This window comes from Fibrella musci, assembly GCF_041321105.1.
In the GTDB taxonomy this organism is placed as follows: Bacteria; Bacteroidota; Bacteroidia; order Cytophagales; family Spirosomataceae; genus Fibrella; species Fibrella musci.
On record NZ_JBGGWD010000001.1, the window covers coordinates 461374 to 692059 of the forward strand.

172 protein-coding genes and 1 tRNA gene (2 of these 173 running past the window's edge) are annotated in these 230686 nt (G+C 56.5%); 85 read left to right on the forward strand and 88 right to left on the reverse strand.

Annotation, left to right across the window (positions count from 1 at the left end; genetic code table 11):
- Positions 1–1229: the 3' portion of a malate:quinone oxidoreductase gene (locus ACAW74_RS01885; protein WP_370696491.1), read on the forward strand. 292 nt of this gene lie to the left of the window's left edge; the window shows 1229 of its 1521 coding nt (coding positions 293–1521); its start codon lies off the left edge, out of view; the stop codon is at positions 1227–1229.
- Between the two features lie 85 nt (positions 1230–1314).
- On the opposite strand, the gene ACAW74_RS01890 is transcribed toward ACAW74_RS01885, so the two are convergent.
- Together ACAW74_RS01890 and ACAW74_RS01895 are read right to left on the reverse strand one after the other, a co-directional pair.
- Positions 1315–2076 (reverse strand): LytR/AlgR family response regulator transcription factor, encoded by a 762-nt coding sequence (locus ACAW74_RS01890; protein WP_370696492.1) that lies wholly within the window; start codon positions 2074–2076, stop codon positions 1315–1317.
- Entirely contained in the window at positions 2073–4091 is a 2019-nt protein-coding gene (locus ACAW74_RS01895) for a histidine kinase (RefSeq protein ID WP_370696493.1), read from the reverse strand. Before ACAW74_RS01895 ends, ACAW74_RS01890 begins: the two co-directional genes overlap by 4 nt.
- A 256-nt stretch (positions 4092–4347) precedes the next feature.
- Here ACAW74_RS01895 and ACAW74_RS01900 point away from each other — a divergent pair, with 256 nt between their 5' ends.
- The 5 genes from ACAW74_RS01900 to ACAW74_RS01920 are packed head-to-tail and all read left to right on the forward strand — an operon-like array spanning position 4348 to position 9161.
- Positions 4348–5733 (forward strand): OmpA family protein, encoded by a 1386-nt coding sequence (locus ACAW74_RS01900; protein WP_370696494.1) that lies wholly within the window; start codon positions 4348–4350, stop codon positions 5731–5733.
- 14 nt (positions 5734–5747) lie between these two features.
- Positions 5748–6416 (forward strand): hypothetical protein, encoded by a 669-nt coding sequence (locus ACAW74_RS01905; protein WP_370696495.1) that lies wholly within the window; start codon positions 5748–5750, stop codon positions 6414–6416.
- 13 nt (positions 6417–6429) lie between these two features.
- Positions 6430–7785, forward strand: coding sequence for a hypothetical protein (locus ACAW74_RS01910; protein ID WP_370696496.1), 1356 nt, complete (start codon positions 6430–6432; stop codon positions 7783–7785).
- 25 nt (positions 7786–7810) lie between these two features.
- The gene (locus tag ACAW74_RS01915; RefSeq protein WP_370696497.1) at positions 7811–8497 is read left to right on the forward strand and encodes a TapB family protein; all 687 of its coding nucleotides are present in this window, start codon (positions 7811–7813) and stop codon (positions 8495–8497) included.
- Between the two features lie 7 nt (positions 8498–8504).
- Positions 8505–9161, forward strand: a complete 657-nt coding sequence (locus ACAW74_RS01920; protein WP_370696498.1) for a hypothetical protein — start codon at positions 8505–8507, stop codon at positions 9159–9161.
- A gap of 97 nt (positions 9162–9258) precedes the next feature.
- Here the strand turns inward: ACAW74_RS01920 and ACAW74_RS01925 are convergent, their stop codons facing one another.
- Positions 9259–9381: a hypothetical protein gene (locus ACAW74_RS01925; protein WP_370696499.1), complete on the reverse strand. Its 123-nt coding sequence runs from the start codon at positions 9379–9381 to the stop codon at positions 9259–9261.
- 103 nt (positions 9382–9484) lie between these two features.
- Here ACAW74_RS01925 and ACAW74_RS01930 point away from each other — a divergent pair, with 103 nt between their 5' ends.
- The 6 genes from ACAW74_RS01930 (at position 9485) to ACAW74_RS01955 (ending at position 18368) form a co-directional block, all read left to right on the forward strand.
- Complete coding sequence (locus tag ACAW74_RS01930) at positions 9485–10204, forward strand: hypothetical protein (protein WP_370696500.1); 720 nt, start codon at positions 9485–9487, stop codon at positions 10202–10204.
- Complete coding sequence (locus ACAW74_RS01935) at positions 10201–12963, forward strand: TonB-dependent receptor (protein WP_370696501.1); 2763 nt, start codon at positions 10201–10203, stop codon at positions 12961–12963. The genes ACAW74_RS01930 and ACAW74_RS01935 overlap by 4 nt, the downstream gene beginning before the upstream one ends.
- Before the next feature lies 1 nt (position 12964).
- Positions 12965–14107, forward strand: a complete 1143-nt coding sequence (locus tag ACAW74_RS01940; RefSeq protein ID WP_370696502.1) for a DUF4249 domain-containing protein — start codon at positions 12965–12967, stop codon at positions 14105–14107.
- Positions 14108–14137: 30 nt separating this feature from the next.
- Entirely contained in the window at positions 14138–16552 is a 2415-nt protein-coding gene (locus tag ACAW74_RS01945) for a hypothetical protein (RefSeq protein WP_370696503.1), read from the forward strand.
- A gap of 31 nt (positions 16553–16583) precedes the next feature.
- A complete protein-coding gene (locus ACAW74_RS01950) occupies positions 16584–17822 on the forward strand; it encodes a serine hydrolase domain-containing protein (RefSeq protein ID WP_370696504.1) in 1239 nt (412 codons plus the stop codon).
- 63 nt (positions 17823–17885) lie between these two features.
- Entirely contained in the window at positions 17886–18368 is a 483-nt protein-coding gene (locus ACAW74_RS01955) for a RidA family protein (protein ID WP_370696505.1), read from the forward strand.
- Between the two features lie 99 nt (positions 18369–18467).
- Here the strand turns inward: ACAW74_RS01955 and ACAW74_RS01960 are convergent, their stop codons facing one another.
- The 6 genes from ACAW74_RS01960 to ACAW74_RS01985 all read right to left on the reverse strand — a co-directional run bounded on the left by ACAW74_RS01960 (position 18468) and on the right by ACAW74_RS01985 (position 26297).
- Complete coding sequence (locus tag ACAW74_RS01960) at positions 18468–19358, reverse strand: restriction endonuclease (RefSeq protein WP_370696506.1); 891 nt, start codon at positions 19356–19358, stop codon at positions 18468–18470.
- A 266-nt stretch (positions 19359–19624) separates the two neighbouring features.
- The gene (locus ACAW74_RS01965) at positions 19625–20434 is read right to left on the reverse strand and encodes a toxin-antitoxin system YwqK family antitoxin (RefSeq protein ID WP_370696507.1); all 810 of its coding nucleotides are present in this window, start codon (positions 20432–20434) and stop codon (positions 19625–19627) included.
- A 190-nt stretch (positions 20435–20624) separates the two neighbouring features.
- Positions 20625–22028 (reverse strand): class II fumarate hydratase, encoded by a 1404-nt coding sequence (fumC, locus tag ACAW74_RS01970; protein WP_370696508.1) that lies wholly within the window; start codon positions 22026–22028, stop codon positions 20625–20627.
- Positions 22029–22182: 154 nt separating this feature from the next.
- Positions 22183–22881 carry a LytR/AlgR family response regulator transcription factor gene (locus ACAW74_RS01975; RefSeq protein WP_370696509.1) on the reverse strand — a complete coding sequence of 233 codons (699 nt, stop codon included), beginning with the start codon at positions 22879–22881 and terminating at the stop codon, positions 22183–22185.
- A gap of 3 nt (positions 22882–22884) precedes the next feature.
- On the reverse strand, positions 22885–25719 hold the full coding sequence (locus ACAW74_RS01980; protein ID WP_370696510.1) for a PAS domain S-box protein: 2835 nt from the start codon (positions 25717–25719) through the stop codon (positions 22885–22887).
- A gap of 29 nt (positions 25720–25748) precedes the next feature.
- A complete protein-coding gene (locus tag ACAW74_RS01985) occupies positions 25749–26297 on the reverse strand; it encodes a heme NO-binding domain-containing protein (protein WP_370696511.1) in 549 nt (182 codons plus the stop codon).
- A 221-nt stretch (positions 26298–26518) separates the two neighbouring features.
- Here ACAW74_RS01985 and ACAW74_RS01990 point away from each other — a divergent pair, with 221 nt between their 5' ends.
- A complete protein-coding gene (locus tag ACAW74_RS01990; protein WP_370696512.1) occupies positions 26519–27082 on the forward strand; it encodes an RNA polymerase sigma factor in 564 nt (187 codons plus the stop codon).
- A gap of 88 nt (positions 27083–27170) precedes the next feature.
- On the opposite strand, the gene ACAW74_RS01995 is transcribed toward ACAW74_RS01990, so the two are convergent.
- The 5 genes from ACAW74_RS01995 to ACAW74_RS02015 all read right to left on the reverse strand — a co-directional run bounded on the left by ACAW74_RS01995 (position 27171) and on the right by ACAW74_RS02015 (position 32450).
- Positions 27171–27926, reverse strand: coding sequence for an alpha/beta fold hydrolase (locus tag ACAW74_RS01995; protein ID WP_370696513.1), 756 nt, complete (start codon positions 27924–27926; stop codon positions 27171–27173).
- Between the two features lie 4 nt (positions 27927–27930).
- Positions 27931–29262: a family 1 glycosylhydrolase gene (locus tag ACAW74_RS02000; RefSeq protein WP_370696514.1), complete on the reverse strand. Its 1332-nt coding sequence runs from the start codon at positions 29260–29262 to the stop codon at positions 27931–27933.
- A gap of 140 nt (positions 29263–29402) precedes the next feature.
- Entirely contained in the window at positions 29403–30956 is a 1554-nt protein-coding gene (locus tag ACAW74_RS02005; RefSeq protein WP_370696515.1) for a GMC family oxidoreductase, read from the reverse strand.
- The gene (locus tag ACAW74_RS02010) at positions 30953–31465 is read right to left on the reverse strand and encodes a gluconate 2-dehydrogenase subunit 3 family protein (RefSeq protein ID WP_370696516.1); all 513 of its coding nucleotides are present in this window, start codon (positions 31463–31465) and stop codon (positions 30953–30955) included. Before ACAW74_RS02010 ends, ACAW74_RS02005 begins: the two co-directional genes overlap by 4 nt.
- A gap of 118 nt (positions 31466–31583) precedes the next feature.
- Positions 31584–32450: an SDR family oxidoreductase gene (locus ACAW74_RS02015; RefSeq protein WP_370696517.1), complete on the reverse strand. Its 867-nt coding sequence runs from the start codon at positions 32448–32450 to the stop codon at positions 31584–31586.
- Positions 32451–32713: 263 nt separating this feature from the next.
- On the opposite strand from ACAW74_RS02015, the gene ACAW74_RS02020 reads away from it, so the two are divergent.
- The 3 genes from ACAW74_RS02020 (at position 32714) to ACAW74_RS02030 (ending at position 35855) form a co-directional block, all read left to right on the forward strand.
- On the forward strand, positions 32714–33391 hold the full coding sequence (locus tag ACAW74_RS02020) for a response regulator (protein WP_173401277.1): 678 nt from the start codon (positions 32714–32716) through the stop codon (positions 33389–33391).
- The gene (locus ACAW74_RS02025; protein WP_370696518.1) at positions 33388–34776 is read left to right on the forward strand and encodes a sensor histidine kinase; all 1389 of its coding nucleotides are present in this window, start codon (positions 33388–33390) and stop codon (positions 34774–34776) included. Before ACAW74_RS02020 ends, ACAW74_RS02025 begins: the two co-directional genes overlap by 4 nt.
- Before the next feature lie 86 nt (positions 34777–34862).
- The gene (locus tag ACAW74_RS02030) at positions 34863–35855 is read left to right on the forward strand and encodes a 2-hydroxyacid dehydrogenase (protein ID WP_370696519.1); all 993 of its coding nucleotides are present in this window, start codon (positions 34863–34865) and stop codon (positions 35853–35855) included.
- A 167-nt stretch (positions 35856–36022) separates the two neighbouring features.
- Here ACAW74_RS02030 and ACAW74_RS02035 read toward each other — a convergent pair whose 3' ends face one another.
- The 3 genes from ACAW74_RS02035 to ACAW74_RS02045 all read right to left on the reverse strand — a co-directional run bounded on the left by ACAW74_RS02035 (position 36023) and on the right by ACAW74_RS02045 (position 56697).
- On the reverse strand, positions 36023–40387 hold the full coding sequence (locus tag ACAW74_RS02035) for an SdrD B-like domain-containing protein (RefSeq protein ID WP_370696520.1): 4365 nt from the start codon (positions 40385–40387) through the stop codon (positions 36023–36025).
- 336 nt (positions 40388–40723) lie between these two features.
- Entirely contained in the window at positions 40724–48370 is a 7647-nt protein-coding gene (locus ACAW74_RS02040) for an SdrD B-like domain-containing protein (protein ID WP_370696521.1), read from the reverse strand.
- 512 nt (positions 48371–48882) lie between these two features.
- The gene (locus ACAW74_RS02045; protein ID WP_370696522.1) at positions 48883–56697 is read right to left on the reverse strand and encodes a DUF7948 domain-containing protein; all 7815 of its coding nucleotides are present in this window, start codon (positions 56695–56697) and stop codon (positions 48883–48885) included.
- Positions 56698–57419: 722 nt separating this feature from the next.
- Between ACAW74_RS02045 and dinB the strand changes: the two genes are divergently transcribed.
- The gene (gene dinB / locus ACAW74_RS02050; protein WP_370696523.1) at positions 57420–58514 is read left to right on the forward strand and encodes a DNA polymerase IV; all 1095 of its coding nucleotides are present in this window, start codon (positions 57420–57422) and stop codon (positions 58512–58514) included.
- An 8-nt stretch (positions 58515–58522) separates the two neighbouring features.
- On the opposite strand, the gene ACAW74_RS02055 is transcribed toward dinB, so the two are convergent.
- Positions 58523–58972, reverse strand: a complete 450-nt coding sequence (locus ACAW74_RS02055; RefSeq protein WP_370696524.1) for a hypothetical protein — start codon at positions 58970–58972, stop codon at positions 58523–58525.
- Positions 58973–59189: 217 nt separating this feature from the next.
- Between ACAW74_RS02055 and ACAW74_RS02060 the strand changes: the two genes are divergently transcribed.
- Positions 59190–60884, forward strand: coding sequence for a DUF1800 domain-containing protein (locus ACAW74_RS02060; RefSeq protein WP_370697214.1), 1695 nt, complete (start codon positions 59190–59192; stop codon positions 60882–60884).
- 70 nt (positions 60885–60954) lie between these two features.
- Positions 60955–62475 (forward strand): DUF1501 domain-containing protein, encoded by a 1521-nt coding sequence (locus ACAW74_RS02065; protein WP_370696525.1) that lies wholly within the window; start codon positions 60955–60957, stop codon positions 62473–62475.
- Between the two features lie 41 nt (positions 62476–62516).
- Here ACAW74_RS02065 and ACAW74_RS02070 read toward each other — a convergent pair whose 3' ends face one another.
- From ACAW74_RS02070 to sppA, 10 genes are all read right to left on the reverse strand, one after another.
- Entirely contained in the window at positions 62517–63623 is a 1107-nt protein-coding gene (locus tag ACAW74_RS02070; protein ID WP_370696526.1) for an acyltransferase family protein, read from the reverse strand.
- 187 nt (positions 63624–63810) lie between these two features.
- On the reverse strand, positions 63811–64521 hold the full coding sequence (locus ACAW74_RS02075; protein WP_370696527.1) for a VIT1/CCC1 transporter family protein: 711 nt from the start codon (positions 64519–64521) through the stop codon (positions 63811–63813).
- A 266-nt stretch (positions 64522–64787) separates the two neighbouring features.
- Positions 64788–65639 (reverse strand): TIGR01459 family HAD-type hydrolase, encoded by an 852-nt coding sequence (locus tag ACAW74_RS02080; RefSeq protein WP_370696528.1) that lies wholly within the window; start codon positions 65637–65639, stop codon positions 64788–64790.
- Positions 65640–65739: 100 nt separating this feature from the next.
- Positions 65740–66780, reverse strand: a complete 1041-nt coding sequence (locus ACAW74_RS02085) for an aminoglycoside phosphotransferase/kinase family protein (protein WP_370696529.1) — start codon at positions 66778–66780, stop codon at positions 65740–65742.
- A 92-nt stretch (positions 66781–66872) separates the two neighbouring features.
- On the reverse strand, positions 66873–68246 hold the full coding sequence (locus tag ACAW74_RS02090) for a glutamine synthetase family protein (RefSeq protein WP_370696530.1): 1374 nt from the start codon (positions 68244–68246) through the stop codon (positions 66873–66875).
- Between the two features lie 69 nt (positions 68247–68315).
- Positions 68316–68894, reverse strand: coding sequence for a hypothetical protein (locus tag ACAW74_RS02095; protein ID WP_370696531.1), 579 nt, complete (start codon positions 68892–68894; stop codon positions 68316–68318).
- Positions 68845–69684, reverse strand: coding sequence for a PAAR domain-containing protein (locus ACAW74_RS02100; RefSeq protein WP_370696532.1), 840 nt, complete (start codon positions 69682–69684; stop codon positions 68845–68847). Before ACAW74_RS02100 ends, ACAW74_RS02095 begins: the two co-directional genes overlap by 50 nt.
- Before the next feature lie 201 nt (positions 69685–69885).
- Positions 69886–70869, reverse strand: coding sequence for an ankyrin repeat domain-containing protein (locus tag ACAW74_RS02105; protein WP_370696533.1), 984 nt, complete (start codon positions 70867–70869; stop codon positions 69886–69888).
- Entirely contained in the window at positions 70829–72448 is a 1620-nt protein-coding gene (gene tssD, locus ACAW74_RS02110) for a type VI secretion system tube protein TssD (RefSeq protein WP_370696534.1), read from the reverse strand. Before tssD ends, ACAW74_RS02105 begins: the two co-directional genes overlap by 41 nt.
- Positions 72449–72640: 192 nt before the next feature.
- Positions 72641–74416, reverse strand: a complete 1776-nt coding sequence (gene sppA, locus ACAW74_RS02115; RefSeq protein WP_370696535.1) for a signal peptide peptidase SppA — start codon at positions 74414–74416, stop codon at positions 72641–72643.
- A gap of 290 nt (positions 74417–74706) precedes the next feature.
- Here sppA and ACAW74_RS02120 point away from each other — a divergent pair, with 290 nt between their 5' ends.
- The 6 genes from ACAW74_RS02120 to ACAW74_RS02145 all read left to right on the forward strand — a co-directional run bounded on the left by ACAW74_RS02120 (position 74707) and on the right by ACAW74_RS02145 (position 80450).
- The gene (locus tag ACAW74_RS02120) at positions 74707–75297 is read left to right on the forward strand and encodes a DUF4136 domain-containing protein (RefSeq protein WP_370696536.1); all 591 of its coding nucleotides are present in this window, start codon (positions 74707–74709) and stop codon (positions 75295–75297) included.
- 103 nt (positions 75298–75400) lie between these two features.
- On the forward strand, positions 75401–76663 hold the full coding sequence (locus tag ACAW74_RS02125) for an ABC transporter permease (RefSeq protein WP_370696537.1): 1263 nt from the start codon (positions 75401–75403) through the stop codon (positions 76661–76663).
- A gap of 154 nt (positions 76664–76817) precedes the next feature.
- Entirely contained in the window at positions 76818–77522 is a 705-nt protein-coding gene (locus ACAW74_RS02130) for a hypothetical protein (protein ID WP_370696538.1), read from the forward strand.
- 102 nt (positions 77523–77624) lie between these two features.
- Positions 77625–78668, forward strand: coding sequence for a hypothetical protein (locus ACAW74_RS02135; RefSeq protein WP_370696539.1), 1044 nt, complete (start codon positions 77625–77627; stop codon positions 78666–78668).
- Between the two features lie 93 nt (positions 78669–78761).
- The gene (locus ACAW74_RS02140; protein ID WP_370696540.1) at positions 78762–79838 is read left to right on the forward strand and encodes a hypothetical protein; all 1077 of its coding nucleotides are present in this window, start codon (positions 78762–78764) and stop codon (positions 79836–79838) included.
- 108 nt (positions 79839–79946) lie between these two features.
- The gene (locus ACAW74_RS02145; RefSeq protein WP_370696541.1) at positions 79947–80450 is read left to right on the forward strand and encodes a hypothetical protein; all 504 of its coding nucleotides are present in this window, start codon (positions 79947–79949) and stop codon (positions 80448–80450) included.
- A 28-nt stretch (positions 80451–80478) separates the two neighbouring features.
- Here ACAW74_RS02145 and ACAW74_RS02150 read toward each other — a convergent pair whose 3' ends face one another.
- Positions 80479–81243 carry a biotin--[acetyl-CoA-carboxylase] ligase gene (locus tag ACAW74_RS02150; protein WP_370696542.1) on the reverse strand — a complete coding sequence of 255 codons (765 nt, stop codon included), beginning with the start codon at positions 81241–81243 and terminating at the stop codon, positions 80479–80481.
- Positions 81244–81378: 135 nt separating this feature from the next.
- Here ACAW74_RS02150 and rsfS point away from each other — a divergent pair, with 135 nt between their 5' ends.
- From rsfS to ACAW74_RS02165, 3 genes are all read left to right on the forward strand, one after another.
- Positions 81379–81798 carry a ribosome silencing factor gene (gene rsfS, locus ACAW74_RS02155; protein WP_370696543.1) on the forward strand — a complete coding sequence of 140 codons (420 nt, stop codon included), beginning with the start codon at positions 81379–81381 and terminating at the stop codon, positions 81796–81798.
- Positions 81799–81897: 99 nt separating this feature from the next.
- Complete coding sequence (gene ftsH / locus ACAW74_RS02160) at positions 81898–83952, forward strand: ATP-dependent zinc metalloprotease FtsH (RefSeq protein ID WP_370696544.1); 2055 nt, start codon at positions 81898–81900, stop codon at positions 83950–83952.
- A gap of 161 nt (positions 83953–84113) precedes the next feature.
- The gene (locus ACAW74_RS02165) at positions 84114–84923 is read left to right on the forward strand and encodes a sialate O-acetylesterase (RefSeq protein WP_370696545.1); all 810 of its coding nucleotides are present in this window, start codon (positions 84114–84116) and stop codon (positions 84921–84923) included.
- 84 nt (positions 84924–85007) lie between these two features.
- On the opposite strand, the gene ACAW74_RS02170 is transcribed toward ACAW74_RS02165, so the two are convergent.
- The 8 genes from ACAW74_RS02170 to ACAW74_RS02205 all read right to left on the reverse strand — a co-directional run bounded on the left by ACAW74_RS02170 (position 85008) and on the right by ACAW74_RS02205 (position 95074).
- On the reverse strand, positions 85008–87497 hold the full coding sequence (locus ACAW74_RS02170; protein WP_370696546.1) for a S9 family peptidase: 2490 nt from the start codon (positions 87495–87497) through the stop codon (positions 85008–85010).
- Between the two features lie 110 nt (positions 87498–87607).
- Positions 87608–87937: an AtuA-related protein gene (locus tag ACAW74_RS02175; RefSeq protein WP_370696547.1), complete on the reverse strand. Its 330-nt coding sequence runs from the start codon at positions 87935–87937 to the stop codon at positions 87608–87610.
- A complete protein-coding gene (locus ACAW74_RS02180; RefSeq protein ID WP_370696548.1) occupies positions 87934–89256 on the reverse strand; it encodes an acyclic terpene utilization AtuA family protein in 1323 nt (440 codons plus the stop codon). The genes ACAW74_RS02175 and ACAW74_RS02180 overlap by 4 nt, the downstream gene beginning before the upstream one ends.
- The gene (locus ACAW74_RS02185; RefSeq protein WP_370696549.1) at positions 89253–90548 is read right to left on the reverse strand and encodes a CitMHS family transporter; all 1296 of its coding nucleotides are present in this window, start codon (positions 90546–90548) and stop codon (positions 89253–89255) included. Before ACAW74_RS02185 ends, ACAW74_RS02180 begins: the two co-directional genes overlap by 4 nt.
- A 7-nt stretch (positions 90549–90555) precedes the next feature.
- A complete protein-coding gene (locus ACAW74_RS02190) occupies positions 90556–91599 on the reverse strand; it encodes an alpha/beta hydrolase (RefSeq protein WP_370696550.1) in 1044 nt (347 codons plus the stop codon).
- Positions 91600–91623: 24 nt separating this feature from the next.
- Positions 91624–93264: a carboxylesterase/lipase family protein gene (locus ACAW74_RS02195; RefSeq protein WP_370696551.1), complete on the reverse strand. Its 1641-nt coding sequence runs from the start codon at positions 93262–93264 to the stop codon at positions 91624–91626.
- Between the two features lie 40 nt (positions 93265–93304).
- Entirely contained in the window at positions 93305–94183 is an 879-nt protein-coding gene (locus ACAW74_RS02200; RefSeq protein ID WP_370696552.1) for an alpha/beta hydrolase, read from the reverse strand.
- 3 nt (positions 94184–94186) lie between these two features.
- Complete coding sequence (locus ACAW74_RS02205) at positions 94187–95074, reverse strand: alpha/beta hydrolase (RefSeq protein ID WP_370696553.1); 888 nt, start codon at positions 95072–95074, stop codon at positions 94187–94189.
- A 279-nt stretch (positions 95075–95353) separates the two neighbouring features.
- On the opposite strand from ACAW74_RS02205, the gene ACAW74_RS02210 reads away from it, so the two are divergent.
- The 3 genes from ACAW74_RS02210 to ACAW74_RS02220 all read left to right on the forward strand — a co-directional run bounded on the left by ACAW74_RS02210 (position 95354) and on the right by ACAW74_RS02220 (position 100452).
- Positions 95354–96079: an NUDIX hydrolase gene (locus ACAW74_RS02210; protein ID WP_370696554.1), complete on the forward strand. Its 726-nt coding sequence runs from the start codon at positions 95354–95356 to the stop codon at positions 96077–96079.
- Between the two features lie 171 nt (positions 96080–96250).
- Positions 96251–99454 carry a TonB-dependent receptor gene (locus ACAW74_RS02215; protein ID WP_370696555.1) on the forward strand — a complete coding sequence of 1068 codons (3204 nt, stop codon included), beginning with the start codon at positions 96251–96253 and terminating at the stop codon, positions 99452–99454.
- Between the two features lie 134 nt (positions 99455–99588).
- A complete protein-coding gene (locus ACAW74_RS02220) occupies positions 99589–100452 on the forward strand; it encodes a glycerophosphodiester phosphodiesterase family protein (protein WP_370696556.1) in 864 nt (287 codons plus the stop codon).
- 126 nt (positions 100453–100578) lie between these two features.
- On the opposite strand, the gene ACAW74_RS02225 is transcribed toward ACAW74_RS02220, so the two are convergent.
- The 3 genes from ACAW74_RS02225 to ACAW74_RS02235 all read right to left on the reverse strand — a co-directional run bounded on the left by ACAW74_RS02225 (position 100579) and on the right by ACAW74_RS02235 (position 105566).
- Positions 100579–101718: an alpha/beta hydrolase gene (locus tag ACAW74_RS02225; RefSeq protein WP_370696557.1), complete on the reverse strand. Its 1140-nt coding sequence runs from the start codon at positions 101716–101718 to the stop codon at positions 100579–100581.
- A 223-nt stretch (positions 101719–101941) separates the two neighbouring features.
- A complete protein-coding gene (gene rho, locus ACAW74_RS02230) occupies positions 101942–104407 on the reverse strand; it encodes a transcription termination factor Rho (protein ID WP_370696558.1) in 2466 nt (821 codons plus the stop codon).
- Between the two features lie 427 nt (positions 104408–104834).
- Complete coding sequence (locus ACAW74_RS02235; RefSeq protein WP_370696559.1) at positions 104835–105566, reverse strand: SDR family NAD(P)-dependent oxidoreductase; 732 nt, start codon at positions 105564–105566, stop codon at positions 104835–104837.
- A 162-nt stretch (positions 105567–105728) separates the two neighbouring features.
- Between ACAW74_RS02235 and ACAW74_RS02240 the strand changes: the two genes are divergently transcribed.
- The gene (locus ACAW74_RS02240; protein WP_370696560.1) at positions 105729–106424 is read left to right on the forward strand and encodes a superoxide dismutase; all 696 of its coding nucleotides are present in this window, start codon (positions 105729–105731) and stop codon (positions 106422–106424) included.
- Positions 106425–106575: 151 nt separating this feature from the next.
- Here ACAW74_RS02240 and ACAW74_RS02245 read toward each other — a convergent pair whose 3' ends face one another.
- Positions 106576–108144, reverse strand: coding sequence for a sensor histidine kinase (locus tag ACAW74_RS02245; RefSeq protein WP_370696561.1), 1569 nt, complete (start codon positions 108142–108144; stop codon positions 106576–106578).
- 179 nt (positions 108145–108323) lie between these two features.
- Between ACAW74_RS02245 and ACAW74_RS02250 the strand changes: the two genes are divergently transcribed.
- The 5 genes from ACAW74_RS02250 (at position 108324) to ACAW74_RS02270 (ending at position 113788) form a co-directional block, all read left to right on the forward strand.
- Complete coding sequence (locus ACAW74_RS02250; protein WP_370696562.1) at positions 108324–109283, forward strand: isopenicillin N synthase family dioxygenase; 960 nt, start codon at positions 108324–108326, stop codon at positions 109281–109283.
- Positions 109284–109358: 75 nt separating this feature from the next.
- Positions 109359–110558, forward strand: coding sequence for a chromate efflux transporter (gene chrA / locus ACAW74_RS02255; RefSeq protein WP_370696563.1), 1200 nt, complete (start codon positions 109359–109361; stop codon positions 110556–110558).
- A 182-nt stretch (positions 110559–110740) separates the two neighbouring features.
- Positions 110741–112207, forward strand: coding sequence for a M48 family metalloprotease (locus ACAW74_RS02260; RefSeq protein WP_370696564.1), 1467 nt, complete (start codon positions 110741–110743; stop codon positions 112205–112207).
- Between the two features lie 48 nt (positions 112208–112255).
- Positions 112256–112483, forward strand: a complete 228-nt coding sequence (locus ACAW74_RS02265) for a hypothetical protein (RefSeq protein ID WP_370696565.1) — start codon at positions 112256–112258, stop codon at positions 112481–112483.
- Between the two features lie 162 nt (positions 112484–112645).
- Positions 112646–113788 (forward strand): cystathionine gamma-synthase, encoded by a 1143-nt coding sequence (locus ACAW74_RS02270; protein WP_370696566.1) that lies wholly within the window; start codon positions 112646–112648, stop codon positions 113786–113788.
- A 15-nt stretch (positions 113789–113803) separates the two neighbouring features.
- Here ACAW74_RS02270 and pdxH read toward each other — a convergent pair whose 3' ends face one another.
- A complete protein-coding gene (gene pdxH / locus ACAW74_RS02275; protein ID WP_370696567.1) occupies positions 113804–114445 on the reverse strand; it encodes a pyridoxamine 5'-phosphate oxidase in 642 nt (213 codons plus the stop codon).
- A 90-nt stretch (positions 114446–114535) separates the two neighbouring features.
- Here pdxH and ACAW74_RS02280 point away from each other — a divergent pair, with 90 nt between their 5' ends.
- Together ACAW74_RS02280 and ACAW74_RS02285 are read left to right on the forward strand one after the other, a co-directional pair.
- The gene (locus tag ACAW74_RS02280) at positions 114536–116962 is read left to right on the forward strand and encodes a DUF349 domain-containing protein (protein ID WP_370696568.1); all 2427 of its coding nucleotides are present in this window, start codon (positions 114536–114538) and stop codon (positions 116960–116962) included.
- Between the two features lie 165 nt (positions 116963–117127).
- Positions 117128–117200, forward strand: a tRNA-Thr gene (locus tag ACAW74_RS02285).
- Between the two features lie 387 nt (positions 117201–117587).
- Here the strand turns inward: ACAW74_RS02285 and ACAW74_RS02290 are convergent.
- On the reverse strand, positions 117588–118046 hold the full coding sequence (locus ACAW74_RS02290) for a hypothetical protein (RefSeq protein ID WP_370696569.1): 459 nt from the start codon (positions 118044–118046) through the stop codon (positions 117588–117590).
- Positions 118047–118431: 385 nt separating this feature from the next.
- Between ACAW74_RS02290 and ACAW74_RS02295 the strand changes: the two genes are divergently transcribed.
- Genes ACAW74_RS02295 through ACAW74_RS02305 form a run of 3 tightly spaced genes read left to right on the forward strand, consistent with a single transcriptional unit; the run spans position 118432 to position 122274 of the window.
- Positions 118432–120063: a sensor histidine kinase gene (locus ACAW74_RS02295; protein ID WP_370696570.1), complete on the forward strand. Its 1632-nt coding sequence runs from the start codon at positions 118432–118434 to the stop codon at positions 120061–120063.
- Positions 120060–120809, forward strand: coding sequence for a LytR/AlgR family response regulator transcription factor (locus ACAW74_RS02300; protein ID WP_370696571.1), 750 nt, complete (start codon positions 120060–120062; stop codon positions 120807–120809). The genes ACAW74_RS02295 and ACAW74_RS02300 overlap by 4 nt, the downstream gene beginning before the upstream one ends.
- A 16-nt stretch (positions 120810–120825) precedes the next feature.
- Positions 120826–122274, forward strand: coding sequence for a DUF4932 domain-containing protein (locus ACAW74_RS02305; protein WP_370696572.1), 1449 nt, complete (start codon positions 120826–120828; stop codon positions 122272–122274).
- 52 nt (positions 122275–122326) lie between these two features.
- On the opposite strand, the gene bshB1 is transcribed toward ACAW74_RS02305, so the two are convergent.
- The 4 genes from bshB1 to ACAW74_RS02325 form a co-directional block, all read right to left on the reverse strand.
- A complete protein-coding gene (gene bshB1, locus ACAW74_RS02310) occupies positions 122327–123049 on the reverse strand; it encodes a bacillithiol biosynthesis deacetylase BshB1 (protein ID WP_370696573.1) in 723 nt (240 codons plus the stop codon).
- A 103-nt stretch (positions 123050–123152) separates the two neighbouring features.
- Complete coding sequence (gene menB, locus ACAW74_RS02315) at positions 123153–123974, reverse strand: 1,4-dihydroxy-2-naphthoyl-CoA synthase (RefSeq protein ID WP_370696574.1); 822 nt, start codon at positions 123972–123974, stop codon at positions 123153–123155.
- A 78-nt stretch (positions 123975–124052) separates the two neighbouring features.
- Complete coding sequence (locus tag ACAW74_RS02320; protein WP_015331945.1) at positions 124053–124508, reverse strand: DUF2452 domain-containing protein; 456 nt, start codon at positions 124506–124508, stop codon at positions 124053–124055.
- A 122-nt stretch (positions 124509–124630) separates the two neighbouring features.
- Positions 124631–126829, reverse strand: a complete 2199-nt coding sequence (locus tag ACAW74_RS02325; RefSeq protein ID WP_370696575.1) for a carbohydrate binding family 9 domain-containing protein — start codon at positions 126827–126829, stop codon at positions 124631–124633.
- Between the two features lie 131 nt (positions 126830–126960).
- Here ACAW74_RS02325 and ACAW74_RS02330 point away from each other — a divergent pair, with 131 nt between their 5' ends.
- Positions 126961–128019: an AMP-binding protein gene (locus ACAW74_RS02330; RefSeq protein ID WP_370696576.1), complete on the forward strand. Its 1059-nt coding sequence runs from the start codon at positions 126961–126963 to the stop codon at positions 128017–128019.
- Here the strand turns inward: ACAW74_RS02330 and ACAW74_RS02335 are convergent.
- Positions 127997–129937: a TlpA family protein disulfide reductase gene (locus tag ACAW74_RS02335; protein WP_370696577.1), complete on the reverse strand. Its 1941-nt coding sequence runs from the start codon at positions 129935–129937 to the stop codon at positions 127997–127999. The genes ACAW74_RS02330 and ACAW74_RS02335 overlap by 23 nt on opposite strands.
- 302 nt (positions 129938–130239) lie before the next feature.
- Between ACAW74_RS02335 and ACAW74_RS02340 the strand changes: the two genes are divergently transcribed.
- From ACAW74_RS02340 to ACAW74_RS02350, 3 genes are all read left to right on the forward strand, one after another.
- Positions 130240–131181, forward strand: a complete 942-nt coding sequence (locus ACAW74_RS02340) for a ribose-phosphate pyrophosphokinase (protein ID WP_370696578.1) — start codon at positions 130240–130242, stop codon at positions 131179–131181.
- A gap of 69 nt (positions 131182–131250) precedes the next feature.
- Complete coding sequence (locus tag ACAW74_RS02345) at positions 131251–131814, forward strand: 50S ribosomal protein L25/general stress protein Ctc (RefSeq protein ID WP_370696579.1); 564 nt, start codon at positions 131251–131253, stop codon at positions 131812–131814.
- A gap of 167 nt (positions 131815–131981) precedes the next feature.
- A complete protein-coding gene (locus ACAW74_RS02350) occupies positions 131982–133043 on the forward strand; it encodes a saccharopine dehydrogenase family protein (protein WP_370696580.1) in 1062 nt (353 codons plus the stop codon).
- Between the two features lie 116 nt (positions 133044–133159).
- On the opposite strand, the gene coaD is transcribed toward ACAW74_RS02350, so the two are convergent.
- From coaD to ACAW74_RS02370, 4 genes are all read right to left on the reverse strand, one after another.
- On the reverse strand, positions 133160–133618 hold the full coding sequence (gene coaD, locus ACAW74_RS02355; RefSeq protein WP_370696581.1) for a pantetheine-phosphate adenylyltransferase: 459 nt from the start codon (positions 133616–133618) through the stop codon (positions 133160–133162).
- A 105-nt stretch (positions 133619–133723) separates the two neighbouring features.
- The gene (locus tag ACAW74_RS02360; protein WP_370696582.1) at positions 133724–134599 is read right to left on the reverse strand and encodes a DUF3822 family protein; all 876 of its coding nucleotides are present in this window, start codon (positions 134597–134599) and stop codon (positions 133724–133726) included.
- A 64-nt stretch (positions 134600–134663) separates the two neighbouring features.
- Positions 134664–135161, reverse strand: coding sequence for an NUDIX domain-containing protein (locus tag ACAW74_RS02365; protein WP_370696583.1), 498 nt, complete (start codon positions 135159–135161; stop codon positions 134664–134666).
- Between the two features lie 178 nt (positions 135162–135339).
- Positions 135340–135777, reverse strand: a complete 438-nt coding sequence (locus ACAW74_RS02370) for a CBS domain-containing protein (protein WP_370696584.1) — start codon at positions 135775–135777, stop codon at positions 135340–135342.
- A gap of 250 nt (positions 135778–136027) precedes the next feature.
- Here ACAW74_RS02370 and ACAW74_RS02375 point away from each other — a divergent pair, with 250 nt between their 5' ends.
- Positions 136028–137533 (forward strand): ATP-dependent DNA helicase, encoded by a 1506-nt coding sequence (locus tag ACAW74_RS02375; protein WP_370697215.1) that lies wholly within the window; start codon positions 136028–136030, stop codon positions 137531–137533.
- A 93-nt stretch (positions 137534–137626) separates the two neighbouring features.
- On the opposite strand, the gene ACAW74_RS02380 is transcribed toward ACAW74_RS02375, so the two are convergent.
- The 9 genes from ACAW74_RS02380 to ACAW74_RS02420 form a co-directional block, all read right to left on the reverse strand.
- Complete coding sequence (locus tag ACAW74_RS02380; RefSeq protein WP_370696585.1) at positions 137627–138835, reverse strand: hypothetical protein; 1209 nt, start codon at positions 138833–138835, stop codon at positions 137627–137629.
- Positions 138832–142194: a putative type IX secretion system sortase PorU2 gene (gene porU2, locus ACAW74_RS02385; RefSeq protein WP_370696586.1), complete on the reverse strand. Its 3363-nt coding sequence runs from the start codon at positions 142192–142194 to the stop codon at positions 138832–138834. Before porU2 ends, ACAW74_RS02380 begins: the two co-directional genes overlap by 4 nt.
- Positions 142195–142363: 169 nt before the next feature.
- Positions 142364–142807: a DUF4174 domain-containing protein gene (locus tag ACAW74_RS02390; RefSeq protein ID WP_370696587.1), complete on the reverse strand. Its 444-nt coding sequence runs from the start codon at positions 142805–142807 to the stop codon at positions 142364–142366.
- Positions 142808–142820: 13 nt separating this feature from the next.
- Positions 142821–143201, reverse strand: a complete 381-nt coding sequence (locus tag ACAW74_RS02395; RefSeq protein WP_370696588.1) for a co-chaperone GroES — start codon at positions 143199–143201, stop codon at positions 142821–142823.
- Between the two features lie 640 nt (positions 143202–143841).
- Positions 143842–146532 carry an MGH1-like glycoside hydrolase domain-containing protein gene (locus ACAW74_RS02400; protein ID WP_370696589.1) on the reverse strand — a complete coding sequence of 897 codons (2691 nt, stop codon included), beginning with the start codon at positions 146530–146532 and terminating at the stop codon, positions 143842–143844.
- A 238-nt stretch (positions 146533–146770) separates the two neighbouring features.
- Positions 146771–148051, reverse strand: coding sequence for an acetyl-CoA hydrolase/transferase family protein (locus tag ACAW74_RS02405; RefSeq protein WP_370696590.1), 1281 nt, complete (start codon positions 148049–148051; stop codon positions 146771–146773).
- Between the two features lie 128 nt (positions 148052–148179).
- On the reverse strand, positions 148180–148575 hold the full coding sequence (locus tag ACAW74_RS02410) for a DUF2267 domain-containing protein (RefSeq protein WP_370696591.1): 396 nt from the start codon (positions 148573–148575) through the stop codon (positions 148180–148182).
- Between the two features lie 164 nt (positions 148576–148739).
- A complete protein-coding gene (locus ACAW74_RS02415) occupies positions 148740–149411 on the reverse strand; it encodes a hypothetical protein (protein WP_370696592.1) in 672 nt (223 codons plus the stop codon).
- Between the two features lie 110 nt (positions 149412–149521).
- Entirely contained in the window at positions 149522–150733 is a 1212-nt protein-coding gene (locus ACAW74_RS02420; RefSeq protein ID WP_370696593.1) for a THUMP-like domain-containing protein, read from the reverse strand.
- A 154-nt stretch (positions 150734–150887) separates the two neighbouring features.
- On the opposite strand from ACAW74_RS02420, the gene ACAW74_RS02425 reads away from it, so the two are divergent.
- Positions 150888–152495, forward strand: a complete 1608-nt coding sequence (locus ACAW74_RS02425) for a SulP family inorganic anion transporter (RefSeq protein WP_370696594.1) — start codon at positions 150888–150890, stop codon at positions 152493–152495.
- A gap of 98 nt (positions 152496–152593) precedes the next feature.
- On the opposite strand, the gene ACAW74_RS02430 is transcribed toward ACAW74_RS02425, so the two are convergent.
- Positions 152594–153592, reverse strand: coding sequence for an MBL fold metallo-hydrolase (locus ACAW74_RS02430; protein WP_370696595.1), 999 nt, complete (start codon positions 153590–153592; stop codon positions 152594–152596).
- A gap of 97 nt (positions 153593–153689) precedes the next feature.
- On the reverse strand, positions 153690–153944 hold the full coding sequence (locus ACAW74_RS02435) for a hypothetical protein (RefSeq protein ID WP_370696596.1): 255 nt from the start codon (positions 153942–153944) through the stop codon (positions 153690–153692).
- Between the two features lie 314 nt (positions 153945–154258).
- On the opposite strand from ACAW74_RS02435, the gene ACAW74_RS02440 reads away from it, so the two are divergent.
- From ACAW74_RS02440 to acs, 4 genes are all read left to right on the forward strand, one after another.
- Complete coding sequence (locus tag ACAW74_RS02440; protein ID WP_370696597.1) at positions 154259–155839, forward strand: MFS transporter; 1581 nt, start codon at positions 154259–154261, stop codon at positions 155837–155839.
- A gap of 49 nt (positions 155840–155888) precedes the next feature.
- Positions 155889–156107 (forward strand): DUF6814 family protein, encoded by a 219-nt coding sequence (locus tag ACAW74_RS02445; protein WP_370696598.1) that lies wholly within the window; start codon positions 155889–155891, stop codon positions 156105–156107.
- 98 nt (positions 156108–156205) lie between these two features.
- On the forward strand, positions 156206–158122 hold the full coding sequence (locus tag ACAW74_RS02450) for a propionyl-CoA synthetase (RefSeq protein ID WP_370696599.1): 1917 nt from the start codon (positions 156206–156208) through the stop codon (positions 158120–158122).
- A gap of 116 nt (positions 158123–158238) precedes the next feature.
- Positions 158239–160140, forward strand: coding sequence for an acetate--CoA ligase (gene acs, locus ACAW74_RS02455; protein WP_015331905.1), 1902 nt, complete (start codon positions 158239–158241; stop codon positions 160138–160140).
- A gap of 152 nt (positions 160141–160292) precedes the next feature.
- Here the strand turns inward: acs and ACAW74_RS02460 are convergent, their stop codons facing one another.
- The gene (locus ACAW74_RS02460; protein ID WP_370696600.1) at positions 160293–162011 is read right to left on the reverse strand and encodes a GMC oxidoreductase; all 1719 of its coding nucleotides are present in this window, start codon (positions 162009–162011) and stop codon (positions 160293–160295) included.
- A 107-nt stretch (positions 162012–162118) separates the two neighbouring features.
- Positions 162119–162832 carry a gluconate 2-dehydrogenase subunit 3 family protein gene (locus tag ACAW74_RS02465; RefSeq protein ID WP_370696601.1) on the reverse strand — a complete coding sequence of 238 codons (714 nt, stop codon included), beginning with the start codon at positions 162830–162832 and terminating at the stop codon, positions 162119–162121.
- A 538-nt stretch (positions 162833–163370) separates the two neighbouring features.
- Between ACAW74_RS02465 and ACAW74_RS02470 the strand changes: the two genes are divergently transcribed.
- The 6 genes from ACAW74_RS02470 (at position 163371) to ACAW74_RS02495 (ending at position 174172) form a co-directional block, all read left to right on the forward strand.
- Positions 163371–166553 carry a SusC/RagA family TonB-linked outer membrane protein gene (locus tag ACAW74_RS02470; protein WP_370696602.1) on the forward strand — a complete coding sequence of 1061 codons (3183 nt, stop codon included), beginning with the start codon at positions 163371–163373 and terminating at the stop codon, positions 166551–166553.
- 21 nt (positions 166554–166574) lie between these two features.
- Entirely contained in the window at positions 166575–168098 is a 1524-nt protein-coding gene (locus ACAW74_RS02475) for a RagB/SusD family nutrient uptake outer membrane protein (protein ID WP_370696603.1), read from the forward strand.
- 232 nt (positions 168099–168330) lie between these two features.
- Positions 168331–169380, forward strand: coding sequence for a glycoside hydrolase family 43 protein (locus tag ACAW74_RS02480; protein WP_370696604.1), 1050 nt, complete (start codon positions 168331–168333; stop codon positions 169378–169380).
- A 138-nt stretch (positions 169381–169518) separates the two neighbouring features.
- Positions 169519–171024 carry a family 43 glycosylhydrolase gene (locus ACAW74_RS02485; RefSeq protein WP_370696605.1) on the forward strand — a complete coding sequence of 502 codons (1506 nt, stop codon included), beginning with the start codon at positions 169519–169521 and terminating at the stop codon, positions 171022–171024.
- A gap of 109 nt (positions 171025–171133) precedes the next feature.
- Positions 171134–171886 carry an alpha-amylase family protein gene (locus ACAW74_RS02490; protein WP_370696606.1) on the forward strand — a complete coding sequence of 251 codons (753 nt, stop codon included), beginning with the start codon at positions 171134–171136 and terminating at the stop codon, positions 171884–171886.
- 78 nt (positions 171887–171964) lie between these two features.
- On the forward strand, positions 171965–174172 hold the full coding sequence (locus ACAW74_RS02495; RefSeq protein WP_370696607.1) for a bifunctional alpha,alpha-trehalose-phosphate synthase (UDP-forming)/trehalose-phosphatase: 2208 nt from the start codon (positions 171965–171967) through the stop codon (positions 174170–174172).
- 3 nt (positions 174173–174175) lie between these two features.
- Here the strand turns inward: ACAW74_RS02495 and ACAW74_RS02500 are convergent, their stop codons facing one another.
- On the reverse strand, positions 174176–174406 hold the full coding sequence (locus tag ACAW74_RS02500; RefSeq protein WP_370696608.1) for a hypothetical protein: 231 nt from the start codon (positions 174404–174406) through the stop codon (positions 174176–174178).
- A gap of 161 nt (positions 174407–174567) precedes the next feature.
- Here ACAW74_RS02500 and ACAW74_RS02505 point away from each other — a divergent pair, with 161 nt between their 5' ends.
- From ACAW74_RS02505 to ACAW74_RS02515, 3 genes are all read left to right on the forward strand, one after another.
- Positions 174568–175245 carry a response regulator transcription factor gene (locus tag ACAW74_RS02505; protein ID WP_370696609.1) on the forward strand — a complete coding sequence of 226 codons (678 nt, stop codon included), beginning with the start codon at positions 174568–174570 and terminating at the stop codon, positions 175243–175245.
- On the forward strand, positions 175246–176613 hold the full coding sequence (locus ACAW74_RS02510; protein ID WP_370696610.1) for a sensor histidine kinase: 1368 nt from the start codon (positions 175246–175248) through the stop codon (positions 176611–176613). It begins immediately after the preceding gene.
- Between the two features lie 90 nt (positions 176614–176703).
- Positions 176704–176907 (forward strand): hypothetical protein, encoded by a 204-nt coding sequence (locus ACAW74_RS02515; RefSeq protein WP_370696611.1) that lies wholly within the window; start codon positions 176704–176706, stop codon positions 176905–176907.
- 11 nt (positions 176908–176918) lie between these two features.
- Here the strand turns inward: ACAW74_RS02515 and ACAW74_RS02520 are convergent, their stop codons facing one another.
- Positions 176919–178319, reverse strand: coding sequence for a DUF389 domain-containing protein (locus ACAW74_RS02520; RefSeq protein ID WP_370696612.1), 1401 nt, complete (start codon positions 178317–178319; stop codon positions 176919–176921).
- Positions 178320–178416: 97 nt separating this feature from the next.
- Between ACAW74_RS02520 and ACAW74_RS02525 the strand changes: the two genes are divergently transcribed.
- The 6 genes from ACAW74_RS02525 (at position 178417) to ACAW74_RS02550 (ending at position 188019) form a co-directional block, all read left to right on the forward strand.
- The gene (locus ACAW74_RS02525) at positions 178417–179664 is read left to right on the forward strand and encodes a cation:proton antiporter (RefSeq protein WP_370696613.1); all 1248 of its coding nucleotides are present in this window, start codon (positions 178417–178419) and stop codon (positions 179662–179664) included.
- A gap of 127 nt (positions 179665–179791) precedes the next feature.
- Positions 179792–180010: a copper chaperone gene (locus ACAW74_RS02530; protein ID WP_370696614.1), complete on the forward strand. Its 219-nt coding sequence runs from the start codon at positions 179792–179794 to the stop codon at positions 180008–180010.
- A gap of 121 nt (positions 180011–180131) precedes the next feature.
- On the forward strand, positions 180132–181847 hold the full coding sequence (locus tag ACAW74_RS02535; RefSeq protein WP_370696615.1) for a tetratricopeptide repeat protein: 1716 nt from the start codon (positions 180132–180134) through the stop codon (positions 181845–181847).
- A 311-nt stretch (positions 181848–182158) separates the two neighbouring features.
- Positions 182159–183295, forward strand: a complete 1137-nt coding sequence (locus tag ACAW74_RS02540) for an efflux RND transporter periplasmic adaptor subunit (protein WP_370696616.1) — start codon at positions 182159–182161, stop codon at positions 183293–183295.
- Positions 183296–183362: 67 nt separating this feature from the next.
- On the forward strand, positions 183363–186560 hold the full coding sequence (locus tag ACAW74_RS02545; RefSeq protein ID WP_370696617.1) for an efflux RND transporter permease subunit: 3198 nt from the start codon (positions 183363–183365) through the stop codon (positions 186558–186560).
- Positions 186538–188019 (forward strand): efflux transporter outer membrane subunit, encoded by a 1482-nt coding sequence (locus ACAW74_RS02550; protein WP_370696618.1) that lies wholly within the window; start codon positions 186538–186540, stop codon positions 188017–188019. Before ACAW74_RS02545 ends, ACAW74_RS02550 begins: the two co-directional genes overlap by 23 nt.
- Before the next feature lie 3 nt (positions 188020–188022).
- Here the strand turns inward: ACAW74_RS02550 and ACAW74_RS02555 are convergent, their stop codons facing one another.
- From ACAW74_RS02555 to ACAW74_RS02565, 3 genes are all read right to left on the reverse strand, one after another.
- On the reverse strand, positions 188023–189876 hold the full coding sequence (locus ACAW74_RS02555) for a family 10 glycosylhydrolase (protein WP_370696619.1): 1854 nt from the start codon (positions 189874–189876) through the stop codon (positions 188023–188025).
- Positions 189877–189976: 100 nt separating this feature from the next.
- Positions 189977–190855: a bifunctional 5,10-methylenetetrahydrofolate dehydrogenase/5,10-methenyltetrahydrofolate cyclohydrolase gene (locus tag ACAW74_RS02560; RefSeq protein WP_370696620.1), complete on the reverse strand. Its 879-nt coding sequence runs from the start codon at positions 190853–190855 to the stop codon at positions 189977–189979.
- A gap of 133 nt (positions 190856–190988) precedes the next feature.
- Positions 190989–192455: an ATP-binding cassette domain-containing protein gene (locus ACAW74_RS02565; protein WP_370696621.1), complete on the reverse strand. Its 1467-nt coding sequence runs from the start codon at positions 192453–192455 to the stop codon at positions 190989–190991.
- Positions 192456–192542: 87 nt separating this feature from the next.
- Here ACAW74_RS02565 and ACAW74_RS02570 point away from each other — a divergent pair, with 87 nt between their 5' ends.
- The 3 genes from ACAW74_RS02570 to egtD are packed head-to-tail and all read left to right on the forward strand — an operon-like array spanning position 192543 to position 195244.
- Positions 192543–193037 carry a DUF4126 family protein gene (locus ACAW74_RS02570; RefSeq protein ID WP_370696622.1) on the forward strand — a complete coding sequence of 165 codons (495 nt, stop codon included), beginning with the start codon at positions 192543–192545 and terminating at the stop codon, positions 193035–193037.
- Between the two features lie 43 nt (positions 193038–193080).
- Entirely contained in the window at positions 193081–194253 is a 1173-nt protein-coding gene (gene egtB, locus ACAW74_RS02575; RefSeq protein WP_370696623.1) for an ergothioneine biosynthesis protein EgtB, read from the forward strand.
- Positions 194254–194260: 7 nt separating this feature from the next.
- A complete protein-coding gene (gene egtD, locus ACAW74_RS02580) occupies positions 194261–195244 on the forward strand; it encodes an L-histidine N(alpha)-methyltransferase (RefSeq protein ID WP_370696624.1) in 984 nt (327 codons plus the stop codon).
- A 90-nt stretch (positions 195245–195334) separates the two neighbouring features.
- Here the strand turns inward: egtD and rfaD are convergent, their stop codons facing one another.
- Entirely contained in the window at positions 195335–196300 is a 966-nt protein-coding gene (gene rfaD / locus ACAW74_RS02585; RefSeq protein WP_370696625.1) for an ADP-glyceromanno-heptose 6-epimerase, read from the reverse strand.
- Positions 196301–196669: 369 nt separating this feature from the next.
- Between rfaD and ACAW74_RS02590 the strand changes: the two genes are divergently transcribed.
- Both ACAW74_RS02590 and lpxB read left to right on the forward strand, forming a co-directional pair.
- Entirely contained in the window at positions 196670–197086 is a 417-nt protein-coding gene (locus ACAW74_RS02590) for a 6-pyruvoyl trahydropterin synthase family protein (RefSeq protein WP_370696626.1), read from the forward strand.
- 137 nt (positions 197087–197223) lie between these two features.
- Positions 197224–198342 carry a lipid-A-disaccharide synthase gene (lpxB, locus tag ACAW74_RS02595; protein ID WP_370696627.1) on the forward strand — a complete coding sequence of 373 codons (1119 nt, stop codon included), beginning with the start codon at positions 197224–197226 and terminating at the stop codon, positions 198340–198342.
- Between the two features lie 103 nt (positions 198343–198445).
- On the opposite strand, the gene ACAW74_RS02600 is transcribed toward lpxB, so the two are convergent.
- The 3 genes from ACAW74_RS02600 to ACAW74_RS02610 form a co-directional block, all read right to left on the reverse strand.
- Entirely contained in the window at positions 198446–199021 is a 576-nt protein-coding gene (locus ACAW74_RS02600) for a 1-acyl-sn-glycerol-3-phosphate acyltransferase (RefSeq protein ID WP_370696628.1), read from the reverse strand.
- A gap of 264 nt (positions 199022–199285) precedes the next feature.
- Positions 199286–202453, reverse strand: coding sequence for a protein O-mannosyl-transferase family (locus ACAW74_RS02605; RefSeq protein WP_370696629.1), 3168 nt, complete (start codon positions 202451–202453; stop codon positions 199286–199288).
- An 18-nt stretch (positions 202454–202471) separates the two neighbouring features.
- Positions 202472–202642 carry a hypothetical protein gene (locus ACAW74_RS02610; protein ID WP_370696630.1) on the reverse strand — a complete coding sequence of 57 codons (171 nt, stop codon included), beginning with the start codon at positions 202640–202642 and terminating at the stop codon, positions 202472–202474.
- 77 nt (positions 202643–202719) lie between these two features.
- Here ACAW74_RS02610 and ACAW74_RS02615 point away from each other — a divergent pair, with 77 nt between their 5' ends.
- Positions 202720–203889: a glycoside hydrolase family 43 protein gene (locus ACAW74_RS02615; RefSeq protein WP_370696631.1), complete on the forward strand. Its 1170-nt coding sequence runs from the start codon at positions 202720–202722 to the stop codon at positions 203887–203889.
- Between the two features lie 62 nt (positions 203890–203951).
- Here ACAW74_RS02615 and ACAW74_RS02620 read toward each other — a convergent pair whose 3' ends face one another.
- Positions 203952–205178 carry a DUF819 family protein gene (locus ACAW74_RS02620; RefSeq protein WP_370696632.1) on the reverse strand — a complete coding sequence of 409 codons (1227 nt, stop codon included), beginning with the start codon at positions 205176–205178 and terminating at the stop codon, positions 203952–203954.
- Between the two features lie 568 nt (positions 205179–205746).
- Between ACAW74_RS02620 and ACAW74_RS02625 the strand changes: the two genes are divergently transcribed.
- The 3 genes from ACAW74_RS02625 to ACAW74_RS02635 all read left to right on the forward strand — a co-directional run bounded on the left by ACAW74_RS02625 (position 205747) and on the right by ACAW74_RS02635 (position 208942).
- The gene (locus tag ACAW74_RS02625; RefSeq protein WP_370696633.1) at positions 205747–206244 is read left to right on the forward strand and encodes an Lrp/AsnC ligand binding domain-containing protein; all 498 of its coding nucleotides are present in this window, start codon (positions 205747–205749) and stop codon (positions 206242–206244) included.
- A 59-nt stretch (positions 206245–206303) separates the two neighbouring features.
- On the forward strand, positions 206304–207857 hold the full coding sequence (locus ACAW74_RS02630) for an alpha-amylase family glycosyl hydrolase (protein WP_370696634.1): 1554 nt from the start codon (positions 206304–206306) through the stop codon (positions 207855–207857).
- 161 nt (positions 207858–208018) lie between these two features.
- Complete coding sequence (locus tag ACAW74_RS02635; protein ID WP_370696635.1) at positions 208019–208942, forward strand: aspartate carbamoyltransferase catalytic subunit; 924 nt, start codon at positions 208019–208021, stop codon at positions 208940–208942.
- 113 nt (positions 208943–209055) lie between these two features.
- Here ACAW74_RS02635 and ACAW74_RS02640 read toward each other — a convergent pair whose 3' ends face one another.
- Entirely contained in the window at positions 209056–209787 is a 732-nt protein-coding gene (locus tag ACAW74_RS02640) for a CPBP family intramembrane glutamic endopeptidase (protein ID WP_370696636.1), read from the reverse strand.
- 171 nt (positions 209788–209958) lie between these two features.
- On the reverse strand, positions 209959–210846 hold the full coding sequence (locus ACAW74_RS02645) for a LytR/AlgR family response regulator transcription factor (RefSeq protein WP_370696637.1): 888 nt from the start codon (positions 210844–210846) through the stop codon (positions 209959–209961).
- A 72-nt stretch (positions 210847–210918) separates the two neighbouring features.
- Here ACAW74_RS02645 and pgeF point away from each other — a divergent pair, with 72 nt between their 5' ends.
- The 4 genes from pgeF (at position 210919) to ACAW74_RS02665 (ending at position 214790) form a co-directional block, all read left to right on the forward strand.
- Positions 210919–211668 carry a peptidoglycan editing factor PgeF gene (pgeF, locus tag ACAW74_RS02650; RefSeq protein ID WP_370696638.1) on the forward strand — a complete coding sequence of 250 codons (750 nt, stop codon included), beginning with the start codon at positions 210919–210921 and terminating at the stop codon, positions 211666–211668.
- Between the two features lie 11 nt (positions 211669–211679).
- Positions 211680–213959, forward strand: a complete 2280-nt coding sequence (locus ACAW74_RS02655; protein WP_370696639.1) for a carbohydrate binding family 9 domain-containing protein — start codon at positions 211680–211682, stop codon at positions 213957–213959.
- Positions 213960–214027: 68 nt separating this feature from the next.
- Positions 214028–214444, forward strand: a complete 417-nt coding sequence (locus ACAW74_RS02660) for a glyoxalase (RefSeq protein WP_370696640.1) — start codon at positions 214028–214030, stop codon at positions 214442–214444.
- A 103-nt stretch (positions 214445–214547) separates the two neighbouring features.
- Entirely contained in the window at positions 214548–214790 is a 243-nt protein-coding gene (locus ACAW74_RS02665; protein WP_370696641.1) for a GlsB/YeaQ/YmgE family stress response membrane protein, read from the forward strand.
- Between the two features lie 73 nt (positions 214791–214863).
- Here ACAW74_RS02665 and ACAW74_RS02670 read toward each other — a convergent pair whose 3' ends face one another.
- Complete coding sequence (locus ACAW74_RS02670) at positions 214864–215304, reverse strand: NfeD family protein (RefSeq protein WP_370696642.1); 441 nt, start codon at positions 215302–215304, stop codon at positions 214864–214866.
- A 186-nt stretch (positions 215305–215490) separates the two neighbouring features.
- Between ACAW74_RS02670 and ACAW74_RS02675 the strand changes: the two genes are divergently transcribed.
- Positions 215491–216711, forward strand: coding sequence for a nucleoside permease (locus ACAW74_RS02675; protein ID WP_370696643.1), 1221 nt, complete (start codon positions 215491–215493; stop codon positions 216709–216711).
- A 133-nt stretch (positions 216712–216844) separates the two neighbouring features.
- On the opposite strand, the gene ACAW74_RS02680 is transcribed toward ACAW74_RS02675, so the two are convergent.
- From ACAW74_RS02680 to murI, 8 genes are all read right to left on the reverse strand, one after another.
- Entirely contained in the window at positions 216845–217963 is a 1119-nt protein-coding gene (locus ACAW74_RS02680) for an ABC transporter permease (protein ID WP_370696644.1), read from the reverse strand.
- A 27-nt stretch (positions 217964–217990) separates the two neighbouring features.
- Positions 217991–219100: an ABC transporter permease gene (locus ACAW74_RS02685; RefSeq protein WP_370696645.1), complete on the reverse strand. Its 1110-nt coding sequence runs from the start codon at positions 219098–219100 to the stop codon at positions 217991–217993.
- Between the two features lie 25 nt (positions 219101–219125).
- On the reverse strand, positions 219126–219860 hold the full coding sequence (locus ACAW74_RS02690) for an ABC transporter ATP-binding protein (RefSeq protein WP_370696646.1): 735 nt from the start codon (positions 219858–219860) through the stop codon (positions 219126–219128).
- Complete coding sequence (locus ACAW74_RS02695; RefSeq protein ID WP_370696647.1) at positions 219853–220764, reverse strand: ABC transporter ATP-binding protein; 912 nt, start codon at positions 220762–220764, stop codon at positions 219853–219855. Before ACAW74_RS02695 ends, ACAW74_RS02690 begins: the two co-directional genes overlap by 8 nt.
- Before the next feature lie 11 nt (positions 220765–220775).
- Positions 220776–221729: an HlyD family secretion protein gene (locus tag ACAW74_RS02700; protein ID WP_370696648.1), complete on the reverse strand. Its 954-nt coding sequence runs from the start codon at positions 221727–221729 to the stop codon at positions 220776–220778.
- A 19-nt stretch (positions 221730–221748) separates the two neighbouring features.
- Positions 221749–223029 carry a TolC family protein gene (locus tag ACAW74_RS02705; protein ID WP_370696649.1) on the reverse strand — a complete coding sequence of 427 codons (1281 nt, stop codon included), beginning with the start codon at positions 223027–223029 and terminating at the stop codon, positions 221749–221751.
- A gap of 64 nt (positions 223030–223093) precedes the next feature.
- On the reverse strand, positions 223094–223705 hold the full coding sequence (locus tag ACAW74_RS02710) for a TetR/AcrR family transcriptional regulator (protein ID WP_370696650.1): 612 nt from the start codon (positions 223703–223705) through the stop codon (positions 223094–223096).
- An 87-nt stretch (positions 223706–223792) separates the two neighbouring features.
- Positions 223793–224638 (reverse strand): glutamate racemase, encoded by an 846-nt coding sequence (gene murI, locus ACAW74_RS02715; protein WP_370696651.1) that lies wholly within the window; start codon positions 224636–224638, stop codon positions 223793–223795.
- Between the two features lie 149 nt (positions 224639–224787).
- Here murI and ACAW74_RS02720 point away from each other — a divergent pair, with 149 nt between their 5' ends.
- From ACAW74_RS02720 to ACAW74_RS02730, 3 genes are all read left to right on the forward strand, one after another.
- Entirely contained in the window at positions 224788–226488 is a 1701-nt protein-coding gene (locus ACAW74_RS02720; protein ID WP_370696652.1) for an IlvD/Edd family dehydratase, read from the forward strand.
- A gap of 93 nt (positions 226489–226581) precedes the next feature.
- Positions 226582–227355, forward strand: a complete 774-nt coding sequence (locus tag ACAW74_RS02725; protein WP_370696653.1) for an SDR family NAD(P)-dependent oxidoreductase — start codon at positions 226582–226584, stop codon at positions 227353–227355.
- A gap of 64 nt (positions 227356–227419) precedes the next feature.
- Entirely contained in the window at positions 227420–228040 is a 621-nt protein-coding gene (locus ACAW74_RS02730; RefSeq protein WP_370696654.1) for a hypothetical protein, read from the forward strand.
- Positions 228041–228092: 52 nt separating this feature from the next.
- On the opposite strand, the gene ACAW74_RS02735 is transcribed toward ACAW74_RS02730, so the two are convergent.
- The gene (locus ACAW74_RS02735) at positions 228093–229295 is read right to left on the reverse strand and encodes a saccharopine dehydrogenase family protein (RefSeq protein WP_370696655.1); all 1203 of its coding nucleotides are present in this window, start codon (positions 229293–229295) and stop codon (positions 228093–228095) included.
- A gap of 359 nt (positions 229296–229654) precedes the next feature.
- Between ACAW74_RS02735 and ACAW74_RS02740 the strand changes: the two genes are divergently transcribed.
- A complete protein-coding gene (locus tag ACAW74_RS02740; RefSeq protein ID WP_015331855.1) occupies positions 229655–230296 on the forward strand; it encodes a TetR/AcrR family transcriptional regulator in 642 nt (213 codons plus the stop codon).
- A 71-nt stretch (positions 230297–230367) separates the two neighbouring features.
- Here ACAW74_RS02740 and ACAW74_RS02745 read toward each other — a convergent pair whose 3' ends face one another.
- Positions 230368–230686, reverse strand: partial view of an aminopeptidase P N-terminal domain-containing protein gene (locus ACAW74_RS02745; protein WP_370696656.1) — the final stretch only. The gene runs 977 nt beyond the window's last position; 319 of the gene's 1296 nt are visible here — the last part of the coding sequence; its start codon lies off the right edge, out of view — the gene reads right to left on this strand; it ends in the stop codon at positions 230368–230370.

Here is a 230686-nt window from a genome sequence, read left to right on the forward strand (position 1 = left end):
TCTGGGCGCACCTGGTGGAAGAAGGCTTCCTGAAAGATGCCCCCAACTTCATCCGTCAGATTCCGCACATGAGTTTTGTGTGGGGCGACGACAACGTCAGTTACCTGCGTCGCCGCTACGAAGCCCTGCAACAGTCGCACCTGTTTGCCGGCATGCAGTACAGCGAGAATCCGGGGCAGATTGCCGAGTGGACACCGCTGGTGATGCAACACCGTGATCCGGCTCAGCCCGTGGCCGCTACCCGCATGGAGATCGGTACCGATGTAAACTTCGGGGCACTCACGCGGGCCATGTTCCGGCGACTGGAAGAAATGCCGGGCGTATCGATGCATTTTGCCCACGATGTGAGTGAAATCTGGCGGTCGAAATCGCTGGGCGGCTGGAAGATCCGCGTCGAAAACGTGACGACCGGCGCCGAGCGCGACGTGCACGCCAACTTTGTGTTTATCGGCGCGGGTGGCGGGTCGCTGCGGCTGCTCGAAAAATCAAATATTCCCGAAAGCAAAGGCTACGGCGGCTTCCCCGTGAGTGGGCAGTGGCTACGTTGCACCAACCGGGCCATTATCGATCAGCACCACGCCAAAGTCTACGGCAAAGCGTCGGTGGGCGCGCCACCCATGTCGGTGCCGCACCTCGACACCCGCATGATCGACGGAAAGCAGGAGCTGCTCTTTGGGCCGTATGCGGGCTTCTCGACCAAGTTCCTCAAGAACGGGTCGTATTCTGATCTGCCCAAGTCGATTCAGATGAGCAACCTCGCGCCGATGCTGATGGCCGGGATGCACAATCTGGCCTTGACCAAATACCTGATTCAGCAGGTGATGCAATCGCCCGACGACCGGCTGGCGGCCCTGCGCGAATATTTCCCCGACGCCCAGATGTCCGATTGGGACCTGGAGGTGGCCGGTCAGCGGGTGCAGGTAATCAAGAAAGACGACGAAGAAGGCGGTGTGCTGGAATTTGGCACCGAAGTGGTGAACGCCGCCGATGGCAGCATCGCGGCCCTGCTGGGTGCCTCGCCGGGTGCCTCAACCGCCGTCTCGATCATGATCGACCTGCTCAACAAGTGCTTCCCCGAGCAGATGAAGACCGAAGCCTGGCAAGCCAAGTTCCGGGAGATGATCCCGAGCTTCGGGCAGTCGCTAGCCAACGATGTGGCGCTGCTTCAGCAGGTACGCCAGCATACGGGGCAGGTGCTGGGCCTGAGCCAGTTTGAGTACACGACGTAACGCCTGTCTCTATAGTCACTCAAAAAAAGGCCTGTCCCGATAGCGGGGCGGGCCTTTTTGGGTTCAATAACGTTGGCCAAACGGGTCAGCGGCGGTCTATACCGGCAATCTGGTTCAGCAGGAAATCGCGTTTCTGTTTGGTTACCGGCACTTGCGTCCCGTCGGCCATGAGCAGGTAGCCGCCCTCCTGCCGCACAATCTTATGCAGGTACGTTGGGTTGATCAGGTGCGAATGGTGGACGCGTAAAAAACCGTTGGGTTCCAGCACTTGTTCCACTTCTTTCAGAGTTCGGCAGATCAGCAGGCTGCTGCCATTTTTCAGGAAGAAATGCGTGTAGCTCGCATCAGCCGCGCAACGGATGATGTCAGGTACGTTCACAATTTCGTGGCCTTCGTGCGTAGGCAGGGCTATGCGGCTGGGGCGTTCGGGGACCGACAGGGCGTATTGGTCACGGAAAAGGTTGAACTGTGCCTGTTGTAGCTGGCGAAGGGTTCGTTTCTGCCACAACCCGATGGCAGCGCGCAGTTCATCTTCCTGCACCGGTTTCAGCAGGTAATGCAGGGCGCTGTACTGAAACGCCCGAATGGCATATTGATCGTAGGCGGTGGTGAAAATGACATCAAAATGGAAGCTACTCGCCACCTGTTCGAGCAGTTCGAATCCGTTCATCCGGGGCATCTCAATATCGAGAAACAGCAGATCGAACGGGGTGTATCGAATAAACTCGACCGCCGCCTCGGGCTGATTGAACGTGGCCAGCACCTGCACGTCCATATTCAGCTTGCGCAGCTTCATGGCGAGTAACTCGGTAGCGTGCTTTTCGTCGTCGATCAGAATAACAGTCATAGCTGGGTGTAGGTTGGGGCGGTTACGGGCACGGAAGCCGAACTGAGCCGGTACGTAATCCGGACGATCGTACCCGATTGCCCGTTCTGGCTGAGGTCGATTAGTTGCACGTTGAGTTGGGCGGGGTAATTTCGATTAAACAGATCGATTCGCTGCTGGGTGATACTCATGCCCAACGACGTACGACGGGTAGACAGGCGGCTTTTCAACTGCCCGGCCGCCTCGCGCCCAATGCCATTATCCTCAATGTCGAACTGGATAAGCGTGCTTGACACCAGCATGACCCGTACCCACAGCCGCTTATCGGGCCGGAGGCTGTGCTGAAGGCCGTGCCAGATCGCGTTCTCGACAAACGGTTGCAGCAACAGCGGCGGAATAATGACATCATCCTGATCAACAGCCGAGTCTACCTCGATCGTGTACCGAAAATTCTCGTCGAACCGACTGCTTTCCAGTTCCAGGTACAGCTTCAGCCCGGTCAGTTCTTCCGACAGCCGGACGGTTTCTTCATTGGAATGATTGAGGATAAGCCGCAGCAACCGCGAAAAATTCGACAGGTAGCGGGTGGCGTTGGCTTCGTCGCCTTTCAGCACAAAATATTCGATGGTATTCAGGCTGTTGAACAGAAAATGCGGGTTCATCTGGCTTCGTAAGGCCAGCATTTCTACCTCGGCCAGGCGTTTTTCGTAGGCCGTTCGCTGCTCGATTTCCTCCACATACGCCTGCTGACTGGCCAGCCGCTCCCGATCGACCAGCCGGATACGATGTGCCAGCGCCAGCGCAAAGACAATGATTTCGAGCAGCACGCCCAGCGGCAGCATGAGCAGGTTATCGACAAAACCGGGCAGGGAGGTGTTCTTCAAAATCAGCTCTGCCGCTCGCAACGACGCCAGCACGCCAATCGCCGTGAGCAACACGTTGCCCAGTACCACGTAACGGGTCAGGATAGACGGGACTCGCCGAAGCAGCCAGACCAGCACGCCGATGTGCACCGAAACAAACACGATTCGGCAAAGCCAGAAATTGAGTTGATACAGGCCCCCATCGTTGGTCAGCATCAGCAACGTACCCGACAGCAGGCTGTAGCCCACGGCGGCCCGGCCCCAGTTGCGCAGTCGCCGGGCCGCCACCGGATGCGTAGCGGTTAGGTTCAGTAGCTCGACCAGAAACAACATATAGGCCCCCCACCCCGACCAGACAACGAATTCGAGGGCGTGGAACCGGACCAGGGGTATACCAGCAAGCAACTGACCAACAGGCGTATAGGTACGCGTTTTCAACAGTGAATACACGCAGCCGGCCAGTACGTATAGGGCATAATACCCATACAATGCCTGCCCGTATTGGGCGTAAATGAGCACGACGAACAGCAGAAAAAACAGTAGCCCACCCTGTACCCACGACCGATACTGGAGTTCGGGCAGGTTGCGCCGATATTGGCGTGCAATCTGCTGAACATGGTATAATTCGGTTTCAAGCCGCAGATCCACCACAGGTCGGGGCAGGTCGGCCTGGGTCAGCGCGGGTAAAAAGCCCGGCTGCCGAGCCACCCGAATCAGCAGCAGACGGGTTTGGCCAGCACCTATGCTCACCGGAATATACTGATCGTCGCTGAGGTCGGCCCAACGCTGCCGGGGAACCATTGTGCCGCATTGCAGCGAGTCGGTCAAGTGGTTGTCGGGCGTAAGCAAATAGACCGTTACAGTTTGGTTCGTAGCGGCGAACAGGTACGTTGTCCGGGCCGAATCGGTATCATTTTTCACCCACTGCCGCACCCAGTAGGCCGACCGCGCCGAGGTCCGCAGATCGGGCGTCAGGCGAGTGGTGGCCGGCTGCCGATACGCACTCTGCCAGCTCACACCGGGGTCGGTGATGGTCAGATAACTTTGGTCGCGCAGGTACGTATACCCACGCACCAACTGGCTCAGAGTCAGCGTGTCTGATGGGCGCGGCGACGGGTTGGCTCGGCTGAACCCAGACAAACACAGCAGGAAAAGAAGGAGCCAACGCACCATAGCGTAGTAATCAGGGGCTATCAATACAATACTACGAAAAGGCACTGACCGGCAAAAGGCAAACCCACTGATGCCCAATACAGGTAAACCAACCGGTCATTTCAGTCGATAAGAGACCCAATTCGACCGTTCGCTCAGTGGTTTACTCAAATACGAGTAGCGCACACTCAAACCACTGTACTATTAACTAATTTGTTATTCAGGCTACTGATGCGTTAATATTTGCCGGTGATTAATACGCTAAAATCAACGGATTATGCATCAGATGAGACTGGCCGGACTGGCTTTCGTCAGTATACTCAGCTTGACAGTCGCTCGTGCCCAGGTGCGGGTGTCTGACCCCAAACAAACGGTTGAACGCAACGTCGAATATCGGGTCAATAACAAGGTAGACCAGGGCATAAACCGGGGGCTGGATAAGGTAGAAGAGGGCATTGGCAACATCTTCAAAAAGAAAGACAAGAAAGCCAAAGACCCCAAGCCAGCCGACGAAGCCGACGTACAAACTACTGATAACCAGACCAACGCACCCGGCGATCAACCCGCGGCGGGGCCGAACGCCGGGTCATCGGCAGGCAGCGCGGGTGGTCGTGATGAACCACGCCCCCTGAAAGCATACAGCAAATTTGATTTTGTAGCGGGCGAAAACGTACTGGCCTACGACGACTTTGCAACCACAAACGTGGGCGACTTCCCCCTGGGTTGGAACACCAATTCAACGGCCGAACTGGTCACGCTGGAAGGCAAGCCCGGCAAGTGGCTATTCATGTCGAAAGACGGCTTTTTCCAGCCCGAATACGTCAAGGAAATGCCCACCAATTTCACGTTGGAGTTTGACGTGTTTACGCGCTACAATTCCAACAACCTGCTGACCTACAGTTTGTATTTGTCGGCGGTGGACAGTCCCAAAAAAGACCTGGCCAATCAATACATTCAGGACGGTATTTATTTTGAATGGCACCCGTGTGGTGGGGGCAAGTTCATTGTTTACGAAAAGAGCGAAGAGGTCAATAAAAATGAAGGACTGAATTTGAAAGAGTTTGATTGTGGTGACGATTATTCAAAACCGTCCTTCGTGAAGTTTTCGATCTGGCGACAGAAAACACGCTTGCGCATCTATGCCAATGAAACCAAGGTCCTGGATATTCCGCAGGCTTTCGATCCCAAACTCAAGTACAACGCGTTCAAGTTTGGAACGGCCTACATGAATTACGCCACCGCCGACAACAAGGATGAGTTTATGGTCGCCAACCTGCGTTATGCCGTCGGTGCGCCCGATACCCGCGCCAAACTCATCACGGAAGGTAAGTTCAGCACGACGGGTATTCTGTTTGATATTAACTCCGATAAAATCCGGCCCGAGTCGTATGGGGTGCTCAAAGAGATTGGAACCGTCCTGAAAGAAAACGCCGGGGTACGTGTAAAGATCATTGGCCATACTGATTCCGACGGCGACGATGCCAGCAATCTGGCGCTCTCGAAACGGCGGGCGGCTTCGGTAAAAGTGGCTTTATCAACTGAATTTGGCATCGACGCCAGCCGACTCGACACCGACGGTAAAGGTGAAAGCGCCCCCGTTGGCTCCAACACCACGCCCGAAGGCAAAGCCAACAACCGGCGCGTCGAATTCCTGAAACTCTAGGCCGATATCCTTCGATGAAACCATACGCTCTACTGCTGGGTACGTTGTCGTTGTCGCTGACCGCCTTTGCACCCGGCGACTGCCTGCTCACGTACCAGACCCGGCTCGACCAACTGCTCCCCAAAGCCACCATCGAGAAAATCTATGGCAAAAGCCTGTCAACGGCGAAACTGGAGTACCGCAAATCGGCTAAATACCCAAAATATGATTCCTATCAGTACAGTTGGCCCAGCGACCGGACGGTGACGATAAAAGTCGGTTTCGGCAGTGGGTCCGTGACTGCACCCGACCAAAATGTTATCGGCCTATCGTGGCTCGATCAGTTTGAAGCCAACCGCTATCCCGACCCCCTGAAGCGTTTCCGGCAGTTTTATCGCACACCCACCGAAGCCGAGAAAAAGCAGATGGCCGAGCTGCTCGACAAGGAACTGGCCAAACGAGGCCACGGCACTGGCGACCGTAAAACGGGCGCGGCCGTGGGGGGCACGCTGGCCAACAACACGGTTTACGAAGACGTGGCGGGCATCGGCGACGCAGCGGCCTGGCAGGTGACCGACAAAAAACTGGTGGTGCTGAAAGGCCGGACTACATTTCAGGTTCACGCCAACGTCAGCGCCGACAAAAGCATCAACCTCAGTCTGGCCAAAAAACTAGCCGCCGACGTGCTGGCCAAATGCAACTAACCGGCCCAACTCCATGACCATCTACTCGTTTGTCGGCGGCGTTGCCCTGTGGCTAACCACCCTGCCCGTCACCCAGGCTCAGCGGATCGAAATTATCAAGCCAGAGCGCACCGGGAAAGACATTGTACTGACCCGCCCCACGTTTTCGGCCCGGCCCGAAGCCATTCCCGCCGAAAATGGTCTGTACCGCTTCACCCATTACCTGGTGGTGGCCTGCAACGACGATCAGTCGGGCGAGGGAGGCGAGGTGTCGCAGTACCTGAACATCAACAACGGGCTGATCGGCTTTTTCCCGGACAACCTGCTGACCATGACCAAAGGGCAGTTACCCACTGGCGATGGCGAAATAGATTTCTGGGCCATTTTACCCAGCATGACCCAGCGGATGTTTATCAAATCGCCTGAGCGGGGGAAGATGCTGGTACAAATGACGGCTGGCGATGGTATGCAGACAACCACGACTGCCCGGTTCGATGCCTGGAATCAGGGGGATATGTTTTGGCGAACGGCGAAGGTGATCAAGAAAACGACCCTGCCCGCCCGGCTTATTGAAGGCAATGCCAAACCAATTCCGGTCGAGATTTACGAAGCCACCGGTCCCGAAGGCCGGGTGAATGTGTGGCTTATCGACCTGGGATTGGCCACCGGGCAGTATGCTCCCCTGAAAACGAACCACGCCGCAGTGGGTATGGGCGGCATCGGCTTGTTGATGAACCATTTTAATAAACATGTTTATCTGGTGTTTCAGGTCAACGATGTCCCCAACACCAAGGGCTGTCGGCTGGTGACGTTTTACCCGAAAGCGCGGCAGTTTTCGGGAGCGGGCTACAAGCCGTTCGGCGATCTGATGCTAGACAAACTGGCCGACGCGCAACGTGAACAACAAAAAGAGCAGGCGGAACAACTAGCTGCCGACGACGAAGAGACCGATGCGCAGCTCCGCGAACTACGTCGGCAAGCCCGCGAGCTGGGGGCTGCCATGCAGAAAAAAGTTGCCGATGGAGCCACCAATGCCGCGATGCTCAACGACCTGAGCGAAGTGAACCGCACCACCATGGCGATGGCCACCAACGTGGACGATCAATACAAGATGGCCGACATCGAGTTGAAGATTGCGCGGCGACGGCTGGAAATTGAACTCGATCAGATGCGGGAAGACAGTGACCCTGAAGCCGAAAAACGCCGCCGCGCCATCCGGGAGAAAATGCGTTGTGGGGAACAGCAACGCGTGCTCTGGCAGGAGCATCGGCAAAACGCGGCCAAGCTGAAAAAGCAGTTTGAAGGCCGCGAAACCGATTACGATTGCCAGGAAAAAATGGGCCAACTCTCGACCCGGTTTTATACCCGGCTAGCGCAGGTTTGCCGGTAACACGACCCCTAGTTTTCAATCAACCATGACCAGAATCATCCTGTTTCTTGCCCTGCTCACGGGTTCTATTGCCCTTCGCGCGCAGGATTGCGGCAGTTATTTCGCCTTTCAGAAAGGGCTGAAATTTGAGTTGACCAGTTACGACAAAAAAGACAAACCGGCCGCCTTACTCAAGTACCAGATTATTGATTACAAGCCTGTTAACGGCGGCACCTCGCTCGTTTTTTCCAACGAAACCTACGATCCCAAAGGCAAGCTGCTGGCCAAAGGGGAATCATTCGGCAAGTGCATCGACGGGAGTTACTACACCGACGTCAGGAACATCAGTTCCGACATGATTCCGAAAGCGGCCAACCTCCGCATGGACATTACCGGTGATCAGTTAACGTACCCAGCCAAGCTCAACGTGGGCGACAAACTGAACGATGCCAGCGTTACCGTAAAATCGAGCCTGGAAAGCGGCATGACCCTGATGACGCTGACCGTCAACATCGTTGATCGGCAGGTGGCCGGGATGGAAACCGTTGAAACCCCGGCAGGTACGTTCGACTGCGTGAAGATCACGTACACCATAAACATGCGGCTGATGGGCAACCGCACGTTGAAAGGAACCGAGTATCTGGCTAAAGGAATCGGCGTGGTGAAGTCGGAACAGGTCAATGAGAAAGGCCAGAAACAGTCGTCGATGATGCTGACCAAACTGGAAAAATAAGTCACCCATGACCAGGTACGTTGCGGTGTTGCTGTTGCTTACGCAGGTAGGCGTGGCGCAGGGAGTCATCAAATTCAATGAGTTACTGACATTTAGCCACAATCAGAACGGGAAGGCACGCGAGACAAGCGTGTACCTCGACCGGAAAACATCGACCTGGTTATTCACCAACGACGACTCGTTTGGCGGCACCACCGAGGGCGTGTCGTTTGTCGTGGCTTACCCCAACGGAACGTACCTGTTATGCAGCACCGACGACAGCAACGCCAACGTCTGCCAGCGGTTCAGGAGAACGGCAGCCCTCCGCCATACCAAAGCTGTTTCGGGCAAACCAACGGGCAAACGGGCACAGTTTGGCGCTAATAAATACGGTTGGCCAGTGCTGTCGGGCTCGGCTTTTCAGCTTCAGGCGGGGTGGATGAGTCTGGATACGTACCTGGCTACCGTGCCCTTCAACTGCTATCCGCTCTACGCTTACAACACGCTGCCAGAGCTGGAAATCGGGCTCCCTATTTTTCAATCAGTCGATTACACCGCGATACTCCCGCGTAACCAGCTGGTACTTTCCGAAGCGATGCCGGGTGGTGTACGGCTGAAAAGCCTATCACCAACGGAGTATGCTATCGACCTCAGCAGCTACCGGATAGCCGACGCAAAACGATGATGCGACCACCGACAAATCGGAAACTAATTTGATGGTGTCGCTGAAAGGTCGGCTGGCTCGCTACAGTACCACCCTCGACAGTGCCGGGTCGGGGCGGTTATTTATAGCCAACACAGACTTCGTTTTCCTGAGTAACCTGCCAGTTGGCCGATACCACACCCACGCCGGTCGGCTTCAGGTACGTTGGCTTACGCGGCGGGAAAGCTCGAGTATACGACAAACTACCTGCGATTTACGAAAATGGCAACTTTGTTAACTCCGTCGAATAAATCCGGCGGGGTTTTTCTTGTTTTAGCGCCCGTTGTTTCGGTATTTGGGGAGCTATGCGCTTCCTCTTTTTTCTGTGTTGCCTTACTCAACAGCTTATACCTGGTTTTGGGCAGACGGCCCGCCCTGACACGGCTTTTCGGCACGAATCGATCCAATTGGCCCTGCAACGGGCGGCGCTGGCCGACTCAAGCACCGATGGGCTGTTCAACGGTTCGCAATACCTGGGGCACGACCGGCGGCTTCGCGGCCACGCCTACTTCGTCACCGACAGCGCCATGCCCGGTCGGGTTGAAGCGGGCGGCAACGCCTATGCCCTTCCGATTCGGTATGACCTGGTCAATGATGCGCTGGTAGCCGACCACCGGGCCGGTTACTGGATGGTGCCCCGAGGCGAAACCGTTCAGTCGTTCAGCCTGCTGAATCACACCTTCATTCGGCTTATCGACACCACCCAATCGCGCCTGCCCGAGGGGTATTACGACCTGCTCTACGACGGTCCTTCCCGCCTGCTGGCACGCCACACCAAACGCATTCAGATAAGCTCCGTGCCAAGCAGCTTCGGCGAATACCTGTCGAACACAGCCTACTACATCCGCCGACAGGGTCAGTACGTGAAAGTAGGGTCCCGAAAAGCACTGGTGAAACTGCTGGCCGACCGGCGGAAAGAGCTAACGGCCTATGCCCGCGAGCAGAAGGCGCGTTTCAAGGAAGACCCGGAACTGGCCCTTCAGGCACTGGCTCAACGATACGACGAATTAAACAAGCCCCAATGACCCACTTTTACCGTCTCTTTTTTGTCGTAGTCTGTTTGGGTGTGGGGCCATGGGCCTGGGCTCAAACCAAGCTCACGGTCAGCGGGTCGTTTGCCGGTGTGCCGTTTGAGCAATTTGCGAAGCAGGTGGAAGCCCAAACGCCTTACCGGTTTTTCTACGCCCGGCGCGATGTCGACAGTCTTCAGGTACGTGTGCAGGCGACCAATCAGCCGTTGGCCGCGCTGCTTAATCAGGTGCTGGCGGGCACCAACCTGCGCTTCGCCATCGACCGGCAGCAGCGGGTATTCATCACCGTCGAGCAGGCGATCCGTACCGAACTGCCGCCCAATTTCTTTGATCAGGGTGCGGGAAATGGGTCGGGCGATACGGTGGCGGTCGAATTTGGGGCCGCGCGCGACCAAGCCCGGTTGTCGCTGGAAAGCCGGGTGGTGGAGATTGGGCAGCGGGCCAACGCCGGCCGGAGCGGCAACGCCACCCTGGCGGGCCGGATCCGGAACGCCACCACGGGCGAACCGGCCGTGGGCGTAACTGTCATGCTCGACAAACCCCGCACGGGCGTGGTGACGAATGCGTATGGTTATTACAGCCTGCCCATGCCGCGCGGCCGACACGAGCTGACGTTTCGGAGCATTGGCCTGCTCGACACAAAGCGGCAGGTCGTGATCTGGAGCGATGGCAAACTCGACCTCGACATGGACGAGGTAGTGGTGCCCCTGCGCGAGGTAACCATCAACTCCCGCAAAGATGTAAACGTGGCCAGTACGCAGATGGGCTCCGAACGGCTCGACATCAAGACCATCAAACAGGTACCTACGGTGCTGGGTGAAGCCGACCTCATCCGGGTGGTGCTGACCCTGCCGGGCGTGAAATCGGTAGGCGAAGGCACCGTCGGTTTCAACGTGCGCGGGGGCTCGGCGGGGCAGAACCTCATTCTGTTCAACGACGCCACGATCTACAATCCGTCGCACCTGTTCGGCTTCTTTTCGGCCTTCAACCCCGATATCATCAAAAGCGTTGACCTGTATAAGAGCGCCATTCCGGCCCGGTTTGGGGGTCGGCTGTCGTCGGTACTCGATATTGCTACCCGCGACGGTAACAAGAAAAAATGGGTGGGCGCGGGCGGCGTAGGTCCCGTTACGGGGCGGCTCACGCTGGAAGGGCCACTGATTACCGACAAAACGTCAATCCTGATTGGCGGGCGCACTACCTACTCCGACTGGCTGCTGCGGCAATTACCCAACGGCACATACAACAATGGGCAGGCCGCTTTTTACGACGTCAACCTGGGCATCACCCACGAGGCGAGCGACAAAAACAGCTTCTACCTGACGGCCTACCTCAGCCGCGACCAGTTCAAGATCGGCGGTGACAGCCTGTATACGTACCAGAATCAGGTAGTATCGGCCAAGTGGAAGCACATTTTCTCCAACAAGCTCTATGCCGTCACGACGGGTACGTATAGCCGCTATAACTACGGTGTATCGAGCGACAAAAAACCCACCGAAGGCTTCCGCTTTGGGTTCGACATTCGGCAGAGTGCCGCCAAAATCGACTTTGCCTATTTCCCAAACCCAGCCCACGTGGTCGATTTTGGCATTGGCACTACGCACTACAGCCTACGGCCCGGCAACCTGCAACCAACGGGCGAGGCCTCGTTGATTCAGCCGTCGGTAGTACCCAACGAGCAGGGCCTTGAAAACGCCGTGTACATCAACGACCGGTTCGACGTGACGCCCCGGCTGTCGATCAATGGAGGGCTGCGCTATTCGCTGTTCATGAACCTTGGCCCAAGCCGCGTCTTTACCTACGCCCCCAACCAGGCTCGCAGCGAACGCACCATCACCGACACGCTCCAGTACGGCCCGGGAAGTGTGGTATCTACCAACGGGGGGCTGGAATACCGGCTGGGCGTGCGCTACCTGATTACTGACAACCTGTCGGTGAAAGCGAGCTACAACCGCATGCGCCAATACCTGCACATGCTGTCGAATACGGTGGCGGTTTCGCCGCTCGATATCTACAAGCTGAGCGACACGTACCTGAAGCCGCAGGTGGGCGACCAGTACTCGCTCGGTTTTTACCAGAACCTGCGGGCCAGCACCATCGAACTGTCGGTGGAAGGGTATTACCGCACCCTGCAAAATCAGCTCGATTTCCGGAGCGGGGGTACGTTGCTGCTCAACCAGCACCTCGAAACCGATCTGGTGAATGCCGAAGGCGTGGCCTATGGTGTGGAGGTGATGCTCAAAAAGCAAAGCGGCAAGCTTAACGGCTGGCTCAGCTACACCTATGCCCGCTCGCTGCTGCGCACTGTAACGCCCTACACGGCCGAGGCCGTCAACAATGGCAGCTATTATCCCAGCAGCTACGACAAACCCCACGACGTCACACTGATTGGCAATTACAAGATCAACCGGCGGCTGAGCATCTCGGTCAATGCCACTTACAGCACCGGTCGACCCATTACGCTGCCGCTGGCACGCTACGTCGTCGATGGTACCGAGCGGGTTTATTATTCGGAACGCAACCAGTACCGCATCCCGGATTATTTCCGCACCGACCTGTCGCTGAACATCGAAGGCAACCACAAAATCAGGAAACTGGCGCACAGTTCCTGGACGCTGGGCGTCTATAACCTGACCGGCCGCCGCAATGCCTATTCGGTCTATTTCACGTCGGTGAACGGGCGTATCCGGGGGTATCAACTTTCCATCTTTGGCCAGCCCATTCCAACGCTGACCTACAATTTTCGCTTCTGACATGCGCCTAACCTGGGATGCCTGCCGTGTGCTGGCTCTGTTCTTACCGATCCTGCTCGACAGCTGCGTAGACCCCTACCGGCCACCCGAGATTACGGCCCCCAACCGGTATCTGGTTGTCGACGGGGCGCTGACCAACGGCGTCAGCGTGATCAAGCTGTCGCGTACGCAAAATCTGGAAGAGCCCCGTACCGCGGCACCTGAGCTTAAGGCCACGATCCGGGTCGAAGCAACCGACGGCGCCACCTACGCCTTCACCGACCGGGGGCAGGGCACTTACGCTCTCGAATCGACGTCACTGGTACAGGGTAAAACGTATCGGGTGCGGATCAAAACCACGGCGGGGAGCGAGTACCAGTCGGAGCTGATCACCATCCGGCCCACGCCCAAAATCGACAGCATCAGTTGGGCGGTCGAAAACAACGGCGTGCAGATTTACGTCAATACCCACGACCCGGCCAACCAGACGCGCTATTACCGCTGGAATTACGAAGACACCTTCGAGTTCCGCACGCCTTACCAGTCGCCCTACGCTTTTGTCAACAATAAAGTAGTCCAGCGGGAAGGCCCCGACCTGAACCACTGCTGGCGCACCGAGGCGTCGACCCGCATTCTGTTGGGCTCGACAGCGCGGCTGTCGCAGGATGTGGTGCAGCGGGCGCCGTTGCTTTTCATCCCGGCCAGTTCGCCTAAACTGGCCATTCGCTACAGCCTGCTGGTGCGACAGTTTGCGCTGTCGCCCGAAGCCTACACCTATTGGGATAATCTGCAAAAAACGACCGAGCAACTCGGTAGCCTGTTTGATCCGCTCCCCTCGCAGGTGGGGGGTAATTTCACCTGCCTGACCAACCCCACCGAGCCGGTGCTGGGTTTTCTGGAAGGGCATACCCTAGAAGAGCGCCGGGTCTTTATCAATCGCCCCGCTTCGCTCTCGCTTGATCTGGTTCGCACGGGCTACGAAGGCTGTTTTCTCGACACCATTCCGAAACCCCGACAGCCCCTGATCAATTTTCTGGGGCCGGTTGGCGGCTACGCGGTCGTGTCGCTCATTCCGGGCAGCGAAGGTAGCTACATCGCCACGGGCGTCGCCTGCACCGACTGCCGGGACCGGGGCACCATTGTCAAACCCGCCTACTGGCCCTAGTTCTGTTTAACAACGTACCCAACGCACTCGATGTCTACCATGCTGCCCGTTTTCCTGAACCGCCGAACACACCTGGGTTGGCTGGGCCTGTGCCTCGCCATGCAGTCGGCGCTGGCGCAACCGCTGACGCAGGTACAGGCGCGGTTCGACACGTACCGGAAGCAATACCTTCAGGAAAAACTATACGTACACACCGATCAGTCGGCTTACCTGCCGGGCGAAACCCTCTGGTTCCGTCTGTTCTACGTCGATGGCTCACAGCATAAACCGCTGTCGGTGAGCAAAGTGGCTTATATCGAACTGATCAATACCGAGCAGCGGGCGGTGCTTCAATATACCGTTTCGCTGGGCGACAAAGGCGGCAATGGGGCCATGAACCTGCCTATGTCGCTGCCGTCGGGTACGTATGTGTTGCGGGCCTACACGCAATGGATGCGGGGAAGCAGCCCTGATTTTTTCTTTGAAAAGGTCATTACCCTCGTCAACCCGTTTCGCAAGCCCGATCTGCCGTTCAAGGCGGATACACTTGCCTGGTCGGTGCAGAGCTACCCCGAGGGCGGGCAATTGGTGGCGGGCCTGCCTGCTACCGTAGCCGTGCAGGCTACCGATACCAAAACGGGCCGGGGTGCGGCGTATCGGGGCGTCGTGCTGACGCAGGCCAACGATACCGTGGCGCGGTTTAACGCCCATCGGTTTGGGATAGGTACGTTCCGGCTGACGCCCGCCCCCAACACCACTTACCGCCTGCGCCTCACCGATGAGCGGGGCCGCACGGTGGTTCGCCCGATCTCGTTGCCCATAGCGACTAAAGGCTATTCGATGCAGGTTGAAGCGGGCCAGCAGGAGCAGCTTCAGATCACGGTCCGGAGCAACGTACCTGACCAAACCAATCCCGATGTGTTTCTGCTCGGCCATACGCGACAAGTGATCGGGGTAAGCGAACGGCAGATACTGCGCGACGGGCAAGCTACGTTTACGGTGCCTTTGCAGCAGTTAGGTGAGGGCATTTCGCACCTGACCGTGTTTGACGCCACCGGACAGCCCGTTTGCGAACGCCTCTGGTTCCGCCAGCCCAAAGCGGCGCTGACGGCTCAGGTAACGACCGACAAAGGCACCTACGCCGGCCGGGCGCCCGTGGCCCTTTCCCTCGTTACCAGTCGTCCCGATGGCGGGGCAACGATTGCCGATGCGTCGGTAGCGGTATTTCGGCTCGACTCCCTCGCCCCGCTCGACCCGGTTAACCTACCCGAATACCTCTGGCTGACCTCTGATCTGCACGGTGTCGTTGAAAACCCGGCCTATTACCTGACACAGACCGGCCGCGAGGCTGATGTGGCCCGCAATAACCTGATGCTGACGCACGGCTGGCGCCGTTTTCGGTGGGATGCGGTGCTGAATCCGCCCCAAAGCACCACGCTGGTGCTGCCCGAATCGCGGGGACTCACCGTCCGGGGGCGCGTGCTGAACAACCGCACCGGCCAACCGGCGGCCGACGTGGCCACCTTTCTTTCGGTGCCGGGTCAGGGGGCCCGGTTATACAGTCGGCGCAGCGATGCCGCTGGGTACGTTCGGTATGAGTTGCCGGAGTTGGTGGGGCCGCACGAACTGGTGCTGCAACCCACGCAAGCCGATAGCAGCTACCGCGTTGAACTGCTCAGCCCCTACGCCGAAGCAAGTGCCACCACGCCGCTGCCTCCGTTTGATCTGGCTCCCACGCTGCGCGACGCGCTGACGACCCGCAGTTTGACCATGCAGGTACAGAACCATTATTTCGCCCCGCCCCTACCCGGCCCACAAGCCGACAGCAGTACGTTTTACGGCCGCCCCGACGAACATTACCGGCTGGACGCCTACACGCGGTTTCAGACGATGGAAGAAGTCTTGAGCGAGTATGTGCCGGGCGTGGCGGTGAAACGGCTTTCGGGCGGTCGATTTGCCCTGCGCGTGAATAACCTGCCCGGCAAAGCCTTCTTCGACGACCCGCCGCTAATGCTGATCGACGGAGTGCCTGTTTTCGATCCCGACCAACTCATGGCCATCAGCCCGCTGAAATTCCGAACGCTCGACGTCATGACGAGCCGCTACTTTCTGGGGCCGCTGGCGTACTCGGGGATACTCAACCTCAACTCCTACAAGCAGGATCTGGCCGGTTACCGCCTCGACCCCAAAGCGGTGGTGCTCGATTACGATGGTCTTCAGGCGCGCCGCGAATTTGCCGCTCCCAGCTACGGCACTGCGGTGCAGCAGGCCAGCCGCCTCCCCGATCTCCGGCAGTTGCTCTACTGGAACCCGCAGGTAATGACCAGTGCCGCAGGAAAAGCCGGCCTCACGTTTTACTCGTCGGATCAGGCGGGGCGCTATCAGGTGGTGGTGCAGGCCCTCACCGCCGACGGCCACTTTACGACCGCCAGCCATACCTTTACGGTTCAGGACGTAGCGCATTGATCGCCCTTCCACCGGTTACCGTTTTTTATCTATGACCTTACCCGCCACCCTCAACACCACGTTGCTGTTGAGCCTAACCTGCGTGACGTTGGCCGTCGCCCAGCGAAAGACGGCTCCGAAAGAAGCGCCTTACTTCCCGACGGCGCAGGTCTGGCAGCATAAGCTCCCCGCCCAGCTCGGCCTCAGCACCGGCGCTATTCAGGAAGCTATTGCGTTCCATCGGGCCAACGAGATAAAAAACCCGCGCAGCATGGAACAGTCGCACTACCAGACGTTCGGCAAAGAGCCCTACGGCTACGCGATTGGCCCTTTTGCCGACCGCGGCGAACCGTCGGGGCTGATCGTGTACAAAGGCTATATCGTGGCTGAATGGGGCGAACCGCAACGCTGCGACATCACCCACAGCGTAACCAAGAGTTTTCTCTCAACGGTTGTAGGCCTGGCCGTCGACCGGGGCCTGATTCGGAGCGTAACCGATACCGTGGCCAGGTACGTCCCCCCTATCGAGCTATACGGGCAACCCGTAGCGCGGCCCGCCGATGATTTTGGCCAGCCTGAACTGCTCACGCCGTTCGAGACGCCCCACAACCGCACGCTTACCTGGGACCACATGCTCCGCCAGACCAGCGACTGGGAAGGCACCCTTTGGGGCAAACCCGACTGGGCCGACCGCCCCGACCCCGACCCCGCCAAGTGGCTCAACCGCCCGCGCAACGTACCTGGCACCGTCTACGAGTATAACGATGTACGCGTCAACGCGCTGGCGCTGGCGGCTACCAGTGTGTGGCGCAAACCGCTGCCTCAGGTGTTGAAAGAACAACTAATGGACCCCATTGGCGCGTCGAACACCTGGCGCTGGACGGGTTACCGCAATGCCTGGATCGTGCTCGACGGGCAGCCGGTGCAGTCGGTCAGTGGCGGTGGGCATTGGGGCGGCGGGATGTTCATTAATGCCTACGATATGGCCCGGTTTGGTCTGCTCACTCTACACAAAGGCAACTGGAACGGCCGACAACTCCTCTCAGAGCAGTGGATCGCGCAAGCCACAACGCCCACCCCGGCGCAGCCCACCTATGGCTACATGAACTACTTCCTGAACACCGACCGCAAGCTGCTTCCTTCAGCACCGGCCAGCAGTTTTTACCACCTCGGCAACGGCACCAACATGGTCTACGTAGATCCCGAACACGATCTGGTGATGGTCGTCCGCTGGATCGATAACAAAGCCCTGGATGGCATCGTAAAACGGGTGCTGGCCGCCATCGATTAAGTCATTCACCAGCATCGGCTTGCCAGCCAACAGTAAACCATACACGTTAAACGTCAAACGATCATGACTACCCCCGACGAAAACTTCGCGGCCCTTGGCCTCCAGCTCCCACCCGCTCCCGCCCCCAAAGGCGTTTATAAACCCTGCCTGATTGTGGGCAACTTCATTTACGTTTCGGGGCACGGCCCGTATATGCCCGGACGCGGGACCGCCGACGACAGCCTGATGACTGGCCGTGTAGGCTCGGAGGTCGACATGGCCTTTGGGAAAGCCGCCGCGCAGCAAACCGGTCTGGCCATTCTGGCGACTCTCAAGGCGGCGCTCGGCAGCCTCAACCGCATCAAACGCGTGGTGAAAGTACTGGGCATGGTGAATGCTGTGCCGGAATTTGGCGAACACCCCAAAGTCATTAACGGCTGTAGCGAGCTCTTCCTACAGATTTGGGGCGAAGAAAACGGCGTCGGGGTACGTTCCGCCGTCGGCATGGGCTCGTTACCCGGCAACATCTCCGTCGAAATCGAAGCGATGTTCGAACTGACGGAGTAATCGACATACATACAGCCTAAAAACGTGTTAGAAGCGTTTTTAGGCTGTATGTATACCTGACACGTAACTTCTGATCAGATAGCCTACATTTTTACTCATTTATTCACCAAAATAATCATTATCCATACGCTTAATCTCGTAAGTCTGCTGCACAGTGACACCCAAATTATAATCAATCATCAACTGAGCTAATTGCTCGCCATCGATCAATACAATCTTCGTTTCGTTTCTGGGTACGTAGTCAGTAGCTTCTCTAGTGAAACTTGATGTTGTGATAAAAACACCTTTCTTGGCGCCTTGTCCAGCTAAAGCACCTACGAACTTGTGCAGCTCGGGTCGACCGACTACATTCCCCGGCGCCCATTTTTTGGCCTGAATATATATAATATCAAGACCTAGTTTATCCTCCTTGATAGTCCCATCAATTCCCTCATCCCCACTTTTACCGATCGCCTTTCCCGCGTCTTTGATTGACCCACCGTAGCCCATTTTCACCAGTAATTCAACAACCAAACGTTCGAAAAAAGCCGGAGTGAGAGAAACAATTTTATTCAGCAATTCCTGAGCCAAGGTCTTACGAATATTTTGATATGAATTCTCAAGTGTCTCTTCAGGCGTTTGTGTAGTAATTTCGTCGATAGATGTCAGTAGATCGTTCCCGTTGTCAGATTTTTTTGGAGTTTGAAATTCCACAAACTCTGGAAATTGTCGCAACAGCCTATTGTCAATCTTGAGCGGTTTCTGATTTAAAACCGATATTCCTCTATCAGTAATTACAATGGTTGCACGTTTTGGTGATTCAAGCAATCCAGCTTTTTTTAAGTATGTCCTTGCCCAGCCCACCCTACTACCAAACACAAAAGTTTGCCCACTTGGAAGCAACTCACTTTTTTCCTCTTCTGTTAGCTTAAATTGACCTCCAAGAGCGTCAACTGCATCACTAAGTTTATACTCCCGCCCATCAGAAACGTGTTTTAGGAGGGGGAGCATAAGTGTTTGGTAATCAGGAATAGGCATTTAGGAGTAACGAGTAAAAGTTAACAATAAAAAATCGGTGACGTCGCCGCCAGCCGATTTTGATGCAAACTAACCATAAAAGTTAACTTGTTTTACCACTTCTACTACGTCGACTGGGGTTATCCACTGATCGACCTCATTGGGTAAGGTAGCCTAACTGTACAGCAGCTATATACTCATTAAGTGCTAAGCGGCGATCAATACGAAGTCATTACGAACTCTAGCATATCAGCAGCCAATCAGTCAGGCACGGGTAGTACCATTTTTAGCTCGCTCTTCTGCTTATAGATTTGTATCACCCAATCCGAAACCATCGGCGTTCCGTCTACGGTGGCCGGGTTCCAGTTGGGTCCAGCTTCGTGCCAACGGGGCATCGCGCTGATTACTTCCTTAACCTGTTTGGTAATTAGGGGGTCTGTTTTGGATAAGTGGCACGTCGTCGTGGCAACTTCGCCCGCCTGATTGATTACCAGTTGCACCAGCCCCTGCATGGTATAGCGCTTGAAAATGGGCAATAGTCGTTCTTCCAAATACACCCTGAGCTGATTTAAACTCGCAGTCGGTGTAGGGGGTTTTAAAAACGGTTCGTATGAGGTAGCCGCGCCTAATGAATCATAGCACGTACCTTTCTGCATTTCACCCCGCCGATAAAATTCCTTTCGTTTAATTACGCCCGATGGGTAATGCACGATAAATGGTCCGTCCAACAAGCCTTTTTTGTAATTACGAACTACGTGTAAGCGCCCATTCGGATACAGAATTTTTGTCATGCCATGTCTCAGCGTCACGTATTCGGAAAAACCGGTCGGTCCTTCTTGTTCAACATATTTGTACGTTTCGATACTGTATAATGTACTGTCTTTCAGGTATGTGTAAATCGTAAAATAGGTCCTTGGTTTATCTGCGTAGACGATTTTCTCAAAGTACAATCCTTTGTCACGATATTCTATATGATTATCAGCCAGATCATCAGCCTTCTTTTGGGCAGTGGCTGCGTGTACTCCCATCATCCATAAACAACCAATTACCCCAAGTAAACTCGTATTCATACCCCTTTCGCGTCAACCTGTACCACCCGTATCAATTACCTTATCCGACAAAAATATAGCTTTTTGCCCGATCCTATGTAACTAGTATTTACGATTCATTCTTGCTTTTACCGCACTGAATCCACAAAAAACGTGCTGATGCGGAGCAAGTGACTTCGCATCAGCACGTTATAAAAAATGGGTTGTATCGTTAGTTCGGCAACGTACCTACCATGTCGCCGGGGATTACCCACTGATCGAATTCTTCCGGCGTGAGATAACCCAGTTGCACGGCGGTTTCTTTCAGCGTCGATCCGTTTTTGTGGGCGGTCTGCGCGATTTCGGCGGCTTTGTAATAGCCAATTTTTGTGTTCAACGCCGTCACGAGCATCAACGAATTCTGCACATGTTTGTCGATGTTGGCCTGAATCGGTTCGATACCCACGGCGCATTTATCGTTGAACGACACGCAAACGTCGCCAATGAGGCGGGCCGAGTGCAGGAAGTTGTAGATCATCACGGGTTTGAACACATTCAGTTCGAAGTGACCGGTCATACCACCGATATTGATGGCGACATCGTTGCCCATCACCTGCGCCGCAACCATCGTCATGGCTTCGCACTGCGTGGGGTTTACCTTGCCCGGCATGATACTGCTGCCCGGCTCGTTGTCGGGGATAAACAGCTCGCCAATGCCCGCCCGGGGGCCGCTCGACAGCATGCGGATATCGTTACCGATTTTCATCAGGCTGGCGGCTACCGTTTTCAGAGCACCGTGAGCCTCCACAATGGCATCGTGCGCAGCCAGCGCTTCAAACTTGTTTTCGGCCGTTACGAAGGGCAGCCCCGTTAGATTGGCGATGTGTTTGGCTACGTTCTCGGCGTAGTTGGGGGGCGTGTTGATGCCTGTACCCACGGCCGTACCACCCAGCGCCAATTCACTGAGGTGCGCCAGCGAATTGTTGATCGCCCGCAGGCCGTGATCGAGCTGCGATACGTACCCGGAGAACTCCTGCCCCACCGTCAGCGGCGTAGCGTCCATGAAGTGGGTACGTCCGATTTTCACCACGTGCATGAATTCCTTCGCTTTGGCGTCGAGCGTGTCGCGCAGTTTCTTGATGCCGGGAATCGTAACGTCGAGCAGGATTTTATAGGCCGCAATGTGCATGGCCGTCGGGAAGGTGTCGTTGCTGCTTTGCGACTTATTCACGTCGTCGTTGGGGTGCAGCGCCTTCTTTTCGTCGGTGAGCGAGCCACCGTTGAGCACATGCGCCCGGTATGCCACCACCTCGTTGACGTTCATGTTGCTCTGCGTGCCGGAGCCCGTCTGCCAGACCACCAGCGGAAACTGATCGGCCAGTTCGCCGGCCAGCAGTTCATCGCAGACGCGCCCGATCAGGTCGCATTTTTCCTGAGGGAGCACACCCGCGTCGAGGTTGGTAAGGGCGGCGGCTTTTTTCAGGTACGCAAAGGCCTGAATAATCTCGCGCGGCATTTTGTTGATGTCCTGCGCGATTTTGAAGTTTTCAATGGAGCGTTGGGTTTGGGCACCCCAATACACATGAGCAGGCACCTGCACCTGTCCCATCGTGTCTTTCTCTATGCGGTATTCCATGTTGACTCTTAAACACGTTCGTTACGGCGCAAAGTTACGGCCAAGGTCCAATCTTCAATGTTCAACGTCCAATGTTCAACGTTGGCTGGCGCGTCAGCAATCATGCGCCAGCCAACGTTGAACATTGGACGTTGAACATTGAACTAAGTAATCCCTACAACAGATTAAGCCGGTTCATCAACTCGGGCTTGTTGGCCCGGCTGATGGGGATTACTTTCTGCTTCACCACCAGCGTATTCTCCTCGATGTCAACAATTTTGTCCAGATGCACGATAAAGGAGCGGTGAACCCGCAGGAACTGCTCGCCTAGTTTTTCCTCCATGTATTTCATGGTGGCATAGACGATGTGGGTCTGGCCATTGGTCACGATTTTCACGTAGTCGCCCGTATTTTCGATATAATCGATCGCATCGAAAGGCAGCCGAATGTAGCGACCTTCCGTTTTTACGTAAATCTCTTTTCGTTCATTCGCAACGGGGGCATTGGCTTTCTCGCGTGCTTTCAGTTCAAGCACTTTTTCGACGGCCAGGTTGAAGCGAGGGCGGGTTATGGGTTTTTTAAGGTAGTCGGTTACCTGATGCTGGAACGCCTCAAAGGCGTATTCCGTCTTGCTGGTTGTTAGCACAACATACGGCATCGCCGGTAACTGTTCAATTAATCCGAAGCCCGTCAGGCCGGGCATTTCCACGTCGAGCCAAATCAGATCGACAGCCTGTTCGGTCAGGAAATCCAGGGCGCTGGTGGCGTTGTCAAAGGCCGACAATACGTCTAAGCTGCCATGTTCTTCGCAAAGCCGCTGTAGCTGCTTTCGGGACATGATTTCGTCTTCAACTATGATACAACTCAAACGCATAGGTTAGGTCTCGTTAAGTAGCTGAACTTCATCTTCTATCAGGGGAATCGCCTCTTGCAGCGTTGTAACTACTTCCTGGCAATATACATTGACCAGATCGGGGTCGGCAGCATGTCGGGAGGCTTTCTCCAGGCGGTGCATGGTGTTTTCGAGCCGGGTAAGGCCCACCATGCCCAAGGTTGGTTTTAGTTTGTGGGCCTGCCGCATCAGCTCGGGCCAGTTCTGTTGACGACAAAGGCCAGGTAGTTGCAGCAGGTCGGGTACGATACTGGTCAGGAAGGTATTGAACATTTCAGCCGCCGCCATCCGGTCGTCGCCATACAGTTCGGTCAGGCGGTTACGATCCAGCTGGAGGCCGTTCTGCTCGCCGGGTTCGCTGTGCGGGTACTGCCGCAACAGTAGCATCAGCTGGCCCGGATCGAAGGGCTTGGTCAGAAAATCGGTCATGCCCGCTTCCAGCGCCACGTTCTTGTGGTCGAGCATGGCCGAGGCGGTCAGTGCCACAATGGGAGCGTGCTGATTGGGGTTATGCGTATTCCGAATCGCCACGGTGGCTTCGTAGCCGTTCATTACCGGCATCTGAATGTCCATCAGAATGAGGTCGAAGCGCTGACGCCGGGCCTCCATCACCGCCTGCCGCCCATCCGAAGCCAGCGTGTAACGTACCTGCCATTTACTCAGCAGGCTACCGATGTACTTCTGGTTCATTAGGTTGTCTTCCACCACCAACACGTGCCCAACCTCTGGTTTGTCACTGACGGGCGGTGCCGTATCAATCAGGTTGACGTTTAGCGGCGCAATTAGCTTCGGGAAAGGCAGCACAAACGTGAAGGTACTACCGTGGCCGGCGCGGCTCTCTACGGTTATCGTCCCTCCCAGCAGATCCACCAGCTCTTTGGTGATCGCCAGCCCCAGGCCGGTGCCTTTATGCTTGTGGCCCTGCGGGTTAACCTGCTTGAACTTCTGGAACACCAACCCGATTTTTTCGGCGGGAATCCCGATGCCGGTGTCGGCCACGGCAAATTCCACCCAGGTGTTGTTGGCGTCTTCGTGCCGGATACGTACCGTCAGTTGAATGCTGCCCACTTCGGTGAACTTCTCGGCATTGCCTACCAGATTGGTCAGAATCTGGTTCAGCATCACCTCGTCGCCCATGAAATTACCGCTGATACGGGCGTCCAGCATGATGTGAAACTGAATGGGCCGATCCTGCAACTTCATCTCGAACACCTTCTGCGTCGAACGCAGCAGGCCCGCCAGATCAAACGGGCGGGGGTTCACTTCTACGCGCCCTGCCTCGATCTTGGTCATGTCGAGCAAGTTCGAAATCAAGCCGTGCAGAAAATCAGCCGACGTTTTCAGAATGTCGATGTATTCGCGCTGCTGCAAAGTCGGCTGCGTATCGAACAGCAGGTGCGACATACCAATGATGGCGTTCAGCGGGGTGCGAATTTCATGGCTCATGTTGGCCAGAAACTGCTTCTCGGCCTGCCGGGCATCTTCGGCTACCTGCTTGGCGTTGGCCAGCTCGGTTTCCAGCAGCTTGCGTTCGGTCAGGTCATAATAGATAGCCATCGACCCTACCAACTGACTTTCTTCGTCGTAGATAGGCACGCCACTCACCAGCACCCAAATGCGGGAGCCATCTTTTTTCAGCAGCTGAAGCTCATACGACCCACCCACGCCGCGCAGCCGCTGCTGCTGCTGCCGATCGATCACCTCCCGGAACTCCTTGGGTACCAGCAGGTCAGACAGGTGTTGCCCCAGCAGTTCATCTTCGCGGTAGCCCAGCATCTGGCAGCAGCGTTCGTAGACCCGTACGATGATCTGCTCGTTGTTTACTTCGAGCAGGCCGAGCTCCATGTTGTTCATGATGCCCCGGTACTTCTCCTCGCTGCGGCGAATCTGCTCGCGGGCGGTGTGCTTCTCGGTTACGTCGGTATACTGCCAGAGATGACCCAGATACTGCTCGTTCAGAAACAGGGGAATGTAATCGCGTTCCAGAATCCGACCATTTTTGAGGTTGATCACCTCCCCCACCGACGTTTGCTGCTGACTCAGCAGGAAGCGTGTTTGCACAAGAAAGTCTTCGGGGTTCTCGACGGCCCGCATCGAGGCTTCCGACAACGTACCTGAGTCTTGCCCCGTCAGCTGGTCGGGCTGAACGTCGAGGCTGAAAATATCGCAGAAGAGCTGGTTGATGAGCAAAATCCGGCCGCGCTCATCGACCACCAATACGCCTGACTGCAGGCTGGTGATAAGCGTCGACAAACGTACCTGGGTGGTTTTCAGCACCACTTCGGCCAGTTTCCGGTCGGTAATGTCGCGCGCTACGGCTACCATTTCCACGACCTGCCCGGCTTCGGCTACGAGACGTACCGACTGGCCAATCCAGATTGTGCGCCCGTCTTTGGTCGTAATCGGAAATTCGTCGTAGCTGCTCTCCCGCCGGTTGGCGATCATGCTCGTGTAATACTCGATCATGGTCTGCCGGTGGCTTGGCTGCACCAGATCCGTAGCCCGCATGCCAATGCATTCGGCTTCGGAATACCCCAGCATTTTTTCGGCCGCCGAGCTCACAAACGTAAACTGCCCCGACGGCGATACTTTAAAGATAAGATCCTGCACCGACTCAATCAGTTGCCGGTGGTGCAGTTCATTGGTGCGCTGTTCTTCCAGCTTGGCCCGAATCTGCTGCTCAAGATTTTCATTGAGGTGCTGTAGCTGCTGGTTGGCTTCGTAGAGCGCCAGTGCTTTTACTTCCAGCAACCGTTCCGCTTCGCGCCGGGCAGCCCGTTCGCGGGCCAATCGTCGTTTCAGCATGCCAATATTCTCCATAACCTACCTCTACCTATTGCTACGAGTCTTTACCATTCCCCCTTTTTCGTGATCTCAAAAATTACGTTGCCTCCATCCTCAGCCACCCTCGACTCGGCAACCTCGGCTTCTTCGCCAAAGTGGGCCAGGCAGCCTTCAATCAGGCCGCGCGCGAAGTCGGCCAGTTTACGCTCTGATTCATAATGCATTATCAAACGACCCGGGGTGGATTGAGTAATGGTGAAGTGGGGCAACTCAGCATCGGGATACAGCTTCCGCACTTCCACATGAATGTATTGCTGAATGGAACTGAGCAGGCTAAACGCCGAATCGGACCGGCTAATAAATATGCCGTAGTCCCGCTTGAAGGAGCTGAACATATACCGACCGTAGGCACGTAGCAACTGACTCACCGGCACGTTGAGGTGCTCGCTCAACTTGTTTACCAGCGCCATCATCTCGGCATGGTCGTAGGTACCTACCGAGGTGTAGTTTCCCCCTGAAGGCAGATGGCTTTCCAGTAGCATTTTATCTACCAGCTCGTAGCCGTGGGCCTCCTCAACCATCTCCAGAAACTCCGTAAAAACAAATCCTTTCATTCAAAAATGGCTAGAAAGCTTAACGCCGGTCCCTGCTTGCCCGATCCGATTCCGGATGTACCCGGAAATATACAACCCGCAGACGCTCCCAAAAAACGGACAAAATATGCAGTTCATCGAATACATTCATATGAATGCGTGAAGGTAACACACTTTTGTCACGTCATCCGCAGCTAAGGACTTAACCATAAAGCGAAGGCGTTGCCATCAACTAACAAGTTATGAAACATTTATTATCTGACGAAGAGGTTATTCAACAGTACTTCACGCTTCGCCCAAATTATTGCTTCGAAATTCTTTATAATCGTTACATGCAAAAGGTATACCGTCGGTGTTTGTCGATGACGAAAGACGCGGACCTTGCCCATGATTTTACCCACGATATTTTCATCCGGATGTTTGCCCGGCTCGATCGTTTTCAGGGCCGCTCCTCCTTCTCCACCTGGCTCTACGCCATCGCCTACAACTACTGCCTGGATCAGCTTCGGCTGGCCAAACGGATTCCGACCACCCGTATGGACGAAATGACCGAATACGGGATGTTTCACCACACCGACGACTCAGCCGAGAGCCTTGAACCATCACTGCAACAGCTGGGACGCGCCATGAAGAGCATTTCGGATCAGGATGCCGCTATTCTTCGCCTGAAATACCAGGACGGGCTCGACGTTCGGCAGATCGGAAACCGCCTCAATCTGAACGACAGCGCCGTAAAAATGCGGCTGAAGCGGTCACGTGATCGGGTAAAGCGCATCTGCGAAACCGCTTATTACCCTAACCTATAGTTCAATAATCAGCCTCATTTGTCAATACCTTTCCATTTATGTATTCGGTTTACTTGTGAAGACCAACGTCTGTTCAGGCGTTGGCCTTTTAGTTAGTGAGCGGTAGGACCATTGCCCGTATACAGGCTGCTACTACACCGGGCGCTTCGTAGGGTAACAAATGGCCCACCTCGCTCACTACCCGCAAGGTGGCCTGCGGTAGCCAGGGCATCACTTGCTCGGGTTGCACGGAGGCTGGCAGCGCTTCGTCCTGATCACCCGCCAGAATGGCTACTGGCACCTTGATGCGGCCCATCCTGTTCGTGATGTCCTCCCGACTGCCCACCTCAGCCCAGGCCACCCAGGCTTCGGTTGATGCGCGCAGGTTATCGTCGATAATTTGCTGCCGCATGGTGGCATTGATGGCGTGATGCGTGATGGTTTCCGCCGTCTTCTCAGCCGTTTGCTGGCGCTCGTCGGGTGTCTGTTGGGGGCGCGCCAGCATCTCCTGGCGTGTCTCGTCGGGTATGGGCTCGGGGCTGGGTGGCGAAGGGGCCAACAAAACCAGTCCTTGTAACCCCGACAGCGCGGGCCGGTGCGCCGAACCCGCCGCCAGTGCCAGCGCAATTTTTCCACCCATCGAGTGCCCCACGAGCACGAAAGGCTCCTGATTAACCCACTCGTCGATTTGGCGAGCCACTACATCAGCCACGTCGTCTAAAGTCTGTTGGGCCGATAGCGTGGGTGCGTCGCCAAAGCCAGGCAAGTCGAGCGCATAACTGGTAAATTCGGGGGTTAGCTGTTCCGTAACGTATTGCCACGATAGCGCTGACCCACCGAAATAATGCAGAAAGACTAATTTCATAGCGTTACGCGTCGACTTTAATGCGGGCGGGCCGATCCGTGATCTCGAGCATCTGCCCGTAGGGAACGATGGTAATCTGCCCGAACTCCTTCAGCAACATTTTGTAGGCGTCGGCCACCGGGCGGGGCTTGCGGTTGAGGTCGTACAACCCGCAGGCATTGACACGATTATTCTCCTCCGCCAAACCCGTATCCCAGTCGATCTGATCGATCAGGCTATACCAGGTGAACCCTAGCACCGGGGTGCCATCGCGCCGCATCTGCATCATGTTGATCCACTGTTTCCAGAGCCACATGGGGGCGTCTTCGGCCTCAAACACGTTGGTTTCCGTGTGCATAACCGGCTTTTTGTACCTGTTATAATATTCCTTCGTGATCTGATACCAACCCAGCACATCCATCGAGCTAAACATGGTGCCGTCAGGCAGCTTGATCTGTTCGTTGCGACCGTAATAGTCATTGCCCATGACCTGATACCCCGGAGGCTGACCAGCCATAAACCAGTTGTATTCGTCGCGGGTCATCCCGTTGTCGAGCAGGTAGAGCGTAACATCGGCAATGGGCGCGTGGGCGTAGAGCAAATCAAGCGAGAGGAACCGCAGTTCGTTGTGCAATCGTATCTCGGCAGAGGGGGCGGCGCGCACCTCGTGGATGTACTCGGCGCTCTCGCTCTGAATGATAATCAGGTCATTGCGGCGCTTAGCCAGTTGCTGCGTGCCCATAATACTAGCCGCCACAGTGTGCTTCAGAGCCGTGACAAACGAGCGGTCGTCGCTCAGTTGTTCATTCCAAAGGCCGTCTTTGGCGCTGTGACGGGCCGTCACGTAAATCTCGTTGACGGGCGTGTAGTAACGTACCCAGGGGTACCGCTCGGCTACAGCCGCGCAGTATTCGGCAAACAGCACCGGGAGTTCGGGGTTCTGATAGTCGCCCACCCAATCGGGCACGCCGAAGTGCATTAGGTCCAGGATGGGGGTAATGCCCTGTCGCCGGATTTCGGCCATCGCCAAATCCGCAAATTCCCAATCGAATTTACCCGGCCCCAGGTGAATGTTGTAATAGGGCAACCCATACCGTAACACCTTCAAGCCCAATTCCTTGACCAGCCCGATGTCTTCTTTGTATCGTTCGTAATGACCGCATTCGCGCAATTGGTCACGACGGGTTTTGCCGCCATTAATGGTAGGGTATGAGCATTCGATGCCCGTGGCAAACATAAAATTGGTGGGAGAGCCGTCAGGAAGGCCGCTACCATCGCCCCCGCTTGCGCCCCCAAACTGGTCACCTTCGTAATTACCAGTCCCAAAGTGTTTTTTAATATGTCCCAGAAAGTCCATAGTACGTTGTGTGGAAAAGGTGCGATGCGGGCTGGATTATGAATTATGGATTGTGAACGATGAATTGGGTCAGACGAGGCAGGTACGTTATCCGGCCCGCCCAATTCATCATTCATAATCCATAGTTCATAATTCTTCTCTCATCGCGCTAAAAACTGGTCGGCTGTGCGAAGCGACAGTGCCATGATGGTCAAGGCAGGATTCACACTCAGGGCCGACGGAAACGTCGAATTATCACTGATGTAGAGGTTGGGTACGTCGAACGACCGGCCGTTGGGATCAACGACCGCCGCGTCGCCGTCATGGCCCATCCGGCACGTACCGATGACGTGAGCCGACCGGGGCACGGTATACAGGGTTTTGGCCCCCGCCGCCTGCCAGATGTCGGTCATCAGCGTCATTGCGTGGCTGATCTGCCGGTTTTCATTTTCCCCATTGGTGAAATAAATACGCGGTTTCCGCACGCCCCGATTGTCGAGTTCATCCGACAGTTCGAGGTAGTTATGGTCGTAGGGCAGGCAATCGCCCAGAATATTGATCCCAGCCGTGTGGTTGTAGGCTGTCATGGCATCGTGCATCGCTTGCCCCCACAGGCCATTGGTGCGGGCCAGTTGCGAGGCGTACGTCACGGGCATGACGCCGATGGATTGCAGCAGATAACCACCTGCGAAGTCGACTGGTTTGCCGTTGCGGTCTTTGGGCCGGTGGGTATCTTCCGAAATCAGCCCGCCGGGAATGCCCCGGTGTGGGTACGTGGGTTCCTCGAACGTACCCCATACCTGCGGGCCCGTGTGCGCCATCAGGTTACGGCCAATCTGCCCGCTGCTGTTGGCCAGCCCATTGAGCAGCAACAGGCGCGGCGTCTCTACCGCCCCGGCACATAAAAACACGTGCCGACACCGCTGCCGGTACGTCTGTCCGTCGTGCACATACACTACCTCCCGGACGCGCCCCTGTGTATCAAGCGGCAGTTCGGTCACGAAACATTCCGACCGGATTTCGGCCCCGTTAGCCATCGCAATGGGAATATAGGTCACGTCCATGCTGGCTTTGGCCCCCACGCTACACCCCGCCTGGCAGAAGCCCCGGTTAGTGCAGACGGGCCGCCAACCCACGCCGGGTTGGTAGTACGGAGCCGACAGCGCCGCGTTGGCGGCTGGCGACGTACGGATACCCAGTTCGGCACAACCCCGCTGCATCCGAACGGCTGCGCTGTTCAAGGGCAACGGCGGCAAGGCATAGGCTTTCCGGCGGATTGGTCCCCACGGGTAAGGTGACGGCCCCGATACGCCCAGAAACTGTTCGATTTCGTCGTAATACGGTTCGAGGTCAGCAAACGCCAGCGGCCAGTCGACGCCCTTGCCAAATTCGGTATGCAGTTGCAGGTCGTCGGGTTGGGCACGGGGCGTATAGGCAGTGAAGTGCAGGGTCGAGCCGCCCACACCGATGCCCGAGTTGTTGCGACCAAAGGCGATGGGGTCGTTGCCCGCACTAAGGCGTTCGTCGTTCCAGAACAGGAACTCCTGCTTGCGTTCGTCGGTGGCAAAATCGCGTTTAGGGTCCCAGAAGCGGCCCGCTTCCAGCGCTACCACCGAGAGACCGGCACTTGCCAGCCGAGCCAGCAGGGGTGCACCGCCCGCGCCCGTTCCAATGATGACGGCGTCAACAATTTCGTGTGTCGGGTAGTGTTTCATAGGTCGGCGTAACCAACGTACCCGATGGCTTCCTGCATGTAGGGATGGGCGTACAGGTATTCGGTGATCTCCGTCAGCAGTTCTTCGAAGAAGCGCTTCGGCGACACCCGTTGCCAGCTGCCGTTGTCAGGTACGTTGCCCTGTTGCACGTCGGTCAGTACGGCGTCTTTTTCGGCATCGGGTAAGGCGATGAAGGCTTGCCCAAACCGCCGTTGAGCGTGCTGATCGATACCCGTCAGCCCCAGCTTATACGCCTCCCCATCGGTGGGCATGTCGTTGTAGCGCCAGCCGTTCGATTTCCCGTCGGCCAGTCGTTCATCAATGGGGCGGGCCATGTCGATCGGGCCAGTGGCGGGTATGGGCCCGGCTAGCCGAAGCGCAACCGCCTGTAGCAGCGTCAATTCCGCCTCAGAAAAGTAGCGCGGTGGTGTGATGGTTGGTTGCACGCGTTCCAGCAGTGCCGAACGCGTCGCCGAACTCACGAAAGGCGAGTCGAGTAAAGGGAACATGGGGACGTTTTCAGTTTAAAGTTTGCAGTTTGGGATTTGGAGTTTGCAATTGGTTGGCGCAAGCCTACTTGGGCGTTAGCCAACCAATTGCAAACTCCAAACTCAAAGCTATATCGGCTTACCCGAGCTTACCGCCGGTTACTTCGACCAGCGAACCCGTCATGAAACTACCATCAGCCGAGGCCAGCAGCACGTAGGCAGGAGCCAGTTCCTCAGGTTGGCCGGGGCGGGCCAGAGCGACCTCGTGGCCAAAATTCTTTACTTCATCTTCGGGCATCGTCCCAGGAATGTTGGGCGTCCAGACAGGGCCAGGCACCACAGCATTGACCCGGATACCCCGCTCGCCCAGTTGGATAGCCAGGGATTTGGTGAACGCGTGAATGGCGCCTTTGGTAGCCGTGTAATCAACTAGAATCGGGTTGCCCACGATGCCTACAATGCTGCCCGTATTCACGATACAGTCGCCTTTTTGCAGGTGCGGCAGCGCTGCCTGCGCCATAAAGAAGTAGCTAAAAATATTGGTCTCGAAGGTGCGGCGCAGTTGCTCTTCCGTGATGTCTTCGACCTTTTGCTGCGCCATCTGGTAAGCCGCATTATTGACCAGCACGTTTAGCTTACCGTATTCGGCGATGACCTGTTCCACAGCCTGTTTACACTGTTCGGACCGCCGCACATCGGCCTGAATCACCAGGCAACGGCCGTCTTTCGCTTCCACCATTCGTTTGGTTTCGTTGGCGTCGTCGGTGTTTTCGTTGTACAGGATGGCCACGTCGGCCCCTTCCATGCCGAAAGCAATAGCCACGGCACGGCCAATACCCGAGTCGGCGCCGGTGATGAGCGCCACCCTACCCGCTAGCTTATTGGCGGCCTGGTAATTGGCAAGATCGGTTTGGGGCTGCTGCTGCATGTCCGACTGACGAGCCGGATACGGTAGTTTTTCGGCCTCGATCTCGTCGGACGAGGGGCGTACTGGTTGCGATTGCATAACGAAGAGTAAATAATAGAAAACGATTAGTAGAGGCAAAACGCCGAAACCCACCAGTTGGTTATGATCTCTTCTAAACGGCTTCAACTGCTTAATAGCCTTTTAACGCCCATTTTCACGCCATTTAATCAGCGGTCAATACGTTCGTTGCTCGAAAGTGCTCCGAAACCGGGCTCATCCGGCGCTTACCGTATACTCAGTTAATAGATCAAGTAGGTCAATTCAACCTTTTAATTTTTGTCGATACGATGTACTTTGCCGATATGAAAGTTCTGATTGTGGAAGATGAGCCCAAGCTGGCCTCTTTCGTCAAAAAAGGGTTGGAAGAGCAACGGTGCGAAGTTGATCTGGCCTATGACGGGCAGATTGGCCGCACGATGGCGTTGACCAACAGCTACGATGTGATCGTCCTCGACGTGAACCTACCGAAAGTGAACGGTCTCGATCTGGCACAGACCATTCGGCAGGAGCAGGTGAAGACCCCCATTCTGATGCTCACGGCAATGGGGTCTGTGGAAGACAAACTGTCGGGATTTGAAGCCGGTGCCGACGATTACTTGGTGAAACCGTTTGAGTTTCGCGAGTTGATGGCCCGCATCCGGGTGTTACACAAGCGCAGCTCGGACAGCGGCAGCACGATCAATGTCCTGCGCGTGGCCGATCTCGAACTGGACCTCAACGAAAAAGTGGCCCGGCGCGGCGGCAAACGCATCGAGCTGACCGCCAAAGAATTTGGCCTGCTCGAGTACCTGATGCGCAACCGGGGCCGGGTGGTCTCACGGATCGACATTGCCGAGAAAGTCTGGGATATTCACTTCGATACCGGCACCAACGTAATCGACGTCTACGTGAACTTCCTCCGTAAAAAAGTCGACAAAGAATTTCCGACCAAGCTCATTCACACGGTCATCGGGATGGGCTATATCATGAAAGAAGAGTGAACATCCGCGCCCGGCTGACGCTGCTCTTTTCGCTGCTTGTTGGGTCGATTCTGCTGCTTTTTTCCCTGTCGATCTATTTACTCTATAACCAATATCGGGAGATCGACTTTTTCGATCGCCTCCGCGAAAAAGCGCTCACCACGGCCCGCGTGCGTGAAGACGCTGGCGAGGTAGCCCGCAATGACCTTCCGCTGCTTACCAACGAGCACGTTGTTATTTACAATCCGGCCAATCAGGTCATTTTTTCGGTGGGTAATGGTAACGTACCTCTCCTGCCCGCTGCCCAGCTCAACCACATCCGGGAGGGCCACGAACTGCACCTGACCGATGAAGACGCCGAAACGCTCGGCGTAAACTACCGGAGCCGCGACGGGCAGCGGCTTGTGGTGATTGCCTCGGCCTACGACCGCTACGGCTTCAACAAGCTGCGGCGCCTCCGCGAGATTCTGTTTTTTGGCTGGCTCGGTAGTCTGCTGGTCGTTGGGATTGCGGGTTGGCTGTTTGCGTCGGATGCCCTGCGGCCCGTATCGGAAATTATCGAGCAGGTCAATACTATTTCAGCCACCAACATTCATCAGCGGCTACACGTCAGTCGGCAGCGCGATGAACTCGCGGAGCTGGCCCGCACCTTCAACATGATGTTGAACCGGCTCGAAGAAGCCTTCATCAGCCAGCGCAGTTTTGTTTCCCACGCGTCGCACGAGTTGCGCACCCCCCTGGCTATTATGCGGGGCAACCTCGACGTGGCCATGATGCTCCCGCGCGATGTGGCCTACTACGAGCAGACGATCAACGAGGTACTGGATGAGGTGAAGAAAATGATCGATCTGGCCAACGGCCTGCTCGATCTGGCCCGCGCCAGCTCCGATGCCTCGCGGGTGGCGTTCAAACCCACTCGTCTCGACGAACTGCTCTGGCAGGCTCGCGCCAACCTGCTTCAGAAATCGCCTGACTGCTCGGTGTCGATCGACTTCGACAACCTGCCCGATCAGGACGATGACCTGACGATTCCGGGCGACGAAGCCCTGCTGCGGACGGCCTTCCAGAACCTGATCGAAAATGGCTGTAAATATTCGGCCAACCACAGTATGGAAGTCCGGATTGGCTTTGCTCCGCAACAGGTTCAGCTCACGTTTAAGGATGAGGGCTACGGCATTCCGGCCGCCGATCTACCGCATCTGTTCCAGCCGTTCTACCGCTCGTCGCATACGACCAGCAAAGCACCGGGGCACGGCATTGGTCTGGCGCTGACCCAACGCATCGTACAGTTGCACAACGGGCAGCTCACCATCGAATCGCAGGAAGGCGTTGGCACTACGGTGCTGATCCGGTTTTCCCTGGCCGTCCCTGCAAACTCCCTGAACCGGGCCAGCACCCAGTCATAAAGTCAGTGCGGGCGTTGACTTGTGTCAGGGGTTATGGCCGCATTAACCAGCAGTTTTATAGGCATGAATTGGAACCGAATCATGCCATGAACATCGCCTTTTTTAGTACCCTCCCCTTCGAGCAGACGTGGTTCGATCAGTATCGCAACCATCAGCGCATCACCTACATCGATCAGCCGCTTACCCTCGATACGGCCAAGCTGGCCATGGGGCACCGGGCGGTCTGCGCCTTTGTCAATGATGACCTAAGCCGCCCGGTCATCGAAACCCTCAATGGGCTGGGTGTTTCCGTCGTCGGTATGCGCTGCATTGGCATCGACAACGTAGACCTGATCACCCTCAACAAACTGGGCATGACGCTCCTGCACGTACCTGGCTACTCGCCCCATTCAGTAGCCGAACAGGCCGTGGCGCTCCTGCTGGGGCTGATCCGGCACGTACCTGAAGCCCACCAACGGGTGCAGCGCGGCGACTTCAGCATCGACGGACTAATGGGTGCCGATCTGTACGGCAAAACGGTTGGCGTTGTGGGGACGGGGCATATCGGGAAAGCGTTTGCCCGGATCATGCAGGGATTTGGCTGTAAGCTGCTGGCCTACGACATCAACCCCGACCGGGCTTGGCTCGACAGCGGGGTGCACTATATGCCCCTGCCAGCATTGCTTCAGGCCGCAGATATTGTTTCGCTCCATTGCCCGCTGACCCCGCTGACCGACAATCTGATTAACGACCAAACGCTGGCGCTGATGAAACCCTTGGCCTGGCTAGTAAACACGGGTCGGGGCAAGCTGGTCAACACCAGAGCGGTGCTCGACGCGCTCGACGAAAACCGGCTGGCCGGTTACGCTGCCGACGTGTATGAGCAGGAACGGGCCTTTTTCCACTATGATTTATCGGATCAGTTTATCGACGATCCGCTGCTGGATCGGCTCCGCAATCACCCCAAGGTGTTGCTTTCCGCCCACCAGGGTTTCCTCACCGAAGACGCTATGCGGCAGATTGCCCGTAGCCTGATGAATCAGTTTAGTTTCTACGAAAATCGACAGACGTCGCTCATCTCTAAAGCATCAATGTGCTGAACGCAAACAAGCAGAAGCATATCCTGTTCGCCCAACTGAAAGAGATTTGGGGGCAGGCATTCGTAACGTATGTTGTCGTTTCTGTGACAGTACCAACAGCCAATTGCCCTCACACTCAACTAGGGTATGGGGGCAATTGGCTGTTGCGTGCGATGGTCGGGCTTAGATTATGGCCTCACAGGCTTACCCCCTACCTTTGTTCGCTTCACTATATAAGGCGCGCACTTAACCGGCGGACAGGCACAATTCGCCGCAGGAATTAGCACCATCACATCCCTGTAGCAACCCGACCCGCTGTATACCCGAATTGTGTAGGTGCCGCCACTCTGAAGCTCAGGGTTGCTGCCTTGCGTGGCCAATACACCACCCACCACCGACGACAACGATCGGGGCGATGCATACAGCGCCGTGGTAGCACTGTAGCTACTGCCCACACTGATGTTGTAGCTCACCGCATCGCTGTTACTGCCTGTCAGCTGGATGGCAGCATTCGAGTTGGACGTCGCCCCCGTACAGGTGGCCGCCACACCCAACGCCGAGAGGCTGGGCGGTGCATCTTCTACAATGTCGAAGGGGCAGCACGAGCCATCAGCACAGCCCCCAGCATTGGTCCCAGACACGGTGTAAATACCCGCCGCCGTTACGCTCAGCGTGGCCGAGGTCGCCCCCGCGATGGGCTGTCCATTGCGCGACCACTGGTAGCTGGTGAATGAAGTGGGCACCGACAGTTCAAACTCGAAAGGTACACCCGCACAGATGTGGACGGGCACGGTGGTGCAGGTGGTAGCCGTTTGGCCATCGGGAGTAGTAGCCGTGTTGTAGACTATCCCTTGCTGAGTCAGGCTGGCCGAGAAAACCAGCGTAGCCGTAGTGCTGGCCGGCAAGCTAGGCACAACCCAGCTAAAGCCCGAGGCCGTGGAGGTAACGGTGCCGACTGACGCGGTGGTGGTGCCGGGGATGGCCGTCAGCCCGGCACTAAACGAGTCGGTCACCGTGGTGGTGGCACTGGCGATTGAGCTGGTATTAGCCAGAGCCAGGGTGTAGCTCACGATGCTGCCAAGCTCGGCACGGCGGGTGCTAACAAGTTTGCTCAGCAGGGGTATCGGAGGGGCCACCGTGCAGCTGCCCGGAGCGGTATAGGTCGCCATGGCGGTGCCGCAGCCGGGCAACGAGACTGTCACTATATGCGTGCCAGTGCCGCTGGTCAAGCCACTAAGTGAGTAGGCAACCGAGGCAGCCGAAGCAGGTACACTTACAGTGGTAGACTTGGCTCCATCCGTGATGGTGGCCACACCACCCGTTGTGTTCATGAGGTTGATGGTGCCCGTTACAGTGTATTGATTGGTAGCGGAGTTACACATACCTGGCGTAGCAATAACGCCACTCACTTCGCAAGGCAATACACAAGCCGCCACGGTTAGGCTCGATACTGACGCAGAACAAGCCGTATTACTGCTGAAATGGGCTTCCAGCGTGTGCGTACCAGTGCCGCCAGGTACGTAAAAACGGGTGGGCTGAGGCGAGGTCAGGCCGTTGGTCACCTGGATGGTATCGACAGCTACGCCATCCCAGGTCACCACGATATCCTCGCCTACCGGGCCATTACTCCACGACAGGGTTGCATTTACCTCGCGCCGGGTACCGGTGCAGGCCCCTGGCAGTACATTGCTGATGCCCAACGCACAGACGGCCGGGGCACAGGGCTGTGGGGCCAGAATCGAAGCCGCATCCTGACAGGCAGGGCTGAAGCCGGCCGTAATGGCATGGGCCGCCCCGTTGGCCGCCACGGTAAAGCTGACCAGGGCAGGCGAGGTAGCTCCGCCCGTTACATTGATGGTTTGCGGATTGGCTCCGGCCAGCGTAACGGTGATGTTCTGACCGGCCGGTGGATTCGCCCAGGTAACGAATACGTTCACCGTGGCCCGGCTCACACCGCCCGAATACGAACAGGGGCTAACCGTCGTGTTGGCCACTTTCACATCGCAGGTGGTGCTGGGGTAGAGGCCTAAGTCCCAGGTCAGGTCGATCTCGGTGGCCGACAGGGAGGTCACCGCAGCAATGATGCCTTCGGAATCTTTCGTTTTATCCGAACCAACCAGACTGGGCGAAACGGCGTACCCGGATGGCGGGTAGAATACCGCAAAATAGTCGCCGGGGGCCAGATTGGGGAACAGGTAATTTCCCGACCCGTCGGTAACGGTGAAGCCTACGAAGGTATCGGTTGTTTTGTCGGCCACCCCATCGCCGTTGTCTTTGTAGAGTTCAACCTTCACCCCCGAAATCCCTAACTCACCGAGGTCCTGAATGCCATCTTTATTGGTATCCAGCCAGACAAAGTCGCCATACACGGCGGGCGTAAGCGGCTGTACTTTAATGCCCACTTTAATGGGTTCGGCGGGTAGCAAAGGCTGATTGTTGTCGGTGCGTACGCCTACGTACCCAAACGAGTTCCAGGCAGTTTCGCCCGCCGTCGGGGCCGTGGTGGGAGCGCGCATGGGCCAGGTGAGCAGCAGCGAATCGCCCGGCTGCAACACAATCGAGCCAAAGTCGAATTTGAGTGACTGAACCTTGGTGATATCCGCCGGTGGAGCCGTCGACCAGTTGGCGGTAGTACACCCCGCCGGACTGTAGCCCAGTTCAGGACGACAGGGATTGCTTTCGGTGGAGTAATAAACCGTTACGCCAGTGGGCGGCGTTACCGGGCCGGCCAGGTTGGGCCGCCATTGGGTGAGTCGATTCTGGATATCCAGCACGCCTTTATCGCCAATGAAGGGCAGAATGTCAATGACCTGAACACTGGTCATGGGCACATTTCCCTGGTTGGACACCCGAAGCCGATAATCGGCCAGACCACCGGGCACGGTCAGGCCAAAGTCAGGGTATTTGGAGTAGCCCGCATCGAGCTGCCCCTTCACCAGTTTTTCGGACGTGAGTTTAGCCAGTGCCTGAAGGGTAATAGGCACTGAACTTGAACAGGTCATTTCGGTAGTATTACCGTCTCCGTCGATGTCGTAGGTATCTACGTTCTCTCGGTAGGGGCACCCGCCTATATTATCGGCAATTATATAGCCCGCGTTGTTTTTTTGCGTCAGAGCACTTGAGTTTTTGACAATGACCTTCAACGTAATAGTCATCGACCTACCCGTAGGCACGCTTTCATTAAGTTTCCACTTCAGAAAGGTGTTGGCACCACTGGTAGTGGAACTGAAGACAGGCATGGTAGCTCCATACTGACTGGTATACGTCCAGGAAACAAACTGTAGCTCATCCGTCTTGAACACATCAGCGATAATAGGGTTGTTCAGTGGCTGCGATGGTGAATTTCCATTGGTAAAAACAAGCTGATAAGTCACCGTATCGCCAACGGTGCGGGAAGGACTACCCACCAAAACCTTGTCAAATGATATGAACGCCCCTGTTCTGGGGGGTTCAATAGTTACGGTGGCACAGGCCGATCGGTTGATTTGATCGGAGGTGCCGTACATACAGTTTTTAAATGTACCCAACGGCGCATCCGCTGCTACATCAAAATAAACCCTGGGAATGGCTAATGTATAAGCACCGGCTGTGAATGCTGAGGGAAAGCACCAGCGCACGATGGTTACGTACTCATTCGACGGTAAGGTTATCGGCACATTGAGGTCTGCCATAGACGCGAATGGCGAACCAGCCAGCGAGGTCCAGGTCGAATTCAGGTTCGTCTGGTATTGTATAGTAAAGGTCTGGCCAGCATAGTTATTTATCGTTCCGGTATAAATTGATTTAACCCGTAGTTTGTCGGCCATCGGTAGGGTATCGACTACGCAGAAGTTCGTTTTATCGACATTGCCGGCTGAACCAAAATAGAGATTATAATAACCTTTTCCACCCTGCATTAGTCGGCCCGCTCCCAGACCTGGATCGGCTAGTGCTGATTTGTTGACATCAAGGCTAAGTACAGAGTTAATCGTTGTCGATACCGTATTACTCACTGTGGTTGAACTGCCAGAGGTGATGGTGGCACTGTTGGGCATTACTGTACCTCCAGGATTTCCGGCATTAACCTTACCTATAATTTTCACCTCTCCCGTCGTACCAGCGGGCAAATTGCCCAAATTGAAAGTTACCTGGTTCAGGTTGGCATCGTAGACTGCGTTGTTAGGTTGAAAAGACACCTCATATAAATTCGGAATCACATCTTTGATCACCACATTGGTACAGGGGTTGGTGATGCTGACACAGTTATACTGAATCGTATAGGTCAGTGGCTCATTGGGATTCACAGTAGTCTGGTCAACCGTTTTTCGAACCTGTAGCGTCTGCGCCTGCGCTCTGTACGACGGTGACGCTGCGAAGAGCCCTAACAGGGCCAGTAGAACATAGATAAAGCCAGAGCTACGCCCGGTGGGTGCAGGTGTACAGGCTCTTGGCGGAACGGACCTTAGCACTGCCCCCGCAGAGGTACTGTACTGACGGATTCGATTAGGGTAAAAGCGAGTATGTAGTTGGTTCATAGACTGCCTTTTCTTTTCAGGGTTTTGCTGTTTTACCATTGTGTGCTTCCGTTACGGTAGTTTGTTGATCAATGCGTTCAGTTATACTTATTCATGAGCCATCCAAGTGCCATCACCATCGGATTCCTGTTCACCACTCCTATCGGAGAGGGTCATCTGACAATGCATGTCGAGCGCCTATTACACGAAGCGATCGTTGCTCGACGAGACGACCATTGGTGAATGTGTCATCAGAAAAACCCACCTGGCACCATCAGACCAAATCAAACCTTTTTCATTGATTTTTGTAAACTATTAAATTTTTTTAGTTACATTATATAGCACATGAGCACCGATTCCCTTCATTTTGTCTAGGCACACGGCACTACAGGTTGCCTACTTTTTCGTCACGATAATTGGTAGGCATTTGGCCGGCGGGCACTGACACTGGGCGGGAGGAATCACCACTGCCACATCGCTGTAGCAATCTGTGGCCGAATACACCCGCACCGTATAGCTGCGGCCCGGTGCCTGAGTGGGGTTAGCCTGACCGCTCATCAGCGCACCACCCACCGCTGGCAGTGTCTGCTTGGTAGCAAACAGCGCCGCACTGGCATTGTAGCTGCTGCCTTCGCTTACATTGTAGCTACTGGCATCTGTGCTACCCAACAGCACCAGTCGAGCATCGTTATTGGGCGTAGCTCCTGTGCAACTAGCCGCCACTCCGTTGACCTGAATCGTCGGCACAGGAGTCACTGTCACCATTGCTGATGTCGTGCTTGTGCACCCACTGGCATTAGCCACCGTTACCGAATAGGTCGACGTCGCGGCGGGGCTCACTACTAACGTACCTGTGGTGTTGGTGATCCCTCCGGTGAAGGTATAGCTGGTTCCACCCGTGGCCGTCAGTGTAGCTGATTGCCCCCGGCAGATGGTTGCCGAGGATAGCGTTGCCGTTAACGCGGCCGGAGCCGTGTAGGCGGCGCTAGTACTGCCACAACCGCTTATCGTAGCCGTCACGGTCCGATTCGCTCCATTGGCAGCGATGCCACTAAAGACCATCGTAAACGTATTGGCAGAAGCCGCCGTGGTGGTAAAGACCTGACTCAGCGCACCGTCGGTAATGGTCAGCGACTGGCCACCCAGCGGGTTGTTTACCGTGACCACCACAGTCGACGAATACGTGTTATTCACTGTTGGGCACGAAGCGTTCGACACCACGGGCACAAGCAACTGGCAGGGGGGCGCTACGGAGCACGAAACCGGCGCCGTGTAGGTCGCCGTCGTAGTACCGCAACCGGGTAAGGTAACCGTCACCAGGTGAGCCGCCCCGTCCGAAGTCAGTCCGTCAAACATCGCCGTAAAGGTGTTCTGGGCGTTGGCCGTCGTGCTGAACGGGATGCTCTGCCCACCCAGACTAACCGTAACGGTGCCACCGGCGGATGGATGCTGCACCGTCACAATGGCCGTGGCCGAATAGGTGTTGGTGGCACTGGCACAGGTGCCCGCCGTCACGGTGGCCGACAGGCTGCACACCGGGGCTACACTACACGAAGCCGGCGCCGTATAAGTCGTCGTGGTGCTGGAGCAATCGGGCAACGAAGCGGTAACGGTATGGGTACTGCCGTTCGAGAGCAAGCCGCTGAAGACCGCCGTGAAGGTGCCGCTGCTGGCGGCCGTGGTCACAAAGGTGACACTCTGGGCACCGTCGGTGATGGTCAGCGTACCGGCCGTTGGGTTGGTCAGTCGTACCACAGCTGTGCTGGAATAGGTGTTGGTAGCTGATGCACACTGACCGGCGGTCACTGTAACCGTCAGGCTGCACACAGGTGCTACTGAACAACTGGTTGGGGCGGTGTAGGTCTGACTGACGGGTGAGCAGGCCGAGTTGGAATAACTGGCTGTCACGGTGTAAGGCTGTCCGTTGCTGACCAGGCCCGAGTAACTGAAGGTGCCGCTGGCCGTGGCCGTGGCAGGCAAGGTCAGGCTGCGGGGCGAGAAAGCCCCCGGGGTAATTGTCAGCGTACCGGAAGTAGGTACGTTGGTAGCCGTGATTGTCCCCGACAACACATAGGCATTGGTCGCGGATTCGCACAAACCCGGTGTCACGGTCATAGCCAGGCCGCACGGAGCCACGGTACAGGAGGCCGGTGCCGTATAGGTCGCCGTGGCGGTGCCGCAGCCGGGCAACGAGACCGTCACCGTATGGGAACCAGTGCCGCTGGTCAGGCCACTGAGGGAGTAGGCGACCGACGTCGTGGATGTGGCAATGGCTATCGTGGTTGATTTGGCCCCATCGGAGATCGTCATGGTTCCAGCCGTAGCGTTGGTCAGTGATACCGTCCCGCTAATGCTATACTGATTCGTTGCGGAATTACAGGCAGTTGGCGTGACGGTAACGCTTTTCTGGCAACTTGCACATTCCAACAAACAGACATCATCCATCACCAGATACGAAGCCGGCCCTCCTACATCGGTCGTAGCACTGAGGTAAATGGTAAAGCCTGTGGCACCGGGTGGAGCAACGATCGAATAGCAGTACTGCCGCCAGGGAATCACCGACGCGCTGGCATCTGACCAGGCCGGGTTGTCGGGCACCACAATCAACGAATACGATACGGGGTCACCGTTGTTTGGCTTCACCTCCAGCGCCAGCCCACTGGCCTGTCCATCGGCCTTGGCGTCGGCGACCCACACACATAACTGATAGCACTTTCCGGCCTGAATATTCGAGACACTTAGCTCACTACAAGCCTCATTTCCCGCACTGGTAGATCCTGTACTTGTGATGTACACATATTTGTTACCGGTATGCGCCTGGTTGCTTTCTACCCAATACACATCGCCCTTCCCTATGGCAACAGAGGGCTTCCAGCTTGTTGGTGCTGCTATTGAATACGGTACCCGTTTGCCACCAGCAAAGGCCGTAGTCGAAGTCGGGAACGTTCCTTGCTCAACACTGGGGTTGCTCATCAGATTACCGGGGCAGTAATCCACGCAGGCCGCAGGAGCCGAGTACGTAACCGAAGTCGTTTTACCGGCAAAGGACACCGTAACAGTATGGCTCCCTGAACCACTGGTAAGCCCGCTGAGGGTGTAAGGCACCGAAGTAGCCCCGGCCGCGACAGTCAGCGTAGTGGATTGAGCCCCATCGGTGACGATCGCCGTCCCGGCTGGCGCGTTGGTCAGCGAGAGGGTACCCGTCAGGGTGTAGCCGTTGGTGGCCGACTGACACACCCCGGGCGTGGCCGTCAGGGCTATGCCTACCGTGCAACTGCCCGGAGCGGTATAGGTCGCCGTGGCGGTGCCGCAGCCGGGCAGCGAGACCGTCACCGTATGGGAGCCGGTGCCGCTGGTTAGGCCACTGAGGGAGTAGGCGACCGAGGTGGCCGCAGCAGGTACGTTCACGGTGGTCGATTGGGTACCATCCGTGATGGTGGCCGTACCTCCTGCAATATTGTTGGTCAGGCTGATGGTACCCGTCACCGTGTATTGATTGGTGGCGGAGCTACACGTACCTGGCGTAACGGTAGCGGCCAGATTACATGCGCCTACGGTTACACTGGCTACGGCCGTGGCCGTACACCCTACGCCGTTGCTGATCACCACCGTGTAGGTGTAGACGCCATCCGTCGCCGGAGCCGCCAGGGTATAGGCACTGGCGGAGCTGGCTACCGGCGCACTGATGCCTGAACCACTCCAGGCATAGGTCGTTGTACCGGAAGTCGTGCCGGTGGCGGTCGCATTAAGGGTAATCGTAGTACCCGGAGCTAACAGGCCTGGCGTGGCCGTAGCCGACACATTGGTTGGCGCAACGCAGCAGTTTAATTTAGGAATCGTGAACGTAACGTCCTGGTAACAAATGTCCTGACCGTTAAAGAACCGTATCGTGTATGTCAGATCGCTCGTGGTTGAACCAGCAATATTGCCGACGATAACCCCACCCGATAAGCTACTGACAGCCGTGGCCGACGCGTAAGAACCCGTGTACGTTGTGCCAATCGAATAGCCAACTTTATCGCCGATGGTACCACTGGCTATCGAAATACTCCCCTTGCCTCCGGCGCAGGTCGGTTGAACCACGCTGGCCAGATAATCTGGTTTTGTACAGGTATAGAAGCCAAAATCGACCGAGTAATTCGTATACCCGTTGTCCAGCGGTTCGGCTGCGAGCGATAGGGCAATGGGTTTACTGATAACGCCGTATCCCGCTACCGGGCTACCATTGTCATCATTTTCTACGTTGTTATCCGGGTCGGGGGCCGGGTCGTTTCCGGTGCTGGAGGTGTAATCTTTTAAAGATCCTGTAAAATTGGCCTCTGGAATTTGTACGATATAGTTTCCTTCGGGCAGGCGGTCAAACGTATAAATACCGTCAATACCGGCTACCGTACCGGTGATGGTAGTCGTTATCGACTCATCGGCCTGCGGTATACCATCGTTGTTCCGGTCATTAAACAGATTGACCGTTACGCCGTTGATCCCCGTTTCGCCAGCATCGACCTTGCCGTTATTGTTTACATCGCCCCAGACGTAATTACCCAGTTTATACAACCCGGTCTGGATAATCAGGCCGGCATCCCAGCTCAAATCAACCTGATTGGCAACAAGGTTGAATGTAGCCGTTCTGCCCGTTGCCGGATCGGCGTCCGAATCGGTAGGGTCGCTGGTAGAGCCACCAACAGTACCACTGCCGGTGGTATAGGTCTTATCGGGAGTTGGCTTGAACTGAATGTAGTAAGAACCCGGATCGAGCTGATCGAACAGGTAGTACCCTGGCCGCCCGTACACGTCGTTGGTGGTTACCGTGCTGGCCGATAACGTACCTGACGCCGTATATAAGCAGACGATCACCCCGTTAATGCCATTGGCCGATGATTCGTCCTGAATATTGTTCTGGTTTTCATCGAACCACACGTAATTACCAACAGCGGCTTTAGCTGGATAAAGGCCCTGATCCCAGGTCAGGTCGTGTTCGCCTGCACTGATCGTCGTAATGGGCACGATGGCTAGCCGATTGCCGTTGAGGGTCGTTTCCGTACCATCCGAATCGTTGTCATCAGCCGTTGTATTGGTTGCTGTTGACGCATATCCTGGTGGTAAAAAGAAGACTGCATAATAATTGCCGGGTTCAAGGCCGGGGAACAGGTACAATCCCCCGTTGGCCGTTGACGTGAAGGCCACCAACGGATCGGAGTTTGGGTTGGTCACCCCGTCGCCATTGTCCTTGTGAAGTTCTACCCGTACGCCGTCGATACCCGTTTCGCCGGCATCCTGAATACCGTTTTTATTGGCATCCAGCCATACATAGTCGCCATAACTGCCGAGCACATCCGCCTTGAGTTTGATACCCACTTTAAATGGCTCCGATGGCAGGAAAGGGTCGTTGTTGTCGTTCCGCACGGCCTTGAACGCAAAGGAGTTCCAGGCAATTTCGCCAGCCGTGGGGGCACCAACCGGCGCGCGCATGTCCCAGGTAAGTTCAATCTGATCGCCAGGCTGTAATACCTTGCTACCGAAATCCAGCTTCAGTGACTGAATGATGGTGGGGTCCTGCGGCAAGACCGTACTCCAGTTGGCGGGTGTGCAGCCGGCCGGGCCAGACGCTACGTAATCCGTGCGGCAGGGGTTGGTGGCGGTACTGTAATAGACAGTAATCCCTGCCGGGGTCTGAATGGGGGTTACCAGGTTTGGCCGCCACTGGGTTTGCCGGGCCGTGGGGTCAATAACGCCCTGATCACCTACCCAGGGTAAAATATCCAGAATTTCAATGTTCCTGGTGGCAGCGTTCCCCGTATTGGTTACGATCAGTTTGTAGTTGGCCGTGCCGCCCGGTATGGTTTGCCCAAAGGCCGGGTATTTCGAGTAGTCGGTGTCGCACTGGCCTTTCACCCACTTCACCGACGAAAGCTGCGCGGACGATGTAATTCCAACATAATCAGACGAATAACAGACTGTTTCGCTGGTTACACCATTTGAGTTAAGGTCATTTAGATCCGTAGCCTCGACGTTAGACCGGGGAATGGAGGGTTGTGATCGATAGCACTGGCTGGCTGTGCTACCCGTAAAGAATGCCGTATTCTTGATACCCCCTATGGTTGTGTAAGGGGAGTATAGCTTCTGGTCAGTCGTATACGAACTGGCCAGTCCGGCCGGTGCCAGCGAGTTTACCTTCACAGCAATGCTGAATCCATATTCAGCACCGGCAGGCATGGGGTTATTCCATTTTAACCGTACCAGCGTTCGGCCGGTACCATTGTAATTGGGGATAATATCGGTAACGTCGGCGTTGGGAGTGCCAGCTGTGTAAACGATACCGTTATTATAATCAAGACCCAGCGGCAGCAAATCCATGCCTACCGGGTTTTGCAGGGGCTGCCCACCTCCTCGGTTGGTCAGGCGAATGAAATTCCAGAAGGTAGTACCCGTATTGATGGGCCCTCCGTAAAAGCTACCGTATTCGTTATTGGCAATTGAGGTTATCACCTTGGCCACACTCAGGGTGCTGAATGGATCAGAAGGAAGCACGGTGAATGACGCGCAGGGGGTGGAGGTCGGGTCGGGCGTTAAGCCCGAATTGCTTGCCGTGGCGGTAACACAGTTCTGAACACTAGTGGCTGTCGATGTGGCATTGAAATTAAAATTAATCCCCATCGCGATGTTATCGGTATTGGCCCCCGTCGGCAGTTTGTCTGCGGTAATTTTTATGGCCGTTATTATCTCGCCAGGAGCGGGCGCATAGTAATTGACATTGGCCGGCACCTCGGTATACGTGGGATTGCTTACGGTTTTGACAAACATTTTTATGACCTCATCCCCTGCCAGGTTATTGAAAGCGGGCCGGGCTATGTTTGTGACCGTAATGTCGGCATACGGTATAATGTCTTCAAATACGGCGTTGGTCAGGAGCGTGTTGCCCGTATTACCAAACCGAACTGTGTAGTAGGATGCTTCGGCTGGCTTGAGTGCCGCTTTATCGACTACTTTGGCTGTTTTGATTTGGGTTGTAGGGGCTACCAGTGGTGTCGTATTGGAGAGGTTATCGGTACAACTACCTGTGGTTGGGGCCGCGTAGGTCGTTCCATCGACAAAGGTTTTGGTGCTGCCGTTGGTGACGACAATAGGTGTAGCCACGCCATCGGGCTGATAGGTTACCTTAACATTGGTCGTTACGCTACTACCCACGCTAAAGGTTGGGCTAGGGTACTTTACAAAAACCCGGACTTCTACTGCCGGGGCAAACTGGCTTTGCACCTGTAGGGTGGTGGCGGGTAAACTGACGGTCAGTTTGGAAGTCGTATTGTTTATCGTATAGGAATTCGGTGGAATAACGGGCGTGGGTGTCCCATCAATCGTGGCAAAAGAGACCGACTCGATGATTGTTCCGGCCGGAAACTGCTGCTCGAAGGTCACAGGGCCGGGACTTTGTACGCCGTAGCCGTTGGTGCTATACCCGTTCCCTGCAAATTGAAGACGGCTGAAATAAGACGTGGTATTATCGATGGCAAAGCCATTTGTAGTCGTGATTTGGGGGCAGAATTTATCGGCCGAATGAATCGTCGTATTGACAATTTGGGTTGACCCGGGCACCCCACCGGAAGACAGAACCGCCGTCATGGAAGCGACCGAATTATTCATAGCCCCAAAACTGCCTTGCCCACCCACGTTGATAATGCCCGTATTACCGGCTATCAGCGGTTCCTTGAACGTAAAGGTGATGGTTCTGTTGTCCGGAGCAATCGTGTAACTCTGTACATCGGCGGGTAGACCGATGGTTTGAGTCGGAATAACCGCGTTGGCCGGAATGGTGGCCGTCAACTTAACCCCCGTACAGTTGGCGGTTATGCTGGCACATTTATACTTGAAGGTGTAGGTAAACGATTCGCCGGCTAACACATCCGCTTTGTCGGCGGTGGCGATTAACTCAAGCGTTTGTGCCTGAGCTATACCGACCGACAGAAGTACGCTCAGAAGGGTAAAGAACCCCCAGGTAGCCAGCTTGTTCCTGTATGGGCAATAGAGGGAAGAGTAAAATAGATTCATATACCGACTTTTTCAGGGGCAGTGTCACTGGCAGCGGTATCCAATAGTATGTAGGGCCATTCGATGAAAAACAACTAACCGATTCTACACTGCTGACTGAGACGAACCACCACCACCAGCTGCCAACGCTGTTGCCTTCCCCCCGGTCAAACAACGTGCCGCATGATCTATCTTTTTATAAGAATCGTATACTAGTTTACCCATTCTAAAATCCATAAATATGCTATTGCCGCTTAGATTAGAACCAGAAAACTAGACGGCCCAGTCAGCAGCCAAGCCATTAGCGCCACCCGGGTTATCAAGTTTTGTGCCAGCTACTCAAAACAAATTTCCATGCATTCATATCTGAATTGATCATTTACCGGCAATACAATCAATAGAATCAACAAGCCGTGGTGCCAGCCCCTTCAACAATATCGCCCCAGCCCAGACCATTAGCGGCCAGACCGGGGCGGTAGTGTTGAAGGGGCTTGTCAGCCGTTATTTGCCTTAGCGCTCAACCAGACGGCGCACTAAGGCCGCACGATCTTCTTGATCAGGATGGGAACACAACGGTTGGGCGGGCACTCACAGAAGGCAGTCGGTAGCACTGCCACCACATCGCTCACACAGCCCGACGCCCCATAGACCCGAACCGTATAGCGTTGCCCGTCTGGCTGACTGGGGTTGGCTTGCCCGCTCAACAAGGCCTCCCCTACCCCCGGCAAGGGCTGATTGCTAGCCAACAGCGTCTGGCTGGGGTTGAAGACGCTGCCCAGGCTGAGGTTATAGCGGCTGGCGTTGGCACTACTCACCAGCACCAGGCTGGCGTCGGCATTGGGGGTAGCTCCCAGACAGGTAGCCGGTACGGCGGTAACGGCCAGAGAAGGCAAGGGGTTGAGGGTCAACGCAGCGGTGGCCGTGGCCGAACAGCCTGCCGAGGACGTACCCGTTACCGAATACGTACCGGCTACACTCACCGAGATGCTCGCCGTGGTAGCTCCCGTACTCCACATGTAGGTAGCGGCTCCGCCAGCGGTTAACGTACCTGATTGCCCCTGGCAGACCGTGGCTGAGCTCGCCGACACCGTGGGTGCCTGGTTGACCGTCACCGTAGCGGTCGTGGTGCTTATGCACCCACTGGCATTGGCCACCGTTACCGAATAGGTCGACGTCGCGGTGGGGCTCACTACCAACGTACCTGTGGTGTTCACAATCCCACCCGTGAAGGTATAGCTAGTGCCGCCCGTGGCCGTCAATGTAGCCGACTGACCCACGCAGATCGTGGCCGAAGATAGCGTAGCGACTGGTAATGGGTTGACCGTTAGTGTAGCCGTGGTGGTGCTCACACAGCCCGAGGCATTCGCCACGGTCACCGAGTAAGTCGTGGTCGTGGCCGGATTCACAGTCAGTTGCCCCGTGGTGTTGACCGTGCCCCCCGTGAAGGTATAGCTGGTGCCGCCCGTGGCGCTGAGTGTGGCAGACTGGCCCACGCAGATACTGGCGGATGTTAACGTGGCTACGGGGAGCGGGTTGACACTCACCGTACCGGTGGCCGTGGCCGAGCAGCCCGCGCCACTGGCTGCGGTGACCGAATAAGTCGTGGTCGTGGCCGGGCTCACCACCAACCGACCGGTGGTATTGGTGATACCACCCGTGAAGGTGTAGGAGGTACCACCACTGGCCGTCAGGGTGGCTGACTGGCCCGCGCAGATGGTCGCTGACGACAACGTAGCTGTCAAATTGTTGGCTACCGTCACCGTGGCGGAGGTGGTGCTCACACAGCCCGAGGCATTAGCTACCGTTACCGAATACGTGGTCGTCGATGCGGGATTCGCTACAAACACGCCCGACGTATTAACAACCCCACCCGTGAAGGTATAACTCGTACCTCCTGTAGCGGTCAAGGTAGCCGACTGGCCAGGACATACTGTGGCTGGGGTCAGCGTGGCCACTGGTAGCGGATTGACACTCAATGAAGCGGTAGCCGTGGCCGAACAGCCTGCTGAGGACGTACCCGTTACCGAATACGTACCGGCCACACTCACCGAGATGCTCGCCGTGGTGGCTCCCGTACTCCAGCGGTAGGTGCTGGCTCCAGTGGCCGTCAACGTACCTGATTGCCCCTGACAAACCGTGGCAGAGGTAGCCGACACCGTGGGTGCCTGGTTGACCGTCACCGTAGCGGTCGTGGTGCTTGTGCACCCACTGGCATTGGCCACCGTTACCGAATAGGTAGTTGTGCTGGCAGGGCTCACCACTAACGTACCTGTGGTGTTCACAATCCCACCCGTGAAGGTATAGCTGGTGCCGCCCGTGGCCGTCAATGTAGCCGATTGCCCCCGGCAGATGGTTGCCGACGTGAGGGCTGGCGCGATGGAACAACAATTCGGAGCTGCTACGGTTGTCGACGACACACAGCCGCTCAGACTGGCCGTGAGGGTCAGGGTTTGACCGGCAGGTACGTTAATAACACTGTCGCCCTGAACTGTACCCAGGTTAGCCGTAACAATTGCGTTGGATGGACTCACCGTGAAGTGTACGGTGAACGTGCTGTTGGGCCGACAGGCGGGCGTACCCAACGCTATGGCAGGCAGGGGACTGAGATCGACCGAGACCGGCCGGATGGTCGTACAGCCTGTGCTCAACATCGCTCTGACATAATACGTACCTGATCCAACTGCCGCCGTGTTGGCGACCGGAATGCTCTGGGCGCTGGGGTCGAGCCAGTAGCTCAACGTACCTGAGCTTTGGGCGACTGCCGACGCGAGGCTCACGGTTGCCGTACCCGCTGCATTCTGACAGGCCGTAAGTGCCTCGTTCACAGCTAGAGTGGGCGAAGGGCTCACCGTTACGACGACCTGGTCAGAAACCGAACAACCTGAAGCGGGATCAGTGGCCGTCAGTTCATAGATGGTGCTGCCTGTGGGACAAACCTGCGTCTGAAAGTTGGTCGGCGTATCAATCATGGCAGCTCCTGCCGCCGTATTGGGGGCCGTTTTCCAGCTATAGGTATAAGGTCCGTTTACGGCTGGACCAATTGTGACGCAGGTATTGGCACAGATGGTTTTGTCGGTGCCTGCTGCCAGCACCACGGCGCTGACCGTAATCTCCTGCTCGACAGTGGATGAACAGCCGCTGCCATAATTCACTGTGATCAGGTACTTATAAACGCCCTCTGGCGGGTTGTCGGTCACCAGAAATGTTGGCGTGGCTGAGGCATTGTTGGAAATCCGGCCCGTGGTGGGGTTCGTATAACCTGCTACCGTAGTCCAGGAGACCGTGGCACCGCTTGGAATCGTGTTGCTAAGCCCAACGGTTGGGTTCGTGGTACTGGGCAGGCAAATACTGATTGGGTTAGCCTGCGCAGTGTAGGCAGGTGCCGGTACGTTGAAAACAAATTTCTGCACGCAACCACCTGGTGCCGTGGTCGTCAGGGTGTAGGATGTGGCCACGCTCGGATACACCTGAATACTACTCCTGGTGGTGCCGGTCGACGACGGAGCGAGCGGCTCTGTCAGCACCCCGGCAAACGGCGACCAGCTGTACGTATACCCCGTCAGCGCGCTGGTATTGGTCACCGCTAACAATACGCCCGTGGCCGAACAGGGTGCTCCGCTGACCGTGTTGACGATCGGAACCGGTGCGGCGGTAACCGTGACACTCTGCGAGGTCGGGCAAGCGCCAGCGTAAGAAGCCGTCACGCTGTATGTCCAGGGGCCGCTGCCCGTTGGTGTCACCTTTGGGTTGCGTTTAGCGGCTTCAGCCGGCGTCAGCCCATTCCCGGCCGAAGCGGATGACCAGGCGTAGGTCAGCGTAGCATCGTTGGCATCTCTACCGATATTGATCGTTCCGCCCACGCAACTGACCAGCGGCGTATTCAGGCTGATGGTTGGTGCGGCCACACTGGTGTAGGTCACGCTGGACACATCGGAGCAGCCCGTAATCGGATCCGTTGTGGTCAGTTGAAATACAACGTTCGTTGTCTGAGCCGGAATGGTCGCCGTTGTAACATTATTGTTCGCGTTAGCGATGGTGGCCGTGCCCGCCGTAACCGCCCACGAATAGGTCAGGTTCGTGGGGCCGGGCGTACCCAGCGTCACCGATTTACCCGTTGTCCGGCAGAAGGTCCCCCCCTCGCCAATGGGCATGGCTACTGTCCGAACGGTAACGTTGACCGTATCATAAATGAAGCAGGTGGTTAGTTCATCGGTTATCTTGACGATGTATTGTCCTGAAACAGACGTACCGGGTGTAAAGGTTGGCTGCGAAAGCGTCGTGCTCGACAGGCCGGTCGGTGGTGTCCACAGGTACGAATACCCCTGAATGGCTGGCCCGCCAATTGTAACAGGCTGTCCGGCGCAGGTAACGGCATTCTGAGGAAAATTCTGATTTGGCAATGACGACGCTCCCCCAAACACCTTGATAACCAATGTACACACCTGCCCCCCCGGATATACACCTGTCAAGGTGTAGGACGTTGTCGAAGTGGGATTGGCTTTGACATAGGGAGAGAATGGGCCCGTTCCGCTCAGGGGCACTCCCGTTACGGCATCGCTAAGCCCGGTGAGCGGCGCCCAGTAATAACGAACTCCGTTGGCTGCCTGAGCAGGCCCGATCGTTGTGTTGGCGCCTGCACACGCGCCCGCTGCACCTGCCGGCAGCGACAGCTGGCAGTAAGTTACATCCCCGTCGCCACACCCAGGTACGTATTGAATGATCACTTCATCGGTGCGACTACAGGCTGGATTAGCCAGGTTGTAGCTGGTGCGAATGTAGGTGATCGTATAAGGCAGTTTCGATTTCCCAACCGTAGGGAACGCTGCTCCCGCCGGAATCAGAAAGGTGGTGGTGCTGGCAGTCGAGCTGCTCAGTAAGGCAACAGCCTGGGCGCTAGTGGGGGTACCGGCATCGGTAGCCGTGGCTGACACGACTGCCGACCAAGTATAACCAACGCCTGCCTCTGCTGGCGTGCCGAAGGTCCAGGTGGCGGTGCTGTTCGGGTCGGTTGGGCAAATAATAACCGGATAATTACCCGCTACGGCATAGTTACCGATCTTATATACCGTTACGCTTTGAGTCGCTGTCAGCGAACACCCTGAACTGGCTTGCAAGGCGTTCAGGTAATACGTGTACGTATTAACGCCGGCGGGAGCCAGCGAACCCGTTGCCAACGTGGTTGGAACCACATCGCTCATTATAAGGCCGGAGCCGGGCGACCATTGGTAGGTGAAGGCGGGGTCCTGCGTGATGCCCTCGCCCAGCGTCAGGTTGACACCCTGGCAGACGGTCAGGCTGGGAAGCGTTGGAAGCGGGCTGGGTTGTGTGTTCACCACGACTACCGAAGTCGACGCGCAGGTCACGCCATCCAGCGTGGGAGTGAGTGTATAGGTAGCCGATCCGCCTGACGGAATCACGGCGGTATTAAGTGTCGGATTTAGAATATTTGTTCCACTTAATCCGGTAGCCGGGCTCCAGTTGAAACTCAGCGCATGATCGTCTGACAGGACGGGCGTATCCAACGGTCCTAGTTTCACAGTGGGCGCTCCGCAGGTAATCAACGTTGTGTTGGAAGCAGCGGGTAAGCTCAGCGTGGTCAACTGAAGCGTATCTACACTGGTACAACCCCGCGAATCGGTGGCGTAGAGGTAATAGGTACCGTCCTGCGTGAAATTGGCCGGAATAGGCGACGTACCGTTGGCGGCTATCGTGCCACTGGCTACAGTCGTGTTGTCGGGCTTTTCCCACCGGTATCGATAAACGGGTTTGGCTCCATCGGGGCCCGGCACTACGGCAAACGTTTTCGCCAGCGGCTGCCCGGGGCAGTGTACATAAGGTTTCGAGTCGATGGTAGTCCGGTGTGTCACGTTGCCGCCGCAGTTGACCTGTACGGCCGCGCTCACCAGCGAGTCTTTACAGACACTGCCCAGCCAGTTGGTTGCGCAGTAGGCAATTCGGCGGTAAAACGTATTGTTACCCGTACAGGTGGGCGCAAAATCTTTACCGGTCGCGTCGGGGATCGTCGTCCAGGGCCCGCCTGCACTGGTAGCCTGCTGCCACTGATACGCTACTTTAGGCGGGCATTGGGGCGCCTGGTTCGTTGCCGGTATATCGAGGTTCTGCGATGCGTCGTTGCCGGTAATGGCGGGTACGGCGGAATTGATGCAGTAGGTTGTGCTGCCACCCGTGAAGGTGAGCGTATTCTGCTTGAGCTTTACCGGCCCAAATTTGACCAGCAACAACTCCTTGTCGGCTTTGGGGCCCGTATAGCCTGTAATGACATTACCACTGGCGTCGAAAGCCGATGGTGTCCAGGGATAATAGATGGAGTTCGAACCGGCGGTCGAATACACATACAAATTGCAGCCCTTCAACAGAATACGGGATGTGGGATTGTAGCTATCCAATCCCACGAAATTCACGAAGCTGCCGTATTGCGTCTCTCCCGTCGCGCTGTTAAACGTGGCGATGTAGGTGGGGTTGGTTGTTGTGTTAGGGGTTGGCGTATTCGAACCAATGCAGGCATCGGGGGATATATATTGTGGACTATCCTGCATGATTTCGCTGCGGCCCCGCACCAGTAGCATTACGCTTCCCCGGCCATCAGTTGCAATAGACGGTATCAGCGGCCGGGAGGTATTGGCCGCCGCCCGAACGTACCTGAACGACAAATCCGATTTATTCAGTGCGATCAACGGGGCTACGCTCGACGTAGCCGTGGCACCAGGAGGAAGCGCCCCCGTAAACGGAATCAAGGTGGCGTTGACCAACAGTTCCCGGCCCGCAAAATAGATACCGGTGCCATCTATGGCTATAGGAAATACACCTACCCCACTCGCATTTGACAGTGCCGGCATCGACAACACATCATAGGGGACGGCAGTGGCAGCCAGTACCCCTCCCGTGCTGCTCATTTTGGTCACGGTGGACGGGCGCGCGCTATAGCTCGTAGGCACACTACTTTGGGTCAGGGGGAAGCTGGCAAGTGCATCGGAGGTTCCCAGCACGTAAGCCGTTCCGTCAGGCTCAACCGCCAGCGCCGCCGTACGGTCACTTCCGGTACCACCCAGATAGGTACTCCACCGGAGCGAACCGGTGGCGCTGAATGACGCCATGAACTGATCTTCCCCACCCTTGAAATAGGACTGGTAAGCGCCCGTAGTGATGGGAAAATCAAGGCTGGTGGTGGTGCCGGCAACGTAGATATTATCGTTGCTATCGATACCAAAGGGTTGCGCAGAACCCCCAAAGACAGCGACATCATTGCCAGACCCACCAAAGTAGGTCCCCCACTCCACGGTGCTACCATCGGCCGAGAGCTTGGCCAGGTAGATGTCCCGGAGACCCGCCGACGCTGGCTGGAGAGCGCCCGATGTCGTGTAGGAAGGGGGCACGTTTCCGGGGGTACCGCCCACCGTGGTGGTGGTGGTGTGCATGAGCACCACGGGCTTGCTGTCGGAACCGACGACCAACGCTACATTCAATTCATTTCCATTGGAATCGCCCGTGTGCGTATCCAGGATGGTGCTCCAGATAATCTGATTACCGTTGGGGTTCAGTTTCATCACAAAGACCCGCGCATAGTTCGGGCCGGGCGTCAGACTATTGGCCAGCGTCGTAGGAAACCCTGAGCCAGCACGGGTGGTCCCTGTCAGGTAGATAAAACCCTGATCATCGACCCAGATGCCACCATTATAGTCGCGGGACGATCCCCCAATAAATGTACTCCACAGGATTACCACCGGGTCGATCACCAGCGGCTGGCTAACGTCGTAACTACCAACTTCGAAGCCAATGCTGTGGTCGGGTTGTAGTTTATAGCGAACTGCCACGGGCTTTTCTTCGCCCCTGATGGTCTGATAGGCATACGGTTTGGCTTTTTTCAGATCGCCAACCGGCAGGCTAAGGATCAATTCGCCCCCTGGCGATAACTGTATGTCGCTCACGCCACCCATCGCCAGTCGAATGGCGTTGGGGTGCCCGCCAGGTTTCACCACGAAATCATATTCCAGGTCTGTTTGCCCCCGTCCGTAAAAGCGCAGGTCTGTCTGGTCGTACACATCGGTATACCATAGTTCGGCATATCGACCAATAGGGTGGCTACCGCGCTTGTCTACAAAGCGATAGTCTCCTTTATCGTCTAGTTCATGGACCGGCTCCGGACGCTGTCTATTCTTAGCTCCCAGCCAGCGCATGCTCCAACTCATGGCAGCGGGGTTCTGACCGGAGGTCTCCGTCGATGGCACCGCCGAAAACTGGACCCGGTCAGCCATAAACGCCAGATTGACTTGAGGCGTTGCCAGCAGGTAACTGGCTTCTCCGCCAAATACGTTGGTTTCAAACGCCAAAGTAGTGGCGTGGTTTCGTACCGTTTGCTGCGCCAGTTTTACCTGCGCTGCAGTTGGCTGTCTAAGCTGTGGCTTTCGCGCTTCCTGCCCAACTGCGTGTATAGTTGTTAGCAGGAATACCATCCAGACACTTATTTGTCTGATAGAGCAGAGCCGATAAGCAATTGTATACCGTGTGTGCATAGAATGGATGTGTAAGGATGACACAGCCGGATACGCCCGACAGTTACTCACCACTGAACATTTGGGAGCACACAATAACCATGCAATAAGTATGTGTATAAATACGCGGTTGCCTAATAAATAGAAAATGACCACATTAACGACAAATAGCAGCCAGTAATAGTAAAAAACCGACCCACCAAGCAAATAACTTGCCAAGTCAGCTATTCTTCCTTTTAAAGTAATTATCTGAAAATAAGGTACTTATGTAGATATACATTGAAAAATAAATGGAAAATAATTAATAACCACATTCTATTATTTACCCAATTTATGTTACCGAAATTATTAATGCATCAAGCAAAAATTTATATATTACACTATAGCTGTACTAAAGTAAAAATACGTCCATCTCCACTTCCCTTTCAAACGTCATGAGGCACTGAGTATCTGACTCTATTTTGACGATCATTCTGCTTAAGATCCATTGAAATAACTCATTTTTCAGTTTGTCATTGGATTGAAACAGCTACTATATTTGTCTTATACGATACTCCGGCATGACAGGCGCGCCCGTCCGTAAAATCCTCCATATCGACATGGACGCGTTCTATGCGTCGGTGGAGCAACGCGACAACCCGGCGTTGCGGGGTAAGCCCGTGGCGGTAGGCGGTTCGCGGGAACGAGGTGTAGTGGCGGCGGCGAGCTACGAAGCCCGGGTTTTCGGCGTACGATCGGCCATGCCATCGAGCACCGCCCGCCGCAAATGTCCAGATCTTCTGTTTGTAAAACCTCGTTTCGAAGTTTACAAAGCAGTCTCCCAGCAAATCCGATCCATTTTTGCGGAGTACACGCCGCTCATCGAACCCCTCTCACTCGATGAGGCCTACCTCGACGTCACCGAGAATCAGTTGGGGATTTCATCTGCCACCCAGATTGCCCGAGAAATCAAAGCCAAGATTCGGGAAGCTACCGGCCTGACCGCTTCGGCAGGGGTTTCCTACAACAAGTTCCTGGCGAAGCTCGCTTCCGACCATAAGAAACCCGACGGCCTGTTTGTGATCAAGCCTGAAGCCGGGCTAGCTTTTGTCGAATCGTTGCGCGTGGGCCAGTTTCATGGTATCGGGCCAGCCACGGCGGGCAAGATGAACCAGTTGGGTATCGCAACCGGCCTCGACCTCCGTCAGCAGACCGAGGCCTTTTTGGTACGGCATTTCGGCAAGATGGGCCACTTCTATCACGCCATTGCCCACGCCATAGACGACCGTCCCGTGAGGCCCGACCGGGAACGTAAATCGGTCGGCTCCGAAACGACCTTCGCCACCGATCTATTCGAGTGGGATGAGCTTACCGACGGACTCGACGGCCCCATTGCTGACCTGTGGCAGGATTGCCAGCGCCTGAAAACAACCGGACGGACGCTTACGCTCAAGATCAAATTTGCCGATTTTCAGCAAATCACCCGTAGTCGCAGTTTTGGTTCACCCATTGCCAGCGAGGCGCAGCTAACGTACCTGACGCACGAATTGCTACGTACCCAGCTCCCATTGCCCAAGGGCGTCAGGCTGTTGGGAGTCTCACTCTCGAACCTCGAATCGACCGACGGCACCATCGATCAGCGCGAAGTCGGTCGGCAATTGGTGATCGGCTTCTAGCAGGCTTGTCAGGGTTGGGTGAGTGTCATCGTCTTTTTAAAAATACACCGTTCAACGGGACAAATCGTGTCGAGCGCCACCAGTACCAGTTCTTTCCCGATGATTTCCCCCTCGTATCGGTTGTTGTAGGAGCGCGGCACACCATTGCAGACGCCATATCGACGCTCGGTCAGGCTGAGTTTATTGGCCATGAACGTACCCTGCATCGTAACCGGCACCTCCAGCTGATCGTATTTTCGGTTAATTGTCGCCCTGACGGTGTTGCCTGTGACCTCCCAGGTAGCCGAAACCAGTATGGCAATCTCACCGCTCCAGGTGCAGTCACCAGTCTGCTCAAGCGCTTCTTTCCCTGCCCAGCTACCCATCAAAGCTGTTGCCGGTTGTACCGAATCGGGCTTCGAGCAGGCCAGCAACAGAAGCGCCAATGCTGGTAGTAGCTGTAGACGAATCGTTTTCATAACGTTGCCTTCGTGGGTTAATTCGTACGTTTTTATATAGCACAATATGTACCTATAGTATTTAAATCATTAGAAAAATTTATACTATCACGCTCCTTTTTCCAGAAAACGGTTTCGTTGGTCTTTACTGGCCTGATTCATGTTTATCTTGACTACCGTCGGTCCGCTTCCTGTGTGGCCTACCTACCGTCAACGTACCCAGCCGAAAGGCGCACGAATGCCCTATTTAGACCGTTATACGCAACCGCTCACGGCCAAGACCGCCGCTCATCTACTACGCCGGGCCACTTTCGGCTTTACGCCCGCCGAACTCACCGCTTTCACGGGCCAAACGGCCATCCAAGCGGTTCAGATGTTGATAGCCAACGCCAATTATACCCCACCACCCCCTATCGATCTGGACGACACGGCCAGCACAGCCGGACAGCCCTTTCTGCAAGGCCCTGCTACGCCCAGCGGTGAGTTCCTGCCCTTTGTGGGTGCCAATAATTTTAAGTACGGGTACTATATCAAGTACTGGTGGCTGAACCTGATGATTCAGCCCGGCCCGGTGAATCTGCTCGACAAGCTGACTCTTTTCTGGCAGAACCATTTTGTGGCTACCCGCGAGATCGCCAACGACTACCGCTTCGTCTGGACGTACCTGAAACTCCTGCGCGACAACGCATTAGGTAGCTTTCGCGAACTGGTTACGAAAGTCACGAAAGAACCCGCCATGTTGCGGTTTCTCAATGGCGACCAAAACGAGGTGGGGGCGGGAAAAGCCAACGAAAACTACGCCCGCGAGTTGCAGGAGTTGTTTACGGTCGGGGCGGTCGATGCCGCCGGCAATCCCAATTATACGGAAGAAGATGTGCGCAACGCGGCCCGCGTACTCACGGGCTGGAAATACAGCAATTATTACAAAGAAGGGGCAACCAGCTTTGCCACGACGTTTACCAGTAGCAAGCACGATAGCACTAACAAGACCTTTTCGGCCAAATATAACAACACGGTAATCACGGGCCGGACGGGAACCTCGGCGGGCGACCTGGAACTGGCCGATCTGGTCACGATGCTGCTCAACCACCCGCAGACCTCACGCCACATTTGCCGGAAACTCTACCGCTGGTATGTCAACGACACCGTCACGACCGATGTCGAGACCAATGTGATTGTGCCGCTGGCGCAGTTGCTGGTTAGCAGCAATTACCAGATTCAGCCGGTTGTCGAAAAACTCCTCACCAGCCAGGTCTTTTTCGACGCGGCCAACGTCGGCTCACTGGTGAAATCACCCGCCGATTTCGTCATAGGGATGCTCCGGTTCTACGAGTTGCCTATCGCCCCGACAACGCCCGTCATTAATTTCCGGAAAACGATGGAGTATGTCTACAACAAACTCCGTGACCTTCAACTCGATTTGCTCGACCAGCCCAGCGTGTTTGGCTATGATGCCTATTACCAGACCGGCTACACCAAGCTATGGAGCAACACCAACACGATGGCGGTACGTAGCGACGTCAGCGACCGGTTTTCCAATAGCTATACGGTATACCAAACCACGCTGCTGAACATCAACCCGCTGGCGCGCGCCACGGCCCTGCAACCCAGCTTTGGCGACATACCGGCCAGCACGTCGCAGGCTCCCAACACGCCGCCCATTACCTGCGTGCAGATACTCGACAGTTTTCTTACCAACCTGCTGGCCACCGACCTCATTCAGGTGCAAAAAGATTTCCTGATCGACACGATTATGATGCAGGGCCTACCCCGCTCAAGCTGGGAGTTTGAATGGAACACATACCGCCGCACCGTAACGTACCCAGCCAACTACACCGCCTCGGCCATCACCAACGCCAAAAACGCCGTCAACAACCGCCTCAAGGCCCTTCAGCGAGCCCTGCTCCGGCTAGCCGAGTATCATATCGTTTAAACGCGTAGGGTGTGGGGCGCAGGGTAGCGCCAACAGACAGCCCCATGCCCTACGCCCCACGCTCTCCCCTATGAACCGCCGTAAATTTCTGACTACGACTACCTCCCTGGCGCTGCCACTGGCGCTCAATGGATTTAGGGTCAATGCCTTGGCGCGTAACTCGGTACTGGTGCGCTCGCTGCTGGGTACCAACGCCGTCGCTGCCGACCGCGCACTGGTCATTATCAACATCAACGGCGGCAATGACGGCCTGAACATGGTGATTCCGGTCGATCAGTATTCGGCCTATTCTTCGCTGCGAAGCAACATCGCCATTCCGCAGAGCAGTGTGCTGGCATTGGCTGGCAATGATGCGACCGGCCTCCACCCTGCCATGACCGGCCTACGCGACCTCTATAACGATGGCCGACTAACGATCCTGCACTCAGTGGGCTATCCCAACCCCGATCAGTCGCACCAACGATCGGCCGACATCTGGATGACGGGCGTGTCGAGCAACCAGTACGCCGAAACAGGCTGGGCCGGCCGCTACCTCGACGATCGCTTTCCGGGTTATCCCGACAATTACCCCAGCGCAACCATGGAAGATCCGCTGGCATTGCAGATCGGGTTTTTAACCAGCACCACCCTGCTCGGCCCTATCCAGTCGATGGGTGTAGCCATCAACGACCCAAACAGTTTTTACACGCTCGTCGGCAGCAGTACCAATGCCCCGCCCGACTACCTCCCCTGCTGCGACGCTGGGGATAAAATCGCCCACATACGGCAGCAGCAAACGCTCGCCGTGGGCTATGCGGGTCAGATCAAAGCCGCCTTCGACGCGGGGGCGACCCGGGCAACGTACCCAACCAGCAATAGCCTGGCCGATCAACTCAAAATTGTAGCGCGGCTCATTCACGGTGGCCTGAAAACGAAGATTTACTTCGTCTCGATCAGTGGCTTCGATACTCACTCGGCGCAGGTTGACGCGACCGACAACACCATCGGTGCACACGCGACCCTGCTAGGAAAAGTATCGGCGGGGATCAAAGCGTTTCAGGACGATGTGGCGCTACAGGGTATCGCCGACAAGGTTATTGGCATGACCTTCTCCGAATTTGGGCGGCGGGCCAACTCCAACAACTCAAAAGGTACCGACCACGGCATGGCCGCCCCCATGTTTGTGTTTGGGCAGCCGGTCAAACACCCCACCATCGGCGTCAACCCCGATTTGAGCAACCTGATCGTGGGTAACGACGGTAGCCGCAACATTCCCTATCAGATCGACTTCCGCCGCGTTTATAGCGACATCCTGAACGACTGGTTTGGGGCAGGTATCGCTAAAACCAATGCGCTGTTATTCAAAACCTCGCCCTCTATACTCGATTTCCCGACGGTATCGCTGTTTTCCAACATGGTCGAAACCGTAAAAACCGGCAATTGGGCCGACCGCACGGTTTGGTCGGTGGGGCGCAAACCACTACCCAGCGAATACGTGCGGGTCAACGCCGGACATACCCTCACCGTCGACGCCCCCTTTACCGTGCGTAACATCCGGCTCGACGGGAAAATCCGGTACACTGGCCCTTACACGGTCCGGATAACGGGCTAATTCGTGGGAATAGGCTCGTTGTTGTAACATTGGAACGGCGCTCAACGAACCGTCTTTTTGAGCGGGGTGATCCATCGTTTCGTCAGGTACGTTCGGACGGGCGCATCCACGTAAATCAGTACGCCATACGCGAAGACAAGCAAGCCCAAGCCCATCAGTGGCATGATAACCTTCAGCTGGTCTGGCGATGGTTTCTGTACCTCCATGTAACTCAGAAGAATCCAGAGAAACGGGTAATGAACCATGTAGAGCGGATAGGAAATCTCGCCCAACCACTTGCAAACCGATTGCCAACGAGCCGACAACGAACTGGCCGCGCCCATGGCGATCAGTACGGGAAAACCGACGATCACCACCAGCGGCTCGGTCACCAGGTTGAGGCCATCCCGAAACGGCACCATAAACATCACTAGCAGCGCTATCGCGATGGGAAGAAAGCCCAACCGTGTAGGGATCAGCCAGCCAGACCGGTAGATCAACAAGCCCATCAGGAAGGAAAAGCCTACGCGCGCCGCGCCCCCAATGAAGGTTTCGCCGCTCCAGCCCACGCCTATGTTCTTGTAGGCATAGCCCGTATAGCACAAGGCAATCGCCGCCAGGCCCGTCAGTAGCCACACCATTTTGTTGGAGAGTTTGATCAGCACCAATGCGTAAATCAGACTGGCTACGTATTCCCACAGCAGCGACCAGGTAGGTGGGTTCAGGTGGAAGATATTGTTGTAGCGTTGCGGCAGCACCGGATCAGGTATCATCAGGCAGGACGCGATAAACATCCAGACGGTTTTGCCGAAGCCCAGAGTCTGATAGAAGTTTCGGAACGGGTCGACCAGAAAGCTGATTAGTCCGAGCACGGAACCAATGACCACCAGCGGCTGCAATCGAATGATCCGCAGTTTCAGGAACGTACCCACGCCGAGCTGTTCCAGTCTGTTGTCATAGGCGTATCCGATAACGAAGCCCGAGAGGCAAAAGAAAAAATCGACCGCCAGATAGCCGTGGGCAATAAAGTTTTTGGGGTAGTCGGGTTCCGCGAATTCCATGAAATGGAAAACCAGCACGGCAATGGCAGCCACGCCTCGCAGGCCATCTAAGAGCGGATAATGCGGTCGGGTCTGAAGCGGAACGGCCGCTTGTTGAGTAGCTTGCAAAAGAAGGAGCGCCTGGAAAACCAGCAGTGGTGTACCGGGTAAAGGCACGCGAAGCAAAATATATCGCTCTCGATTACCGAATTACGTTCATGACTCTCACCGGTAACGCACAACTCCAGCCGGACAAACAATCCTTTCGGTTCAATGAGCGGCTCTCTGCGCTAAAGACACAGCAGCCGTGCGCTATTTAGTCGCCTCCAACCAGCCGGGCAATGCCAAAGGCGGCAGCGGCGGCCAACGCCCCGATCAGCATGACTTTGATGGCCCCACCAACGGGTGGCTGACCCGTTACTTTACTTTTGAAATACCCGAAGATGAACAGGCAGATCAGTGTGACGACGCACGAATACAAGAGCGCTTCCTGAGGCGCATCGACTAGGAAATAAGGCACCAACGGGACCAGCCCACCCACCACGTACGACAGGCCAATGGTCAGGGCGCTTTTAGTGGCGCGATTCGGGTCGGGTTCGTCGAGGTTCAGTTCGTATTTCATCATGAAATCGACCCACCTGGTTTTGTCTTTCACCAGCTCATCGGTAATCGCATCCTGAAGCGCAGGGCTCAACCCCATCTCGGCAAATACATCGCGTACCTCCTGCTTTTCGCGCTCGGGCACGGTTTCGACCTCACGTACCTCCCGCCGCCGCTCCGACTCGTAGTGGTCGGCCTCGGTGCGACCGGCCAGATAGCCGCCCAGTCCCATCGCAATCGACCCGGCCACAATCTCGGCGATGCCCGCCGTCACGACCAGCGACGAGCTAGCCACGGCTCCACTCAGTCCCGCCGCCAGCGCAAAGGGTACGGTCAGGCCGTCCGACATACCGATGACAATGTCGGAGATCATGTCGGAACTCTCGAGGTGTTCTTCGTGGTGGTGCAGGTGTCCGATGTCGCTCATGGAATTGTCTGATATGAAATGATAGAGTTTGCCGGGTACGTTGTCAGGGTCGTGATGGCGGGGTATCAACTCCTTCCGTGCACAGTTCTTCGTGCCTGATCAGGCCGTCTAATCGGCCTACGGTCGCCATAAGCCCAAACGTAACGAGCGAAAGCCCAAAAACCAGCGCCACTGTTTAGCCCGCACCAGACCAGCGCCAGCAACAACAGCAGGCCAGTCTGATACATCTCGATATTGGCAACGTTGGCGGCCGCCGGGCAACGTACCTACACCGCCGCCGATTCGCAGACGTAGGTAGGAATGATACCGGTGGCCTTGATACGCAGGTCTACGTCTTCAACGGGGGTATTACCCGTCAGCACAAGCGCCGTATCGAAGCCAAATTTATTCCCACCGAGAATGTCGCTTTTGAGGGTATCGCCCACCATCAGAATCTCGTTTTTGCTGATGGGCATTTTGCCATTGGCCGCGTCGCGCAACAGGTCATAGGCAAACATAAAGAGTTGGGCATCGGGCTTGCCGAACCGGATAAACTGCTTACCCACAATGCGCTCGAGCATATCGGCCACTGCCCCGATCGCCACCGCCACCTGCTGCCCACGAACGGGGTACGTCGCGTCGGTATTGGCTACAATGACGGGGATATTGCGCCGCCGCAGCAGGTTAATCGTTTTGTTCAGGTCGGTATTCCAGTCGAAGCCTTCGTCGTCGAGCAGCACAAGCGCCGTGATATCGGCGGCATCGTCGAGGTTGACGTCGCGGATGGGCAGAGCGTGAAGGTCGGTATTCTCGATGTAGTGGGCCGAGGTGTCGGTGCCCAGGTACGCCACCGTGCCATGGTTCACTTTCAGTTGCAGGTACTCCCGCGCCAGCATCCCCGACGACACAATCCGGTCGGCGGTAATGGTTGGCAGGCCGAGCCGCTTGTAGGAGTCAGCGAGTTGGTCGGGGCTGCGCGATGCGTCGTTGGTCAGTACGTAGAACGGCTTGTCGGCGGCAAGGAGCGCATCGATGGTGCCGTCGATGCCGGGAATCAGCCCGTGGGCATTTTTCAGCACGCCATACGCATCGAAGAAGATGGCTTTGTACTGGTCAATCAGGGTGGCGAAAGGAGTCATAAGAAAGCTGTCTTCAGTTCACTGTTTTCTGTTGGCTTGCGCCTGTATAGTGCTGACGCGCCGGCCAACAGAAAACAGTGAACAGCGGACTGTGAATGGGTTATAGTCCCAACCGCTTCAGGATGGGGGTTACGTCGAAGGTATCGATCGAGGGGAGATAAATGTCGTAGGCTTCGCGCTGAAGCTTGGTGGCGTAGGTACGGTGGAAAAAATAACGCCCGTACTTGATCACGTAGTTCAGAATGAAGAAACGGTAGGCTTCGGGCAGAAACCGGATTTCGCGCTCGGTCAGCGGGTAGACCTTGTGGTACTCGTCGAGAAACCAGCCAAAGCGCTCTTCGGCCAGCGGCCCAATGTAGTACGAAAACACCGTGCGGTCGCCGGCGTCGGAACAAACGCGGCTGAAAAAGTAAAAATCCATCACCCGGTAACTGATGCGGAACCAGTCGTAGTCCCAGCGCGAAAACAGTTTCTGGTCGGGCGTCACCGAGAAGTTACCGATGTTCCAGTCGACAAAGACCGGCATGGTTTCCACCGTTTTATCGACCAGCTTCTTGCGGTTTTCCAGAAACAGATGGCATTGCCGTCGCAGCGTGTCGATGTGCATTCGATGCTCAAAACGCCCCGCGTCGGTATCGAGCAGATCGAGCAGACCCTGCACGTCGGATCGCAGCGTTTTGGCATATTTGGGCAGCACTGACGACGCTCGGGCGCAAGCTAAGTGAAAACGGGCGATTTCGTTCCCCAACTTTCGGATGTGGGATTCGTCGAGGCGGCGCGGCAGACGTTCCATCGTGCGAATGGGGTTGTAGAACACCACCCAGGCGTCGATAAACTCGTCCTGATGCCGGTAGATGAATACCTGCCCGTTTTTCATCAGTGATTTCGCCAGCACGTTTTCAAACGGGTAGAGCAGGTTGTTGGCCAATGCGTGGATGATGCGGTGGTCGTCTTTGAAGTGCTCAAACTTGCCGAAGTACGAGAGCTTGGCAATGACGCGGTCGCCCGAGTCGAGCGTCAGCCGGAACACGTGGTTGGTCGACACGCGGGCACTGATATCTTCAACCGCCTGCACGGTCTGGCTGGGATCGAACGCCGCCCAGGCCTGGCGGATAATGGTGGTATAATCGATAAGGCGCATATGTACGGGTTTGCCGGTTCGGGTTGACCATCTGATGCTGATCGGAATGGCGACGAGACATCAAACCGTAAACCAGAAACGGCAAACGAATGTCAAATCAGTTCAAAATATCGCTTCAGTTCCCAGTCGCTTACGTGCCGGGCATACTGGCGATGTTCCCAATCGCGGGTTTGGCAAAAATGCGCCACAAATTCCGCTCCGAAGAGTTCAGCGGCAACGGGCGAGTCGCGCATCAGGTACGTTGCCTCGCGCAGGCTGGGAGCCAGCCGCCCGTTTTGCTCGTTCTGATAGCCGTTGCCCGTAGTAGCTGGTACGTCGAGTGCCAGGCCATGCCGGATTCCGTATAAGCCTGAAGCCAGTGCGGCACCCATAGCTAAGTACGGGTTTGAGTCGGCACCCGGTACACGCATTTCCACGCGGGTATAGGCTTCAGCGTGATTCAGTACCCGCATCGCCACAGTGCGGTTATCGAAACCCCAGGTGAGTGTGGTAGGCGCCCAAGCCCCTTCGACCAGCCGTTTGTAGCTGTTGATGGTTGGCGCGTACATGGGCAGAATGTGCGGCAGGCAATGCAACTGCCCTGCTATGTATTGCTTGGCCAGGGTGCTGAGGCGATCCGGCGCGCCGGCATCGTAGAAGAGGTTGATCCCTTCTGCCGACCACAGGCTCTGGTGGATATGGCCGCTGCAACCGGGCAAATCGGCGCTCAGTTTGGCCATGAACGTGGCGACAAGGCCGTGGCGGTAGGCAATTTCTTTCACCGCCGTTTTGAAGAGTACAGCTTTGTCGGCAGCAGCTAGGGCGGTATCGTGGTGGATGGCGGCTTCGTACACACCCGGCCCCGTTTCGGTATGCAAGCCTTCGATCGGGATACCAAACCGACTCAAGTTGTCGAACAGGTCATTGTAGAAGGCATTTTCGAGCGATGGGCGCAGGATGGAGTAGCCAAACATACCCGGTGTCAGCGGTTCCAGGTCGCGGAAGTCTTTCTGTTGCAGGCTCTGTGGTGTTTCGCGGAAGTTGAACCATTCAAATTCCTGCGCCATCTCGGCTCGGTAGCCCATCTGCTCGGCCTGTGCGGCAATTCGTTTCATCAGCGATCGCGGGCAGGCGGGCAAATCGCGGGATGGGTCGGTTGGGTGGCTGAAATCGGCCAGAAAAAACGGCTGTTCCGTCGACGATTCGGTCTGCCACGGGATGCGGCGGAACGTACCCAGATCAATGCGAACGGGTCGATCGGGGTAACCGCTGTGCCAGCCCGTAATGGTTCCGTTGTCATAAGCGGCATCCTGACTATCCCATCCAAACACTACATCGCAGAAGCCATACCCGTCGGTCAGCCCCGCCCGAAACTTCTCGCGACTGATGAGTTTGCCGCGCAGAATACCGTCGATGTCAGCGAAGGCAAATTTGATGGCAGGAATATCGTGTTCGTCGAGGTAGGCAAGCAGTTGCGTAGCGTCCATGCAATAAGCCGGTTGTCGGGGCCGCTAAAGTAACGCAAATCACCACGCCTGCAAACGTCCGCCGTCGGGTTACGGATTCGGTTTGAACGCAATAGTACCGATACAGGTCGGATTCGTGACGGGCAAGGCAAAGCTGATCGTTCCCCAAGGTTCCGTCGACTCAGCCGAAGTCACCTCGTTGACAGACCGCCCGCGGGGTACGTCGAGTAACGACAGGTGATTGTAATGCTGCCGCAATTCGGGTACCGTCACACACTGTCCAGCCAGGGTTAGCACCAGAAAGCCGGGATGTGCCTGACCGTCGTGTCGCAGGCGTAGATCAATTTTACCAATTACAACGCCATTAGCCAGTTTGACCGGGCCTCCTTCGAAAAACGTGAAGAACTCGTTCTGTGATTTCCGCACGAGTGGAACGCCCAATTGGGCTTCCAGCTTTTCTTTCGTAAACGGGGCCTGATTGCCCAATTGGCGTACCACCTGCCAAAGTGTGGGTCTGGAAAACATAGGAGTAGCAGCAACGGCCACAGCGGCCATAATCAACACGAAGTAACGAATTGCGTTCTGACGAAGGGTAATCTTGCCACATTTACGGGGTGGTTCAAGGCTGTCGTCGGCGGGGCGGCGGGGGTGGCGGATAGTTTTGGTCATACCACCCGCCATAGTAATCTTCGTAGGGCTGATTTGTCGTGGAGGTACGTTCGCCCCGGCCAAAAATACCGCCGATGGTATTGCGTGCGCGTGCCTCATTTCCGTCTCGCTCATATTGGTTATACGCATTGTTGTAAGCCTGCTGATTGGCTGGGTTGCCAGCAATCCCAATATCGGCTCCCCCGTTGGCAACAATCTCGCGTTGTATCCGAATATTATTCAGGGTTGCCGCACCTTCATCTGCCAGTGCACCACGTACATACGCATTGCGCGACGACACATCGGCCCGGTACGGATATAACGCATGCCCGGTTTCGTGCGACACCGTTTGCCCCAAAGCCGTAGGATTACCTCGTTCGTTCGGATCGACGGTGATTGTCTGTGTACTCCGGTCGGCAAATGATCCACCGCCGGGAGTGCCATACTGAAATGTCCAGCCTTGGCTCTGGAGGGTACGTATCTGATCTTGCAGGGTTGGCGATAGGGCGGCAAAGGCGTCAAAATCAACACCTAGCCCCGTAATCACTGTGGTTGGTCCGCCAATCAAGACCGTAAACTCACCCATCACCAGTACCCCGCCGTGAACTGTCTTGTCACCCATACGAGCGGCGGGCAGCCCGTTGATGAGTACCGTTGAAGCACCCTGTGAAATCACGTCGGGCGGGCCTACGCACACGCACAGGTTGGTGACCGTAGCAGCCGGCCGACCACCGATCAGCACGGTAGGATGGCCGGGTGGCATTACAGGCCCGCCTACGTGCGGTACAGGAGGTACGCTCGGCGTAACCATTGGGCAAGTGTGCATATCCCCTACTCGTGCGGCAGGCTGTCCCATCAGTCTACTTTATCCAGACGTTAAATACTGGAAGCAGTATAGGTGCTAAAACGTTATTTCCGACCGATAATTTACTGACGGTCAATAGTTTTGAGCAAACGTGTGGCGCACGTCTCACCATTAATCAGGCTGCTCAATGTTGTTAGCGGCCAGCAATTATTCATTAGGGTCTATAAACTTTGGACGAGGCTGAATAGGCTCAGGAATGTGATTAGCCTTCATCCAAGCTTTAAACGCGGCAAACGACGCCTTATCTACCTCGACCCACCGTTGCCCGAAGCCCATCGGATCGGCCCCGATTTCTTGCCGTTTCTGCTGCCATTGGTGGCCTTCTGGCGTATCATGCCACCGATCTAGCAGGGCACTGTACGGTTTCGCGGAAGGGTCAGGCACCGGGAATTTTACACCTCGCGTCATCAAGATCTTCTTGAGCCGTGCTTGCGCGTCGTAAGCTTCCGATCCAACGGCAGGTGTACTTTCCTGCACTTCTAAGGCTATTCCCCCTCCCGAATCAGATAAGCGATCAATGTCAGCCCCTTTTTCAATCAATTCAATCGCCTTATCGAATTTGTTTTGATAACCTGCTTTTATGAGGATCGTATCATCGTGCTCATCCTGAGCATTGATGTCGGCCCCTGCCGAAAGCAGTACATCCAGATTTTTGTAAAACTCACTGTCAAACGCTACATGAATAGCGGGTTCGGTACGTTGTGTGCTGTTAGGGTCGCCCCCATTCTGGAGCAAAATCTTCAGGTACGTATTGTTATCACGCGCTCCGGCTGCCAGCGCCACCGGCTGAATCTTCTCCCTGTCTTTCAGATTGGGGTTGGCCCCTAGTTTCAGCAGTAACCGGAACGAAGCCTCTTTGTCGACCAGCATCGCCCAAATCAGCGGCGTCATGTCAGCCTTGTAAAAGCGGTTGAGGTCTACTTGTTTAGCCAGCCGGGTCACCTCATCGAGTTGATCGGCCTGTATCGCTCGGGCTAGTTCCAGGGCGGGCCCTTCAAAGTACCGTTCAGGGTTCATTTTGTCTTGGTTAACAGAAGCACAGGCTAGAGATATCAGCGTCAGGCTGATAAAAAACACGTGAGTGATGCGCTTATTGGCAACCCAGATAGGCCGATAGCGTTTTAAGATCATCTTTTTTTTGCTTTTCCATAGAATCAATTAGGTAAGGCATACCGTGATAATCAACCCGTCTCATTGGATTCCACGGACTGGCAATCTTGTTGCCCAAGCTATCTTGTGCAGGTACGATATGACGTACCCCAGCGGCCATTGGCATGGTATTGTTAAGCGTCAGGCCTGCGCCCACCGCCTTTCCAATGAGTGACGGTGCTACCATGAGTCCGCCTTTGAGCGCTGGAATGGCTGTATCCTGTAAGTTGTTAAGTATGTCATGTGGAAAATTAAACGCATCGACTAACGGTTGTCCATCACGATTAGTCTTACGGGCCATATCCAGCGAGTAATTACCCATGCGCGACAGCGTTCTTGGATGTACTCCAGCCGCATTGAAAGTGTACGTTTTGGCACCACTTATGATTCCTGCTGCGGCCGCCTGCCCGCCCGCTTTCGAGTGGCCAGCTATTTCTATTCCGCCAGTGGCGTTATACTTCCTTGCTAACCTGGTGGCTAAATTGATCGATCCATTGTATTGCTTCGTGTCGAAACCATTGCCCTGTAATAAGTTAGTCATCCAGTCGGCTTTTGCATTTACCGCATTGTCTGTGCCTCTGAAAACCAATATGGGCTTGGCGTCTTGCTCGAAAGTAGACTGGTATACAGCGTATACGGGCTCTTTACCCGGTACAGATCGTTCGATCATACCCCACCCTTCTGGAAGGCCATTTTTTTCGGTGGGCCAGGTTTGGGCGGCGAGCATTTCCTTAAACTTTTCCGGCTGCGGCGGATCCTGACTTTCGTAGAATTTCTTCTTATCCAGCAAGTAGATGGCGTTCGTCAGTTTAGCCCGCTCGATCGCCCGGTTGTTCAGCTCGAACCGCCGGTTCGCGGCCAACGCTTCCGAAAAAGAGGGCGTGCTTTTTCCACTGGGTTTGCCACCAGCAACCCGCGTAGCATCAGCAGCCATCACGGCTCGCTCAGGCTGCAAATCAACTTCTTTTAACTTAGCCGAACTGGCGTCGATCACGGCCAGGCGGGCGTTGTAGCGCTCTTTTTTCGACTTACGCATGTCGGTGGCATCGGCAACTTGAGCGCAGATCGCCGGTTTGGGCGGCTTCGGGGCTTTGGCCGTTACGCTGTTGGCCTGATAAGCTGCCAGACTAAACGTCTCGCCTGCGCCGTGGCTATCCAGCGGCCAGTTATTGTCGTGCACGATAGCCCCCACGGCCACCCGCTGCGGGCTGATCTGGAGTTGCAGCCAGCTACTGCCCATCCCAGCCGACAGCCCCGGAAAGAAATTCAGGTTCATATCGATGCAATAAGCATTGAAGAAACTGATGGTCTTTTCCGTGGCCTTTGCCCCAGCCTGCAATAGCCTGATTTTTCCATCCTGTTGCATGGTGGGCGAGAGCATCCACTGATACAGAAAGGAATCAGACGAAACAGGCGAATGTAAGGTGCAGCTGATGACTACGCCCAGTACCGGCGAAGCTGGGCGGCCCAGGTGGTCGATCTCCTGCCGCATTCCCAACTCATACCGCTGCAACGGGTACTGTTTCCCGCTTACTTCCAGAAATGCCGTGAATGACGCCATACCGTTGAGTGTTACCTGATGCCCATCCGGGTCACCAACGTACCCACGAATATGCTCCGTATTGTCTACTTAAACTACGGATAAGTTAGCCAAAGGTCCAACAGCCGTTCAGGTATCAAACCAAAGCGACGTTATCGATGAACCTGGTGTGTCATCAATAACGCCGCTTTGGGCTGGTGTTCTTTACGCCGACTACCGAATGTCCATTTCCATCGGCAGACGGGCCTGAATACCCTGGAGCGTTTGCAGCTTACGTACCTGCTGAACAGCCGGCGCGAACGTACCCAGCACCGCTTTCAGGCGGGCTTCGTCGTCCGAGTCGCCAAAGTACTTCATGAATTGCTCAACGGGGCTTTCCAGCGCAGGCATGTAACGCAGGCGGTAGTCATCCTCCTTGAGCTTAGCCTCGGTAGCGGCCAGTTTGATGGCGTCGTCGAGCCCACCGAGCTGATCGACCAGACCAATGGCTTTACCCTGCGTACCCGTCCAGACGCGACCACCGGCAATCGCCCGCACACTGTCGATAGGCAGCTTGCGGCCGTCGGCTACCTTTTTGGTAAAGCTGGCGTAAATGCGATCAACGCCCGTTTGTAACACCTTCCGATCGAAATCGGTGAGGGGGCGAGTGGAACTGGGGAAGTCGGCGTGGGGGTTGGTCAGTACCCGGTCGAACGTGACGCCCAGTTTATCTTTGAACAGGCTTTCGGTGTTAAACAGCAGCGCAAACACGCCGATCGATCCCGTAATGGTGTTAGGCTGAGCCACAATCTTGTTGCAACCCATCGCCATGAAATACCCGCCCGAGGCAGCGTAATCGGAGAACGAGGCGATAATGGGCTTAACTTTCCGGGTCAGCTGCACCTCGCGCCACATGACATCCGATGCCAGCGCGCTGCCACCACCCGAGTTGATCCGCAGCACAATGGCTTTGATGTTTTCGTTCAACCGAGCTTTCCGGATCTCCCCGGCAATCTTGTCGGAGCCAATGCTTTGGTCGTCGCCAGACCCCGTGTTGATATCGCCCGACGCCACAATTACGGCAATTCGGTTCTTGCTCGAGATTTTGTTGTCATCGTCGCCTTCATCACCCGACTCGGCGTTCTTGTATTTACTCAGCGTGACGAATTCGATTTTCTTCTCTTCGTCGATTTTCAACGCTTTCCGGATTTCGCCCTCCACTTCGTCGTAGTAACCCACGTTGGAAACCAGCTTGGCGCGGAGCGCGTCGGCGGGTGTCTGAATCGTCAGATCGCTGGCTAACTGCCGTAACGTGATGGCCGACACGCCCCGGCTTTTAGCGACACTCGTCAGAAAATGATCGTTGATCGAGTTCAGGAACGACGATACCTGCAAGCGGTTAGGCTCGCTCATGTTTTCCCGGATAAACGGCTCGATGGCGCTTTTGAACTCTCCCACCCGGAACACCTCGGGTTTCAGCCCCAGCTTGTCGAGCGATCCCTTGAAGAAGGTCAGCTCGGCCGATATGCCGTTCCATTCCATATCGCCCGCCGGGTTGAGGTATATTTTATCGGAGACAGACGCGATGTAATAGGCTTTCTCGGTCATGACCTCGGCATAGCTGTAGACAAACTTTTTCGAGGTTTTGAAGTCGATCAGCGCGTTGCGCACCTCTTCCAGCGTAGCCCAGCCTGCCTGCGGGTTTTCGGCCGCAATGTAAACGCCCTTGATGTTGTCATCGTCTTTGGCCTTTTTCAGGGCTTCTTTGATTTCCACCAAGCCCATTACGTTGGCATCATCGCCACCACTGAATGAGGCAAATGGATTGGTGCGGCTTCGCTCGCGGATGGGTTCGTCGAGCTTAAGTTTTAATACAGAATTGTCGGCTACCGTAACGTCTCCCTTTGAGGAAGCCGCCCCGATGATGCCCGCAAAAATGATGATTCCCAGCAGGGAGAAAATGACCAGCCCCAGCAGGGTAGCCAGCAAGTATTTCAGAAACTGTCGCATAAAGACGAATTGTGGTAACAGCCGTCGACGTAGCGCCCGGCACACGGAATAAGTACGGTAAAAATAGCCGACGGGTTGCAGTACCCTGTGTTTTTGGGTTAAACGCTTTGTATCATGGATGAGTGGGGCGTATGCGTTTCTAACCTAAACGTGTTTGGCCATGCTCAAGCTTTACCCCTGTTGTTGCCAACCCACTGGCCAGTCTTAGTCATCGACCATTATTTAGTCTACAAACTAACTATTCTAACCATACAGCTGTTATATATCGAACAACAATGCTCAACTGATCTATGAAAAATGCATTCATCATGCTCGCCTTTTTGGTGGGCCTGTCAGCCTGCGCCCCCCGTGTGGCGGTCGACAAGGCAAAAAATGTCGATTTCTCGAAATACCGCACCTTCGCCTGGATGGATTCCGACGTGAAAGGCACCAAAAACCCGGTGTATTACAATCAATTGGCGTCCGATCAGGTCGAACAAACGGTAGCTACCGAATTGTCTAAAAAGGGCCTTCGCGAAACCAATCGCCGCCCCGACCTGCTGATTGGCTATCACTTCTTTGTTGAAGAGAAGACCCGCACCGTAGCCAACAACACAGGCGCCGGCCCCTACGGCTTTTATGGTCCTTATGCGGGTTGGGGTCGTTGGGGCTATTCGGGCTGGGGTCCCGGCTGGTGGGGCTGGAACAGCTTTGGCCCGCAGTATACGCAGGAAAAATATGAAGCCGGAACGGTAGTCGTCGATATGGTCGATAACCGCACCAAGCGCCTCGTCTGGCGGGGTGCCGTGCAGAATGCCGTAGGCGATCCGACCCGCATCAGTCAGAATCTGGCCAAGCAGGTTGAGCGCATCGTCGAGCAATTCCCGCAGGTGAGAGGCTGAATTAAAGTTTGAGGTTTACAGTTTGACGTTTGTAGTTTGCGAGGGCAATGATCAGTTGCCCGACAAGCAACTGTAAACGTCAAACTGTAAACCTCAAACTTTTTTGAATCTCCCCGTCTTTTTAGCCAATCGGGTCCGGAATGCGCCGCTGGGTAGTTTCTCAGCGACAGTCACGCGGGTGGGTATCGCCAGCGTTGCCATTGGCCTTGCCGTGCTGATCATCGCGTTTGGTATCCTGTTCGGCTTTAAACGCAACATACAGCAGAAAATCTTCGCGTTTGGTGCGCATCTGCAAGTCATCAAGTTTTCCAACAACGTCTCTTACGACGCCCCCCCTATTTCGCTCAAATCGCCCGCCGTGGCGCGTGTGCGGGCGTTGCCGGGTGTTGAACGTCTTCAGGGTGTCACCCAGAAAGCAGGCATTCTCCAGGCCGAAGACGACCTTTCGGGAGTGGTGATGAAAGGCGTCGGCCCCGACTACGACTGGCACCTTTTCCGCGAATCATTGGTCGCAGGTACGTTGCCCAACTTCGATTCGGCCAGCACCAACGGCTATTCTACCCAACTGCTCATCAGCCGCACCATTGCCAACCAGCTCAAGCTGGGCGTAGGGCAGTCGGCTATTCTCTATTTTACGGGCCAAACCCGACAAGGTGAAGCACCCACCAGCCCGACCGGCCTGCGCCCCCGCAAGATGACCATTGTGGGCATCTACGAAACCGGGCTGGAAGATGGCGACAAGACATTCATCATTGGCGACCGGCGGCTGGTGCAGCGGCTCAACAACTGGGGTGCCGATTCGGTCGGTAGCTTCGAGATTTTCGTTCGCGATTTTACCCAGTTGAACGCGACGGCCTCTGCGGTGCTGAACCAGATTCCGCCCGAGATGCGCCTGATCCGGGTTACCGATCAATACGGCACGCTCTTCGACTGGATGGTGCTGCTGGACCGCAACACGGCCGTTTTCCTGATTCTGATTCTGTTTGTCGCCTGCTTCAATATGGGGTCGGTGCTGCTGGTGCTGATGATGGAACGTACCCCGATGATTGGGCTACTAAAAGCCCTGGGTAGCCCCAACGACCTGATGCGGCGGCTGTTTGTGGTGGTAGGGCTGAGTATTGTGGCGTGGGGCCTGCTCATCGGCAACACGCTGGGCATTGGCCTGTGCTGGCTACAGGATCGCTTCCACCTGATCCCGCTCAATCCCAAGAATTATTACATGACCTACGTACCCATTGCCTGGGACTGGCCGGTGATTGGGCTGGTCAATGGGGCGGTGGTGGCCATGATTGCGCTGGCAATGTGGGTGCCTACGCTCATCATCAACCGAATCGACCCGGTCAAGGCGCTGGTGTTCAAGAAATAGCCGTCTAGCCACTCAAACCCCGGTTTGGAGCGGATCAGAAAATTCATAAGGGTAAAACCCCTGTTTGTAGACCCCCGTAACCGTTTGTACGAGTTGATCGTTGTGTGAATGGCGTAAGCACTTAGTATTGTCACGTCAATCACGACTTCAACCGATGGCAGAAACAGAAAAGAGTTTTGGCGACAAGTTGCTGGGCTTTTTCATCAAAGACGCCCCCGAAAGCGGGACCGCAGGTACGTCCGCTACGACCCCGCCACCTGCTCCCGCTCCCGCGGGTATGCAACCCGGCACCAACACGCTCCCGCCGATGCCAGCGCCTGCTGCGCCCTCTACGGGGACCGTCGACACCAAATTTGTCGATCACTTCGCGGGGGTGCTGAGCAAAGCCAACCTCCAGGGGCCCGACTATTTCGAGTTTCGCGAGATACTGCGCAATCTGTCTAATCTGGGGCTTACCGAAGAAAAGCAGTTCCAGGCGGCGTGGGCCAGCTTCAAGGCAATGGCCGGTACGGGTGACCCAGGTACGTTGGCCAACGCGGCCAACCAGTATCTGGCTGCTCTGAGCACCGACCGCGATGCTTTCCTGAAAAGCGTTGAAGCCGCCGTGCAGGAGCGGGTTGGCGGGTTGCAGACCGAGCAGAAAAAGCTTCAGGCCGACAACGAGGCGATCGCCAAACAGATCGCCGAACTACAGCAGCGCGTTAATAGCAACAACGACCGGCTGAGCAAAATTGGCGGTGAGATCAGCGAGCAAAGCACCAAGATCAACCAAAATCGGGCCAATTTCGAGACCACTTACGCCAGCTTCACGGATCAGATCAAAGCGGATATTTCTAAAATTGCAGCGTACCTGAAATGAGTTCACTGTTTACTGTTCGCAGTCCTCTGCTGGTAGGCGCAAGCCTACTCCGGCGTCAGCCAACAGAAGACTGCGAACTGAAGACTCCTTAACTATATCGATATGGCTTCTCCTGACTTTTCACAATTAGCTGGCGGCAATGCCGACTCAGACCCGCACAAAGGGTCGTTTTGGAGCCGCCCCGAAGGCATCGCGGGCATGTTGGTGCTGGGTGCCGTGGCCGCGCTTGGCCTCGTTTATTTCAACCGGATCGTTGAGTTTCTGATCCGCGTGACCGAAAATACGCTCTATCTGGCGGGTCTGCTGGGTGTGCTGGCTCTGTTGGTGTTTCTGTTCACGAGCCGCGACGTCAGAACGGCGGTATTCTTCCTGTTCAAAACGTTCATGCGCAAACTGGCCGGGACCATCATTCAGCTTGACCCCATCGCCATCATGAAGATCTACGTGCAGGACCTGCGTGAGAAACGCGAGAAAATGCAGGGGCAGATCGACACGCTGGCCGGCCAACTGGTGAAGCTGAACAAGAAGATCAACGAGAACAACGAGACCATCAAGCAGAAGTTTGCCGAGGCTAACAAAGCCAACGAAATGGCGGCGACCAAGCCCGGCATGAAAGAAGCCGCCACGCTGGCGACCATTGAAGGAGCCGGTTTGCAGGAGATGAACCAGAAGTTGCTCCCGCTGCAACGCAACATGAAGACGGTACTCGACTTCATGGAAAAAGTCAACAAATCGGCCGATTACCTGATCAAGGAAACCGACATCAAGGTAAAGCTGAAAGAGACGGAGTACAAGATTGTGAAGGAAAGCTCGAATGCCCTTAAAACGGCGGTCAGCATCTTCAAAGGCAACCCCGACAAGAAGTTCTACTTCGATGAGTCGATGGAGTATATCCAGGACGACATGAGCAAGAAGCTGGGCGAAATGAAACGGGCGATGGACCTCTCGATGGACTTCATCAACGGCGTAGATATTCAGAATGGCCTGCTCTCCGACAAGGGCGAGCAGTTGCTGGAGGCCTACAACCGGGGCGAGTTTTCGATGGTGCAGCTTAATCCGGCAACAACCAATCAGCTCGATGCCCCGCAGCAGGCTCGTGTGCTGAACCCGCCCAAAGACGAAGGGTACCGTAATCTGTTAGACTAATCACTCCGTTTGACGTTTGGTGTTTATCGTTTGATGTTAAATCAACAGACCACCCAACGTTAAACGACAAACACCAAACGTTAAACTACTTTTATGAATCGCTTAACCACTGCCGGGCGGCTGATTATCACGCTGCTCATTCTGGGCCTTGTTTACTTGGGCCTCAAATACGTTGCCGGTATCGACCTGATCGACAAATTCCGGGGCGGCAACAAAACCGAACAGGTATCATCGCCATCGCTGCCGCAAGGGGGGATCAACAATGAGAACTCGGCCTCAAACGAAGAGGCCACGGGTAGCAGCGAAGCCTCAAGCACGGGCGACAGCGAGTCGTCGGCTACGTCGAACGGCACATCATCGGCCAGCAGCGCGTTCAATTACCAGGCGGCCGAACCACAGGGCGGCAAACTGCGCGGCGTAGTCGAGCTAGGTGCCAGCGGGTTCAACTCGTTCATTGTCCGGGTCGACGACCAGAAACGCTGGAAGCTCGAAAAGGCTGATTTTGGCAATAGCCTCGTGCTGGAAAATATGGCGACTGACCTCGATATCCGCTCGGGCCTGAAGCAGTACATTGCCAATATGCTCAATTTTGGTGTAGGGGGTCGCGACATCCAGTTTGTAGTGAGCTCGGGAGCCCTGAAGGCCGACGCCACACAGAAAATCATCAGAAACCTGAAAGCCCTCAACTACGTGGTGAACACCGTGACGCCCGAGCAGGAAGGTCGGCTGGCGCTGCGGGCCGTGCTGCCTCCGGAGTTCGACGACAACGCCTTTGTGGTCGACATCGGGTCGGGGAACACGAAGATTTCGTGGAAAAACAACGGTAATGTATCGGCGCTGGAAACCTACGGAGCCAAGTATTTCCAGGAGAGTACCGACGACGCCAAAGTTTACAGCGAAGTCAACAGCAAAGCGAAAGGCGTGCCTGCCGACCGACGTAAAACCTGCTTCATCATCGGCGGTATTCCGTTTGAACTGGCCAAGCAGGTGCGGAAAGGCAAAGAGCGCTACACGGTGCTGAAAGCCCCTGCCGACTACAAAGGCGACAATGCCAAGCAGAAAGCGGGCCTCAACATCTACAAAGCCATCGCCGACGCCACCGGCTGCCAGCAATTTGTCTTCGACTGGGACGCCAACTTCACCATCGGCTACCTGCTGACGCTTAAATAAAATTATGAATGATGAATTATGAGTTGTGAAATAGCTTTGACACAAGCGGATAGGCTCCCGTCTGAGACTAATTCATAACTCATAATTTATCATTCATCATTCGACCCAATGACCTTCCGTGATCTCTTCGATTATGCCGCTGCTCAGCCCTGGGTGGTGGCGTTTTTTTTATTGGCGATCCCACTGCTTACGTTTCTGATCAACCTATGGTCGGGCGAGACCGCCGAGGCGATCTGGAAATGGCGGTACGCCTATGCCGCGCTGATCTACGCCGCCTGCATTCCCGGTGTTTTCGCCCTGACGCTCAACCTCTACCTGTTTCTGTTTGAGCGGCAGAGCATCTGGGCTATGAACCTTGTGTTGCAGGTGTTGCCCATCCTGACCATGATCGCGACACTCTGGCTGGTACGGCAGAAACTACCGTTTGAGTACGTACCTGGCTTCGGGCGACTGTCGGGCTTTCTTACCCTCATTGCCGCGCTCATCGGTATACTGTGGTTTGTCGACCGGCTTCGGCTGGTGGCGTTTACCTACGTACCGTTCAGTTACCTCGTCGTGGGTTTCGTAGGTACGTTGCTACTCATCCGCTTCGCCTGGAGCCGGATTTTTTAAGCCAAATGACTACCAATGACAATGAAAGCTACTTAAACGCTACTTCTTTGAAGCCGAAATAGCGTACCTCACCGGCTACCCAGATGCCAAGACGGCCCAATGGGTCAAGGTCGACGATGGTACCGGTGAAAGTGTGGCCTTCTGCGTCGTAGCGGTGGGGTTGCTGATAGCGATAGAGGTGATTCAGGTACGTATCCCGCAGCACAGACCGCTGCCCGGCGCGCAGTTGCAGGTAGCGTTTTTCGAGCTGTTCGCAGAGCGTTGTTAGAAAGGCCGGGAGCGGGTAACCTTCATCGATGGGCGTTTCCAGCAGTAGGGAGGTCGCCGTAGGCAGGCCAAAATCGGTCTGATTCACGTTCAACCCTATGCCGATGATCGACTGTGCGACGTTATAGCCCTGTAAGGTGTTCTCAATGAGCACGCCCCCGAGCTTCCGGTCATAGACGTACACGTCGTTGGGCCACTTGATGGTCAGGCCACCATTGGGCAGCAGCGGCGACAGCGTATCGTTGATCGCCAAGGAGACGGCCATATTCAGCCAGAACTGCTCGGTAGCGGCCAGAAACGTTGGCAATAGAATGAGCGAGCCCGTCAGGTTGTGGCCCGGTTGGGCTTCCCATTGGTTACCCCGCTGGCCGCGCCCGCGGGTTTGCCGGTCCGTGACGACAAACGTACCCTCCGATACGTCAGTTGTGAGCAGTAAATCGGCCGCTTCGTCGTTGGTAGAGTGACAGCTTGGCAGGTAAACTATTTTTTGACCAACGAATAGCGTTTTGGGACAGATTTTGTGCAAAGATTGTTACGTTTATAACATGACCATGACATGTCAAATGGTGTATGGTGCGGTCGGGTAGTGTTTCTACGCATACCCATTCGAATTGGCAACGTACCCGCTACCCCGTTTGCCACACAAGTTTACATTCAAAGCATGATTCAAAACACTGTTTTAGCCAAACAACCCGAACTAACTACCCAGCAGCTTCGCGACCTGATCGTGAAAGGTATGCAGGAGAAAAAGGCGCAGGACATCGTCGTGATGGACCTTCGTCGTGTCAAAAACGCCATTACCGACTATTTCATTATTTGCTCGGGTAGCTCTGATACCCAGATCGATGCCATCGCCGGTTCGATCGAAGAAGAGATTTTGAAAGTAAGCCGGACGTTCCCGTTCAACCGCGAAGGCAAAGCCAACCGCGAGTGGATTCTGCTCGATTACGTCGATGTAGTCGCGCACGTGTTCAAGAAAGAACGTCGGGCCTTCTATGATCTTGAGCAGCTTTGGGGGGATGCCGAGATCGAATATATTGCCGACGACGACATCGTTCCGGCTGCCCAACGGGTAGGCTGACACCCTGTTTTTGCCGCTCCCACTCACCGTTTGCTAGCAAAACATTCGCTTTCTGAACGGTGTTACCCCTACAAACCGACTTCCGTATAACCTGTAGAAATGTCTGATAACAACTCCAATAGAAATCTGCCCCGTGTTCCGCGCAAGCCGAATTTTCAGGGTTGGATTGTGGTACTGCTGATCTCCGCCATCCTTGGTATCGCCTTCATGAGTAAAAGCACATCGGTTCGGCAGACCTCGCCCAAGCAGTTTGAGCGTATGGTCAAGAACCGTGATGTTGAAAAAGTCATCATCGTTAATGACAAAATAGCCGAAGTGACGCTGCGCGAAGAGGCCCTTAAAAAGCCTGAATACCGCGCGCTGAACTCCGAGAAACCTTATTTCGGTGCCAACGAACGCGGGCCGCACTATACCTTTGAAGTTCCCTCGGCCGAATCGTTCAAGAAAGACCTTGAGCGCCTCGAGCAGGGCGTCCCCGAAGATCAACGTATCGACGACCGCTACGAAAGCCGTGCCGACTGGGCGGGTTCGCTGGCTACGTACGGCCTGATTATCATCATGATCCTGGCCATGTATTTCATTTTGGGCCGGATGTCGGGTACGGGTGGTCCGGGTGGTCAGATCTTCAACATTGGTAAATCGCGCGCAGCGCTGTTCGACGCCGAAAACCGGGTGAAAATCACGTTCAACGACGTGGCCGGCCTTGATGAAGCCAAGGAAGAGATCAAAGAGATTGTCGATTACCTGAAAAATCCGTCGAAGTTCACCAAGCTGGGCGCTAAAATCCCGAAAGGGGCGCTGTTGATTGGGCCTCCGGGTACGGGTAAAACGCTATTGGCGAAAGCCGTAGCGGGTGAAGCCGGTGTACCGTTCTTCTCGCTGTCGGGTTCCGATTTTGTGGAGATGTTCGTAGGGGTAGGTGCCGCCCGGGTACGTGACCTCTTCAAGCAGGCTAAAGAAAAAGCACCCTGTATCATCTTCATCGATGAGATCGACGCCGTAGGTCGTTCGCGGGGCCGGGGATCAATGCCCGGTGCCAACGACGAACGCGAAAACACGCTGAACTCACTGCTGGTGGAAATGGATGGTTTTGCAACCGACTCGGGTATTATTATCCTGGCCGCTACTAACCGCCCCGACGTACTTGACCCGGCGCTGCAACGCCCCGGCCGTTTCGACCGTCAGATCAGCATCGACAAACCCGACATCATTGGTCGGGAGGCGATCTTCAAAGTGCACCTGAAACCACTGAAACTCTCGGCGGATGTGGAGCCAAAAGACTTGGCCGCTCAGACACCCGGTTTTGCCGGTGCCGAGATTGCCAACGTCTGTAACGAGGCTGCCCTGATTGCTGCCCGTCGCGACAAAGAGTCGATTGATATGATCGACTTCCAGGATGCAATGGACCGGGTAATTGGCGGTCTGGAGAAGAAAAATAAGCTCATCTCACCTGAAGAGAAAGAGATTGTTGCCTACCACGAGGCTGGCCACGCGGTAGCGGGCTGGTACCTCGAACACGCCGATCCGCTCGTGAAAGTGACGATTGTGCCACGTGGCGTAGCTGCTTTGGGGTATGCCCAATACCTGCCCCGCGAGCAGTATCTCTACCGCACCGAACAATTGATGGACGAAATGTGCATGGCCCTGGGTGGTCGTGCGGCTGAAGACATCGTATTCGGTAAAGTATCGACCGGCGCTCTGAGCGATCTGGAACGGATCACGAAGCTGGCCTACAGCATGGTGACGATGTACGGCATGAACGACAAAATCGGCAACGTATCGTTTTACGATTCGAAGCAATCGGAGTACTCGTTCAACAAGCCGTATTCGGAAGAAACCGCCCGTCAGATCGACGACGAAGTTCGGAAGATTGTAGACGTTGCTTACCAGCGCACGACCGGCATGCTGTCCGACAAGCGCGAGCAGTTGGAGATCATTGCGCAGGAATTACTGAAAAAGGAAATCCTGTACCAGAACGATCTGGAGCGTCTGATCGGCCGCCGACCGTTCGAGCGCGACACAGCCTACCAAGCCTACAAGAAGCGCGGCGAAGAAGTGAAGGAGGAAATCGGCGCCGAAGCCAAGCCCGCCGCCACCGAACCACTGGAGACGCAACCCATTACGTCGACACCGACGCCCCCTGCGTCAGCCTAGTCTGCTGCATTGTTTTACGAAAGCCCGGCCAATCTGGTCGGGCTTTTTTGTTGCCAGTCTGGCAGCTAAGAGTGCTATGGGTAAAAACGACGCGTTGTTGCTTCCCATTGAAGCCAGCCGCTTTTCGTTGGCTATGAACCGGCTTCCCCTAACCGATACCGATGATGTCGTCAACACCTCTCCTACTGCTGGCTTTTCTGCTTGGAAGTGTTCAACTCGTAGCGCAGTCCCGATCGGGTTCTTCCGTTCAGGCAGTGCCAGCCAACCTTCAACTATACCTGTTGGCCGGGCAGTCGAACATGGCCGGGCGCGGTGAGCCAGCGGACAGCGACAAACAACCCAACCCGCACATTCTGATGCTCAATCAGAACAATCAATGGGTGGTGGCCACCGAGCCGCTTCATTTTGATAAGCCTGCGGTGGTCGGTGTTGGCCCCGGTCTGGCCTTTGCGCGGGCTATGCTGGCTGGCGACTCGACCGCTTTTATCGGGCTGATCCCGGTCGCGGTGGGTGGATCGGCAATCGACAGCTGGCAGCCGGGTGGCTATCACGATCAAACCAAAAGCTACCCCTACGACGATGCGCTCCGGCGGGCAAAAGCAGCGCTGCCGAGCGGCACCCTGCGGGGTATTCTCTGGCATCAGGGCGAAAGCGACAGCAAACCGGAGTTGGTGGCTAACTATACCGAAAAGCTGGTTACGCTCATCAACCGGTTCCGGCAGGAATTGGCCGCCCCGAACGTACCTGTCGTGGTGGGTACGTTGGGCGACTTTTTCGTCGCGCAAAACCCCGCCGCCGTCCAGATCAACACGCAACTCCGCAACCTGCCTACCCGGCTACCCCACGTAGCCTGTATCGAAGCCACCGGCCTGACTGACAAGGGTGACCAAACGCATTTCGATACCCCATCGGCCCGCGAATTGGGGCGGCGCTACGCGGAGGCGATGCGCAAACTCCAGGCAAAAAAATAAGCCATCACCAGCTGTTCCATTCCCCAAAAATGGGTGTTGAGACAACTGGTGATGGCTTGGTTGACCTACGCAGTCAGGAACGAACTACCGACCGCTCCCCGACTTGTCGGCCTGGGTGGCGACGGCACCGGGCTTGGGAGTTTTAACGTACGTATCCAGCCAGGTATTCATTTCCCAAAGCATGTGCAGTAGCGATTCCTTGGCCGTATAGCCGTGGCTTTCGTAGGGCAGCAGCACGAATTTGGTCGTGACGCCGTAGCTCTTCAGCGCGTTGTAATACCGCTCCGACTGAATCGGGAACGTACCTGTGTTGTTATCGGCCTCGCCATGTACGAGCAGAATAGGCGTCTTCACCTTATCGGCATTCATAAACGGCGACATCTTGTTATAGACATCGGGGGCCTGCCAGTAGGTACGTTGCTCGTTCTGGAAACCAAAGGGCGTAAGGGTACGGTTGTACGCACCACTGCGGGCAATCCCCGCCCGGAACAGTTTGCTGTACGTCAGCAGGTTGGCCGTCATAAACGCGCCGTATGAGTGCCCGCCCACACCTACGCGGGTCGAGTCGACTACGCCGAGCCGAACGCCTTCGTCGATGGCCGCTTTGGCGCTGCTCACCAGTTGCTCCACATAGGTATCGTTGGGTTCTTTATCGCCCTCGCCCACAATCGGGATGCTGGCGTTGTCGAGAATGGCGTAGCCCATCGTTACGAACGCGGCCGCGCCCCAGTAGCTGATGCGGTTAAATTGGTAGGGCGAACCCGACACCTGTCCGGCGGCATCTTTGCTTTTAAATTCGGCCGGATACGCCCACAGGAACGTCGGCAACGGCCCCTGTTCTTTCTTGTAACCCACCGGCAAATACAGCGTCGCTGTCAGTTCAACGCCATCGGTGCGTTTGTAGCGGAGTTGCTGTTTCTGCACACCCTTCAACTGCGGGTATGGGTGCGCAAACTGCGTCACCTGCACCGGCGCGATGCGCGCTTTGAGGTTGCGCACGAAGTAGTTCGGGTTTTCGTCGGGCGTTTCGCGGGTAGTCAGGATCACCTGCTTGGCCGCGTCGAGAACGGCAACGGGACGCTCGAAATACGGAGCCTGTGACCGCCACAGTTCGCGGGTTTGTTTGGTGTTCAGGTTGAGCAGGCTCACAAACGGCCGGTCGCCTTCAGGCGAGGCACCCTGCCCGTTCACCATCATGATCTCCCCGTTGGGCAGCAGGTTCAGCACATTGCGTCCATACTGGTTATGCCGGGTGTCGGGCTGACCGGGGTTGCTGTACCGATCTTCGTACGACCGATCGAAGAGTACCGCCGTCTGCCACGTTTTGGGGTTTACCGTTTTGGTAAGGGCCTTGCGCGTCTGCCACCATTGTTCTGTAGCCAGCGCCATCGTTTCGTTGCCCCACTCAAAGCCCTCGAAACGGTACTGCGCGGCATAAATTTCTTTGGGCTGACTGGCGAAGGGCGCTTCCATCAGAAAGACTTTATCCCGCACATCAGCTTTCACTTTCGGGTCACCGTTGTCCTGCGCTACCGTGTAATAGACCGAAGCGGGGGCGTCAGCGCGCCAGTTGAAATCGCGCGGGCCAGCTGGCGCACCATCGGGGCTATAGGGTACGCTCTCCTGCAAGGGGCCATCGTTGATGGTTTTTACCAACGTACCTGAGGTAGCGTAAATGTCGGTGCGAAGCGGGAAACGGTAAACAGGTACGAGGTACGAGAACGGCGTATGAACCGTTTCGATCATCACGTATTGACCATCCGGCGAAGGATCGGCTGAGGCGATGATACCGGGTTTTCCGATGGGCGTGCTCTGGCCATCGAGCGCCACACGCATCACCTGCGCGGTGGTATAGTAGGTAAACTGACGCTCGTCGGAGGCGCTCTTCAGCAAATCCTGATACGTCGGCGCCTGTCCACGTTTGCCACCAATATTGGCCTGAATGGTCGGTCCGGCGGGCACACGGCTCACTTCGGGTGCTGCCCCCCGCCCTGTCGGAATCGCTTTCACGATCAGGCTCTTGCTATCCGACAACCACCGGAACGGGCTGCCCATGGTGGCGTTCAGTGCAACAGAACCCACTTTGGTTGCCGCCGCCGTCGCCACGTCGACCACGTACAGATCAATCCGGCTATCGGTCGAGTTGGCAAAGGCAATCTTGGTTTCGTCGGGCGACCATTGGGTGTAGCTGATGAGCGGCTGCGCGGGCAGGCCCGTTACGGCTACTTCGGTTTGGGCGTTCAGCTTTTTCAGTTTCAGACCCGTTACGTAGCGCATCCGGCTGGGGCCATTGTTGGCGGGATTGAGCCGCAGACCAGCCAGTTTCAGTTCAGGTTGCGCCAGTTCGGCAATACCGGGTGCCGACGCTTGTTCCAGAATCAGCATATTACCCTTATCCGACACGCTGACGGCGGGCGTGAGCGGCACCGTGACGAGGTCGGCCAGTGCTTTGGGGGGCGTCTGGTACGTGGGGGCATCCTGCGCGAAGCTGGCCAGGTGGCCAACGAGAAAGCAGGAGACGAGGGCGAGCGGAACCACGCGTATCGAGCGATTCAGCAAACGGTCAGGTAGCATAAACAGGAAGTTGATGTACCCGAAAATACGCTAAAAACGAACGTCTTGATCCCGACGCGCCGTAAAACATACCGCGACCCGACTCCGAGGGGCTGAATGAACGTACCCAGCTACCTGCCGACTGCGCCAGCGATCTCTATCTCCATTTCCAGCAAGGCAAAACTCAGGCTTTTGCCGTGAGTATCCATCGCCAGCGACGTGGTAACTCCGCCCAGCAGCGCCTGCTGGCAGACAAACGTGAGCGCGGGCAGATTCGGCAGTTCGTAGCGGATCACATCACCTGCCACAATGACGTGTAAATGTCGTTTTACGGCGTCAGCGGTGACCTGTTCGCACAGCGTCGGGTAGTCTTCTGCCCGGTAGGGTATCAGCGAGAGGGTCAGGGTATTGCCTTTGTCGCCCGCCCGGCTGTGAGCCAGTTCATGCAATTTAGTTTTCATACCTGTAACAAGGTGACTGTTGGCGTAACCTGGTGGCGCGGCAGCAGTGTGGACACAATCCCCACTACTTCGTGGAGGTATTTGCGCGCCCCGCCGCCCCCCGCCGGACCGTTGGTATAAAGCGCTTCAACCTCCTCCCCGATCAGCGCCGCTTCGCTGGCCGTACTGGCACGCCCGGCCACTCGCAGGCGAATTTCGTAGGGTTCAGGTACGTACCCGAAGTTCGTGCGATGGACCGATGTGCTCCCTATATAGTCAACCCGCAGGTCGGGAAACTGCCTCAGCAACCGTTCCTGGAGAATAGCCCCGGCCAGTTTGGCGCGGGCCAGCGCATTGGCACCTGCATAGGCCAATTCGCCTTCACCAACGTACTCGGCGTCGTAGCCCACACTGACCTTCAGCGTGTCGGGCCTTACCCTGCCCCGCCCACCGGCAGCACGTACCTGATTGGGGCCTACCTGCTCGAGCCGGACCTGGGTGAAATCGGCGACCACGTCGGGGGTAAGATAGTGGCTGGGGTCCATTACCTCATAGAGCAGTTGCTCGCTGGCGGTAGCGGTGTTCAGCAGCCCGCCCGTGCCGGCTACCTTACCGAAAACCGCTGTGCCATCCGCCGACACATCTGCGAACGGGTGCCCCAGCTGCACCATATCCGGTACGTCTTTGCGGCCCGGATCGGCAAAGTACCCGCCGGTAAGTTGTCCCGCACATTCCAGCAAATGCCCCACGACCGTGCCCTGCCCGATCCGGTCGGTATCGTCCAGCGACCAGCCGAACTCGTGGGCCAGCGGTGCCACAAACAGCGAAGGATCAGCCACGCGCCCCGTAATAATGACGTGGGCGCCGGTGGCCAGTGCGGGCAGGATCGCGTCGGCACCCAGGTAGGCATTCGCCGACAGCAACGTACCTGATTGACGAAGCGGCTGACCCGTTTCCAGGCCCGGCTCATCGCCCGTCAGCTGATGCAGCACATCGTCGCCCGTTACGACAGCTACCGTCAGGGAGCGATTCAGCCGCCGGGCGATCTCGCACACGGTTTCGCCGGCCGCCAGCGGGTTGGCTGCGCCCATATTGGTGATCAGCCTCACCCCATTGTCGAGCAACGCGGGTAGCAGGCTTTCGATACGTCGTTCCAGCAGCGGATCGTAGCCCAGCGCCGGGTTCTGCCGTTTGCGTTTCTGGGCGAGCGCAATGGTCCGTTCGGCCAGGCATTCGAGCACCAGATAATCCAATTGCCCCCGTTCGACGAGCGTTACCGCCGGGTCGAGCCGGTCGCCGGAGAAACCGGCCCCACAGCCGATGCGAACCGTTGTTTTCATAAATGGATGGACCCCGTTAAGAGCGCGACCAGTGTCATCACCAGCGTTGTCCCAAAGGCCCATTTCAGGGTGAATTTCTGATGATCACCCAAGTCAACTTCGGCCAGACCTACCAGCAGAAACGTCGACGCCGTCAGTGGACTCAGGGGAAAACCCACGGTCATTTGGCCCAACAGGGCCGCCCGGCCAATTTCGAGCGGGTCGATACCAAACTGTACGGCGGTAGTGCTTAGAATGGGCACCACCCCGAAATAATAGGCGTCGGGGGTGAACAACAGACTGGCGGGCAGACTGGTAACGGCGGTGAGTGTCGGTAACCAGGTGGCATGTTGCTCCGGGATGAGTGATACCAGCGACGTAGCCATGGCATCGATCATTTTAGAACCCGTGAGGATTCCCGAGAAGACACCTGCGGCAAAAATCATACTCGACACCATGAAAATGTTGGTACCATGGCTGCGTAACACCTGCTGTTGGTCGGGCAATTTGGGGTAGTTGAGCAGCAGGGCTATGGTGGCGGCGACGACAAACAGGGCGGGTGTAGGTACCCACCCTTTCATCAAGGTAACGATCAGGCCGATGGTCAGGATGGCATTGACCCAGAAGAGGTTCGGGCGGCGTAACGCCCGCTGGGTATCGGTCAGGTTCTCGTGGTGACTATACGTCAGGTCGGTCACGCCCAGCCGTTTGCGCTCCTTCAGGCCAAACCAGTAGGCAACGGCCAGCACCCAGACGACACCCGCCAGAATGGCCGGGATATTCGGATTGAACAACTGCGTGGCGTCTGCTTTGAGCGTCGAAATCGCCCGTGCCGACGTACCTGACCAGGGCACCAAGTGGAGCGGTCCCACGCTCAGCGCGACGACGCCCGGCAAGATGAGCTTATTGATGTTCAGCTGCCGGTAGATAGGCAGAAACGCCGACATCACGATCATGAACGTGGCCGTACCGTCGCCGTCGAGATGCACGATCATCGTCAGCAGTGCAGTGCCCACGATCACCTTCAGGGGGTCGCCTTTGGCGTAGCGGATGATGCCGGCAATGATGGGATCGAACAGGCCCGCATCGAGCATGGTGGCAAAATAAAGCACGGCAAACATCAACAGAATGCCCGTTGGCGCTACCTGCTTGATCCCGGCCAGCATCATCTCGCCCAACTCGTTCGGGCTAAAACCCGCCAGCAACCCCATCACCAGCGGCACCAGCACCAGCGCCGTTAGCACTGATAGCCGTTTGGTAATGATGAGCAGCAAAAACAGGGCAATGGTGGCAAACCCGAAGAACGAGAGCATAACTGGTTCAGTAAAAAACCTTGTTCAGAAAGGCGATCATCTTGTCGAGGGCAACGGGGGCGTCTTTCTCGAAGCTCGTTCCTAAATAGGGGTTGGAGCCTGAGTCCAGAAAGGCGTGCGGCCGACCTTCATACACCCAATAGTCGAGGTTGGTATGCCCGGCTTCTTTCAATTTGCCAATAAACGCTTCGATCGATTGGGGCATGGTCAGGTCGTCTTTTGAGCCAACCGAAAAGAACATGGGGGGTAGTTTACGCTCGCTCGCTTTGGGCACCACATAAAGCGGCGACACCTGCTTGTAGGGCGCCGGGTTGCTGTTGGGCGTGATACCCTCGCCGAAAATACCCCGCGCTTTGGCTTTACCCATGCCCCAGAAGATGTTACTCTCCTTCTCGAAACCGCCCAGTGCGCTGGCATAGAGATCGAAGGCGCCGTAGCTAATCAACGCCGCCTGCACCGCCAGCCCGTTGCTGGCAGCCACCTGTTCGGCCGTTTTACCAGCGGGCAGGTACGTTGGCTTGAACCCGAGCGTGTTTCCGGCAAAGCCGTCAGACTCCAGGTTTTGCCCCTGCACCACCACCATCGTGGCCAGATGCCCGCCTGCGCTGTCGCCCGTAACCGTGATTTTGCCCGCGTCGCCTTTGTACTTCGTGATGTTGTCCTTCACCCACAGCACCGCCCCAAACGCATCCTCGACGATCTCGTTCATCTTCACGGTATTCCCCTGATCGCCCAGGAGTCGATAGTTGACGTTACAGACCAAGTATTCCGACTTGTTGGCCAGGTACGTTGCCATCTCGTTCATGATGCTTTTGGTATTGATGAGCCAGCCGCCGCCGTGGAAAATAACCACCACCGGGTAACTCGCCTTGCCCGTGTTGGGCGTATAAATATCCATCGTCAGGTCGAAACCTTTCGGCGACGCCCAAACCACGTCACTCACTTTGGTAAAGCGGTCGGCGGTGTTGACGGACGGGCTATCAGCACCGGGCGACACGCATTTTGTGAACGAGGAGAGTAACGCAATCAGGAAAATGAAGGTGACTTTCATAGGTAGTCGGGATGAAGCGTGGAACTACATCGACTTGCCGGTGGCGACTTCGAGCAGTTCTTTGTCGGGATGATTTTTGATCTGGCTGGTGTTGTCGAACAGCATGGTCGCTCCGGTTTCGGCGCTGTAGGCGGGCCAGTTGGGTAAGCCTTTGTGGTTGGGGTTGCCCGTGCGGGCAAAGGCGATCCAGGCGCGGCTCATTTTGTCGGCCAGGGTGTGGGCGTCTTTACCACCGCCCGTCATTTCTTCGCAGCGGCTGACATTGTCAAACACAAACGGCAGTTCCATGCAGTGCATCGACTTGTAGATGCCATCGTTCACGGGTGAATTCCAGGTAAACAGATACATGTACACCGGAGCCGCACCGGCTACCGCTTTCTGGTTGGCCTGCCGCACAGCGCCCGCCCGGAAGTTGATGTCGATGTTAACATAGTCGGATGGTTGGGTGGCCTCAGGATACGCCTTTTTAGCCGCCGTCAGGTAGGCATCGGTTTTGTCGCCGAAGCGTTTTTGCAGGTTGGCTTTGGCCGCGTCCATATCGGCTACGCGGTTCGTGGGATTGAAGGGGCCAAATTCTGTTTTGGTCGAACCCACCAGCAACGGCACGTTTTTGGCCAGCTCCATCGCGGCCGGTTCAGCCGGCTGATACGGCAGAAAGCTCCCGTCGAGGGTGGGTCCCCAGCCTACGCCAAAAGACGGGCGGTTTTCGGCTTTCAATGACTCATTCACTTTCCGAAGCGCCCGTTTGCTGGCAGCGCTCAGGCGTTCGTACGAGAATTTTTGCAGCGAATCGACCTGATTAGGTTGCAGGTTCAACTCAGCCAGCATGGCAGCACCGACTTTTTGCGACAGTTCTTTTTCGGTGAAGCTGCTCACGTAGCTGCCACTCTGCACGATGGCTTTGTGAAACAGCCCTTTGGCCGAGGGCGCGTTCATCAGGCTGGTCACTTTGCCGCCCCCACCCGACTGGCCGAAGATGGTCACGTTGTTGGGGTCGCCGCCAAATTGATTGATGTTGGCTTTGACCCATTGCAGGGCCGACACCAGATCGAGCAAACCGGCGTTGGCCGAGTTTTTATACTTCTCACCGTAGGCCGACAGGTCCAGAAAACCGAGCAGATTAAGCCGGTGGTTGACCGTCACGACGACCACGTCGCCTTTGCGGGTCATGTTCTCGCCGTCGTAGGAAGGCAACTCCACCGACGAACCCGCCGAGAATCCACCACCGTGCAGCCACACCAGAACGGGGCGGCCTCCCGCCGGGCGTTTCTGAGCCGCCGTGGCCTGAGGCGACCACACATTCAGGCTCAGGCAATTCTCGTTCATGTACCCCCAATCGTGGTGAAACGGAAATTCGATTTCATCATAAACGGAGGTTGTGGGGTCAATGGGGCACACCGGTCCGTAGGTCATCGACGACCGTACCCCCGTCCAGGCATCGGGTTTGGTGGGAGCCATGAAGCGTTCGGCTTTGGCGTAGGGAATGCCCTTGAAGGTATAGATACCGTTGTGCACGTACCCACGCACTTTTCCCGATTCGGTCGGAACAACGGCGATGTCTTTGCCGGCCATTACGGGCGCGGCTGTTTCTTTTTTGGTCTGGCCCACCGCCAGCAGAGGAAGCGTAAGCGCCGCCAGCGCGACTAGAAAGGATTGCGTTTTCATTCGATTACTAGAAATTGGTCAGGAAACTGGATGCTTATAGTCACTTGATAGTCAATATTTTACTAAAGAAGAGCACTTGGTAGGGCAATGCATTTCCCCAGTACTCCCAGGTGTGGGCGCCAGGCCGTTCGGTGTAGTCGTGGGGCGTTTGGTTGGCCATCAACTGCTGATGCAGGTCGCGATTACCGTTGATGAGAAAATCGTCGACGCCAATGTCGAGGATGAGCGGCAGGCCATTGGCTTTGAGCTTGTCGGCAAGCGTCACCATCGTATAGCCGGGATAGGGTGCATCGCCGGGGGCGGGTGGCCCCAATAGCTTGGCAAAGTTTTCGGCGCGCGATTTGGCGAAGTCAGCAGGCACTTTCCAGGTGACTGTGTTGATGTTCATCACGCCGCTCATGCTGCCCGCCGCCGCATAAAGTTCAGGGTGGCGGCTCGAAATAAACAGCGCCCCGTGCCCGCCCATGCTCAGGCCCGCAATGACCCGCCCTTTCTTCTCGTGGATGGTCCGGTACGTATTGTCGATTTTCTCGATTAATTCCTTCGAAATAAACGTCTCAAACTGGCTCGTCGGCACCAGCGGGCTATCGAAGTAATAGCTGGTGGGGTCGCCGTCGGGCGTCACAATGATCAGGTTATACTGGTCGGCCAGGCGGTGCAGCAGCGTTTTGTCGGGCGTTTTGGTAAGCCAGTCGCGGAAACTGCCCGTGCCACCATGCAGCAGATACAGCACCGGAAACGGGCGTTGATCCCGTTTTTTGGCGTTCACATATGACTCTGGCAGCACCACGGCGGCCTGCAACGTGCGGCTCATCCGGGCGCTGGGTACGTCGATGGTATCGACTTTAGCCGCCCACGTTGGTCGGGCAGCCAGTATGCCAAGGGCACAGAGTAGGTAAGAAGCGATAAGACGACGCATGGGTTATTGGGGCAATGTGCCGTTGGCTTTCAGCACGTTGGTAAAAAACACGACATGATAGGGCAGCGAATTTTGCCAATAGTCCCAGCTATGCCCGCCCGGTCGCTCGCTGTAATCGTGTGATGTCTGGTTAAACACAAGTCGACGGTGTAGCTCGCGGTTCGGCTCGATTAGAAAGTCATCGACACCACAATCAATTACCAATTTCAGTCCGTTGGCTTTCATCCTATCCGCCAGCGCAATCACTGAATAAGCGGCCCAACCGTCGGGCGATTGATCATAGGATCCCAAAATCGACTCAAATGCAGTCTTGATGTTTTTAGTGGCATCGGGTGGCAGCTTCCACGCGTTCATATCGGGATTGAGCGCACCACTCATGCTGCCAGCCGCGCAGTAGAGGTCGGGATGGCGGGTTGCTAGATATAGTGCTCCGTAACCTCCCATACTAAGGCCCGTAATGACCCGGCCCCGCTTGTCTTTTACAGTGCGATAGGTCTTGTCAATTTTGTCGATCACTTCCTGAGTCAGGTACGTCTCAAACTGGCTTCCCGGCACGACCGGACTATCCAGATAATAGCTAAACGCCTCACCCTCGGGCATGGCAATGATGAGGTTATACTGATCGGCCAGCCGCTGAATCAGGGTTTTGTCCGGTGTTTTGGTGATCCAGTCGTTGTAATGCCCGAAGCCGCCATGCAGCAGATACAGCACTGGGTACGTTGTCTTGTTTTTGGCGGCAGTGGCCGACCGATACGAATCGGGTAACACGACCACCGCCCGCATGTTTTTGTTCATGACTCGGCTGGGTACGTCGAGCGAATCGACACTGGCGCAAATGCCCCAAACCGGTAGTGCTAGCAGACAGAGCGTAGCGACTAGTATTTTTTGCATAACGAAATCAGGAGCCCGTATCCCTGTCGGTAGTACGTTATAGAAAGAACAGGACGTTTACTATCCAGCCAATGCCAGCTGGCTTAGGCAGTCAGCATAACGAGACCATTAAAGCGGCGGTTGAACTAATTTTTGACGACAAAGCACGATCAAGGCGCCAGGAGCGCGTAGGTTTAGGACACAAACAGCGTACACAGTCAGGATTAATTAGCTTTACGTCAAAAGTACGTAAAGCGCTTAATTGTCCTACCAATTCGCCATTACTTGTTGTAAAATTTTATGAATGCGTATAACCATCCGGCTATTCAGTATTACCAGGACGTTTCGGAGCAGTGCATCCACTACCTCTCTATCGACGGGGTCATTTTCGGCTTTCACGAGAATCAGTTGAAGGTACTGTTGCTGCGTTGGAAAGGCACTACCGAGTGGAGTCTGCCGGGGGGATTTATCCGCAAAACGGAGTCGGTCGATGTAGCGGCGCAGCGGGTAGTGCGCGAGCGAACGGGCCTCGACGAGCTGTACCTACAACAATTCCACGTTTTTGGTGAAGCCGAGCGCTACGATCAGGTTGATACCTGGGCGCGCACCAAACTGCCCATCCAACAGGTCAACTGGTCGGAGCGGACTATCTCGATCGGGTATTACGCGCTCGTTGAGTACTCGAAGGTGGTGCCCACACCCGATTTTCTGACGGAGGAATGCTGCTGGTGGAACGTCGACGACATCCCGGCGCTGCTCTTCGACCATAACCACATCGTAGCGGTAGCGCTGTCGTCGCTGCGCAGGCAGTTTGCCGATCAGCCGATCAGTCATCTGCTGCCACCGGCCTTTACGATTCCCGAGTTGCAGCGCCTGCACGAAACCATTCTGGGGCAGCCGCTGGATGCGCGCAATTTTTACAAAAAACTGATGGCCTCAGGTACGTTGGAGCGCCTCTCGGAGCGGCGGGCGGGCACGCCCCATAAAGCGCCCTACCTGTACCGGTTCAAACCAGCCAACGCCTGATCGACCGGCGAATGCAAGGTGGGGCTTTATCCTTGTTTTACCAAAACGGGGATCATCCATTGCGATTTGATAAAATTCACTTCGCAATAGTTATAGTTTGCTAACACTTCGGTAACAAGGGGATAACACAGGGAGACTCTCTTTGCAGCAGGAAATTTCACAACCTGCAGTATGAACAAACGTCTTCTTTTTAGTCTCATTTGGGTGATAATCATCGGGCTGTTTGCCAACAGCGCTATTGCCCAGACCACGCAAGCCTCGATTTCGGGCGTCATCAACGACAATCAGAACAAACCACTGCCGGGTGCAACCGTGCAGGTACGTAACGAATCGACGGGTTTCACGACCGGAACCGTCACCAACATACAAGGCGAATACTTCTTCAAAGAACTACCCCTGGGCGGGCCTTATACCGTTAAGGTATCATTCGTCGGCTACGGCGATCAGGTACGTTCGGGGTATACGGTGAACCAGGGCGACGCCATTCGAATCAGCCTGACGATGCAGGAAACCGGCCAGGAGCTGCAGGTGGTGCAGGTGGTGGCCTCGGGCCTGAAAAACAAAACCGACAACCTGGGCGCGGCCACGGCCATCAACGCCAAAACGCTGGTGACGTTGCCCGTCAACGGCCGGAATTTTACGCAGTTGGTGAACCTCTCGCCGCTCAGCGCCAGCAACGGCACGCTCTCGGGGCAGCTGGGCTCATCGACTAACTTCACCATCGACGGTATGACCGCCAAAAACCCCACCTCGGCCGGCTCGACCACCAGCCGCAGCGGGGCGCCCTACTCGATCTCCATCGAAGCCGTGCGGGAGTTCAAGGTGATTACCAACCAGTATGACGTGGTGTATGGCCGGGCCGGGGGCGGTATCGTGAGTGCCGTGACCAAGGCGGGTACCAATCAGCTGTCGGGTAGTGTGTTCAACTACACTCGCGCCAACTGGCTGTCGAGCAAATACGACATCCGGGGTAACCTGCGGAACGTCCCGTTCTCGACCAATCAGTTTGGTTTCTCGCTGGGTGGCCCCATTATCAAAGACAAGCTGCATTACTATATGGTCTGGGATCATCAGCAGGATTCGCGCCCGCTGATTATCGCCGACGTACAGACGCCGCTTGATGAGAGCCGCTTCAACGTTACCCGCACCACACTCGACCGCTTTGTGGACATTGCCCGTAACAAATACGGCGTGGCCAATTCACAACAGTACGGTACGTTTCCCCGGAACCGCGGAACTGACGCGGGTTTTCTACGGCTCGATTGGCAGATCAACCGCAATAACCTGCTGACCATCCGCGACAACTACACCAACGACCGCAACAAGCAGGGCTTGGCCGATAACACCGCGATCAATCTCTACGAATCGTACGGCAACGATTACAACGTGGATAACAGCCTGCTGGCCACCCTGCGCACCACGATTACACCGCAGATTACCAACGAGTTGAAGCTGCAACACCTGTTTACCTACCAGAAAAGCAGCCCTGGCGATCAACTTCCGGAAGCCAACATTCCCCGCAACATCGTGGAGAACGTGACCTCGACGGTTGACGGGCGCACCCTCTCGACGAACATCCAGACGGGCGGCCACCGCTTTGCGCAGGAAGGCTTCACCAACAACGTGCTCCAGCTGGTCGATAACTTCTACTACAACACCGACAAGGTGCAATATACGTTTGGGCTCGACCTGATGTACACCCACGCCAAGTCGCTGTATGGCAGCGAAGTAAACGGTCGGTTCCATTACAACGCGACGACCAACCCGACGGTATCGGCCCTCGACAACTTCAACAACCTGCAACCATACCGCTACTACCGCGAAGTGCCGCTGGTGGCCGACCCCACTGTGGTGGGTAGTACGATCAACGCGGGTCTCTACGGGCAGTTGACGACTCAGTTGGCTACGGGCCTGGAACTAACCGCCGGCCTGCGCCTCGATTACGCCCACTACCCAAAAGCGCAGTTTAACCAGGTGGTATTCGACGACCTGGGCCTGCGCACCGACAATCCCATCAAGTCGTTTATTGCTCAGCCGCGCCTGCAAATCAACTGGGACGTCAACGGGCAGCACCGCGATTTCGTCCGCTTTGGGGCAGGGGTGTTCGCGTCGGACATCAACAATTACATGCTGATCAACAACCTGACCTTCGATGGCAAGCACTACGCCACCGTCGATGTGCGGGCGCCGAACGTACCCACGCCTGACTTTGCGGCTTACCGGAGCAACTACGCCAACATCCCGACACTGGCCGCGTTTCAGGTACCGACCATCAACATGACCTGGCCGGATGCCAAAGTGCCGGTGCTGTATAAAGCCAACCTGTCGTACACACGCTTCCTGACGGAGAAGCTTAAGGTGGGCATCGCGGGATATATGTCGCTGGGACGCAACAACTATATGTACGTAGACCGGAATATGGTGGCCGATCCGTTCTTCCGCTTACCCAACGAAGCCAACCGGGGCGTATACGTACCACTGGCGTCAATGCCGACCAGCGGCGTTGGCGACTGGCAGCAGGGCCGTATCAGCAATCGGTTGGGCCGGGTGCTGGAGCTGAACAGCGAAGGCCGCGTGAATCAGTTTGCTGTGGTGGCCGATGCTACCTGGCAATACTTCCGCGACGGGGAGATTACGGCCAGCTACACCTGGAACGACACCCGCGACAATGTTTCGTATAACGGGAACGTAGCCAACACGGCCACGTTGTCGCTGCCCGTAGTAGATGACCCGCGCAACCTGAGCCAGATGACGTATTCCGACAATCACTTCCGGAGCAAGGTCGTATTCTACGGTACGTTGCCGTCGGTATTGGGCATTACGCTGGGGGTACGTTATTCGGGCATCGGTGGCACGCGCTATTCGCTACTGTCGGGGGCCAATACCAACGCCGACTTTGTGGCGACCAACGACCTGGCTTTCGTTTTCGACCGGAACGGCGAGAACGTACCGGCCAACATCAAAGCGGGTCTCCAGTCACTGCTCGACAACCCCGACGCCAGCCCCAGCCTGAAAAATTACATCAATGCCTATTCGGGCCGCATTGCTGAGCGGAATGGCGGTATCAATGATTTCTACGGTGTATTCGATATCCGGCTGCTGAAGCGGTTCCGGTTGGGTCGCACCCGCGCCATCGAAGTATCGGGCGACATCTTCAACTTCGCCAACTTCCTGAACCGCAACTGGGGCGTTAACCGGTCGCTGGGTTCGCAGGCCCTGTATGCGCTGGGTATCCCGGCTGCCAACGGAGCCGCCGCCGTTCCGGGTTTCAGCCAGGCTACCCGCAGCTTCAACTACCGGGTAAACAACACCGGTGCCGTAACACCATCGGGCGACCCATTCCAGGTGCAGATTGGCCTACGGTATAGTTTTTAAGTTAGTTGCTTCGCGTTATTATTGGTCATTTGCCTGCGGCGTCATTAGTTGTCATTTATTGCCTTCAACTAATGACCACCAATGACGCCGCAGCAAATGACCATTAATGACTATAAATACCAACAAAAAAACGTATGAAAACACTCGTCATAAGCCTGTTGCTGCTGGGTACACAGCCACTGCTGGCGCAAACCAAACTCGATCGGCAGGGGCACCGGGGCACGCGGGGTCTGATGCCCGAAAACACCATTCCGGCCATGAAAAAGGCGCTCGACTTGGGCGTACAGACGCTGGAGCTGGATGTGGTCAGTTCTAAAGACAAACAGGTGGTGGTCTCGCATGACCCGTACATGGCCGCCGATATCACGCTAAAACCCGATGGCACACCCGTAACGGCCGACGAGCAGAAGCAGATCAACCTGTACCAGCTCACCTACGATCAGATTAAGTCATACGACGTAGGGCGTAAACCGCATCCGCAGTTTGCTCAACAGCAGAAAATGGCGGCCTACAAACCGTTGCTCGGCGAACTGATCGACTCGGTTGAGGCCTATGCCCGCCAGAAAGGGTTGCCACTGCCCAACTACAACATCGAGATCAAATCGAGCCCGGCCACCGACAACGTGTATCACCCGACGCCGGCCGAGTTCGTGCCGATGGTGATGGAAATCTGCGAGCAAAAGCAGTTAGGTCGCCGGTTCAACATTCAGTCGTTCGATGCCCGGCCGCTGCAGCTGATTCATCAGCAGTACCCGACCGTCCGGCTCGCCTACCTCACGGGCAACGCCAAATCGGTCGACGAAAACCTGGCGGTGCTGGGTTTCAAACCGCAGGTGTACAGCCCGTATTACAAAGGGGTCACCGCCGAAACGGTAAAAACCTGCCATCAGCAAGGCATGACCATCATTCCGTGGACCGTCAACACCAAAGCCGAGATCGACAGTTTGGTGCAACTAGGCGTCGATGGCATCATCACCGATTACCCCAATCTGTTTTAATAGTAACGTACCCAACGAAAAAGCCCGGTCATATTGGCCGGGCTTTTTCGTTGGGTACGTTACCTGTAGAGACGCAACCGCAGCGGCGGACCACCACTTGCGTCTCCAACTAAACACCGTCCTACGTTAACGGAATGCGTTGCGAAGCTGGGTCGCGGCCAGAGCCTGCGCTTGCTGGGCTTCGGGGACGATAGCATACATACCAAAGAATTCGTGCGTGACGCCGGTATAAAGCTGGTACGTAACCGGTACGCCCTGAGCCTGTAGCCTGTCGCGCAGTAGCATCCCTTCCGTCTGGAGCGGGTCGATTTCGGCCCCAATGATCGTCGTGGGGGGCAGCCCTTGCAGGTTGGCAACATCCACCAGCGAAATCAGCGGACTATCACCGTCGGTCGGTAAATTGAAATAGTTGGTCGTGAAGTACTGAACCAGCGGCCGGTTGAGCGGCTTGGCGTTGGCATATTTGTTATACGACTCGGTGAACAGATCGTTGTTGGCCACCGGGAACACCGACAGGATATGCAGCGGGCGAGCCACCCCTGAATCACGAGCCATCATGCTGACCGTAATGGCCATATTTCCCCCGGCGCTTTCGCCCGCCACGGCCACCTTATCGGGATTACCGTTGATGGCAGCAGCGTTGTTCTTCACCCACTTATACGCCGCAAATGCATCGCGGTGCGCCGTCGGGAATTTGTTTTCGGGAGCCAGCCGGTAATCGACCGATACCACAACGGCACCTACTTCCTCGGCCAGAGCCAGCGTTGAATACTCGTATACTTCCGGATTGGCAATTACCCAACCCCCGCCGTGGTAATACACGATCACCGGCAGCGGTCCGGTTACGTTACGCGGGGTGTAAATAACCGCCCGGATAGGCACACCATCAGCCCCCGTAATCGTGCGCTCGCTGATGGTCACGTTGGCCGTTGGGCGCGGAATATTGTTTTTATCGAGCAGGGAATTGACGGCGTCTTTGAACGACGGTTGCTGCCGGGCCTGCTGTGGCGTCAGCGACTCGAGCGGCGTCGGGGACAGCCGACCCAGCTCTTCAATGACCGCCAGCATCTGCGGTGTGATAGTCGGCCCCCAATCGGGTTTAGGGCTGTTTGATTGGATACTTTGTCCGGGCAGGGGAGCGCGGTGGTCGTCGCAACTGCTCAGTAGCCCGGTCAGCAGGGCGACCAATACGATTCCAAAAGGCAAAAAGCGGGCTGATGGCGACGGGCTGAATCGCGCGGCCAGGCTGGTAACAAACTTTTTCATAGACGTTGATTGTCGAATTCAAGGGTAGAACCCAGCAAATACCCTACTGTTTATATAGATCAACTTGACGTACTACATTAGTGGCCAATCAGTCTCACTCAACACGAAAAGTAAACTGACAGTCAACCCCTTACCGGTGCCTCGATTATTGTACAGAGCAGCCCAATAAAAAAAGCCCAACCACGTATGGCTGGGCTTTTGAAAAACAGACTGACCGACGTACCTAGCGGTTCATCGAGATCAGGAATTCTTCGTTGTTGCGGGTGCCACGCATTCGGTCGAGCAAGAAGTCCATACTCTCCAGCGGATTCATGTCGGCCAGGTGCTTGCGGAGAATCCAGACACGTTGCAGCGTTTCGCGGTCGAGCAGCAGGTCCTCTTTCCGCGTACCTGATGTCATCACGTCGATGGATGGGTACACCCGCTTATTGGCAAGCTTGCGATCGAGTTGCAATTCCATATTGCCGGTACCCTTAAATTCTTCAAAAATCACCTCGTCCATTTTCGAGCCGGTGTCGATCAGGGCCGTGGCGATAATCGTGAGCGAACCACCATTCTCCACGTTCCGGGCGGCCCCGAAGAACCGCTTGGGTTTGTGCAACGCGTTGGCATCGACACCACCCGACAGAATCTTGCCCGACGACGGCACTACGGTGTTGTAGGCCCGCGCCAGACGCGTAATCGAGTCAAGCAGAATCACTACGTCGTGGCCGCATTCGACCATCCGCTTCGCTTTTTCCAGCACCATGCTCGACACTTTCACGTGGCGATCAGCCTGCTCGTCGAAGGTCGACGAAATCACTTCGGCGTTCACGCTCCGGGCCATGTCGGTCACTTCCTCGGGGCGTTCATCGATCAATAGAATGATCAGGTACACCTCGGGGTGGTTTTTGGTAATGGCGTTGGCAATTTCTTTCAGCAGCACCGTTTTACCCGTTTTGGGCTGGGCCACAATCATGCCGCGTTGTCCTTTCCCGATCGGCGCAAACAGATCGAGCACGCGGGTCGAATACTGGTCGGGCCGGTGGCTGAGCTTCAGTTGCTCATCGGGGAAAAGCGGGGTGAGGTATTCAAACGGAATCCGGTCGCGGATTTCCTCGGTCGTTTTGCCATTGACGGTGATCACCTTCAGCAGGGCGAAATACTTCTCCCCTTCTTTGGGTGGCCGGATGGTGCCCCGGATGGTATCGCCCGTTTTCAGCCCAAACAGCTTGATCTGCGACGGAGACACGTAAATGTCGTCGGGACTGGCGAGGTAGTTATAATCGGCCGAACGCATGAAGCCGTAGCTCCCGTCGGGCATGATTTCCAGTACGCCCTCGTTTTCGATGATGCCGTCAAACTCGCGAACGTACTGATTGTACTGACGACGAATCCGGGCGGCGTACTCGGTTTGCTCGCGGCTGGGTTGCGCGGCCTGCTGACGGCCCTCACCCTGCCCATCGTCGGTGGTTTCGGGTGCCTGCGGATCGGTTTCGACGGCCGGCATTGCCTCATCCGTTGGCGCCGGGGGTACGTTGGTCAGACCGGGCGTCTGGTCCGACACCACGGTTGGCGTCAGGAACTCCTCCTCGGGTTCGCCCTGGTAATTAAACGCCGTTTCGTCACGTACCTGACGGCGATTCTGAAATGGCTGGTTGGTTGGGTTGGTCGGTTGACCACCGCCCTGTTGCCGGTTCGGGTCCTGGCGGTTGGCGTCGCTCCGGTAGTTTTCGCGCAATTCCCGACGGGTCAGGTTACGGTTCTGATCCGACCGATTGGCGTCGTTGCCCTGCCCGTTGCGCGACAGCGGCGGCTGGTTATTAAAGCGATCCGGGCGGTTCGATGGGTTCTGCGACGGATTTTGCGGGCGATCACTACGACCCATGTCGTTGCCACGGCCGCCGTTATCGGGCCGGTTGTAGCCGCTGTTATCGCGGCTATTTCCCGAATACCGGTTCATATCGTTACCGCTCCGGTTGTCGGGTCGCGGTTGCCGATTCATACCGTTGCCCGCATCGCGTGGGGTATCGCGATTGGCATCACGAAACCGGTCGTTGTTGCGGTTCTGGTCGTTGTTGCGGTTGGGGCGATTTTCGTTAAACCGAGTATCGCCGTTGCGTTGTTGCCGGGTATCGGCCGGGCGGGGCGCATCGAGGCGTTGCCGGGGTTCGCGCCGTTGTCCGGCCGGTTCGTCACCTGCCGGGGCCGTTGTTGGGTCGGCAGGGGCTTCACTGGTAGCCGGTGCAGGTACGTTGTCGGTGGGTACGTTGCCAGCAGCTGGAGCCGCTTCTGTTGCTGTTACGGGGGCTACGGGTTCGGGGGCAACAACAGCCTGAGTCGCCTCGGCAGGTACGTCGGCGGTGCGTTTAGCACGCTGGCGGGTTGGGCGGGCGGGGGTAGCCTCGGCCGAATCGGCTGGCGGAGTCACCGCCACGGGAGCCTGCGGATCGGCTTCAACGGCAGGCAGGGCTTCGGTGGGTGTACCGGCGTCGGGCTGAGTTTTACGGCTACGGGTAGTGGAGCGCTTTGGCGCTGGCGCGGCGGAAGCATCGGTAGGTGTAGCCGCCGGGGGTTGGGTTTGGGTATCCAAAATTTTCGTAACTAATTCTTTTTTAGTGTGTTTGGCGGCGTCTTCAATGCCAAACTGACTGGCAAGGCCGCGCAGCTCTGCAAGGAGCTTAGCATTCAATTCGCTGGAGGTATACATACTAAGGGTTGGCGCAGTCGGTGAGCAGATGACCGGGGTAAACGCGCCCGTAAGGAACGTTGGTAAGTGGCCCGAACGGCAACTAGGAGTTGGTAAGCACTAAGTGAGGGTCGTCAGGAAATCGGCGAAGTTAACTGGCTAGATTGGCCACATCCAGTGCGATTGACCGGATGGTTGATTCTGCAACGAAGTGTACTGCCTGTAGGTTACGAACAAAAACCGGTCCAGTTGGCAACGGTTTACCGTTTCGTTAAGCGACAAAGATAAACTACTCCGTCAGTAATCAATGTAACGCAAATAAAGCTAAAATGTTTCCCACTACAAATATCCGGCTTATTTTCTAGCCAGTGGGCCAAGCCGACTGCTAACGGTCGACCATTCTATTCCGATCGTTTATCGCCGCCCAGACGGGCTAACCCTACGCCGTCTACAACTTATCGAGTCGGCCCCCATCGGCCACTACTGTCGTGCCATTGATGAACCGCGCTTCGTCGGACGCCAGAAAGCAGATGACGGCGGCCAGGTCTTCGGGCTGGCCAACCTCAGTCATATCGATCGTTTCCCGGTTGGCTTTTACGTTGGGGTTTTCCCAGAGCATAGAGGTATCTACCGCGCCCGGTGCTACACAATTCACGCGCACGGTAGCGCGGGGATGTTCAAGACTAAGCCCACGCGTGAAGGCTTCCAGCGCCCCTTTCGACGCCGCGTAAGGCACCACATTCGGCGTGGTCTGATGCGCATGCACAGAGCTGACGTTGACGATAGCGCCGCCTTTCATGTGCGGGATGCAGTATTTACAGAATAAAAACGCCGACCGCAGGTTGGTCGCCATCAGGTCGTCCCAGTCGTCGATAGTCAGGTCAACGATGGGTGTAAAGGTCATTTTGGCCGCGTTATTGACGAGCACATCGACCCGCCCCCATTTATCGATCGTTTGCTGCACGGCTCGTTCGATGGCCGATGAGTCGGCAATATCAGCCTGAACGAACATGGCCTCGCCCGCCAACTCCCCGAAGGCATCGAGTACGTCGTCGCCTTCATCGGGTTTCCGGCCTACTACAGCCACTTTACCACCTTCGGCACCCATTTGCAGCGCCACCGCCCGGCCAATACCCGACGTAGCGCCCGTGATCAAACAAACTTTATTCTGAAACCGCATTCGTTGAGTGAGCTACACAGACAAAACCATTCAATAGCGGTTATGTTCTTACTGGAATGACCGAGGCGCCAGCTCATCAGCATGAGCAGCGTTTCGCAAAAACCGCTTTCTTTGCCCAAGTTGGTCCGTTCTGGCGGGCCTTTACCCCAATCAATCATCTCCATGAACCGCGCTGAATTCCTAAAAATAGCATTCGGGGCCGCCGCCGGCCTGTCGTTTACCAATTCGTTTGGCTTTGCCTGGCAACAACCCGCGGGCCCGTTTACGCTACCGGCCCTTCCCTATGATGCCGCCGCCCTGGAACCCCACATCGACAAGATGACGATGGAAATCCACCACGGAAAGCACCACAAAGCCTATGTCGACAACCTGAACAAGGCTGTAGCCGGCACGGATATGGCCAAAATGAACATCGACGATCTGGTACGGAACATCGACGCCAAAACACCAGCGGCGGTGCGTAACAACGGTGGTGGCCACTGGAACCACTCATTCTTCTGGACGATTCTGTCGCCGAAAGGAGGCGGACAACCCAAAGGGGCGCTGGCCGATGCGATCAACAAAAAGTATGGGTCATTCGATAAGTTTAAGGAAGAGTGGGGCAAAGCCGCTACGGGCCGTTTCGGCTCGGGTTGGGTATGGCTCATCAAATCGGGCAACGAGGTCGAGATCGTATCGACGCCCAACCAGGACAACCCGCTGATGAAACTGGCCGAGAAAGCAGGTACGCCCCTGATCGGCCTCGACGTGTGGGAACACGCTTACTACCTCAAATACCAGAACAAACGCCCCGACTACGTAGCCGCGGCCTGGAACCTGTACGATTGGGACAAAGCCAGCAAGCTGTTTCAGTCGTAACTAAATAAGTCTGGCTAGTTGTAGCGAAAAGTCCGGAGTCTGGATAGTCTGTTTTGGTTGTTGGCTTTGCCTAAATAACATCTAATCAGACTATCCAGACTCCGGACTTCTTTTATGCACGACTTTCCATACTTAATGAACCGCCCCGGCCTTATCCCTCGATGGGTTCTCCTTCGCCTTTCATAGGCAGATACACGTGAAACGTGGTTCCCTTGTCGAGCTGGCTGTCGATGGTGATTGCGCCTTTGTGGTTTTCGACGACTTTCTTGGTCGTCGCCAGCCCAATCCCTGAGCCTTCGTATTGCTTGCGGGCATGCAGCCGATTGAAGAGCCCGAAGATCTTGTCGTAGTTCTCCTTGTCGATCCCAATCCCGTTGTCCTGAATATCAACTTCAGCGTAGATCGCATCGGCGGCGGCAGCTACGTGGGGTACTTTAGGCCCTTCGACCACCCGCGCCCCAATTGTAATAATGGGAGTTCGGTTGGCGGGCACAAACTTTAGCGCATTGGTGAGCAGGTTCTGAAACAGTTGGCGTAGCTGTTGCTCATCGCCAGGGATAATAGGCAGCGGCGGTTTCAGACGCACGACGCCATGCCGTTCCTGAATGGCTACGCTCAGGTCGCTGATGAGTTCATTGAACAGATCTTCCAGATGCACCACGCTGGGCGACCGCTGCTCGGAACTGAGCCGGGCGTAGGCCAACAGCGACTGAATCAGGCTGCTCATTCGCTCCGACGCCGACTGCATCCGCTGGATCAGGCTGATTCCATCCTGCCCGATTGCGTCGCCGTAGTTGGTGCGCAGCAGGTCGCCAAAGGATTTGATTTTCCGCAAGGGTTCCTGCAAATCGTGCGAGGCTACGTAGGCAAACTGTTCCAGGCTTCGGTTCGATTGTTCCAGCGCCATATTACTCTGGATCAACGCCTGTTGCTGTCGGTATTGCTCGGTAACGTTGCGAAACACGACCAGAATCATGACTACGGCGCCCATATCATTATAAACTGGCCCTACATACACCTCGCTGCGCCAGCCCGCCCAGTGGTCGGAGAAGAAGTGTGCCTCGCCACGCAGGGCCGTACCGAGGTAGTTGCGCCAGTCTTGCCGAAACTCCGGCAGCACAAAGTTTTCCAGCAACCCACCCACCAACTCATCGGGATTCGTGTTCGACAGCAGGTCGGGCAGGAGGCCGCTGGCGGTCACGATTTTTTTGAAATAGTCGGTAACGATAACGCCCATTTCAGGGACCGTCGACGAGAGCGCCTTAAACAGGATGGCTTCGCCGATGAGCGCCTGTCTGGCATTCCGAATGTCGGTAATATCAGCCAGCGACACCACCGCCCGCTCGCCATCGCCCACCGGCTCAATGCACATATCAAACCAGGCGGCCACCCCACTCCGCCGAATATTTAAGAAAACGTCGTACCGGTTCGACTCGCCCGTCTCGATCACTTTGTAGACATTGGGCCATAAATCACTGCTGGTCGCGGTAACTAAAATGGTTTCGCCAGTCTGCCCAATTAACTCGCTACGGGATAGACCCAGGTATTGCTCAGCACGCCGATTGACCAGCACCACGCGCGTGGCATTTATTTCTCTCCGGCTGCCCCGCACGGCTTCGCAGACCATAATACCGCTTGCCGACTGGTCTAATGCGGACTGCATTAAGCTGATGACCGTGGCGTCGTCGGCTGGAGCAGGCCCATCTGAAGGTGGTTGCATAAAACGTTAATAATCGCTGTAAAACGTACGTGTGGATGTCTTTTCCCTGACAACCAGGCTGTCTTAGTGGGTGTTTGCAGAAGCTGCAAAAGTAAGGATACCCCTGCTTGGCTTAGGACCACTAACGAGGTTTCTGCCGGTTTTCGTAATTTTGTTGTTTAGCAACTTCGTCTTCGACCATGGCTGATTTATCATTGTACGACCAGATACCTTCGCTCGACTTAGCGGATTTTACATCAGGCGACACCACCCGCCGCGCTCAGTTTGTGCAGGCCCTGGGCGACGCCTTTACTAATATTGGTTTTGTCGCGATCCGGAATCATGGCCTCACCGCCGATTTAACCGACCACCTGTACGCCTCGGCTCAGGAATTTTTTCAGGCTCCGGATGAGGTAAAAAAGCGGTATGAACACCCGGAACTGAACGGACAACGTGGGTACGTTGGCAAAGGCAAAGAGACGGCCAAAGGGTTTAAAGTGGCCGACCTGAAAGAGTTTTACCACATCGGTCAGCCCGAACCCGAAGGCTCAATGCCCGCCAACGTGCTGCCCGACGAATTCCCCAGCTTCGGCAAGTATTCCGTTGATACCTACCGAATTCTGGAAAACACAGGTAAAACGCTGCTGCGGGCCATTGCGCTCTACCTGAACCTGCCCGAAGCTTATTTTGAGGATAAAGTTCGGAATGGGGACAGCATCCTGCGGGCGCTGCACTACTTCCCGCTCGACCCCAACACCACGCCCGAGGGGGCGGTGCGGGCCGCTGCCCACGGCGACATCAACCTGATCACGCTGCTGATGGGTGCTTCGGCCGATGGGCTGGAAGTGCTCCGCCGCGATGGGCAGTGGATCGCTATCACAGCCCTGCCCGACCAGATTATCGTGAACGTGGGCGACATGCTCGACCGGCTCACCAACCACCGCCTCAAATCGACCATTCATCGGGTAGTGAATCCGCCCCGCGAAAAGATGGGTACGTCGCGGTATTCCATCCCGTTCTTTATGCACCCCCGCGCTGATATGGACCTAACCAGCCTCGGCAGTTGCATCGACGCCAAAAACCCGAAACTCTACGCCGATATGACAGCCGGCGAGTTTCTGGACGAGCGTTTGCAGGAGTTGGGTTTGAAGAAAAAGTAAAGCACGGGGCTTGGGCAGGGGGCAAGGATATCTTTTCCCCGCGCCCTAAGCCCCGTGCCCCCTTGCCCCTGCTGCATGAAGTTTACCTCTACCCTGCCTCCCGTTCGGAAGATTCGCTACTTCATTTTCCTGAAGGACGTGCTGGTGCTGGCCCTTACGTCGTTTGGCGGGCCGCAGGTGCACCTTACGCTCTTCCTGGAATTGCTGGTGCGCAAGCGGCGGTACTTCACCGAGGCAGAGCTGATGGAACTAACGGCCCTTTGCCAACTGCTGCCCGGCCCCACGTCGACGCAAACGATTACGGCGCTGGGTTTCAAGATTGGTGGACCCAACCTGGCTTATCTGACGTTACTGATCTGGTGCCTGCCTGCCGTTGTGCTGATGACGGCGGCAGGCATCGGCATTTTTTACGTTGAGCAGCATAACGGCTCGCTGGCATTCACGCGCTACGTGCAGCCGATGGCCGTTGGTTTCCTGGTGGTGGCGGGGTATCGGATTGGCCGAAAGGTCATTCGTGATCAGACGGGGGTGGTGCTGGCGGTGCTGGCGGCGTTGGCAGCCTACGCCTTCCGGTCGCCATTTATGACGCCTATTGTGATTCTGGTGGGGGGCCTGACAACCGCGCTCAAATACCAGAAACACGAGAAGATGGCCCATAAGCCCATGCAGATACAGTGGGCCAATTTTTTTCTATGGCTGGGTGTACTCATCGGAGCCGCCGTGTTGGGGGCCATCACCCAGTCGTTGCCGGTGCGGCTGTTCGAGAATTTCTACCGCAACGGTAGCCTTGTCTTTGGCGGCGGGCAGGTACTCACGCCTATTCTCTACAATGAATTTGTCGCCTTTAAGCAGTACGTAAGCCGCGAAGAGTTCCTGTCAGGACTGGGACTGGTGCAGGCGATGCCGGGGCCGGTTTTTGCGTTTGCTTCGTACATCGGTACCCTCGCCATGCGTACCGAAGGCCTCCACGGTCAATTGCTCGGTAGCCTGGTGGCTACGGTAGGCATTTTCCTGCCAGGTACGTTCCTTATCTTCTTTGTGTACCGCTTCTGGGATCAGGTGAAACGGCACCGCCCCGTGCGGGCTTCGCTCGATGGCATCAACGCAGCCAGTACGGGCCTCACGGCAGCTTCGGCCATTATCCTCTTCGAGCCGATGGTCATCCACTGGCCTTTCGTTGCGGTGGTTATGGGCACCATTCTGCTGCTCGAATTCACCAAAACGCCCCCCTTTGCGCTCATCCTGGGCGGGCTGGCACTTGGCTTTATCTTGTAGCCTGAACCACCGTTACGGGTTGGCTACGACGGGCAACTTCACCGAAAGCTGGTGAGTTTCCTGCGCGCAAAAAGCACTATCCTTTTGCACAAACTCCCGAAACCATTGCACATTTGCTCAGCAAACATACGCACCACCTACTTCGTTACTACCTACTACACGACACATCACCCGTTCACACAATGCAGTTTATGACACGATTTACCCGGTTGGCCATCGCCGGACTAGCCCTGACCCTTACGCACTGCGCCCGAAATCCCGTCACGGGCAAGCGGGAAATAAGCCTGATGTCGACCGAGCAGGAAGTCGCCCTTGGCAAAGAGTCGCACCCGTCTATTGTTGGGTCGATGGGCCTTTATGAAGACGCCAAACTGACCGCCTATATCAACGAAAAAGGCAAGGCCATGGCCGCCATCTCGCACCGGCCCGATCTCCCCTATCAGTTTTATATCGTCGACTCGCCGGTGGTCAATGCCTTTGCCGTGCCGGGTGGGTACGTCTACTTCACTCGGGGTATCATGGCCCACTTCAACAACGAAGCCGAGTTTGCCGGCGTGTTGGGGCATGAGATCGGGCACGTTACGGCGCGCCACTCCGTTCGGCAGCAGACCAGCCAGTTGTTTAGCACCCTCGGTGCCATTGCCGGGTCCATCTTTGTCCCTCAACTGGGCGAAACCCTCATGCAGGGCGCGCAGTTACTGACCCTCAAATACAGCCGGGACCACGAATCGGAGTCGGACCAACTCGGCGTAGGTTACTCGAGCAAAATCGGGTACGACGCCAAGCAGATGGCCAATTTCTTTAACACTATCAAACGGATTCAGGACAACTCGGGGCAGGCCGTCCCGAACATGCTCTCGACCCACCCCGATCCGGGTAACCGCTTCACACGAGTCAATCAGTTAGCGCAGGAATACCAGGCCCAGAACCCCGCCAATTACCAGGTCAACCGCGACACGTACCTGCGGCTCATCAACGGCATTTTGTTCGGCGAAGACCCCAAGCAAGGCTTTGTTGAAAACAACATGTTCTACCACCCTGAACTCAAATTTCAGTTTAGTGTGCCGAATAGCTGGCAGCACCAGAATTCACCAGCCCAGTTCCAGATGGGGCCGAAAGACGGCAAATCGGCGATGATCCTGATGCTGGCGAAAGGCAATTCGCTCGACGAGGCCGCGCAGAATATGGTCAAAGACCTGAGCCTGACGGTACTGGAAAACGGCAAAACCACCGTCAACGGCCTGCCGGCGCTGGTGGTCATTTCGCAGCAGAAACAACAGCAACAGCAGGGCCAGCCCCAGCAGCAGCAATCGGCGGCCAACACTCTGCAAATCGGAACGTACCTGATCCAGTATAACAACGGGATTTACGCCCTGCATGGCCTGTCGGCGGCCAGTGATTTTCAACGGGCTTTTCCCTCGTTTAAAAATGTATCGGAAAGCTTCCGCCCCCTCACCGACCCCGATAAACTGAACCGCAAACCCGACCGGGTTTATGTGAAGCAGGTGCCCCGCACAGGTACGTTCCGCGACGCCATGACGGCCCTCGGGATGCCTAGCAGCCGGCTGGAAGAACTGGGTGTACTGAACAGCATGAAAAACGACGATCAGGTGCAACAGGGATCGCTAATAAAGGTGATCGCAAAATAGGTAATTTCGACAGCCTGATTATCTTTGTGCCTGTCAACCAACACACTCATGAACTGGCTTGCTCAACTGCTACGAAGTAAGACCCTGCTCACCCTGAGCCTGAACTGTCTGATGCTGGCGGGGTTCATGACCCTGCGTATTCTGCAACCGGCAGCAGCCCAGCGGCCCATGCTGAGCCTACCCCACAACAGCCAGTTGAGCGTAGCCAATTGGGTGGCGGCCCGCCTGGCAGACGTAGCCTCGCTGGTCGAGACGCTACTCCGCAGCCTGCTCTAGTCGATACACATTCCTGTTTATACGCAAACGCCGCCGGTCGATAAGTCGATCGGCGGCGTTTGCTTGTGGGCTGTGGGGTCACTGGCTGGAAACAAGGACGACGATGCGGGTGGTTGCGCCGAATGAAGTAGCTTCGTGCCATCGACGTACCTGACTTCATCTATGCAATTCGGAACGAAAGCCATCCACGCGGGCGTACACCCCGACCCCACTACGGGCGCTATTATGACGCCCATCTACCAAACCTCGACCTATGTACAGGAATCGCCGGGGAAGCACAAGGGCTATGAATATGCCCGCACGCAGAACCCCACCCGCGACGCCCTGCAGGCCAATCTGGCGGCACTCGAAAATGGCCAGCACGGCATTTGTTTTGCTTCGGGTCTGGCCGCAACCGATGCCATCCTGAAGCTCTGTAAACCCGGCGACGAGATCATCGCCAGCAGCGACCTATACGGCGGCACCTACCGGATCATGGTGCGGGTGTTCGAGCCACTGGGCCTGACGTTTAAATTCGTCTCACTCGACGATCCTGCCAACCTCGACGCTGCCCTGACGGAACGTACCCGCATGGTCTGGATCGAGACGCCCACCAACCCGCTGCTCCGGCTTGTCGATATCGAAGCCATTGCCAGCCGTACGCAGGGAAACAACATCAGGCTGGTTGTCGACAACACATTCGCGTCGCCTTACCTGCAAAATCCGCTCGATCTGGGTGCCGACGTGGTCGTGCATTCGGTCACTAAATACATTGGCGGCCACTCCGATACGGTCATGGGGGCCATCATCACCAACGACGATGATACGGCCGCCCAACTGCGGTTTATCCAGAATGCCTGCGGAGCGGTGCCAGGTCCGCAAGACTGTTTTCTGGCGTTGCGGGGGATCAAGACCCTACACGTCAGGATGCAGCGCCACTGCGAGAATGCCCAGCGCGTGGCTGAATACCTGCAACAGCACCCCCGCGTGAGCAAGGTCTATTACCCCGGCCTGCCCGCCCACCCCGGCCACGAACTGGCTGCCCGGCAGATGCGCGGTTTCGGCGGAATGCTGTCCTTTGAGCTAAAAGGCGATTCATACCCCGAGGCCATCAGGGTCATGGAGAGCATCCGGCTGTTTTCGCTCGGCGAATCGCTGGGCGGTGTCGAGTCGCTTTGTACGCATCCGGCCAGCATGACCCATGCCAGTATTCCGAAAGAAGAACGCGAGAAAAACGGACTGAAAGACACGCTCATCCGCCTCAGCGTCGGTATCGAAGACGCGGATGATCTGATCGCCGATCTGGAACAGGCATTAGCCGCCTAAGCCCACCGGAATCTGTTAGGGCGACAGCCGCTCGATGAGCCAGTTGTCGCCCGCCTTGCGGTAGCGAATCCGGTCGTGAAGGCGACTGGGACGTCCCTGCCAGAACTCAACAGCATCGGGACGGATCAGAAAGCCACCCCAATGCGGCGGGCGCGGCACGGGCTGCCCGGCAAACTGCGCTTCCAGGCGTTGCTGCTCGGCTTCGAGCACGTGGCGACCGGCAATCACCTCACTTTGGTGCGACACCCATGCCCCGAGCTGACTGCCGCGGGGACGGCTATTAAAATACGCGTCGGACTCGGCGGCGCTTACCTGCTCAACGTACCCCTCGATACGTACCTGACGCTCCAGTTCGGGCCAGAAAAACGTGAGCGAGGCTACCGGGTTGGCCAGCAACTCGTTGCCCTTCCGGCTGCTGTAGTTGCTGTAGAACGTAAACCCGCGTTCGTCGACACCTTTCACCAGCACGATACGGCCCGCGGGGCGACCGTCTTTCCCGACGGTACTCAGGTGCATGGCGTTGGGCTCGTGGACGTTGGCCGTCAGCGCTGCGTTAAACCAAACCTGGAATTGAGTGATCGGGTCTGGCGCAACATCAGGTACGTCAAGACCGTTTAGCGTATACTCTTTACGAAGATCGGCAAGTTCGGTGGCCATAAGCTGGTTGGAAAGCGGGCTAAGGCCTAAAAAAAGGTATAATCCGCGTATAAATGTTTAGTTTTGCAAAGTAATTGGTGCGTAACCAACATGACAAACGAAGAACAGCAAATCGATCGGCCAGAGACTGCGAACCAGACCAACGCACCCCTGACCGAGACGACTCCGGCAACTGATGAAGTTGCTTCCGCGCCCGCATCTGAGGTTTCTGAACCGGCAGTGTCCGAATCGGTAACCGAATCGGCGGACGCTCTACCCGTGGCCGAACCGTCCACTGAACCAACCGCTATCGACGAGCCCGTGGCCGAACCGGCCGCGCAGGCCGACGTACCCGCTACAGACGAGGCACCCGAGGCTGAGCCCGTAGCAGCGGCAACGGCCGACGACGTACCTGCGGCGACTGAGCCTGTAGCCGACGCCCCGGAAGCCGACGTGGCGACAACCCCAGCCGACGAAACTCCCGAACCCCAGGCGACCGCAACACCCGACACCGAGCAGGGCGACCTGACGGAGTTGGCCCCCGCCGTGGCCGAAGAGATAACGGCCTCCTACGGTGAAGCCGAGCATACCGACGAAGCCGAAGAGGAAGTAGCCGCACCCGTTGTGGACTACAGCACCTACTCGAAGCAGGAATTGGTAGCCGCCCTCGACCAACTGGCCAACAACCTGAAAGCAGAAACCGCGACGCCCGCCCAGTATCGGCAGGCCGATGAGATTCTGAAGCAGACCAAGCCAGCCATGGATCAGCTCAAGCGCGCTGAACGGCAGGCCGCTTTGGATAAATACATTGCCGAGACAGGCGCTGAAGAAGGCTTCCAGTTCCGGACCGACGACCTGGCTATCCGCTACGAAGAGCTGTATAAGCAGATCAAGTCGCAGAAAAACACGTATTTCCAGACCCTCGACAAAGCCAAAGACGCCAACTTCAACTCGAAAACCGACCTGCTGCGCCGTCTGCGCGAGTTGGTGGAATCAGATGAAGCCAACGCGGGCGACGCCAAAACGAGCTGGGGTGAATTCAAAAAGATACAGGATGAGTGGAAAGCGGCTGGTAACATCAACTCCCCGCACAACGCCACCCTTTGGGCGACGTACCACGCTCTGGTTGACCGTTACTACAGCAACCGCAACATCTACTTCGAACTGAAAGAACTCGACCGCAAGAAGAACGCCACCCAGAAAATGGAGGTGATCGAAAAGGTTGAGGCGATTGCCAAAGCGTACGAAGACAAATCCGTGACGCGGCAGACGATCGACGAGGCAAACACGCTGTTCGAAGAATACAAGCACATTGGCCCGGCCCCTAAAGCCGAGCAGGAAGTGCTGTGGCAACGGATGAAAGCGGCCCTCGACTCGCTCTACGAAAAACGCCGCGGTCAGAACGAAGAACAGCGCAAGGAATCGGCGCAGTTGTACGAAGAAAAGTCGAAAATTTACGAAGAACTCATTCCGCTCACCTCGTTTAGCTCATCGAGCATCAACGACTGGAACGACAAGACCAAAGAGGTCATGGCGATTCAGGATCGTTGGAATGCCATCAAAGGGCCGATGCCCCGTGAAGAAGGCAAAGAGCTGAGCAAGAAATTCTGGGCGGCGCTCAAAACGTTCTTCGCCAACAAAGGTGAGTTCTTCCGGCAGCTGGAAAGCAAGCGCGAAGAAAACCTCCGTGCCAAAACGGCCCTCTGCGAGCAGGTCGAAGCCATTCTGGCGTCGGGCGATGAATCGAGCGATGCCACTCAGCGGGTGATCGAGTTGCAAAAGCAGTGGAAGAATGTGGGACAGGTTCCCGAGAAGCAGAAAAACAGCATTTTCGATCGCTTCAAAGCCGCCTGTGATGCCTTCTTCGATAAGAAACGCAATCGCAATCAGGACACCGACCGCGAGTTTGAAGCCAACCTGGCGAAGAAGGAAGACCTGATCCGTCGGATTGAAGCGGCCGCGACCGAAAACGCCGACCTGTCGCAGCTCAACGCCTTTAAAGAGGAGTGGAACGGCATCGGGTTTGTACCCAAGAAAGACAAGGAGCGGATTCAGAAAGGCTACATCGCCGCGATCAATGCCCTGGTTCGGGCCAACGGTACCCTCTCGACGTCTGAGAAAGAACGGGCGATGCAGGACAACGAAGCCGAAGTGGCTCGGTCGGGCGGCCCGCGGGGCGATCGGGGTGCGCGTAGTGGTGGCGATTTCAACCGCAACGACCGGGGCGATTCGCGGGGCGATTCGCGAGGCGGCGGCAACCGCGAAAATCGCGACCGGGGTCCCCGTCGGGATCAGAATCGGGGCCGCAACGAAGGGGGTTACCGCGAGAGTGGCGATTTCGAAGCGTACCGTCGCAGTACGGAAGGTGGTGGCAGCGAAACCCGCCGCCGCATCAACGCGCTCGAAAACGACATCGCTACGTACCGGAACAACATCGAGTTCTTCGCACGGTCGAAAAACGCTGATAAACTCCGGGCCGATATCGAAAAGAAAATTGCCGATGCGCAGAAGCAACTCGACGCCCTACGGAATCAGTAAGCTGACCAACGGCTAGGTTTCTGATAGCCAATTAATTAGTAAAACGTCCGATTGATGATCAATCAATCGGACGTTTTTTTATGGGTAAATGCTTGCAGAAACGCCCCTGAAGGCCTACTTTTGCATCACAATTCGCGGTTGGCCTGGCCAACGTGAAGCGGAAAAGCCTCCATAGCTCAGCTGGTAGAGCAACTGACTTGTAATCAGTAGGTCGTTGGTTCGATCCCGACTGGGGGCTCCCAAACAAAAAGCCGTTCAATTTACGAACGGCTTTTTTGTTTACTCCATTGAAGCTCTTCAGAGCAGCAAACCATCTGCTGTACAGAGTATAGACGGTGGTACTGGCCTCTACTTTTGCCCTAGTCAAGCGGGTATACTACCACTGTGGACTATATCGAAACCGTCCGGTTCGCGAACCTCCAGCACCGCTAATGGTCTGACTAACCGGCTTTCCATCTGTCCCGAAAGTATAAGCGTATTGTTCGGTTCCCGAGGGTGGCTGCCCGTCGGTGTCAATGATCCGTTTAACGCTGGGGTTGTTAACCCGGAAACGTACACCGGGTAAGTACGGGTACGTTTCGAGCGATTGCGTCGGCAGGGCCGGGTGGTTGTCATATTGATCATACTAGAGCCGTGTGGTCGGGATAAACGTGTTGGCGCCCTCCATCCGAACCGACTCACTGATTTCCGTCAGATTAGCCTTGGCGTCGTACGTAAAAAGCTTACGTACCTGGCGGGGTGAATGTACAAGGTGAGTTTCGGTCTGTTCGCGCAATCGCCTATCATCAAACTCATAACGGTAATTGGCCAACAACGTACCTGTGGCCGAGTACTCGTTACACATGGTCAGTTGCGTTTGCGCGTAACAGTATTCCACGTAACTAACCAGTCGGTTGCCCTCGCTCCTGTTTAGCCGTTCTATTCGACCATCCTGCCCGTATATGAAATCGTAGGTCAGCCGACGTACCTGCGCGCTATTCTCTACCCAAGTCCACTGGCTAACGTATCGGATCCATTGCCCGGCGGCATCGTGTGTCCATTCCTGAAGGTCGAGCGGTCCCCAGTGGAGCGTTGCTGTGCGCAACGAAGTACCTATGTCATTACCGGGTGCGATTACAGTACCATTGTCAGGAGGCGTTACCTCTTGCCCGGGCTGTTCGGTTATCGGCGCCGGTTCGGGCGAACAGCCTGAAAGCAGGGCAATAACACCTAGGCTAATACAGGTCCCGGTGGCCTCGTCTACAGTTCATTGTGATCTGGTTGTTTGAGTCGTTGAGAAGACCTTGCAAACGTATGACCCAGGCCGTTGAGAAGGATTTCTCTTACCAGCCAACGAGCGAAAGAGCCACATGAACCGTCGAAAAGCCGCTCCGAATCGTACGCCAGTTTCACAGCCGGGCCTACCAAATTCACAGTGGCAAGTCGGGTCTGAAAAGTGCTGCCCACCTTTGCTGTTGTTTTGCTACGGCATGAAAAAGATCGCACTACTGCTTTTACTTCTTTGGCTGACCCAGCCTGCTTGCGGGCAGATCGACTGGAGTGCTTATTCCCAAAGCTTCCTGGACGGGGCAACGGATAACCCAGCTACCGTCGCTCTCATACTGGCGATTCCGATGAATAACAACTCCTTCTGGACGCTGCACGAAACATGCCCACAGCTGGACAAACTGGTCAACGATTCGTCATTCCGACAGGTACGTCCTGCCCATCTGGTGACCCGCACGACGTTCGATACGGCCCGTGCCCAGTTTTTTCTGCACGGCGTCACGCCTAAAAATGCCGCTGCCTATCAGTTTCGGGTGATTGACTACCCAACAAACCGCGTTGTCGTACCCTGGCAACAGATCGACCGGTTTACAGAAGACACACTTAACCAACGGGCCGGCTTACCCCAGATGGGGTATCTGGGTGGCTTTAAAGCGCCACTTCAGCACACGCTGATTGTGGATGTCCGCAACGTCGGTTCCGGGCAGATCATCGCGTCGTCGCTCATTGCCTGGGTCGCGATAAAACCCTCGATTAGTAGCGTTTATACGTCTGACAACCTGAACGATTTCCTGAAAAAGCTCCAGTATCCCTGGGCCAGGGAAACCAGGCGGTCACCCCTTCAGCAACCCGGTGAGCCACTCACGCTACCCTCGACCAACACCAATCTGGTACTGGTGCTGAATGCGGCGATTTACCATAAGGAACAAGTTCAGTATGAGCTCATTCGGGATGATGAGGTTGTGATTCCCTGGCAGAACAACGAGTACGACAACAGCTTTGTCTGGCTCAGAGACTACGCGCCGGGTACGTATCAGCTAAACATCCGCTACACGGCTCAGCCGCTACACGTAACCAGTTATCCGTTCGTGGTCGAGCCAGCCTGGTATCAGTCTTATGGCTTTAAGATCATGATGGGCATCGTGGTTGCCGCCTGCCTGGGAGCCTTGCTTTTTCTGTTGCTTTATGTTCAGCAGAAACAGAAAAGCCGGGCAGAACTGGCCAAAAAGACGAAGCTGCAACTTGAGCTAAAAGCCATTTACGCGCAACTGAATCCCCATTTTGTGTTCAACGCGCTGAATTCGATTCAGGGGCTTATCAACAAACAGGATATTCAGGGGGCCAACAACTACCTGTCTGATTTTGCGCGACTGCTGCGTGAGTCGCTGGCCAACAACAACAAAGACGAGATTTCGCTTCACGAAGAACGCCAGACACTGGATACGTACCTGAAGCTGGAACAGCTTCGATTCGGGTTTCAGTATGAGATTACGCTGGCCGATTCGATCAATCCCTACGAAAGCAGCATTCCCGCCCTGTTGTTGCAGCCGCTGGTCGAAAATGCGGTCAAGCACGGAGTGTCGGCTCTGGGCGAGGCTGGCCGGATTCAGGTACGTTTCGACCGTATAAACGACACGATGCTGGTTCAGATTAGCGATAACGGAAACGGTTTTCGGGCCGATGCCCCAACGGGCGGCTTTGGTCTGAAACTCACCCGCGACCGCATCAAGCTCTTGACCGAATTGAACCGGGAACAGCCGATTACGCTCGATATAGCGGCCAACTCACCTGCGGGCACAACCCTGACGCTCCGTTTTAACCACTGGTTTGCATGAAAGCCATCCTGATCGACGACGAACAGCCCAATCTGGACAATCTACAGGCGTTGCTTCAGCGCTACTGCCCGCAGGTAACCGTGTGCGCCACCGCTCTGAACGCAGAAGCCGGGAAGGACTTATTGTATCAGCATCAGCCCGACCTGGTTTTTCTGGATATTCAAATGCCGGGTCAAACGGGCTTCGATCTGCTGCGTAGCCTGCCGACCTACGACTTTGAGCTGATCATTGTCACGGCCTACGATCAGTACGCCATTCAGGCCATGCGGTTCGCTGCGGTCGATTACCTACTGAAACCCATCGACATCGGTGAGTTGCAGTCGGCCGTAGACCGGGCCGTAAAGCAACGCCGGCTGAAAGTACAGAACGAACAGTTGGCGCACCTGATGCAACTGCTGAAGGCACAACAGACCAACGAGGCACCGCGTATGGCCCTCGCTACGGCGAAAGAAACCCGGCTGGTCAACGTGAGCGACATTATCCGTTGTGAATCGTCCAACAACTACACGACTTTTTTCTTGAGCGATGGCGAAGCCCTGCTGGTGTGCAAGCCTATTTATGAATACGAGGCTTCGCTGAAAGCGTATGGTTTTTTGCGCTGCCATCAGTCGCATCTCGTCAACCGAAAGTGGATCAGGAGCTGGAAAAAAGAGTTTGGCGACTTCCTGCTTCTGACCGACGGTGCCGAAATCCCGATTTCACGAGGCAAAAAAGACGCCATCAGGCAAGCCCTGAACCTTTCCTAAGCAACAAACAACACAGATGAAAACCCTTATCCTGACGCGCCTGTCAGTAGCTACCGCTATGCTCCTTTGGGTCGGTTTCGGCTCTCGGGCTACCGCTCAGACTAGTCCCAATCCGGTCCGGTTATCGGAAACCTACGAGCTGGCTAACATCATTTTGGCCCTGACCAACTACGGCAAAACCGACCCCTGGGAAGTAGCCAAGCAATCGGCCTATTACAAAGCCGTTCGGGCGCACTTCGACCCGTATGCCCGTCACCCGTTGCTGACCGCCGTAAATTATTCGCGCGAACAATGGGAAAGCTACCTGAGCTTCCGAACGGACGCCTATGCCTTCAGCTTCAAGGCCAATAACCGCCTGGTCAGGACCGTCGATTTTCGGACCAACACGGGTTTTAATCCGTTTGAGGAGCACCTGAGCCTGATTGAAGACTTTGTCGGAACAACCGGCTTCCGCCAATTTTATCGGGCGCACCTCCCCTATTACCAGCAACTGGCAACGGCGTACCTGGCCTCGCAATGCTATGATGAAATGCGGGGTTTTCTGGAAAACGAACTGGGAAAACGGGAGGAATTAGCGGCCTACGCCATCGTGCTCTCGCCGTTGGTCGGGCGTATGAACTGCCACCGCACCGTAGCGGACGTGGGAACCGATTTCATCTCCCTTCCCGACTTTTTGCTCAATGGCCGGGCCGTCAACAACGCCACGCGGGCTGAGGTCGCATCGGGCACGCATATGCTGTTTACGGAACTGGATCACGCCTTCGTCAACCCCATCACTGCGCAGTACCGATCCTTGTTGAGGACCAATTTCACCGCCAGCCGATGGGACAAGGGCAGCGGATACGACCGGGATAGCGCCGGGGTGTTTAACGAGTACATGACCTGGGCTGTGCATGACCTCTACCTGCAAACCCACTTTCCCGACGTGGCCGCTGCTGTAAGCCAGGACTGGGCGCTGCAAAACGAAACGCGCGGCTTTTTTGCCAGTTCGGTCTTCAGTCGTGAGTTGATTCAGCTATACAACGCCCGGCGGCCGGGCCAGACGCTCAAGGAGCTTTATCCGGCGTTCATTCAACGGATTGGCGCGCTGGATTCGACGCTGAGTCAGCCGCAAATCATTGATTGCAACCTCGATAAACAGACCATCGCGGATACGGTGGCGACCCTGATGGTTCGTTTTTCGGAGCCGATGGCAGCGCTCTCTTCGCTCGATCTCATCCGGGCGGTCGAGCAGTCAGGCAAACTTGTTCGGCAGGAACGCATAACGTTGACGCCCGACACCAGCGATTTACGCTGGACCGACGGTAATACGACGTTGCGGGTTCGGGTGAGTCTGGTCAGTGGGGCGCAGAATCACCTGGTGTTCAACTACCCGTGGCAAACCCGCACAGCCCTCCGTAGCCGCAAAGGCGTCGATCTACCACCCTACAGCCGCATCAGCACCCGGGTATTGGCCGGTCACTGACGCGGAGGAACGTACCTGAACGACGTAAGGTGTCTGTCGGCTAATCGCTCACCTATTTCAGGGCAAACAAATCGTCGACACCCAGCATGCGTTTGCTCATGAAGCCTTCGCCAAATTCGACGTTGATCATGTGCCCATGTTCGCGGTGGCGCGATTCGAGAAACTTCATAAACGGCTCACCCGAAATGTAGCTCTGCGGCTCGGTGCTGTCGGGGTTGAAAAACTGACTCTTGTACGCCTTGATCGACGCCAGTTTTTGCTCCCAATACGGCGTAACGTTGACCACAAAATCGGGCACCAACGACCGATCCTGGATGAATGAGTACAGGTACGTTGGCCGGTGGGCAGCCTGCGCCTCGCCGGTTTCCGGGTCGGTGGTTTCAATCATGCGGAGGCCACTGTAGAAACAGGCCTCGGTTACCAGCGCGGCCCCCCGCCCATGATCGGGGTGGCGATCGTCGACGGCATTGGTCAGCACAATTTTGGGCTGAAAATGACGAATCCAGGGAATGAGCGCTTTCTGGTGGGCTTCATCGTTTTGAAAGAATCCATCCTTGAAGCCCATATTGTGCCGGGCCGACAGCCGCATCAGCCGGGCGCCTTCTTCGGCTTCCTGCAACCGGATTTCGGGCGTACCACGGGTGCCAAGCTCCCCCTTGGTCAGGTCGATCACGGCAACTGTTTTTCCCTGATCGACCAGCGAAAGCACCGTACCTGCACAGGTCATCTCCACATCGTCGGGGTGCGCCGCGATGCATAATACGTCAACAATCATAGTAGCGCGTTTAATGTTTGATGTTTCCCGTTTAAGGCTGGTTTACACTTGATTTCTGGCGTTAGCCAACCTTAAACAGGAGACATCAAACGTTAAACTTTTTTCATGGGAATTTAGGAAACTGGCTGAAGTCCGGCTTGCGCTTTTCGAGGAAAGCGTTCTTACCCTCCTTAGCTTCTTCCGACAGGTAGTACAACAGCGTCGCATCGCCGGCCAGTTGCTGAATCCCCGCCTGACCGTCGAGCTCGGCATTGAACGAGGCTTTCAGCATCCGCAGGGCAATCGGGCTCTTTTCGAGTATCTTCCGGCACCACGCAATCGTCTCGTCTTCGAGTTGTTCCAGGGGAACCACTTTGTTGACCAAGCCCATGTCCAGCGCTTCCTGTGCATTGTACTGATCGCACAAAAACCAGATTTCGCGGGCCTTCTTCTGCCCAACCACGCGGGCCAGATACGATGCCCCGAAGCCCCCGTCGAACGACCCAACTTTAGGACCGGTCTGGCCAAAACGGGCGTTGTCAGCCGCGATGCTGATGTCGCAGACTACGTGTAACACGTGCCCACCACCGATGGCATAGCCCGCCACCATAGCAATGACCGGCTTTGGAATGCGCCGGATCTGCATCTGCAAATCCAGCACGTTGAGCCGGGGCACGGCATCTTCGCCGATGTAGCCACCATGGCCACGTACCGACTGATCGCCCCCGCTACAGAAGGCATCAGGACCTTCGCCGGTGAGGATCACCACACCCACGCGCTCGTCTTGCCGGGCCAGCTCCATCGCCTCCGACATCTCTCTGACAGTCAGGGGCGTAAAGGCGTTGCGTTTGTGAGGGCGGTTGATGGTGATCTTGGCTATGCCCTCGAAGTACTCAAACTTGATCTCGCGGTAGTCGCGAATCGGTGTCCAGTTATAGGTGCTCATAAAATGGAATGAGCGATTGAGTGATTGAGTGATTGAGTGAAACCAAGCGACAGGCTTTTCACTCATTCACTCAACTACTCATTCACTCATTGGTGTTTCGTGGTAGGTAACGTCCCAGGTGTGGTCGGCCAGCATCCGGACGGTGGCAACACAACGTTCAAAGGGAAACTTACGGCCCCATTCGTGCGGTGCTACCATCGACAGCACGTCGGTGCCGTTTTTGCGGAGGTAGAAGTAATAGGTCTGGCCAACGATCGGCTCGAAGCTCATGTGCGCGCTGTAGATACGCTCCGAAACCTCGACCCGGTGACGAATGGCAGTGGCCTGTTCGGCCAGTAGTTGCATTTGTTTGTACAGTTGCGCGATTTGCAGGTCGGTTTGTTCGCGCATGGCCGTTACGGCCCGACCCGTGATTTTGCCTTTGTCTTCCGGCCTGATGACCGCCCCGCCCGCTGTGTGTGCGTATTCCAGCAAACCCGGACGATCGGTCACCTTATCAGGCGAGATCGGATTGACGATTTTGGCCTCTTCCATGCAAAAGGTAACTGCAAAATTGAGTTTTCAGTTTGTGTGTTTTCAGTTTTCAGTTGGCTCTCCAAGCTTGCCCAGGTCATAGCCAATTGGAAACTGAAAACGCTAAACTACTAAACTGACTTTTACAGATTCCACCAGTAGGTCCATTTCAGGACGACAGCCCGGTTTTTCACAATAAATGGCCCTGCGGCATCCATGTTGGGCAAGCCGCTGGTAGGCAGGTAGTTATCCGTAAAAACGATAAACAGATCGGAAGCCGGTTTATAGCGCCATTGAACACGGGCATTCACGTTCATATTACGCTGCTGTTCATTGTATTGGATAAACGTGGTCAGGTAGAGCGTGTTGGTCATCGTCAGGTCGAAACGCGGACCGATGAGCCAGAATTTGGTGTCGTTCCAGGGGGCGGGCAGGCGGATGTCGTTGTAGTTGACGTTGACCGCCAGACTCACGTAGGGTTGAAACCGGTAACCCAGGTCGGCCGTGACGTTCAGCCGGGTGCCATCTGCGTAGTAACCGCCGTAGCGTGTCGAAAAACCGTAGGTAAACAGCTGTTGTGGCTTGGAGATGAATGTAGTTCCCCACGCCTGCCAACGGTGGGCAGAACCCGTGCCCAGGGTCTCGCGGCCCGTATTGGTGGGGTCGAAGGGTTGTAGCAGCCGCACGTAATCGGTAGCCGCCCAGGCCATAAACGCACTGCGTGACCGGAAGACGAACTGGTAGCCCAGCACTCCTTCGTAGTCGCTCCGACGACCAGCCGGGTCGACGACATAGAAGCCCGATAATTGCGGCCCGTGCGACAGAATAGACGTACCCGTCGGGAAAAACGAGTAGTTGGCGGTGCCGACAGCCCGGCTGTAGCCCCGACGCGGCACGTACCCAGCCTCGGCCGTGTAATTGGCTCCCACGGTTTCCCATTGGCCATTGAGCAACCAGTTTCGGCTGCTGTATTGCAGGTTACCCGCAAACACGGCATCCTGCCCTACCACGCCCGGGCTAAATGACTTGACGTACATCAGCTTCCCGGTCCAGAGGTTATTGGTCGATGCCAGGTTGTACTCGAACCCCAGGTTGCGGTTGTAAGCCGAGTACAGGGGTCTGTCGCCAACCGGGTTGTAGTTCATCGACTGCTTGTTGACAAACAACACCCCGATGTTGGAGCGGGAAAAAACGCGGCGTTGCAGGGCCATCACCGCAAAATTCTGGGCGGGCAGTGTCTCCCCCGCCGGTCCCGAATTGGGCACGGCTCCCGTCTGCATATCCATCAGGCCAAAGCGCCAGTCTTTGTTGAGCTTGCCGCTGAGCCGCGCGCCAAACCGGATCGGGACGCCCCCCAGCCCAATCCGTCGGCTAAAAAACGGGCGGATGGTGGCGTAGCCGAAGTTGGTGAACTGATCGCCGTTTTCGAGAAAAAACTGCCGCCGTTCGGGAAAGAACAACTCGAACCGATCGAGGTTAGTTACCTGCTGATCGACGTCGACCTGCGAGAAATCGGGGTTCACGGTGAGGTCGAGGTTCAGCGACGACGTAACGGCCACTTTCGCATCGAGCCCCGCATTGAATTTGGCTTCCGTAGGTACGTTGCCCTGGTAGTTGGCATTGAGGCTACTCAGCGCGTAAGGGATAACCGAGATATTGGGGCCGGGCGAGGGTGGCGGCTGATCCCAGACCAATACGCCTGTGTAGGCCAATGAAGCCGTCGGGAACTGAAGCGGAACGGGGGCCCAGGCCGATTTTTCGGTCGAGTTCAGGTCATTGCGGCTAAAATTGATGCCCCAACGGCTGATGCCCTGCTTGTAACGGATCGTCTTGAACGGAATCGCCATTTCAATCACGTACCGATCGGGGTAGCTACGCGTCGCCGACGCCCACTTGTTGTCCCAGCTCAGGTTGACTTTACCGCCTTCATACATCAGGCCGTCCCACTGCGCCCCCACCGTATTTGTCCCAAACGCAAAGCCGTTGGTCTGGTCATCAAAGGGGTCAATGAAGCAGAGAAAATTGTCGTTTCGGCCAAAATTCCAGTCCCGCCTCATCGACTCGACAATGTAGGGGGGGGCATTGCGGGCGATCAGCGAGCTATCGTAGTAGCAAATGGCACTCAGGTAGATATGCTGAGCGTCGTAGGTCATCCGCACATCGGTTCGCAACCGGCTACGGCTGGTATCCATCGGCAACACCATCCAGAAGTTAGAGGCGAGTTGCGCGTCCTGCCAGGCCGCATCGTCGAGCGACGCATCCAGTACAACAGGTATGTTGGTCCGTTTAATGTGATACTGGTACGCCTCGTTCTTCTTTTGAGACAACGCGGGCAGTGCCATCAGCAGGAGACTTAGAAACGGTAAAAATTTCACCAAATGGGTTAGTTTGCTGTTAGTGAAGTAAAGGTATAGGATATGCACCTACTTTTTTCGTAAGTAGTTATTGCGTAAAAGTAATAGTTTTCGTCACTATGACACTTAATCATTTGTTCATAAATACCTGGCGATCGGGCGAGCAGCAATTTATCCTGAAAACCTCGGGATCGACGGGTACGCCCAAGCCTATTTGCCTGACCCGTTCGCAGATGGAAGCCAGCGCCCGCCTCACCGGGCAGACATTTGGGCTGGCCTCCGGCGACCGGGCGCTGGTTTGCCTCAATACCGATTACATTGCCGGGGTGATGATGCTCGTTCGGGGCGAAGTACTCGGCTTTGACCTGACCCTCGTTGCCCCATCAGCCAACCCGCTGGGTACGTTCGACCCCGCTACGACCCACTTCGATTTTGCCGCCTTTGTGCCGCTGCAATTACAAACCATGCTGGCTGACGTGGGTACGTCGGGGCAACCGAAGGTGTTACCGATTCTCAACGGCATGAAAGCAATTTTGGTAGGTGGAGCCGCCACCAGCCCGGCCCTGGAGCAGGCGTTGCAGGTGATCGACGCACCCGTGTACAGCACCTATGGCATGACCGAAACCGTGTCGCACATTGCTATCCGGCGGCTTAACGGCCCCGACCGCAGCGAGTTGTTTACGGTGTTGCCCGGTGTGCTTGTGGGCACCGACGAACGGGGTTGCCTGCACATCACCGCCGCCGCCACCAACCACGAGCGCATACAGACCAACGACGTAGTTGAGTTGTTACCGGCAGATAGCCATAGCCAGGCGAATCCACGCGGGGTACGTTTCCGCTTGCTGGGCCGCGCCGACTCGATCATCAACACCGGCGGCGTAAAAGTGCAGCCCGAAGCCGTCGAGGCAATTATCTCGCGACAATTGGCCGATTGGCACCTCGCTCCCCGCCTGTTCGTGGCGGGGTTGCCCGATGAGCGACTGGGGCAACGGGTTGTGGTGTTCAGCGAAGGTGTGTCGTTGACCGACGATCAATGGCAGGCCGTGCAACAGGCGATCCGACAAGGTATTGGCCCCTACGCCGTCCCGAAGGCATGGCAGGTCGTAGGTACGTTCGCCGAAACCGCCACGGGGAAGATTGACCGGAAAGCGACTATTAGTCGAGTAAATCAACAATAGCTGCCAGTTGCGCGAGTTGTTCATCAGTATTTCCTTCCAGCCCTGACTGCCTCAGCCGAAGCCGCCCCGTTTTGTCAATAAAAAGTCGAGTTGGCAACGACGAAAACCTCGTCAGCGAAGGAAGGACTGACTTTTCATCGAACAAATTGACGAAAGTAAATCGTTCGGCTATGCCTGCTGCCCTTTTTCTGGCTTCATTCGTTCGTTCAAGCGTATTTATACCGACGACAACAAAATTAGCTTTACCTCGATAGTTAGCCGTAAACTGTTGGAGAATAGCAAGCCCACTAAGGCAGGGAGCGCACCAAGACGCCCAACAATCGACAATTACCAGTTTCCCCCTGAATGCATCGAGCGCAACCTCATTACCTGCAGCATCGCGCAATGTCAAAGCTGGCATCTGCTCATCGACTAGTAAGGCTTTCAATTTCTTGGCATAATGGTTTTTCATAATTTCGCCAGCATCGTAAGTAATTTCTTTCTCTATAGGCAACTCTTTCATCATATCAGCCATTTGGGCGTCAATTTTCCCTAAGGCGGTGAACTGTTTCATAACTTGAGCGGCCTCCTGAAAACGTTTCAGCTTTATCAAGCATTCCAAGTAAAGTCTGTTCTTCGCTATATCCAGACTCTTGCCGTATGTTATTGCTGCTTCGGCTAATACAGCAACAGCTTCCTTATGCTTATTTTGCCGGTACAAACTTGTACCATAAATGTGGAGGTAATCGGCCAGTAGCGCTTGGCGTATATCAGCTACTTCTCGGTCTGTATAGAATAGGCGCTCCGTTATTTTTCTGGTAGGCCTGCCCATGTAGTCTATCATCATGTCTACTGCTTGTTTCGCGTAGCGCTCTGCTAATTCGGGCTTGCCAGCCTCATTCAACGACCTGGCACCAAAGGCTAAGGTAGGCACTTTAAATTCGTCGCTCAGTTCGTTCACATCAATCATCCACTGCCCTTGCATGTCGTATTGTTCGTAATGTGGCAGTAATCGACTGAGCATAGTAATGCCTTTGCGTAATTCCAGATAACGCCTCGTATCCTCATCAGCAGCATCCTTGAATTTCCCCTTAAACTCGTCGTATATACGTTTTTTTTCGTTAAAATTATCTGTTTTCCAAAACGCCTTTTGCAAAGGCAACGAATTCATTTGTGTAGCCCAGCAGCCCTTAGAAAATTCACTAAAAATCCGCCCATTAAATAAATTAGCATTTGCCGTATCGTTTATCGCTCTGTATAAATTACTTATCGTTGATAAATCCCATTCTGAAAGATCTTTATAAGCACCGTATGCTGCCAACTCTCGTTTAAATTTTCCTATTTCAGCTCCGTTACTCTGCTTTATAGTCGACAAGTAATAACGACAATAATTTCTTTTTACTTCGGGGTAATCAGCAAATTCTGCTTCGTATAACTGACGGGCTACGGTGAGTTGCTGCTCGATTCGATATAGTTTTGCATCCCATGCACCTGCATACATATATGCAATGGTCGCTCGTGCACCCGAACGAAATCGGTCGTTTTCTTTAAGGGCCATATAGTACCCTAACCCACCATTTGAATCAACGTTACCAGCGCTATCCTGAACAACAACCATTAAACTAACTACTTTTTTAGGAAGATAAAGCTGACCCACCCAATGCGTTTTTTCCTGTTGTAGAGGAACCTCAATAGCTTTGGGTTCCTTAGCATTTAACTCATTCAGAAAGAAGAGTGCCGTGAAATTTGCTGACTCTTTTACCACTCGTTTCGGAGGTGAGTACGCAAACGTCAGATATGAACTAGAATCCTGATTCGTATATGTGAAAACAGCATTCTCGTACTGCTGCCCATATAAATCGCTCATCGACAGATACATTGCCCAACCAAGGACAACCCATCGAATAGAATGTCTGCTTCTTATCTTTCCGGCTCGCATTTACCTATTTTATTTTGGTGGATTATCATGGTTTTTAAAGCCTAAATGATGGGCTACTTTGGGCAGGGCGCTAATCGTTACAGTTCACATTCCTTCTCCTCGCTAGTACACTTTTAGCAATATATATCTACATAGCTATCCTAACCAGAGACTGGCCCTCTTTTTTGTTATCGGCTTTACGACGGATCACTTTTTGTAGTAAGCTGAGTAATCTCTTATACCTGCGTCCATTCTTTTGTATCCCAACACTTCCTTTCCTGCGCAGAAAACCGTACTTTTGCGGAAAATTCAGGCGCACCCCCATGGCATCGTTCAACCCCGTCAAGATTTTTTCCGGCAGTCAATCGACGTACCTGGCCGAGAAGATTGCCCACTATTACGGGAAAGATCTGGGTGGCTACACCTGTCGGCGGTTCAGCGATGGCGAAATGTCGCCTTCGTTTGAAGAGTCGGTGCGGGGCTGCGACGTGTTCCTGATTCAGTCGACCCCGCCGCCGGGCGATAACCTGATGGAACTGCTCCTGATGGTCGACGCGGCACGGCGGGCCTCGGCTCACTATGTGACGGTGGTCATCCCCTACTTTGGCTACGCCCGGCAGGACCGGAAAGACAAACCCCGCGTGGCGATCGCTGCCAAACTGGTAGCCAACATGCTGGCCGCTTCGGGTGCCGACCGGCTGATGACGATTGACCTGCATGCGGGTCAGATTCAGGGCTTTTTCGATTTCCCCGTCGATCATCTGGAAGGCACGTCGGTGTTTGTGCCCTACATCCGTAGCCTGGGTCTGGAAAACCTCATCATCGCCTCGCCCGACGTGGGTGGCGCCAACCGCGCCCGCACGTTTGCCAAGCACTTCAACGCCGAAATCGTGCTGTGCGACAAACACCGCAAGCGGGCCAATGAGATTGCCTCGATGCAGGTGATCGGCGACGTGGAAGGGGCCAACGTGGTGCTGGTGGATGACCTAATCGACACGGGCGGCACGCTTTGCAAAGCCGCGCAAATCCTGCTCGACAAAGGCGCTCAGTCGGTACGGGCGATCTGTACGCACCCGGTTATGTCGGGTAAAGCGCACGAGAACATCGCTAACTCAGTGCTGGAGGAACTGGTCGTAGCCGATACGCTGCCACTGAGCCAGCCCAACCCCAAAATTCGGGTGCTGTCCGTTGCCGAACTGTTTGCCAAAGCAATCGGCCGCATCCGTGATCACGAATCTATTAGTTCCCTGTTTATACGCTACTAAGTAGCACCGGACGTCCACGTCCGGCCGTATCATTTTTAAGCTGAACGTGGACGTTCGGCACTACGAATTATGAAAAAAATCGAGATTGTAGGGTATCAACGAGCGAATCTCGGCCGGACGGAATCACAAGCCATTCGCGCCGAGGGTAATGTACCCTGTGTGTTGTATGGAAATGGTCAGCAGGTGCATTTCTACGCCCCCGCTATTTTGTTCCGTCCGTTGTTGTTCACGCCCGACGTTTATGACGTTACGCTGAACATCGAAGGCGCTGAGTACCGCGCTATTTTGCAAGAAACACAGTTCCACCCCGTTAGCGACGCGCTGATTCACGCCGACTTCCTGCAAGTGTCAGACAAGGCGGTGAAAGTAGCCGTGCCGGTTCGGCTGGTGGGTAATGCCCCCGGTGTACAGAAAGGTGGTAAACTGGTAACCCGTATCCGCAAACTGCGCGTACGTGGCCCCGTTGACAGCATCCCTGAGTACATCGACGTAGACGTATCAACCCTCGACCTGGGTAAGTCAGTTCGGGTGGGTCAGATCCCCGTTGACGGCATCGAAATGCTGGAGCAGGCGTCGAACCCCGTAGCCAGCATCGAAATCCCGCGCGCACTGCGTGGTCAGGTGGCCAAGTAAGTAATACAGTTCAAGGTCCAAAGTTCAATATTGAAAGCAATGGCTTTAGACGTTGGATCTTAGACCTTGAACGCCATTTCGAGCTAATAGATACACAAAAAGCCGTCCCGTCTGGGGCGGCTTTTTGTGTATCTTGCCCCCATTCATCAACCTTTTCCCTGCCTTTCATGAAGACAATCGTCGTTGTTGGTTTAGGTAAAGTAGGCTCGTTGGTGGGCCTGTTATTGAGTAAGCGTTTCAATGTGAGCGGGTTCGACCGGCAGGCACCCGCCTACGCCCTACCCTTCCCCGTTCGGCAGGGCGACGTAACGGATATAGATGCGCTACAGGACGCTCTCCGCGAGGCCAACGGGGTCGTTTCGTGCCTCCCATACAACCTGAACCTGCCCATTGCCCGCGTTGCGCACCAACTGGGTATTCATTATTTCGACCTGACCGAGGACGTACCCACGACCGATGCCATTCGGGAAATGGCCAAAACCGCGAAAGGGGTAATGGCCCCACAGTGTGGACTGGCTCCGGGTCTCATCGGGATTGTGGGCGCCGATCTGGCGCAGCGATTCGACCGGCTGCGCGACATCGAACTGCGCGTGGGGGCCTTGCCCCGCTATCCCAACGGCCTGTTGGGCTATTCATTCACCTGGTCACCGGCGGGGGTCATCAACGAGTACCTCAACGACTGCGAGGTGATCGCCAACGGGCAGCGCAAGATGGTACCAGCCCTTGATGGTATCGAACTGATCAACATCGAAGGGCAGGAGTTTGAAGCCTTCAGTACGTCGGGCGGGCTGGGTACGTTGTGCGAAACCTACGAAGGGCAGGTCGATACGCTCAACTACAAGACGATCCGCTACCCCGGCCATTGCAAGCTCATGCGTTTTCTGCTGTATGAACTGATTCTGAAAAATCAGCGCGAACTCACCGAGCAAATCCTGACCGAAGCCAAGCCGCCCGTGCAGGACGACGTGGTGTATGTCTATGCCGTGGTGGAAGGCTGGCGCAACGGCCAACTGGCTCGTGAGGAGTTCTACCGGGCCTATCACCCCCGCCAGATCGACGGGCAGTCGTGGCGGGCCATTTCCTGGACCACGGCCGGTTCGGTAGCGGCGGTAGTCGAGCTAGTCGCCGACGAGCAACTGCCGCAACAGGGTTTTCTCAAGCAGGAAATGATTCCGTTCCAGGCTTTTCTGGAGACCCGCAACGGGAGCTTTTTCAAAGACAATGAATGATGTACGATGCACAATGTATAATGCACAATGAATAATGAACAATGTACAATGGTTCGCGCCAGCATTCCGCTGCCAGGATCATTGTACATTGTACATTGTTCATTATTCATTGTACATTAGTCAGCCAGCTTATAGGGCAAGAAGGCATCGACGGGTTGGCCATAGCGGTGCAGGTCGCGGATGATGCTGCTGCTGATGGGGGCCAAGTGCGGCGAGGTAATCAGAAATACCGTTTCGACTTCTTCGTAGACGAAGCGGTTTACCTGCGAAATGCCGTTTTCGTACTCAAAATCGGTGGTGTTGCGTAGCCCCCGCAGCAGAAAACGGGCTCCTAACTGCCGGGCGACGTTGGCCGTCAGGTCGTCGTAAGCGACGACACGTACCTGAGGGGCGTCCTGAAACGTCTGCTCGATCCAGCCGATCATCTGCTCCAGTTGGAAATAACGTTGTTTACTGGCGTTGCGGCCAATGCCGACGATGATCTCATCAAAGAGATACAGGCCCCGGCGAACGATATCTTCATGCCCTTTAGTGAAGGGGTCGAACGAGCCGGGAAAAAGCGCAATACGGGACATTTAGTAACAGTTCAATGGCCAATGTTCAATGTTCAACGCGATTGCAGCAATATACATTGGACCGCAGCGGCCCGCCGCCTGGACATTGAACCTTGAACTTCTTTTCTAGCTTAACAAACACAGTCCCTGCAGGTCGAGGTAACGGTGCTCGGGCAGGTCGGCGAGGTCAGGGGCGGGGTTGAGGCCGGTGGGCGGCATACCGATGTGCAGGTTAGGCAGAAACCGCGACAGGGCGATGTAGGCCTCAGCAAAGGGGGTAATCTCGCCGTATGCCAGCACGTTAAGCGAATCGGGGTCAACGCCAAGCTCATCGGCTACGTAGAGCACGTAATAGACCAGATCCTGCACGTTCTTATAGCCAAATCGATTGCAGTAGCGCAGTTTGCGTTCTTCGCGGAAGAGCACAAACGCAAATTCTTCCTCAAAATGCAGGAACAGGTTCTGCGTCTCGGCCTGCTGCCGGTCGATGGGCTGTGTGGCTCGAATGAGCGTACTGGCCTGATGCACGTAGGTGATAGGTTGCAACGGATATTGCCCGCCCACAAACTCGGTAATGGCCCGATCGAGACCAAACACCACCGTAAAGCCTTCGTTGTGTTCGTATGCCGACGCGATTTCGTTGGGCGGGGGCTGATGGCCGCGCATGAGCGTCAGGTAGTTGCTGGCGTATTCTTTCCGGTATAATTCGTTCGGAATGAGCGTGAACGCCGATGCATTGACCGCCACCCGGATTTGCTGAAACTGGCTATAATGCAACAACGGATGATCGCCAAACAGCGCGGGCAGCTGAGTCAGCAATGACTCTTCGGTCAGCAGGGTCGGCTGCGCGTATTCGTCGAGCCACACCATCCGCCGCTGGGGGTCGAGTAGCGTCAGCCGGAGCCGTTGGGGGGCCAGGTCGAGGCATAAAATCGACTTTTCGGCCTGCCCGGCTGTGAGGGCATCTGGGCGGACCGAAACCGTTGGTGATAAAGTGGGCATAACGATCATAACGTAGTCTTTGACGTAGTCTGCGGGCCGTGGGATCAGGGATTCTTGCCCCAGCTTAATTCAGGTATCCCCGCAGCCGAAACACATCGTCGAGCGATTCGCAACGGGCAAACAGGGTATGTACTTCGTTGGGCGGGTACGCCTTAATCTCGTCGAACGTCATTAGGCGCACTTCCGAGATAATCTGCCCCTCGGCGTCCATTTCGGGGTCCATACCCATGCTCAGGCTGCCCCCGATGGCTTCTACCTCGAAGAACAGTTCGAGCGCATGCAAGGGTGGTGCCAGAAACTCATTGACAAACAACATGCCACCAACTGCCACGTGCAGGCCAGTTTCCTCAATAAACTCCCGCTTGAGGGCGTCGGTGGCCGTTTCGCCAAACTGCGCGCCGCCACCCGGTGGGCACCAGAAGGTATCCGTTGGGCCAATACCCCGGTGGCGTACCATGAGCAGGCGGTCGCCCTCTCGGTATAGGCCACACACGCGGGTACGCAGCCGGTTGCCATATAATTTGACTACTTGCTGACGAGGCACGTCCAGAACGTTTGTCACAATTACGGTAGTGTTTGGTTAAAAAGAGGCGCAAAGATAAGCGAGAGAAGGTAGGAAAGTCATTCGGGGTCAGTACATAAGTCTGGAAAGTCAACGGACAGGTTGCCCCGACGAAGCAACAGCCGTATGACTCTCCAGACTTATGTACTGCTATCAACAGGATATTCCAGACGTCCGGTTAGTAAGAGCTTCCCGAGATGTAGCTCTCGAGCGAGCTGATGCGGGCTTTCTGGTCGTGGATGATGGCATTGACCACGTCGTTGATCGAGATGATACCGATCAGCCGATTGCCCTCCAGCACAGGGAGGTGACGGATGTGTTTCTCCGACATCGTCAGCATGGCCGATTCCAATAACTGTTCGGGCGCAATGGTGATGAGGTTGCTCGTCATGACGTCGCGGATGAGCGTGTCTTTCGAGGCCCGTCCCTGTAGAATACCTTTCCGGGCATAATCGCGCTCCGAGAAAATACCCACCAGATCGCCGCCGTCCAGAACCAGAACGGCACCAATGTTTTTGGCAGCCATGAGTTGCAGCGCTTCGTAAACGGTTTCGCCGGGCGCGACTGAATAGATGGTGTTAATGGATTTACGCTGAAGGATTTGCCGGATGTTCATGGTAAGGGAGCATTTATGTAAGGAGTGGAAAAAGTAAGTGAATTTCAACGCAATCGCAAATACGGATGGCACGCAGATGAAACAGATTGAGTGGATGAGCGCGGATTTTCTAGCGTTGCGTGTCAACGGATCTGATTGCCACATCCTCTTAATCTGAGTATACACGTACCTAAAAAGCCACGCTCATCCGCTCCATCCGTGTCATCCGCGGGGCATTACTTTCTCCTCGAAAATGCGTAAATTAGAGGATATGAATGAGACGCAAACAGCGGCGCAACTGCTGGCAAAACGCTTTCCTTTTGCACCCACCCCGGGGCAGCTTTCCTTCTTCGACAAGATTGGCCGATTCATTACTCCGCAGGAGTTCGAGCATTATCGTGATTGCTTTCTGCTGCGGGGGTATGCCGGTACGGGTAAAACCACCCTTATCAGTACGCTCATTAAAGTGCTGCCCCGCTTTGGCATGAAGTCGGTGCTGCTGGCGCCCACGGGCCGGGCGGCCAAAGTGATGGGTAATTATTCCAAGAAGCAGGCGCAGACCATTCACCGGAAAATTTACCGGCAAGTCGCCGAGCAGGGGTCGGGTACGCTGGCGTTTCAGCGGCAGAAAAACTACCACGAAGACACGCTCTTTATCGTCGATGAGGCCTCGATGATTTCCGACGAAGCCGAGTTTGGCGGCAAAGGCCTGCTGAGCGATCTGATCTCGTTTGTCTTTGAAAATAAAGGCAATAAGCTCATGCTCGTGGGCGATACGGCTCAGCTCCCGCCCGTTGGTCGCGACTACAGCCCCGCCCTCGATCGGGGGTTTCTGGCGCGGGCGTTTGACATGACTGTCTACGAACAGGAGCTGACCGAGGTAATGCGGCAGGACGTGGAGTCGGGCATTCTGTATAACGCCACTGAATTGCGCAAGTTGCTTTCCGATGAGATCCTGAACCCCGGCGGTGGTGAGCCGAAGGCCGTTTCGTTTGAGCATTTACTCAGCGACGACGTACCTAAGCCCCCCTCCCCCGCCACGTCGATCCGCATTGTGACGAACCCATTTGGGGATCTGTTCAAAATGCCGCTGAACAAGCTGGAAGACGGCGTTCGGTACGCCTACAACAAATACGGTCGCGAAAACACGGCGATTCTGTGCCGGTCCAATAAGATGGCCGTGCAGTACAATCAGTTTATCCGGCGGGTGATCGATCAGTGCGAAGACGAACTCGACGCAGGCGACATGCTCATGATCGCCCGGAACAACTATACCATTCTGGGCGACGACTCACCGGCGGGCTTTCTGGCCAACGGCGAGTTTGTGGAAGTGCAGAAGGTGCGGCGGCAGGAAGAGATGCACGGCTTCCGGTTTGCTACCGTGACGCTGCACATGGTCGATTACGAAGATCAGCCCGATTTTGAGGCCAAGATCATCCTCGATACGCTGCACTCGGCGGCCCCTTCGCTCACGCAGGAGCAAAACAAAGCTCTGTATGAAAGCGTAGCGCAGGATTACATGTATATCACCAACAAGAAAGAACGGTCCGAGGCCATCCGCCGCGACCCGTATCTGAGTGCCTTGCAGGTGAAATTTGCGTATGCCCTCACCACCCACAAAGCGCAGGGCGGTCAGTGGAGCGCGGTCTTCATCGATCAGGGTTACCTGCCCGAAGGCCAGTCGAATCAGGAGTTTGTGCGCTGGCTTTACACGGCTCTCACCCGTTCTACCGACGAAGCCTTCCTGATGAACTTCAACCCGGAGTTCTTCGGGTAGATTTTAGAACGCAAAGGCGCAAAGGGATCGCTAAGAGCGCGAAGCTACTCATCAATCCTGTAGAAGAGTTGATTATCACCATTCTTTGCGCTCTTAGCGATCCCTTTGCGCCTTTGCGTTCCCAAACAAATACTGACTCAGCTTGCCCGCCGTATCTGTTTGGGGTAGAAGCTGGAGCCAGCTGGCCAGCAACAGGACCACCCACCAACGGGCTAGCCGACGGCGGAGGGTCAGGTTGGGGAAACGGCTTACCCAGGCCGCGACACCCATCAGCAACGGCAGCGAGACAACGGACAGCATACGGGCGTTGGGACCGCTGAACGGACTCACCAGCCGCATGCCAAACAGCATGGCCAGGTACGTTGCCGAAGCCCAAATCCACACGTACAGCAGCCGAGCCAGTCGTTCGTCGGGCGGCAGGATAGTTTCGCGGCGCGACCTGACGATGCGCCACAGCCAAACCACCAGCCCAAGTTGAATCAGCAAGCCGACCCAGACGAGCGTGGCCGATTCGCCAGGTACGTAGTCGCGGAGCAAAAGTAATTCGTTGCTTACTGATAGGGCGATCAGCGACAGGGTAGCCCACAACGGTTCGGTTGTTTCGATGAACCGTTCGCCGCCGAAGGGGGAGTCCGTCAGGTGCAGGTTGAGGCCGAAGTAGGCCAGCATCCCCCCTACCGACAGCCCCACGTACAATAAATCGGGACCAATGCGACGCCAGATACCGGGGCGGCCTTCGCGCCAATAGGTCACAATAGCTTGCAGCCCATACGCAATTACGACAAACCCGCCAACGTACCTGAGCAGAAATAGGCTCATTGTCAGCATCCACAGGCGCAGGCCATAGGTATAACTGGGTGATTGGGTACGTTGGCTAACGAGCCAGTAACCTTCCAGTAGCAGCACCATAAACGTCCACTCCGACCAGGTATAGGCCAGTATCCGCAGAAACCCGCCGAGCAACAGTACCGACCCCATCCAGCCCGTTGTGGTGCTGCCCAGCCGTCGCCGCCAAACCCAAAAAAATACCCCAACCAGCAAACTCTGCAACCCTTTTGAGGCCGCCAGCAACGACGTACCTGTGAGCCGGGCCAGCCCACCAGTGAGCAGCGGATAGCCGACCGGGAAGGTACTGTCCCAACCGGTACTGACGTGGCCATACTGATCGCCATTGAGCCCCACCAACCAACCCGCCATCGACAGGTAGTACTGTGAATCAACGCTGAGGAAATGGTTGGGGTTACCGAGCGCCAGGGCGGCGATGAGGCCCGTCAGCAGGAGCCATAGCCCAACGAGCCTCATCGCAGCAGCACCAGCTTACCCGTCAGTTTACGCTGTGCGTCGTTTTCATACGCCTCGTAGCCGGGCAAATCGAGGCGGTACAGGTACGTGCCTGCTACCGCCGGGGCACCGCTGTCGGTGGTGCCGTCCCAAACAAACTCGTTGTTGCCGATATGGGTGGCCAGCCGAACGGCGCGCACCACCCGCCCCGACAGATCGTAGATATGCAGCGTGGCCGGTGCCGGGGTTTGGGCACCCGCCAGCGTGTAGCGAACGACCGTTTGGGCCACAAAGGGGTTCGGTGCAGCGGTCACCTCGGTAACGACTGGCTCGGTTCGCACGGTGAAGCGGATGGCGTAAGGTTGCGCCCGGTTGCCACTCAGGTCGCTGCCATAGGCTTCCAGCGTGTAGACCCCATCGGCAAACGGCTGCGCCGGGCGGTACGACAACACGTAGTCATTCCCTCGTTTGGTCCAGGTAGCGGCTGGTGGGCTGATCGTCAGGCGTTCAAACGAGCAAGGCGCCTGCGCGCAGGGCCGTTGCAGATACAGCTCAACCGTGGGCGGGCCGGTTGCGGCCAGTCGCGTGTTTTCATCGGCCACCAGCACCTCAATCGTGGGTTGGGGCGCCACCAGTTCGTCGGTACGGAGGCGTCGGCCATCAAACGCCACTTCCACCACAGGTGGGGTGTTGTCGATCGTAAACGGCAGATCAGTCAGTTTGCCGGTGGCGTCGAAGCGGAGGCTGTTGTTGTCGCGGCGCTCCTCGTCGAGCATCCCGTCGGCATCCGCATACAGCTCGTAGTAGGGTGTGGTGGCGGGGGGTAGCGTCAGGGACACCGTGAGCGTATCGGCAAATCGCGTGGCATCGATGCGTGTGTTCGTCGTAAACAGAATGCGTCCGTCGGCATCATAGGCTCGGATACGTACCTCGGCGGGTTTGTGGGTGGCCCGGCCCAGGTTGAGCGCCACGGCCCGCAGTGTCACGGCATTGCCCGTTGTTTTCACGGCAATACCGCCCTCCGAAAAGCTCAGATCGGGCCGGGTGAACGGAAATGGCCGCACCGCCGGGTCGCCCTGCAAGGTAATCTGCTCGGCGTTGGCCAGGTCGTATACTGACCCATTTTCGGCCAGATAGCGACGTATCGTTTCCACCTGAATCGCCCCGAATGTGCTACCAATCCAGGCGCTGTCGGCCAGCACGGTGTAAAGATGATCGGAGTAGTTTTTGAGGGCACTGGCAAAGCCATTGTGCGTATGAGCAATCGCCAGAATTGCCCCCCGGTCGGGCGTCAGTACCCAGTCGGTCACAAAGGGGCGGAAGCCATTGATGTAAAAGTAAAAATTGCCCGATGCGCAACCGTTGGCAATGACGAGCGGGTAGCGGCCTTTGTTGCGGTAGCCCAGCCGGTCGTTGCTCACATAGCCAATATCGATATCGGCGATGTCGAGGCTCGAATGGCCAAACATAGACAGAATGCCCACCCCCCGGTTGACCTGCGCCACCACCGAAATCGCCTCGGTAGGGTTGTCGGTCTGCTTCGACACCGTCTCGACCGTGGCGCTGCTGTACTGACCGGTGATGCGTCGGCCAAAATCATCGACGAACGACCGAAATAAGGCCAGTTCGTAGGCCGATTTGCCACCACTCAGGTGCAGCATCTGCTTGCGCCAGGGAGCCGTAGCGGGGGCGGCTTCGTGTTCTTTCAGCTTGCCGAGGTAGTCGAGCACCTGCCGGGGGTGCGTTACGTTGAGTCGGCCGATGGCAATGCCAGGTACGTAGGCGGGCCGACCGGCAATGCCCGTTACCATCGACAGGTCAGAGCCGGGCCAGCCACCGTTGGGAATCATGTCGAGCGTGTCGATCTGTGGCTCTTTCCGAAACCGTTGCGGGTCATACGACCGCCCAATCAGGAGCAGGTGTTTGGTGGGGCCACCGGCGCGGGCCAGCAAATCGGCAAACCGGCGGATGGCCAGGGGCGACCGTTCGCCGTAGTTAAACTGGTTGTACAGTTGGTGAATCGAAACGGTCAGGGTGTCGTAGCTCCCCCCGGCTTTCGAGGCCCGGTAGACGGCGTAGGCGGTTACAGGATCGGCGGCGGCGACACCGGACGTTTCGGCGATGGGCTGCCGGGTCATCGGGTGGGCAATGATGGCGAAATTCACCCTGGCCGGGTTGATGTTCCGGAAGGTCACGGGCCGAATGAACGGCACCGCTTTTACCTCGCTCACCAACAACAGGTTCCGTGCCACGTTGGCTCCCCGAACGACACTCGTAAAGGTGCCGTTGACTAACGTACCTGACACCACGGATGCCTGCTCGGGCGTAGTGATGTCGTACAGGCGGGCGGTGGCCCCCACGTTGGTCAGGCGGAGCAGCGCCCTCCCGCCCGCCACTGGATTCAGCCGAAATTCGCGGTACGTGTAGCCACCCATATCGGGTTGTTGTGGGTACGTTGCCTGCAATACGGCCAGCGAAATCTCGTCGTTGTCGTTCTGCGGGCTCAGGCTGCACGCCACCTCGCCCGGCACCTCGGTGGCAGACAGTGGCACCGTCAGCCGTTTGGTATCGTAGTTCATCAGCTCGAACGGGGCCAGCGTTCGCTGCCGGCCAGCCGCCCCCACACTCACCTGCACGAGGTGGTTGGTTGGCGTGCGGCCAATCACGATCAGGTCGAGCCGAGGAGTGGCAGTGGGGCTGCTATACAGGCGACTGAGCGGGATTGTCTGGCTGTAGGTACTCTGGGGTTTGATGCTGTTGCCCATCCAGCCTTCGCCCACGTCGTAGCTGCTCAGGATGGCGCCGTTGCTGTAGCCCGCTCCCATCGGGTAGATATTGCCCGCCGGGTATTGATCGGTAAAAACCCGCCGCTCGTCCACCCACACATACGGTTCGGGCAAGAGGGCCGTTGCGCCGCTGCCCGCGTCGAGATCGGTGTAGCGGCCCATGCGCTTGCCGGGTTTGGCGTCGAGGCGGGACGTCAGGAAATAGGCCGTCGTATCGGAATACAGGCTGTAATAGGGATGCGGTTGCGCCGACGTCGGGCGGTAGAGGGCCGAGTCGGGCAGGCCGTCGTTGCCACGGCCAATAAACTCCACGTAATCAGCTGCATCGAAAGTGCCGTCGGTTTCCCCTTCCACCCAAATCGCCTGCTCAACGCCCCGGTGAAACAACTGAAGGGTCCGCGGATCAAGCGTAGCGACCGGCACACCCGCTTTCTGCAAATCACTGGTGGTGAGCCGATAGAGCCCTTTCTGGGCGACAGGAATTTTGTAATACGTCTGCTGGTAGTTGATCCACTCATTGCCCAGAACGGGCTGTTGGGCATAGGCACCAATAGACAGCAACATGGTTACGGTCAGGTAGTACAGTCGATTCATACGGTGGCCAATAGAAGGCTACCAAGTTACAGCTTTCCGACACATACTTACCAGTTGGTTCGTAACACGCAAAGCTGTATATCCTTGCCGAACGAGTTGCTTACAAAAAACGCCTCGCCCTGGTCTGTTCAGATCGGGGCGAGGCGTTTTGTCAGGCCGACAGCAGGCCTTAGCTTTTCTTCATTTCGTCTTTCCGCATCGGCATGGCGTCGATGGTTTTGAATAGGTCGTCGACAGCGATGGGGTGCGTGAATTTTTTCTTCATCAACCCATCTTTACCGATCAGATAACCGGCAAAATCGTCGGACGGCACAAACTCGAAGTGGTGGCTCATAAGGTACTGCCGGTCGGGTTCGGCCAGCTCGCTGTTGATGAGCACGATCACATCAACGTCGCGCTCGGTCAGTCCTTCCTGCGCGGCCATGAATGCCTGTTGTTGTTCAATAAGGTGGCCCTGATTGATGTCACGTCCGTAGAGCAACACCACCCGGCGATGGTCTTTTTTTTCGTCAAGAATCGCTTTGAGCGACTTCTTCTGGTTGGCTACACTTTCCATGATGTTGAGTAAGATGAATGCCAGCAGGCATATGCTTACTAACCCGAGTCGTCGCATGATGTTTATCGGTTTAATCGAAAAGGTCGTCGGCCCGTTCGAGCAGCAGAATGGATTGCTGCGGCATGATTACGTACGGCACCCCTTCGTAGTCGAGTTCAATGGCGTTACGTTGCAGGTAGATGGCCAGATCGCCCTCCTGCGCCTGCAAGGGCATGTACTTCACTTTTTCTTCGGTTTCGCGCCAGGGCTCGTCATCGACGGCGGCGGGGATGGGATACCCCGGCCCCACTTTCACCACGTAGCCCGACTGCACCTGTTCCTTTTCCTGCACCGTTGGCGGCAGGTACAGGCCCGACGAGGTACGTTCGCTCGGGCCTTTGGGTTTGATCAGGACGCGGTCGCCCACTACGAGCAGGCGTTTCAGTTTATTATCCGGTGTTACGTTCAGCATCTCATTCGGCGTTTCGCTGGGTAAACACCCGTGGCTGTCGCGGGGTTCAATTGGCTTTCGACAGGATTCCGCTATCTTCCATCAAGCAACATCTGGAAGTTGACCCTCCCGAGGAGCTGCGGGACACTCGTTTCAATCCATCTTGCTCTGGATCAGGTACGTTAAGGCATTCCAGGGATTCGGCAGCGCCGGCGCAACGCAGGTTTCAATCCATCTTGCTCTGGATCAGGTACGTTAAGTCGACGCTGATGGCAATGAGCTGACAACTGCCCGATTGTTTCAATCCATCTTGCTCTGGATCAGGTACGTTAAGGGCGACAGTGGAACTAGTATCTTCTACCGGCGGGATGTTTCAATCCATCTTGCTCTGGATCAGGTACGTTAAGGCCGTACTTTGAGATAAGCAACTCATAGTCAGCCCTGTACAGGCTATTTACTCTGGCTCTTTTTTGGTATTTCAGTCGGTCAAACAACGCTTTTCAAAGCAAATTTTCGGCTTTTTCCGAATACACAATCGATTGATTGACAGTTCAGTACAAGCGTTTTTCAACGCTCTCTCATACAATCGCGGCCGGACACTAAATGGCTCTGTAGTATATCTGCTGACACAAGATACACCACAGAGCCATCCGTCACTCCATTATTTCCCGACCGGCACGGCTTGCTTCACCGACTGAAACTGCGTGTAATACTCGATCAGGTCGGCGACGAGGCCGGTCCAGCCGGTTTGGTGGGTTGTACCCAGGCCACTGCCATTGTCGCCGTTGAAGTATTCGTAGAACAGCAGCAGGTCTTTGAAATTCGGGTCGTTGGCAAAGCGGTTCAGGTCGCCCATCGCAGGTACGTTGCCGGTGGTGGCGTCGGCGCGGAAGAGGTTGATGAGTCGCTCGGCAACCAGCATGGCCGCGTCGCGGATGCTCATCACCTGTCCGGAATGCGTGGGGTACTCTACCTCGTAATCGTCGCCGTAATACTGGTAGAACTTCAGCAGCGAATCGACCAGCAGGAAGTTGAGCGGGAACCAGATGGGCCCGCGCCAGTTGGAGTTTCCGCCAAAAATGCTCGTTTCCGATTCGGCCGGTACGTATTTCACGCGCAGGACCTCACCGTTCATGTGCAGTTCGTAAGGCTGCTTCTCGTGGAATTTCGACAGCGCCCGGATGCCGTAGTCCGAGAGGAACTCGGCTTCGTCGAACATACGGCGCATGAGCATTTTCATTCGGTGGCCCCGTAGCAAACTCAGCAGGTGGGTCGAGCCTTTACCCGGTTCGTGCCAGCGCGACACCAGCGAGGCCAGGTCGGGGCGGTTGGTGAGCACCCACTCCAGACGGCGTCGAAAATCGGGCAGTTTCGAGAGCAGTTCGTCGTCGATGACTTCCACGGCAAAGAGCGGAATCAGACCCACCATCGACCGGATTTTCAGCAGCCGCGCCTGTTTGTCGGGCGTGTGCAGGATGTCGTAATAAAACTGGTCTTCTTCGTCCCAGAGACTGATGTGCTGCTTGCCCAGGTTGTTCATGGCCGAGGCAATGTGCAGGAAGTGCTCGAAGAACTTGCTGGCCATGTCCTGATAGCTCGGCCGCACCAGCGAGATTTCGCAGGCAATCCGGAGCATATTCAGGGTGTACATGGCCATCCAGCCAGTGCCGTCGGCCTGCTCGATGCGCCCGCCCATCGGCAGCGGCTGGCTCCGGTCGAAGACCCCGATGTTATCAAGGCCAAGGAAGCCGCCACCAAAGATGTTGTTGCCTTCGACGTCTTTGCGGTTCACCCACCAGGTGAAGTTGAGCAGCAGTTTATGGAACACACGCTCCAAAAACGCCACGTCGCCCACGCCGTTCATCTGCTTGTCGATCTCGTAGACCTTCCAGGTCGCCCAGGCATGCACAGGCGGGTTTACGTCGGAGAAATTCCATTCGTAGGCCGGAATCTGTCCGTTGGGATGCATGTAGTACTCGCGCAGGATAACGGCGAGTTGCCGTTTGGCGAAGTGGGGGTCTAGGCGGGCGAGCGTCAGCGTGTGGAAAGCCAGATCCCAGGCCGCAAACCAAGGATACTCCCACTTGTCGGGCATGCTCAGGATGTTGGCCGTGTACATATGCCGCCACTGCTCGTTGCGGGCATACACACGTCCCTGAAACGGAATGGGCATATTGGGGTCGCCCTTCAGCCATTCGTTGACGTTGTAGTAATAAAACTGCTTGCTCCAGAGCATGCCCGCGTAGGCCTGCCGTTGAATGTTGACCAGATCGGGGCTGGCATTGGGGCCGGTATGCGCACTGGCCTGCAGGTCATCGTAGAATTCGTCGGCCTCGGCTTTACGCAGGGCAAACAGGGCGTCGAAATCGCCGAACGGCTGGGTCAGGTGGGTCTGATCACTAAACCGCAGCCGGATGCTCACGCTTTTGCCCGCCGGTACGTTGCGGGTGTAGCGGGCCGAGGCTTTGGTGCCAATCCGGTTGGGGTTGACGTACTCGGGCCGCCCCGTGATGAGGTAGTTGTTGATGGCATCTTTGGGGTAGGCCGTTACGTTGGGCCGCCCATAGAGGCGCTCGGTATTGGTTTCGTTCTCGCAGAAGAGCAACTCGTCGGCGTCTTCGCAGTACAGTTTGTATTTGCCCAGTTGTCGGTGGTTTACCTCGATCTGACTCGTGGCCAGCCCCGTCAGCATGGGCCGCACGTTGTATTTCTCGTAGCCCCACGACCAGGTATTCCGAAACCACATCGTCGGCAGGAGCGTCAGCGGCGCATCGACCGGGGCCCGGTTGTGGGCCGTTACGGTCACCAGCCAGTCGTTCTGATCGGCTTTGGCGTATTCGATAACAATGTCGAAGTATTCGTCCTGATCAAAAACACCCGTATCCAGAATCTCGTACTCGGGCTCCTGGCGGCTCCGGCGCATATTCTCGATTACCAACTGGTTGTACGGAAACTCCTGCTGCGGATACTTGTAAAGCATCTTCATGTAGGAGTGGGTGGGGGTACTGTCGAGGTAATAATACAGTTCCTTTACATCCTCGCCGTGGTTGCCTTCGGGACCGGTAAGCCCGAAAAACCGCTCTTTCAGGATATTATCGCGGTGGTTCCAGAAAGCCAGTGCAAAGCAGATATGTCCTTTGTTGTCGGAAATCCCGCCAATGCCTTCTTCACCCCACCGATAGGCCCGCGAGCGCGCCATGTCGTGGCTGACGAAATTCCAGGCATCGCCGTAGGGGCTGTAATCTTCGCGCACGGTACCCCATGAGCGATCAGAGAGATAAGGTCCCCACTTTTTCCAGCCTTTGTTATCGGCCCGGTCATAAATCCGCAATTTTTCTGCTTCTGCACTCATGACGTTTTGACGTACGATAGCCTGAATGGTAATAAACTGTAAAACAAGGTGTAAAAATAAAGGCCGGGATTTGAACCCCGGCCAATTCCTTGAAAAGTGCAGTAAAGTACTTTGATTCGCCATAGAGATTAACGGTTGAGTTTACCGTTTGGCGTTTACAGTTAAAAGTTGACTGAAGCATGGTCGGCTTGCGTCAGCCAACTGTAAACTCGAAACATAAAACTCGAAACGCCAACCCTCATCCCAACTGCCCGAATCGAGCGTGGGCTTCCCGCTCCAGGGCTTCGCGGTGGTCGGGATGGGCGATGTTGATGAGGGCGCGGGCGCGTTGGCGCAGGTTTTGGCCGTAGAGATTGGCAATGCCGTATTCGGTCACGATGTAGTGTACGTGGGCGCGGGTGGTGGTCACGCCGGCGCCTTCTTTCAGGAACGGTACGATCTTGCTCAGGCCTTTGCTGGTGACCGACGGGAGCGCGATAATCGGCTTGCCGCCTTCCGACAGCGAAGCACCCCGCACAAAGTCCATCTGCCCCCCCACGCCCGAATACTGCATGGTGCCGATGGTATCGGCGCAGACCTGCCCCGTGAGGTCGATTTCGATGGCGCTGTTGATGGCGGTCACCTTCGGGTTGCGGCGGATGATGGCCGTATCGTTGGTGTAGCTCGCCTGTTTCATGGCTACGGCCGGGTTGTCGTCGATGAAATCGTAAACGCGCTGACTGCCCATCACAAAACTCGACACAATGCGATACGGCAACACCGTTTTGTGTTCGCCCGTGATGACGCCCCGCTCCACCAGATCAATGATGCCGTCGGTAAACATTTCGGTATGAATACCCAGTCCTTTGTGATGAATCAGCTCGGCCAGCGTGGCGTTGGGAATCCCGCCGATACCGAGTTGCAGCGTTGCGCCATCCTCGACCAGACTCGCCACGTACTGCCCGATTTTACGGTCGGTGGCGTCGATCTCGCCGGGTTTGACTTCGTAGATCGGTTCGTCAACTTCCACGGCGGCGTGGAGCATCGATACGGGAATGAGGCCGTCGCCGTGGGTACGTGGTACGCGCGGGTTGATCTGCGCAATGACGTACTTGGCCGCCCGAATGGCCGCCAGCGACACGTCGACCGAGGGACCGAGCGAGCAATACCCGTGCGCATCGGGCGGCGACACCTGAATCAACGCCACATCGACGGGCAGGATGTTGCGGCTGAACAGCAGCGGGATTTCGCTCAGAAAGATGGGTACGTAGTCGCCGATGCCCTGTGCCAGCTGCCGCCGCATGTTGGCCCCGATAAAGAACGAGTTGGGCCGAAAGGCGTGCTGGTACTGCGGTTCCAGATACGGCAGCGCTCCTTCGGTGTGGATGTGGCAGATCTCGACGTTGGTCAGGCGATCAGCCTGCGCTACCATCGCCCGGATCAGGACATGGGGCGTTTGCGCTACGCTATGGATAAAGACGCGGTTACCACTTTGGATGGCCGAAACGGCCTGTTCGGGTGTGGCGAGTGGAAGGGGCATGGGGGGAATTCAGTTTACAGTGTACAGTGAACAGTATGCAGTGGATTTAAAAAAGACAGCTTACCGGGCAAAGTACAGCATGATCGCGGTTCATTGTCTACTGCATACTGCTCACTGTACACTGATTTTTACACCACCATGCCCTCAAACAGCGGGGCGTAGTCGTCGGAGAGGGTGACTTTGATTTTGTGCAACTCGCCGGTGGTAATCATCTGCCCCAGCAGTTCCATAAACTGATGCGTCTTTTGCTTGCCGGCTTCGGCATCAACGCCCAGTTGGTCGCCTACCCGTTCGTAGAACTCGGTGAGCTTGAAGCGTTCGCCCTGATCGCGTTCTTCGGGCGGAATTTCGCGGATGATATCGAGCAGGGGACCAGGCAACTGCGCGCCCAGTTTATCGGCGGCGTTACCGGCCAAGTGGGTCGTGAGGGTGTGCAGAAACGCACGAGCGACATCAAGCACCTCTTGCTCCGTGTCGACGCCAAGTTTAGCCTTGGCGGCATGGATGAATTCAGGATACTGCATAACGTTGATCGAATAAGTTGATTACGTTATGTCAACTCCGGTTCACGGTTTACTGTTTACTGTCCTCCGTTCACTGTCTTCTGTTGGCTGACGCCTGCATACGTTCGCGTCAGCCAACAGAAGACAGCGAACGGAGGACAGTGAACAGCAAACCATGTTCCTGTCTATTGCTTCTTCGCTTTTACGGCTTCGACGTTTTTGCGTTTGTTATCCATCTCGGTCAGGGCATTGGCCTGATCGGTTTTGTTAGTTTCGACGTCTTTCTGCAACTGCTCCAGTTCTTTGGCGTTCTCGTCGATTTTACGGAGCAGGCGTTCTTTTTCCTTCCGGTTCGATTCGATGTCGCTCACCAGGCTTTCGCCACGTTTCACTAGCTTCTGATGCGCCTTCTGAGCCTCGTTGAATGATCCTTCGGCACCCCGCACTTCGTCGTTGAAAATCGTTTTGTCGGCGAAATTTTTCAGCATCGTTTCGGCAGCACTGTAATTCCCATTGCCGGGCGAGATAAAGTTGCCGCTACCCTGATCGAAGGCCACAAAGATCGTCGTCGATTTTTTGTTGCCCTTGATCTGACTGGTCAGGTTGACGGGCTCCGACGAAATGTCGCGGATGTCGGCGGTAGTGACGCGGTACACACTGCGCGATGTGGTCAGGCGGCCGTATTGCTTCAGTTGCTCTTCCCAGTCGCGTTCGACCTGCCGGTCGGCCATCGGGATGGTCAGAAACAGGCCTTTGTACGTCTGCTTGTCGATGGTCTGGTCGCCCGCATAGATGGTTTGGGCGAATGCGGGCAAAGTGGTCAGGAAAAGCCCGGCGCTAATCAGTACGTTACGCATAGTTAGTTGTGTGTAGATGAGTTTATTCGTTGCTGAACACAGCGGCCTAATGGCTACTACACAGGAGGCCTTCTGCGCCCAAATCGTTGGTGTTAGACCCGTTTTATCCGTCAAAGTAATGCTTTGCGGGTTATAATTAACCGTTTGTCGTTGGTTGGCAGGGTTGTGGCAAATACATAGATCTCGCCGCCTTCAAGCAAGTTCAGTTGCTTGCGTAACATATCGACCGACTGCGGAAAGTTCCGTACCGTGAGGTTAGCTCGCCCGCCAGGTACGTATGTCAGCAAGGTTTTGCGGTCGGCTTTGCAGATCGCTTCAATCTGGAACACCCGCCCCGGAAAGTCACCAACGAGTTTATCGCCTGTGTATAGGTGGCTGTGGGGGGCCAGTTTGGCCAACCCGAAGCGCTCGCCAACCAGCCGGAAGGCTCCCGCTTTCAACACCGCCGCGTTAGGCTCGTACAGGTGCGTTGGTAAGCCGGTTCCGAAATCGGCCAGCGAAACAGTGGCGTTGGCTTCTTCGATCCGCTCAAACGAGAACGTAACGGGTCCATCGTGGCGCAGATCAACAGCCACAAGCCCTACGGCGCTGGCGGGCCGCTCGATTTGGATTTGGTCGAGCACAAACAGCAACTCTTTCACTTCGCCCTGCAACGCCACCACGTGTACCGCCCGGCAGGTGGGCAGCTGCCGCAGCGTGGCCTCGATGTCGAGCAGGGGCGATGTTTTGATCAGGACGTTTCGGCCTTTTTCCAGTAATAATGGCAGGTACGTCAGCACATCGGGGTCACAGTCGGCGAGGCCCACGACCCGCCCGCCCCGATCGTCGCGGCGGGCCGGGTCGAGATAGAGCCAATCGGCCCGCTCAGGTACGTTCCCGAGGTACGCCAAGCCGTCGCCAACCTGCGCGTCGACGTTGGTAAGGCCCAGTTGCGTCAGGTTGTAGGCCGTAGCCGCCGCCACGGCGGGTTGTTGTTCCAGGTACGTTACGTGCGCCATCTGTGCCGCGAAGGCGGCGGCGTCTACCCCCATGCCGCCCGTCAGGTCGAGTAAGGTACTCCCTCCTACCAGCGAAGCTTTATAAGCCGCCGTAGCCTCCGACGAGGCCTGCTCTACAGAGAGCGGCGGCGGGAATAGCAGCGCTGGGTTGGCATACCAGTTGGGCAGTTTGCTACGGGCTTTTTGGCGGGCCTGAATCTGGGCAACGACCACTGGTCCGTCGATGTCGGTTCGCCTCGCCGTTTGCAGGGCCAGTGCCCGCACGTCATGCGTCAGGTGGGTTGTAACAAACGTTTGTTCGGCAGCCGTAAGAAGTCGAGCCATACACTGTTTATGCAGGTAATTCCAGTTACCTTTAATATCGTTTTAATTTATGCCATGTGCGCCGCTATCCGTCCATCGTCTGGCTGGGTAGTTGGCCCGGCGACTATGCATTCCTACTCTCTTTTCTACACAAATTGATAACCTTTCCGTTTCTGTGAATCCGTTTAAAAGTTTGGCGGCTTATAAGCCCCAATGGTTCCGCTACGATCTTCCCGCTGGCGTAGCTGTGTTTCTGGTCGCCCTGCCGCTTTGCCTGGGCATTGCGCTGGCATCTGGTGCCCCGCTGTTTGCCGGTTTGGTGGCGGGCATCATTGGTGGCCTGATTGTGGGTTTCTTCTCGGGCTCTGAGTTGAGCGTCAGCGGCCCGGCCGCCGGCCTGGCGGTTATCGTGGCCGATTCGATCCTAAAAATAGGGTCTTATGAGGCATTTCTGGTCGCGGTGATGCTGGCCGGTGCGATTCAGTTAGGGCTGGGTCTGCTCAAAGCCGGTCGGTTTAGCAGTTTTTTCCCGGATGCCGTCATCAAAGGCATGCTGGTGGGTATTGGGCTGGTGATCATCCTGAAACAGATTCCGCACGCGCTGGGCCGGGACAACGATTACGAAGGCGAGTTTGAGTTTCAACAGCTGGCCGACGGCGAAAATACGCTCTCCGAAATTTATCGGGCCATCGCGACGGCCAGCCCCGGTGCCGTGGTGATCAGCCTGATTTCGCTGGTGCTGCTGATTATCTGGGAGCGCACGGCCGGCCGGGGCGTCAAGTTTTTCCAGAACCTACCCGCCGCGCTGGCGGTGGTGTTTCTGGGCGTGGGGCTCAACTACCTGTTTGGCCTGCATATGCCCGACTGGTATCTGGGCGACTCCAACGAACACATGGTGCGCATTCCGTTGGTCAAAACGGGCGACAGCTTCTTTTCGATCTTCGATTTTCCCGATTTCAGCATACTGAGCAACCCGAACGTGTATACCATTGGTGCAACGATTGCGCTGGTGGCGAGTCTGGAAACGCTGCTGAACCTGGAAGCCTCAGACCGGCTCGACCCCTATAAACGCGCCTCATCGCCGGATCAGGAGCTGCTGGCGCAGGGAATCGGCAATCTGGTATCGGGACTGATTGGCGGGCTGCCCATTACGTCGGTGGTGGTGCGGACTTCGGCCAACGTCTTCGGCGGGGCGAAAACGCGCGTATCGGCCATCACGCACGGTGTGCTGCTGTGCGCAGCCGTTTTTCTGGCAGGCTCCATCCTGAACCATATTCCGCTGGCCTGTCTGGCCTCCCTGCTGATTATGGTGGGCTATAAACTGGCCAAACCAACCATCTTCATCAAAACCTGGGGCGACGGCCTCAACCAGTTTGTCCCGTTCATCGTGACGGTACTCGGCATTGTCTTCACCGACCTGCTCGTGGGCATCGCGCTCGGAACGGTTGTGGGCATCGTCTTTATTCTGTACTCGAACTTCCAGACTACGTTTCTCGTCGTCCGGAATGGCAAGAACGTGCTGATCGAATTCCAGAAAGACCTGTATTTCCTGAGCAAACCCCAATTGAAAGAAACCCTCCGGAGCCTGCGTCCGGGCGATTCGGTCGTGGTCGATGGCCAGCATGCCAACTTCATCGATCAGGACATCTACAACATTCTGCTCGATTTTCGCGAGAAAGCCGTTTTGCAGGGCATCGACTACGAACTGCGCGATGTCACACAGCATAAGTATAAACTCCCGCGCTACGAACCCATCCGGGAAGTGATTACGGGAGAGTCGTAGGAATGAATAATGGACAATGTACAATGGGTTTGCGTCAGCGGTTCGCCGACCGGCCCATTGTACATTGTCCATTATACATTGTGCATTATTCATTCACTTCACCTTCTCACAGCCCAGACGGTCAGGCCGACGAGCAGGCCGATGCCCAGGGCACGCGCTACCAGAAAGGAGGTCGGCGATGGCATCGAAACAATCCCGTTTTCGTTGGTGACAGCCGGTTCTTTCACGTAGCGACCCTCTGACGGAATGGCCCGTTCGGCAAAATTGCTGACGAGGCGGCCCAGCTCGAGTTGCAGATCGAGGCCACGCATGGCATGGCCATGGCCCGTGCCAACATTGTGCGGGTTCAGCAGGGCCAGTTTCCGCACCGAGTCTTCGGCGGCTTTCCAGTCGCAGGTGAAATAGGCCGGTGGGCCGTGGAGCTCTTCTGTCTGGTTGATGACTGCCGACAGCGCATTCTGATTCGTGGTCACGAAGGCATCGCCCGCCAGCAGCGTCCGGTCGGCATCGCGGAAGAGCGATACGTGGCCCGGCGCATGACCCGGCGTATGAATGACGCGCCAGCCTGGTAACTCATCGAGTTTGCCTGATGCCGGAATGGGTTGCAGCACATCGCTGAAATCTTCGGGACCAATCGGGAAGATCCACGACATCAGCGACATCATGCCCCCACCGATAGCCGGGTCAGGCGGCGGATAGCTGGACACGCCCGTCAGGTAAGGGCGTTCGAGTGGATGCGCGTAGACAGGTACGTTGCCCCAGTGTTTCAGCAGTTCCCGCAACGTACCTACGTGATCGGCGTGGCCGTGGGTGAGCACAATGGCTTTGGGGGCCGTGCCGGGGCCATACAGCGATGCCGCCCGTTGCCGAACCGAATCGGCGTAGCCCATGAAGCCGGTATCGACCAGCACCCAGTCGTTGCCGGGACCGGGTTTCCCCACAAAAAACACGTTAACAAACAGGGTTTTCAGGCCTAGCACGTCGTCGGTTACGTCGTAGGGCGTTGCCTCGGGGGCATTCAGGCCCGACTCGTTGTCGGCGGGAGCGACAACGGGGTCACGCTGCTCAAGCAGCGAGTCGGAAGGTTGTTTTTTCATGATCGTTGAGATTTGTGTTAACAGGATAGGCCCACCGATCGGGTTGGCACATCACCAACACCGACGGCGGGCCAATAAAGCGCAATGCGTTTTTCACTTAGTGCCCGCCGCCGTAGCCAGGCTTGTCGAGTTCGGCCTTCCCGTCTGCATTGCGGTTGGGGTGGCTCATGGGCGCGTTAGCACTCGGTTCATCGCCGTCCATGTAGGTGTCTTCCAGCTCGTTGGGGGCCAGTTCGGGGGCGTCCAGTTCGGCACCGGGACCGCTGTTGCCTTCGGCTGATTGATCGCCCAGCCCGGCGGGTGAAATGGCCTGTTTGGCCCGGATAATGTCGTCGTTTTCTTCAGTAGCCATATCATTGGGTTCGTTTGTACCTTCGTTTTAACAGCCAGGTTAACCGACTGTTTGCAAATAAAACCTAGTGGTTTAGTAGTCTTCCTCGAAACTCATTCACGCCACCTGGTTAGGGTGATCCGGGCCAGTTCCCGTTGGCGGGGTCGCAACCGCCCCTGGAGGCATGCTAAACACCTTTTTGCGTGAGCGGCTGTGAGTATGATTAGCCTGGGCTTTCCTTCCCAATATGGCGCAAGCCGGCAGTTTAGTATGGCTTCAGATGCCACGCTGTCGGGCATCAGCAGCTTTCCTGAAACCCCCTCCTTCTCTTTTTTATGCTCACAGAACAACAGCCCCAAACCGCCTCAGCCCGTTCGCTGATCAGCGTGATTGGCGCTTCGTCGGTTGGTACGCTCATCGAGTGGTACGACTTTTACATTTTCGGCTCGCTGGCCACTATTCTGGCGACCAAATTCTTCCCGGAAGGCAACCCCACAGCAGCCTTCCTGTCGACCCTCGCCACCTTTGCCGCCGGGTTTGTGGTGCGCCCATTCGGGGCTCTTTTCTTCGGACGTCTGGGTGACCTCATCGGCCGCAAATACACCTTCATGGTTACGCTGATGCTCATGGGCGGAGCCACCTTTGCCATTGGGCTGGTACCCAGCTACGAGACGATCGGCTTTCTGGCACCGCTGCTGGTGCTGATACTCCGGTTGTTGCAGGGGCTGGCGCTGGGTGGCGAATACGGCGGGGCGGCGACCTATGTGGCCGAGCACTCGCCCGCCGACAAGCGCGGTTTCTGGACCTCGTGGATTCAGATTACGGCTACGGCAGGGCTGTTCGTATCGCTGATCGTGATCCTGATTACGCGGCTCTCGCTGTCGAAAGAAGCCTTCGATGACTGGGGCTGGCGCGTGCCGTTCTGGGTGTCGGTGCTGATGGTCTTCGTCTCATACCTCATCCGGCGCAACATGAATGAGTCGCCGCTGTTTGCCAAAGTGAAAGCCGAGGGCAAGGCGTCGACTAACCCCCTGAAAGAAAGCTTCGGCAACACGTATAACTTCAAGTTTGTGCTACTGGCCCTGTTTGGGGCTACGATGGGGCAGGGCGTCGTGTGGTACACGGGGCAATTTTACGCCATGAGTTTCATCAAAACGGTGTGTAACGTCGATGCTATTCAAGCCGATAGCCTTATGAGCGTCGCGCTGCTGATGGGCACGCCATTTTTCGTGGTGTTTGGCTGGCTGTCGGACCGGATCGGCCGGAAGGGCATTATGCTGACGGGTATGTTAGTGGCTATTTTCACCTATCGCCCCATCTACGAGAAAATCTACCAGACGACCAACCTGGCCAACAAAGAAGCGATCACCGCTACCATCACGCAGGATTCGGTGCTGACCGCCGACCCCAAACTAGCCGGTGTGTCGATCATGACCAAAACCATCCAGCGCGATTACACCGACGGCACCCGACTGACCGAGGTAACGAAGCAAAAACGAGCGGCCGATCCCGGTACCGTTCCCGCCAAACCCGAGATCAAGAAGACCATTATCCTCAACGACGCCGACCGCTGGACGCTCATCTGGCTGGTGTTTGTGCAGGTTATTTTCGTGACGCTGGTGTATGGCCCAATCGCTGCGTTTCTGGTCGAAATGTTTCCGACTAAAATTCGCTACACGTCGATGTCGCTGCCTTATCATATCGGCAACGGCGTATTCGGCGGTCTGCTGCCGGCTGTGGCAACGTACCTGGCCACCGGGGCCAACGAAGCCAACGCCACAGCGGCGAAAGCCGGGGCTGCTCTCCCCTACGCCGCGCCTTATCTGGAAGGTCTGTGGTATCCCATCGTGATTGCGGCGGTCAGCTTTGTGATTGGCCTGTTTTACATCAAAAATCGCCCACAGGCTACCGACTAGCCTCGTTTGGCGTTAACCTTTTTCTCAACTCGAAAATAGATCCGTCTAAATGAACCGACTCAAACGTATACTGGGCTTTGTCTGGCTCGCACTGGCAGCCCTCAGTGGTTATTTTGGCGTAACGGCCTTGGGCATTCCCAAACTGGTTTCTGCCAAAACCGACGACCTCGTTTTTGGTATCATTGTCGTCTTTGTGCTGATGCCCCTGATCGTGGGCGGGCTGGCCACATTCGGCTATTATGCCGTGCGGGGCGAATACGACGACTAACTGGCCCCGTTCCCGTTATAACTAAGCGGTCCTGGGTCAGCACGGTGGACCAGCGACCGCTTTTTTTCTGCTGAATCCGAACCTAACCCGTTATCGCCATGAGCACGTTGCCCCCTGTCAACAGCCAGTATCAGCGCAGCCTGAATGACCCCGACGGTTTCTGGGCCGAACAGGCTGAGGCCATTCCCTGGAGCCGGAAACCCAGCCGCATCCGGTCGACCAACGCCGACGGCCTTACCGACTGGTTTGCCGATGGCGAACTCAATACCTGCTACGCCGCCGTCGACTATCAGGTGGAGCAGGGTCGGGGCGAGCAGGATGCGTTCATCTACGATTCACCGGTGACGGGCGTGGTGCGGCACATCAGCTACCGGCAGCTGCGCGACGAAGTAGCCCAACTGGCCGGGGCGCTGCGGGCACTGGGCGTCGGGCGGGGCGATCGGGTCATTATTTACATGCCCATGATCCCCGAAACGGCGATGGCGATACTGGCCTGCGCCCGGTTGGGGGCCGTGCATTCGGTGGTGTTTGGCGGCTTTGCGCCCCACGAGCTCGCTATCCGGATCGACGACGCCCAGCCGGTGGTAGTGCTGACGGCCTCCTGCGGCATCGAATTCGACCGGTTGATTCCCTATCAGCCACTACTCAACGAAGCGCTTCGGCTCGCGACGCATCAGCCCGCACATTGCCTGCTTTTCCAGCGTCCCCAATGCACGGCCGACCTGAGCCTGCCTCGCTACGCCGATTGGGCCTCGACGGTGGCGCAGGCGCAGCCCGCCGAGTGCGTACCGGTAGCGGCCACCGATCCGCTGTACATCCTGTATACCTCGGGGACGACGGGCAAACCCAAAGGCATCGTGCGCGACAATGGTGGGCATGCCGTAGCACTGGTCTACAGCATGAAAGCCATTTACAACCTGCAATCCGGCCAGGTGATGTTCACGGCTTCTGATTTTGGCTGGGCCGTGGGGCATAGCTATTCGGTATACGGGCCGTTGCTGCACGGCTGTACGTCGGTGATTCTGGAAGGCAAACCCGTGCGTACGCCCGACGCAGGTACGTTCTGGCGGGTCGTGCAGGACCACGGTGCCAACGTACTGTTTACGGCCCCAACGGCCTTCCGCGCCATCCGGAAAGAAGACCCCGACGCCACGCTTCGCCAACAGTATGACCTCTCGACCCTTCAAGCGGTTTTTGTAGCCGGCGAGCGCTGCGACCCGCCTACGCTGGCCTGGCTGCAAGAGGTCACCAACGTACCTGTGGTCGATCACTGGTGGCAAACCGAATCGGGCTGGCCGATGGTGGCCAATCAGTTGGGGATTGAGGCGTTACCGGTAAAACCTGGCTCGGCCACCCGGCCGGTTTGTGGCTACGATTTGCAGATACTGGGCGAGGCTGGGCAGCCGCTGGGCCCCAACGAAGAAGGGTACGTTTGCCTGAAGCTCCCCCTGCCGCCCGGTTGCCTGCCCACACTCTGGCGCGACACACCCCGTTTCCGCGACGCGTACCTCAGCCGATTCCCCGGCTATTACCTCTCCGGCGACGGTGGGTACGTCGACAATGACGGGTACGTGTTTATCATGGGCCGGGTCGATGACGTGATCAACGTAGCCGGGCACCGCCTGTCCACCGGCGAAATGGAAGAATTGGTCAGCAGCCATCCTGCCGTGGCGGAGTGCGCGGTGGTGGGCATTGCCTGCCCGCTGCGGGGGCAACGACCCGTCGGGTTTATCGTCCTGAAAGACGGGCAAACCATCGCCCCGGCGGCGCTGGAACAAGAGTTGGTGGCGCTGCTGCGCGAACGAATCGGCGCGCTGGCCTGGTTCCGAAACGCGCTCACCATCAAGCGGTTGCCCAAGACCCGCTCGGGCAAGATTCTGCGCAAAACCATCCGTCAACTAGCCGATGGCGAACCGTTCGACATCCCCCCTACCATCGACGACCCGGCCATCATCGGCGAGATCCGGCAGGCCCTTCAGTCGGCGCGCGTTGGGGTAGCCTTTGCCGACGCCTGACCCCATCAGCCAGACAGCGATCTCCAGGAATTGAGCAAATTTGATAGAATCGGTCAACGTAAAATCAGCCGGTCGCCCTACTTTTAAAACCACGAACCGTTTATCCATTACCCCTTATGCGTATCCGAACCTTTGCCGACTACCAGACCGCCTACCAACGCAGCGTTGACGACCCCGAAGCCTTCTGGGCGGAAGTCGCGCAGGAATTTCAGTGGCGGAAACCCTGGACCAAAACCCTTCAGTGGAATTTCGAGGAACCCTCGATCAAGTGGTTTCCGGGCGGCAAGCTCAATATCACCGAAAACGTACTGGACCGCCACCTCCGCGACCGGCCCAACCAGCCCGCCATCATCTGGGAACCCAACGACCCCGCCGAACCCAGCGTGACGCTTTCGTACAAGATGCTCCACGACTACGTGTGCCGCTTTGCCAATGTGCTGAAGCGCAACGGGGTGAAAAAAGGCGACCGCGTTTGTATTTATATGCCGATGGTGCCCGAACTGGCCGTGGCCGTGCTGGCCTGCGCCCGCGTGGGGGCCATTCACTCGGTGGTGTTCGGCGGTTTTTCGGCCCAGAGCATCGCCGACCGCATCAACGACGCCCAGTGCTCGGTCGTGATTACGTCGGACGGCGCGGCGCGCGGCAACAAGAGCATTCCGATGAAAGACACCGTCGACGATGCGCTGATTGGTTGCCCCAGCGTGCAGCGCGTAATCGTGATGACCCATACGCGTACGGCCGTGTCCATGCGCAAAGGCCGCGACGTGTGGTGGGAGACCGAAATGAAGCAGGTCACAAGCGACTGCCCCGCCGAGGAGATGGACGCCGAAGACCCGCTGTTTATCCTCTACACCTCAGGCAGTACGGGTAAGCCCAAAGGCGTGGTCCACACGGTCGGGGGCTACATGGTGTATGCGCAGTACACCTTCGAGAACGTATTTCAGGTCGAACCTGGCGACATTCACTTCTGCACCGCCGACGTGGGCTGGATTACCGGCCATAGTTACATCGTCTACGGCCCGTTGCTGGCGGGCAGCACGTCGATTATCTTCGAAGGCGTACCGACCTGGCCCGATGCGGGGCGTTTCTGGGATATCGTCGACCGGCACCGCGTCACGATTCTGTACACCGCTCCTACGGCCATCCGGTCGCTGATGGGCTTTGGCACCGAACCACTCGCGGGCAAAGACCTGAGCAGCCTGCGCGTGCTGGGGTCAGTGGGCGAGCCGATCAATGAAGAGGCCTGGAACTGGTACAATGAGCATATCGGCAAAGGTCGCTGCCCGATCGTGGATACGTGGTGGCAAACCGAAACCGGCGGCATCCTGATTTCGCCGCTGGCGGGCATCACCAAAACCAAGCCGACCTACGCGACGCTGCCCCTGCCGGGTGTGCAGCCCCTGCTCGTCGACGAAGCCGGGAAAGAGATCGAAGGCAACGGTGTGAGTGGTAACCTCTGCATCCGCTTCCCCTGGCCGGGTATCCTGCGCACCACCTGGGGCGACCACGAACGGTGCCGACAGACGTACTTTTCGACGTACCCAGGCCTGTATTTCACCGGCGACGGTTGCCTGCGCGACGAAGACGGCTACTACCGCATCACTGGCCGCGTTGATGACGTACTGAACGTATCGGGCCACCGTATCGGCACGGCCGAGGTAGAAAACGCCATCAACATGCACACGGGCGTGGTCGAGAGCGCGGTAGTCGGTTACCCCCACGACATCAAAGGGCAGGGTATCTACGCCTACGTCATCACTGAAGGCGACCCTGGCTCAGGCGGCCACGACGCCGATCTGATGCGCCGCGATATTCTCGCTACAGTGAGCCGCATCATTGGTCCCATCGCCAAACCCGACAAGATTCAGTTTGTCAGTGGGCTGCCCAAAACCCGCTCAGGCAAGATCATGCGCCGCATCCTGCGCAAGATTGCTGAAGGCGACACCAACAACTTGGGCGACACCACGACGCTGTTAGACCCAGCCGTGGTCGAGGACATCAAGTCGGGCGCGATGTAAAGGCAACGTACCTGAACTCACCAAAAACGCCGAACCAGTTGGTTCGGCGTTTTTGGTGGTTCTGAGAATCAATTGATAAACTGCCCTATCAAACCTCATAGAACTGGAGACCCCCGTTCAAAACCTATAAGGTTTACGGCAACGTACCCAGCTTACAGATTCATTCGCTTTAGCTCTTTCACGGCATAGTCGGCGGCACGGGCGGTGAGCGCCATGTAGGTGAGCGACGGGTTCACGCACGACGATGACACCATAGCCGCACCATCCGTAACGAATACGTTTTTCGCACCCCACACCTGATTGTAGCCGTTCAGCACCGACGTTTTCGGGTCGCGACCCATGCGGGCGGCACCCATTTCGTGAATACCAATGCCCTGATTCTTCGTGTTATCGTTGCGGGTCTTGATGTTCTTAAAACCGGCGGCTTCCAGCATCTCAGCGGCGTCGTTCATCATCGCTTTGCGCATCCCAACCGTGTTGTCGCCCCAGGCCGCGTCGAACTCGATGATGGGCAGGCCCCACTTGTCTTTCGTGGAGGCCAGACGCATGCGGTTGCTGGGATCGGGCAGGGTTTCGCCAAAACCACCAATGTTGAACTCCCAGCGGCCGGGTTTGGTCAGGTTGTCCTTGAACGCGGGACCAAAACCGGGTTGCGAAGCACCCGCCACCCAATCCTGCCGACCACCACGGCCCTGGTAGCCGAAGCCCCTCACGAAGTCGTTGCGCTTGTCGTCGCCCCAGTTGGCGAAGCGCGGAATGTAGATGCCGTTGCCGCGTCGTCCGAAGTAATACAGGTCCTGCATGCCTTCCAGTTCACCCGATGCCCCAGCCCCCAGGTGGTGGTCCATCAGGTTGCGGCCCAGTTGATCAGAGTCGTTGCCCAATCCGTTCGGGAAGCGTTTCGACGTCGACTGCATCATGATCCAGGCCGTGTTCATCGTCGATGCGTTCAGGAAAATGATTTTGGCGTAATACTCCTGATGCTGCTTCGTGTTCTGATCGATCACGCGCACGCCAACGGCCTTGTTTTTCTGGTCGTCGTAAATGACCTGATACGCGATCTTATCCGTAATCACCGTCAGCCGTCCGGTTTTCATGGCCGCAGGCAAGGTAGCCGACTGCGTACTGAAATACGCCCCGAACGGACAACCCCGCACGCACAGATTGCGAAACTGACACGACGCCCGCCCCAGATCGGTGTGAACCTTCTGGGCGACGGATATGATCGCCGGACGGCCAATCACCAGGTGGCGCCCTTTAAAGTGTTGTTCGATACCCGACTTGGCCTTCAGTTCGGCGCTGTTCATCTGCATGGGCGGCACGAACTCACCGTCGGGCAGCACAGCGAGCCCGTCTTTGTTGCCGGAGATCCCCGCAAAGCGTTCGACATATGAATACCAGGGCGCGAGGTCTTTGTAGCGGATGGGCCAGTCGACCCCGTGGCCGTCTTCGAGGTTGGCCGTGAAATCGCGCTCGTTGAAGCGATAGCTCTGCCGCCCCCACACCAGCGACCGGCCGCCGAGGTGGTAGGCCCGAATCCAGTCGTAGGGGCGTTTTTCGATGTACGGCACGTCGACGTCGCGCGTAAACATATGGCGTTGGTCTTCGCCCGGCTTTCCGCCCGACCGGGCATTGGCCCAATATTCTTCGGCCGCCCACAGCTCAATTTTCCCCCGGTGCGGAAACTCCCAGGGGTCTTTCATGGCCGTGGGGTAATCTTCCACGTGCTTCAGGTCGGGGCCGCGCTCCAGCATCAGCACCTTCAGGCCTTTCTGAGTGAGTTCTTTGGCGGCCCAGCCACCCGATATACCCGAACCTACCACGATGGCGTCGTAGGTCATGTCTTTTTTCGCGTCGAGATTCAGATTCATGAAAAATGAGTAGTCAGTCCTCTGTCTTCAGTTCGCTGTTAGTTGGCTCAGGTACGTCTGGACAACCTAACAGTAGACTCTAAACGGAGAACAGTGAACAGTTTTTGTTACGTCGCCCACGCTTTTTGGCCGGGTTTGAGTTTCACTACGCCTTCGTAGCGGCCGGGAATCTTCACATAGTCCAGCGCCTGCGTGCAGCCGATCTCCGAGCTGAAATAGCCCAGAATCGTCAACTCCTTCATCAGCGTGAAAAAGGGCGTCAGCGGCGGGTTCTTCGCGGCATCTTTTACCACCACGCCGGTTTCGGCGTCTACCAGTTTAGCTTCGGTTTGCTCACTGCCTGCCGCGGCTACGGCGCTCAGGGTCGTTTCGGCGTCGGTAGCCAGTTTTTCCTGTTTGTTGGGCTTGCGTTTGGCTTCGGCCAGCGCCAGTTGCTCAAACTGGGTTAGAATGGCCGTGCGCTGCTCGATGGGCAACTCCACAAACCGTTTGCCGTGCACTTTCTGGCTCTCTGCCTCCACCGCGTTCAGTCCCTTCCGAAAATGGGTTTGTTGCGCGGGTTTGTAACAGTCTTTCAGGATCAGCTGAATCGTTTCAGGCACTCCGGCAGCTTTGGCACCCGGTGTCGACGTGGCGGGCATGATCACCTCGGCGATTTCGGCCAACAGCGTCTGCTCATCAGGCCCAAGCGTAAAGTCCGAGGGTGGGTACGTTCGGCGGCGGTGCGGCTCATACCCTTCCAGAATAGACGCCATTGACGGGGCCGACAGGGCACTCCCCATCGCGATGGCAACTTGCAAGATGGCTTCTCTACGGTTCATAACTAAGCAAAAAAGACCGAGGCCTGTTTATACTGAATACAGCCCCATAACCCGCCTATGGCTGGCTGAGTCGGGGATACCAAATATCGTTGCGAATTGGTGTATTCAGGACGAAAATCTACATTCGTACTTGTCATCGCTTCCAGCTATGAGATCGATCAGAATGGCTGGAAGCGCCGCTTTTGTAAGTCATTGTCACAGAACTGTTTACCTAGCCAGTTAAATTTTTTCTATTAAAAATGAAACATTCCGGCTCGTTTTCCTTTCTCTGTATGCCTAGCGACCATTGCCGGAACGCAGCAACATCCTGCTTGACTAGGCTTTACTGGACGTAACTCCCAGCGCGCTCTTCGCGTCACGCCAGCAAATCCGATTTCGCACCACGATTCTCGCCCCGCAACGTTTGCCTCCTTTTCGTCCATCCGCTACAGTCTGCCGTCAGCCAAAGCCACACTAGTCAGGTTGTGTTCCAAAAGCGCGTCCGCTGTTTCTCAGCACCAAAAATCTATTTATTCTACCAATCAAATTGCTCATTTTTATGAAAAACCGGTATGTACCCTTATCCGTCGTGCTGACGGGGTTGAGCCTCTGTAGTGTGGCTCAACCGACACTGGTTGCCTACTCGCCGGGCGCCACCCGCAGCGACGGAGCCCGCCTCGCTGCTGTAGTGCCGGGGCCAACACAACGTACCCCGTATGAACGTACCCAGCCTGGTAATCAGGCGGTTGCCCGACGCATTACGGGTCAGGTGCTCGACGAAAACAACGCGGGTCTACCCGGCGTGTCGGTGATTGAGAAGGGCACGCAGAATGGGACTTCGACCGATGCCAACGGTAATTTTGTCCTGAACGTGGCCGATGACGCCGCTACGCTGACCATTTCCAGCGTGGGGTACGTGACGCAGGACGTCGCCATTACCAATCAGACGACGCTCAACATCAAACTCGTACCCGACAACCGGACCTTGAACGAGGTGGTCGTGATCGGGTATCAGACGATTCGGAAACGCGACGTGACGGGTGCCAACGACGTGATCAATCCCGCCCAGTCGAACAAGGTAACGGCCAACTCACTGGCCGAATCCATTCAGGGCCTCTCGCCGGGCGTAACGGTGCGCAATACGGGGGTTCCGGGTCAGCAGGCCTCGATTCAGATTCGGGGCGTGGCCAGTTTTCTGAACACCGATCCGCTTTACGTGATTGACGGCATGATCGCCGACGCCAACCCGACCATCAACAACGATGATATCGAGTCGATTCAGGTGCTGAAAGATGCCTCGGCAGCGGCCATCTACGGGTCACGGGCGGCCAACGGCGTCATCATCATCACCACCAAGCAGGGTCGCGAGGGCGCACCCCGGGTGGCGTTTTCGGCCAAATATGGCGTGCAAAACATTTATAAGCGCTGGAACGTAACCGATGCCGCGGGGTTTGCCGCCCTGCAACGGCAGCAGTACCAAAACTCGGGCCAGACGCCGCCCGCCAGCGTGGCCGAAGGTACGTTCAACCCGGCTATCAACACCGACTGGCAGGATCAGGTGCTGCGCACGGGCAGCTTGCAGGATTATAACCTGAGCCTCTCGGGCGGCACCAAAACGGGAACGTACCTGATTTCGGGCAGTTATTTCAAGAACGCCGGGTACGTCATCGGCAGCGATTTCGACCGGGCCAGCCTGCGCATCAACACGCGTAACGAACTGGGCCGCTTCACTGTGGGCGAAAACCTGGTGCTGACCAACTCCAACATCCAGAACTTTCCCGCGGGCAACCCGATCTACGACATGGCCGGTTTTCTACCCGTGATTCCGGTGCAGGACCCGCGCTACGTGAACGCCACCAATCCGCAGGGCTACGGCATTGGCACGTACCCAGACGCCGTGACGTACGCGTTTAACCCCGTCGCGGCCCGTAATCTGGCCAGTAACCGGAGCAATTTTGCCAAGGCCGTCGGGAATGCGTATGTGGACGTCAAGTTTGCCGACTGGCTGAGTTACCGCTTCAACGCGGGGCTGGAAGTAAGCTTCGACTACACCCAGAACCTGCGGCAGATCGGCGTGTATCAGTACAATGCCGCCGTGGTGCCTAGCTCCGTTGGTGAGGACCGGTCGCGGTATTACAGCCTGCTGTTTGAACACACGCTGAACTTCAACCGGGCGTTTGGCAAACACAGCATCAACGGCGTGGTGGGTGTCAGCCAGCAGACCGCCCGGCGCGACAACACGGCGGGGTCACGGACCAATCTGGCTACGTCGGGCGGCACCTATTTCCCCACGATCGACGCAGCATCGGGCATTTCCAATTCGGCCGGCGGCACGCCCACCTACTACAAGATTCTGGGGTACCTGGGCCGGGTCAATTATGCCTACAACGACAAATACCTGCTTACGCTGACGGGTCGGGTCGATCAGGATTCCCGCTTCGGGGCCAACTACCGCACCGGCTTTTTCCCGTCGGTAGCGGCGGCCTGGCGCATCAGTCAGGAAGAGTTTTTCAAAGTCGACTGGCTTTCCGATCTGAAAGTGAGTGCGTCGTATGGCAAGCTGGGTATCGTGGTGCCGACCCTCGGTTCATTCCCCTACACGGCCTTCATCAACAACAACCCCCGCGCCATTTTTGGGGTCGACCAAACCGCCAACGTAGGGGCCTATCAGGCTCAGCTCGCCAACCCCGACCTGCGCTGGGAACAGCGGCTGTCGCAGAACTACGGCGTCACGGCCTCGTTCCTGAACAACCGCATCACGACGGAGATCAACTACTACAACTCGCTGTCGACCGATGCGTTGCTGAACCTGCCGGTGCCGGGTTACTTGGGCAATTTGCAGGGTAACCCGTACGTGAATACGGCATCGATCCGCAACCAGGGTTTCGAGTTTTCGGCCACGTATCGCAGCAGTAATCAGCGGGATTTCCGGTGGGATGTGTCGGGTAACTTCACGACGATCAAAAACCGGGTCGAAAACGTCGGCAATCAGGGGCAGAACATCGACTACATCCAGAGCGGCAACACGCGTTCGCAGGTGGGCAACCCCGTGGGGCGGTGGTACGTGCTGAAAACAAACGGCATTTTCCAGACGCAGGAAGAGATCAACAACTACCGCGGACCAAACGGACAGTTGATTCAACCCAACGCCAAACCCGGCGATATCCGGTACGTCGACACGAACGGCGACGGGCAGATTACGCAGAACGACGACCGTCAGTTCGTAGGCTCACCCTGGCCCAAAGTACAGGCGGGCGCCCAGTTCAATGGCAGCTACAAAGGCTTTAGCCTGAACCTGCAATTCTTGGGTGTCTTTGGCTACACGGTCTATAATGATGTGCGCCGCGGCCTCGATAGCTACCAGAATACCAACTTCCGCGCCGACGTGAACCCGTGGTCACCGACCAACACCGGCACTAATGACCCGCGCATCGGGCTGGAATCGGGTGATCAGGGGATTATTTCAAACAACTTCCCCTACACAGATCGCTGGCTCGAAGACGCCTCGTATGTCCGGCTGCGGAACGTCGAGATTGGCTACACCCTACCCGCTTCGTTCCTGAGCCGGGCGAAAGTACGGAGCGCCCGCGTGTTTGTCAGTGGGCAGAATCTGTTCACGGTCACGAGCTACTCGGGCCTCGACCCCGACATCACGGGCGCCAACATTCAGGAGCGCGGTGTCGACAATGGCCACTGGCCGTCGCCGCGTGTCATCTCTGTCGGGATCTCCGGCGATTTTTAACCAACCTTACTCACGTCAATCATGAAAAAGATACTCATCTGTCTGGGGCTGTCGGCCGTTGCCTTGCTAACGGGCTGCAACCGAAATCTGGATATAGTCAACCCCAATCAGCTAACGGCGGAATCGTTCTGGAAAACCGACGCCGACGCGCTGGCGGGCGTTAATGCCGTCTACAGCACCCTGCACCGGGGTGGCATTTCGCGGTGGATGCCGTTTTATTACATCATCCGGTCCGACGAAGGGCGCAGCCAGAGCCCGGCTACCGACATCGTCAACAACATGGATCAGTTTCTGATCACCGATTACAACTACGGGAATGCCTATGCCGTCTGGAACGACAATTACATCGGCGTCAACCGGGCCAATCAGGTGATTCAGAACGTACCCACCATCGCGATGGACGAGACGCTGAAGAACCGGTACATAGGCGAAGCGAAGTTTATGCGGGGGTTATTCTATTACCACCTCGTCACGCTGTTTGGCAACGTACCGCTCACGCTGCAAACGTCGATCGTGGGCGACCGGCCCGCTTCGGCAACGATCGCACAGGTATGGGCGCAGATTGAAAAAGACCTGACCGAAGCCGCGGCGGTCCTACCCACAACCTACAGCGGCGGTGATCTGGGCCGTGCGACGAAAGGCGCGGCCTATGCGTTACTGGCCAAATCACAGATGCAGCAGCAGAAATATACCGAGGCGCTCACGCCCCTGCAATGGCTGGCCGATGGCGAAGGCAAAGGCATTTACGCGCTGATGCCCAACTACCGCGACAACTTCCTGATTACGAGCGAAAACAACCGGGAGTCGGTGTTTGAGTGGCAGTTTCAGATCAACCCGGCCGAGTTTACGGACGACGACAGCCAGACGCCTAACCAGAACTACGGCACCTCGCTATCGCAGTTTTTTGGCCCCAGTGGCATTGGCTGGTCGGATGGGGAAGCCAGCCGCTGGCCGATTTACGAGTTCAACGAACGAACCACCACCAACACCCGCGACCCGCGACTGGAGGCCTCGTTCCTCTTCGACTCGACCGACGTACGCGGCCCGGCGTTCACGCAGATTTACGGGCAGACGTTTTTGCAACGCTACGGCGCTACCAATAAGCGGGTGTGGTTCCGTAAATTCCAGAACGACCACTGGAAGAACGAAGAAGGTTACCGCTCGCCCAACAACTGGCGCTACATCCGCTACGCCGATGTATTGCTGCTGTATGCCGAAGCGCTGAACGCCACGGGCAAAACCACGCAGGCCTACGCCTACGTCGATCAGGTACGTCGGCGGGCGGGTCTGCCTACGCTGACTGCCGCCCGACCCGGTCTCTCGCAGGCGCAGTTTCTGGCGCAACTGAAGCATGAGCGCGTAACGGAGCTGTCGGGCGAAGGGCACCGCTGGAACGATCTGGCCCGTTGGGGCGACCTCGGCCCGCAACTGGCGACCCGCGACCCGGCCTTCTCGACCTTCGTGAAAGGGAAAAGCGAGTTGCTGCCCATCCCGCAACTCGACCGCGACCTGAACCCCAACCTGACACAGAACCCAAATTATTAACGCGACTGGGTTTCGGGAGTATGGCTCACCACAGAGGCACAGCGAACACAGAGGTATGTTTCGTTTTCGATCTGTGCGCTCCGTGTCTTTGTGGTAAACCATTTTAGCGGCTTCAGGACAGGTGTTCACTACAGAGACACGAAGCGCACAGAGGTATTTTAGTTTCTTCTCTGTGCGCTCCGTGTCTCGGTGGTGAACCCCCATCTTACTCTGTGTTAACATTTTCTCAACGATGACGAAATACCTCTTTCTGCTCCTCACGCTTTATCTCATTGCCTGTAAATCGGGCGACAACTCGTCGGGTACGACCACGCCGGTGACGCCCGTCGATACGGTGGGAAAGTTCAGAAACCCCCTCCTCACCCCCGCCCCGGATCCCTGGGTGACCTACCGTGACGGTTTTTATTATGTGATGCATACTACCGGCGGGAATCTGCGCATTTACAAAACCGCCAGCATGAGTCGCCTCAGTGCGGCCCGGCCCGTTACCGTCTGGACGCCGCCCGCCACCGGCCCCAACTCACGGGACATCTGGGCACCGGAACTGCATCACCTCAATGGCAAGTGGTACATCTATTACGCGGCTGATAACAATGGTGTCGACGCTACGCACCGGATGTTTGTACTGGAAAACGCAGCAGCCGACCCCACCACCGGCACCTGGATCGATCGGGGGCAACTGAACCTGCCCGAGAACCGGTGGGCTATCGACGCTACGGTGATTCAGCTTAACAATCAGTTGTTCTGCGCCTGGTCGGGCTGGGAGAATGATCTGGGTGGTTCGCAACAGCTTTACCTCTGCAAACTGACCAACCCCTACACAGCCGAAGGGGTACGTACCCGGATTTCGGCCCCTGATCTGGCCTGGGAACGGCAGGGGTTCGGCGTGAACGAAGGGCCGCAGTTTCTGGTGCACGCCAACAAGGTGTTCGTCATCTACTCAGCGAGTTTCTGCGGCACCGATCAGTACGCCCTCGGCCAGCTTGCGGCCGATACGACCGCGAGTCTGACCACTGCATCCGTCTGGACCAAAGCGCAGAGCCCGGTCTTCGGCCCCTACGCCAACGGCACCACCTACGGCGTTGGGCACAACAGTTTTTTCACCTCGCGCGACGGCAAAGAGAACTGGCTGCTGTACCACGCCAACGCGGCACCCGGCCAGGGCTGCGGCGATTTTCGTTCGGCCCGCATCCAGCCCTTCACCTGGAAAGCCGATGGCACGCCTAACTTTGGCACGCCCGTCAGCCTGAGCGATTACCTCAAGCGGCCCTCTGGCGAGTAGTTTTGTGGGGCGCATGTGTGGCTGACGCACTGTAGAGACGCAATCCCTTGCGTCTCCTCATGATCCCTTGCGTCTCCTCATGGTCGACATACAAAACCTTCACCCCTGACCGCCGATTTACCAACGTCAAATCAACGCATGAAACGTACCCGCTTCCACTTAACCCTGCTCACTACCGCTCTGGCTACGACGGCCTGGGCACAACCGGCAGTTATCCCCGGCGATTACCCCGACCCGTCGGTCATGCAGGTAGGTAACACCTATTGGGCATCGGCCACCTCGTCGAACTGGTTTCCGGCTTATCCCCTGCTGAAATCCAATGATCTGGTCAACTGGGAGAGTGCTGGCAACATTTTCACGAAGCTTCCCGACTGGGCCGACTATTATTTCTGGGCACCCGAAATCACGCAGGAAAAGGGGAAGATATACGTCTATTACACAGCGCATAAAAAAGGCGGCAACCTCTGTGTGGCCGTCGCCAGCGCCGACCGGCCCGAGGGCCCGTACCGCGATCATGGTCCGCTGGTTGGTCAGGCCGACGGCTCCATCGACGGCTTCCCGATGCGCGACGAGTCGGGCAAACTATACCTGATCTGGAAAGAAGACGGCAACAGTATCCGACAGCCAACGCCGATCTGGGCACAACCCATGAACGAAGAGCGTACGGCCCTTACCGGCGAAAAACAGGAGATCTTCCGCAACACCGCTCCCTGGGAAGGCAACCTCGTGGAAGGCGTATCGATGCTGCGGCATGGCGACTATTTCTACGCCATTTACGCCGGGGCGGGCTGTTGCGGCACGGGTTGCAACTACGCAACCGGCGTTGCGCGGGCCAAAAACCTGCTCGGCCCCTGGGAGAAGTACGCCCAAAACCCGATTCTGGCTGACGAAGGCGCCTGGCGCTGCCCCGGCCACGGTACGGCCATCGAGAAAGACGGCAAGTACTATTTCCTCTACCACGCCTACGACAAGCAATCCAACGTGTATACTGGTCGGCAGGCGCTGCTGAAAGAGTTTACCTTCATGGCCGACGGCTGGGTACGTTTCCTGCCTGAAACCACCCTGCTGGGCAGCACCAAACCCGCGCCCACTACGCTCTCTGACTCTTTTAAAGGCAAAACGCTCTCCGATCAGTGGCAGTGGTCGGTGTTTCAGCAACCGGTTTACCAGCTCCGCAAAGGAGCTTTGCATCTGGCCGCCCAACCTGCCAAAGGGGGCAGTTCGGTGGCGCAACGGACCCTGACGGGCAACTACACCGTCACAACGACCATCAACCGCAAACGCTCGACGGGGCAGGCCGGTCTGGCGGCTATCGGCGATGACAACAATGCCCTGGGAGTATCAGCTACCGACCACAATATTCAGCTCTGGAAGCTGGAACGAGGCCAGAGAACCGTCATCACTACTCAGCCCCTGCCCCGCTCCAAATCGGTCACGCTACGCCTGACCGCGCAACAAGGGCATCTGTTTTCGTTTGCTTATGCCACCGATGGCAAAACCTACCAGCCACTGGCCACACAGCCCATCGACGGGGCCTACCTGCCGCCCTGGGACCGCGCCGTTCGGGTGGGGCTGACGGCTGTCGGCAATTCGGATCAGCAGGCGGTTTTCGACGACTTTGTGTTGCAGGCGGCTAGTCTCTAAGCAATTTCTAAGGTTTGATTAAGCTGGTTCTAAACTAGCGTGACCTATTTACGGCACAACCATCCGAGGTGTTCCCGCCAATACATGGCGGGGCACCCGACTTGACGTTATGCCCAGTTCAACGCAACCCCATTGGCCAGACACTGACAACACATTCTATTGGGAAGACAGTGGTTGGGTGAATCCGCCCTTCGACGAATACCGAATTGCCGAACTAGACCCGCCCACGTTTACCCCCGCAGGTACGTTGGACGCCGCCGCGCAGCAGGTCGTTTGCCTTAAAAAGGAAGGGATCAACACGGTGATCATCGCCGCCAGTCGCCTGGAAGCGCTCGCCGACAACGACCTGGAACCGACAGCCAAACTGGCGCATCAACTCCGTCACTTTATCGACGTCTGCCACTACGAAGGCATTGCTGTTTGCCTCGACATCGACTACAGCCTCCTGCAACAACAGCCCGACAGGCAGCCGCGTATTATCGCCAACGCGCTGATGTGGTTCAGTGATTTTCATATCGACGCCCTGCGACTCGCCGACAGCGAATGCCTGCCCCATCCCGACCAGACGCTCCGGGCCATGCGCCGCGCCCTGAACCAGCTCACTACCCATACGGGTCGGCAATATTACCTGCTGGTCGATTGCGAGGCCTCGCCCGTGACGGTACGGGGGCAACGTACCCAGCGGTTTCTTTGCCCGGCCGATCAGCCGCAGTTGGTACAGGAAAACCCGGCCCCCAGCCATCATACGTCACGCCTGTCGGCGAAACGGATTTACCGCCGCGACTACCTGTATGACAACCGATTTGCCCGCTTGCTTAGAGCCTTCTTCGGGCGTCAGAAACAGCCTCTAAGCACTTTCTAAGGTTTACTTAAGGTCTATCTAAAGCGGACGGGCGTTTTTGTTGGTATGTCTTATTCGTATCAACAAACTCGCCATACCATGAAGTCATCGTTTAACCGACTGATTATTGTTTCGTACCGGCTTCCGTTTACCATCCATCAAACGTCCGACGGACCGGCGCTTCATCAGAATTCGGGCGGGCTGGTGTCGGCGGTGCTGTCGATGGCCGAACGGCTGAGCCAGGCCGATGGGCAACCGACCAAGATTCACTGGGTTGGACACGGCGACTCCGTGTTGCGCGACGTAGACCCCGCCGTGCTGGAAAACGAGGCGTTTGTCGCGCACCCGGTTTTTCTAGACGAAGCCGTTAATCAGGGGTTTTACGAGGGATTTAGCAATAATTTACTCTGGCCGCTTTTCCATTATTTCCCGTCGTATGCCTCGTTTCAGGAGGCCGACTTTGCCCATTACCAGCAGGCTAATGCCGAGTTCAGGGATGTCCTGACGAACCTTGCCCAGCCGGGTGATCTCATCTGGATTCACGATTTCCAGCTCATGCTGCTACCCGAATTGGTGCGGCAGGCGCTGCCCGATGCCACCATCGGCTACTTTTTCCATATTCCCTTCCCGACCTACGAGATCGTAAAACTGTTGCCCCGTTTGTGGCGGCAGCAACTGATTCAGGGGGTGTTAGGGGCAGACGTAGTGGGGTTCCATACAACCGACTACGCCCAGCATTTTATGCAAAGTGTGGCCGAGGTGCTGAACCTGCCCATTCTGGAACAGCGCGTGGTGTTGCCCGACCGGTCGGTGCAGGTACGTGATTTCCCGATCAGCGTCGATTTTACCAAGTTTGACGGCAGCGCCCAGAGCGATACCGTCACCGGCATCCGGCAGCGATATCAGCGGCTGCTGGGGCACAACCGGCTTATTTTTTCGGTCGATCGCCTCGACTACACCAAAGGCATCACCTACCGCCTTCAGGGTTACGAGCGGTTTTTAACTCAACACCCCGACTGGCATAACAAGGTGACGTTTGTGATGACGGTGGTGCCCTCACGCGATCAGATCGGGCAGTATCAGGAACTGAAACGGGAAATCGAAGAGACGGTGGGGCGCATCAACGGTCGGTTTGGCGGCATTGGCTGGCGGCCCATCGTGTACACCTACGCCTCGCTCACCTTTACTGAACTGCTCGCGCTCTACACTGCCTGCGATGTGGCGCTGATTACACCCATCCGCGATGGTATGAACCTCGTCTGCAAAGAGTTTGTGGCGAGCCGGTTCGATCAGCGGGGTACGTTGGTGCTCAGTGAGCTGGCCGGTGCTGCGCAGGAACTGACCGACGCCATTATTATCAACCCGACCGATACGCAGGAGGTAGCCGACGCCATCGAACAGGGCCTAACCATGCCCGAGCCCGAGCAGGCGCTGCGTATGAACCAGATGCGGCACCATTTGCAAAACCACAATGTATTTCGGTGGAGTCACGATTTTCTGGCGGCCATCGCCGAAAGCCAGACGCCCCGCCCCACGCTGGAAACCAATCTGCCGCTCGATACCTTCAGTCAGGCGTTTGGGCAAGCCAGTTGCCGGTTGCTGCTGGTCGATTTCGACGGCACCCTGGCCCCCATCGTGAATAATCCGGCCGATGCCCGCCCGTCGGCCACGCTACGCCTGACGCTGGGCGAACTGGCGCAGCATAGCGACCTCGTAGTGATCAGCGGTCGGAATCGATCATTCCTGGAAAAAACCTTCGCGGGGTTGCCGGTGTATCTGGTGGCCGAGCACGGTGCCTTTCTGAAAAAACCGGAGCAATCATGGGAGAAACTTGACCTGTCCGTACCCGACTGGCTGGCTCCCATCCGCGGCACCTTGCAGCAATATGTAAACCTGTTTCCCGGCTCGTTCGTGGAAGAAAAAGAAACGGCTATTGCCTGGCATTACCGTATGGTCGAGGCCGACGATATCGAAGCCCGGGCAGTCGATCTGGCGACCAATCTGCGGGGGTCAGCCTCGGTAGTGCCGCTCAGCGTGATTCAGGGGAGCAAGGTCGTGGAGGTGAAACCGGCGCAACACAGCAAAGGCACAGTGGCGCTGGCGCTGGCCGAACAGAAACCCTACGATTTTATCATGAGCATCGGTGACGACACCACCGACGAAGATATGTTCCGGCAGCTGCCCAACTGGGCCTACACCCTGAAAGTGGGGCCGGGGCTTTCATTTGCCCGCTACCGGCTGGCCCGGCAACCCGACGTGGAAACGCTGCTCCGGCAGATGAGCGAGGTTCTTACGCCCGTGCTGTAAACGCTATCGGGGTACGTTGGCCGGTTGGCGGGCCGCAGTTGGTTCCGCTTCGGTGGCGTTGGTGGCCGGGGCGTCGGTAGGCCGGGGTAGCTGCCGACGTTGGCGCAGCAGGTGTTCGTAATGCGGGGGCAGCGGGCCGGTCTGCGACGACTGGCAGCCGAACTTCGCGCTGGTGAAGTAACTCAGCACGCCGATCAGGCCAATACCGCTACTAATCAGGATGATCGTCAGCATAATGGGTGGCGTTTCTGCTTGTGTTGGCAGAGACTGTCCCAAAGGAGGCCGGACGCCTTAAGAAGTGGCTTAAGGAAAACTTAGAATTTAATTAGAGCACCAAAAGCCGGGACAAGTGCGCCCGGCCGGTGTTATAGCTAGAACACAAATCAGCTCAGCCTATGAAACTGCTGCTTGTTGAAGACGAACCCAAGACCGTGCAGGCTATTCGGCAGGGGCTGGAAGAAAGTCAGTTTGAAGTCGATGTTGCCTACGATGGCCTCATTGCGCGGCGACTGGCGCTCAAAACGAATTATGCGCTCATCATCACCGACGTGGTATTGCCGGGCATGAATGGTTTTGAACTGGTGAAGCAACTGCGGGCCGAAGGGCTGGCCACGCCCATTCTGCTGCTGACGGCGCTAGGCGAAACCGACGACAAAGTGATGGGGTTCGACTCCGGCGCCGACCAGTACCTCACCAAGCCGTTTCAGTTTACCGAGTTGCTGGCCCGGGTACGTTCGCTCACCAAGCGCGGCACGCAGGTGTCGATGACGGCCCAAACCCTGCGCTATGGCGGCGTTGAACTGAACCTGGACGCTAAGACCGTGATGCGCGAAGGCCAACCCATCGAACTGACTGCCAGGGAGTTCACGCTGTTAGAGTTTCTGATGCGCAACCAGGGGCGGGTAGTCTCAAAACCGACCATCGCCGAGCATGTCTGGGACCTCAACTTCGACACGGGCACCAACGTCGTGGAGGTGTATATCAACTATTTACGAAAGAAACTTGACCGTAATTTCCCGACCAAGCTGATTCATACCCAGTTTGGCATGGGCTATGTTTTCAAGGAAGAATAGATGACCATTCGCAGACGCCTGATCGTTCGGTTTACGGGGCTGGTGTCCAGCATCCTGCTGCTTACATTTGTCAGCATCTATGCCTTCTGCTGGTATTTTATCTCGTCGGATTTCTACCGGCGGCTCGACCGGAAAGCCAACACCATGGGCGATATGCTCATTCGCCACCGCCTCGACGCCGACCTGATTCGGCAGCTCAACCGCATCCGGCGCGATCAGTTGCCCAACCAGAAAATCCTGATCTACAATGGGCGTGATACGCTCATCTTCGCCACCAACGAGGCGCTGTCGCTCACCATTCCCAAAAATACGCTGGACGACATCCGGCGTGTTCAGCAAAAAGACTTTCGGCAGGATGGCTATTACCTGTCGGGGAGCCGCTACCTAACGGCCGATGGGGCGTTTGTGGTTGTTGCGAGCGCCCAGAACGTCTACGGAGACGATTTTCTGTATCGTCTGCGTTGGGCCCTGACCGGACTGTTAGGGCTCATCATCGGTATTACTACGCTGGCTGGCTGGATCTTCGCAGGCGACGCCCTGCGGCCCGTACAACAGATTGAGCGCACCCTGAGCCATATCTTTCCGAACAACCGCGACGAACGCCTGTCGGTCAAGGGTAATGCCGACGAGATTAGTCGGCTCTCGGGCACCATCAACCGGCTGCTCGATCGGGTTGGTGAGTCGTTTCGGTCGCAGCGGCTCTTTGTGGCTAACGTATCGCACGAACTAAAAAACCCGCTTACGCAAATCAGTTCGCAGTTGGAGGTGAGCCTGCTCAAACCACGCGAACCGGCCGCTTATCAGGCCACCATCCGTTCGGTACTCGACGACGTAAGCGAGCTGGCAACGCTGACCCACGAACTCCTGCAACTCTCGCAGGTACAACAAGATACGGCGGTGCAGCTGCTTACCGACGTGGTTCGTATCGACGAACTGGCCTGGGACATTCGCGATGCGGTGAGCGGGCTTAACCCCCGCTTCCGGATTACGGTCACGTTGGGTACGTTGCCCGACGAACCCGACCAACTGGCGATACCGGGGAACCGTACGTTGCTGGCTACGGCGCTGAAAAACCTCACCGAAAACGCCTGCAAGTTTGCCTCCGACGGGCAGGCGCAGGTGGCCGTGCACATCACGCCCAATGGCGTCAGGCTGACCATCGCCAACGAAGGTCCGCCCATTCCGGCCGATGAACTACCCTATCTCTTCGAGCCCTTTTACCGCAGCCGCCAAACGGCCGATCAGGTACGTGGCTATGGCGTAGGATTGGCGCTCGTTGAGCAGATTGTACGGCTGCACCGGGGGCAGCTCAGCGTGCAGTCGGCATCGGGTACGCCCACGGTTTTTACGATCGAGCTACCCCGCTAGCAGGGCTCTTTTCTAAGCAAATTCTAAGGGGTTTATCAGCAGTGCTTAATCAACGCGAATCAGTTTTGCGTAACACATTTCCGCTAGCCGATGCTCTTATTAACCAACTCCGACCCCCGTTTCGCCTATTCACCGCAACCCTCAGCCATGTTTGCCAGCGCTCCTGTGCGACCGCTGCGGCCACAACGCCCCGACGAAAAGCCCCCCCGACGCCCCGATTGGCTCCTCATCATGGTAGGCGTGCTGTTCATGATCACGCTGCTTGTGGCCGGGCTGGTCTTTATGCCGCTCTAGCAGGTCGCCGCCTACTCGACAATCAGTTTGATTCGTCGGCTTTTGGTTCGGGTTTGCAGCCACTTTCCTAGTCGGTTCCGCTCAGCAGCCGTATGTTTTCGGGCAAACCGGGCGTACACCAGCACCACTGTATCAGGCCGCGCTTTGCCCGCGTTCATCACCAGCGAATTGGCCGCCGTGAACGTCTGTACGTCAGGCATCAGCGTCTTCAACTCGTCGCGCAGATCCGTAACGGGCAGGCGCGACGTCTGCGTGAGTTCGATGTAGCGGCGCAGTGAGTCGATCGTCTGGTCTTTGCGGGCAATCGACGACTGGCTGTATTTAATCACCTGATCGGTGATGGTGTTTTTCAGCGCATCCACATCAATCTCGGCATCTTTGAAACTCCCCTGCTTGATCACTAAGCGGGTATTGCCGAGGCCATACGGCAGCATCCTGGCCCGAAGCATAGTAACGGAATCGGGCGGCAGCGGTTCCCCCACCAGCGTCAGTTCGAGGCGGGGCTGCTCGCGGTTGTACTGTGCCGCGTAGGTAATCACCTGCCGGTAAGCGAAATCACATTCCGTCGTCACGAAGCGTTTGGCAGCTTGCTCGAAAAGGGTCTTTCGTACAATCTGATAGCCCAGGTACGTGCTGGGAATGAGCACGATCAGCACGGCCACCCAGATGGTGGTACGTACCCGCTTGGCTACATCGAGCGTTGGGTAGAGCTTAGGCTGGTAGTCCAGGAAACGTACGATCAGAAACGTGGCCAGGCTGATGCAGATCCCGTTAATAAGGAAGAGGTAGAAGGCCCCGGCGAAGTAATAGAGGTTCAGCGTAGCCAGCCCGTAACCGGCCGTGCAGAGGGGCGGCATCAGCGCGGTGGCGATGGCCACACCTGGCACCACGTTGGTCACTTTTTCGCGACGCGACCCTGCTACGATGCCGGCCAGACCACCAAAAAAAGCGATGAATGCATCCCAGAGCGTCGGCGAGGTGCGGGCCAGCAGTTCAGACTGGGCCGAGTGCAACGGACTGAGCAGGAAATAGACAGTTGAGGTTAGCAAGCTGATCACCACGGCGATGGTGAGGTTTTTGAGGGCCCGCTGCACCATCGTCAGGTCGTTGATGCCGATGCCCAGCCCAATGCCCATGATGGGGCCCATGAGCGGTGAAATAAGCATGGCCCCGATGATGACCGCCGTTGAGTTGACGTTTAAGCCAATGGACGCAATGAAGATGGCAAAGATGAGTGTCCAGAGATTGATACCCCGAAATTCGATGCCCCGGCTAATCGATTCGATAACGGCAACTTCATCTTCCTTGTCTTCCTCGAGGCTGAATCTATCTTGTAGCCACTTCCCAATCTGAGCGAGCACAGCGTTCCGTTTGGCAGGCACATGGGAGCGATTAGGGTCTTCTAGTAGCATATTTCCAGTGCAATAGGCGGTTATAGTAGGGTCGTCACGTTAACTCAGTTCCATACTTGAAACAAAAAAGCAACCGAATGTTCAACCCATCATTCTCATGAACGTATTTACTTTAATTACCCTATTGCTGGTTGGTGCGTCGTTACTGGCCTACCTCAACACCCGCTTTCTCAAACTCCCCGACGCCATCGGGGTAATGGTGCTGTCGCTGCTGTTTTCCCTCGCCATGCTCGGCCTTAACGCCATTGCCCCTACGCTGCTGGTGCAGGTGCGGCAAACCGTCGGGCAGATCGACTTCGGGCAGGTGCTGTTCGATGTCATGCTCAGTTTCTTGCTCTTTGCTGGTGCGTTTCACACCGACGCCGCCCGGCTGCGGGTCGAGCGGCGGTCGGTTATGCTGTTTGCCTTCGTGGGCGTGTTGCTGAGTACTTTTTTCGTCGGTACGGGGCTCTATTATGTCGGCAACGGGTTGGGCTTCGACCTGCCCTACATCCTGTGCCTGTTGTTTGGAGCGCTCATTTCCCCCACGGATCCCATCGCGGTGCTGGGTATCCTGGCCAAATTTCGCCTGCCCGAAAATGTCAAAATCAACATCGTGGGCGAATCGCTCTTCAACGATGGCGTTGGGGTGGTCGTGTTTGCTACCATCTACGAAATAGTGGTTGGTGGCACCGAGAACCTCACGATTGGCCACGTCGGTCTGACGTTTCTGGAAGAAGCGGGCGGCGGTGTGTTGTTTGGCCTGGCGCTGGGTTATCTGCTCTACTGGCTGCTGCGCTCCATCAATCATTACCAGACGGAGGTGCTGCTGACGGTGGCGGGGGTGATGGGCGGCTATTTGCTGGCTCAAAAACTGCATATTTCGGGGCCGCTGGCGATGGTGGTGGCGGGGCTGCTGGTGGGCGATAAAGCCCGGCAGGATGCCATGAGCCACCAGACCGAAGAGTACGTCGATAAATTCTGGGAACTGATCGACAGCATCCTGAACGCCCTGCTCTTTGTGCTGATCGGCCTCGAACTGCTGGTGATTCCCTTTAGTCAAGGCCCCTGGACCATCTACCTGCTGGTGATTCTACTGGTACTGGTGTCGCGGTACTTTGCTATTTTGATTCCCTTCACGCTGGCCCGGCGCTGGCTCGACCTCGATACCAATGCCCCGCTCATGCTCACCTGGGGCGGGTTGCGCGGGGGACTGTCGGTAGCGATGGCCCTGTCTATTCCCGATTCGATTCCGCAGAAAGCCTTCATCGTAACCATCACCTACGTTGTCGTGCTGTTTTCGGTGATCGGGCAGGGCCTGACGATGGAACGGCTTATCCGGCGGCTCTACCCCTCGGCTGACTGACCCCGTCAGGTACGTTGTAGGGCCTCAGGTACGTTGCCGGCTCGCTTACTAACGGAGCCCGGTGCCTACTTCTTCCGGGATAAAGCACGCGCCGGCCGGTTGACATACCAAACCAACGTCTCTGCATATGGAAACGCTCAATTTCAAAACCAACCTTCGCAGCAGCGAGGCTATCCTGGCCGTTACGCAACCGCTCAACGCCATTGACCACATCGACGGCTGGAACGTAGACTCCGCCGACCCCGACCGCCTGCTGACGGTACAAACCACCGACAACCGAATCGCCAGACAGGTTATGCAGGCCGTCAAGCAGGCCGGGTACGAAGCGGAACTGGTCGAGTTATAGAGGCTGAAACAACCTCTAAGCGAATTCTAAGTAGATCTTAAGTCGGCTCTTAGTTGTGCATGTCAATTTGCGGGGGTTCCCGGTTACCACTCCGGTCGGGAACCCAAACCGCATCAACGACATGAAAACGCACATAAATCTGTTACTGCTGACGGGGCTGGCTACCACCGCCCTCGCGCAGACTCCAACCGCCGACCCGAACACCCTGATGAGTCTGGGCCGGTTCAGCGAAGCCACTCAACTGCTTACCCGCACCGCGCAGCAGAGCCCATCCATGCAGGCCTATTTCGACGCAGGCTATGGTTATCTGCGCGCCGGGCAACCCGACTCGGCCCGAAGCTGGTTTAAAAAAGGGCAAGCGCTTGATGAAAAACGAGTTCCTCTCAACGCCACCGGTGTAGCCATCACGTACCTGGTTCAAAACGACGCGCAAGCCAACACGCAAGTCGACGACGTGCTGAAGCGGAGTAAAGGAAAAAACGCCGACATTCTCTATCGGCTGGGCGAGGCCTACACGGGCTACCTTACGCCCGACAGTGGGTCGATCAAACCCCGCTATCCGCAGGCCGTCAACGCGCCCAAAGCCATTGACCTGCTCAATCGGGCGAGCGAACGCGGCAAGAAAAATGCCGATATCCAGTTGACGCTGGGCGATGCCCATTACCTCAATCGCGATGCAGGAACGGCCGTGTCACGCTACGAGAGCGCCCTCGAATTAGGCATGAATCCGGCGCGGGTCTATCAGCGCATCGGCGACATCTACTGGCAGGGGAAAAATCTGAATCTGGCGGTCGAGAACTACAAGAAAGCCATCGAAGCCAACCCGACGTATGCCCCGGCCTACCGCCAGCTCGCCGAGCTGTATTACCTCGTTAACCGCTACAAAGACGCCGCCAACTACACCGATCAGTACATCCGCGTGGCCAACGACACCCGCCCGGAGATGCTGTTACGGTCGGCACAGTTTCATTTTCTGGGCAACGAATACCAGAAAGCCGTTGATGTCATCGACAGCAACCGGGCCGTGCTGAGCCAGAACCCGATTGTCTACCGCATGGAAGGCTGGGCCTACGCGTCGCTGAAACAGCCGCAGAAAGCCATTCAGAGCCTGACAACCTTTATCGAAAAAGCGCCCCAGAAGGTCATCTACGACGATTATAAATACCTCGGCCGGGCGTACATGACCGCCGAAGACGGAGCCGCCGACTCCACGCAGGCGCAGCGCGATTCCATCGGGGTAGCGTACCTGGAAAAAGCCGCCCCCTTCGACACCGCCGACAACCTGTATAGCGACATGGCCAAATACTATTACCGGGCCAAGAAACACCCACAGGCCGTAGCGGCGCTTGATTCAGCCACCAAACACGGGTTCAAGGCTGATGTGCAGGATCTATTCCGGTACGGCATGAGCAACTACACGCTCGGATTTGCCCGCGACAGCCTCGGCAAGTTCACCCGCGATACCCTCCGGTTTGCCAAAGCCGACTCGGCGCTGGCGCTGGCACAGCAGCAATCGCCCACCTACGTACCTACGGTGTTATATCGCGCTAAGGCCAAGTATTACGCCTATGCCCCCGAAGAAGCCGTACGCAGGGGATTGGCCAAGCCTTTCTTCGAGCAGTTTATCACGATGGTAACCGACAAGCCCGACGAACGTACCCGGTACAGCAAGGACCTCGCGCTGGCGTTTAAGTACCTGATTTCGTACCATGAACTGGTGACTAAAGACGCCAACGCCCGCAACGAATGGCTCCAGAAGGGCCTCGCGTGGCTACCCAACAATAAAGACCTGGCGAAGATCGCAACCAGCGATACCGACGACGCCAACGAGCAATAAGTGTGATCAGTTAAGTATAGTCAGTTTGTTGACGCCGACCGCTACCGAAGCCTGATCTACGGTAGCGGTTTTGTTTTCACCAATGCGCCAATTAGGCAATGTTTAGAACGCCAGCCAACCGTTTATCATTAAGTATTTATGTTTTTGTACTATTACAAGTAACACCCCCTTTTTCACACGCTTTCTAAGCACTTTCTAATAATTTTCTAAGGACATCCACAATTAAAAGAAAGTTAATTGCATAGCCTTGACTGGGTTATTTCTGCACAGTTGTCCACCCACGTGTTTGTTCACCAGTCTGGCCCGACCACATGATACCAAACTCAACGATAAAAGTTTTGCTTTCTAGCCTGTTATTGGCTGGCTGCTCGGGTCAGCAAGAGACCAAACAGGCCGAAGCCGCCCCTGAATTACCCGTTGTTCAGCTCACCCGGCAAGACGCCACCCTCGACCACGACTATGCCGGCAACCTGGAAGCCGTTCAAAACGTGGAAGTACGCGCTCGGGTAGGTGGTTACCTCGATAAAATCCTCGTCGATGAAGGGCAATCGGTGAAGCAGGGGCAGTTACTGTTCCAGCTGAATCCGGCCGAGTACAGGGTAAAAATTGCCGAGGCCCAGGCAAGTATGGAAAGCGCGGCCGCTCAGGAGCAGTCGGCACTGGTCGAGATGGACCGGGTCAAGCTACTGGTCGATAAAAACGTCATCTCGCCCTCCGAACTGAAGCTGGCCCGCGCCAAAGTTTCGTCGGCCCGGGCGGCCATTGATCAGGCCAAAGCATCGCTGGCCAACGCCCAGTTGCTGATGTCGCTCACCAACATCCGGGCGCCCTTCAACGGGGTCATCAACCGGATTCCGTTCAAACGGGGTAGCCTGCTCGAAGAAGGGGCCCTGCTGACGACCATCTCCGACCTGCGTGAGATGTACGCCTATTTCAACGTCTCGGAGAAAGAATACCTGGCCTTCATCAAAAAACGAAGCGACCCCAACAAGACCACCATTCGGGAGGTCGACCTGGTGCTGGCCGACGATACGCCCTACAGCCACAAAGGCAAAATCGAAACCACCGAAACCATTTTCGAAGGAAACTCGGGCACCATCGCGTTCCGGGCGCGTTTCCCGAACCCGAAACAGTTGCTCCGGCACGGCTCAACGGGCAAAATTCGCCTGAGTAACGACGTTGACGACGCCCTGCTCGTACCGCAGAAAGCCGTATTTGAGGTGCAGGACAAAAACTTCGTGTATGTCGTCGACGGGGGCAACAAAGTGCGGATTCGGCCTTTCGTGCCCCGCAGCCGCGTCGAGCAGTTTTACATCGTGCAGTCGGGCCTGAAGGCCGGCGACCGCGTGGTGTATGAAGGCATTCAGAGCCTGAAAGACGGGATGAAAATCGTGCCGCGTCCGCTCAATGCCGACAGCCTGAAGATTCTCTTCGCATCGATGCAGTAGCCTCTTTCCTGTTCATTGTCGACCATTCGTTTCGGTACCGAGCGGATGGCCAATGCTCCATATCCCTATGTTCAACACGTTCATCAAAAGGCCGTTACTATCCACCGTTATTTCGGTGCTGATTGTGCTGCTGGGTGTACTGGCCCTCACCGGCCTGCCCGTTACCCAGTTTCCCGACATTGTGCCGCCGTCGGTAACGGTAACGACCAAATACACGGGTGCCAGCGCCGACGTCTGCGTAAAGGCCGTCGCCACGCCCCTCGAACGGGCCATCAACGGCGTGCCCGACATGACGTACATGACGTCGATTTCGGGGAATGACGGCACCACGCTCATCACCATCTTTTTCAAAGTCGGCACCGATCCCGATCTGGCGGCCGTCAACGTGCAGAACCGCGTCACGACGGTACTCGACGAACTGCCTGAGGAAGTGATCAAGGCCGGGGTGGTCACCGAAAAAGAGGTTAATAGTATGCTGCTGTACCTCAACATCGTCAGCAGTGATCCGTCGGTCGACGAAAAATTCATTTACAACTTCGCCGACATCAACGTACTGGCCGAGTTGAAACGGATCGACGGCGTGGGTTTTGCCGCCATCATGGGTAACCGCGATTACTCAATGCGCGTGTGGCTCAAACCCGACCGCATGACCGTCTACGAAGTGTCGGCCGATGACGTGGTGCAGGCCATCCGGCGGCAAAACGTTGAAGCCGCGCCCGGTAAAGCCGGTGAAAGTGCCGACCGCGACCCGCAGGTGCTGCAATACGTACTTCGGTATACGGGTAAGTTTTTCGAGCCCAAACAATACGAAGACCTGGTATTACGAACCAACCCCGACGGGTCTTTTCTGCGGTTGCGGGATGTGGCCGAAGTCGAGTTTGGGTCGGCCAGTTACGAGGTGCTGTCGAAAACGGACGGTCGACCATCAGCGGCCATCATGCTCAAGCAGCGGCCCGGCTCCAACGCCCGCGACGTGATCGCCAACGTGAAGAAACGGATGGAAGAGCTGAAAGTCAGTTCGTTCCCGCCGGGCATGACCTACAATTACGCCTACGACGTGTCGCGCTTCCTCGACGCCTCTATCCACGAGGTGGTGCGCACGCTGATGGAAGCGTTTGTGCTGGTGTTCATCATTGTATTTCTGTTCCTGCAAGACTGGCGCTCGACGCTCATCTGCGCGCTAGCGGTGCCAGTAGCACTAGTGGGTACGTTCGCCTTCATGAGCATGATCGGGTTTTCGATCAACCTGCTCACGCTCTTCGCGCTGGTGCTGGCCATCGGGATCGTGGTCGACAACGCCATTGTAGTGGTCGAGGCCGTACACGCCAAGATGGAACACGACCACATGAAACCAAGGGCCGCCACCTTTGCGGCCATGGGCGACATTGCCGGGGCCATCGTGGCGATTACGCTCGTGATGTCGGCGGTATTCGTGCCGGTGGCGTTCATGTCGGGGCCGGTGGGGATTTTCTACCGGCAGTTTTCGCTGACGCTGGCCATTGCCATCGTGATCTCGGGGGTTAACGCCCTCACGCTCACGCCTGCCCTGTGTGCGCTGCTGCTGCGGGCCAACCACGGCGAGCAGAAGGGCCTGGTCGGGCAGTTCTTTGCCGGATTCAACCGGGGTTACGAGTCGCTGGCCCGGTGGTACCAGTCACTGCTGCGGCGCATCATCGACCGGGGGGTGATTACCTGGGGTATCCTGGCGCTGTTCGTGCTGGGTACGTGGGGAATCAGTACCATCCTGCCCGGCGGCTTTATTCCAACCGAAGATCAGGGCATGATCTATGTCAACGTAACCACGCCCGCCGGGGCCACCGTGTCGCGGACGGAGAAAGTGCTGGATGCCATTGAAGCCGTGGCTTCGGACATGGAAGCGGTCGAAAACGTCTCGACGCTGGCCGGCTATAGCCTGCTGACCGACGGGGCCGGGGCATCGTATGGCATGGGCATGATCAACCTCAAACCGTGGGAAGACCGCGCCGAATCGGTACAGGAGCTGATCGACCGGCTGGAAGAAGAAACCAAAGGTATCACCGACGCCAGCATTCAGTTTTTCCCGCCGCCCACCGTGCCTGGCTTTGGTAACTCCAGCGGTTTCGAGCTTCGCCTGCTCGACCGGGGCCGCAGCGGCGATCTGCAACAGACCGCCGACGCCGCCAAAGATTTCATGGCCGCCCTGAAAAAACGCCCCGAAATCCGGGATGCCTTCACCAGCTTCGACCCCAGTTTTCCGCAGTATCTGCTCCACGTCGATCAGGAAAAAGCTGCGCAACAGGGCGTTTCCATCGACAACGCCATGAGCACGCTGCAAACGCTGATGGGTAGTTATTACGCCTCTAACTTCATCCGGTTCGGGCAGATGTATAAGGTGATGGTGCAGGCCGATCCGCGCTACCGCTCCAAGCCCGAAGACGTGCTGAACATGCGCGTGAAGAATGATCAGGGCGAGATGGTGCCCTACACCAATTTCGTCCGGCTGGAGCGGGTCTACGGTCCCGAGCAGCTCACGCGCTACAACATGTATACCTCGGCCATGATCAACGGCGACGCCACACCCGGCTACAGTAGCGGCGATGCCATCCGGGCCATTCAGGAGGTAGCCGCCGAATCGCTCCCCAAAGGATTTGGCTACGAGTGGTCGGGCATGTCGCGCGAAGAGGTGCTGTCGGGCAATCAGGCGATCTACATTTTTGCCATCTGTCTGGTGTTTGTGTACCTGCTGCTCGTGGCCCAATACGAAAGTTTGCTGCTGCCGCTGCCTGTGCTGCTCTCGCTACCAACGGGGGTGTTTGGCGCCTTCCTGTGCCTGCAACTGGCGGGTCTGCAAAACAACATTTACGCCCAGGTATCGCTGGTGATGCTCATCGGGCTGCTGGGTAAAAACGCCATCCTGATCGTTGAGTTTGCCAACCAGCGCAAGCAGGAAGGGGCCTCCATTCTGGACGCCGCCCTCGAAGGAGCCGTCTCGCGCCTGCGCCCTATCCTGATGACCTCCTTCGCCTTCATCGCCGGGCTAATTCCACTCTGCATCGCATCGGGGGCCGGGGCGCTGGGCAACCGCTCCATCGGTACGGCTGCCGCCGGGGGTATGCTCATCGGCACGATCTTCGGGCTGGTGCTTATTCCGGGTCTGTATGTCTTCTTCGCTAAACTGGGTGAACGCTCCGGCAACCAAACGACGCACGACGAAGAAGATGACGATGCGCCTTTGCATTCAGTGTCCACACAACAGCACGTTAATGGTACGATTGTTCATTCCTGAGTTTGTCAAAAAAACCGGCTATCTGGCGGCGGTCGCGCTGCTGGCGGGCTGTCAGTCGGTAAAACCCCTGTTTCAGCCCGACGCCGTCCCGCTCAACGATAGCCGCAACACCTCGGTGCCGTCTTCGTTTAGCGATCAGCCGGGTACGGATTCAACGACGATAGCCAGTCAGTCGTGGCGGGCGTTTTTCGCCGAACCGGCACTGGTCGCGTTGATCGACACGGCGCTGGTCCATAACCTCGACCTACGCATCGCCCTGCAACGCATTGAGCAGGCGCAAGCTACATTCGACTACAGCCGGGGGTTCCTGGCGCCGCAGATCAACGCCGTGGCGTCGGCGGGTGTCGATCGTTACGGGCAATACACACTCAATGGCGTGGGTAACTTCGACACGAACCTGTCGAACAACATTCGCGGGAGCAGGCTCATCCCGAACCCCACGCCCGACTATTTTCTCGGCTTCCGCAGCACCTGGGAACTCGACATCTGGGGCAAACTCCGCAACCGGCGCAAGGCCGCTTACCTGCGGCTGCTGGCCTCTGAACGGGGGCGGCAGGCCGTGGTGACGAGTCTGGTGGCGCAGGTAGCGCGGTATTACTACGCTCTGCTCGCGCTGGACGGCGAACTTAACATCATTCAGGAGAACATTGATTTTCAGCAACGGGCACTCGAACTGGTGCGGGTACAGAAACAGGCGGGTCGGGTTACCGAGCTGGCCGTGCAGCAGTTTGCCGCCCAGTTACTGAATACGCGTAGCCGCCAGGGTCAGGTACGTCAGCAACTGGTACAAGCCGAAAACGAGTTAAATCAGCTGCTAGGGCGATACCCGCAACCCATTGCCCGCGGCCGGTCGCTGGAAGACCGCGAACTGCCGGGTCAGGCGCTGGCAGGTCTGCCTACGCAGATGCTCGTTCGTCGCCCCGACATCCGGCAGGCTGAACTGGAGCTTCAGGCCACCAACGTCGATGTGGAGGTGGCGCGGGCCGAGTTTTTGCCCAGCCTCAACCTGTCGGCTTACCTCGGTCTCAACGCTTTCCGCGTAGCCACCCTGGCCAATCCCGGTTCCATTGCCGCCGGTTTGTTGGGCGGGCTGTCGGCCCCGCTCTTCAATCGTCGTTTCCTGAAAGCCAATTATCGCGGGTCGATCGCGCAAAGCCGCGAGGCGTTTTTCCGCTACCGGCAGACCGTGCTGACGGGCTTTAGTGAGGTGAGTACACAGCTACAGGCTGTGGATAATTTCCGGCAAGTGGCCAATTGGCAAACACAGGAAGTGACTACCCTTCGGCAGGCCGTGAGCACCTCCAACGATCTGTTTGCTACCGGGTATGCCTCGTATCTGGAGGTGATCACGGCCCAACGCAGCGTATTGGAAGCTGAACTGGCGCTCATTAACACAAAACAGGCGCAGTTCCTGGCCCTGACCGATCTGTATCGTGCGCTGGGTGGCGGTTGGGAATAAGCGTTAATGCGCCACCAGCATCCGGCGCGAGAGCTGATGGCCGTTGGCCTGCAACACCACAAAATACACCCCACTGGGCAGTTGAGTCGGGCGGAACAGAATGCTGTACGTACCGGCAGGCTGCCGCTGTTCGGGTAGTTGGGTGATCGGTCGCCCAGCGGTGTCGCGGATACCCAGCCGCACCGTGCATTCGGTAGGTAGTTCATAATCAATCATGACCCGTTCAGATACCTGATTGGGCGACAGGCGCAGATCAAAACCTTCCGGTTCCTCGTCGGCGCCCCCCGATGCTACCGCCACGTTGCTAGCCGGGCTTTCGGTGTGCAGCCGATTCAGGGCCGTAACCAGGTAACGTACCGTGCGCCCCTCAGGTACGTTGGTGTCGTCAAACGCCGTGGTATCGGTGGCCGTTATGGCCAGTAGGGCCGTCGGGTCTTCGGTCGACACTACCTGCCCGTCGATAAAGCGATACACCGCAAACTGCCGGATGCGGTTCAGCTCGGCAGTACCCGTTGTGGGCTTTTGCCAGCGTAGCACCACCCGATTGTTCTGCCGCTCTGCCTGGAGTTGCAAGGGAGCGGGCAGCGGCGTATTGTGTTTCCAGGGCATGGCCGGGCGCAGGGCGGGGCGTCCGTAGAACGCCGCCGTGCGCAGACTGTCGCGCAGGCCCAGCGGATTCCGGTTGAACGTCGAGGTGCTATAAAAAATACTGCCCTGTACGGCTACAGTACTGCGGTTAAGCCGAAGCTGGTCAGGCATATGGCCCGCTACCTTCCAGGTCGCACTTTCGCCGATAGCCCCCACCCGATAGGCTGCCTGCCCGATGTACAGATGTCGGTTGATACCCGCCGTAGCCGGACTGCTCTGCACCACCGCCGACCACCACGGCACCAACTGCCCATAATTGGCCGACGTCTGCTTGCTGTTCCAGTACAGTTGCGGTGCCACGTAGTCGAGCCAACCCGCCTGTATCCACTGCCGTGAGTCGGCGTAGATGTCGCTGTAGCTTTGCAGGCCATGGCTCGTTGACCCCAGCGGTTGAGCCGCCGATTTGTTTTGCCAGATTCCAAACGGCGACACGCCAAATTTCACCCACGGTTTGGTCGCCTGAAGGCTGTCGGCCATTTGTTTGATGAAGAGATTGACGTTGTCGCGCCGCCACGCCGCTCGGTTGGTAAAGCCGCGCTTATTGGCCGCAAAGGAAGCGTCATCGTTGAACGGCAACGTACCTGGGCCGGGCGGATACGGGTAGAAATAGTCGTCGAAGTGCACCCCGTCGATGTCATAGCGGCGTACCACGTCCATGATTACGCCCGCCACGTAGTTGCGTACATCGGGCAGGCCGGGGTTCAGAATGCGTAACGTACCCTGCGCCAGCAGCCAGTCGGGGCGTTTGCGGGCGATGTGGCCGGCATGCAACGAGGCTACCTGTGTGTTGGACACGGCACGGTACGGATTGAACCAGGCATGAAACTCCATTCCCCGTTTGTGGCATTCAGCAATCATAAAGGCCAGCGGGTCGTAGTCGGGAGCCTGACCCTGCCGACCCGTAAGCACCTCAGCCCAAGGTTCAAACGCACTCGGGTAGAGCGCATCGCAGGCGCTACGTACCTGCACCACTACGGCATTGAGACCCGCCTGCTGATGCTGGTTGAGGATCGTGACAAACTCAGCCCGCTGCTGATCAGCCGACAACCCCGGCCGCGATGGCCAATCGATATTGCTGACCGTGGCGATCCAGGCAGCCCGGAATTCACGCTTGGGTTGGGCCAGCGATTCGGAACCGGATAACAGGCACAGCGCACACAGTAAAAGAGCAAGCCAAACAGGGAGTACGTTGCGGAAACGTGCAGCCATTAACGTTGAATAAAGCTAGGGTTAGGGAATCGGGGAATTTGGGCGTGCGTCGATGCGCTTATCTTCCCGAAAACGCATCAACGCACCGTAAGCGTATAGCTCAGTACACCTCGCGGCGGGCGGCTTTGAGTGTGTTTTGCATCAGCGAGCAGATGGTCATCAGGCCAACGCCACCGGGTACGGGTGTGATGTAGCTGGTTTTGGAAGCTACCTCGTCGAACTTCACATCGCCTTTCAGGGCAAAGCCGCTTTTTTTGCTCGCGTCCGGCACACGCTCCAAACCTACATCGATCACCACGGCGCCTTCCTTGACCATGTCGGCGGTGATGAATTCGGGACGACCCAGCGCCGCAATCAGTATATCGGCTGAGCGGCAAATTTCGGCCAGATTCTGCGTTTTCGAGTGCGTCAAGGTAACGGTGCAGTTACCGGGGTACTCGTTGCGTTGCATCAGGATGCTCATGGGCAGACCCACAATCTGGCTACGGCCCACCACTACGCAGTGCTTGCCGCTGGTTGAAATATCGTAGCGTTTCAGCATTTCCAGAATGCCCTGCGGCGTGGCCGACACGTAGGCAGGCAGGCCTTTTGCCATACGCCCGATGTTGATCGGGTGGAATCCATCGACATCCTTGGCGGGCAGAATCGTCTCCATCACCTTGTCGGGGTTGATGTGCTTCGGCAGCGGCAGTTGCACAATCAGCCCGTCCATATCGGGGTTGTTATTTACATCGGTCACAGCGGCGAGCAGTTCGGCTTCGGTCACGTCGTCGTCGAATCGAATCAGTGTCGAGTTCATACCCACTTCCTCGCAGCTTTTCATCTTACTGGCTACGTAAGTCTCTGACCGACCAGCCGTGCCGACCAAAATCGCTACCAGATGAGGAATTTTGCCGCCTTCGGCCTTAATCTGCGCGACGTCTGCCGCAATCTCCTGCTTGATCTGAGCAGAAAGTAATTTACCGTCCAAAAGAATCATAATGCCCTACGTAATGGTTGCGCGAAGATAAGGGAGGGTTTGGCGTTTAAGGTTTGATGTTTAAGGTTTGATGTTGGCTGACGCGTCAGCAATACTTATGCGTCAGCCAACATCAAACCTTAAACGTTAGACGCTAAACCACTTTCCCCTTTTCCAGCCGGAGCGTTTGCGTGATGCAACGGGGCAGTTCGTCGGGGTAGTGGGTCACATACACCAGCGTCGTATCGGGCGCCTGCGTGCAATACGTGTCGATGAGGGTTCGGAACGCATCGATATGCGGCGTGTCGAGACCCTGCGTGGGTTCGTCCAGGATCAGCAGGGGTGGTTGCTTCACCAAGGCCCGCGCCAGCAGCGTCCAGCGCTGCTGCCCTACCGATAAGGCCGACAGCGGCTCACCCCGTAGTCGCCAAAGGTCGAGCGCGTGCAGTTGGGCCGTCACCTGTGCCGTTTGTTCATCGGTCAGTTTCCGAAACAGGCCCATCGAATCGAACAGGCCCGACGCCACCGCCGACCAGACGGTGGTGTTCCGGTCGAAATACAGATGCAGTTCGGGCGATACAAAACCCATGCGTTGCTTCACCGCCCAGATGCTCTGCCCCACCCCGCGCCGCCGGTCGAACAGCTCGACGTGGTTGGCGTAGGCCTGTGGGTTATCAGCCGTAATGAGGCTCAGCAGCGTACTTTTCCCCGAGCCATTTGGTCCCAGCAAGGCCCATTTTTCGCCCCGCCGCACCGTCCAGTTGATCGCGTCCAGCACCACCGTATCGCCGTAACGTACCCGCACGTCGCGCAGCACGATGGCGTTGGTGAACGTACCCACCGTCGCCGATTGCCGCCGGGCGGGTTCGGGAGTCGGCAGCACGTTGTCGACGTGAGTAGGCGCGGTCAGGTGTAGTCGATGGGTAATGGCCGTCGGGATTTCGCGCTCGTCGGTGACTAACACCAGCGACACGCCCAACTGGGCCACGCGGTTGAGGGTTTCGTGCAATAGCGCGCGGCTGTGGGCATCCAGTCCCACAAACGGGTTGTCGAGCAGCAGCACACGCGGGCGGCGCAACAGCGTCCGGGCCAGCAGCGTCCGGCGGGTTTCACCATTGGAGAGCGACGTCAGCGGGCGGTCGAGCAGGTGCGTGATCTGCATCGTCTGGGCCACCTCGGCCAGCCACTCAGCCGGGTGCGCCGGTGGCGGCAGCGTTACCGACGCCGGGTCGACCGTCCCGACGGGGAGCACCTGTTCCTGCAACACGGCCCAGACGGTGGGAGCCAGTTGGGCGGCATCGGCACTGTAGCGTTGCTGGTAGAATTGGGCCGCACTCGCCACCCGCCGATCGAACGAAAAATCGCGTGGCACCAGATTGATGGCCGTCAGCGACAGATCGGGCGCATAACGCCGCTGGCCCGCCGCCACGCCAATCCGCCCGGCCAGCGCATCCAGAAACAGGCTTTTCCCTGAACCCGTCGGCCCTAAAATGGCCCAATGATCGCCCGGCCGAAGGGCCCAGTTCAGGTTCGATAAAGCAAACGGGCTGCCGCTTGCCGATGCCCCAACGCGCCGGAATGTGGCGTTGGTTAACGCAATGAGAGGTTGGTCAGGTTGCATAGATCGCGAGCAAAGATACGCCCACAAACTATGGTACCTGAACAGTATGGTCAGTCAGCGGTTCAACCCTTACCATCTTATCTCCGTATGACAGCTTCATTTTCCCCCTTTCTGATCGGCGTTGTTGCCGGTATGCGTGCTCTTTCGGCCCCGGCGCTGCTGAGTCGCCACCTAAGCCAGTCGGCCGGCAACCCATTAGCCAACAGCCGATTGCACTTTCTAACTACGCCTAATGCATCCAAAACGTTAGCGGTATTGGCAGGCACCGAGCTGCTGGGCGATAAAGCGCCGAATGGCCCCGACCGTACCACGCCGCCGCAGCTTATCGTCCGGTTGGCCTCGGGTGCCGTTTGTGGGGCAGCCATCAGTGCGACCCAGGGAAGCTCAAGTCGACTTGGTGCCGTATTAGGGGCAGCAGGTGCCTTGGTTGGTACGTTTGCGTTCTTTCATGTACGGCGTTACCTCACCCACGACCGAGGCCTGCCCGATACAGCCGTGGCGCTGTTAGAAGATGCGCTTACCCTGGGCGCTGGCTGGCAGGTTGCCAATGCAGTTGGTGTCGGTAACACTTCGACCCGCTAACGGGTTTAGTAGCTACGGGCCGAATCGCCCACCTTTTCTGTTCATGCTCCTCGCCCCTTCCGATACGCTGGCCGCTTCGTTCCAGCAGCTTCGCGCCCAGACGGTACGCCTCTGCGCCGGGCTCGAAACCGAAGATTACGTGGTACAACCTATGGCCGACGCCTCGCCGGCCAAATGGCACCTGGGCCACACTACCTGGTTTTGGGAAACGTTTGTGCTTCAGCCCAATCTGCCGGGCTACCAAGTTTTTCACGACGAATTCAGCTTCGTCTTCAACAGCTATTACGAAACGGTCGGTCGGCGATCGCTACGTACCCAGCGGGGTAACCTCAGCCGCCCTACCGTGGCCGAGGTCTTCCGGTACCGAACCTACGTCGACGAACAGATGGACCGTTTTCTGACCGACTTCACCCAAGACGCCGCGCTGACCAGCCTGATTACGCTGGGCATCGAACACGAACGGCAACATCAGGAACTGCTCGTCACCGACATCAAATACACGCTGGGCCACAACCCGCTCTTCCCGCCGCTCGACATTCCCGTCGAAGAGCATAGGCCACAGCCTGATGCAGCGTCTGTCACAATCGAGGAAGGCGTTTACACGGTTGGTTATCAGGGCAACGACTTCTGCTTTGATAACGAACTGGGTGCTCACCGAACGTACCTGAACACGACCACGCTGTCAGGTACGTTGGTCACCAATGCGGAATACCTTGCCTTTATGGAAGCAGGTGGCTACGAGCAGTTTCAGCACTGGCTGTCCGACGGCTGGGCCTGGGTCAATGCCAATCAGGTACGTTCGCCGCTCTACTGGCATCCTGTCGATGGGCAGTGGCAGCACTACACCTTTGCGGGCCTGCAACCCATCGACCCCGATGCGCCGGTTTGCCACGTCAGTTTCTATGAAGCCGATGCCTACGCCCGCTGGCGCGGCAAGCGCCTGCCCAGCGAGTTTGAGTGGGAGACTGCTCGGTTACAGGGCCTACCCAACACGGGCCAACGCTGGGAATGGACCGGTTCGGCCTACCTCCCCTATCCCGGTTTCTCGACCGCGCCGGGGGCCGTGGGCGAATACAATGGTAAGTTTATGAGTAGCCAGATGGTGTTGCGCGGCGCCTCAGTGGCCACGCCGCCCGAGTCGATTCGGCCCACGTACCGCAATTTTTTTCAACCCGACAAACAGTGGCAATACACCGGCATCCGGCTGGCCCATTAACCGAACCATGACGCTCGACCAACCTAACGTCAACACCCTCGACACCGCACTGGCCGATGAAGTCCGCCGGGGTCTCACGGGTCACCCCAAACGATTGTCGTCGCGTTTTTTTTACGACGATGAAGGGAGTCGGCTCTTCAGCGAAATCATGCACCTGCCCGAGTACTACCTTACTCGCAGCGAGTATGAGATTCTGGATACGAACAAGGAGCAGCTCCTGGCCCTGTTTGGAGCCGACAACCGCCCCTTCAACCTGATTGAGCTCGGTGCGGGCGATGGCCTGAAAACCAAGCTGCTGCTTTCACATTTTGTCGAGCAGAGGGCGCAATTTACCTACGTACCTGTCGATATTTCGGCGGCGGCGCTGGATGGTCTGACGGCCGATCTGGCGCAGAAATTACCCGAGCTAGCCGTGCGGCCGCAACTGGGCGACTACACCGAGGCGCTGGCCCAACTGGCTACCCAGGCCCCCGACGCCCCCCGGCAGGTGGTGCTATTTCTGGGGTCTAACATCGGCAACTTTACGCCTGCTGATGCCCTTGCGTTTTACAGCCAAATCAGCCAGCAGCTTCGGCCAGGCGACCTGGTTCTGACGGGTTTCGACCTGCAAAAGCATCCCGCTGTGATTCACGCCGCCTACAACGACCGGCAGGGGCTTACTAAAGCGTTCAACCTGAATTTGCTGCGTCGCCTCAACCGCGACCTCGACGCGAATTTCAACCTGGCCACTTTCGACCACTACGAACTCTACGATCCCGAAAGTGGTGAAGCCCGCAGCTACCTGATCAGCCAAACCAAACAGACCGTCACCATTCGGGCGCTGGACATGACCGTTTCCTTTGCCTATGGCGACTTCATTCACACCGAAATTTCGCGGAAGTTTACGCGGGACGGCATCGAGCAGCTTGCCTCACAAACGGGCTTTACACTGACCCATTGGCTCACCGATTGCCGCCATTACTTCGCCGACGTGGTATACAGGAAAAGTTAGTTCAATGTTCAACGTCCAATGTTCAACGGGCTGTCGCACTAACAGTACACTTGCGACAGCCCGTTGAACATTGGACGTTGAACATTGAACTTACAAATACTTCCCTCCTTGCAGGTAGTTACGGACGTAGTCGGCGATGCCGGCTTCGAGAGAATGGAAGGGTTTTTCGTAGCCGATCGAGCGGAGTTTGGCCATGTTGGCCTGCGTGTAGTACTGGTACTTGTCGCGAATGTCGGCGGGCGTGTCGATAAATGTAATCTGTGGATCGAGGTCCATCGCCGCAAACGTGTTGTTGGCCAGATCGAGGAAGGTGCGGGCCGTACCACTGCCGAGGTTGTAAATGCCCGAATTGCGCCGGTGGTGCATCAGAAACAGGCACACATCCAGCACATCCTTCACGTACACGAAGTCGCGCATCTGCCCCCCGTCGGTATAGTCGGGGTTGTGCGAGCGGAACAGCTTCATGCCGCCGGTTTGGCCAATCTGTTTGTGGGCGTGGAAAATAACCGACGCCATGCGGCCTTTATGGTATTCGTTGGGGCCGTAGACGTTGAAAAACTTCAAGCCCGCCCAGAAAAACGGTTTGCGCTCCTGCTGCAATGCCCAGATGTCGAACTCGTTTTTCGATTCCCCATAGGGATTCAGCGGCTTCAGTTGTGGCACCAGCGACTCGTTGTCGTCATAACCCAGCTCGCCCAGGCCATAGGTAGCGGCCGACGAGGCGTAGACCAGCGGAATCTGATACTCAACGCACTTCTCCCAGATCTGCTTCGAATACGCGACGTTCAGGTGGTCGAATACCGTATAGTCAAACTCAGTGGTGTCGGTGCGGGCCCCAATATGGAACAGAAATTCGACCTCCTGGTAATTGCGGTCGAGCCACTCGAAAAAGTGTTCACGGTCAACGTACTCCTGAATATGCTTGTTAGCAAGGTTCGGCTCTTTGTCAGGATTTGAAAAGTCGTCAACAGCAATAATGTAATTGAAATTTTCCTGGTTGAGCTTACTAATCAAACAGCTACCGATGAAACCGGCAGCCCCCGTAACAATGATCATAAACAGTTTTCGTTAGACGTCTTACCGGTAACAGCGAGGATGATAGGGCTATCGAATACAAAAAAGCGGATGTAAAGGTACAGGCTTTGTTTGTACTAAACCATACCGTATTTATAGATTAAATTGAACTATTCCAACTCAGAGCAACCAATTATTGCTTTTTATATAACTAATCACTTGTTAACCGGACTGGCAAATCGCTTTAACTCCGGGTTTATCGATCGCCTATTTTCTTAGACAATCCTGTTTTGCCAAGGCTTATCCTTGCTGCTTCTTGATTGCATTTTACCGTTACAGCGCAAAACACGTACCTTTGCGGCCTCAATGTCTCGGCGTTGTCTGGTAACCGCCGTTAACTAACCAGACCCAATGGTTTATATTAGTCGTAAAGAACATTTCAACGCCGCCCACCGGCTGTACAACCCCAACTGGTCCGACGAGCGTAATAAAGAAGTTTTTGGGCCCTGCGCCAACCACAACTGGCACGGCCACAACTTCGAACTGATTGTGACGGTCAAAGGCGAGCTGGACCCCGACACGGGTTTTGTCATCGACCTGAAGGTGCTGGGCGATGTGATCAAACGCGAGATTATCGAGCAGCTGGATCACAAAAATATCAATCTAGACGTGCCCTTCATGCAGGGTAAAATGGCGAGCTGCGAAGTGCTGGTGATGGAAATCTGGAAGATTCTGGAAGCGGCGCTACAACCCCTCACCGAAGCCCGGCTCTACCAGATCCGCCTCATCGAAACCCCCAAGAATTTTGTGGATTATTATGGGGAGTGAATTGACAATATAATGTACCGCAGCGGCGGGCCGTGATGTATAATGTACAATGACTCCAGAGAGGCAGGTACGTTAGGCTACTCTACCCTTGTACATTATACATCACGGCCCGCCGCTGCGATACATTATACATTACCATGACCTACTATCTTATTGCCGGCGAGCGGTCGGGCGATCTGCACGGGGCGAACCTCATCCGGGCTATTCGGCAGCACGACGAGGCGGCGCAGGTACGTGCCTGGGGCGGCGAGCAGATGGAAGCCGCCGGAGCCACGCTCGTGCGACATTACCGCGATCTGGCCTTTATGGGTTTCTGGGAGGTGGCCAAAAACCTGGGCACCATCCGCCGCCTGCTGCGCGAGTGCCAGGCCGATGTGCTCGCCAATCGTCCCGACGCCCTCATCCTGATCGACTACGCCGGTTTCAACCTCAGGATGGCCAAATGGGCCAAAAAGCACGGCATTCGGGTCTACTATTACATCTCACCCAAAGTGTGGGCCTGGAATCAGCGCCGCGCTCTGGCGATCAAAGCCAACGTCGACCGGCTGTTTGTTATTCTGCCGTTTGAGAAAACGTTTTTCAACAAGTACGATTACCCGGTTGAGTTTGTCGGCAATCCGCTGCTCGATGCGCTCGCCCAGCATCAGCCCGATCCGCAGTTTCTAAGCAGGCTGGGTACGTCGACACGGCCTATTGTGGCGTTACTCCCCGGCAGCCGCCGACAGGAAATCACGGCCATGCTGCCGATTATGCTCGCCACAGCCAAGCAGTTTCCCGATTATGAGTTTGTGGTGGGCACGGTGAGCAACCTGCCCACCGACCTTTACGACGAGATGCTGGCCAATTACCCGCAGGTCAAGCGTGTGGCCGATTCGGCCTACGACCTGCTGAAACAGTCGGTGGCGGCGCTGGTGACCTCAGGGACGGCTACGCTCGAAACGGCGCTGCTCAACGTGCCGCAGGTGGTTTGCTACAAAACGTCGTGGCTCAGTTATGCGATTGCCAAACGGCTGATTGCGGTTCCCTACATTTCGCTGGTCAACCTCATCGTCGATCGACCGCTGGTTACCGAGTTGATTCAGGACGAACTCAACCCCACCCGGGCTGCACACGAATTAAGTGCGATTTTGCCAACGGGCAAGGGCCGCGCCGCTATGCTAGCCGGTTACGCAACGTTGCAGCAGCTTATGGGCGATCCGGGGGCTTCTGAGCGCACCGGCGCCGCGATCGTGGAAGATCTTAAAGGATCAGTTTAACGTCCAAGGTCCAATGTTCAACGGGGCTGTCGCGCTAGTAGTACACCTGCGACAGCCCCGTTGAGCATTGGACCTTGGACGTTGAACTTTGAGCATCAGCCCCCTATTTTCCCTCCGGTATGATACCCGTTTTCATCCAGTTGGTCAGCCACGTTTTGTGGGGTGGTGCCAGTTGGGCGAAGAACTGATAGAAGGGCAGCATGTCGCGCTGGAAATCGCCGGTCATGTACATGGGTTCGCTCAAGACGATGCGCTTGCGCGTCCAGTCGAAACCAACGAGAATGAGCGGGACATTGGCCTTGAGGGCCATGTAATAAAAACCGGTTTTGAGCTTGCTGACGTCACTGCGGGTGCCTTCGGGCGTGATACAGACGTGCAGCACGGAATGCCGGTTGAACGTATCGGCGACAGCATCGACCAGGTTATTGGTCTTGTCGCGATAAACGGGCGTACCGCCCAATGCTTTGAAGAGCCACCCGGCATACCAGGTAAAGAGCGAACTTTTGGCCAGATAGCCTATGTAAATATCCAGCTCGTGCCGGATCCACAAACCCAGCGGAAAATCCCAGTTGGTTGAATGTGGAGCCACGACCCATAACGCCTTGGGTACGTTGGGACGTGGCCCTACAAGTGCCCAGCCCAGCGCGTGATACAGCCGGGTTAAAAACGCACCGAGCATCGAGGTTCGAGTGTTAGTAGTTACGCTCTTTGCTTACGAGCCAACGACCGGTGATGAACGAGGCAATCAGCAATACGGCGTAAAAAATAAGAGTCCCGATGGTCGAAATGGTATCGTGTGTCATGATATCAGTGAAAGTTGGCGCAAAGATAAGGGGAATAGGGGTTCAACGTTAAATGTCCAAGGTTCAAAGTTGCTTGCCCGAATTTCCATTATGGTGGACAAATGCAACGTTGAACCTTGGACATCTACCGTTGAACCTCACTACTGCCCTACAATGCCCAGGTGTTTTTGGAGCAGAGCTTCGTATTTCTGGGCCTGTTGGGTCTGTTTGGCTTCCTTATAGGCCTCGGCCAGTACTTGCAGCCCATACAGATCGGCATTGGTATCGGCGACGGTATGTCCCGTTTGTTCGTAATACGTCAGATTCTCGTCGGCGCGGCGGCTCATGGTATCAGCAATCTCGGCGGCGCGCTTGGTCTCACCAATTTCAAGTAGCAGCCGGACATAGGTAGCCGATACCTGATCGTATGGTATTGCCTTATCAGGAATGACCGTCAGGCTCCGCTCGAGCGCCTGTTTCGCCTGCTGGGTACGTCCTTCACGTTGCAATTGATCGGCCAGGCGGAAGAACGCAATCCGGGCCGAAATCACCGGCGACCCCTTGTAGGTTTCGTCGTAATACACCTTGGGGTTGTTCATCTCACGCCACGCCATTTTGTTCATCATGTTGTTGTACATGACGTCGGTGTTCACGTAGCCGTCCTGCGCGCCCGGAATCGACACGGGCATCAGGCGGTAGGCGTAACCTTCCAGCTGCATGTGATCGCGCAGGTTGAGGTAGCTTTCGCCACCCAGCGTTGCCGAGAAATAGATGGGCCGCTGCCAGTTGTTGGTAGCAATGATATCAAGCATGATCAGGTCGGGCTTGTACAGGTTGCGCTCGCCAACCGTCCATTGCAACGTATCCTTCACGTAGGGGCGCAGATCGGCCGGCACAAATTTGGCCTTATCGACCGCCGCCTTATCGACCGACAGGAACAGCGTCGACGACGGTAGCGTATTGGCCATCTCGCCCGTCGTCAGCGGCACCTGAATGGCGGGGCTGTTCTGTTTGATCAGGTTGATGTACTGCTTCAGGTCGATCCCGCTTTTCACCGACGGATTGGCGTAGTAGAGCACAATGTCGTTTTTGCCTTTATTGAACTGCTCCATATCCAGCGAAATGGGCAGGGCATCCGACTCGTAGGTCTTGCGCTTCATCTGCTGAATGTACCACTCCGTACCCAGCAGGCTGAGGTTACACACCCGCACGTCGCGCCGGAAACCCTCTACCTCCTGCACATACCAGAGCGGGAAGGTGTCGTTGTCGCCGCCGGTAAACAGGATGGCGTTGGGTGCGCACGAATTGAGCAGGTTTTTGGCGAAATCGACCGAGTGATAGCGGTTCGAGCGGTCGTGGTTATCCCAACTCTTGAAGCCCATCATCAGCGGAACCAGCAGGGCCAGGCCAGCCACCAGCCCATTTCGTGCGGCGGCATTTTTCACAAAATTCTTCAGCCCGTCGGCAATCGACATCACGCCGAAGCCCACCCAGATGGCGAAGAAATAGAACGAACCCACGTAGATGTAGTCACGCTCGCGGGGCTCTTCGGGCGGCGAATTGAGGAAGATTTGCAGGGCAATACCCGTGAAGAAAAAGAGCAGCAACACCACCAGGAAGTCGCCACCGCGCCGGAACGCCTGGAACACAATCCCGAGCAGGGCCAATAGCAGCGGCAGCATGTAGAAATTATCGCGGCCTTTGTTGGTCTGAAGCTGTTCGGGCAGGTTGCGGCTGCTTGAGAAGGGCGTCAGGTAGTGGGCACCTTCCACGTCGCTTTCACGCCCGGCGAAGTTCCACATCAGGTACCGCGCCCACATGTGGCCAAGCTGATAGCTGAAGAAGAATTTCAGGTTATCGCCCATGCTTGGCTTCTGTCCTTCGGCCAGACCCAGCTGCTGCCGGTACAGCTGAGGGTGACGCCCCTGCGTGCTCCACACACGCGGAAACAGCATCTGATCGCCTTTGTCGTAGGTATAAACGGGCTTGTAATCGAAAATTTCGTAGCCCGTTTTGGTCTTCATGTACACCGGTTCCAGCTTGCTCTTGTCGGTTTCCTGCCCGGTAGGTTCAGCCGTAAAGATGGGCCCGTAGCTCAGCGACCGGCTGCCATACTGCTCCCGTTTCAGATAGGAGATAAAGTTGAGCGCATCGCTGGGGTCGTTTTCATTAATGGGCGGGTTGTAGTTCGACCGCACCAATACCTGAATAAACGACGCATAACCGATCAGCACGAAGGCGAAGGCCAGCAGCCCCGTGTGCAGTGCCACGTTGCGTTTACGGGCCGACCACAGGATGAGGTAGATTAGTGCACCGAAGAACAGGACCACAAAGGCGATAACCCCCGTGTTGAAGGGCAGCCCCAGGGTGTTAACGGCAAAACGTTCGATGGCAAAACCCGAGCTCGGCAAGCCGGGAATCACACCCGCGTTGATCACCCCGAGGAACGCCATCCCGATGCTGAACGCCATCACGACACCCCAGAGCGTGGGTTTGGTGTAGCGCGTAGCCGGGGCAAGCCGCAGTACCATAATATAGGCACCCACCAACACCGCCATGTAGATGGTCCGCCAGATCACGTCTTCGAGCAGCAGCAGCCCCAGCATGAGCATCACGCCCAGCAGCAGCGTCGCCAGCAGGTCGCGCGGCGACAGGCGGTTATAATGCTTGTAGTAGAACAGCAGCGCCAGCGCGGGCAGGGTCACGAGGTTCAGCAAGTGAACACCGATCGACAGGCCGGTGAGGTAGGCAATGAGCAACAGCCAGCGGTTGGCCATGGCTTCGTTTTCGATCCGCTCCCACCGCAGCGCCGCCCAGACGACGATAGCTGTGAAGAACGACGACAGCCCGTACACTTCGGCTTCAACCGCCGAGAACCAGAACGTATCGGAGAAGGTATACACCAGCGCCCCAACGGCCCCCGACCCAACGATCAGCAGTTTGTCGGCCAGTGAGTAATTGGGTTCAGCGGCGTTGATGTGTTCAGCCACAGCCAACGTACCTGACGGCACCATGGCTTTCTGAATCAGCAGCGTGATGGTCCAGTACAGAAACAGAATCGTACCGGCGCTCGATAGCACCGACACCATGTTTACCCAGTACGCCACCTTGGTCACGTCGCCGCCCGACAGGAACGAAAACAGCCGTCCCAGTAGTAGGAAGAAAGGGGCACCGGGGGGGTGCGGCACCTGAAGTTTATAGGCACAGGCAATGAATTCGCCACAATCCCAGAAGCTGGCTGTTCGTTCGACAGTCAGCGCGTAGGTGATCAGCGCGATGCCAAACAGTACCCAGCCTGTGAGGTTATTCAGGCGTTTGTAGGAAAGCATATTGTGTAGGTGTTAATGTCAGTCGGGGCCAAAAATAGCGAAAACAGCGGCGGGCAGGCTGTTAATTAATGTGAAAGCTTCGGTGAAAGCTTCGCTAATAGCTTCGGTAAACGCCATACCGAATCGGCCCCGACAGGCCCCGGCAACGTACCCAATAACGCGTTCATCCCGACTGTGCCAGGCGTCCATTCCCTAGTCTGCTGTTCACAAACGGCTTCTCCAGAGACAATATGCCTACCTTTGCCAGCCTAACTCTGCTCGCTCGTATGAACGCCTCCAGGCTCCTGACTTTTCTGCTGACTACCCTTTGTCTGTCGACCTCCCTGGCCCAAACAACGCCCGGCAGCCCGTCGGCCAAAGCGACAACGTACACCAATCCCTTGCCGGTGCAATTCGGTGACCCTTACGTTTTACACAGCCGGGGTACCTATTACATGTATGGCACAGGCGGCGGAGCCCAACGTGGGTTTGCCGCTTATTCGTCTACCGATATGGTGCACTGGAAATCAGAAGGTCAGGTCTATTTCCACGATAACAAAAATGGCTGGAGCGATCCCAAGGCGAAGTGGGACGGAGCATACTGGGCGCCCGAGGTGTATGAGATGAAGGGTAAATTTTACCTCTTTTACAGTGCCCAATGGAAAGAGAACCCCACCCATGAAGTGGAAAACTTCCGCATCGGCGTGGCCGTTGCCGACAAGCCGACCGGCCCGTTTGTCGACCTGACAACCAAACCGCTGTTTGATCCCGGTTACCCCGTCATTGATGCCAATGTCTTCATGGATAGCAACGGCAAAGCCTACCTCTATTATTCGCGTTGTTGCTATAAACATGCCGTTGCCAGTGAGGTCGCTCAGTTGGCCCGCCAGAAAGGCTGGTTCAACGAAATTGAGGAAAGCTGGGTGTATGGCGTTGAGTTGAAACCCGATTTTTCGGGCGTCATTGGCAAGCCGGTGCTGTTGCTACGCCCACCCGTTACGCTCCGCGATAAGCAGGCCAGTTGGGAAAGTCGGTCGGTGACAGCCCGCGAAGTAAACCGGCGCTGGACGGAGGGCTCGGTAACCTTCAAAAAAGGCAACCTGTACTACATGATGTACTCGGCCAATCACTTTGGGGGGCAGTACTATGCCATCGGATACGCTACCGCAACGTCCCCCCTAGGCCCCTATACGAAGGCGGCCAACAACCCCATCCTGGAAAAAAACAGCGATAAAGGCGGCTCGGTAACCGGCACGGGCCACAACAGCATTGCCTATTCGCCAGATGGCAACGAGATGTTCTGCGTTTACCATGGCCGAACCGCCAAAACAGGCGACGAGCGGGTCGTGTTCATCGACCGTATGACAGTAAAAAACGGTCGAATCACGATAGCGGGACCGACCACCTCGCCCCAAAAGCTACCTTCAGGCGTAGTGCCTCCCGTGGAGGCGCGTTGAGTGGCTGATGCAACGCCAGGCAGTAACGTACCTGAGCTTGCCCCTTCTGTTCGTAAACAGGCCTAGGGGCTTGCCAGCTGCATCAGTACGCCGCAGACGTAGCCCATGTACGTACCCACGGCGTATCCCAGAATAGCCATCAGCACCCCCACGGGAGCCAGCGCCGGGTGGAACGCCGCCGCCACGATCGGGGCTGTAGCCGGGCCACCGATACAGGCCTGACTCCCCACCGCCAGAAAGAAATACGGCGCTCGAATCAGTCGGCTGAAACCGATCATCAGCAGCACGTGGAAGGCCATCCAGACCACGCCCACCACCAGCAGCCCTGGCTGATCGGCAATGGCCAAAATGTTCATTTTCAAGCCGATCGTCGCGATCATCAGGTACAGCAGCACCGTCGCAACCGACGATGCCCCCGCCCCTTCCAGCTGGCGCAGCCGCGTAAACGACGCGCCTACACCCAGCGCCGTAGCGAGCCCCACGAGCCAGAAGAACGACGTACCCAGACTGAAGCGCGTCAGCAGGGGTGAGTGCGTCGTAATGTACGCAGCCAGTGGATCGGCGATGGCGGTGGCGGCGGCTGTGCAGCCAAAACCAACCGCCAGCAATTGCACCAGATCAGTAGCCGTCGGGATGCGCCGGATGGCGTTGGCCTGCTGCTCGACGCGCTGCCGCACCGCGTCGACCGCCGAGGCATCGGCCCGCAGCCAACGGTCGATCCGGGCCGAGCGGGCAGCCCCGTACAGCAACGTACCCAGCCAGATGTTGGCCACGAATACGTCGACCGTAACGATGGCCGAAAACAGGGCGTCGCTGGGCTGAAATACTTCTTTGAGTGCCGTCTGGTTGGCACCGCCGCCAATCCAGGTACCCGCCAGCGTAGCCAGCCCGCGCCAGACGGCATCGGGTCCGGCCCCACCCACCAGCGACGGGGCTACGTGCGCCAGCAGCCAGACGGCCAGCGGCCCGCCCAGCATGATACTAACGCCCGACGCCGCGAACATCAGCACCGCCTTACCCCCCAGTCGCCGAAATGCCCGCACGTCGACGCCCAGCGTAAAGAGCACCAGGCTACATGGCAGCAAAAGCCGCGACACCACGCCGTAAAGCGCATCGACAGCGGCCTGATCCACGAGTTTAGCCGTGGTGAGCAGCGAGGGCAGAAAATAACAGAGGAGCGTGGTGGGCACTATCTCATAAAAGCGCCGCCAGAACGGATGGGAACTACTGGCCGACGTCAGTACCGCCGCGATGATCAGAAAGAGAACGCCAAGAAGAACGGTAGGCATCGGAACAAATCTGGAAAGTTTGTCAGGAAAAGGAGTCCAACGTCTGGGAAGCCAAACCGGTGTTTGTCTCAGTTGGCAATACTAAACAGACTTTCCAGACTTTGAGCTATCGACCTAAAATGTCTTTCCAGACTCAGGACAGGCTTTTCAGACTGTCCTGAAATAAACAACGCCGGCCTCAACTTGAGCCGGCGTGTCGTAATTACACTTCATCAACAAACTAAAAACCAAAATGCTGTAGGAGGGGGACTCGAACCACCCACGGTGCAGTTAGCTACAGTACAACTCTGGTGGTCAACCCCAGTCGCTCCGAAGAGCGGCATTATGCTGCGTTTATCCTTTATCACCACCCCCGAGACAGGAGGGCACGTCTGCCAATTTCGACACCCTACAATGAAAAGAGAACGAATCAGGTTGGTTCGCTGGGCTGTCTCATCTGCCCGATCAACTTGACATGACAAAGTTAAGCACGCGGAACCATATTTTGCAAGTATTCTATAAAAATAACCTAAAATTTACGATTAACTCAAAAATCGCATAACTTCGTTATCATAAATGCAAAACTGACATGGAAAAAGCGGTCAAAAATTTTGAAATTGACAATGTCGACCTAAAAATCCTAAGTTTATTGATGCAAGATGCCACCATGGCTTATACCGAAATCGGTAAACGCATCTTCGTATCGGGCGGTACGGTGCACGTCCGGATGAAGAAAATGGAGGAAATGGGCATTGTGAAAGGTTCACAACTTATCATCGATCACACCAAGCTGGGCTGGGACATCAGCGCCTTTCTGGGCATTTACCTCGACAAGAGTTCACTCTACGCCGAAGTCGCCCTTGAACTGATGAAAATTCCGGAGGTGGTCAACATCCACTATACCACGGGCATCTACAGCATTTTTGCCAAGATCGTCTGCCGCGACACGCTGCACCTGCGCGAAGTCTTGCACGACAAGATTCAGAAAGTGCAGGGCATTCAGCGCACCGAAACCTTCATTTCGCTCGAAGAAAGCGTAAACCGGCCCGTGCCGTTTACGGAAGGGCAGGAAGTTGGCGACGAATAACGGGCAATTTGGGCGTTTATGGCGGAACCCTATTCGCCCATTGCGCGCTTATCCTGTCAATGACTTCTCTTACGCATATCCCCGTCGGCGGTACCGGCGTGCACTACGAAATTTTCGTCCGCGCCTTCTGCGACAGTAACCACGACGGTATCGGCGACCTCAACGGCGTCACCAGCAAACTCGACTATTTGCAGGATCTTGGTATCAAAGCCATTTGGCTGATGCCCATCAATACCTCAGGTACGTACCATAAATACGACGTTACCGACTACTACGGCATTGACCCGGACTATGGCACGCTCGCCGATTTCCGGCGGCTCATCGACGAAGCCCACAACCGGGGTATTGCCGTACTGATGGATCTTGTCATTCACCACACGAGCCTGCAACACCACTGGTTTCAGGAAGCCTGTAAAGGGCCGGACAACCCCTACCGGCATTTTTACAAGTGGCTCACACCCGCCGAAATCAAGCGGCGCAACCTCGCCACCCGCGATATTACCGCCGACTCCGACGAACGGAATCCCTGGCACTACCCGCCAACCGCCGACAAGGCCGCCCGCCACAACCCCAACACCGAGCAGTATTATGGCATGTTCTGGAGCGGGATGCCCGACCTGAACTTCGATCATCAACCCATGCGCGAGGAGATTTACAAGATCGCTCGTTATTGGCTGGCCGAGGTCGGCGTGGATGGGTTCCGGCTCGATGCGGCCCGCCACCTCTACCGCGAAACCGAAGAACCCAAAAACCATCAGTTCTGGGAAGAATTTGGGCAGGTGGTGCAACAGGCCAAACCCGGCGCGCATCTGGTGGGTGAGGTCTGGACCCGCCCCGCCCGTGTAGCCCCCTACTTTCGGGGATTACAGGCCAACTTCAACTTTGATCTGGCGCTTGAACTGATCGACGTGATTCGGCGGGGCGACGATCTGGGCGACGTGATTGCTTTTCTGCACGATGTACAATCGGCCTATGGCTCGGTTAATCCGGAGTTTATCGACGGGCTGATTCTCTCCAACCACGATCAGAACCGCATCGGCAGTATGCTTGGCGGCGACGTGAACAAGCTGACAGTAGCGGCCAACCTGCTGCTAACGCTCCCCGGCAATCCATACCTCTACTATGGCGAAGAACTGGGCATGCTCGGCATGAAACCCGACGAGTTTATCCGCGAGCCGTTTCTCTGGAATGTTGGTAAACACGACCCCGACCGTGCCCGGTGGATGGAGCTTGCCCCGTTCAAGCGGGGTGCCCGCTACTCGACTAGCCGCACCGTTCGGCCACTGGCGCAGCAGCAAACCGACCCTAACTCGCTGTTCAGCCATTATAAACGCCTGATTGCCTTCCGCAACAGCCACCCCGTGCTGAACGACAACCGCAGCCGCCTGTCGTTCACAGGCATTCGCCAGAAGGGCATCGTCGCCTTCGGGCGCACTAACGACGCGGGCGAGGTCTGGACCGTGCACAACGTATCTGATAGGTCGGTCGAGGTAATGCTGCCCCCAGAAAGCAACGTACCTGGCCAGCTCGTGTTTGCCACGAAACCAGACGGAACGTACCTGACCGACGGTAAACTGACATTACCCGCCCATTCGATGACGGTGTTGACGTAATTCAATTCGTAGAAACCGCAGCGGCGGACCGCGCATTCCCATGCGTTTCCCGGGCGTCAGCAATCGATTTATACCGGGTTCTCAGCGATGTCGTTTGTTGCTGACGCCCGCGAGACGCAAGGGATTGCGTCTCTACGCTTATCTTTGGCAAATCGTTCGCCATGCCGCAACTCAGTACGCGCCACCTACTCGGCACTAAAGACCTGACGGAGACCGACATCCAGCTGATTCTGGAAACGGCTACCCAGTTTAAGGACGTCATCAACCGCCCCATCAAGAAGGTCCCTTCGCTACGCGACGTGACCATCGCCAACGTTTTTTTCGAGAATTCGACCCGCACCCGCCTGTCGTTTGAACTGGCGGAGAAGCGTCTTTCGGCCGACGTTGTCAATTTTTCGGCCTCGGGCAGCTCGGTCAAGAAAGGAGAAACGCTGCTCGATACCGTCAACAACATTCTCGCCATGAAGGTCGACATGATCGTGATGCGCCACAGTAGCCCCGGCGCACCGCATTACCTGTCGAGCCGGATACCGGCAAACGTCGTCAACGCGGGCGACGGCACCCACGAGCACCCCACGCAAGCCCTGCTCGACTCGTTTTCAATGCGCGAAAAGCTGGGCGATCTGGCGGGCAAACGCGTGGCGATCATCGGCGACATCACCCACTCGCGGGTGGCTCTGTCCAACATTTTCTGTTTGCAAAAGCAGGGGGCCGACGTTATGGTTTGCGGCCCTACGACGCTCATTCCCAAGTACATGTCATCGCTCGGGGTACGTATCGGACACGACGTACGCGAAGCCCTTGCCTGGTGCGATGTCGCCAACGTGCTGCGCATTCAGCTGGAACGGCAACAGATTAAGTACTTCCCCTCGCTGCGGGAATATTCCCTCTATTACGGCATTAGCCGGCAGATGCTCGACGAACTCGACCGGCCCATCGTATTGATGCACCCCGGCCCCATCAACCGGGGCGTCGAACTTACCTCCGACGCCGCCGATTCGCCCCACAGCATCATCCTCGATCAGGTAGAAAACGGCGTCGCCGTTCGGATGGCGGTGCTGTATTTGCTGGCCCAGGAACGGTGATTATTGAGTTTTCTGTCCTCTGTCTTCAGTCTTCTGTTGGCTGACGCAAGAGTAAACCTGCGTCAGCCAACAGAAGACTGAAGACAGAGGACAGAAAACTCAGAACGTAAGTACTAAGGCTGTTTTTGCCAAGTCCAGAGCAGTGCCGTCCAGCCAATAGCCAGCACACCCAGCGCCAAGCCCGACCAAGGCACGGCTACCCAAGGCAGGTTCATGGCTGCGTGCAGGCAGGCCACCACCAGCACCGACCGGGTTCGCTCAGCCGCGTTGCCAAGGCCCCAGGCTCCCAGCACAAACCCCACGACGACCACCAGTGTGGGGGTGCGCGGCCCCAACACTGCCGACAGGTCAGGCATAAACGTGAAGTGCCAGCCGCACCAGAGTAGCGCCGTTAGTCCAACGCGTGCCCAGGCAGGTAGCGGCCGCAGGGCATCGTGCAGAAATCCCCGCCAGCCCATTTCCTCCACAAACCCGTACAGCAGACCCGATATTACTACCAACCCGCCAAACAGGTGCGGCTCCACACCCCGTTTGTTGGTTACGCCGAACGCAACGCCCAGCAGCAAAAGCAGCAATACAACCAGCAACGTTCGGCGGGGCCGGTCACCCAGAATCGTTACGGTATGGGCTACGGCGGGGAAAAGTTGACGGGTAAGTAACGCCGCCACGATGGGCCCCAGGCCGTAGGTAAAAATGGTTTGGTACGGCAGCAGCCCGGCCGTGGGGTTGGGTACGTGGCGCAGGGCGTACGATATCGTGCAGGCCAGCGTGTAGAAGCAGGCCACGGCGGTCCAGTTGACACGGACCTCGGCCGTTTTGGGATTAGTAAGCAGCGCGTGGTTCATCGGGCGATTGGTTTAGGGGTGAAGACCAGCGCAAAGGTGCCCGCTCACCCGCCCCCCAGCAAGGCACCGAGACAGTCCGCACGTACCTGGGATAAACCACCGCTGCCGGGACAAACAGGCCATATTTGGGACAAACGGAAAAGAATGTTTGCTTCGGTTTTAGGCCACTGATCACGCTGCGGCCAGGTCGGCCATGCGTTGATCAAAATTGGGTACGTAGGTACGCGATACAGGAATCTCGCGGTTTGAGCCACTCATCGTCAGTTGATAACCGCGGGCGTTGCCGGTGGTGTAGCTCACCGCCCGCAGATTGACAATAAAGGCGCGGTGGCAGCGAAAAAACTGCGGCTGATCGGCCAGGGCTGCCTCCACGTCTTTCAGCGTGCTGCGTAACACGGTTTTCTGCGGAAACATAAAGTTCAGCCAGTGCACCTCCACGTAATTACCCACCGACTCGACGTAGATCAGTTGGTTGGGCAGCAGGTTCAGGCGGTCTTTGCCCGATTCACTCGCCAATGAGATAGACCGGGGTAACACCGCTTCGGCGGGTGGTGCTGTAGGTACGTTGTGAAGCCGATCCAATTCACGATTAAGCGCCTCGGCCTGAGCCAGATTTCGTTTCAGCCGCCGTTGTTCGGCCAGCATAATACCCAGACTAACGGGAAAGAAACCGATCGCGGTCACGAGCAGATACATCATCAGGAAAGTGGGCGACGCCAGACCGAGCAGCGACAAAACGGCCTGATTGCCCATCGCCACAAACAACAGCACCAGCAACACGTGCCCAATGTGGCGTTTCACAGTCCAGCGCTCTTCGTCGTAATAAGCCGGGAAAAGAGCAGGCAACACCACGTTGGCCGCCAATGAGCTGAGGCCACAACCCGCCGCCAACGTACCCAGCACCAGCCAGCGGGGGTAGCTGCCGCTGTTGCCGCCCATAAATAAAAACAGGAAAACGAACACGTAGAGGACCGCCTGCGCCGACAGTTTGGCCTGATGGCGCAACGAAAAATCCTCCGAAAGAGGCCGATTCAAAAAGGCCTGTACCGATTGAAGCATAGCCGTAAAAATAGCAGCGACCGCCAGCACCTGTCAGCATTTCAGTGGCTATTGACTACTATTTTTGTCATTATGTTGACCCCCTCCTATCGTACTCCGACCCTCTTCCTCGACCAACCGCAACTGATTGCCGCCGAAAGCACCCGTCATCAGGGCGTTAGTCAGCCACCCTATACGACAAATAACCTGGGCATCAACACCGACGACGTACCTGAGCACGTGACCGAAAACCGGCGGCGCTGGCTGGCGCAGTGGGGACATTCCGAAAGCTCGCTGGCCTCGTCGTATCAGGTACACGGCACCGAGGTATTTGTGGCAACGGAGGCTATCCGCACCACTGGATACGATGCCCTTGTCACCAACGTACCTGGCCTGCTCGTGGGGGTTACCGTCGCCGACTGCACGCCCATTCTGGTGTATGATCGGCGGAACCGGGCCGTGGCCGCTATTCATGCGGGCTGGCGCGGCACCGTCGGTGGGATCGTGACCAACGCCCTGCAAACCATGCAGCGAGAATATGGTACGGAGCCCGCTGACTGTCTCGCCTACGTGGGTACGTGCATCGATGCGGCTAATTTCGAGGTGGGGCCAGACGTGGCCGCGCAATTTGCCGAGCACCGGAAACAACTCGACCCCGCTACGGGCAAAGCCCTGGTTGATCTCAAACAGGCCAATGCCGATCAGCTCCGCGCCTTCGGCCTGACCGACGCCCAGATCGACATCTCGACTTACTCAACCATTATCCACAACACCGACTATTTCTCGCACCGTCTCGAGCGTGGCCTCACCGGCCGGATGCTGGCCATTATTGGTGTGCGCTAATTCCTACGCCTATGCTTAAACAACTACTCGTTACGTTTCTTTTCTTCTCGTTTGCCGCCGCCGCGCAGGATCAGCCTATTTTTCAGCCCGATTCGGTGAAGCGGGTGGTGGTAGCGACGCCTATTCAAAGTCAGCTCCGGGTGGATGGCCGGCTCGACGAAGCCGCCTGGCAGCAGGCTGTGCCCGCCAATCGGTTTACGATGATCGAACCCGTGCAGCGTGACCGGGCCAACCACGACACCGACATCCGCCTGCTCTTCAACCAGCAATACCTGTACATCGGTGCGTTCTGCCGCGATTCGCTGGGCCGGCGGAGTATCCGGGCCACCGACCTGCGCCGCGACTTCAGCTTCCGCTCGCACGATTACATCGGCATATCGATCGACGGTTTCAACGACCGGCGCAATGCCATGACGTTTATGGCGAACCCCTACGGCACACAGCGCGACCTGCTCTCGTTCGACGACCTGCTATACGACACCGACTGGGACGGGCTCTGGCGCGTCAGGACCACCCGCACCGATTCGGGCTGGGTGGCCGAAATTGCCATTCCCTGGCAAACGTTGCGTTACCGAGGCAGCCAGGATTCGACGCACACGTGGGGCATCAATTTTTTCCGTAACCGCCGCATGACCAACGAGGTATCGGGCTGGTCGCGGTATCCGCGTTCGTTCAGTGCACTCCGGATGGACTACGCCGGGCGTGTTACGGGCCTGCAACCGCCCCCACCCCGTGCCAACATCCGGGTACAGCCCTACGTGCTCGTTTCGAGCGATCGATACAACGGAACCGACGTGGGGAACCGGCGTGATGAGGCCGTGAAGCTGGGCGGCGAACTCAAGTGGGCCATCAACCCCAATACCGTACTGGACCTGACGGCCAACACCGACTTTGCGCAGGCCGACGCCGACCGGCAGGTCAACAACGTGACGCGCTTCTCGGTCTTTTTCCCCGAACGACGACAGTTTTTTCTCGAAAACGCCAGTCTCTTCGGTCCAAATCTGTCGCCTTACGAAGATTTTTCGGGGGGATCAATGCGCATCCAGCCTTTTTTCAGCCGCCGCATTGGCCTCGACAATGCCGGTAACCCAATCCCCATCGATGCGGGGGCACGGCTCGTACACCGGTCGTTGACAACCAACTATGGGGCGCTACTGATGCGGCAGCGGGGCGTTGGCAACAGCCCCACGACCACCTTTGCCGTGGGCCGGTTTTCGCAGAATATTGGTCCGCAGAGCCGCCTTGGTGCCTTGGTGACCCTGCGCGACGAAAGCCAGCTTGTCGACTCGCTGGGCCGGGTCGGTCAGCCCGGTCGCACCAACTGGGTCGGGGCTATCGACGGCTTTTTCCGGCTCTCGGAGAGCCAGTCGATCAGCAGCATGCTGATGCGCTCAGGTACGTCGGTGGCTAACGTACCTGGAGCCGCGTCCATGGCGGGTGATCAGGGGTTTGCTGGGTACGTTCAGTATCTGTTGCAAACGAACCAGTGGAAATTCTGGTGGACGGAATCGGTCGTTACGGCGAGTTTCAACCCCGGCGTTGGGTTTGTGTCGCGCAGCGACGTGGTCGCCACCACGCCCGGCGTTTTCTGGCTGAGCCGGGGTAAATGGCTGCCCTTCCGCAAGGTTATCCGCGCGTTTGAGCCAGGCTTTATGCCGGAGTTTTACCATTCCATCACCACCGGGCGGCTGGTGGAACGGCAGCTGAACCTCAATCCTTTCTGGCTCAACCTGCAAAGTGGCGGCTTCTTCGGCCTGTTTCTGAACCCGACCTACCAGTTTCTGGCAGAAGGGTTCGATCCGCTGGGCGTGCGCATTGCGCCGGGCGAATACAGCTACACCCGCTACGCGGCCTGGCTGGCCAGCGATCCGTCGCGCAGGCTGTCCTACACGCTGAACTACGAAATGGGCGGTTATTACAACGGCAACCTCGCCACCACCGACCTGACCGTGCGTTACGCTCCCCTCCCCCACGTGTCACTGACCGGCCGGTACATTGGCAACCAGTTCAGCGAGGTCGGCGAAAATCGTGAAAGTCCGTCGGTCAAACTGTACAGCATCGAAGGTCGGTTTGCGCTTAACCCGCGCCTGCAACTGATTGGTTTTTACCAGTACAACACCGACCTGAACCGCGATGCCTACAACATTCGCCTGTCATGGGAGTACCAGCCGCTGTCGTTTCTGTATCTGGTGTTCAATCAGCGCGCCTATACCAGCACAGTGCGGCAGCAGGAGTTTCGGCAGCAGGAGCAGCATTTGATTGGTAAACTGAGCTACCTGAAACAGTTTTAAAAACAGTTGTCGCTCATTCGTCATTAGGTAAGCAGGCGTTGCTTTTCCCCTCGTCTCGCTGCTTACTGATGACTGACACGACCCAAACACGCGATGAAACGCTGGTAGCCCTCCGGCCTGCGGTGGCTACCGAACCGATTACCAGCAACCCGGCCGAAGCCTTTCAGAACGACACCTTACGCCCGATTCTGAAACTACAGAATGAACTGTTGCTTGGGCTGTTCCGCGATTACCTGACCAAGCGGAAACAACTTGGCCTTGAAGGGCGGTTTGCCAAACTACCCCGCCCCGAACAGGAGGCCTACATAGACCACAGCATCCGTACCGATCAGAAATTCAAAAACTTATTGGTGGGCGTGGTTATTGGCCAGTTTACGACGGGGGAATGGACCGCCTTCCGCATCGACGAAGCCGAGTTGACCCGCCGGCTGGTTGACCTGATTGTACAGCGTTTGTGCAGCCAAATTGACCTGATGTTGCACTAACAAATGAAGCCATTCCTTAACTCACGAAAACAAAGTTGTAGGTCGGCTGTTCTTAAGATGTTTTTAACAGAACAACAAATCAACCTTAAACTGTAGAGCTATCATGGGTATCCTGACCTCAATCCTTGTTGGTGCCATCGCCGGTTGGCTGGCCGATCTCGTTTTCAAGCGTTTCTCGTTCTCACTGCTCGTTGAAATTCTGCTGGGTATCGCCGGTGGTATTGTTGGCGGCTGGGTATTTGGCCGCTCAACTGGTTTCCTCGATGCCGTGTTGACGTCGTTTGTTGGTGCCGTGGTTATTCTCGGCATTGCCGCTCTCATTAAGGGTAGCACTCGTAGAGCCTAACATAAGTTGACTGGCCAACGTAGACTGACGTAAGATGAGAATGCGTCAGCCGTTGGCCAGTCAACCACTCTCTTCAATCCACAACCAATACAATGCCTTCGACCCGGCGGATGGTAGTTCCTTCGCCGGGTCGATGCGTTTTACCCGTTTCGGTGCGGGCCGACCACTCGGTGCCGCGATACTGTACCCGCCCCAGCCCCTGCGGCGGAATGGTTTGCGTAACGGTGACCCGGTCGCCAATAAATTCGACGTATTCGTTTTGCTTCGATCCAGCAAATAAGCCCCTGAGCCGCTGCCGGAAGACCACCATCGCCCCGACTGACACCAGCGCAAACACCAGTAGCTGGCTATCGATCCCACTAGTTACCGCCAAGCCCGTCAGCATGGCAACCAACGCAGCGCCCACGCTGAAAAAGGCGAAAACGAAGCTATTGTTCACCACTTCGGCGATCAGCAGGATGGCCGCCAGCGTGGCCCAGGCCAGCGCCGGATGCATGGTCAGAAACGTGCTCATGAGTTGATCAGGGTAGTTTGGTATAGATGAAAGTACAGCCTTCGCATTTAGTAAACCTATACTTTCCCGATCAGCGGCCACCAGACGGGGCAAGCGGCCGGAAGCCGTGACTGGACTCTGTTTTGGTTTTTCTGAGTAAATTCGGGCTTACCTCGAATTGTATCGTAAACCAAAACCGCTCAGTCCATGTCGCTCTCGACCCGTCTGCAATTATCGGCCATGATGTTTCTCCAGTTTTTCATGTGGGGAGCCTGGTATGGCCAAGTTACCAAATACATGGAAAAGAGTATGGGCGCTACGGGAGTGCAGCAGGGCGCCGCCTTCGCCACCTTCTCGCTGGCCATGCTGGCCGCGCCCTTTTTCGTGGGTATGATCGCCGACCGCTACTTTGCGGCGCAGCGGGTGCTGGGTATTCTGAATCTGCTGGGCGCGGCGGTGCTCTACTGGCTCACGGGCGTCAACGACCCCGATCAGTTTTTCTGGGTGCTGCTGGTGTACTGCCTCACCTTCGCTCCCACGCTGGCCCTGACCTCGTCGATTGCGATGCAGCAAATGCGCAGCCCCGAAAAAGAATTTCCCGGCATCCGGGTACTGGGCACCATCGCCTGGATCGTGGTGACCAACATCGTCGGCTACTACGGCATCGGCGATAAAGTGACGATCTTCAACCTGTCGATGTATGCGGCGCTGGCGCTGGGCGTTTTCTCATTCTTCCTGCCCAACACGCCCCCCAAGGCATCCGCAGGTACGTCGTTGGGGCAGATTCTGGGTCTCGACGCCTTCCAGCTCTTCAAAGATCGCTCGTTTGCCATTTTCTTTATTTCGTCGGTGCTGATCTGCATTCCGCTGTCGTTCTACTACGCTATGGCTAACCCCGCCCTCACGGATTCGGGCATGCAAAACGTAGAGAATGTGATGTCGCTGGGGCAGGCCTCGGAAGTGATCTTCATGCTGCTGATCCCGTTTGCCTTTACGCGGCTGGGCGTGAAAAACATGTTGATTGTAGGGCTGATTGCCTGGATTGCCCGCTTCCTGTTTTTTGGGTATGGTGATGCAAACGCGGGTATCTGGATGTTCTATCTGGCCATTATCCTGCACGGCGTCTGCTACGATTTCTTCTTTGTAACGGGGCAGATCTACACCGACAACAAAGCCAACGACAGCATTCGCTCATCCGCGCAGGGGCTGATTTCGCTGGCTACCTACGGCATTGGCATGAGCATCGGCTCCTACCTGTCGGGGGTGGTGAAAGACTGGGCCAAAACGCCCAACGGCATCGACTACCTCAAATTCTGGATGGTGCCCGCCGGTATTGCCGCCGTGGTGCTGGTACTCTTTGTACTCTTCTTCACCGACCGCAAATCGGCCGCTCCGAAGCAGGAAGAGCTGGTGCCGGGGGCTTTGTAATGAATAATGCACAATGTATAATGTACGATGTACAATGGCTGGCGCTGGCGTAAACGCACTGCCCAGTAACGGTCTGCCGACAGGGCCATTGTACATCGTACATTATTCATTGTGCATTATTCATTAGTGAGGTTTAGTTCGTTTTACGAAAACGCCACATCGCCAGCAGCAGCAATGCGCTGGCAATACCGGCCAGCGCAACAAACTGAAGGCTCATATCCTGAAACGTACTGCCTTTGAGCATCACGTTGCGGCCGGCTTCAATCACATACCGTAGCGGGTTAATCGTGTTGATCACCTGCGCCCAGACCGGCATATCGTCGGTTGATGAAAACAACCCGCTCAGCAGGATAAACAGTACCAGACAGAAAAATACCAGAAACATGGCCTGTTGCTGGGTGTCGGCGGCGGTCGAAATGAGCAGGCCCAGCCCCACACTCACCAGCAGAAACAGCAGGGCAAAGGCGTACATCAGCGGAATGCTCCCCACCACGGGAACCTTGAACAGGAATACACCAACGGCCAGCCCTATCGTAAACTGCACCATACCAATAATCACAAACGGTATGAGTTTACCCAGGATAAACTCATACTTTCGGATGGGCGTCACATTGAGTTGCTCCTGTGTACCGATTTCCTTCTCCCGGACGATGTTCAGCGCGGCGATCATCCCGCCAATCAGTATCAGCAGTTCGAAGAGGATACCCGGCACCATAAACGTGCGGTATTCGAGGCGTGGGTTGTACCAGTACATCGAGCTCACATCAAGCTGGGTACGTGGGTCGCCATTCGCCACAGCAACGGTCTCTGTGCGGACGGTTTCGTTAAAATCGCGAATGATACTTTGGGCATACCCAGCCGCAATACCCGCTTTCGAGCCGTCGATGGCGTTGACCATTAATTGCAACGCCGCCCGATTGTCGCGGCTCAGATCCCGTTCAAAATGGGGCGGAATCACCAGTACCAGGTCGGCGCCCCCAGCGAGCAACTGCTGATAGGCAAGTTTATAGGCCGGTACGTACCCCACAAACCGGAAATTGTCGATGTAGCGAAACTTACCCGCCAATCGCTGGGCGTAGGTGGTATGGTCCTGATCAACCACGGCGATGGTGAGGTTTTTCACTTCAAAATTGGCGGCATATGACAACGCCACCAGTTGCAGGATGGGCGCGGCCAGCATCATCCGCAGCAAGACCGTATTGCGGAAAATCTGCTTGAATTCTTTCTCGATCAGAAAACGAATGCGGTACATGGTGATGAGCGGTTGACGATATGAAGGCTATTCCAGCCTTGGTTTGAGGTTGCGCAGGCTAATGCCCATAATCAGCGCTGCCATACTGGCTAGAATAAGCGTGGGTTTCCAGAGATACGATAAGCCGACGCCTTTGATCATGATGCCCTTGACGATGTCGATAAACCAACGGGCGGGTATGATGTTGGCGATCAGTTGTAGGGCTTTAGGCATGCTCTCGATGGGAAAAATGAAGCCCGACAGGAAAATCGTGGGCATGAGCATCACCAGCATAGACGTAAACATGGCCACCAGTTGGGTTTCGGCAATGGTCGAGATAAATAACCCAATCGACAGCGCCAGAAAAATAAAGAGCAGTGTTTCGGCCAGCAGCAGCAGCAGACTCCCGTTGAGAGGCATGCCCAGCAGCCCCACGCCCAACACGATGATCAGGCAGCCGTTCAGAAAGGAAAGGAGCAGATAAGGCAGCACTTTGCCGAACAGAATTTGCCCCTGCGACAGCGGCGAAACAAGCAGTACTTCCATGGTCCCGGTTTCTTTCTCACGGGCAATCGTCACGGAGGTCATCAGGGCTGATACCAGCAGTAGCACCATCGCCATCACCCCCGGCACAAATACATAAGCCCCTCTGAGCGTCGGGTTGAACACCATGCGCGTCGACACGTCGATCGCCATGGGCACGCGACCAACCACCGGGTTTAGCTCCGCCACGTAGGCCTGCATAATGTTCGTAGCGTAGTTAGTCAGGCTGATGGCCGTGTTCTGTTCGGTTGCGTCGGTCAAGATCTGCACCTGCGCCTGCAGGTCGTGCGCGAGTTGATGGGTAAAGCGGGGCGGGAACACCACCACCAGTTTGACCCTACCCTTCCGAAACTCAGCCTCGATGTCGGTATACGAGCGCAGGTTGGTTTCCAGCCGAAAATAGCCCGACGAGAGCAGCCGGTTTAGCAGTTGCTGGCTGTGCTGAGCATGGTCGAAGTCGAGCACGGCGATGCGCGCGTTTTTGATTTCGTTGGTCAGGGCAAAGCCGAAGATGAGTACCTGCACAAAGGGCAACCCAAACAGGATCAGAAGGGTCCGGCGGTCGCGAAGAATATGGAAAAACTCTTTTTTGACGAAAGCGGCGAAGCGATTCATAACAAACGGGAGTATGGGACCGGATTCATTTGGCTGACGTACCCCGCGCCAGCAGTTGGAATACGCCGTCGATAGAGTCGGTTTGAAACTGCTGCTTCAGGTCATGTGGGGTGCCGAGGGCGCTAATCCGCCCATCGACCATGATCGAGACCCGGTTACAGTATTCGGCCTCATCCATGTAGTGCGTTGTTACGAAGATGGTGGTGCCCCGGTGGGCAGCTTCGTAAATCATATCCCAGAACTGCCGCCGCGTGATGGGGTCGACGCCCCCGGTTGGTTCATCCAGAAAAACAATTTTCGGGTCGTGAATGAGCGCTACGGAAAAAGCTAACCGCTGTTTCCAGCCTAGTGGCATCGACACCACCAGTGAGTCGGCCACACGCCCCAAATCGAGCTGTTTGATGATAGCGTCGGCCTTGGCGTTGAGGTCGGCCGGTTTCAGGCCGTAAATCCCCCCGTAGAACCGAATATTTTCGCGTACAGTCAGATCCTCGTAAAGCGAAAATTTCTGGCTCATGTAGCCAATCACCTGTTTGATCTGCTCGGCCTGCCGATACACGTCAAAGCCAGCAATGTACGCCTCACCCGACGACGGCGCCAGCAAGCCGCAGAGCATGCGGATGGCGGTGGTTTTACCGGCGCCGTTGGCACCCAAAAAGCCAAAAATTTCGCCCGGCGCCACGTCGAACGTTAGTTCATCAGTAGCAACAAACGCCCCGAAGCGCTTGGTGAGGCGGTTGGTAACCACGGCTTTATCCATTGTTCATCAGGGCCATAAAACTGTCTTCGATGCTGGCCGTTATTGGGTTTACCTCGATAGCCTTATGCTGGCGTTCATGCAGGTACGTTTCAATTGCGGCTGGGTACGTTCCCGGCTGGGTAGTGAGGTGCAAGTACTCACCGAAAGCGTAGCAGGTCTGCGTAAACGGTGCCTGCCGCAAGTCCTGAATCAGCCGATAGGTATCGCGGGCGCGTACCGCATACAAAGGCTGGTCGAATCGTTGCTCAATCCCCTTTGGGGTGTCAACGGCGAGCAACTGGCCGCCATCCATCAGTGCAATACGGTCGCACCGGCTGGCTTCATCCATGTAGGGAGTCGACACCAGGATGGTCAACCCATGGTCTTTCAGGCGGGCCAACATATCCCAGAACTCCCGCCGCGACACCGCATCGACGCCCGTTGTTGGTTCGTCCAGAAACAGCACGTTGGGTTTGTGAATCAGCGCACAGCAGAGGGCAAGTTTCTGTTTCATCCCACCCGACAATGCCCCGGCCCGCCGCTGCCGGAAGGGCTCCAGTTGCCCATAAATATCCTGGATCAGTTCATAATTGGCCTGTATGCTGGTGCCAAAGACCGTTGCGAAAAAAGATACGTTCTCTTCAACCGTCAGATCAGGGTACAGCGAAAATCGGCCCGGCATGTAGCCAATCTGCGTGCGCAAGGCCCGAAAATCGCGAACCACATCGAGGCCGAGTACTGTAGCCTGCCCCTGATCGGGCGTCAGAAGCGTAACCAGTATTTTGAACAGGGTGGTTTTACCAGCTCCGTCGGGGCCGATCAGGCCGAACAGTTCGCCGCGTTGGACCGTCAGCGATATCGCTCCGACGGCCTGTTTGCCATTATAGGCTTTCGATAGCTTATCGATGGTCAGTACAGCTTCCATAGCCTGTCGAATTAGCGATTTGCTACGGGCTGGTCTGACGTAAAACGCACTTCGCCCGGCATCCCGATCTTCAATCCGCCGTCGTTTTTTACGCTGATTTTCAACGCATAAACCAGATTAACGCGTTCCTCACGGGTTTGAATGACCTTGGGCGTAAACTCCGCTTTACTCGCTATCCAGATGACCGTACCGGTATAGGGTTTGAGGGTATTGTTGGGCGCATCGACATAGACCTGCACCCGCTGCCCAACGTTGATGCTCGTCAACTGATCGCCCGATACGTAGGCCCGCAGGGTGATCTGATCGAGCGCGGCGATTTTGAATAACGGCTTTCCGTAGCTGACCACTTCACCCGGTTCGACATACTTGACCGTAACGACCCCCTCTACTGGATTCACGACGGTGGCTTTCTTGATCTGGTCGTCGAGCTGCCGTATCTGCTCGGTAAGCGGGGCCACTTCGGCGGTGATCCCATTCCGCTGCGTACTCAGGGCCGAGGCCTGGGCGATCCGCTGCTGCCGAATCAAGTCCATCTGTCGTTGTATAACGTCGATCTGCGCCTGAATATCATCGAGTTGCTTAGTCGGTGCGGCACCGGCCGCCAGGAGCTGCTGGGTACGTTGCCGCTCGTGCTGCAAGGTGCGCAACTGCTGTTGCTGCACGGCAAGTTGCCCGGTAAAGGTCGAGAGTTGGGTGGTTATGTCGGGGGTACGTTGTCTGACGGCCTGCTGGCTGGCTACGAGTTGTGCCTTGCGCAGCAGGAGTTGTTCGGGGTCGATCTGTCCAACAGGCTGCCCGGCCTTCAGCACCTGGCCTTCTTCGAGCGATAGCTGCGAGAGGGCGCCAGTAGCCTGCGCCGCCACCATCGTTTCGACGGCTTCAAAATTGCCATAAGCGTCGGCTCGTTCGTTGTTGGGCTGGCAGGCCACCAGCGTCAGCAACATAAACAGGGAGTTCGTTTTCATGGATACAACTGTAAATGGCTCAGTTGCCCGACAGCGTCCGGTACTGGATGCGGGCCTGAAGGAGCTGGAGTTCGTGAATTTTTTGATTAAGTTTTGCCTGAGTCTCGTTCGTCAACTCGGTGGTGTAATCGCGGGTAGCGATCACGCCGTTGTCCAGTTGGGCCGCTGCTGCCTGCCTTACTTTCGAGCGTAGGCCGATCAGTTCGGCATCGCGACCCAGTTGGGCTTCAAGCCGGTCGATCTCGGTTTGTTGCTGCCTCAGTTGCACCGATAGGTTCTTTTCAAACGTAGCCTGTTGGCTATCAATTACCTGCCGGTTCAGGTCCAGGATCTGCCGGTCGTTCTTGAGGGTATACATACCGGCCAGATTCCAGTTGAGCCGGAGCCCACCAATAAACAGCCCTTTAAATTCATTGCTCAGCAAATTGAGGCCGGGTCGCCCCAGGCCCGTTTGCGCAAACAGGCTCAAGCGCGGTTTGGTCCGCTGCGCCAGCAAACCCAACTGGGCATCGGCCAGGGCCCGTTGCCGGTTGAAGAGTGCCAGTTCAGGCCGATTTGGCGCTTGTGGCGGCACCAGTGGTAGCTCCTCTACTGCCAGTTGGGTGCTGTCGGATATGGGCAGTTCGGTGAGTAGTTGCAGGCTTCCCAGCAGGCCGTGGCGGGTAGCGTGCAGGTCAGCCAGTCGCTGTTCAACCCGGATCATTTCGGCCCGCAGGGCATCCAGGTTCATCGGCGCGGCGTTGCCGTAGTTCACATTGGCTTGTAGTTTGGCCATTCGGCTTCGCAGGTCTGTTAGTTGCACCTGCGTGAGCCCGATTGTTTCGCTGGTGAGCAGTGTATTCAGAAAGAGCCCGTTCACCTGCTCCTTTAACCGATTCAGTTCCACCACTAGCTGTTGCTGGGCAGTAGCTGTCTGGGCCTGTTGTAAGGCCGTTTGCAATGGCAGCAAATTGCCATCGTATAGTGTGTAGCTGGCATCGAGTGTTAGCCGATACTGGTCTTTACTTAACGATGGGAAAGCTAAGTTGGGTAGCTCGATAGGCAGCCGGGTCACGTCGGACTGCCAGGTTGCCTGCCCATTGACCAGAACCTGCGGCAAGCGCCGGTTCTGTTGCAACGAGTTAATCGCCAGCTCACCCGTTTGCTGAATTATCCCCTGCTGCCGGAGCAGGGGATAATTAGCCTGAGCCGCCGTGTAGCAATCGCTCAGGGTTATTCTGTTACCAGGAGGAGCCGGTTGCGCCAGCCCGCTCACCGCCAGCAGGCACAGTGGGATAAACAGCTTTCTTGTTTTGACCATCGCGAAAACAAAATTTAAACACTTGTTTAATAAACGGATAAAAAAAATAGGCCGTGAACCGCCCCTATTTTTTTTGCAGGTACGCCATTAGCATCTCAGGTACTATCTTTTTTCGGTCGTTGATAAACTGCCGGTATGCCTCATCGTCGAGCGAGCCGATGTATGACAGCACAGGCCGGGCTATTACGGGGAAAACGATGTTGGCAATCATAGACATGATCAGTTGCAGCGGGTGAACCGGGCGGATTGTTCCTTTGGCGGCTTCCTCCAGCAGTTGCTTCCGGAAATAGGACTGCTCCACGATTTCCTTAATTGGTAATTGCCGTACGAAACCTCCGGCTTCAGCGTTCGCTTGAGATAGTATAAAACTGGGAATCATGGGATTATCCATTAAAAAGTCGACATATCGATCGACAAGTTTCCAGATTTTCACTTCAATGGGCGTTTCTTCATTCAGCAGGATGGCGAGGCGGCTAAGAAAATCTGCCAGCGTTTCCTGATAGATACTTCGGAACAGTTCTTCCTTACTTCGGAAGTAATAATTGACCAGGGCAACATTCACCCCAGCCGCATCGGCAATCTGGCGAATTTTTGCCCCTTCGTACCCTTTTTCCAAGAATACCCTCCGGGCCGCCTCCTTAATTTTTACTTCTGTGTCTTTCGGTTCCTGCGCCATAATGCACCCAACGACGTGACAAATGTAAGGGCACGCCTATCAATTAAACAAGTGTTTAAATTTATTTTTTACAACTAGCGATCACCGCTAAAGTACGACCTTTCCAGCGGCTACTTCGTCGCCCCAGAACGTACTGGCCTGTCGGCTGAAGTCGGCGGGCGAATCGGTGGTCAGAAACTGGCGGGTACCATTCTGGCTACACTGGTCGGCCAAGTCAGGGTGGCGCAGCAGGTAATCGGTCAGGCTGGCCGCTACAATCGGTCCCTGACTGACCAACCGGATACGGGTGGGTAACACGGCTTTTATTTTGTCGATCAGTAGCGGGTAGTGCGTGCAGGCAAGCAGAATGGTGTCGATATAGGGGTCGCGAGTCAGCAGCCGGTCGAGGTGCTGGTAGACGAAATAATCGGCGCCGGGGTGCGTATGTTCGCCGTTTTCGATCAGTGGCACCCACATGGGGCAAGCCTCCTGCGCCACGTTCAGGCGGGGAAAGAAATGGTTGATCTCCACCAGATACGACTCCGACGTGACGGTGCCGCTCGTTGCCAAAACACCTACATGGCCCGCTACCGAGTAGCTACCAATCACCTCCGCCGTGGGCCTGATTACGCCTAACACCCGCCGCGTAGGCAAATCGCCCGGCCGCTCGCCGGGGAAAAGCCGGGGCAGATCGAGCTGCTGAATATTACGCAGTGCTTTGGCCGAGGCCGTATTGCAGGCCAGAATTACCAGCCGACAGCCGCGCTCGAACAGATAGCGCACACACTCCAGCGTGTAGGCATATACTGTCTCGAACGAACGGGTGCCGTAGGGCGTGCGGGCGTTGTCGCCCAGGTACATGTAGTCGTACTGAGGCAGGGCGTTCACGATTTCGCGCATCACGGTTAGCCCGCCATAGCCCGAATCAAAGATGCCGATCGGTTGGTTACTCAAAGTCTGGAAAGTCGTTTTCTGAATAAGTACAAAGTCTGGAAAGTCGCCTTACTATACTTTACCCTTTAGTCGGCTCTTTACTTGCCAGTGGCAAAAAAACGACTTTCTAGACTTTGTACTTCAGTAAAACGACTTTCTAGACTAAACGAATGCGTTCACAAGAATGGTTTGGCCGTACGGGAAAAGACGGCTTCATTTACCGGGCCTGGATGAAAAATCAGGGCTTTCCCCACCACGAATTTGAAGGCAAGCCCGTCATCGGCATCTGCAATACTTGGTCGGAACTGACGCCCTGCAACGCGCACTTCCGCGACCTGGCCGAGGCCGTGAAGCGGGGCGTCTGGGAAGCGGGCGGCTTCCCGCTCGAGTTTCCGGTGATGTCGCTGGGCGAATGCCAGATCAAACCCACCGCCATGCTGTTCCGCAACCTCGCCAGTATGGACGTGGAAGAAAGCATCCGGGGCAACTCCATCGACGGCGTGATTCTGCTGTGCGGCTGCGACAAAACCACGCCTTCACTGGTGATGGGCGCCTGCTCGGTCGATATTCCCACGATGGTGGTATCGGGAGGGCCGATGCTCGCCGGGCGGTTTCAGGGTAAGAAGATAGGTACGTCGGACCTGTGGCGATTTGCCGAAGAATACAAGATGGGTACCATGTCGCAGGCCGAGTTTATTGCGGCTGAAGCGGCGATGGCTCGCTCGCAGGGCCATTGCGCCGTGATGGGCACCGCCTCCACGATGGCCGCGATGGTCGAAAGCCTCGGCCTGGCCTTGCCCGACAACGCCACAATCCCCGCCGCCGACTCGCGCCGCAAAGTGCTGGCACACATGACGGGCGTGCGGGCGGTAGAGCTGGTGCGCGAAGGCGTTACGCCCTCCAAAATCCTGACCCGCCAGGCGTTCGAAAACGCCATCATGGTGAATGCGGCACTCGGCGGATCGACCAATTTCATTCTGCACCTGACGGCCATCGCGGGTCGGATTGGCGTCGACCTGTCGCTCGATGATTTCGACACGCTGTCGGCCAAGATTCCGTTGCTGACCAACCTGCAACCCTCGGGTGAGCATTTTGTCGAAGACCTGTTCTATGCCGGTGGATTGCCCGCCGTGATTCGAGAACTACTTCCCCTGTTGCACCGCGATGCGCTGACCGTAAACGGAAAAACAATGGGCGAAAACTGCGCCGACGCCCGGTGCTATGACCCGGCCGTGATTGGCACGCTGGCGAATCCGGTTAAACCCGATTCGGGCATTGCGGTGCTGCGCGGGAACCTCTGCCCCAACGGCGCGGTGCTGAAGCCTTCGGCTGCCACCCCCGCGCTGATGCAACATACGGGCCGGGCCGTGGTCTTCGAAAACATCGACGACTACAAAGCCCGGATCGACGATCCTAACCTAGACGTAGACCCCGACTGCGTGTTGGTGCTGAAAAACGTGGGCCCGCGTGGGTATCCCGGTATGCCCGAAGTCGGCAACATGACGCTACCCGCCAAAATTCTGGCGCAGGGTGTGCATGACATGGTACGTATCTCCGACGGGCGCATGAGCGGTACGGGTTTCGGTACGGTGGTGTTGCACGTTTCTCCCGAATCGGCGGTGGGTGGCAATCTGGCGTTCGTACAGAATGGCGACCTCATTACCCTCGACGTACCTAACCGCAGCCTGCACCTGCACGTGTCGAACGAAGAGTTGGCCCTTCGACTGGCTAAGTTCACCCCGCTCGAACTGGGCTATGACCGTGGGTACGTTAATCTGTTTATCCGCCACGTCACGCAGGCGCACGAAGGCGTCGATTTCGATTTTCTGCGCGGTGGGTCGGGCAGCGTCGTCAAGCGCGATTCGCATTGACATCTCATCAGCGGACGTTTAGGTGCCCCGGGTTTGAACCCGGGGCACCTAAACGCCCGCTGATGGAACATTTGCCTATACTGTATTTTAGAAATGACCTTTCTTCATCAAACTGCCCTCATTACCGGAGCCGGACAGGGTATCGGGTTTGCCATGGCTCGCGAACTGGCCCGGCAGGGCGCCAATGTGCTGCTGAATGATTTTGATGCTGACCTGGCGCAACAGGCGGCGGCGACAATCCGCCAGGAAGGTGGTGTGTGCCAGGCCCTGCCCGGCGATGCATCCGACGTGGCGTTTATCCGGCACCTGGTCGAAACGGCCGTGGGTACGTTCGGTCGGCTCGACATCGCGATTGCCAATGCGGGCATTACGGTATTTGGCGATCTGTTTACCACCACCCCCGAAGCCTATCAGAAAATCGTCGATCTGAACTTGCGCGGCAGCTTTTTTCTGGTGCAGGCGGCGGCTACCCAAATGCGGGCGCAAGGCAAAAACGAAGCGGGCATCGCTGGTCGGCTGCTATTGATGTCGTCGGTGGTGGGGCAGCTAGGGCATCCGGGTTTACCCGTTTACAGCATGACCAAAGCGGGGTTACAGATGCTGACCCGGCAGGCCGTTATCGACCTGTCGCCGGAGGGCATCACCATCAACGCCGTCGCACCGGGGGCCACCCTCACCGAACGCACCACCGACGACCCGACCTATATTCCAATCTGGTCGCGGATCACACCGATGGGCCGCCCGGCCACCGTCGACGACATCACCGCGGCTGCGCTCTTTCTGCTTTCGCCCGCCGCGAGCCATATTACCGGACAAACCCTCACCATCGACGGTGGCTGGACAGCCGTGGGCATACCACCCGTATAATCAGTAAACAGTTAGCAGGAAATCGTTTACGGTGTAGGTGCTAATTATGAAGTACCTACACACCATGAATCCTGCACTCTTTAAACTGACACCCATTCTGGTGGTTGGTGTGCTCCTACTATTGGTGGGGGGCATTCTCCTGCTAAAAGCCATTCCCCGCGATTCGAGCGGCCTCGAAGCCGGTGCGTTGACGGCCCTTCTGCTCATGGTGCTGTTGGTTATGGCCGTCGATCGGCTGGCGTTGTTTTTTCTGCCCTACCGTCCGCTGATCTTCGCGGAGGCTATCCTGCTGGTCGCAGGCATCGGCTGGTATAGCTACAGCAGCCGGAAAACGGTTATCGACTGCACAGCCAATCCGTCTGATTATCTGGTTATCATTCAGACAAAAGGCCAACCAGCAAGTCCGGTATTTGTATCCCAATTTCCGTTCAGTCGGGTGGCCACTGTGCCGCAGGGCACCGTTTTCACTGTCAACGCGGCCACGTTTGCCGAGGCTACGGTGAACGCACCCAGCCATTGGCAGAGTACCTACTCACGCGGCGTCGACCTGACCCATCCATCTTTTGTTTCGGCTTATTTCTACGGGTCGGAACGATACACCGGTTGGTCGGCCGAGGTCGAGAGTCTGGTGAAACAAGCCATTGAGCCAGTAACGTACCCAGCCAGATACACCAACGGCGACTAGCCTCGTGGGCCAACCGCCGTTGGTGGGTACTAAAGTTCAGCCAGCAGGTACGTTACACGATTTCCTCGGTCAGGATTTTGTCCTGAACAGGTAGCCCCTGCTTGTTCATTTGTTCGATAAACGGATCGGGGTCGAGTTCTTCGCAGTTCCAGACGCCGGGTTTGAGCCAGTCGCCTTGGATCAGCAGCATGGCCCCGATCATGGCCGGTACGCCGGTAGTGTAGCTAACGGCCTGCCCGCGTACCTCTTTGTAGGTTTCAGCGTGGTCGCAGTTGTTCCAGATATAATAAGTTTTTTCCTGCCGATCCTTCACGCCTTTGATCTGGCAGCCAATGCTGGTTTGGCCGGTGTAGTTCTCACCGAGCGTGTCGGGCGCGGGCAGCACCGCTTTGAGGAATTCGAGCGGCACAATGTCCATCCCGTTGAATTTCACCGGGTCGATGCGAGTCATGCCTACGTTCTGAAGCACCTCGAGGTGGGTCAGGTACGCCTGCCCGAACGTCATCCAGAACCGGGCCCGTTTCAGCGTCGGGAAGTTCTTCACCAACGACTCGAGTTCTTCGTGATACAGCACGTACGACTCCTTAGGACCAATTTCGGGATATACAACCGGTTTGTGAATGCTCATCGCCGGAATTTCGATCCACTCGCCGTTTTCCCAGTAACGACCCGGTTGCGTAATCTCCCGGATGTTGATTTCGGGGTTGAAGTTGGTGGCAAACGCCTTGCCGTGGTTGCCTGCGTTGCAGTCGATGATGTCGAGGTAGTGCATCTCGTCGAACTGATGCTTGGCGGCGTAGGCCGTAAACACCTGCGTGGCACCGGGGTCGAACCCGCAGCCGAGCAGGGCCATGATGCCCGCCTCTTCAAAACGCTGTTTGTAGGCCCACTGCCAGCTGTATTCAAACTTGGCAACGTCTTTCGGCTCGTAGTTGGCCGTATCCATGTAGTGCGTTTTGGTTGCCAGACAGGCGTCCATAATGGGCAGATCCTGGTAAGGCAGCGCCACGTTGATCACCAGAAATGGCTTGACGCGTTCGATCAGAGCCACCATATCGGCCACTACGTCGGCATCGACCTGTTCGGTTTTGATGGTAACGCCGTGCATCGACTTGATTTCGGCAGCGATCTTGTCACACTTTGCTTTCGTGCGGCTGGCAAGCGTAATGTCGGTGAAAACGTCGGCATTCAGGGCACATTTGTGCGCCACGACACTGCCTACACCACCCGCCCCAATTATTAGCACATTGGCCATAGACTTATGATTACTTTATCATTATTTTAGGTGCAAAGATAGGCAGAACGACCGGCTGCCTGCTAATTCGGCGGGCCGTTCGCTAGCTGGTTTCCGTGTAAATCAGTGGTTACAAAACCAGTTTACTAACCCTCAAGTACGCATGAAATAAGACGTTAATCACCCACTTAATTGTTGGTACATTGATAACGAGTCATTTAACCGAAAGCGTCTATTTATATTTGGTTATGTTTCTATAATAATATAATACTTACCGTTCAATTTTTTTCACGTTACCGCTTGGTAACATGATTCTAATTCTACAGTTTTGCGAATACAGGTGCCAAGTATTGAGTGACAACTTCTAAAACAGAGTGACTATGAAGCAAGTAAAAAGACGTAACCGGGCCATGACCATGGAACGCATCCTGCGCGCTATGGGTGACGTTATGGCCGAAAAAGGGACCAAAAAGGCCGGCATCAACGCCGTAGCCGAAAAGGCGGGAGTCAACAAAGTACTCATTTACCGCTACTTCGGTGGCTGGAATGGGCTACTGGAAGCCTACGTGCAGCGTGGCTTCTTCCTATCAATGTTTAACGACCGGTTTATCGACACGGTGCCGTCAAACCCAGCCCCTGAAGAGCGCAGCAAAATCTGGTCGGAGTATGTCATCAAACTGGCCCGCGAATTCCGTAGCCGTAAATCATCGCAGGAGCTGATCCGGTGGGAAATGCAGAACGGCGAAACCGAACTGGCCCGCCGCCTGTCGACGTTCCGTAACGAGTCGTACAAAAAGATCGTCGATAAACTCGCACCGTTCCCGGCTTATGATCCGGCGGCCCTAACGGCGATCGTACTGGGCGGGGTAACGTATATGACCCTCGTCAGTAGCAACCGCACTAAAATCCTTGACCTCGACATGACGACCGAAGAGGGCTGGGACCGCGTTGAAACGGCCGTTCGCCGCATCTTCAACAGCCTGAGTATGGCCCTCGAAAGCAAAGAAGCCGTTGCCAAGTAAGCGTTTTCTACACATCCCTCCCTTAGTGCATTGATACAGGCAGCGGGCATAACCCGCTGCCTGTTCGTTTATCAGGCATTCATCAACGCCTCGATCTCGTCGGCCTCCACCGGAATGTTGGCCATCAAATCGATGTTGCCCGTTTCGGTGATCAGGATGTTGTTTTCGAGCCGGATACCCAGCCCCTCTTCCCGGATATAAATGCCGGGTTCGCAGGTGAAGACCATGCCCGGCTCAAAGCGGCGATACTTGTTGCCTACGTCGTGCACGTCGAGCCCCAGGAAGTGGGAGGTGCCGTGCATGAAATACTTCTTGTAAAGCGGGGCGTCGGGGTCCTGTTTGGCCACGTCGTGCCGATCGAGTAAGCCAAGGCCGATCAATTCCGACTCC

Bases quoted from the DNA above. Each gene is read 5' to 3' on its own strand.
- ACAW74_RS01890 (WP_370696492.1), bottom strand. From the start codon at position 2,076: ATGACTGTTATTCTGATCGACGACGAAAAGCACGCTACCGAGTTACTC.
- ACAW74_RS01895 (WP_370696493.1), bottom strand. From the start codon at position 4,091: ATGGTGCGTTGGCTCCTTCTTTTCCTGCTGTGTTTGTCTGGGTTCAGC.
- ACAW74_RS01900 (WP_370696494.1), top strand. From the start codon at position 4,348: ATGCATCAGATGAGACTGGCCGGACTGGCTTTCGTCAGTATACTCAGC.
- ACAW74_RS01905 (WP_370696495.1), top strand. From the start codon at position 5,748: ATGAAACCATACGCTCTACTGCTGGGTACGTTGTCGTTGTCGCTGACC.
- ACAW74_RS01910 (WP_370696496.1), top strand. From the start codon at position 6,430: ATGACCATCTACTCGTTTGTCGGCGGCGTTGCCCTGTGGCTAACCACC.
- ACAW74_RS01915 (WP_370696497.1), top strand. From the start codon at position 7,811: ATGACCAGAATCATCCTGTTTCTTGCCCTGCTCACGGGTTCTATTGCC.
- ACAW74_RS01920 (WP_370696498.1), top strand. From the start codon at position 8,505: ATGACCAGGTACGTTGCGGTGTTGCTGTTGCTTACGCAGGTAGGCGTG.
- ACAW74_RS01930 (WP_370696500.1), top strand. From the start codon at position 9,485: ATGCGCTTCCTCTTTTTTCTGTGTTGCCTTACTCAACAGCTTATACCT.
- ACAW74_RS01935 (WP_370696501.1), top strand. From the start codon at position 10,201: ATGACCCACTTTTACCGTCTCTTTTTTGTCGTAGTCTGTTTGGGTGTG.
- ACAW74_RS01940 (WP_370696502.1), top strand. From the start codon at position 12,965: ATGCGCCTAACCTGGGATGCCTGCCGTGTGCTGGCTCTGTTCTTACCG.
- ACAW74_RS01945 (WP_370696503.1), top strand. From the start codon at position 14,138: ATGTCTACCATGCTGCCCGTTTTCCTGAACCGCCGAACACACCTGGGT.
- ACAW74_RS01950 (WP_370696504.1), top strand. From the start codon at position 16,584: ATGACCTTACCCGCCACCCTCAACACCACGTTGCTGTTGAGCCTAACC.
- ACAW74_RS01955 (WP_370696505.1), top strand. From the start codon at position 17,886: ATGACTACCCCCGACGAAAACTTCGCGGCCCTTGGCCTCCAGCTCCCA.
- ACAW74_RS01960 (WP_370696506.1), bottom strand. From the start codon at position 19,358: ATGCTCCCCCTCCTAAAACACGTTTCTGATGGGCGGGAGTATAAACTT.
- ACAW74_RS01965 (WP_370696507.1), bottom strand. From the start codon at position 20,434: ATGAATACGAGTTTACTTGGGGTAATTGGTTGTTTATGGATGATGGGA.
- fumC (WP_370696508.1), bottom strand. From the start codon at position 22,028: ATGGAATACCGCATAGAGAAAGACACGATGGGACAGGTGCAGGTGCCT.
- ACAW74_RS01975 (WP_370696509.1), bottom strand. From the start codon at position 22,881: ATGCGTTTGAGTTGTATCATAGTTGAAGACGAAATCATGTCCCGAAAG.
- ACAW74_RS01980 (WP_370696510.1), bottom strand. From the start codon at position 25,719: ATGGAGAATATTGGCATGCTGAAACGACGATTGGCCCGCGAACGGGCT.
- ACAW74_RS01985 (WP_370696511.1), bottom strand. From the start codon at position 26,297: ATGAAAGGATTTGTTTTTACGGAGTTTCTGGAGATGGTTGAGGAGGCC.
- ACAW74_RS01990 (WP_370696512.1), top strand. From the start codon at position 26,519: ATGAAACATTTATTATCTGACGAAGAGGTTATTCAACAGTACTTCACG.
- ACAW74_RS01995 (WP_370696513.1), bottom strand. From the start codon at position 27,926: ATGAAATTAGTCTTTCTGCATTATTTCGGTGGGTCAGCGCTATCGTGG.
- ACAW74_RS02000 (WP_370696514.1), bottom strand. From the start codon at position 29,262: ATGGACTTTCTGGGACATATTAAAAAACACTTTGGGACTGGTAATTAC.
- ACAW74_RS02005 (WP_370696515.1), bottom strand. From the start codon at position 30,956: ATGAAACACTACCCGACACACGAAATTGTTGACGCCGTCATCATTGGA.
- ACAW74_RS02010 (WP_370696516.1), bottom strand. From the start codon at position 31,465: ATGTTCCCTTTACTCGACTCGCCTTTCGTGAGTTCGGCGACGCGTTCG.
- ACAW74_RS02015 (WP_370696517.1), bottom strand. From the start codon at position 32,450: ATGCAATCGCAACCAGTACGCCCCTCGTCCGACGAGATCGAGGCCGAA.
- ACAW74_RS02020 (WP_173401277.1), top strand. From the start codon at position 32,714: ATGAAAGTTCTGATTGTGGAAGATGAGCCCAAGCTGGCCTCTTTCGTC.
- ACAW74_RS02030 (WP_370696519.1), top strand. From the start codon at position 34,863: ATGAACATCGCCTTTTTTAGTACCCTCCCCTTCGAGCAGACGTGGTTC.
- ACAW74_RS02035 (WP_370696520.1), bottom strand. From the start codon at position 40,387: ATGGTAAAACAGCAAAACCCTGAAAAGAAAAGGCAGTCTATGAACCAA.
- ACAW74_RS02040 (WP_370696521.1), bottom strand. From the start codon at position 48,370: ATGAATCTATTTTACTCTTCCCTCTATTGCCCATACAGGAACAAGCTG.
- dinB (WP_370696523.1), top strand. From the start codon at position 57,420: ATGACAGGCGCGCCCGTCCGTAAAATCCTCCATATCGACATGGACGCG.
- ACAW74_RS02055 (WP_370696524.1), bottom strand. From the start codon at position 58,972: ATGAAAACGATTCGTCTACAGCTACTACCAGCATTGGCGCTTCTGTTG.
- ACAW74_RS02060 (WP_370697214.1), top strand. From the start codon at position 59,190: ATGCCCTATTTAGACCGTTATACGCAACCGCTCACGGCCAAGACCGCC.
- ACAW74_RS02065 (WP_370696525.1), top strand. From the start codon at position 60,955: ATGAACCGCCGTAAATTTCTGACTACGACTACCTCCCTGGCGCTGCCA.
- ACAW74_RS02075 (WP_370696527.1), bottom strand. From the start codon at position 64,521: ATGAGCGACATCGGACACCTGCACCACCACGAAGAACACCTCGAGAGT.
- ACAW74_RS02080 (WP_370696528.1), bottom strand. From the start codon at position 65,639: ATGACTCCTTTCGCCACCCTGATTGACCAGTACAAAGCCATCTTCTTC.
- ACAW74_RS02085 (WP_370696529.1), bottom strand. From the start codon at position 66,780: ATGCGCCTTATCGATTATACCACCATTATCCGCCAGGCCTGGGCGGCG.
- ACAW74_RS02090 (WP_370696530.1), bottom strand. From the start codon at position 68,246: ATGGACGCTACGCAACTGCTTGCCTACCTCGACGAACACGATATTCCT.
- ACAW74_RS02095 (WP_370696531.1), bottom strand. From the start codon at position 68,894: ATGACCAAAACTATCCGCCACCCCCGCCGCCCCGCCGACGACAGCCTT.
- ACAW74_RS02100 (WP_370696532.1), bottom strand. From the start codon at position 69,684: ATGGTTACGCCGAGCGTACCTCCTGTACCGCACGTAGGCGGGCCTGTA.
- ACAW74_RS02105 (WP_370696533.1), bottom strand. From the start codon at position 70,869: ATGATCTTAAAACGCTATCGGCCTATCTGGGTTGCCAATAAGCGCATC.
- tssD (WP_370696534.1), bottom strand. From the start codon at position 72,448: ATGGCGTCATTCACGGCATTTCTGGAAGTAAGCGGGAAACAGTACCCG.
- sppA (WP_370696535.1), bottom strand. From the start codon at position 74,416: ATGCGACAGTTTCTGAAATACTTGCTGGCTACCCTGCTGGGGCTGGTC.
- ACAW74_RS02120 (WP_370696536.1), top strand. From the start codon at position 74,707: ATGAAAAATGCATTCATCATGCTCGCCTTTTTGGTGGGCCTGTCAGCC.
- ACAW74_RS02130 (WP_370696538.1), top strand. From the start codon at position 76,818: ATGGCAGAAACAGAAAAGAGTTTTGGCGACAAGTTGCTGGGCTTTTTC.
- ACAW74_RS02135 (WP_370696539.1), top strand. From the start codon at position 77,625: ATGGCTTCTCCTGACTTTTCACAATTAGCTGGCGGCAATGCCGACTCA.
- ACAW74_RS02140 (WP_370696540.1), top strand. From the start codon at position 78,762: ATGAATCGCTTAACCACTGCCGGGCGGCTGATTATCACGCTGCTCATT.
- ACAW74_RS02145 (WP_370696541.1), top strand. From the start codon at position 79,947: ATGACCTTCCGTGATCTCTTCGATTATGCCGCTGCTCAGCCCTGGGTG.
- rsfS (WP_370696543.1), top strand. From the start codon at position 81,379: ATGATTCAAAACACTGTTTTAGCCAAACAACCCGAACTAACTACCCAG.
- ftsH (WP_370696544.1), top strand. From the start codon at position 81,898: ATGTCTGATAACAACTCCAATAGAAATCTGCCCCGTGTTCCGCGCAAG.
- ACAW74_RS02165 (WP_370696545.1), top strand. From the start codon at position 84,114: ATGATGTCGTCAACACCTCTCCTACTGCTGGCTTTTCTGCTTGGAAGT.
- ACAW74_RS02170 (WP_370696546.1), bottom strand. From the start codon at position 87,497: ATGCTACCTGACCGTTTGCTGAATCGCTCGATACGCGTGGTTCCGCTC.
- ACAW74_RS02175 (WP_370696547.1), bottom strand. From the start codon at position 87,937: ATGAAAACTAAATTGCATGAACTGGCTCACAGCCGGGCGGGCGACAAA.
- ACAW74_RS02180 (WP_370696548.1), bottom strand. From the start codon at position 89,256: ATGAAAACAACGGTTCGCATCGGCTGTGGGGCCGGTTTCTCCGGCGAC.
- ACAW74_RS02185 (WP_370696549.1), bottom strand. From the start codon at position 90,548: ATGCTCTCGTTCTTCGGGTTTGCCACCATTGCCCTGTTTTTGCTGCTC.
- ACAW74_RS02190 (WP_370696550.1), bottom strand. From the start codon at position 91,599: ATGAAAGTCACCTTCATTTTCCTGATTGCGTTACTCTCCTCGTTCACA.
- ACAW74_RS02195 (WP_370696551.1), bottom strand. From the start codon at position 93,264: ATGAAAACGCAATCCTTTCTAGTCGCGCTGGCGGCGCTTACGCTTCCT.
- ACAW74_RS02200 (WP_370696552.1), bottom strand. From the start codon at position 94,183: ATGCGTCGTCTTATCGCTTCTTACCTACTCTGTGCCCTTGGCATACTG.
- ACAW74_RS02205 (WP_370696553.1), bottom strand. From the start codon at position 95,074: ATGCAAAAAATACTAGTCGCTACGCTCTGTCTGCTAGCACTACCGGTT.
- ACAW74_RS02210 (WP_370696554.1), top strand. From the start codon at position 95,354: ATGAATGCGTATAACCATCCGGCTATTCAGTATTACCAGGACGTTTCG.
- ACAW74_RS02215 (WP_370696555.1), top strand. From the start codon at position 96,251: ATGAACAAACGTCTTCTTTTTAGTCTCATTTGGGTGATAATCATCGGG.
- ACAW74_RS02220 (WP_370696556.1), top strand. From the start codon at position 99,589: ATGAAAACACTCGTCATAAGCCTGTTGCTGCTGGGTACACAGCCACTG.
- ACAW74_RS02225 (WP_370696557.1), bottom strand. From the start codon at position 101,718: ATGAAAAAGTTTGTTACCAGCCTGGCCGCGCGATTCAGCCCGTCGCCA.
- rho (WP_370696558.1), bottom strand. From the start codon at position 104,407: ATGTATACCTCCAGCGAATTGAATGCTAAGCTCCTTGCAGAGCTGCGC.
- ACAW74_RS02235 (WP_370696559.1), bottom strand. From the start codon at position 105,566: ATGCGGTTTCAGAATAAAGTTTGTTTGATCACGGGCGCTACGTCGGGT.
- ACAW74_RS02240 (WP_370696560.1), top strand. From the start codon at position 105,729: ATGAACCGCGCTGAATTCCTAAAAATAGCATTCGGGGCCGCCGCCGGC.
- ACAW74_RS02245 (WP_370696561.1), bottom strand. From the start codon at position 108,144: ATGCAACCACCTTCAGATGGGCCTGCTCCAGCCGACGACGCCACGGTC.
- ACAW74_RS02250 (WP_370696562.1), top strand. From the start codon at position 108,324: ATGGCTGATTTATCATTGTACGACCAGATACCTTCGCTCGACTTAGCG.
- chrA (WP_370696563.1), top strand. From the start codon at position 109,359: ATGAAGTTTACCTCTACCCTGCCTCCCGTTCGGAAGATTCGCTACTTC.
- ACAW74_RS02260 (WP_370696564.1), top strand. From the start codon at position 110,741: ATGCAGTTTATGACACGATTTACCCGGTTGGCCATCGCCGGACTAGCC.
- ACAW74_RS02265 (WP_370696565.1), top strand. From the start codon at position 112,256: ATGAACTGGCTTGCTCAACTGCTACGAAGTAAGACCCTGCTCACCCTG.
- ACAW74_RS02270 (WP_370696566.1), top strand. From the start codon at position 112,646: ATGCAATTCGGAACGAAAGCCATCCACGCGGGCGTACACCCCGACCCC.
- pdxH (WP_370696567.1), bottom strand. From the start codon at position 114,445: ATGGCCACCGAACTTGCCGATCTTCGTAAAGAGTATACGCTAAACGGT.
- ACAW74_RS02280 (WP_370696568.1), top strand. From the start codon at position 114,536: ATGACAAACGAAGAACAGCAAATCGATCGGCCAGAGACTGCGAACCAG.
- ACAW74_RS02295 (WP_370696570.1), top strand. From the start codon at position 118,432: ATGAAAAAGATCGCACTACTGCTTTTACTTCTTTGGCTGACCCAGCCT.
- ACAW74_RS02300 (WP_370696571.1), top strand. From the start codon at position 120,060: ATGAAAGCCATCCTGATCGACGACGAACAGCCCAATCTGGACAATCTA.
- ACAW74_RS02305 (WP_370696572.1), top strand. From the start codon at position 120,826: ATGAAAACCCTTATCCTGACGCGCCTGTCAGTAGCTACCGCTATGCTC.
- bshB1 (WP_370696573.1), bottom strand. From the start codon at position 123,049: ATGATTGTTGACGTATTATGCATCGCGGCGCACCCCGACGATGTGGAG.
- menB (WP_370696574.1), bottom strand. From the start codon at position 123,974: ATGAGCACCTATAACTGGACACCGATTCGCGACTACCGCGAGATCAAG.
- ACAW74_RS02320 (WP_015331945.1), bottom strand. From the start codon at position 124,508: ATGGAAGAGGCCAAAATCGTCAATCCGATCTCGCCTGATAAGGTGACC.
- ACAW74_RS02325 (WP_370696575.1), bottom strand. From the start codon at position 126,829: ATGGCACTGCCCGCGTTGTCTCAAAAGAAGAACGAGGCGTACCAGTAT.
- ACAW74_RS02330 (WP_370696576.1), top strand. From the start codon at position 126,961: ATGACACTTAATCATTTGTTCATAAATACCTGGCGATCGGGCGAGCAG.
- ACAW74_RS02335 (WP_370696577.1), bottom strand. From the start codon at position 129,937: ATGCGAGCCGGAAAGATAAGAAGCAGACATTCTATTCGATGGGTTGTC.
- ACAW74_RS02340 (WP_370696578.1), top strand. From the start codon at position 130,240: ATGGCATCGTTCAACCCCGTCAAGATTTTTTCCGGCAGTCAATCGACG.
- ACAW74_RS02345 (WP_370696579.1), top strand. From the start codon at position 131,251: ATGAAAAAAATCGAGATTGTAGGGTATCAACGAGCGAATCTCGGCCGG.
- ACAW74_RS02350 (WP_370696580.1), top strand. From the start codon at position 131,982: ATGAAGACAATCGTCGTTGTTGGTTTAGGTAAAGTAGGCTCGTTGGTG.
- coaD (WP_370696581.1), bottom strand. From the start codon at position 133,618: ATGTCCCGTATTGCGCTTTTTCCCGGCTCGTTCGACCCCTTCACTAAA.
- ACAW74_RS02360 (WP_370696582.1), bottom strand. From the start codon at position 134,599: ATGCCCACTTTATCACCAACGGTTTCGGTCCGCCCAGATGCCCTCACA.
- ACAW74_RS02370 (WP_370696584.1), bottom strand. From the start codon at position 135,777: ATGAACATCCGGCAAATCCTTCAGCGTAAATCCATTAACACCATCTAT.
- ACAW74_RS02375 (WP_370697215.1), top strand. From the start codon at position 136,028: ATGAATGAGACGCAAACAGCGGCGCAACTGCTGGCAAAACGCTTTCCT.
- ACAW74_RS02380 (WP_370696585.1), bottom strand. From the start codon at position 138,835: ATGAGGCTCGTTGGGCTATGGCTCCTGCTGACGGGCCTCATCGCCGCC.
- porU2 (WP_370696586.1), bottom strand. From the start codon at position 142,194: ATGAATCGACTGTACTACCTGACCGTAACCATGTTGCTGTCTATTGGT.
- ACAW74_RS02390 (WP_370696587.1), bottom strand. From the start codon at position 142,807: ATGCGACGACTCGGGTTAGTAAGCATATGCCTGCTGGCATTCATCTTA.
- ACAW74_RS02395 (WP_370696588.1), bottom strand. From the start codon at position 143,201: ATGCTGAACGTAACACCGGATAATAAACTGAAACGCCTGCTCGTAGTG.
- ACAW74_RS02400 (WP_370696589.1), bottom strand. From the start codon at position 146,532: ATGAGTGCAGAAGCAGAAAAATTGCGGATTTATGACCGGGCCGATAAC.
- ACAW74_RS02405 (WP_370696590.1), bottom strand. From the start codon at position 148,051: ATGCCCCTTCCACTCGCCACACCCGAACAGGCCGTTTCGGCCATCCAA.
- ACAW74_RS02410 (WP_370696591.1), bottom strand. From the start codon at position 148,575: ATGCAGTATCCTGAATTCATCCATGCCGCCAAGGCTAAACTTGGCGTC.
- ACAW74_RS02415 (WP_370696592.1), bottom strand. From the start codon at position 149,411: ATGCGTAACGTACTGATTAGCGCCGGGCTTTTCCTGACCACTTTGCCC.
- ACAW74_RS02420 (WP_370696593.1), bottom strand. From the start codon at position 150,733: ATGGCTCGACTTCTTACGGCTGCCGAACAAACGTTTGTTACAACCCAC.
- ACAW74_RS02430 (WP_370696595.1), bottom strand. From the start codon at position 153,592: ATGAAAAAACAACCTTCCGACTCGCTGCTTGAGCAGCGTGACCCCGTT.
- ACAW74_RS02435 (WP_370696596.1), bottom strand. From the start codon at position 153,944: ATGGCTACTGAAGAAAACGACGACATTATCCGGGCCAAACAGGCCATT.
- ACAW74_RS02440 (WP_370696597.1), top strand. From the start codon at position 154,259: ATGCTCACAGAACAACAGCCCCAAACCGCCTCAGCCCGTTCGCTGATC.
- ACAW74_RS02445 (WP_370696598.1), top strand. From the start codon at position 155,889: ATGAACCGACTCAAACGTATACTGGGCTTTGTCTGGCTCGCACTGGCA.
- ACAW74_RS02450 (WP_370696599.1), top strand. From the start codon at position 156,206: ATGAGCACGTTGCCCCCTGTCAACAGCCAGTATCAGCGCAGCCTGAAT.
- acs (WP_015331905.1), top strand. From the start codon at position 158,239: ATGCGTATCCGAACCTTTGCCGACTACCAGACCGCCTACCAACGCAGC.
- ACAW74_RS02460 (WP_370696600.1), bottom strand. From the start codon at position 162,011: ATGAATCTGAATCTCGACGCGAAAAAAGACATGACCTACGACGCCATC.
- ACAW74_RS02465 (WP_370696601.1), bottom strand. From the start codon at position 162,832: ATGAACCGTAGAGAAGCCATCTTGCAAGTTGCCATCGCGATGGGGAGT.
- ACAW74_RS02470 (WP_370696602.1), top strand. From the start codon at position 163,371: ATGAAAAACCGGTATGTACCCTTATCCGTCGTGCTGACGGGGTTGAGC.
- ACAW74_RS02475 (WP_370696603.1), top strand. From the start codon at position 166,575: ATGAAAAAGATACTCATCTGTCTGGGGCTGTCGGCCGTTGCCTTGCTA.
- ACAW74_RS02480 (WP_370696604.1), top strand. From the start codon at position 168,331: ATGACGAAATACCTCTTTCTGCTCCTCACGCTTTATCTCATTGCCTGT.
- ACAW74_RS02485 (WP_370696605.1), top strand. From the start codon at position 169,519: ATGAAACGTACCCGCTTCCACTTAACCCTGCTCACTACCGCTCTGGCT.
- ACAW74_RS02490 (WP_370696606.1), top strand. From the start codon at position 171,134: ATGCCCAGTTCAACGCAACCCCATTGGCCAGACACTGACAACACATTC.
- ACAW74_RS02495 (WP_370696607.1), top strand. From the start codon at position 171,965: ATGAAGTCATCGTTTAACCGACTGATTATTGTTTCGTACCGGCTTCCG.
- ACAW74_RS02500 (WP_370696608.1), bottom strand. From the start codon at position 174,406: ATGCTGACGATCATCCTGATTAGTAGCGGTATTGGCCTGATCGGCGTG.
- ACAW74_RS02505 (WP_370696609.1), top strand. From the start codon at position 174,568: ATGAAACTGCTGCTTGTTGAAGACGAACCCAAGACCGTGCAGGCTATT.
- ACAW74_RS02510 (WP_370696610.1), top strand. From the start codon at position 175,246: ATGACCATTCGCAGACGCCTGATCGTTCGGTTTACGGGGCTGGTGTCC.
- ACAW74_RS02515 (WP_370696611.1), top strand. From the start codon at position 176,704: ATGCTCTTATTAACCAACTCCGACCCCCGTTTCGCCTATTCACCGCAA.
- ACAW74_RS02520 (WP_370696612.1), bottom strand. From the start codon at position 178,319: ATGCTACTAGAAGACCCTAATCGCTCCCATGTGCCTGCCAAACGGAAC.
- ACAW74_RS02525 (WP_370696613.1), top strand. From the start codon at position 178,417: ATGAACGTATTTACTTTAATTACCCTATTGCTGGTTGGTGCGTCGTTA.
- ACAW74_RS02530 (WP_370696614.1), top strand. From the start codon at position 179,792: ATGGAAACGCTCAATTTCAAAACCAACCTTCGCAGCAGCGAGGCTATC.
- ACAW74_RS02535 (WP_370696615.1), top strand. From the start codon at position 180,132: ATGAAAACGCACATAAATCTGTTACTGCTGACGGGGCTGGCTACCACC.
- ACAW74_RS02540 (WP_370696616.1), top strand. From the start codon at position 182,159: ATGATACCAAACTCAACGATAAAAGTTTTGCTTTCTAGCCTGTTATTG.
- ACAW74_RS02545 (WP_370696617.1), top strand. From the start codon at position 183,363: ATGTTCAACACGTTCATCAAAAGGCCGTTACTATCCACCGTTATTTCG.
- ACAW74_RS02550 (WP_370696618.1), top strand. From the start codon at position 186,538: ATGGTACGATTGTTCATTCCTGAGTTTGTCAAAAAAACCGGCTATCTG.
- ACAW74_RS02555 (WP_370696619.1), bottom strand. From the start codon at position 189,876: ATGGCTGCACGTTTCCGCAACGTACTCCCTGTTTGGCTTGCTCTTTTA.
- ACAW74_RS02560 (WP_370696620.1), bottom strand. From the start codon at position 190,855: ATGATTCTTTTGGACGGTAAATTACTTTCTGCTCAGATCAAGCAGGAG.
- ACAW74_RS02565 (WP_370696621.1), bottom strand. From the start codon at position 192,455: ATGCAACCTGACCAACCTCTCATTGCGTTAACCAACGCCACATTCCGG.
- ACAW74_RS02570 (WP_370696622.1), top strand. From the start codon at position 192,543: ATGACAGCTTCATTTTCCCCCTTTCTGATCGGCGTTGTTGCCGGTATG.
- egtB (WP_370696623.1), top strand. From the start codon at position 193,081: ATGCTCCTCGCCCCTTCCGATACGCTGGCCGCTTCGTTCCAGCAGCTT.
- egtD (WP_370696624.1), top strand. From the start codon at position 194,261: ATGACGCTCGACCAACCTAACGTCAACACCCTCGACACCGCACTGGCC.
- rfaD (WP_370696625.1), bottom strand. From the start codon at position 196,300: ATGATCATTGTTACGGGGGCTGCCGGTTTCATCGGTAGCTGTTTGATT.
- ACAW74_RS02590 (WP_370696626.1), top strand. From the start codon at position 196,670: ATGGTTTATATTAGTCGTAAAGAACATTTCAACGCCGCCCACCGGCTG.
- lpxB (WP_370696627.1), top strand. From the start codon at position 197,224: ATGACCTACTATCTTATTGCCGGCGAGCGGTCGGGCGATCTGCACGGG.
- ACAW74_RS02600 (WP_370696628.1), bottom strand. From the start codon at position 199,021: ATGCTCGGTGCGTTTTTAACCCGGCTGTATCACGCGCTGGGCTGGGCA.
- ACAW74_RS02605 (WP_370696629.1), bottom strand. From the start codon at position 202,453: ATGCTTTCCTACAAACGCCTGAATAACCTCACAGGCTGGGTACTGTTT.
- ACAW74_RS02610 (WP_370696630.1), bottom strand. From the start codon at position 202,642: ATGGACGCCTGGCACAGTCGGGATGAACGCGTTATTGGGTACGTTGCC.
- ACAW74_RS02615 (WP_370696631.1), top strand. From the start codon at position 202,720: ATGAACGCCTCCAGGCTCCTGACTTTTCTGCTGACTACCCTTTGTCTG.
- ACAW74_RS02620 (WP_370696632.1), bottom strand. From the start codon at position 205,178: ATGCCTACCGTTCTTCTTGGCGTTCTCTTTCTGATCATCGCGGCGGTA.
- ACAW74_RS02625 (WP_370696633.1), top strand. From the start codon at position 205,747: ATGGAAAAAGCGGTCAAAAATTTTGAAATTGACAATGTCGACCTAAAA.
- ACAW74_RS02630 (WP_370696634.1), top strand. From the start codon at position 206,304: ATGACTTCTCTTACGCATATCCCCGTCGGCGGTACCGGCGTGCACTAC.
- ACAW74_RS02635 (WP_370696635.1), top strand. From the start codon at position 208,019: ATGCCGCAACTCAGTACGCGCCACCTACTCGGCACTAAAGACCTGACG.
- ACAW74_RS02640 (WP_370696636.1), bottom strand. From the start codon at position 209,787: ATGAACCACGCGCTGCTTACTAATCCCAAAACGGCCGAGGTCCGTGTC.
- ACAW74_RS02645 (WP_370696637.1), bottom strand. From the start codon at position 210,846: ATGCTTCAATCGGTACAGGCCTTTTTGAATCGGCCTCTTTCGGAGGAT.
- pgeF (WP_370696638.1), top strand. From the start codon at position 210,919: ATGTTGACCCCCTCCTATCGTACTCCGACCCTCTTCCTCGACCAACCG.
- ACAW74_RS02655 (WP_370696639.1), top strand. From the start codon at position 211,680: ATGCTTAAACAACTACTCGTTACGTTTCTTTTCTTCTCGTTTGCCGCC.
- ACAW74_RS02660 (WP_370696640.1), top strand. From the start codon at position 214,028: ATGACTGACACGACCCAAACACGCGATGAAACGCTGGTAGCCCTCCGG.
- ACAW74_RS02665 (WP_370696641.1), top strand. From the start codon at position 214,548: ATGGGTATCCTGACCTCAATCCTTGTTGGTGCCATCGCCGGTTGGCTG.
- ACAW74_RS02670 (WP_370696642.1), bottom strand. From the start codon at position 215,304: ATGAGCACGTTTCTGACCATGCATCCGGCGCTGGCCTGGGCCACGCTG.
- ACAW74_RS02675 (WP_370696643.1), top strand. From the start codon at position 215,491: ATGTCGCTCTCGACCCGTCTGCAATTATCGGCCATGATGTTTCTCCAG.
- ACAW74_RS02680 (WP_370696644.1), bottom strand. From the start codon at position 217,963: ATGTACCGCATTCGTTTTCTGATCGAGAAAGAATTCAAGCAGATTTTC.
- ACAW74_RS02685 (WP_370696645.1), bottom strand. From the start codon at position 219,100: ATGAATCGCTTCGCCGCTTTCGTCAAAAAAGAGTTTTTCCATATTCTT.
- ACAW74_RS02690 (WP_370696646.1), bottom strand. From the start codon at position 219,860: ATGGATAAAGCCGTGGTTACCAACCGCCTCACCAAGCGCTTCGGGGCG.
- ACAW74_RS02695 (WP_370696647.1), bottom strand. From the start codon at position 220,764: ATGGAAGCTGTACTGACCATCGATAAGCTATCGAAAGCCTATAATGGC.
- ACAW74_RS02700 (WP_370696648.1), bottom strand. From the start codon at position 221,729: ATGAAAACGAACTCCCTGTTTATGTTGCTGACGCTGGTGGCCTGCCAG.
- ACAW74_RS02705 (WP_370696649.1), bottom strand. From the start codon at position 223,029: ATGGTCAAAACAAGAAAGCTGTTTATCCCACTGTGCCTGCTGGCGGTG.
- ACAW74_RS02710 (WP_370696650.1), bottom strand. From the start codon at position 223,705: ATGGCGCAGGAACCGAAAGACACAGAAGTAAAAATTAAGGAGGCGGCC.
- ACAW74_RS02720 (WP_370696652.1), top strand. From the start codon at position 224,788: ATGCGTTCACAAGAATGGTTTGGCCGTACGGGAAAAGACGGCTTCATT.
- ACAW74_RS02725 (WP_370696653.1), top strand. From the start codon at position 226,582: ATGACCTTTCTTCATCAAACTGCCCTCATTACCGGAGCCGGACAGGGT.
- ACAW74_RS02730 (WP_370696654.1), top strand. From the start codon at position 227,420: ATGAATCCTGCACTCTTTAAACTGACACCCATTCTGGTGGTTGGTGTG.
- ACAW74_RS02735 (WP_370696655.1), bottom strand. From the start codon at position 229,295: ATGGCCAATGTGCTAATAATTGGGGCGGGTGGTGTAGGCAGTGTCGTG.
- ACAW74_RS02740 (WP_015331855.1), top strand. From the start codon at position 229,655: ATGAAGCAAGTAAAAAGACGTAACCGGGCCATGACCATGGAACGCATC.